The following is a 195,690-nucleotide window of genomic DNA, read 5'->3' as shown; positions in this document are numbered from 1 at the left end:
AACTAATGTAGAAAATATTCTACAATTTTAATTATAAGAAATTTAAGTTCATATTTAGAAAATTAGATTTGTGTTTTTAAAATTGTTTATTTTGAATTTCAAGCTTTGCTTTTATTCTAGACGCTTTTATATAAGAAGCGTCCATATAAAAATTTTTATGTTGCTGAGATTTTAAAGCTTGTTTCCAAGTGTTTAAATCAACTTCTTGGTCATTGATATATAGGTTAAAGATGCTGGAGTCAATATTATTTAGCTTTGATATAATTTCTTCGGAATACATTCGATTACCTTCATTCTCTTTTATAATAATCGTGGGTTGTTTCGTGTCATTTCCTAATAAGGCTTGGGATTGTTTAAGATCCAAAATCATGATTTGATCCAAATAAATTCCATCTGCTATATACCAAATTTTATTTGTAGGAAGAATCTTACCTTCATGAATAACTTTTGCTTGTCTCAAATTAGCATCAGTAGCCAAAGGAGCTTTAAAAGTAACCGTTAGCTTACATTTCATATTGGTAGTTATACCATCTCTCATACCAGGATTCCACATTCCAGCTTCTCTCAGAATTTTAAAAGCCTCTTTCGTATATGATCTATCGGAACTGTAGACAACTTGCGCATCTTTTACAAGTCCGGCAGGTGTTACGTTGAAACTTAGCGTTACTTTTCCTTCTTTTTTACCATATAAAAAAGGCTTTAGTGGAAATCGTTTACTTTCGTAAGCATATTCCGAAAAATTTGAGTTCGAAAAATCACGATGTGAAGGTTCAATGATTTGAGAAATGTGTTTAGTGGAAGTCGATGCTTGTGCATGAGAATAATGGAAATGAGCACAAATTAAACTACAGCATAGTAATCCCAGCCTAAATTTCACTAAATGTTTAGCTAATAACATATATGGTAATAATTCTTGGTAGATATATAGCTACAAAAATGGTTATATTTTTTTTTTAAGTTAATACCTAAATATAGGTAATTTACCTAATATTTTTATGCTAGTCAATAAAAAAACATCACATTCTTAATATTATGAGAATGTGATGCTTATCAAGATTTATTAAAGTATATGTAAATTTATAATTTCAACCAGATTGGTAAAGCAAATTCTTCCAGCAAATGTGCCAATTGTAAATCTTTATATTCTTCTTTCTTCACAAATCTAACCTCAGCAAGTTCTGCGTGGGCGATTGGAAGTGATTCCAATGCTGTTTGCAATAAAAATATGTTTCCTTGTACTATGGTGTTTTCTTCGTTAACAGCCTCCGTTTGGTGCTGCCCCAAATACTTGAAGTCTGTTTCTTTAAACTCCAAATTAAGCTCCTCTTTTATTTCACGAAGTAAGGTCTGAATATAAGTCTCATTATGCTCTACCTTCCCTCCTGGCAACATATAAAATTTTGATTTGTGTTTGCGTACTACTAATAATTCTTTATTCGCATTTAAAAGTAAAGCAGAAGCTATAATAATTTTTTTTGTAGACATTACAATAAGTCTATGACTATTTAATTTTCAAAGCGTATTTGATTCCGCCTATTATATGTTTTTGAAATAATTCAGAATCGTACGATTCATTTGTGTGACCTAAACCAGTATAAAAAGCTCTTCCTCCGTCGTACTCCTGAAACCAAGCAATCGGATGGAATTTCCCCATTTTTCCACCTTTATAAGACGTTTCATCCAAAGCCATTAATATATGAAGACCAGGTTTAACATCCTTGAAATCATACCATTCGTCGCGATGAACCCAGGTTTTTGGAAGATGTTTTGTAGAAATATGTTTTCGATTTTCCACCTGAATATGGGCTTCTTGAACAGCTGGGTGACTTACAAAATAGCCTCCAACTAATGCGCCATACCATGGCCAATTGTATTCTGTATCAGACGCTGCATGAATGCCAACATAGCCTTTGCCTGATTGAATAAAACGTTGAAAATTCTGTTTTTGTGTTTCATCCAGAACATCACCAGTCGTATTCAAAAAAATAACCGCATCATATTTTTTCAAACTGTCAACATGAAAATGCACAGCGTCTTCAGTATGCAGGTAATTAATGTTATTATCCGCTAATAACTTGGACACGGTTTCAACTCCTTTTGGAATACTTTCATGTCTAAAACCCGTGGTCTTTGAAAAGATTAATACAGATTTGCTCTTTTGAGCGGAAGCAAATGTCATAGTTGCCATCATAATTAGCACTAATGAATACAGTTTTCTCATTTTTATGGTTTATAATTTATAATATAATTGGGCTTCTTCAATATAATAATCTAGAGCAGATTTAATATCTTGTTCTTCTATATATACGTTATAAGTACAGTTACCTATTTCTTTTAATAAAGCAAAACCAATCTTATTGTCTTCATTCTTTTTATCATTTTTCATCAGTTCTAAGAATGAATCATACAACTCTGCTGAATAAACGTATTGTGGATATTTGGAAAGAAATGTATTCGTTATATCATTTAATGATTCTTCCGCTAAGCCTGTGAATTTATAAGACAGCCAAGCCTCACAAATCATTCCTATTGCAATCGCTTCACCATGCAATAATGGATTTGCATCGTTGTACAAAGAGTAACCTTCAATGGCATGACCAATAGTGTGACCGAAGTTCAAAATCTTACGTAAACCTTTTTCTGTAGGATCCTGTGTGATTACATTATTCTTGATCTGAACAGATTTATAAATCAAATCTGCTGGTACATTATTTATATCGACAGATTTACACGTCTCATACAAATCTTTATCTTGAATCAATCCATGTTTAATAATTTCTGCAAAACCTGAAACTAACTGGCGTTCATCTAGTGTTTTTAAAAATTCTGTACTTATAAAAACAGCTTGAGGTTGGGTAAATGTTCCGATGATATTTTTAACGTTATCTAAATCAATTCCCGTCTTACCTCCAACTGAAGCATCCACTTGAGACAATAATGTAGTTGGGATTTGAATAAAATCAATACCTCTTTTGAATGTTGATGCAGCAAATCCACCCATATCAGTTACCACTCCACCTCCAAGATTAATCATCAAAGCTTTGCGATCAGCGCCAAAATCCAACATTGTTTTCCATACTCCTATACAGAAATCAATATTTTTGTTTTCCTCTCCTGGATCAACTTCTATAATATCATAGTGGATTAAATCAGGAATTGCATTTTGTAATACAGGTAAACAATTATCATTGGTATTTCTGTCTACCAAAACCAAAATTTGCGAGTATCCGCGTGCTTCAATAAATGGTAAAAGTGATTCTAAATTTTCTTCGAAATATACGTTGTATCCTAAACTTTGGATTGGTTGCATGATCTTATTTTATGAGTTGATATTATACGGGTTAAAGATAGAAAAATATTAGATGATTTGGACTTTCATGCCTTCAAATTCAACGATATCACCCTTACGCACTTTTAATCTTTTACGATAATCTACTTCGCCGTTATATTTCACTAAACCTTCATCGACCATACGCTGAGCCATCCCGCCGTGCTCTACCCAATTCAAAGCTTTGAGCAATTGAATCATGGGAATAAATTCTCCTTCTAAATTGAATGTTTGCATAAACAAAAATACACCAAAAATATACCAATTCTATCCATATCGACTTAAAAAGTTCAAAATATATTAATTATAGTCTACTTTTGTTTGTATAAGAATTATAGAAGATGGCCTTGCAAAATACCTTATTGAATTTTGAAAATACAGAGATAGCATTTAAAAATAAAAGTGATAAAGACTTAGAAAGAGCATACTGGCTTTTTAAGATGGTCGCTTCAAATACACTCATCAAAATCGGAACGCCTATCACTAGTTTTTCCTTAAATATTGGTCTACCTATTCAGGGAATTATTAGAAATACAATCTACAAACAATTTTGTGGTGGCGAAACGATTCAAGGCTGTGCTCCTGCGATTGCCGAACTAGGCAAAGGTAATGTTACGACTATTTTGGATTATTCTGTAGAAGGCGAAGAATCCGAAGAGAGTTTTGATGCGTGTTGTCAAGAAGTATTAGAAAGTGTGGCCTATGCTAAGACAAATAAATTAATTTCTTTTTGTGTGTTTAAACCTACAGGTGTAGGAAGATTTGATTTATTAGCTAAAATCGATGCTAAAGAAACATTATCTGACGCTGAAAAGGCTGAATTTACCAAGTTGTTAGAACGTTGTGATGCGATTTGTAAAGCTTGTTATGAAGCTGGAATTCCGGTGTTAGTAGATGCTGAGCATTCTTGGATACAAGATACAATTGATGACATCGCAAGAGAATTAATGGAGCGATACAACAAAGAAAGACCTATAGTTTACAACACATATCAATTATACAGACACGATAAATTAGCTTCGCTAAAAGTGGATTTGGCATATGCTAGACAACAAGGTTTCTTTTTGGGTGCTAAAATCGTACGTGGTGCTTATATGGAAATTGAGCGCGAGAGAGCAGCTGAAAAGGGCTACCCATCTCCTATTCAACCGAACAAACAATCGGCAGATACTGATTACAATGAAGCTATCTTATTCTGTCTTGATAATATTGACCGTATAGGTTTTATGGCTGGCACCCATAATGATCAAAGCAGTATGCTATTGGCTACAGAAATGGACAAACGCGGCATTCCACATAATCATCCACATGTTTTCTTTGCACAATTGTTAGGTATGTCTGATAATTTATCTTTCAATCTGGGTGCAGCAGGATACAATGTTGCGAAATATATGCCATATGGTCCTGTAAAAGCTGTAATGCCTTATTTGTTCCGACGGGCACAAGAAAACACTTCCGCAGCAGGGCAAACGGGCAGAGAATTGAGCTTAATCATAAAAGAGAAACAACGACGTAAATCTTTAAAAAAATAAAATAATGGCTGTATATTTACAGCCATTATTTGTTTACAGCTATTACCTAAACTATTAAATGACTATACAAGACAAATTCCATAAACTACAAACTATTGCTGAACCTTATGAAGCTTTATTATTTGATGTAGATGGAACATTAGCAGACAATATACATGCACACAAAGCCGCTTACGTTGCGGTTTCAAAAGAGTATGGTGTAGACCTAGATCCCGATTTAATTGATGAAACAGCTGGCTGGCCTACCATAGCAGTTGCACGTGAGGTGTGCAAAAGATATAATGTGGAATTTGACGTGGAAGCCTATTCGAAACGTAAATCTCAAATTTTTATTGAAGAATTTATTCAACAAACAGAACCCGTAGAATACGTACGACAAGTTCTTTTTGAAAATGTAGGTAAAAAGAAAATTGGTATTGTCTCAGGAGGAAGTCGTTCAACTCTAAACATTACTTTGCAGGTAATCAATGTTACGGGTAAATATGAAGCGATGGTATGTGCAGGTGATACAAAAAATGGTAAACCTTCACCAGAACCGTTTCTTCTGTGCGCTGAACAATTAGGTGTAGACCCGCAAAAATGCTTAGTTTTTGAAGATGGAGATCCAGGTGTCCAAGGTGCTATTGCTGCAGGTATGGGCTGGGTTCGTATTGATCTAATATAATTGTTAATCTCTGCTAAAAAGTTGTAATAATCTTTATACCGCTATTGGTATAATCTAAATCGGATTTACGGAATTGTCCTAATGGTACTTTCACAAACGGTTCGAGTGATAAAGACATTTTATTGTTGATATTCACTTTTTTACCTATTGAAAAATTAGCAAAACCATTAAATCCATTTGGATTTACATTGTCTTGAACTGATTTTACCGTCTTCACTTCTGCTTTATTCAAACTTTGAGCAGCACTAGGTATAAGCGAAGCTTTATCTTGAAGAGATATTACACCAGCATTTTCAATATATTGTGCTTCCCGTTGTTGATAAATAATAGCAGAATACGAAATTCCAGCAGAAGAATAAAAACCCTTATTGAAATTATACGTAATATCTAACGGAATCTCTAAAGCTTCAACTTTTCCCATTACGGCATTGACATTCGGCAAAATCATTTGCTGTTTACTTGCATAGGCATTCTCCGTTATCAGGGAGTTGTTAGATGCACCTTCCATATTAATCATTTCGGCATTTGACATTTCCATAGGATCCTTCATGACACCGACCGAATACGAATTATAAGATGTTCCTGTACGTAAGCTTATTTTATTTGTTAATGCATAAGAAACTAAGATACCAGCACCTACATCAAACTTATCAGATGTACGATGAGGAGATACATATAAGCCAAGTTGGAATTTGTCCCCCAGTGACATTTTGCTAGATTTCTTTAAGTTGCTTCCATCTGTCTTTAAGCCTATATTTGTCACTTGATGAGCCATAGCAGAGACCGAAGGATTCACAACACTTGTAGATGGCCTTTGGTCATTAAGGGGTTTGTAAGGTAATGTTTCTATTGTTATAGTATTCAATTGATCCACAGAATTTTCATTCAATTGACTCACTAATAAATTAGATTGATTTATCCCTTCTATGCTAGAAATGTGTGTGATTTTCGTTTCTATTGACTTATTAGAAGTTGGAACGGACGCCATTTGATTAATCGTGTAAGTAGACGCATCAGCTATTCGAGATTCGGATTCAATTTGATTTTTATCTTTTCGCTTAGAAGGTGAATTTACTTCCAAGCTATTCGAAGAAGCTATTTGAGTATCGATCGAGAGCGGTGAAGAAGAATTTTGCGTTTGATACAAATACAATGAAACACCCAATATCATAATACCTGCGGCCGCTATAGAGGCAAGCCTTCTAAAAGGCAAAACCTTGACACCTGAAGCATTCGTAACATTCCCTTGCTGCGCTGCAAATCTTTCCCATGCCCCCTCACGATAAGGAAGTTCTTGAGAAGCTTTCAATTTAGCCTTAATATCTTCTATTAAATCTTTATTATTCATATATGTAGATATTAACCAACTTTTATTTTGTTCAACATTTCAAATTGTTCTTGATACAACATTCTCAATCTTGACTTTGCACGAGTGAGATAAGTTCTACATGTACTATCAGGAATGTTCAACTGCTTACTGATTTCATCGTGCGAATAACCTTCAATCTCATACAGATTAAAAATCATCCGTTGAATTTCAGGTAATTTATTCAGTAACTTCAGAATATCATTAACCTCCAAATTACTTGAGATAGCGACGCTATTATTTTCTATTTCTAGTTCATTGATATCATCAATATCTAATGTAACTTTTTGTGCACGAAGTTTATCGATAGATGTATTTACAGTAATACGCGCTATCCAACCTTTAAAAGATTTCTCTAAAGCACTCTCATCTTCTAGAATCTCGAAATTAGATAACTTTCTGAAAATTTTAACGAAGCTCTCATTGACGATATCTTCAGCTTCCATTTCATTTTTGACATAGCGCAAAGACACAGCCATCATATATCCGTAGAAACGTTTATACAAAAATGATTGACTGCGTTCGGTTTGGTGTGCGAGACAATCCTCCAGAGCTGACTTCAAGGTCAGTGGACTATTTCTTTTGAAATATCTGGAAACTATACTCACTCTTGTATATGAACTTGGTCTATTTTCTAGTTCTAAAGTTAAAGAATTATTATTGATAACCACGAATCTATGTCATTATGTGGGTATAACGGTTAAAAAATTGAATATGCTACATCTTATTTAAAAATAAATTTTTAAAGTTTTGGGAGTTGATTTGAAGGCAATAAATGCTTAAATTTAATAGAAAGGAGGAGTTATGAAAAACATACTATTGCCTACAGATTATTCTGAACATGCAAACAATGCTTTCTTTTATGCATTGAACCTCGCCAATAAATTTGGAGTAAAACTTTATGTTTTATTTTCCTATATACCCCCTGTATTATCTTCTGTACACGCTGGCCAACCCGATATGCTGAGCACCGTATACCAAGAAATAGAAAAGTCACGGTATGAATATGGACAACGAAAAAACAAAGAATTATTTCAGCTCGCTGCCAACGAAAACATTCATACAGATAATGTACACTTTATATTTGAGCACGGAACAGTGTTGGGTAGTGTAAAAAATGTTATTTCCGAGACTGAAATAAGTCTTATTGTAATGGGAGTTCACGGCGTTTCGGGATTCAATGGTGAATTTATGGGAAGCAATACCACTACAGTAATTCGTAATGTTACATTACCAGTTTTAGCTATACCATTACAAGCTAAATACAATCCTATTCGGAAAATTGGATTTACAACTTTATTTAAAGAAAAAGACTTACCTGCATTGACACAAATTGTAGAAATAAGTTCTTTAGTTAATGCTAAAGTTTATTGTGTAAACGTACAAAATGATTCTAATCATCCTTCTGATGTATTATTGAATGCTGAAAATTGGAACAAAATCTTTGAAGACAAAGAATTGGATTTTGTTTTCCTGGAAAAGGAAAATACAGTGGAGGAAACCATAACTCGGTTTATTTTGGATAACGATATTGATGTATTAGCCATAATTCGTCGTAACCGAAACTTTTTCGATAGATTAATAAGTACCAGCTTATCTACAAAACTTACTTTTCACGCAGAAATACCTATATTCGTTTTTCATGAAGCGAAATAGGTAGAGATATGAATATTCAGATTATACAAGATAAATTGAAAGCACTAAAGCTTTTGGACAACAACATCACCAAATACACGCTCCTCATAGATGAAAAAATGATTGAGCAAGGTGCTTTATTTTTCATACCACTCGGTAATAAAGAAATCAAAGCGGTGATTCCTGCTCCTACACACAAATATTTCTTGATGAATGAGGATAAAATAACCTATAAGAATTTGTTGGCACATAAAGATATTATTATTCTAAAATAGTTATTCATGTCAACATCAATTTCTAAATTATTAGTAAATCGATATTTAGATTTTTTGGATGAGCATATTCAAAATGTAGTTAACCATGTGGAAGAAGATTTTTTAGAAATCAACCAAATAGCCGATAGACTATACGTTTCTCACACTCATTTGACTGATACAGTACAAAAAGAAACTGGACATCATCCCTGTCATTTCTATGATTTAAAAATAATTGAAGTGGCTAAATCACTTCTTTCAGAGGAGTCCAACACCATCGCAGGTGTGGCTAGAAAACTAACCTACGATCCTTCCAATTTTTCCAAATTTTTCAAGAAATTTACAGGATTAACTCCCGGCCAGTTCAGAAGTCAATTTAGATAACCTATAATTGCTATAAACTTTAAAATCCTAAAAGTTCACCATATTTCTTTTCTTTTAGAGCGTCATATTTGTCGTAATATTTATCAAATTATAAAAGATTATGGCAAGAAATGATTTAAAAGGAAAAGTAGTATTAATAGCTGGTGGTGCTAAAAATTTAGGAGGTTTATTAAGTCGAAATTTAGCAGGAAAAGGAGCTAAAATTGCAATTCACTACAATAGCGATTCAAGTAAAGTGGATGCAGAACAAACTTTAGCTGACATTCAAGTTAGTGGTGGTGAAGCGTTCTTGTTCCAAGCTGATTTAACTAAAGTAGTGAACATCACCAATCTTTTTGCTGAGACGAAAGCGAAATTTGTTGGTATTGATATCGCAATTAATACGGTAGGTATGATTTTGAAAAAGCCTTTTTTAGATACAACTGAGGCAGAGTATGACGCGATGTTTGATATTAACTCTAAGGTAGCGTACTTCTTCATTCAAGAAGCAGGTAAAAATCTAAATGATAACGGTAAAATCTGTACCATAGTTACTTCACTATTAGCAGCTTATACTGGATTATACTCTACTTATGCAGGAGCAAAAGCTCCAGTAGAGCATTTTACCCGAATGGCATCAAAAGAGTTTGGGGAAAGAGGAATTTCAGTTACGGGTGTTGCTCCGGGACCAATGGATACCCCTTTCTTCTATGGGCAAGAAACACCAGAAGCAGTGGCTTATCACAAATCAGCCTCAGCTTTGGGTGGATTGACTGACATTAAAGACATTGCTCCTTTAGTAGAATTCTTAGTAACAGATGGATGGTGGATCACTGGACAGACAATCTTCGCAAACGGAGGTTATACGACAAGATAGCGTGTAACAAATTTTAGTTTAGCGTAAATTTATTAGTTTTACACTAAACTATTACTACCAATTATTCTTATGATACTTAAATTAATAAATTCCGCTTTGATACTCGTTGCTGTGTTTCTCGGAATAAAACATGGCTGGAACATGTTGATGGCTAAACCAGAAATGCTCGACATGTTCGGTAAATGGAATTTTAGTAAAAATGCTGTGATTTTAAATGGGGCCATTACGCTTTTGGCCTCATCTGTTTATGTGCGTCAGGCCAGAGATTTACCGCCGGCTTCCTTCAGATTCCCCCTCGCGAAGGACACCCTTGCCTTAAGTTAACGTTTCCCACTATCAAGGCACGTTCGGGACTTACACCCTAGAGTTCACGCACATGCCGGGCGCAACATACAAGAAGATTTTAAAGGTTATACACATTTAAAATCTATTTCTTCTAAGCCTTTATATAATTCCAAATATTTAGAAATTGCTTCTCTTTTGTCATCATCCAAATTGAAATCCAAATAAGCCGTAAGATATTCTTCATAGTCAAAGTTTGGATATGCTTTTAAGCCAGGAATTACATCCTTAGGATGAGAAACTCCATCTTTTAATGCGGCATTAAAATCATGAACAAAGTCTTCGGAAAGCTTTTTGTTCGAAACCCAAACCGCATATGCAAAAGGTAATCCCGTAAATTGTTTCCAAATTTCACCTAAATCATACACATAAGGTACAGTTTCCTTTTGTCCAAACGTACGGTCTCCTATTAATACATAGGCATCAGCCACACCTTCCATGGTCACTGAGACTTCTCGCTTCCAATAATGTTTTAAAAGAATCCTTGCTAAACCATTGGATGTTCTGGACTGATGGTCTAATCGTAAGCTTTCAATTTCTTCAATAGGTTTAGAAGAAAAGATAAATACAGAATCCACCGGACCGTCAGATCCTATACAAAAATCTGTTACAATGTGATATTCTGACATTTTGGATAATGCAGCTACCGGAATAATCCCTAAGTCAGCTTCGTGATGTATTACTTTTCTAGCACATTCTGCAGGAACATCTACACTTAAATCAATTTGTTCTAAAAGCTTTTGAGAAGCTTTTATTCCTTGTAAGAACGGTAAAGTATTGGTATAACTTACCGCTGAAACTTTTATTTTTCCCATTCCAACCCCTCTAAATGTGCTGTATTATAGTGATCTATGATTTTAAATTTTTTATTCTCGTATTCTAGTACATACAAAGAAGTATTAGTATGAGGAAAATCGTCCATCATCGTCACTGGCGTATCCGTCAAATGACATAACATGATGCGCAACGCTCTTCCATGCATACAAACCAATACCGTTCTTTCCTCCTTTTTACTCAACATATAATCAACGGCTTCCTTTTGACGTTTCACCAATTGATTTGGCGATTCCCCGTTTTCGATATGAACATCCAAATCATTATTTCGCCAAGAGTTCACAAGCTGCTCAAAACCTTTCATGATTGTTTCATCTTGCACCTGCCCTTCATATATCCCCCAGCTTATCTCATCCAAACCATCCAACTGTTCCTTAGGGATGCCTAATTCCAATTCAAAACGTTCGATAGTTTGATGCGTACGAACTAATGTAGAAGTATATATTTTATCAAAAGGAATGTGTTTGTAAGCATTAAAAAAAGCATCCGCTTGCTTTCTGCCATTCTCATTTAAAGAAGTATTAACTCCTCTTCCCTGAACAATCCCTTTGAGGTTAAGATCTGTCTGCCCGTGTCTTATAAAGTAAAAAGTCTTCTTCACTAGAATAGTTTGTTTAGTTTACGACAGGCAAAGCGTAATATTTCTTTGACTTGTCTTCTTCAAAAACAACATCCTTATAATCCGTAACCACATTATACAAGGTGTCACGTTCAATAGGATGTCTTCCTACATTTTTAATTAATTCAACCAATTCTTGTGTACTCATTGCAGGAGTTTGTTCTTCTGCTCCAGCCATCGAATAAATCTTAGTAGTATCATCCAATGTTCCGTCAATATCATCCACTCCATACGCTAAAGACAATTGTGCGGTATCGCGTGAAATCATCGCCCAATACGCTTTAATATGGGGGAAGTTATCCATATAAATACGAGCTATAGCATAATTTCTTAAATCTTCTATAACTGTAACCTCAGGCACATGTCCCATTTGATTGTCTTTATTTCTGAATTTTAATGGAATAAAAGTTTGAAAACCTCCTGTTTTGTCTTGTAATTGACGCAAACGTTCCATATGATCTACACGATGCCAATATTGCTCAATATGGCCATAAAGCATTGTTGCATTGGTATGCATACCTAATTTATGCGCTTGCTCATGAATATCCAACCATTGTTCAGCTGTACATTTATCATGGGCAATTTGTTCTCGAATCTCAGGATGAAAAATCTCCGCTCCGCCTCCTGGCATAGAATCCAAACCACATTCTTTCAAATATTTCAAACCATCATAATGCGAAAGTTTAGCTTTTTTGAATATATAATAATATTCTACAGGTGTTAATCCTTTGATATGTAAATCAGGGCGGTGTTCCTTACAACGCTTGAAAAATTCTGCATAGAACTCCAAGTTTTGCTTAGGTACAACACCTCCCGTGATATGAACTTCCGTGACTGGTTCATTATCATACTTCTTAACCACTTCCAACATCGCGTCTACATCCATTTCCCATCCTTCCTCACGCTGTTTTATCATACGTGAGTACGAACAGAATTTACAATCGTATACACATACATTAGTAGGTTCGATATGAAAATTGCGGTTAAAATATGTATAGTCGCCGTGCTTTTTCTCACGTATATAGTTAGCGAGAACACCTAGGTAATTCAGGTCTCCCTTTTCGTATAAAACTACGCCTTCGTCAAATGTGATACGCTCTTCTGCTAGTACCTTCTCAGCTATCCTTTTCAAATCAACATCCAAATTCGGATTATTTATTAAAAAGGTTAGCTTTTTCTCAGCATTCATATATTACTCCCTTCTTACTCAAATATATTAAAAACAAATACAATTTTATTGCCAAACACTTTATTAAGCTTCAACAAATTGTTGCATGTCAATTAATCGTTTATATAGTCCATTTTGATTAACTAATTCAGCGTGCGAACCTACTTCTACAATTCTTCCTGCTTCCAAAACCACAATTTTATCTGCATTCTGAATCGTACTCAAACGGTGTGCAATCACTACAGTAGTTCTATTCTCCATTAACTTGTACAACGCATCCTGAACCAATCTTTCGGATTCTGTATCTAAAGCCGAAGTTGCTTCATCCAACAACATAATTGGAGGATTTTTCAATACGGCACGTGCAATACAAATACGTTGACGCTGACCACCCGAAAGTTTGGCACCGCGATCACCAATATTAGTTTGATAACCTTCTGGAGTTTGCAAGATAAATTCGTGCGCATTTGCAATCTTTGCAGCCGCTTCTACTTCTTCTTGTGTTGCATCCACATTTGCAAAAGCAATATTATTGAAAATAGTATCGTTAAACAGAATAGATTCTTGATTTACCGTACCAATCAAAGCACGCAAAGAATCTTGATTCAAGGTCTTAATATTCTTACCATCAAAAAGAATCTCTCCTCCCGTCACGTCCATAAAACGCGGAATCAAATCCACTAAAGTAGATTTACCACCACCTGAAGGACCAACTAAGGCTACTGTCTGACCTTTTTTAATCTCAAGATTAATATTCTTTAATACCTCTTTTTCGCCGTAGGAGAATTGTACCTCATCAAATACCACACTTGATTCGAACGATGAAATCATCTCGGCATTTGGGGCATCTTTCACTTTATTTTGTTCATCGATAAGCTCTAACACACGCTCACCTGCCGCAATACCATTATGCACATTTGAGAAGGAATCTGTCAAGGCTTTTGCGGGACGCATCACCTGAGAAAATATCGCAATGTAACCGATAAATTGTGAAGCAGTCAAATCACCTTCACCACTCAATACCAAACTACCACCGTACAATAAAATAATAGCTACCATCACAACCCCTAAAAGCTCTGAGACTGGGGAACCCATTTGCTGACGGCGAACCATTCTTCGCATTATCTTCGAATAGTTTTCACTTTCTCTGTTAAATCTATTTTTTATAAAATTGGATGCATTGAATGCCTTAATGATTTTGACACCAGATAAAGCTTCATCCAAATTTGATATCATTTTGCCATAAGACTCCTGTCCTTCCTTAGCCTGTGATTTAAGTTTTTTCACAATTCTTGAAATAACAAAAGCCGACACCGGAATTACTAACATGGAGAATAAAGTTAGTTTTGTCGATAAGGAAAACAAAACAACAACATAAGCAATTAACTGAAGTGGCTCTTTAAACACAACTTGCAAAGTTCCTGTAACAGAAAACTGTACAACCTGAACATCTGATGCAATTTTGGAAATAATATCACCCTTACGTTGATTAGAAAAATAGCCTACATGCAGATTCATCACATTATCAAACACTGCTTTGCGAAGATTCAACAAAGTATGAATGCGTAAGTTTTCCATGATACGCTGCGAAAGGTAACGGAATAAATTACTAATGAAAACTGAAACAATAATTACTACACAGACATATTTCAACGCCTCGTAAGGTCCTAAATCGTAATACAATCTATCAGCATGATAGGTAAACCAATCCCCAAAATCTAACCAACTTCCTGGTTTCTCTACAATACTTGGTGCTTTGATGTTTACATCCCCTGTGCCTTTAAATAAAACTTGTAATAATGGTACTAATAAGGCTAAGTTTAATGTCCCGAAAACAACAGTTATTAATGTACAAATAATATAAGGTATAGCATATTTCTCAATAGGCTTTGCAAAGGATAATAATCTAAAATATGTTTTCATTCAATAATTCTCAATAAGCAAAAGTAGTAAAAATGACGGTCAATTAATTGCACATCGAAATTTACGTTCAAATTGTTGCATAGCAGTGATAAAATGAAAGTATACAAAAAATATAGACTTTTATGCTTTAATAGTTCAACAAACCGATTAAGTTTTTATAAATTTAACACCAAATATTTATTTTGATGGAAATTCAAGTAGCGAAAAGATTACAACATACCGAAGAATACTACTTTTCAAAGAAATTAAGAGAAATCGATGAGATGAATAAAGCAGGTGATCAGGTTATAAATCTGGGAATCGGAAGCCCTGATTTGCCACCTCACCCTGAAGTAGTAAAAGTTTTGAGCGAGCAAGCTGCGCTTAGCAACACACATGGTTACCAAAATTACAAAGGAGCTCCTGCCCTTCGTCAAGCCATGGCAGATTGGTATGCGCGATATTACGCGGTAAATCTAGACGCAAATACAGAGATTTTGCCATTAATAGGTTCTAAAGAAGGAATTGTACACATCTGCATGACCTATTTGCAAGAAGGCGATGAAGTATTGATTCCAAACCCAGGCTATCCAGCTTATACGAGTGCGGTGCGTATCACAGGAGCTACGCCCGTTCCTTATATATTGACACAAGAAAACAATTGGTTGGTGGATTTTGAGGCTTTGGAACAATTGAATTTGTCTAAAGTAAAAATGATGTGGATTAACTACCCGCACATGCCTACCGGAGCATTGGCAAATAAAGAATTCTTTGAAAAGGTAATTGCTTTTGGTCAAAAATATAATATCCTCATCTGTCACGATAATCCATATAGCTTTATCCTGAATGACTCGCCAAAAAGTATTATGGCTATTGAAGGTGCCAAAGAGGTAGCGATAGAATTGAATTCGTTGAGTAAATCTTCGAATATGGCAGGCTGGCGTGTCGGTATGCTTGTGGCTAACGAAACACGAATTGGCGAGATTTTGCGGTTCAAAAGCAATATGGACTCGGGTATGTTTTTGCCTTTGCAATTAGCTGCCGCAAAAGCCTTGAGTTTGGATAAATCTTGGTACACTCAATTGAACGAAGAATACGCTCAACGTCGCAAAAAGGTTTTTGAAATCATGGATTTACTGAATTGCCAATATGATTTAAATCAAGTAGGTTTATTCGTTTGGGCAAAAGTTCCTTCAAATTATAAGGATTCGTACGAGCTAAGTGATAAGATTTTGTATGATGCTAAAGTTTTCATTACTCCTGGTGGGATTTTTGGTTCTGCTGGCGAAAAGTTTATCCGTATCAGTTTATGTGCTAATAAAGATACTCTAGAAAAAGCAATCACACGCATTAAAGAAATATTTAGGTAGAAAATAGTAAAATACAATATATGAACGTAGCTATTGTCGGAATAGGTTTGATAGGTGGTTCTGTTGCTATCCGACTAAAAGAAACTAAATTCGCTGATAAAATCATTGGCGTAGATAAGAATGAAGCCAACCAAAAGAAAGCTATACAATTAGGTTTGGTGGATGAGATTCAAGATTTGGATGAAGCCATTGCTTCTTGTAAAATCATTGTGTTGACCGTTCCGGTGGATGCGATTATGCAATTGACACCGTATATCTTGGACAAAATCACGGACCAAGTTATCATTGACATGGGGTCAACAAAGATTAATATCTTACAAAAAATAGCGGATCATCCTAAACGTGGACGCTATGTGGCAGCCCATCCAATGGCAGGTACCGAATATTCGGGTCCAGAAGCAGCTGTAGCAGGTTTGTTCAAAGAAAAAAACATGGTCTATGTAGAAGCATTCAAATCTGACGAAGATGCATTTGATTTGGCAGATGCGTTGACTGATGCGCTGGAGATGAAATCTTTGTTTATGAATGCTGAAGAGCACGATATGCATACGGCTTATGTGTCACATATCTCGCACTTAACTTCATTTGCTTTGGCTTTGACAGTTTTGGAAAAAGAAAAATCACAAGGACGTATTTTCGAATTGGCGGGTTCGGGTTTTGAATCTACGGTACGTCTAGCGAAATCTTCTCCTGATATGTGGACTCCTATTTTTAAGCAAAATCGTGAAAATGTATTGGAAGTATTGGAAGAACATATCAAACAATTGCAGAAATTGCACAATAAACTAGAAAAAGAAGATTACGAAGGCTTACATAAGCTCATCAAGAAATCCAATAAGATTAAACGAATTATAAAATAACCAAAAGAGCGATTCGTCGCTCTTTTAGTTAATATAGTATCCTTTTCTCTTCCTCATCACCCCTTTATATTAAGTCAATTTTTCTTATTTTTATAATAGCTATATTCGTTTTACTACACTTAAAAACCTATTAGTTTGAAAAATCTTATTGACAAATTTATTAAACAGAACGAGATTATTCTCTGCTTTTTGGAGTCCAAAGGTCATGATTACGAACAAGTAGATACCATAATTCCAGCGTATGTTGACTTTTTAAACCAAACAAGTTTCAATGTTGCCTTGGGTACTGAATTTGCCAATCTACTTCAACTTTCAAATGATAAAAACATTTATGAAAAATTTGAATTAACTGACATTAAAAACTTATTTCTCAGCTTTCTAAAAGTACAGAATTATAATTTAGAAACTTACTTAGAAGCTGCTTGTTTCGAATGGAATGTTATGGATAACAAAGAGATAGCAACATCAATTGCAAATGAAGGTATTCAAAGAGCAAAAGATAAGATTGAAGAATTACAGCAACTTCTCAAATCTATAAACAATGAGTAAATAAGATTATTAATGAAACCTTCGAATTTATTTAATGAATTAACTGAAAAATTGCGATTATATGGCTTTGAAATTGTAGATGAGCCACGAATGACGAAAACTTCACGGTTATGAAACAGCATCTCTCGATCCTAATACTTTTAATGCTTGTCAACACAACATTTGGTCAAACCTATGCGAACCTTCATCAGCTAGATGATTCAAAAGTATATTATAGTTCCGACGCCAAAGAAAGGGCTATTAAGATTTTAGATAATGTCGCTAAAGCTGAACATTTTTTTCAAAGCGAATTTAACGTGAAAGCCGATTACACGTTATTTGTTCTGTCTCCTGCGGATTGGAAAACATATGCTCATCCAAATGCTATTTATGGAATTCCACACTTTCTTCCCGATGGAAGACTAGTCGTAGCTGCAGAAAATAACGACTTTTGGAAAGAAACGCTCCTTTTATTGATAAAATCCCGAACGAACTTGCGACCATATTGAAAGAAACTTACACAGATAAAAATGGAGAAATAGCGCTTACCGATTTTTTTGATTTACTTGCTGTACATGAGCTAGGCCACGCTTTTCAACATGCCGCAGGAATGCTCAAACAACGTACTTGGCTCAATGAAACCTTCTGCAATGTTTTGTTTCACACTTATCTTGCCGAGAAAAATCCCGCCCAACTTCCATATCTCACTGTATTTCCACAGGTTGCGATACAATCATTTCCTGCGGAAAGACTAAAATACAACACACTCGAAGATTTTGAGAAGTATTATAACGAAATTGCCACAAAACATCCTGACAATTATGGTTGGTATCAGTGTCGTTTCCATGTTTTAGCAGCAGAAATTTATGATTTGGGTGGTAAAGATGTGATGAAAAAAATGTGGGATATACTAATGAATCAAAATGAAAAGCTAAATGATGATGATTTGACAGACTTATTGATTAAAGCGCACCCTGCATTAGAGCAAGCTATAACAAATTGGAATAACCAATAATCTTCCCTAATTCGCATAAATAATATTCTTCTAGTCGCACTTTAGGTGCTAATTAGTATTATTCACGAAATGAAGATTTCACTAAAGTAAATAACAGTGATGCGTTGTTTCGGAAAGAAGTCATAATAGATGAGATTTCTCATTTCGTTCTTCTTCATTAGAAATGACGTAATTATTAACCTCTAATTTTTTGATTACTCCTATCGTCGAAATAACAATTTATATAATTCGCTATCCCCTACTTCGTTCATTTAATACCATCAATGCTAAGCTTAATACCATCCTTTCTTCGTTGACTTCTTTTTCTGTGATCTTATGTACGGTAAACTTTCTCCCGAAAAAAGAAGGTTCTTTGTTTAACTCAAAAAGCTCTTCCCCTTCGTTTGCAGAAAGTATATAGGATGGATTAAAGACATAACCAGAAAGCATTCCTATAATTGGAATTTCGCCAAAAATCCCATCCCATAGTTTTACGAAGGCATTCTTCTCTTGTATAGTATGATCATGGTTGTCGTAAGTATCCATTAATTTGAACGTTGATTTCCATAAAGAACGAATGCTTTTGCGTCTTACTTTTCCTATTATATTTCCTTGTGGATTGGTAATAGTAAATGTCTGCTGAAAATCAATAAGTTTATTAGACTTGATCTCATAGAGCAATTCTGATTTTGAAGAATCACTATACACTTTCATTTGATCTCTCCAAATCAATATCTTTTCCCGAACATAAAAAATAGTATTTCCTAAAGCATCTGTTGCTTCGAAATCGTTCGAGAAGGTGGTGATTTTAAATTTAAAATGAAGTGGATAATTATATAAACTCATTATTTTTCTAGTTTTACTTATCACAAAATATAAAAAATCCCGAATATTTTGCTTTTCGGGATTACAATGTTTATATAAAGATTAATATTTTAGCTTAAGTTTATCAAAAACTTTTGACCATAACCAAATCGGACCGAGCGTTAAAAGTTGCCAAAACATCTTCCCTGAAAATTCTTTTTCTTTTTTGCCCATAAACCACAAACCTAACAATCCTACAAAAGCTATGATTGCGCTAACCAAATACACCGCAGGACCTCCATCTTTTTCTACATATTCTAACTGTACGATAAAAAAGCTCATAATTCCAATGCTAAACAACATGGCATAGGATAAGGTTGGAGCCAATTTGAGATAGAGATAAATAATGATTGCAATATAAAAAGATCCCCAGTTTAAAAATGTTTGCGCATTCATCTTTTGTAAGAAATCTAACTGTGGAAACGGTATCATCCACACCAATCCCATAACTCCAAAAAATGCCAACGTCATAAAAAAGGTATAGCCTAGCTTTGATCCTAAAATTTGCTTATCCAATTCTTCGAAATATACTTCAACTGGTCTTTTCGGCTCAGTTTTAACGCTTTTCTTACTCGATTTATTCATGCTGCAAATCTAAGGAATATATTCAAATTTCTATTGTATGCAAATTTTTACAAAAGCGACTTCTAACCGATGTAAAATAATTTTTAAAAATACTATAGAGTCTAAATTACTATTTAAAAACATGAAAAAGCAATGAGACTAATATCCTAATAAAATATTTTATACATGATCAAAATATTACATTTACCTAATGTTAATTTTATTTTTATTCAGCAAATATCAATTTCAAATTTGGACAAAATGCGCTAACATTAGGTATATTTGCGTACCAAACACTACCAAATATGTCTATTGAAATTAAAAATGAAAGATGGAAGGATTTATTCCATAAACAGAATTCTATTACAACAAAAGAACAAGAAAATAAATCCCTAGTTGATAGCTACTATTTTATATTCGACTGCGATTTAAATGTAATTTCATTTATGAATGCTGCATTTAATACTATAACTGGCTACGACGAGAAAACTTTTACCGTGGAAGATCTTATTGAGATTATTCACCCTGATGACAAAGATTATTTCTTTGAATGTGAAGAGAAAGATTTACTATTTAAGAACAAATTAAGATTCAACGAACACTTTAATTATCTCTACTCTTATACTTATAAAATAAGAACAAAAGAAGGAAATTATATTACTATAAAACAAACTTGCCAGGCTTTAGAAGTTAGTAATACAGGCGATTTAACCAAGACTTTAGTCATTCACCAACGAATAAATGATTATCAGGAGCGTCCTATAAATGATCGTCGAATATACGATAAGACGCGTAACATTTATTTAGATATGGAAAACTGTTATAAACTAACAAAGCGAGAGCTTGAAATTTTGAAATTGGTACAAGAAGGATTGAACAGTACAGAAATTGCAAATAAACTTTGTACAAGCAAGTATACAGTGGATACGCATAGAAAAAATATTTTGAACAAAACGAACTCAAACAATTTTATTGATTTGATTCGTAAACTGTCTCAAGCGTAAGAAGGTGAAAATAAAAAGAGTTCTTGAAATTTCTTTCAAGAACTCCACTAACCCCAAATTACATAAATTTTATGCCCTAACATCACGAATATCGATGTCCTTATCGAATACCGATTTTGCAAATGGACATAACGGAACTATCTTAATATTACCTTCTCGAGCGAAATCTACCGCTTTCGACAAAAGTATTTTTCCTACGCCCTTACCTTTTTGATTCTCATCTACTTCGGTGTGGTCTATTATTATTTTATCTGTTCCCGCCTTTGAATAGGTCATCTCTCCTATCTTTACTCCGTCTTCCAACGCAATAAATGCACCTTTGTAACCACTATCTTCATGTTTTACTATCATATCTTATTACCTAAATATAGATAGGTAACAATTTAGTATTTTGAATTGTTTTATTAAACTATATAATCGTGATTATCATTTGTTTATTCTATTTTTACAGATTGAATAAACATGCACAACGCTTATAATTTAATGTACTTGGAAAATCTACTTAAATATTTTATCTGCTTACTTATATTTTTTTTAATTGGTTTTAATACGTCAGTAGGGCAAATTAATGGTACTCATCATCATTTAGATTCCTTAAAAAACACTTCTGACACAAAATCATCAACCTCACAACACACTGACTCTCTTTATGATATAGTCGATCTTTTAAAGGATATAAATCCGTTTAAGAATAAAAGTAAAGAAAATTTTGCAAAAAAACGTTCTCCAATTTCATATTTACCAAATATTAATTATAATCCTAGCATAGGTTTCCAGATTGGGCTTAAAGCTGTAGGCGGTGTTCACTTCGGAGAAAAAGAAAACACGAGCATGTCTGTGTTTGCAACAGCGCTAAATTATACAACTAAAGGAATTATTATAGGCTATCTTTTTCACGACACTTATACCAAAGAAAATAATTGGAATCTCAAAGGAAGTCTTCATATTGCCAAAATGGTCGGCTTGGATTATGGATTAGGAATCGGTGTTCCATTGGAAAATCCTTCTCCAGAAGAATACATTTTGAATAATCCCGACAGAATAAGATATGTAAATAATTATACCGTCTATGGATTGAGTGAACGAATTTATCGCCAGCTTTCAGAAAACTTATTTTTAGGTGCTGGGGTATACTTTGATTTGAAAAGAAATATTACCACACTTGGTTCGGATGAAAATAATCCATTAGAAATCTACAGCCAACAAAAAGGTTACAGTTCTACCATGAACAACAATAATGGATTGATGTTCAATGTGCAATATATGACACGAGATAATCCAAATAGCGCATACAAAGGAACTTACACTGATATCGTACTACGAGCTAACCAAACCTGGCTGGGAAGTTCTCAAGAAGGTTTTCAATTGCTTACTGACTTTCGTAAATACTGGCAGTTATCAACCATGAGGCCTAATCATGTACTTGCTTTTTGGTATTACGGTTCTTATAACGTGGGCGGTGATTTAGGATATTTAGATTTACCTGGAACAGGAAAAGATCCATACGCGCGATCTGGAAGAGGTTATACGAATGGTTATTTTCGTGGTAAGTCCTATGCTTATGGTGAGATAGAATATAGATTTCCTATTCTCCGCAACCAATTTTTAAGTGGTGTTGTATTTGGAAATTTACAAACTATCGATGACGAAATCGGAAGTAAAATGTTCAGGCAATGGCAGCCTGCTGGAGGTGCTGGATTACGTATATTGTTTAATAAACTGACACGAACAAATTTATGTGTGGATTACGCCTTTGGTAAATTTGGCCAAAGAGGTTTATTTTTAGGTTTAAACGAAGCTTTTTAATTCTTATTTATTTATGAAATATTGTTTTTTGTTAGGACTCATTTCCTTTTCAAATGGATTATTTGCACAATCTGATACCACTTCTACATCTCAAATTAGTTTGCAACCCGTCGAGGTTAAACAATATTTTACCAATCAATCTATTCTAGAATTAACAAGTAGCGCGCATACTGTTTCTTCCACTATTATCCAATCACAAAGTCCCACTACACTTACTTCGGCTATGAATAGTGTTCCAGGAATTCGTATGGAAGAACGCTCGCCTGGCTCTTATAGACTGGCTATGCGTGGAAGTTTAATTCGCTCTCCCTTCGGAATACGTAATACAAAAGTTTATATAGATGAATTACTTTTTACCGATGCAGGAGGTAATACCTATTTTAATATTTTGGATCCGCTAGCTATTTCGCAAGTACAAGTAATAAAAGGTCCAGATGGTTCTCTTTTTGGGGCAAATTCAGGAGGGGTGATCCGTATTCAGCCATTAGGCCTTACGAATGCACCTAATGATATTTCATTACAGATAACAGCTGGTTCTTTTGGTTTGTTTAATCAAAATTTAGGGATTACAAGAAAGGTTTCCGATAAATATCAATTTGCGTTCAATCAATCGCTGTTATCTTCGGACGGATACCGTGAGAATTCTGCTTTTAATCGGAAAACATTTCAAACGGCTCATCAAATAAATTATAATTCGAAAGGCGTCTTAAAAGTTTTTGTATTGTACACTGATTTAGACTATCAAACACCAGGAGGATTGACCTTAGCACAATATGAAGAAAATCCTCAATCCGCACGACCTGCCGCAGGACCAAATTCGAGTGCTACAGACCAAAAAGCAGCCATTTATAACAAGACTTTTTACACTGGTATAGGACACGACTATCAAATTTCACAAAAACTCTCTCACTTCTTGGGCATTTTTGGTTCGTATACGGATTTCGAAAATCCCTTTATTACGAATTATGAGTTCAGAACAGAAAAGAATATTGGATTAAGAACATTTTTATCTTATCAAGAATCAAATGCAATAATACCTTTTCAAATACAAGTTGGCGTAGAAGGAACGAAAGGCTGGAATAAAATTGACAATTTTGATAATAATAAGGGAACAGTTGGCGATCCGCAGGCTAATGATTTACTAGACAATGATCAACTCAATTTCTTTTCTCGTATTCAGCTTAATTTATCTAAAAACTGGCTGCTGGAAGGTTCTCTTGGTTTGAACAAAAACAGTATTCACTTCGAAACACTATTTCCAGAAGATGCTGCCAGTAAAGGTGATATCGATTTTGAAGATGTGTGGATGCCTCGCGTAGCCACATCCTATCAAATCGGAAATCAAATGGCTTTTCGGGCGTCTGTATCCAAGGGCTACTCCACACCTACACTAGCAGAAGTGCGATCATCTGATAATATGATTAATCTATCCCTGCTAGCAGAAAGTGGAATTAATTATGAACTCGGTTATAAATTAACGCCTACAAATAAAAGTTGGCTAATCGACTTGGCTATCTATAACTATAATATGGATAATGGTATTGTACGAAGATTGAATGAAGCTGGTGTAGAATATTATGCAAATGCTGGTGAAATGCATCAAAAAGGCGTAGAATTATCATTTTGGTCATATTGGAATATAAGTGATAATTTCCTGAAATCCATCCAGTTCAATACAGCCTTTTCCTACAATCATTATAGATTTGGAAACTATAGTAACGGAACGAATGATTATTCCAACAATAAAATAACTTCGGTTCCGGATTGGACGCTTACAAATTCCTTAATTTTCAATTTTGACAAACAGATTCAATTAAACGTATATCATAATCATACAGCAGAAATTCCTTTAGATGATGCAAATATCGTATTTGCGGATAAATATGATTTGGTTCAAGCAAAATTAAATTGGACAACACCACTCTCTAAGTTGGCCACAACGCTTAAACTCTTCGTGGGAGTTGACAATTTATTAAATCAAATATACAGTTTAGGAAATGATATAAACGCATTCGGAGGAAGGTATTTTAATGCCGCTTCTCCACGAAATATGTATTTTGGTGTAAAACTTTCATTTTGAAATAATTAATTAATTTTAAATACAGATTATTTCAAACCTTTTCATTGGTCGTTTGTTCTTAAATTAATCAACTAACGGTCCAATGTCTTTAGAAATTCTATATCAAATTAAAAATGAAGAAAGCCCATTTTGGGCATTTGCAATTCATGATGGTCACCAAATCTGCGAAGAACTGATTCCCTACATCGCTCTTACGGATACGGAGCGTTTACGCGAGGAAGACCCTTATACTGCCGCCATTGCAGATTTACCTATCAATCAATTTATAGTGGACACCTCACGGTTTCAATTAGATTTGAACCGTGATCTGGAAAATGCAGTATATTTACATCCTGACCAAGCGTGGGGATTAAATGTATTTCGGGCAAACCTTCCCTCTAATTATTTGTTAGAATTATACAGAGAGCATCAATCTATTTATTATATCATTGAAAGACATTTATCGACAACGATTAAAAAATTCGGGTATTTTATAATTTTTGATATTCACAGTTACAATGCAAAAAGAAAAAGTACTTCAGAAGAAGTCGACGAACAGGCGAATCCTCAAATTAATCTGGGCACCTATTACAACCATGAAAAATGGAGAGGATTAATTGACGAAATGAGTGCTTCTTTCCAAAAATTGAAACTTGATAATAAAAAAATTGATGTGCGTGAAAATGTAAAATTCAAAGGAGGTAATCTTGCTCAACACATCATCAACCAATATGGCGAGTTGGGATGTGTGATCTCAATTGAATTTCGTAAAGATTTCATGGATGAGTGGACTGGAAAAGTTTATCCAGGAAAAGTTGAGGTTTACAACCAACTTTTGAAAAATGTCTTGCAATCCATGAATTTGTACCTACAAAAAATTCAAGTGTAAGCACGAGTGGAAGAAAAATTATTAAAACATATCAAAACATCGATCCGCAATAGGGAATCTTTCCATGAACAGATTCCCCAGGTGGGCAAAGTAGTATTCAACAAAGTAGTTCCTTATTTCTTTTTATATCGTATTCCATATTCTGAAACTAAGCAAAGCATGATTTCAGATCTTGCAAAATCGCAGCTTTCCAGCATTATTTTTAAATATGAGTCCGATGCGGTAGATCAATGGATTAAGGATATTGCACTTACAATAAAAGAAGAGTTCGGGAGCTGCCTGATTGTGGAGATTTGGACAGAAACAACAAATAATGATGATATATCTATCTACGTAGCCCAAAAGGTCGCTTTGCCTTTAGTGGAATACATCCATAAAAATATCAAGCTCGAAGCCCCAGACCTGTCCTCAAATATTATTAAACAAAGAAAAACACCGAATAATCCGCACTACAAACCCTTATTTTCACTTAATCAATTACAAGAGGATAATATTTACCTCATTGGATTAGGAGTTAAAAATTCATTTATCAATGCCGCTGGAGATATTTTTCCGTTATTGGAAAGACATTTTCGAGAGTCTATGAGTAAGACTCTTTCACGGACATTTTTCGAATATCTCCGCTTGTACACTAATTTGAATCCAGCAAAGTTCAAATTAAATGTTCATAAGGAAATAACACCTAATATTTTTGAGATTGACAAAGCACTATTAGCGGAAAGTCAGCGTTTTGATTTCTTAATGTTGGTTACACCTACGAATGTGCAGGAAGCTTGGCAAACTTTCAAAAACAATCGATATGCTAAAGCTCCTGTATTTCAATATAGGCCAATGCCTATTGATCCAGATCTTGTGAAAAGAAATCTATATAATCTACCTATTGAAGATATTCACGATCCGAATATAGCATACTTATTTAGAGATAAACGAAGAGAATTGGATGAAATGATGAGTATGCTGGATGACAGAAATACTCCTGATTTTGTTCATGGAAGTTTACAAGTTTTTGGAAACGTGAGTGACAAATTAATGCATGTTGCGGAGGCTCTCATCACTGTCATAGAAAATAACAATGTAAAATCTATCAAAAGTGAAGATAAAATCAATGCTCAACAGTTCGCGCAAATGGCGACGGCAGAAATTGAATATTTAAAATCACAACATCCTGAACTAAATACCTCCGTACGTGTTCGTAATGATGTATCAGGTGTAATGGTAAATCGCGGGGTGCTTAATATAAGTTCAAATTATAAAATCACCAAAGAGCGAGCCGAAGCACTGATACAGCATGAGGTAGGAACACATATTGCAACTTATTTTAACGGAAAATCACAATCCCTACAGTTATTTAGTTTGGGAGTGCCTGGATATGAAAAATTGCAAGAGGGTTTAGCTGTATTTGCCGAGTATATGGTCAATGGATTGAACAATGAAAGATTAAAAATCCTGGCTGCTCGAGTAATTTGTGTGCGACATATGTTGATGGGAAATACCTTCATCGATACATTTTCGATGTTAGTTGAACAATACTGTTTTACTGAAGATGTAGCTTTTCTGATTGCTATGCGCGTATATCGCGGAGGAGGATTGACCAAAGATGCTGTGTATTTACAGGGATTAATAGAGCTTATTGAATATATACGTGAGGGACATGATATTAATATTTTGACAATTGGGAAAATCCGAAAAGATTACATTCCAATTATCCAGGATTTGATACAGAGAGGATATTTGAGACAGCCAGCAGTCACCCCGCGTTACTTATCAAAAGCTTACGCCTCACGCTTAGACATGATTAAAAAAGAAGGATCTATATTTAAACTTATTAAATAATTATATGAAAATAGCATTTCTAATAAATCAAACGCATAAAGAAGAATCTTATTTTTCGACAACATGGATGGCGTTACATGCCCTAAAACGTGGTCATATAATTATGTATATAGGTTTAGCAGATTTTGTTTACGTTGATGATACGCACATTGATGCCCATGTTCGTCAAATAGGGCCTGAGGTAACTGTATCGGATAATGAAGAACTTTTAGAAAAATTGAAAAAACAACCTAAAGAAAGAATTTCTATGATGGATGTGGATATATTGTGGTTACGATTTGATCCTGTCATGGATATGCTGAACAGGCCGTGGGCAGCATCTATGGGACTACAGTTTGCACAATTGCTTAAAAAATTAGGAAGATTAGTTATTAATGATCCTGATGAATTGATTCAAGCGAGCAATAAATTGTATTTGGAAAATTTCCCGAGAGAAATTCGACCAAAAACTGTCGTAACACGCAATTACAGTGATATTTTAGATTTCATGAATAGTCAGAATGATAAAATAATTCTAAAACCTTTAAAAGGATCTGGCGGTAAAAATGTGTTTATGATAAGTCCTAATGAACTACATAATCTAAAACAAACTGTAGAAGTAATTGCAAGAGATGGTTATGTTATCGGTCAAGAATATTTGCCAGAAGCGACCAAAGGAGACATGCGCTTTTTCTTGTTAGATGGGGAACCGATTGTTATTGATGGAAAATATGCGGCATTGCAGCGCGTACAACCACAAGGTGAAATTCGCAGCAATATTCATCAAGGAGCTACAGCAGAGGTTGCTACTGTGACGGAAGAAACTTTAACTTTGGTCAAAAAAGTAAGCGATAAACTTCGTTCTGATGGTATGTATCTGGTGGGATTAGATATTGTTGGAGATAAAATCATGGAGATTAATGTTTTTAGTCCTGGCGCTTTAAGTGCAGCAGGACAACTAAATGGAGTTGATTATATGGAATACTTGATAACCCATTTAGAACAAAAGGCAAAAACCTTCTACGGTAATTAACATCACACCTATTATTTTGATACCTTTGGAATAAGTATTATTCGAAAATCTAAGATGAAATTATATACTATTGACACAGGTTTCTTTAAACTGGATGGTGGGGCGATGTTTGGTGTAGTACCCAAATCATTGTGGCAACGTACAAATCCTGCTGATGCCAACAACCTTTGTACATGGGCCAATAGATTGTTGCTAATTGAAGATGGGAACAGACTAACACTAGTCGATACCGCATTGGGTGATAAGCAAGACGCCAAATTTTTCGGTCATTATTATCTGCATGGAGACGATACATTAGATAAGTCATTAGCTAAATTTGGTTTTCATCGGGACGATATAACGGATGTATTTTTGACCCATCTTCACTTTGATCATTGTGGTGGAGCTATCAAAATGCAAGGTGAACGTTTTATTCCATCTTTTAAAAATGCCAAATTTTGGAGTAATGAAAAGCATTGGAATTGGGCAACAATAGATCCTAATCCAAGAGAAAAAGCTTCTTTTCTAAAAGAAAACATTCTTCCAATTCAAGAATCGGGTCAACTTAATTTCATCCAGGAAGGTCAATCGTATGCCGATGATATTCAAGTTCGTTATGCATACGGACATACAGAAGCCATGATGTTACTGCAAATTCAATATAAAGGGAAAACAATTCTCTATATGGCAGATCTATTGCCTTCAGTGGGTCACATTCCCCTTCCCTATGTGATGAGTTATGATGTGCGCCCTTTAGTCACGATGGAAGAAAGAAAATCCTATTGGCAAGAAGCGGTCGATAATGAATATATATTGTTTTTTGAGCATGATCCTGTAAATGAATGCTGTACTTTACAACAAACCGAAAAAGGAATTCGCGTAAAAGATATTTTTAAATTATCTGACATATAAAAGGGAGCTAGATCTAGCTTCCTTTTATATATCTCCATTATACACTTTATTCAACCATAAAAATAAAGACTCCTTAATATTTGGGATTATTATATTCTCGTCCTTCATTGCTATTTCCCATACTTTCACAATATACTTATCATCACGATTTGTAAATAAAGCTATAATTAAATCATGCTGCGGTTGAAAAAGCATAATATTATGAAAGCCAATACTTTCACCAGAATGAAATAAAGTTAAATTTCCATCTTCAGATTTGGTAAAGAAAAACCCTAAACTATAATATACCTCATCTTTTACTGGAACTTTGTATGTTTCTAAGTCCTTAAAGAACCTTGCACTCAAAAGCGGATTTTTCTTACCAAGCCATTTCCCAAAATCATCTGCAGAAATGTATACGCCTCCATCCCCACGCGTTGCAGAAGTAATGCTTTGGTCCGCAAATTGAAAAACAGAATCTTTAGGATGATATCCAAATGCTCTTCGTTCGAAACCATGTGAAGCAGATATTTGAGCATCTTGCATTCCTAAATAGTGAAAAATTCGTGTTCGACAAAAGTCTTCAAAAGGTTGTTTGCTGACTCTTTCAACGACTAGAGATAATAGACAATATGCCGTATTACTATATTGAAATTGAGTTCCAGGCTCAAAATATACCGTATCCAAATTTTGAATCAATTTTAACACATCTGCATCAGATAATTGCATCTTTTGCGAAGTAGGGATTACATTTTCATAATCGACCAACCCCGAGGTATGGTTTAGTAAATGTTGTATTTGAATCTTTTTACAGGAGACTGGAAGTTCTGGAAAAATATTTCTAATTGGAGTATCAAAGTTTAATTTTTCATCTTGAATCAAAAGATACACGGCCATTGCCGTGAATTGCTTGCTGACAGAAGCCATTCGAAATCGAGTTTCGTTCGTAATAAGAATATTTTTTTCAAGATGAGCATAGCCTTGTGCTATTGTCCTGAATTCTTGGCCTTTCTTAATGGATAGAATTCCTCCAGGACTTTCATTCAATGATGTTTGTCCGAACAGCATGCTAAACAGTACTAAACTCATTGCGGTAGCTATAATTCTTCTCATACTAAAGAATAGAAATTAACTCCATTTCGAATATAAGTGTACAATTTCCTCCACTTGTAGGAGTCAAAGCCTCAAAACCATATGCTAAATGAGCAGGTATAAATAATTTCCATTTACTTCCAACGGGCATTAAAGTCAAAGCTTCTTGCCATCCTTTAATAAGTTCATGTACAAAAAAAGATTCTGGACGTTTTCTTTTGTAAGAACTATCAAATACTTCACCATTCAGCAATTGACCTTTGTAATGACATAGTACTTTATCTTTTTTGGTTGGAATTTTTCCAGTGCCTTCTTGTAAAATTTCATATTGCAGTCCTGATGGCAAACTAATTACGGTTTCTTTTTCCGCATTCTGATTTAAAAACAGTTCACCTTCAGCTAGATTTTTAGCAGCTAGATCTTTTATTTTCTTAAGGTAGGCATTTGACTTTGACATACTGTAAAAATAAAAGAAAAAGCCGTATAGTGTAATATACGGCTCTAAATTTTAAGTTTTATTATTAAATACTTGCTGTCTCGATTTTGTAGCGTTTGAGCTCCTCAGATAATTTGCTCAACGCATATCCGACAATTGTCACATCATCCAACCAGCCTAATACAGGTATAATATCTGGAATCGCGTCTATTGGTGAAACCACATAAATAATGGTTGCGACGATAATAGAAGCATTCCAAGCATTGACTTTATATTTACCAGCCATGATATCTTTGGCCATATTGACCAAAACCTTGAAATCATTCATCTTATCATTTAAGTGCAGAGCTTTAGCGTCTGCCTTGTTCAAATCGTCTGAAGTCAATTGATGTGCTTTGTAAGCACTGAATAACTTAAACGCTTTTTTTAAATAAGTTTGTTTCATTTACAGATTTGTTTTCGATTAGACAGCATGGATAACCAATAGTTTAAATTACTAATCTTCCTCCTCTAATTCTTCAAATTTAGCGAAGTCTGCCTCCGCTCCTGCTCTATCCCCAACTTTTTCGAGCAATGTCCCACGATATTGGTACAAATCTGAATAATAAGGATTTAATTGAATAGCAGAAGTGTAATCAGCTATGGCTTCTTCCCAATTTTCTGTTTTTTCGTAAATATCGGCACGCAAAACATAGGCATAAAAGTCATCTGCATTTTGTGAAATAATTTGCGAATAATCCACTATAGCTTTATCAAACTGTTCCAATTGTTCGAACAATTGAGCTCGCTCTTCATAAATTGCTGTATTTTGATTATCCACTTGCAACGCTGCATCAAAATCTTTTAAGGCCGCATCATATTCCTTAATAGCAGCATATAATTTTGCACGATATAAATAAGCATCTAATGAGGGGTTCGTCTCCAAAACTAAATTCAAATCTGATAGTGCTTTATCATACTGCAACACATACATATATATAGCTGCTCGTGATATTAGAATCGTCGTATCATTATTCAAAACAAACCCTTTAGAATAATCGCTTATTGCTTCGGCATAATTAAAATGTTGCACCTGTAGCATAGCCCGATTAATAAGTAGTTGGGCATTATCAGGCTGTACTACCAAACTTTCTGTAATCTCCAAAAGTTCTTCTGATTCCAACATCTCACCTTGGTTTTCTAACCATTCTAAATAATGATGATAATTGAAGTCCATTCTTTTAGCGACTTGATAATCGTAAAAAGAACTTTCGTCATCGCCATTGAATCGATGTAAAATAGAACGACAAGCGTAGAAGAAAGGTTGTTCTGGGAATAAGGAAATAGCTTTGCTATAGCTTTGTAAAGCCTCGGTATATTGTTTGTTTAAGACAAAGTCATACGCCTCTTTCGCGATTTTAATAACATCCGATTCTTCAGTTGAAGGATTTACAGCTGCGCTGAAAGGAAATAATTGTGAACTTGCTAGTATATAATAGTTATTCGCTTGTAAAGTCATGGAAATATAAATTTAAAAGTAACGTTTGACAATGCGTAGGTTGTGTGTATAACGATTCAATTCAGCATTGAATATACCTTGGCTATCCATTTTGTCAATTCTGAGACGTCCTGAAGCATGAATAATAGTTTCGCTGTCAATCATAACACCGACATGAGTTATTTTACCAGCTTCATTATCAAAGAATGCTAAATCTCCAGCCTTAATTTCTGTCAAAAAATCAACTGTTATTCCGCTTTCAGCTTGCTGATAAGCATCCCGAAGCAACGATACTCCAAAATGTCTATAAACAACCTGACTAAATCCTGAACAATCAATTCCGAAAATAGATCTTCCACCCCACATATAAGGTGTATTTACGTAGTACTGAATAAGTTTTGGAAATTCCGTTTCAAAATCAGCTAAGGTAGTTTCGCGCAATGCACCTACAATAGTATAATGTTCTTCACCAATATTAAGGGTATTGCCGGTAATTGCCGTTCCATGCAGTAGATTTACTGTTCTGGAATCGCTTGTTGCTTTAGCTCCATAGATGTCTACAATCACATTTTTATTGACTCCAGCTAATATTACTGGTGCAAATTGATGCTTTTGAATCCATCCTTCATATTTTGATTCCAAAAGCCGAATGCGTATAAAGTCTATTCCCTCTTCTAGTATTTCAAAATTCTCTCCAAATAATACCTGACTAACTATTTCACTTCGATGCGAAGATTCAGCTCTTAATGGCACTATACTGAGGTTGCATGCGTAAATACTCATGTGCGTTTATTGTTTAAAACATTAAGACGTTTTCAATTGTTTTGATACTACGAAGATACTTTTAAATCAATTAAATATTACAGATATGAAAAAATTTCGTCGAATATTGTTGGCAGTTGATGAATCACCTTGTACAGATAAAATTGTTAATTACACAAAAGATTTGATTGCTAATGAAGAAGTTTCTATTGCTCTTCTTACCGTTATACCCCCAACTAGTCCTTCCACATACGGTGCTGACCCGCTATTGGGACAGCAACCTATATTAGTGCCAGAAATTACCGAGATTCAACAAAATACAGCGGAACAGTACGTTGCTAAAGTGGCTAATGAATTCCAATCTATTGCTGAAGTATTTACTTACACTCGCATTGGGAATATAAAAGAGGAAATACTTCTTTTAGCAAGCGAATGGTCTGCTGACCTTATTGTCATGGGAACTAATGGCAGATCAGGTTTCGATCACTTTATATCGGGTAGTGTTTCAGAGTCTGTAATCCGAAAAGCTAATGTCCCAGTACTAGTAGTTCCGATCAATTGCAGTTAACGCATACGAATTAAGCGTGCAGCAAACATACTATCGGCTTTATTTTCATATCCTTTTATCAATTCCATTTTTTCAATTTTGAAACCAAATTGATCGATTAAATAGTTCACGACTTGTTCATTTTCATCTGCATAAACGGAGCAAGTCATATAAATTAATGGCTTGCCTATTTTCAGATGTTTTACCACATTAGAAGCTATTTTCTTTTGTAAATCAGAAAATTCTTGCAGTTTTTGTTTAGAAAATTGCTGAATCATTTCGGGAGTACGCCCCCAGGTCCCTGAACCAGAACAAGGTACATCTAAAATAATTCCGTCAAATTCCTCTTTACCTAATATAGTTGTAGTATCTAATGTTAAGTCTAATACTTTTTGACGTTTCGGTGAAGCGAGTTTAGCTTTATCAAAACGATCATTTAGATTTCTTAAAATGGAGAGTCTAATATCAGATACCAAAAGGTCTACTTTAGGGTATTTATCTAAAAACATCAACGCTTTACCTCCTGATGCAGCGCAGGCATCCCACCATTTTTCAGCAGAAGAGGCTTCCATGAAAGATATAGTTTTTTGTGAAGACAAATCTTGAACTTCATGTTTTCCTTCCAACTTCGGAAAATCTTGCAAACGAAATCCATTGGGAAGAGCTAATGTATTAGGATTAAGCTCTTTGAAAGCTATCCCTTTTTCTTTCAAAGAAGAAGAAACTAAGAGTTCATTTCCGCGCTTAATTCGAATAAATAAATCAGGCTGTACAAAATGACTCCTCACAAAACTTTCTTTTTCTACACTTTCTGATAAATGGTCTAACAGCGGAAAAACTTCTTTCCAATCCAAATTGATTTTAGATTGAAGATGGTTTAATTTATATTCCAGGGATTCTGAACTGAATTCAGCCAAGCCTGGATAATGTAATGCCAATAACGAAGACTCTACTTCGCAAACATATTCTGCAAAGCATAATTTATCTAAAAGATTAGCATCTTTTAATGCATTTCCAAGACGAAAATAATTGTAAATAAAACGAGAGGTCATCTTTCTATCAGATGACCCCATTTGTTTATTTTCTTTAAAAAATCGTGTCAGATATCGAGATAAGGGCTCGTTGTAGTTATATCCACTCAGTGCTCTTTCGAAATTGCGAAAATGTTGAGCTACACGTTTTTCATTTATTGCCATAGAATTTATTGTAATTGGAATGTACCGTGCATGTATTCTTTATAGTTTACAGCTTCGTTGGTAAATCCCCAATTGTCGTGATATTCGAATTTATACGTATTGAACAATCCGTTATAAGATTCTCCAGTTAATTTTGACTTCAAATTGTTTACACCATATCTGTCAATAAGTTTACCGAAGTAGACTGCGACATCATATCCTTTATATGATTGATCAGATGGCAATACACCAAATTTTTGTCTGTAAGATTCTCTAAAGTTACGCGCTGTATTCGTCCACGCTTTAAAATTACTTTCTGTCGTAATAATAGGATGCAAACTATAGAAATTGCTGTGATTACTGAAATCAAAACGATCCCAAAGCGGATGACCGTACAACTTAATTGAATAAAAAGATTCAGCATTTTTTCTAGAAAGATTACTGATTAAATTATTCAACTGCGTTTTGTCCGTAGTACCACTTACCACCAAATTAGAGCCTGTTTGTGAAAGTTTCTCATTCAGCTGCGCTAATGTAGAAACAGAAATAATATTTACATTCGGCTTTTGCTCTTTAATTGCAGACAACATACCGTTCAAAAATTGTCTGCTATCATTGTCTGGTGTGTTGTAAATAATAATAATATCGCCCGTCATAAAATCATTTGCCACGCGTTTGGCTATTCCATTGGTATGTGATTTTATCGATGGTGTGATGGTCACCAGATTTTGCAACCCAAACTCGGAAGCGGGTGATGCCGCCAAAGGATTGATAATTAGCTTGTCCTTATTTATTAAATTATTACCAAAAGCTTTGATTTCTATTGGATAAACAGGGCCAACAATAATACCCGATTGTTCAATTTCTTCAGATGTAGCTAAAGTTGAATTGAAATAAGCATTATCCTTTGAATCAATAACTTTTAATTTATAAGGCTTAGAGTTTTTAGAGATTTCTTGAAGCCCCAATTGAAAACCTTGATAGAAATCTAAGGCTAAAGCAGATCTTTTTACATCATTCTCTTGAACGCCTAGAGCATTGATATTATCAAGCTGAAAAGGCAACAATAAAGCGATGCTTCTTTCAGCTGCAATTTTCTTTTCTTTCTCGGAAGCTGCTTTTTCTTCTGCTGCAGCTTTCTCTTCCGCAACTTTAGCTGCATTAGTATCCGCACTACTTACCTGACCTGTATTAGAAGGCGCACGCAATACAGTACTTTTAGGAGCACACGCGGACACTCCTAAAAGTAAAGAAACAGCATATATAAAATAAGATTTTCTCAATTTCTTATTCCCACTCAATTGTTGCTGGTGGTTTTGAACTGATGTCATATACAACTCTGTTTATTCCTTTAACATGATTTATTATTTCATTCGAAATCTTAGCTAATAACTCATATGGTAAGTGAATCCAATCTGCTGTCATTCCGTCCAATGATCCTACAGCTCTCAACGCTACTACGTGTTCGTAAGTACGTTCATCGCCCATTACACCAACTGATTGTACAGGTAAAAAGATTGTTCCTGCTTGCCATACTTTATCGTACCAACCTGATTCCTTCAGATTACGGATATAAATATCATCAGCATCTTGCAAAATTCGTACCTTTTCTTCTGTGATATCACCTAAAATACGAATTCCTAGACCTGGACCTGGGAATGGATGTCTATTTAAGATATTAGGATCTACTTCCAAAGTTTTACCTACACGACGAACTTCATCTTTAAACAAGGTCTTTAAAGGCTCTATTACCTTCAATTTCATGTAGTCTGGTAAACCTCCTACGTTGTGATGAGATTTGATTGTAGCAGAAGGACCTTTGACAGAGATGGATTCAATAATATCAGGATAGATAGTACCTTGACCTAACCATTTCGCTTCAGCACCTTCTGGTAATTCTTTTTGAATATCTTTTGATGCCTGATCGAATACATCGATGAAAGCAGCACCAATAATTTTACGTTTAGCTTCTGGTTCTTTAACACCCTCAAGTTTGCTATAGAATAATTCTTTAGCATTCACACCTTTGATGTTTAAGCCCATATTTTTGTAAGAATCCAATACCTGTTCGTATTCATTCTTACGCAACAAACCGTGATCTACAAAGAAACAGTGTAATCTCTCACCTATTGCATGATGTAATAATACAGCAGCAACTGTTGAATCCACACCACCAGATAATGCCATGATAACATGATCATTACCTAATTGCTCTTTAAGTTCTGCTACAGTTGTCTCTACAAATGATTCAGAAGTCCAATCTTGCGAACAACCACATATATTTACTACGAAATTTTTGATTAATATCTGACCATCTGTACTATGAGTTACTTCTGGGTGAAATTGAATACCATAAGTTTTAGTACCTTCTACGTGGTAAGCTGCTACACGTACTTTGTCTGTACTTGCTATTACCTTGAAAGTGGCAGGAACTTCTTTAATAGTGTCTCCATGAGACATCCAAACTTGTGATTGTGCTGGAATACCTTTCAACAATTCATTAGAATCATCGACAAACTGTAAGTTTGCTCTACCATACTCACGAATTTCAGATGGCAAAACTTCGCCGCCCGATTGCTGTGCTAAATATTGTGCACCATAACAAACACCTAATAAAGGGAAACGTGATTGAATAGATTTATAGTCAATTTGAGGAGCATCCTCTTGACGTACGGAGTAAGGACTTCCAGAGAAAATAACGCCTTTTACGTTATCATCAAAATCAGGAACATTATTAAAAGGATGAATCTCACAATAAACATTCAGTTCTCTCACACGACGTGCAATCAACTGCGTGTATTGCGAACCAAAATCAAGGATAATAATTTTTTCAGACATAGTGCAAAGTTACAATTTAGATATTAATATTCGGAAAGCTATTTTTTACTAATTCCAATAAAGAATCGAGCTATATTATCCGTAAATTTCATTTAATTCTTTAGCAAGACGAATACCTGCTTTCAACAAAGCTTCTTCCATCGGATATTTGAAATCGTATATGTATTTATAGCTTAAGTTTGCATTATTCTCTACGTCAGCATAGATTTTATTAGATAATTCGTGGGTTTCGAATAAGGCTTGCTCAAAAGATACATCGTATTTTTTGTAGTAATCTTTAGCATAAACATCCAATACCGAAGCATACTCTGTAAAGCTGTATTTTTCATTATCTACTAAATCCGAATCCCAAACGCGGTGAATATTAGTTTTTCTACCAAAAAACATCACTTCAATCTTATTACCGCCTAAGTCTTCTGCTCTACCAACATGCATTGGCTGATGTGCGTCCGCGAATAAGTGAATGATATAGTAGAAATTATGCTGTTGTTGTTTCAATGGTAATTCTCTAGCATTTTTAGCTTCAGCTTTTACACGTAAATAAGACTTGTATAAGTTGTTTTCTGGTGAATTTTGCAATTCTTGGTTGAATTGTTCGAAAGTCAAATTACCTGGTGTATTAACAAAATGCCATGAACCTGTCGTATTCAAAGCGGGATCTGGATCTGACTTAATAAAATCTCCCCAGTTAGACCAATATGCAATCTTTTGATTACCTATTATTTTTTGAATATTCTTTTTAGCTTTTTTTGTTAAATGCTTTTCCGCAATTTCAGAAATAACACGGTGACCAGTCATACCCCATGCGCTTGCTTTTTCAATTTGACCGAAAATCAAACTTGCTGCTACGAGTAAAACTGCATTTATTTTGTTTTTCATATGATTATTATTTAAAAATTTCGAATGAATATTTTGCCATGGACCAAAACTCGTCCAATGCTATAAGACGCGGTTTGAAAAAACTAATCAAATCTGGCCATTGATCTTTATTAAAAATAGATATTTTCTGATTGTAGGAAGTTGAAATTCGTGCCGTTTGCTTTCCGCTTTCATCATAATACACTTCGTCCCACTCCCATTCCTCTTGAAGCGTATCGTGTAATATATGGCTCAATTCTTTAAATTGATCGAATATAAGTTGTCGTATGCTAGAATCAGGATGTGTGATTTCAATAAAGATATGCGCTGATTTATTGGTAGCATCCATACGAAAGTATAGATCTTTAACTCCAGTTTTGTAATTCACCCAGTTCACCTTATCGCCATCAGCTGAGGGCACTGCTGACATATATTGACCAAAGGTAGTCCAGAAATTTTCTTTTAAACGCTTAGCTTCTTCTTTTGAATACAAAACTTAAAATTTTTACAAAATTATAAAAATGGTTAAACTTTTGCAGTCACTATTTTGTTAAACTTAAAAGCTTACAAATTCATGGACAAGAAAAAATCATTGCTATTACTTACAGCAGCCGCCGCCGGCACAGTTATATACAACATTTGGAAACCCGTAAAATCAACTCTACCAGTTATTAAAGATTTTGAATTGGAAAAATATCTGGGAGAATGGTATGAAATTGCTCGTTTAGATTTCTTTTGGGAAAAAGGTTTGAAAAATGTGAAGGCTAACTATTCTTTGAACGAAGATGGAAGCATTAAAGTGATTAATTCAGGAGTGAAGATAAAGGATAATAAACTTAAACAAAGTGTTGGAAAAGCTAAATTTTTAGGGGAACCTAACGAAGGTGCTTTGAAAGTATCTTTTTTCGGTCCATTTTATTCAGGTTATAATATTATGCATATTGGGGGAAATTACGAATACGCATTGGTTTTCGGGGAAAATCTAGATTATATGTGGATTCTTTCTCGCACTAAAACGATTACACCTGAACTGCAAGCTAAATATTTAGAATATGCTAGAACAGCAGGTTATGCTGTAGAAGAATTAGTTTGGACAATTCAAGAATAATTAACTAAATATCTCTTGTACAATATTAAAATCCACTGAAGAATCTGAAGCTATTGCTTGGGAAATAAATTGAAGATGTTCTTCAGTAATTCTGTTACCAATTCCTTTGTTGTACAATGAAGTTAGAAAATAAGCATATTCTTGCTTTGTCTTTGCATCTATTAAATGGTTTTGAACATTGTAATTAATTAGTGTAGCTGCAAAAGCACCAAAATCTTCTATAGAGAATCGCTTAAATTTAGCATAGAATTTAAACATATACTTCTCAAAATCATTTTCTAACTGTTTACTTACTTCAAAATCCATCATATAAAAAAGGCATATCATTTTTGATGATATGCCTCAAAAGTAGTAAAAATTATACTATTTTATTTTCGAACGCTTACCGCTACTCTTCTATCTTTAGCTCTTTCGGCATCTGATGCACTAGCTGGGACAGATGCAAATTCCGAACCGTAACCTTCAGCATCATCTACTTGACTACCCAAACCTTTACTTTCCAAAAACGTTTTTACGGCTTCCGCTCTTTCTTCGGAGATTCTTTCATTGACCTCTTCATCACCAGTCTTATCCGTATAGCCTCCTATTTTTATTTTTGCGTCAGGAAATAAACGTAAAATAGCCGCAAGATTTTCTAATTGTTGTTGGCTTTCTGGTAGAACATTCGCGGATCCAGTTTCAAAATTTAAATTATCAAAATCAAACCATTTTTCTTTTAGCTCATCCTCTGACAACGACTTATAGCCTGACTGTAGGAAAGCAATTAAATTCTCTTCTATTCCAGCTGGATATGCTTTCAACGAAGCTCCATCAGGAAGTTTAACATCTACATACGTACGACCTTCCTGAGCAAGAGGCTCATTAATAGCTGAAGTAGTATCCACATTATCGATAGAATCTCTTAAAATAGTCTCTCGTGTATCACCATCACAGCTTTTTCCAAAAAGCAACCACAATGCAATTATAATTATGGGAATTAATAGCCACCAATATCCTGCGCCTTTTTTCTCTTCTTCAATTCGTTCGGGTGTATGCACCACATCGGGTTGGCGAGGAGGAAGATTCACCGGTTCCCTAGGTATTGGTTCTGCAAGAACTGTTTCGTCTGACTTATCTGTATCTTTTGGAATCTCCGTAGGTTTATCTGCTTGCGCAAATAAAGATCCAAATGCACCTAATCCTAATCCTGTAGGTAATGCAGCTGCAAATGCGGATTTATTTGCATTAAGAAGACTGCCTATAGAACTAGCATTCCAGTCCGACCCTTTATGTGTTAATCCCGAGATAACCGCAGGGAGGCTGGCTCCTAATAAACCGCTTACAGACTCACTTCGCAATCCAATATAAGATGCTATGGATTCTACAACCGTAGTCAATCGATCTCCAAATATAGAGGACAAAAGATTTTGTGTTTCAAACTTAGAGTTATCCGTACCAGAAGGTGTTCCAAAATAGTTTCCAAATAAATTATTAACATCGAAAGAACTAAACAGATGTTTAGCTGATGTTAAAATACTAGTTAATCCATCTCCTCCTTTACCTTGTAATCCTAAAAGTAAAGAGGGAACGGTCAATTCAACACCCTTTTCGACTTTTTCCGGCGATTCACCTAAGTTTGCACTTAGTTTGTTAATTACTTCAGATGTGAAGTATGACTTAACATTACTCAATAAATTACTTTCCATTTCGATTTAAATAGTTAACAGAGTAAACAACAAGTTAACTGAGCATTTGTTTGTTTTTAATATTTCTGTTACTTAACTTCTTATTAATATTACATCGCTTATATTTGGTTTATACAATTCAATTATTTAGTTATGAACTACAAATCTACATTTGCCTCTATCTTTCTCTTTTTATTTGTTATTGCATCTGGTTTTGCTCAGCCTAAGTACATTTTTTATCTTATAGGTGATGGAATGGGCCTTAATCATGTGAATTTGGCTGAAATTTATACAGCTGAAACTCAAGGTCGCATAGGCTACCAACCTTTAGTTCTTACACAATTTCCTCATGTGGGATTTGCATCCTCTAACTCCCTTACTCATGGCGTGACAGACTCTGGCGCAGGTGGTACTGCTTTGGCAGTAGGAAGAAAGACTAGAAATGGAAATATTGGTACGGACAGTCTTGGCACGACGCCTTATAAAAGTATTGCATTTGCGGCAAAAGAAAAAGGGCTTAAAGTTGGAATTACAACAAGTGTTAGTGTGGATCATGCTACGCCAGCTGCTTTTTATGCCCATCAGCCCAGCAGAAACAATTATTATGAAATCGCCTCAGAAATACCAAAGTCTGGGTTTGACCTATTTGCTGGAGCAGGTTTCTTAAAACCAACCACAACTCATGATAAAAATGAAGTCACTGATATTCATACTCAACTTGAAAAACAAGGGTATAAAATTGTACGAGGTAAAGATGCTTTATCAAAAGATATCTATGAAGGGAAAAATATTGTTTGGTTGAATAAAGAGTCTGAAGCCAAGGACGCGTTAAAATTTGCTATTGATCAAAAAGAAGACGATATGTCTTTAGAAGATATAACACGTGGTGCAATTAAGAAATTAAGCTATAAAAATGACAAAGGCTTTTTCTTAATGGTGGAAGGTGGTAAAATCGACTGGTCCGCGCATTCTAATGATGGCGCTACCACTTTGAAAGAGGTATTGGATTTTCATAAAACTATCAAAGCAGCCTATGAATTTTATTTAAAACACCCCAAAGAAACGCTGATTGTTGTTACTGCAGATCATGAAACAGGTGGGCTCTCTTTAGGAAATGGTTCATCTACTCTAAATACCATAGCATTAGGATACCAAAAAGTTTCACAAGGTACACTATCAACTTTAATTGGAAAACTACGTGAGACAAACTCTAATGCAACATGGGAAGATGTTAAAAATTTAATAGCAGAAAATACGGGATTATGGACAAAACTTAAGGTTCCAAGTTCAGATGAAAAGGAGATTAAAGAAGCTTATGAAAAAAGTTTTATCAATCATGAAAATGAAACTTCTAAAAGCTTATATGCCAATGATGATAAAATTGCATCACTTAGCGTAAAAGCATTAAATAAAATTGCAAGCTTAGGTTGGTCTTCTACAAATCATACGGCAGCATACGTACCAGTATTTGCGATTGGAGTAGGCGCTGAAATATTTAATTCCAAAATGGATAATACAGATATCCCTAAGAAAATAGCACAAGCGGCGAAATTGAATTTCTAAGGAATCTTTAATGCAATAAGAAAGGCAATGGTTTTAAATACAATTGCCTTTCTTATTTTAATATTTTACCAAAGATATTACATTCTCGCTAAATCGATGTAATCTTCCCTCTCCCTTCAAGAATTCTAAATTGATTACAAACGAAAATCCAGCAACTTTCCCCCCTAATTTCTCAATCAATTTTGAAGCGGCTACAACAGTTCCACCAGTAGCTAATAAATCATCATGAATCAAAACATGGGTTCCCTCTGCAAATGCATCATCGTGAATTTCAATAGTAGCTTGACCATACTCTAATTTATACGATTCTGAAATCGTTTTTGCAGGCAACTTACCTTGTTTACGAATCGGAACAAAAGGAATGTTTAATTTGTTGGCAAGCATTAGCCCAAATAGAAAACCTCTACTTTCTATACCTGCAACAACATCAATTTTTAAATCCTTGACTTGTTCAGCGAAAGCCTCTACTATTTCTGTACACAAATGAGCGTCTTTAAGAATGGGTGTAATATCTTTGAAGATGATTCCAGGCTGAGGAAAATCTGGTACGTCGCGAATTACCTCTTTTAACTTCTGTTCTAACATTTATTTAAACTCTAAATATGGCTCAATTTTACGCAAAAAATCTTTATCCAAGGCTTTGTTTTGTGTAAAATTGTCAAAATCTCTGAATGGGCCGTGTTCATTTCTAAAATTTACTATTACTTGAGCCTGTTTTTTAGATATGTAAGGATGTTTTGCCAATTCCTCCGCGTTTAAATTATTGACATCGAGTTTTCTGACTTGGGCGTTGGACAATTTAAGATTACCTTTTATTAAATCAAATGTTTCTTCGGTCAAGCCATACACTTCTTTTAATTGTTCTAACTGGTGAAATCCACCCAAAGCATCGCGAAATTTTATAATACGCGCAGACAAAACTATTCCAATACCTTTTAACCTTTTTAATTGTGTAGTATCTGTTGAATTCAGTTCTACCACCAATACTTTATCATTTGCGATTTTATCAGTTTTCGGAATGGTCCTTTCAGGAAATTTGGGATACTCATTAGCTTTACCCTCAATGACGATATACGGATACAATCTATCATAATCTTTTTCATAAATAGAATAGATTTTTTTCAAATCCTCTTTCTTGTAAAACTTTCCTCCTTTTGATATATAATTCTGAATTACTTTTATTTGCTTAGCAGAAAGTCCTAAGCGCTCCCATTCTTCTGGACCAATTGTATTTGGATTGAATTTGAAATAATGAATAGTTCTACTTGCAGCAGATCTTCTGGAATAATCTGGTTTTGAAAAATCAAATTCAGATTCCTTATCGTTTTCAATTTTTGTGTTATTCTCCTCTAACGTATAAAGTCGATGTTCAATTGGCTCCTCGGATTTAAAAGATCGGAAAAGAAATAATGTCACATTTACGAAAAGAACGAGCAAGCTTAACAATATAAAACCATTACGTTCTACTGTGGTAAATTGGAAATATTTGAAAAACTTAGCCATTAAAGTTAGAGTTGATTTTGCTAAAGCTTCAATTGATTGCCCTATTTTAGAATGATTACCTTAAATTTGCAAAATATTAATGTGATTTAAAAATGTATTTTGTCAACGCACCTTTTTTCCTAAGATGGTATTATCCGCAAGTAACTTGGAACAAATCAAGGGCATACAAAAAGCTTTTTCTCACTTTTGATGATGGTCCTATTCCCGAAATCACACCGTGGATTTTAGACACATTAGCCCAATATCAAATTAAAGCGACATTTTTTTGTGTTGGGGAAAATATTACGAAGCATCCTGAAATCTTCCAAAGATTGCTCGATGAAGGACATCGAATTGGTAATCATACCTACAACCACCTGAAAGGCTGGAAACACAGTGATGATGAATATGTAGACAATGTATACAAATGTCATCAGCTCACGCAATCCAATTTATTTCGTCCTCCTTATGCACGTGCTAAGAAGTCTCAATTGAACTTATTGTCCAAAGATTTTGAATTTATCTATTGGGATGTCTTGTCTGGAGATTTTGATCAAAGCATTACGCCTGAACAATGTTTTAGAAACATTATAAATTATAGTAAAAATGGCTCTATTATTGTTTTTCACGACAATATTAAAGCCATTCCTCGCGTGCAATACGCCTTACCTAAATCTATTGAATATTTTTTGGAAAGGGGCTATACGTTCGATACCCTTTAGTTTCCCTCTTCTTTAAACTTAATTCTAAATCCATATCGCTTTGCACTGCTGACGCTGAAATATCCTAAGGCGCCATTTGTTATATTGGATGTAGGATTTGCTGGAGCAGCACTTCCAGGATTAATAGAAAGCACTTCATTCCAATAATTGAAAACAGGTTTATCGATTATTTGTCTTTCGACAACTACCGTGTCACCCAAGAGAATCTCACTTTTGCTATCCGAAACTTGGTGTGTAACATACAAACCGTCATTGAATTTATCACTAAAAACACGACTAAATTCAAAATCCTTACCGTTTACAGAAATGTTGTACTTGTAATAATTAGGTGTATTTCTTGGATCTTCAAACTTTAATGTAACCGAATAAACTGTGTCAGAGAAGATTACATCTTCCATTATTCCTAAAGAGTCTACATCTACGTACGAATTCATATAAGATGACGATTCAAAAACCTCACCCTCAACCGAAACCTTTAGATTATACCTAGTTTTTGCTTTAGGCTGAAATGATGATTTATACAAACCATTTCCTACAGAGTTAAAAGTATACACTTTTCCTTTATCATCACTAACAGTTACGGTAGCGTTATCGATCGGCTTACTACGCACTGGCGCATCAAAAGCTACAGTTTGACTTACTCTAATGAATTGTTCAGAAGAAAGATCATTGAGATCCCCTTCTATTACATATTTTGGATTAGCTTCATTCAAATTCACTTGAATCAATTCCTCACACGAACTAAGTACAAAGAGTGTTAAAAGGGAATATATATAGAGAAATCTCATTTTTTAAAATTTAAAGTTCCAAGTTACCGACGGAATAATACCAAATAAAGCGATTTTGTAAGCTTCTGTAATATTGGCATTATTTTCATTTTCTCTAAAATCTATGATATAAGCATTTTTGCGGTTATACACGTTATACAAACCAAAAGACCAGCTCGACTTAAAGCGTTTATTTTCTTTCAAAGGTTCATATGTGGCGGACAAGTCTAACCTATGGTAGTCTGGCATACGATAACCATTTCGTTCGGTATAATAAAATAAAGTGCGACCATCTACGGTGTATTTGCCACTTGGAAAAGTGATAGCATTTCCTGTATAATACACAAAATTAGCCCCTAAGTTCCATTTATCGGTCAATTTGTATAATCCTACGACCGAAATATCATGTGTCCGGTCTTGTCTGGCATTAAACCATTCGCCATTGTTGATTTGATTAAATTGTCTTTCACTTTTTCCCAAAGTATAGCTCACCCATCCACTCATTCTGCCTTTGGTTTTACGTACATAAAGCTCCAAACCATACGCTCTACCTTTACCGAATAAAAGTTCGCCTTCTAAGTATTCATTTGCTTGCAAATCTGCTCCATTCCTGAAATCTATCTGATTTCCCATGTGTTTGTAGAAACTTTCTACAGAAAACTCATAGGTATTGTTAGCAAAATTTCTGAAATAACCTGCTGCCACTTGATCTGCAAATTGGGGCTTTATATTTTTACTGCTTAATACATATTGATCAGTTGGTAAAGATGAAGTCGTATTTGTCAATTGATGCAAGTTTTGTACGATACGGTTATACGAAGTCTTGATACTTTGTTTATCATCTAAAATAAAGGACGCCGACAGACGCGGCTCTAAATTTAAATGATGTTTGATGACTTTAGAACCACTAAATTTCTCAATAGAAATTGCTTCACCATCGGCATCAAAAGTATAAAATGTCCCAGGACCTTGCACCATAAAATCTGTAGCGCGTATTCCATACAATACCGATAACCAATAAGTAGGATTCCATTCATGAGAAAGATAAGCCGCTAATTCGACCCCATAACGTTTTTCAATATTAATAGAGTTAACGGCAGAATTTTCTTGCGCATTGAGACTAGCTGGTGATATTTTTTGTTTTAATGCATTTAAACCAAATCTCCATGTACTTTTATTATTTGCGTAATAGGAGAAATCTTGTTTAAGGCTAATATTTTCAATTTTGGACGCAATTACAAAATCACTATTTTCATTGCTCACATTTACATTGTAAGTAAAATCGCTATAAATTAAAGATGTATTGCTAAATAACTTTTCACTGAAAATATGATTCCAACGGACAGTAGCTGTGGCATTTCCCCAATCAAAACTAAATAGATCTCCATACCCTAAGTCGTCTTTTCCGAAGTAGCCAGAAGCATATAATGTGTTTTTATCGTTAAATCTATAGTTTAACTTAGCATTCAAATCATAGAAATATAACTTACTGTCATTAACTGTTTTATCATTCGAAGCCTTAAGAAACAAATCAGCATATGTTCTACGACCACTAATCATAAAAGAGCTTTTATCTTTTTGCAAAGGACCTTCCAATTTCAACCTAGAAGCTATCAGCCCAATACCGCCTTCACCAGCAAATTTCTTGTTATTGCCATCAATCATATGGATATCCATAACAGAAGAAATTCTTCCACCATATTGCGCGGGAATGCCTCCTTTGAAAAGTTCTACATCTTTGATAGCATCCGAATTAAAAGTCGAAAAGAATCCAAGCAAGTGAGAAGCGTTGTAGACTGTCGCCTCATCCAACAAAATCAAATTCTGATCACCACCACCACCACGCACAAAGAAATTAGATGAACCTTCCCCTCCCTTGCCTACACCAGGTAGCATTTGAATAGTTTTCAGAATATCACGCTCACCAAAAAGCACAGGTACATTCTTAATCTCTTCAATCGTAAAATTTATTGCGCCCATTTGGGGACTAGTCACATTTTTATTTTGCTTTTTACCCGAAATTACAACTTCTTCTATCTCTCTTCCAATTGGCGATAGTTCAAAATTGAATCTTTTCTGTGTAGTTGTGTTTATTTGTTCTTCGATTGGCTGATAGCCTACATAAGAAATAAGTACGGTAGATTCACCTGCATCTAATTCTAATGAGAAAAATCCATAACTATTTGTCCTTACAGTCCGATTGGTTTCCTTAGATTGCACCGTAGCACCTATCAAAACCTCTCCTGAAGAACCATCTTTTACATATCCACTGATATTGACTTTAGTTTGTGCAAAAAGACTAGCATGAAACAATAAAGCAACAACTAATAAAGCGTACTGTCGAAACATATTTTACGAATAAATCTCCTAATTTCTAAAAAACTGATCAAAAAATGCCATCTGGAATGCAATAGATTGCGCCCAATAATTCCAGTCGTGTTTCCCTGGCATGTTTAAATAGGAATGTTGAATGTTAAGATAAGACAATTTTTTATGCAATTCTTCATTTACTCCAAAGAAAAAGTCGTCATAGCCACAGTCTATAAATATTTTCAGGCTATTAGGTTTGATTAGATGCAATTGCTCCATTACCGTATGCTCGCTCCATTTTTCTTTGTTGGCTGCATATTCACCAAGACGTTTGCTCATATCCCAATTATTTGGAAACGGGCGAATGTCAACGCCTCCAGCTGTACTACCAACAGCTCCATAAACATCTTGATGACGAATAGCCAAATATAAAGCGCCATGACCGCCCATACTTAATCCTGTAATGGCTCTGCCTGTACGATGTTTACATACATTGTAATTTGATTCTATATACTCCACTAATTCATTACTCACAAAAGTCTCATATTGAAAATCTGGCGTAGTATCCCAATACCAGCTTCCATGTCCACCATCAGGACAAACTACCATATAATTGTAGCGATCCACCAAAGCTTTGATATACGGGACCTTTTCTACCCAATTCGAATAATTTCCACCGTACCCATGAAGCAAATAAAGAGTGGGTATGACTTTTGATTTTTGATCATCTGGGCGAATTACCACCGTTTTAATTTTTTTATTCATGCTTGCAGAAAACACTTCAACAGTATCTACTCGCGAAGCAAAAGCCTGATTTGAGCTAATAAAAATAAATAGTAATAGTAATGAATATAGGTTTTTCATAGTTTTAAAAATCGTATCTGTAAAGATAGGAATCCAATCCAAAAGGACGCTCAGAAATTGTATAGAAAAAACGTTTTTTTAGATCAAAACAAATAGCCTCACCTTGTGGTTCGATCTGGTATGGAATTATTTTTGGTTCGCTTTGGAATGTTTCAATTATTGACTCTTTATTTTTTCTTTCCCAAAAATAAATATGCGTCAAATTTTTGGCTAAAATATACTTCCCATCAGAAGAAATATCAGCTGCTGTAGTAAATGTAAATGGCAATGTTTGCAAAGGTTTTACAACATTAACCTGATCACTTTTCAAATCTATAGGAAAGCTAAAAACTGTAGATTCAAAATCTCTTTTCGATAAAATATAAACCTGAAGATCTAACGGATCCACAAATAAAGCTTCTGCATCTCTTCTCTTGTCGATGTATCGGAATTTTAATTCTTTAACTAAGGGAACTTCGATTGAAGATACATTGAAATTTACTTTTGGTTCTTCAATGATATACAAGGATAGAATTTCCCTATCTCTCAAATTATTTCCCATATCTGCAAGCAAAAGATATTTTTTATCATTCAATTGAAATCTGCCAATATCTTCAATATCTAGAGCTTTAACACCCTCTATCTCTACTCTTACTTTAAGTGATGCTTTAGAATCTATCAGATAAATATTTGGGCCATCACCGCTATCATTATGAACCCAAAAATATCCTTCTTCATAACCGTAAGGTACAATTCCAGAAATTTCTGTAATCGCAGCACTTGTCACTTTTCCTAATCTTTGAGGATTTTGACCATATAGTTCAGTAGAGCCCACTGTACCTAGAATAAGAATAATGATAGTGAAAATGGTAATTAAGTTATTTCTAAATCTGATCATAATTTATTTCTCAAACAATAAAGCTCCACTTACGTTCCAAAAACTTTGACTATCTCCTTCCGCAGGCCCCTGTGGAATATGAACCCGAATTTTATGCTTCCCAGCTTTTAAATTTCCTAAATCAATATAATTTGGATAAGTAATAGTTCCGGGACACCAGTTTGAACGACTTAAATCGGAAGAGGACAAACCGCTATCAAAATTTCCAGATACAGGATTATACAGCCGATAACTACCACAATCCACGCGCCATGGTGTAAATTGAAATTTCAACTCTCCGTCTAAATAAATAGAATTTAATTTCGGCACAAATTCGTCACCATTCCACCAGCCGCCATGTCCAGTAGTAATATAACGTAATCTTGCCTTTGAAATATCTTCTTTAAGTTCAAATTCCACTTCCAATCCTTTTTCTGAACCAAATAAAGTCGGATAAGTTTGGCCTCCCATCTCCATTACATTAGTTGTATTAAATAAGGAAAGGGCTTCTGTCTTGTGTGCGTAGTTTGAATTTCCTGGATGGATAGTCAATTCCAAATTCACCATATGTCCACCTTTGTCATAATTACCTATATACGTTCCAATGTAAATTTCCTTTCCAGACATTACACTTAAAAACTCAGAAACATCTTGTCTATAAGTCACAGAATCTTGCCAAGTTTTGCCTTTTAAAGTCAATCTATCATTGAAATGTGAGACTCCAAATGGTGTGAAAAATCGCATTAATTCAAATATGGGTGAATAACCATTTGTTCGAACCATGCCCAAATAATCTTTCCCATCGCCAACATCATACTTAGGTAAAGTTGACATCCCTTTATTCATCCCGTCTAAAAAAGTTAACGGTTGATCGTCTGTAATTAAAAAAACGGATCCTGTTCTATCGTATGCATCACCATTTGATTTTTCAATCAATTCTATAAAAGCCTGACTATCCTCCAATAAAGCTGGCACTTTAACTTTTTTTAGTAGGACTGTTCCAGCAGCAAATCGTAATATAGAATCTGATTTAACATTATCAGGGTCAAAACATATTTTCTCATTATTGAAAATAGGAATCTGGATAAATTTGCTTTTCCAAACTTCATCACGATACGTTAATATATCTAGGACATTTTCTTCTTTTGGAATGGAATATCCCGCAGGAAAATCATTAATTTTTTCAATTTTGGTGGCAACTAATCCACTATTTCCATTCCGCACATATTCCAAAACCACTCCTTTTGCCAAACCAACTTCATTAGGAGCGGCTTTTAAAGGCAATTCATTTGTATAGTAAATATCAATCGTATTAGAATTAACGGAAGTAGTCGATTTTTTGACCTTTTTTGCTAAAATAGTTTTTTGTTCATCCTTGTCAATGAATCTGTAGCGATTATAGGAGGCCGAATCTGCCGAAAAGATATTCCTTTTATTCTGAAATGTAGATTTTTTATAAATAATTTTGGATCGATGATCTACAATACTTTCTTCGGCAGTTTGCTTGAATGTATTGTCCAGAATACTTTGCTTTGTAATGATGGTTTTGTTTTGATCGGCAAAAACAATAACCGGATCACTATTATTTAAAACTTGATTGTTGCGCGTGACATGATAGGTAATTTTATACACTTGCCCATATCCAAAATACACTGCAAATGCAAAAATGAAAAGCAATAGATATTTTTTCATCAAAATAGATTTAAATTCGTTTTACATTACTTCAATTATTGTCCCATCCTCTGTTGGGTGAGATACACAGATAAGACATTTTCCTCTTTCCACTTCGCTGTCTGTCAATACTTCATTATAATCCATTTTCACTGCGCCTTTCACTACTTGAGAAATACAGGTACTACACATACCTGATTTGCAAGAATATGGAAGCTTGATTTTTTGCGATAGTCCAACATTTAATACAGTATCATTGCCAGGAACCAATAAATGATGCTCCTGTCCATTGAATCGCAAGATGACATTATATTCGTTGGTGTCCACTTCCTCCTCTTCATGTTCGTCATCATCCTCTTCCTCTTCAGGAAAATGAAATGTTTCTTTTCGCACATTCTCATCAGGAAATCCCATCCCTAAAAGGGTAAACCGTACTAAATCCATATAAAACAATGGACCACAGGTATAGAATAAGGCTTCGCTAGAACTCTCCTCTAAATAATGATTGACCAATGAAATCAGATATTCCCTATTCAAACGAGCTTTAGCAAGATTTTTAGAGTTTGACCAAATAAATTCAATATGCAGCCTTGTCGGATAACGTTGTTGCCAAGCTAATAATTCTTCATAGAAAGCGGTTTTCTCTTTGGAACTATTGCTATATATTAAGACAATTTGTGTGTTTTTCTCTTTTAATAAAGCTGTTTTGAGAATTGAATATAAGGGGGTAATTCCCACTCCAGCCGCAAAAAGGAATACAGTTCTTTCTGAATCTATTTCAGGGTCATAAGTAAATAATCCTTGCGGTTCAAGAACATTAATCCTATCTCCAATATTCAACCTATGATGTAGTAATCGAGAAATTTCGCCATTTTCTACACGTTTTACTGTAATCTCAAGAGGCTCATTTACCGATGGTGAGCTACTAAACGAATAAGAACGTCTTACTTCACGTTCCCCAAATTGAAAATGTAAGGTTAGAAATTGACCTGCTTTATATGTTGGAAATTTTCCTGATATATCTTCAAAACGAATGGATATAATATCATTCGGACGCTTTATTATTTCGGAAACCTTGAATTCATACATAGACTTAAAGATAAAAATAAAAAGCAGGACAAATAAAAAATCCTGACTTTGGAGGTCAGGATTTTACAATAATATTATGTGTAAGATTATAACTTACGTTTAACTTCTACTTGTTCGTAAGCTTCTACGATATCACCTACTTGGATGTCATTAAACTTGTCGATGTTCAATCCACATTCGTAACCGAATGATACTTCCTTCACATCATCTTTGAAACGTTTTAACGAAGCTAATTTACCAGTATGGATTACTACGCCATCACGAATAATTCTAATATCATTGCTACGAGAGATCTTACCACTTGTAACCATACAACCTGCGATCGTACCCACTTTAGAGATTTTGAAAGTCTCACGAATCTCAACCTCTGCAACGATTTTCTCTTCGAACTTAGGCGCCAACATACCTTCCATTGCCGATTTAAGTTCATCGATAGCATCATAGATGATAGAGTATAGACGTACATCTATTTGCTCTGTTTCAGCTAATTTACGTGCATTTTGCGTAGGTCTCACTTGGAAACCGATGATAATCGCATCAGATGCTGAAGCTAACAAAACGTCTGATTCAGAAATAGCACCCACTGATTTGTGAATAATATTTACCTGAATTTCGTCTGTTGACAATTTCAACAAGGAGTCTGATAACGCTTCGATAGAACCATCCACGTCACCTTTCACGATTACATTCAATTCTTTGAAGTTACCGATAGCCAAACGACGACCGATTTCATCCAATGTAATGTGTTTAGTAGCACGCATACCTTGTTCACGTTGTAATTGTAAACGTTTATTTGCTACTTGACGAGCTTCAGATTCACTCTCTAGGACGTACAATTTATCACCTGCTGTTGGTGCACCTGACATACCTAAGATCTGAACTGGTGTCGAAGGTCCAGCTTCTTTCACCCGTTCACCACGTTCATTTGTTAAAGCTTTTACTTTACCTGAGTGTGAACCTGCTAAGATCGCATCTCCTACTCGCAATGTACCACCTTGTACTAATACCGTAGTTACAATACCACGACCTTTATCTAAAGCTGATTCAATTACAGAACCTACAGCACGTTTTTTAGGATCGGCTTTCAATTCTAACAATTCAGCTTCTAATAATACTTTTTCTAATAATAAATCAACGTTCTCACCTGTTTTAGCAGAAATCTCTTGTGCTTGGTATTTACCACCCCAATCTTCCACTAAAATGTTCATTGCTGATAATTGCTCACGGATTCTATCCGCATTCGCTCCTGGTTTATCCACTTTAGTAAAAGCGAATACAATTGGAGATCCTGCTGCTTGTGCGTGATTAATAGCTTCTCTAGTTTGAGGCATCACGGCATCATCGGCAGCGATAACAATAATAACGATATCCGTTACTTTAGCACCACGAGCACGCATCGCAGTGAAGGCTTCGTGACCTGGAGTATCTAAGAATGTAATCTTACGACCATCATCCAATTTCACGGCATACGCACCGATGTGTTGGGTAATACCACCTGCTTCACCTTTAGTTACGTTAGCTTTACGGATATAATCCAATAATGAAGTTTTACCGTGATCGACGTGTCCCATTACTGTTACGATAGGTGCACGAGGAACTAAGTTCGCTTCGTTGTCAGCTTCTTCTAATTCAGCAACTTCCTCATCTTCAGGTTTGATAAATTCAACTTGGTAACCAAACTCATCCGCTACGATAGTTAAAGTCTCCGCGTCTAAACGTTGGTTGATAGACACGAACATACCTAAACTCATACACGTAGCAATAATTTGAGTTACAGGAACATCCATCAAGTTTGCTAACTCATTTGCTGTAACGAATTCAGTTACACGCAAGATTTTAGCTTGCAATTCTTGTTCCAATGCTGCCTCTTCTGCTGAATGTGCTATATCATCACGTTTTTGACGACGTAATTTCGCACGTTGAGCAAACTTACCTGATTTACCAGCACCACTTAAGCGAGCAAGTGTTGCTTTGATTTGATCTTGAATTTCTTTTTCTGATAATTCTTCTTTAGGAGCTTCATTTCTTCCGCCTTTACCTTTATGATCAAATCTACCTCTTCCTCCAGTGTTGTTATTACCTCCTGGACGATTATTGTTATTTCCTCCAGGTCTGTTTTGGCCTTGACCGTGTTGACCTGCTGGTCTATTTTGGTTTTGACCGTGCTGACCACCACCTTGTCGATTTTGACCATGTTGACCACCACCTTGTTGATTGTTTTGGTCATTTGGAGACACAGGAGTGCCTGGTTTATTCGTACGCTTACGCTTACGTTTATTATCTTGATTCGAATTAGAAGATGAAGCTACAGGCTTTTCTTTCGGTTTGAAAGTTGGTAATTCAATCTTACCAATTACCTTAGGTCCTTCTAATTTTTCCGAACGTGCGCGGATAACATCATCAACCGGCTCTTCTTTTGCTTTTGGAGCTACTGGTTTTTGCTCTTGTTTCTCTACTGGTTTAGGGTCGATTTTAGGAGCAACTACTTGTACAGGTTTAGCTTCCTCTTTAACTGGAGCAGCCTCTACTTTTTCTACTTGTACAGGCTTAACCTCTACTTTTGGTTCTTCTTTCACCTCTTCTTTAATAGGTTCTGGTTTAGGTTCTTCCTTTTTCTCGACTACCGGAGTTACTGGAGCCTGTTGTACTGGCTTTCGTTCGACAGGCTGTTCCTCTACCTTTTTAGGTTTTGGTTTATTTAAACTATCTAAATCAATTTTACCAACTACTTTTAAAGAACCTGTATTTGATTCCTCTTTCTCTTGTTTTGCAGGTTCTTCTTTTGCTGCAGGCGGAGTTACTAAAGGATTCTTAATTAAAATTTCATTCTCAATATCTTCATTTTTAGAAGAAGATGACTCTGGAGAAGGAGCAGAACTTCCTGATGAAGGAGCTTCTTCACGACGAATCTTGCCAATTACAATTTGTTTAGCTTCATCTTTTGCGATTTTATCCCCTTGAAATTTACGCAAAAGAACATCGTACATATCTGCAGATAATTTTGTCGTAGGCTTAGCTTCGACATCGAAACCTTTATCCTTTAAAAAATCTACTGCAGTACCAATACCAATATTAAGCTCTTTTGCTGCTTTAAGTAAGTTTATGCTTTTACCTTCTGTCATCTAATATTAACCTCTAAAAATTCTGTTCTTTACAAAAATATGATTTTTTCGCACGCATTTAACAAATATTTACATTTTATATGTAAGATATTTTAGCATCTGAATTTTATTCAAATTCAGATGCTAAGATGCGCACGATTTCTTGAATTGTATCTTCTTCTAAATCTGTACGACGTACCAACTCTTCTTGTGACAACGCTAACACGGATTTCGCACTATCCAAACCAACACGTTTTAATTCGTCAATGATCCAGCTGTCGATTTCGTCTGCGAATTCTTCGATATCCACATCCTCCTCTACTTCGTCATTTTCGCGATATACGTCGATTTCATAACCTGTCAATTTACCTGCCAATTTGATGTTGTGACCACCACGACCAATAGCTAATGACACTTGATCAGGTTTCAAATACACCGCTGCAGTTTTGTTTTCATCATCAATTTTGATGGATGAAATACGTGCTGGACTCAATGCACGTGTGATATATAATGAAGCATTTGTTGTAAAATTGATCACGTCAATGTTTTCATTACGCAATTCACGAACGATACCGTGAATACGAGAACCTTTCATACCCACACATGCTCCTACTGGATCAATACGATCATCGTACGATTCTACAGCAACTTTAGCACGTTCTCCTGGTTCACGAACGATTTTCTTAATCGTAATCAAACCGTCAAAGATCTCAGGAACTTCTAATTCAAATAAACGTTGCAAGAATTCTGGTGCAGTACGTGAGATAATGATTTTAGGATTACTATTCATCATATCTACCTTGTGTACTACCGCGCGAATGCTATCACCTTTTTTGAAATAATCCGCAGGGATTTGCTCTGTTTTAGGTAATAACAATTCATTGCCATCTTCGTCTAAAACTAAAATCTCTTTTTTCCAAATTTGGTAAACTTCTCCGATTACCAATTCACCTTCGCGATCTTTATATTTTTTGAAAACTTCATCTTTCTCTAGTTCTAAAATTTTAGATACTAAAGTTTGACGAGCAGCCAAAATAGCACGACGTCCAAAGCTTTCTAGGGTAATCTGCTCGATGTACTCATCACCTACTTCTAGGTCTGGATCATATTGATGTGCTTCAGCCAATTCGATTTCTAAATCGTCATCTTCTGAGAAGCCATCTTCCATGACAACGCGAGTTCTCCAGATTTCTAAGTCACCGTTATCTGGATTCACGATTACGTCAACATTTTCGTCTGTACCGAAACGTTTACGAATCATACTACGAAATACTTCTTCAAGTACTGTGATTACCGTTGGACGGTCAATATTTTTGAACTCTTTAAACTCCTGAAAAGAGTCAATCAAATTAATATTGGTACTGCTCATTTTATTTAAATGAAATTAACACTCTTGTTTCCTTTATTTGATCTACTGGTATTGAAGCTTCTTTTAATTCAGCCTTTTTACCTTTTTCTTTTACTTTTTCTTCAATAGTAACTTCGCTTTCTGTAGCAGCAAGAAGTTTACCTTCTTTTTTGTCACCATTTGCTAGTTTAACACGAACGTCTCTACCAATGTTTTTGGTATACTGACGTAAAAGTGTCAAAGGAGAATCTATTCCCGGAGAAGAAACTTCCAAACGGTACGCATGTTCGATTACATTTTCTTCTTCTAGATGAAATCCCACATGTCTACTTACACCCACACAGTCATCAATCGAAATCCCTTGATCACCATCTAATAAAATGGATAAAATTCCATTTTTAAGCATAGTAATATTAACGATAAAAAGGTCGGGACGATCGGCGATTTTTTCTTCTACTAATTCTCTAACTCGTTTTTCAATCTGCATAATTTTCAAAATTGAATTAAAAAAGGGGGCATTCCATGCCCCCTTCCTTTCAGATAATGCAAATATACACAATAATTATATAAGCAAGAAATTTTGTCATACTATTTTTTCGTTTCTACTACAGAATTTATAGTTTTTTGCATTTGAGCCATCATCGTAGTTAACGATTCAATAGTTGGCTCTGCGCTAGGCTCAGGGAATTCCGTAGAGATATAGGCTTTTGCTTTCCATACTTCTAAGATATCCTCAGGTTGCACCCAATAGGGCTCATAAACTTTATTATCTGACACCAATTTTAATCCTTTGTCGTCTTTATATTTGAAAGCTATACGTTTGTACACCACTCCATCATCTTTAGAAATTACCACGTATGTCTGACCAGCTTTGATATCATGCCAATCATCTACGTATTCGCCTATCACAATCGAACCGCTTGGAAGTGGCAACATTGAATCACCTTTAATCTCAAATGCACGATAAGTTCCTTGATTAAACATTGGCAACGAAAATCTCGGTAATTCTTTTACATACTCTGGATCTCCATAACCGTTCAAATATCCAGCACTAGCTTTTACGGGTACTAGTTCGATATTTTCTTTATCCTCCTTATCTACCGTAACCGAAAGCACTCGAAGATTAGAAGAATTACTTTTTGCAACAGGTTTCCACTTCTCATCGATCACATCATTTGCTAATTCATCCATACTTAACCCATAATGTTCTGCTATTTTTTTTAGCAATTCATATTTAGGCTCAGCACGATCTTCTTCATACGCACCTACAGAAGCACGTTTAATCCCCATTAAATCAGCAAATTGCTGCTGTGTTAAGTTATGTTTCTTACGCAGAAACTTCAAATTGGAAGCAATATTTGACATTATATTTTTTTCAAAATTATTTGTTAATACTAAAATTATTAGTAATATTGTGCCAATAAAATTAGTAAACATATTTTGTAAACCCAAATATTTTAGTAAAAACTATGCAAAAGCACATCGTATATATCACTACAGACGCAAACAGAGTTTATGTTGAGGCTGGTTATTGTCAAGACATTACCCTAAAATTATTTGAATTACAAAATTCGGCTACCTCTTTTATGTTGCGTGGACCAAAATTTTCACGGATAGTACACACGGAAGAGTTTGATAGTTTTGAAGCGGCAGAACGCAGAAAAAATGAATTGAATAGTTTTACACGTATGCAAAAAGAAAAATTAATTCGTAAATACAATCCGAATTGGTTAGGAATCCACAACATGGACACCTCTATAATGAAGAAAGCTGCTGCTTATGCCTAGACATAAACAACAGCTTTTTACAACCTTAACATATATCGCAATGTATGGTATATAGACTACCAGCCAGGCGTGAAGTTTAATCCAAATGTTCCAATTTTTGATTTCGTTTTTTGGAATGGAATTGCATAATAAGGTTCTAATATCATAGCGCCAAACAAATTAACACGTAGCGAAACCCCTGCACTAAATACTGGAACACGCACATTTTGGTTATAGATCATTACAGGTTGATTGTTTCCATCAACTACTGGCTGACCATCTTTATCTACGGCTTGAACTAAATCCGCATCTGTACGATTCATTTTAATGGTATTGCCACCATACCACGCCAAACCACCATCAACAAAGAAATTCAAGTCAGAGAATAATAATCCTGATTTGACTAGAGCTAATTTTTCAGGACCTGTAAAAGGTATACGCACTTCAAAATTACCAATTGCCATTCTTGAACCAGAAAGTTCGGAGAATCCTATATTACCCGTCACATCTACATTACCACTTTCATATCCACGAATCAAATATGGATAACCAATATATAATGGATATAATGCACTTTCATCTTTTCCTACACGCATATATGAATACAAACGAGCAGCAATTGTCACCGGCTTATAACGATTATATTTTCGAAGATCCACATTAAGTGCTGTAAAGTTATAATCACCGAAATATTGTTCTGCACCTAAACGGTATCTAAAACCCTGCAAGGGTGCAGTAATTCCAAATACAGCATTATCTCCTACAAAACCAGAATTTACTTGTTGGATAACGAAAGGTTTAAAATTACCACCTAACAATTGAGAAGCTTCTTCATTTGTAATTTTTTGTCTATCACCATAGCCGTACCAATAACTTTGTCTCCATTTATCCACACGGTAACCATATCTAGAAATTGCAGCTCCCACTTCAAAACGATGATGACGATTAAATGGATAGGCTACAAAAGCTTCAGCCTGTGTTTGAAAAGTCCGTATAATATAAGTGCTCACCGCTAGCTCTGGCTGTCCTTGATAAAATTCTTCGTAACCATATTGTGAAAAACCGGTCATATAAGGAATATGGGATAATGCACCTCCCCAATTCCAACGACTACGCTGATTAATATAAGCAACCTGACCTCCAAAATCATAAATTTCACCATTAATATTCAAAGCAGCGAAGATTTGATTATATCCAAGAATATCTGAAAATTGACCTTGCACGCCTGAATTGATACCAGCACCATAGCGCGATCCAACAGACATTCCAACACCAGAATTAGCTAGATAATCTAACTTGAATTTTGGTGTATAAGCTATATTGCTAATCTGCGCATCGTTGATACGTTCAAAAACATTGAAATTACTTAAGTTACGATTTACAACATTCACTCCACGATCTACATTTGGTGGCAAAATAGCTGCAGTCATATCTATTTCCTGTGCTGAAACTTGTACAGGTTCGAATTCAGAAACATTTGCTTTATAAATGTTATACTTTTTCTTTTTAAAGAAGGAGTACACTATTTCATCATTTGCCGAAACGGATATAGCAGGAGAATATTCTGTAATACCTGATATACCCGTGAAGTAATCGGTCAAACGTTCTACCGTACCTGAATTTAAATGATAACGATATAGGTTACGGAATCCGTCACTATTCGATAAGAAAAAGATCGATGTTCCATCACCTGAAAATTGTGGATTTAAATTGTTAGCTCCTGGGAATACATCAATATTTGTGATTTTTCCTGTAGCAATTTCATACAGCGCCAAGTTCATTGGAATACTTACCGAACGGCTATTGCTTTCTAATGCCACACGATCGGTACTGAATACTATATATTTTCCGTCACGCGAATAGTTTGGTTGATAATCCGAATAATGGTCGTCAGTTAATTGCGTAAGTTTTTTAGTTTTTATATTATAGGTATATAAATCCGATCTTCCTTCCTCTAATCCTGAAAATGCCACTGTTTCACCATCTGGGGACCATGCTATATTCGCAAATTCTACAATATTACCCATAGCTTCTGTCAAGATAGGATTACCACTTTCGACATCCACAATCATCAGCTTGTTCTTACCTTGCGAAAACACAGAAAAAGCAAATTTTTTAGAATCTGGAGAAAAAGAACCCGCGGATTCTAAGAAACTAAATTCGTCAATATCCTTATTTGTCAACTTACTTCCCAGCTTTCGTATTCGCTTGCCTGTTTTGGCATCAGCGAGAAATAAATCTATACTAAATAAATCTTGTTCGGATAAGTAAACGAGATATTTTCCATCTGGTGAGATGGTAGGCGAAAGGTTCATTTCTCCCGCATTTGTTTGATTGATTAGATTAATACCTATGGGACGCGTAGTCGTATCCTTTCCTAAATTACGATACGCTTGCTCCATACTATTTTTCCATAAAGTAGACATGGTTTGCGCGTCATAACCAAACACTCTGCGCATCGCAAATTCATACCCATATTTGGCTGTTTCGATGAACAGCGGCATGATAACTGTATCCCCATAAGTAGAACCGATAAATGACCAAAAAGCCTGCCCATAACGATAAGGAAAATAATTGTAAGACTGCTCCGTCATTTGTTTTAATGAAGGAATATCTTTGTGTAAATAAGCATCACGCATCCACATAGAAGTAAAAGCATCTTTCTTACCGATAGAAAAATATTCCGCCATTCCCTCAATCATCCATAATGGAATATTTCCGATATTTTCCAGACGCGTAGAATCCCCTCCTTCCATGATCACACGATATTGGAAAGCGTGAACCATCTCGTGGCCTAACACGTGTCGGGTTTGTTGATTAATCTGCATAATAGGCATAACGACACGCTGTTTAAACGCTTCAGTTACACCTCCGGTCCCAACGGATATTTCGCCTGAAATGGCAGTTGTTTGTTGAAATTCAGGATGGTTATTGTAGATAATAATTGGATTTTTGCGCGAAAAAGTATCTTGAAAAACCTGTTGATGCATATCATACCAGATTTCGGACTCTTTGGCTAACCAACGCATCATGGAATCATTTTGCAGGTAATAGTAAATATTGAAATGCGGAGTGTCGTACACTTTAAAATTCAACTTTTTGTACCGCATTTTATTCTGCCCAAAATACTGCGCATTTACCGATCCCCCAAAGACAAGCATTAATGCTAAGCAGCACAAAATCTTATTAAAACACTTTTTTGCCAACAAACTCATAATTAAATAGTTAATACTATAAATTTTGTAATTTTCTTATTGTTCTTCAGTTGTAGATTCTTCCGTTGAATTTTGATTTTCTTGCAAAGGATCTAATTCTACATCCGTATCTAAATCAGTATTTGTACTGTCCACCGGAGCTACATACTGTGCTCTTGGCGTTGGACATTGATATGTTTTGGTGATCTCCACCGTCGGTTCAGGGAATTTACCAAATGTAACGCCTAATTCCGGATGTTTGTAAACTTCTTCCATAAACATGGCATATATTGGCAAAGCTGTTTTTGAACCTTCACCAGAAGCTGAATTCTTAAAGTGAATACTTTGTTCATCACAACCAACCCAAACACCTGCAATTAAGTCTTTTGTTACGCCCATGTACCATGCATCTACATAATCAGATGAAGTACCCGTTTTACCACCAATTTGATTATTCTCTTTAAACAAGTCCCACTCCCATAATGCCTGTGAAGTACCTCTTGGTTCTTCAATAGTACCTCGCAACATATAGGTCATCAGCCATGCATTTTCAGGACTGATTACTTGTTTGTGTTCTGTTTCAAAAGAAGCGATAACATGTCCTTCTTGATCTACAATTTTAGACACTAAAATAGGTTCTGTGGTTTTACCCGCATTCATAAAAGTTGCATAGGCTTTCACCATTTCATATACAGACACATCATTTGGCCCTAACCCCACAGAAGGCACAGCTTGCAATTTACTATCAATACCACATTTATGCGCGGTCTCTACAACTTTGTTTGGACCTACCGCTTCAGTTACTTGCGCCGTGATGGTATTCAATGATCTGGCCATTGCGTGACGTAGTGTCATATCACTATATGATACTGACCAGTCCGCATTTTTTGGTTCCCAAGCTTCCATCCCATCCTTACCCATAAACTCAATTTTCACAGGCTTATCGGTAAATTTATCACAAGGTGACATTCCCGATTCTAAAGCCGCTAAGTAAGCGAAAGGTTTGAATGTTGAACCCGCTTGTCTTTTGGCCTGGTTTACATGGTCAAACTTATAGAACTGGTGATTGATACCTCCCACCCAAACTTTAATTTCACCATTATATGGATTCATTGCCATCATACCCGTATTCAACATCATTACATAATGCTTTAAAGAATCCATCGTAGAATAGTTTACTTTTTCCATACCATCCCAGGTAAACACTTCCATCTCTTTCTTTTCATTCAGCACTTGAAAAACACTATCCTCATTGTTATTGAAACGCTGCATTAAGCTAGAGTAAGCAGGCAATTTGCGTGCTTGATTTTCCAAAAACTCAGGAATCAAATTTCCTTCCTTGTCACGCCAAGGCTCACTACTTCCCCAAGTATTTTTCAATCTACGTTGCAATTCTTCCATTTTCTTAGCTACAACATTTTCTGCAATTTTTTGCATGCGCGAATCAATTGTAGTGTATATTTTCAAACCAGCTTTATTGATATCAATCTCATTGTCCTGACTCCATTTGTCTAACCAGCGATACACAGCAGATCTCAAATATGAATCATTCGCATCCGTATTATCGTGAAAGCTTAAGTCTAATTTTAACGAGTCTTGAGCTAATTTCGCTACCTGTTCATTATCCAAATAACCAGCTTTTTCCATTTGAGATAATACCACATTACGTCTTTGCAAGGCATTTTTCGGATTACGAATTGGGTTATAAATGGTCGTTCCTTTCAACATACCTACTAACAAAGCACTTTCATTTGTGTTTAGCGCTGAAGGTAATTTATTAAAATAGCGTAAAGATGCAGATTTAATTCCATATGCATTATTACTAAATGATACGGTATTCAGGTACATTGTAATAATGGATTGCTTCGAATATTTGCTTTCCAACTTGTAAGCAGTCATCCATTCTTTGTATTTAGTAATCAAAATACGGACACCAGGAATTTTACTTAGATAACCTTGAGAATGTGCATATCGCGTTTTGAAAAGGTTTTTTGCTAGCTGTTGTGTAATGGTACTTCCTCCACGTTGATCGCCTTTAAGCGTGGAAACAATACCAGAAGCCAAACCAAGAAAGTCTACTCCATTGTGTTTGTAAAAACGAATATCCTCAGTAGCAATCAAGGCTTCAATAACTTCGGGAGCAATACTATCAAAAGAAACTGGATCGCGATCTTCGTCGAAATAACGACCAATCAACACGGAATCAGCGGTATATAATTCTGAGGCTACATTAAGGGTTGGCAATAAGATGTCTTTCTGTGTCGGGGAATATCCAAATAGACCCAAAAAATTTAGTTGAACGGCACATGTGAGCAATACAATAGAATATATTCCTATAATAATGTATCGCAAGAATCGATTTTTAACACGTCTAAACATAGAGTAAATATGACAAAAATGTTTGGTAAAAATCGCATAGAAAACGATTTTTAAAATATCCTCCGCTATAAAATTAACGAATTTTAACAATTGTTTGTTTTACCCTAAATAAATCGCTTACAAATACTTCAGTAGTGAACTATTTACAACATAAAAACATCTGTATAGAGACACTAATAAAATTCATATTATTTGACTAAATTTACCAGGCATTTAACTTACGATATGTTAAAACAGACACTACAACAAAAGTTATTACAAAAACTATCCCCGCAGCAGATACAATTTATTAAGCTTCTGCAGGTTCCTACAGCTTCTTTGGACACACGTATCAAAGAAGAGCTGGAGGAAAATCCTGCATTAGAAGATGGCAGCTTGGCCAATATGAACGATTCCATCGAAGATTATCCAGATAAAGATCCGGATGATTATGAAAATAAAAATGACGATGGTTTTGAGGAAGAGTTTTCTCTTGAAGAATATATTCAAGAAGATGACTACAAAGATTACGGTGGTAATTACAATAGTGAGGATGACGAGGATCATAAAGAAATTCCTATTGCCATTCAAGATTCTTTTTTCGAAAAGCTGCAAAATCAACTTGACTTATTAGCACTTACGGATAAACAATATCTAATTGGCAATCAAATTATCGGTAGTTTGGATGATGATGGGTATTTAAGACGTCCTATCCTATCGTTGATTGATGATTTGGCTTTTTCCCAAAATGTAATGGCTGAAGAATCCGAAGTCGAGGAAATGCTTGCTGTGATACAAGGGTTTGAACCAGCTGGTATTGGCGCACGTGATCTGCAGGAATGTCTGTTAATTCAACTTCGTAAGAAAGACCAAGATAATACAATAGTAAAAAAGGCTATTGAAGTAGTTCGTAACTACTTGGATGAATTCACTAAGAAACATTACGATAAAATCGAGAAGCAACTGAATGTAAATTCAGACGAGCTTAAAGATATTATCAATGAAATTTTGAAGTTAAATCCCAAACCTGGTGATTCAGCAGCTGTAGCTGGAAAACAATTGCAGATTATACCAGATTTTCATATTTCAAACAATGATGGCGTTCTTCATTTAACCTTAAATGGTCGTAATGCTCCAGAACTGCGTGTATCCAGAACCTATCAAGATATGTTTGAGCATTATGAAAAAGCCGAAAAGAACGACAAAAAAATGAAAGAAGCCGTTCAATTCGTCAAATCCAAATTGGATTCGGCAAAGTGGTTTATCGACGCCATCAAACAAAGACAGCAAACGCTCCTTAAAACAATGAACGCCATTATGAAATACCAATACGAGTACTTCTTAACTGGTGACGACCGTATGTTGAAGCCCATGATCCTAAAAGATATTGCCGAAGAAATTGATATGGATATTTCTACAGTTTCTCGCGTAGCTAATTCAAAATATGTACAGACAGAATTTGGGACTTTTCTATTAAAATCTTTCTTCTCCGAAGCTATTCAAACGGATTCGGGTGAGGAAGTTTCGAACAAAGAGGTGAAGAAAATCTTAGAAGAATGTATTGCCAACGAAGATAAACGCAAACCTTTGGCAGACGAAAAATTAACAGAAATACTAAAAGAAAAAGGCTATACGATAGCGCGACGAACTGTAGCAAAATATCGGGAATCCATGAATATTCCTGTAGCGAGATTAAGAAAGGAATTATAGCAATATAATTCCTTTTCTTTTTTAGCTTGGGATCAAATATCCTATACACAAAAAAGTCAATCCAAATGGATTGACTTTTTATATTGTGCACTACACAATAATTACGCAGTAGTTTCTTGCTGTAATCCTTGTTTGTAGATAGCTTTCTTAATTTGTGTACGACGAGTTACAGACTTCTTCTCGTATGCTTGACGAGAACGTAATTCACGTAAAACCCCAGTCTTCTCAAATTTCTTTTTGAAGCGTTTTAATGCTCTATCTAGAGATTCTCCTTCTTTAACATTTACGATAATCATAATTCCTGTATACCTCCTTTCGTTTGTAAAATTCTTTGTGGTGCAAAGGTAGAAATAAAACTTAATTATGCAAACTCTAATTACAATAAATCTGATTTATTTTCCTTTGGGAATGATACTACAAATAATCGATCAATTTATTTGCTCGAAATTAAAGTAAATTCCATTTTTCTATAAGTTTTTCTAGAGGTTCCTCTTTCGTGCATAAAGCTGTATGCAAACCCAAAGCAGCTGCTGTACGCAAATGTTGAGGACTGTCGTCAATAAATAATGTCTTATCAGGCTCCAAATTGTGCTTTTCCAAGACGTATTCAAAAATATCAGCATTTGGCTTACGCATACCCATCAGATGCGAATAGTACGCCTGTTCAAAAAATCCAGTATTATCCTCTACTCCATATTTATCGTGAATATGCTTCATACAATAATCGTAATGAATAGCATTATTATTACTTAGCAAAAATGTTCTGTATTTATTATTCAACTGAATCAATAATTCATGTTTACCTTCTGGCACTCCAAGCAACAAAGCATTCCATGCTTGATCAATTTGTTCGTCTGTAAGGTTGTTGTTTTTCGTTAAATCCCGAATTCCATCGCGAAATTGTGCGGGGCTAATAATTCCTTTGTCAAAATCATCAAAAAGTTCGATTTGGCCTGAATGTGCAAATATTTCATCTACATTTGATATACCTAATTGAGTAAAAGCTTGTTGCGATTTCTGGAAGTCAATCATAAAAATCACGTTGCCATAATCGAGGATAATATTTTCAATTTTTTGCATTATAAATTTGGTTTTTTCAGTACAAATATCAATATTTGCATCGTCAAAACGGAATAAAGTTCACTTTTGACACCAACAAAAAATCGCTCCTATAGCTCAGTTGGTTAGAGTAGAAGACTCATAATCTTTTGGTCACTGGTTCGAGCCCAGTTGGGAGCACTGAAATCCTCACAGAAATGTGGGGATTTTTTGTTTGTAAAACACTCCAAATACTGTCTAATCACCAATTTTTAAATCTTTTCTTCTTACGAGTGATTAAAAAACTTGTTAATAATATCTATATCAAGTATACAGTAAAAGCGGCACTTTTTGATGAATTTTATCTAGCTAGTGTCTCGCTGTTGTCTCGCAAATCATTAAGAAATTTATTGTCTAAAAATTATTATACAGCTTCACTCCTATTCGCTCGCCGACCCGCGAGTTGAGCGAAGGTCGTTGAAGAGGAATGCGCAAGCATGATTTAATGACATATTTGAAGTACATAAAAGCTACCTGTGAGGATTTTATTTGTCCTCTTCTCAACAAAATCTTTCTGACTCTTGTTCATCCTGAGGTTATCTCATCCATGGATGAGCTTAAAACATTCAAGACTTACCGGAAATACTATGAAAAATTTAGCACATCGATTAGAAGAAATAAAAACAGAACTAAAAGATAATTTGGGAAGAATATTTTGGTCTATGAAGAATAATCCTGTTTATCGGGTATATTTGCATCATGCCATTGTTGACGATAAACCCGAAGAATTTGAACAATTTGTACAAGAATATTATCCTGAAAATCGGAATGCTGCCTTAGATGAACTGCATGCTTTAAAAGAGAAAATTCGAAAGGTGAGTTCAGATGAAGCGAGGGAAATTTTCGAGAAAAATGGTGTAAATCTATTGCGCTCTGATATTCATTTTATGGAAGAAGATGCCATCTTCACTATGTATAAATTAGATGCGTATACGAATAGGGAAAAATATATCCAAGAAGAGTCTGTGGACTATGTAGATACTTTCACAGATACCGATTACATCTTACAAACTAAAAAAGATATATATCTAAACACTGTAGAGGTGTATCAAGAAAAGATAGAAACTATCTTTGTAGTGGATAAATCTAAACAGTAAGATTTCAATTTGTTTAAAATTCATATTTACTATACGATTAGGGGATTTGTCCCCTTTTCTTATGTAAGTCACATTCTATAAGCAATAAATACTTTATCATCAACTTTCTTCATGCTCTGATGGTTCAATATTCGCTAGATTAACTTAGATCACAACAATATGCTAAGCACAGAAAAGGAAAAACAAGAATCGACAGCATTTTACAAAGAAGCGTTGGAAATGCTTCATGCTAGTGGTTGCCAATTTATGTTAGGAGGCGCTTTCGCGATGTTTCATTATACGGGAATTTTTAGGGACACGAAAGATTTAGATATATTCTGCAAAAGCAGTGAATACCCAAAAATTCTTAAATACTTTGCCGAGCAAGGATACCGCACCGAAGTGACTGACGCGCGTTGGCTTGCTAAGGTATTCCATGGAGACTATTTCATCGATATTATTTTCGACACAGTCAGCAATATATGTACGGTGGATGAAAGTTGGTACGAACGCGCCAGTGATGGCTATTTTGCGGATGTACCCGTAAAATTTATTCCTGTTGAAGAACTTATCTGGTGCAAAATATATGTGCAGAATAGAGAAAGAAATGACAATGCAGATATAAATCACATCTTGTTGAAATACGGCAAGGAAGTGAATTGGGAAATCCTCTTGTACAGATTAGACACGCATTGGCATTTACTGTTGGCACAGATTCTAATTTTCCAATTTGTGTACCCTTCAGAATATAGAGAAATCATTCCAAAATGGCTTTTTGATGAATTGATGCGTAGGGCTAATGAACAATATGATCTCCCCTCACCTGTTGAAAGAGTTTGTAGAGGTCCTTTGATTGATCAAACTCAATATCAAGTGGATGTGAAAGAATGGAATTATAAAAGTTATACGATCACAACCGTTTAATTATGGCGAATAGAAAGAAAATAAGAATAGCCGCTATGGCGGATATACATACTAAAAGTAGCGACAAAGGGATTTTGAGAAGTACGTTTAAAGAGATTAATGAGAAGGCAGATATTTTGCTGATTTGTGGTGATCTAACCGATACGGGCGATGAAGAAGAAGCTCGCATTTTAGGTGAAGGATTGGATGTGTTACAAGTGCCCGTGATTGGTGTTTTGGGAAATCATGATTATGAAAAAGGTCGTCAAAAGATGATTAAACAAATTTTAGCGGAGCATGATATGACTATCCTTGATGGAGAATCCATTGTTATTCACGATGTAGCTTTTGCTGGGGTGAAAGGTTTTGGTGGAGGATTTGAACAATATATGCTTTCTCTTTTTGGGGAAGAAATGATGAAGCAATTTGTTCATGAAGCCGTAGATGAGGCATTACAATTGGACCGTGCACTGACAAGATTGGAACAAGATAATCCGCAGATGCCTAAAGTAGTATTGCTGCACTATTCGCCCATCAAAGAAACCATTATCGGAGAACCCGAACAGCTTTATCCTTTCTTGGGGTCATCACATTTGGCGGATACTATAAGCCGTAGACAGGTTACGGTAGCTTTTCATGGGCACGCACACGCGGGTTCTCCTAAAGGTCAGACTTCCACAAAAATTCCTGTTTATAATGTTGCTTTACCCGTACTAAGAAGAGAGAAAAAAGACCAATCCTTTATTATAGTGGAAGTATAATAAAGGATTGACAATATAAACTGTGGTCAGGAATTAATTTAATTTAACGGTAGGCCATCCCTGCTTATCCCAAGTAATTTTTTTGATAAGCAATTTTGATCTTCCTGCGTCTTTAGCATCATAACCATGAAATAGAATATAATCTTGGTTTTCTGTATGGACGACAGCATTATGTCCTACTCCATGCCAATTTTCGTTTCCCGCCAGAACCAACTTTCCCCCTGCCTGCGCTAAATCAATTCCTTTTTCATCCAGATATGGACCTTTTATATTTTTTGATCTTCCTACAATCATTTTATATGTGCTATTTACACCTTTACAACAGTAATCTATGGAAACAAAAAGATAATAATAGTCTTTATGCTTAAAAATAAATGGTGCTTCTATAGCATTTCCTCCCGCATCTTTTGGATTGTCATCCACAGAAGGCGGATTCGGATCTTTGGAGGACTTTTTTCGACTTGCTATAGTTGGAATATTTGTAATGTCATCTTCTACACGAAGACCATCTTTAGACAATTTCACTAATTTGATTCCATCCCAAAAAGAACCAAAACTCATATACGGCGTTCCTTTTTTATCTAAAATAATGTTTGGGTCAATAGCATTCCAATTCGTCTGCCCTGGAATAGATTGAATAACTAAACCATGATCTTGCCATTTGAAATTAGGATCATCCTTGTCCAAAGTCACATTGGTTGCTACGCCGATGCCAGAAGTATTTTTTCCAAAAGCAGAAACGCTATAGTACAAATAGTATTTACCATTAAAGAAAGCGATGTCTGGTGCCCAAATGTGCCCTTTGAACGTCGGCACTTTTTCAACAGTCCATTGCGGAGGTACACTAAAAACTGGTTTTTCTCTTTTCCAATTTATCATATCTCTAGAACTTGAAACCGCAATTCCATGCCCCGTGGAGAATAAATAATAAGTATCCTGATGCTTAATCATAACGGGATCATGCACTGCTAATTTACCCGTGGGTTGCGCAAAAACCGAAATGGAAATAAAGAAAGAAAAGAGTAGATTAATTAGTTTAAGTCTCATAATTTGTTATTCAAGTAGGTTGATGTATTGCTCTACCTTACATAGCACAATCCCATAAAGATAAGCATCTTACTTATAAAACAAATTGATTTAGAGTCTTAAAAATAAACTTCTATTAGCTCACTGTATTAGTTTTTCTTTTTAGCTTGAATAGACCATTTACCACCCTCCAATAGTATTTCTTTTCCTTCTTTCACAAAATCTTTTAGTGACTTTCCATTTCTTTTTATCACCAGATTATCCATATCATATTCCTTTGGCAGACTAAATCGAGCTTTTGTCGAGTTTGGAACATGAAGTTTTAAAGAAAGCAGATTATTTGTATTCCTAATATCCAAGATAATGTTTCCTTTAATAGATGGCACCAAAGTGTGCAGATTTTTTATCCCTTCGACGTTTGGACTTACTATGAATTCATCGTACCCTGGTTTATAGGGGCGGATACCAGCCATATATCCATGTAAAATACTTAGCCCTCCTCCACTCCAGGCATGATTAACCGTACCACCACCAAAACCTTCTTTGCCAATCCCCCATCCCTCAAATAAAGTCGAAAAACAGTTGTTATTGACCATCTTTTCAAAACGTTGTTTATGTCTTTGATTTGCTTTTGCAGGGATTCCCATTATATACATCGCTTCAAAAACATATTTTTCCATATACGGACTTGCATGATGTTGTGTTTCAAAAACCTTTTCTATCTCTGCATATTTTTCTGGCTCTGCTATGCCCGAAACGACGGCTAAGGCATGTGCTCTATCATCTGTCAATCCTTCATACTCTGTAGATCTATATTGACCATCTTTCCAAAACACTTGATTGAACGCAGCTTTTAATTTAGCCATTTTAGAGGCAAGAATTTCCTGATCTTTTGAATATCCTAATTCTATAGCAATGGCATGCTGACTTTTTAAAGCTAGATAATACCACAAATTATAGAGCAATGTTATATCTCTATTCTCCCCCCAGTCTCCCCAATTCCATTCGCCTTTACGAACTTTTACTAATCCATTGTCCTGAAATTCCCACAAATCCAAATATTTTTGGCTTTTTGGATAAGCAAATTCAATCATTTCCTTATCTCCAGTATGAAGATAATAGTTCCAAACACCATAATGTCCGATAGTGGCCAGAATCTGACCGGGTAATTCTCTACCCCAAATCACACTAGGGATGGGAGAATGTAAACTTCCATCCTCTCTTTGCCAACCAAACATTTCTAAAAGCCATTTTTTTGATAATGCATGTGAAGATGGAGATAATGCATAAAAAGATTCTTCACTCTCCAAAACAGCATCCCCCGTCCAAAGTGAACGTTCACGATCTGGACAATCCATATAATTGTCGCGCATGGTGACATACAGCGTTCTTCGTGCCTTCTGCCATAGCTTATTGAAAAACTCGTCCGAACAGTGAAATTCTCCAGCAAATTCTGTATTATATCCTGTCTCTCGATATCCAATAAAATCGAATTCAATATCATTAGAAGCCACTACATACATGTAATGCCCATTCATCCAGCCTGGACTTTCATACTGCTGTTTACCCTCTTTGGTGATATATTCAGCACGAATTATATCATCATCGCCATCATAATGGTAGAAATTATCTGTAGCCAAAGTTATTTTTTGACCTGCTGGAGCCTTTTTTAAAGCAATCACCGGTGTGAATTGCATATTATAGGGTAGTTTACATTTTAATGTATCCCCATCACGTATTATATCTTTTTTGTGGATTTTTTTTATTCCAAAGTCTTTCCATTGGGGAATGGATCTTTTCACGAGTTTATTCCATGGTGCATCTCCTGCTTTTGCCACCACAATAGCATGTTGAGAAGCTTGTGATTCATCATTAATATGCATTGATCTTTTATCAACTTCTCTCGCATCGAACAATAAACTTGATTCAGGTAGTCTAAAATTAGCGTGCGGTTTATCTGCCATTTTATAGGATAAAATTCGATTAACGTTCCAGGTCTCGTCAGACAAAATTGTTAAACCATTGCTTTGAAGATCGAATAACAAACCAGCTTTTCCGCTGTCGTGATGTGAAAATCCTTGCTTGCCAAAATACCACAGATCCACTGCTATGATATTTTTTCCTGTTTTTAAATAGGGAGCTATATTTACTTCATCATAATAGGTATCATTAATATTTGGCCCGCGTTTTACACCTCCTTCAAATACGACCAATTTTCCATTGATATATAGCCAGTATTTACTATCCACAGCAATTTTAGCAAGAGCCGATTTTGGAACATTTTTTACGTTTACTTCTTTTACAAAACCAATCCAGACATTTATTTTATCTGTTTCAGGTAAGTCCATTGAAATCCATTTGGCTTTCCATTCTTGTGCAAAAGCAGGATGAGTAAATCCTATAAAAAATAAAAATACAACAGATAAATTCTGAATAAGTCTAAGTCTTATTGATTTCATCATAGATAATTGGTAAAAATATTAAACTTTCGAGTAATGCTGTTTATAATAGGTGATATAATTGACCGAATATAAACTAATTTTCCAAAACGAATCTATGGAATAATCTCAATTATAGATCATTTTGAATCATACTATACATTAAGGATTTGATAGCAACTCATTCAATAAATCATCTAAGTTAATGATGGCATAAGTAGACGCGTAATCAGACATTGCATATGGAATTATTAAATGACCATTATGAATGATTTGCCCACATGAATAAACTACATTCGGAACATATCCCTCACGTTCTTCTTGATTGGGGTAAATGAGCGGTTCTTTTAACCTTCCGATAATTTTAGTAGGATCATTTAAATCCAACAAACTTACACTTATACTGTATTGACGCATAGGTCCTACACTATGTGTCAGTACTAACCAGCCTTTTTCCGTTTCGATAGGTGAACCACAATTTCCTATTTGGATAAATTCACAAGGATATTTTGGCTCCCGAAGCAAAATTACATCCTGATGCCAATTAATTAAATCATCTGAAAAACAGATATAGTTATTTTCTCCATCGACCCGGCACAGCATAGCGTATTTTCCATTAATTTTTTTGGGGAAAATAGCAGCTCCTTTATTGGCGACTTTACCATTAATAGGCTGAATTTTGAAGGTGACAAAATCCTTGGTAGAAAGTAATTTGGGCATGATAGTTATTCCATCATAAGCAGTATAGGTAGCATAATAAATAAAAGAACCATTTCCTTGATCAAATTTCAGAAACCGTGCATCTTCAATGCCATTTCTTTCGGTATCGCTAATAGGAAAGATTACGCGTTCGGAAATAGAGGTATTCAATGAATAAGAAATCTGATAATGCGAAGAGGCTAGCCAAAGTATATGATTCAAAAACTGGTTATAAATAGGATTGGAGCCATATTCAGCATTCAATTCTTTTATGAAACGTCTGAGTTCTTCATATACAAATGTTTCTGGAAATTTATTATATACAATAGTATTGAATGCATCATCCACCGAATCGATATTGGAAAGCTTCTCAAAAAATTCGTGCTTAATGTATATATGATTTTTAAAATTCTTAGGTTTTTCTAAAAGACGTCCGACTTCATCCAATTGAATATTTAGATCTTTATCGATAATACCAGAACGAAAAACAATGGATGATACATGACCTTCTCCTGTAGCTCTAAAACTTAAAATAATTCGTTTTTGACCATCCTCTAGCTGCGTTTGATCGGGCGATTCCACGATAGAAGGATTGAAAAAAGCGGCCGACTCTACGGAATATTCCATCGTAAAATAGGCTCCTATTAACAACTTATCCTTGTAAGTATAGGGGTATTCTAAAGTTTCTTTACTTAGAGGTGCTTCCATTGCTCGCTTAAAATTTCTTTCCCATATCTCAACAACACTTCTATGTCTATTAGAAAAATTACGAAGTATCTGATTTAAAAGCACTTCTTTTTCACTTTTGGACAAAGAAATAACTCGTTTAATAACTTTTTCTTTTCGTTCATTACTTAAATTAAAAAACCGAGCTAAGACACGAGTGGTATCAGGTTTAAAATATATATTCTTGCGAGTTAGTACTATTCCCATTTTTCTTAGATTTTAATTAGCTTATTAACAAAAAAACTCTATTTTTGTTGACCTCAAAGCTCGCTTAACGTGGGTTATCTCTTTTAAATAACAATAAAGTACTAACATTCTACTTCTTAAGTACTGAAATATCTCTCAATAAAATTTAACATTCGTAAAAAATTGAATTAATACAATATTTAATTGTGATTTACAATCTTTTATTGGTACATTTGAAATACAAATACATTTTTTAACCTATGAAAAAAAGACTTCTACTGTTCAGTTGCCAAATTGTGGCAGCCGGATGCTTGATGGCACAAACGGACACTCTATCCTACCCATCAGGATTTCAAACCAATAAAATGTCAATTCAATTGCAAGGAGGAACTAACGGATTTGGAGCGGGTGTACGCTATCAGGTCTTAGAAAAATTAGCAGTTCGTTTGAATGGTACATTTTTCTCTTACAAAATGAATGATCCATTAAAAGGTCGTAATATTAATCTTGCAGCTTTAGGCGATTATAAAGATGATGTTAAATATGTACAAGGTAGTGTAAGCCAAGTTGGATTACTAGGCGAATACAGTCTTTTACCTGTTTTAAGAGTTGTTGCAGGTGGTGCTGTATTAAACAACACAGAAGTGGATGGTTATTTGAAACCTTCAAAAGGCATTGATGTTGGCAATTTATCTATCACTCCGGAGCAAATTGGAGATTTAAAAGCTCAGGTAAGTTATAATGGTTTTGCTCCTTATATTGGTTTAGGTCTTGGAAGAAGTACTCCATCTAAAAGATTTGGTGTAAATGTTGACTTAGGATCATACTACATGAGTCCAGCAAAAGTTAATATTGATGCGACTAAAATGTTAGCTCCAAATAAGCAACAAGAATCAACTTTAGAAAATAATTTATCTTCTTTTAGATGGATGCCTACTATTCAACTAAATTTAAACTTTAGAATTGCAAAATAAACCCAAACCAATCATGAAAATTTCAACTAAATACATATTATTAACGCTAATAACTATTGCCTCGGCAGTATTTTATACGTGTAATAATCCATTCAACGGTATTGAGATTATTACAGATGGAAATTTATATGGAAACACCCCTACAGGTGTTATTTTTATAAATGCCAACGATAAAAATCCTACTCCAGTTGGAGATTTTACAGTCACGATTTCAGGTTCTAATGCGGATAAAGTAATCAACGATATTGGTAAAAAAGAATTTAAAGTCGTAGGTGGTATGTTGAGTTTAGCTCTTGAAGAAGGAGTAAAACCCACAAAATCGAATCCAATTCAGTTTCATATTAACGGTGAATTAAACGGATATGTACCTGTCTCACAAACAATCACGTTGGATAAAGATTCAGCATCTGTTTATGTGGTGAAAATGGTACAATATAAAAACTTACCTGAAGGTACAGCTGCTGTGGTAGGTAAAAATACAACTTTAACTTCGGGTGCAACAACTGCTCCAACGACAATTGCATTACCAAGTAGCGCATCAAAGCCAGAGCAAACAAATATTCTTGTTGAAACTGGCACACAATTCTTAAATGCTAATGGAGCTCCTATTACTGGTGGTACTTTAACAAGTAACATTGTACAGTACAGCCCTTCTTCTGAGAAAGCGTTGGAAGCATTTCCAGGTGGATTATCAGCTCAAAATTTAGTAGATGCTAGTGGAAATAAACTAAATGCTGGATCATTCGTAACAGCTGGTTTTGTTGCTATTGATATGAAAGTGGGCAATCAAGCTGTGAAACAATTCTCGAAACCATTAAAAGTGGATATGGAAGTGAGCAATCAAATTGTTAATCCAAATACGGGTTCAACAATAAAAGCTGGTGATCAGATCGCAGTATGGAGTTTGGACGAATCAAAAGGTGTTTGGAAAAGAGAAGGTAACACTACAATTGCGAATAACGGAGGTAAATTAATCGCATCTTTTGATATTCCTCACTTATCCTACTGGAGTTTGAATTTCTATTCCGAAAACTGTACGCAATCTACTAAAATCACTGTTAATGCTAATGCTGGTGCGGCAAATAGAACTTATACTATCAACTTATTAAATGAAAGTGGCCAACCTGTATCAACATCAGCGGATATTTCTCATACTATGACTTCTGGAGCTAATACAATTACGTTGGACAAACTACCAAGTTACAAATTAAAAGTGGTATTAGTGGATAAAGCTACAGGTGAAAAAGCAGCGGAATCAGCATATTTTGATCCTTGTTCTAACCAAGGTGTAAGTGTAACATTAAATGCAGCAACTATTGATCTCGTAAATGTTAATCTAGATCTTACAGGAAAATGTCCAGCTAAGAAAACAACTGTTTTACCGAGTGCTAATGCATCTCTTTATAGAAATGTTAATAATAGTAAAGTATTTGTACAATCGATACGTGTAGAAAATGGCACAGGTTCATTAAAATTAATTAACAATACGAAATACTATATTGAAATCGTATATGATGGAAGAAAATACTCTACAGAGTTTGACTTCAATAAATCAGATACTTCATTACCAGCAAAAGATGGTCTGAAAGGAAAAATAACTTACAATTCAGCAACGAATTCCTCCGTATTGACAGCAGAATTCAACATTCCAAATTGTAAATAATTATTTAATAAATAATAAAATAAGGCTCTTATGTTCACGCATAAGAGCTTCTTAGTTTTTATAGGGAACTACACCTTACAAAAATCGAAACATCAATATGATAATAATAAGTTAAAGAGATATAAATATTTATATAATTTATATATTAGTATTATTAATTATTTCCAATGCATACTGCCTTTATTAAGAAAATAATTTTTACCCTAATCATTTGCCAATTATTTTTACTTCTTGGTGTCAATATTTCCTGTTATGCGGGCGAAACTACAGACAGCTTAATCTCAGTTTTAAAGAAGGAACTTAAAAAGAAAGATCAATACGATATCGCATCAAGATGCTTTAAAAACTATTTCTGATCTATTACAGATTAAAACTGGCAAGATAGTATCAACAAGATTGATACAGAATTAGACAAGCTTATTCTTGAATCTGTTACATTACTACAATATAAAGCGAATGAAAAAAGTCAACAACTCATAACAGATCTTAAATCTGTCCCAATTCCTATTAGCCGCGAAAAAATTCGGCGAGTCTTAGACAATTTATTAAGCAATGCTATCAAATTTAGTTCACCGGCTAGCGAAATATCTATACAACTGTTGGACTCTGATGAAAATACCATTCAAATTAGAATAGCAGATAATGGGATTGGTATTCCTGAAGAGTTTAAAGCTAAATTATTTGACCTTAATCCACAAATTAGACGTGAAGGAACTTTCGGAGAAGAATCTTTTGGATTAGGATTGTATATCTGTAAACAAATCATCGATCAACATATAGGAAAAATATGGATTGAAAATAATATCAATCAAGGAACAATATTTATCATAGAATTACCTAAAAAATAATTTTTACACTATTTAACATTTTTTATCCTTTATAATAAATCTCAGCTATTGACAGGAATAGCTGAGATTAGTATTTTGGCGCATTATTTTTTAATAAAAATTGGTAGCGATAACCAATTGACATTCTTTGAACACTATCATTCATTAATTATAAATTTTAGTATTTAGATTATGTTAAAACAATTATTAAACTCTAAAAAGTGCCTAATATTAACCAAAGGACTACTGCTTTATTTATTTTTATTAACAACCTCATCTTTTGCGCAAAGCAATTCTGTCAAAACTAGTTTCACTGCTAGGCTATTGAATGTAGAAGCCCCTACGAATGAAACTTTTCGCTATAATAGCTTACTCACAAACGGAAAATCCGAAACTGTAAACTATAAATTATCAACCAAATTGCCTGCAGGCTGGCAAGTTACGTATCGTGTAGAAGGTATTTCTGTAACTTCCTTACAAGTCGAATCAGGAAGCACCAAAGATATCAGTATAGAAATCACCTGTCCTATTACCACCAAACCAGACACATACAAAATTCCAGTTCAGGCTATTTCATCTTTTGATACGCTTAAATTAGATCTTGAAGCTGTAGTGCGAGGCTCCTACGCTGTAGAACTTACCACTCCTACGGGCAGATTAAGTGATGAGATTGTCGCTGGAAATAGCAAAGAGATTCTATTAGTGGTAAAGAATACAGGAACATTACCCTTAAACGCTTTAGAATTATCTTCTCAACTGCCAAGCAAATGGGAAACTAGCTTCTCGCCTTCTAATATCGAACAATTACAACCTGGTCAAAGTGCTGATATCAAAGTAACTTTAAAAGTTCCTGAGAAAACAATTGCTGGAGATTATGTAACTAAAATGACTGTAAGGTCGAATAATGGAACCTCCGAAGCGACTATCCGTATGATGGTAAAAACTTCCATTTTATCAGGTTGGGTTGGAATAGTAATTATTGCTGCAGCTGCAGGTTTAATCTATTATTTAATTCGCAAATACGGAAGAAGATAATCGATAAACTAAATCAGAAATAACATTACACATGAATAATCCAATCATACAACTGAAGGATTTAAGTAAATGTTATGGCACAAAAAAGGCTGTTGATAAATTAAATCTTCATATAGCTTCAGGAGAAATATTTGGTCTATTGGGTCCAAATGGGGCTGGAAAAACAACCAGTATTCTTATGATGTTGGGTTTGACGGAACCCACGGAAGGGACAGCAACTGTTTGTGGATATGACGCAACTAGAAATCCTTTAGAAGTCAAAAAACTTGTCGGGTATTTGCCCGATAATGTAGGCTTCTATCCAGACATGACAGCGCTAGAAAATCTATGTTTTATCGCGCAGATAAATGGTATTGAAGAACAAGAAGCTAAAAAATCGGCTATAGAATTATTACAGACTGTAGGTTTAACTCATGCTACCAACAACAAAACAAACACTTTCTCTCGAGGAATGAAACAACGTCTTGGCTTAGCTGAAGTACTAATTAAAAAACCACAGGTTGTAATTCTGGATGAGCCCACCCTTGGAATTGACCCAAGTGGAGTTAATGAGTTTTTAGAACTCATTCAAAAATTGAGTAGAGAGCAAAATTTGACGGTGTTGATGTCATCACATCATTTACATCAAGTACAACGGGTGTGTGATCGTGTAGGAATTTTTGTGGACGGTAAGATGATTGTTGAAGGGCCTATTGAAACACTAGCTCACCAACTCCAATTGAACGAAGGATTTAAAACAATCATTCAGCTTGATAACAATAAATTATCATCATCAGATATTACAGCAGTATTATCTGAAATAAGTGGCTATAAATCTTGTGAATTGCAAAATGACATATTAAGTATCTATTCCGATCTTGATATCACGGCCGATGCTGTAAAACTATTGGTGCATAAAAATGCCAATATTATATCTGTACAACGAAATGGCTATTCGCTTGATGATATATATGCCAAATATTTTGAAAATCAAACAGTAAAGATGTAAAATGGAAAAAAAAATAAGCATCTTCAAAAGTAATAATACGACAAATAAAGAGAGTAACTCGAGCTTTATCCCTATTGCGATGAAAGTGTTGATCAAAAAAGAAATTACATCGCACATACGAAGCTGGCGCTTTATCATCTTGCTTGCTTTAATCGTATTGACTTTTGGAGCTTCTCTATTTGTGTCTTTTTCGGGGCTAAAAGACACAATTAATAATGCACAGGATCCTGATAGTACATTTGTCTATTTAAAATTACTTACCACCAGTGACAATTCAATTCCTCCTTTTCATGTATTTTTGAATTTCTTAGCACCTTTATTGGGGATAGCTTTAGGTTTCGATGCGATTAATTCAGAGCACAATGGAGGAACTTTAACTCGGCTTGTCGCACAGCCTATTTATCGGGACAATCTATTACTTGCAAAATTCTTTGCACCGCTAATCATAGTAAGCGTGTTATTTACTTCCTTAGTTATGCTTATGATTGGAGCTGGCATAATGTCCACAGGCATTCACATTGAATTTCAAGAGGTCGTAAGGATTATTGGATTCATTGCTGTTAGTATTATCTATGTAGCTTTCTGGTTAAGCTTAGCCATATTACTATCGATAATATTTCGTCAAGGAGCAACATCAGCTATGACAGCAATTGGTATATGGCTTTTCTTTACCATTTTCTTTCCAATAGTCATTAATTTTATAGTTAGACCATTTATTCCCAATCCGAATTATATTTCAGAACAGGAATACTTAGCTTGGCATGAACTGATACTAAATTTGATGCGATTATCGCCTAGCCAATTATATACGGATGCGACTACAAGCATTTTAATGCCGTCAGTACGCAGTCTTGGACCTGTTTCTATGGAACAAATGGTCGCAGCAATTCCTTCTGCGCTATCATTCAAAGATAGCTTGATGATTGTATGGCCACAGCTTACAGGAATCACCGCTGCAATGATGGTATGTTTCGCACTGTCCTATTTCGTTTTCATGCGTCGAGAGATAAGATGCTAATTTCTGACATGTATAAAATAAGAAAACGCTACCTAATCAGGTAGCGTTTATTGTTTGTGTTATAGAATATGCTATTTAATTTTTTGAAGTACTAATTGAATATGGAAAATCAGCGGCAGAAGTTCCTCTCGATTTATTAGGAACCTTATCCATAGTAAAATTTAATTTCGCACCTTTTATTAATTCACTGTGTTTTAAATAATTTTTGCTGTAATTCTTTCCATTCAATTGAAGGGATTTAATATATCTATTTTCTGAATCATTATTAACAGATTGAATTTGAATAGTATTACCATTTTCCAAATGAAGAATTACTTTATCAAATAATGGCGAGCCTATTACATATTCATCAACAGCAGGAGTCACAGGATAAAATCCAAGAGCAGAAAATACATACCACGCCGAAGTTTGTCCATTATCCTCATCACCACAATAGCCATCAGGATTTGGCGAATACATCTTGTCCATAGTTTCGCGTACCCAATATTGTGATTTCCATGGTGCTCCAGCATAATTATACAAATAAGTCATGTGTTGAATAGGCTGGTTTCCATGCGCGTATTGTCCCATATTGACAATTTGCATTTCTCTAATCTCATGAATGGGAAATCCATAATAGCTATCATCAAAAATAGGCGGAAGAATAAACACAGAATCCAGTTTATTTTCGAATGCTTTATTGCCCCCTAATAATTTAGATAAGCCTGCGAAATCTTGAAAAACAGACCAGCTGTAATGCCAACTATTACCTTCTGTAAAAGCATCGCCCCATTTGAATGGATTAAAAGGAGACTGAAAAGTCCCATTCTGCAATTTACCACGCATCAATCCATTTTGAGCATCAAATAGCTTTTGATAGTTGTAGGCTCTATTTTTATAAAATTCTATATCCTCCTTACCTTTTCCTATCGACTTTGCTAACTGATAAATAGCAAAATCATCATAAGCATATTCCAAACTACGTGCTACATTTTCATGTATATTCACATCATATGGTACATATCCTAGTTCATTGTAATAATTTGCTCCTGCTCTACCAACAGCTCTTAATGGACCTGCATTTTTGGAACCTTTTACGACGGCTTCATAAAGCGTTTCAATATCTTTTGAACGCACGCCTTTAATCCAAGCATCAGCAACTACCGAAGCTGAATTGTTACCGACCATAATGTCACGATAGCCAGGACTTGCCCATTCAGGCAACCAACCACCTTCGCGATACGCATTGGCCAATCCTTCCTGCATCTTAAGATTCATCTCAGGATACATCAAATTCAGAAATGGAAATAAACATCTGAAAGTATCCCAAAACCCCGTGTCAGTAAACATATAGCCTGGAAGAACTTTTCCATTATAAGGTGAATAATGTACAACTTGATTATTTGCATCATATTCATAGAACATGCGAGGGAACAACAACGAGCGATATAAGCAAGAATAGAAAGTACGAATTTGATCTATTGTTCCTCCTTCCACCTCAATTTTGCCTAATTCCTTATTCCAAATATCTTCACCTTTTTGTTTTACCTGATCAAAAGTCAAATTATTCAATTCGCGAAGATTCAAACTTGCCTGATTATGAGAAATAAATGAAGAAGCAACTTTTAGCAATACTGGATCATTCTTACCGGAAGTTTTAAATTCTAAAATAGCACCGACATGATCTGCTTTTACCATAAAGCGACCATCCTGTAAAACTGAATCAGCGAAAGTAGAAACATTCTGAAATGGCTTATTAAATTCCAGCACAAAGTAGTTTTTGAAATTTTCAGGTACACCGCCACTGTTTTTAGTCGTATAGCCAATAATTTTATTCTCCTTTGGAATTATTTCTACATAAGAACCTTTATCAAAAGCATCAATTAACACATATGCTTTATCTGTTTTTGGGAAAGAAAATCTAAAATAAGCGGCTCTTTCGGTTGGCGTGACTTCTACATTGGTATCATAATCTGCTAAATAAACCGAATAATAATGAGGTTTTGCAACTTCAGCTTTATGTGAAAAGTAACTTGCTCGTTTGTCTTGATCAAAAGTTTTATTATCAACCATTGCCATGATGCTGAATTGACCGTAATCATTCATCCAAGGGGAAGGTTGATGGGTTTGTTTTATTCCTCTAATCTTCTCTGCCGTGTAAGAATACATCCAACCATCTCCCATTTTTCCAGTCTGCGGACTCCAAAAGTTCATCCCCCAAGGCACGGCCACTGCGGGATAAGTATTTCCGCTAGAAAGAAAATAAGTCGATTGTGTACCTACTAATGTACTGACGTAATCAACAGGTTTTCCTACATTCTGAATGCGCTGGGCAAACGAAGCGGAAACAAAAGAAACAAATGTTATTAACGTGAAAATAAACTTTGGTTTCATCTTGGTTATAATTTTTGTTGAATTTAAAGATGACAATAAATTACGATATAACCAAAGCTAAATTATTTTAGCACACTAAAAAACCAACACTAATTTTCCTAAGAAAGCTCCACTTTCCATTAAAGAATGTGCCTTGGAGGCTTCATAATAGTTGAATTTTTTGAAAATAGGAATATGAAATTTATTATCCTCAAACAATGGTAAAACTTTCTTTACAATCTCTTGCGTTAAAGATTGTTTGAACGAAGCTGATCTATTTCTCAATGTACTTCCCGAAAGTGAAATGCGCTTTTGCATTAATTTGAAGAGATTCAATTCCACCTTTGCTCCTTTCATTGCATTGATGTAAATAAGCCTTCCTTCCTCTCTCAACACATTTATATTTTTATTGAAGTATTCTCCTCCAATATAATCCAGGATTACATCGACCTTTGAAGAAGATAATACCTCTTCAAAATCTTCATTCTTATAATTAATGACTTTATCCGCTCCTAAACTTAATACAAAATTCTCTTTTTCTTCAGAACTAACCGTTGTCACGACTTTAGCTCCAAACAATTTGGCTAATTGAATAACCGTTGAACCAATTCCTCCAGCCCCTCCATGAATCAATACAGTTTCGTCCTTTTGGAGATTGCCTCGCTGAAATAAATTATGCCAAACTGTATACAATGTTTCTGGCAATGCAGCAGCATTTTCAAAACTTAACTGAACTGGAATTTGTATAGCAGCACCGTAATGAACTTTGACATATTCCGCATAACCAGCACCAGGAACTAAAGCCATCACACGATTTCCCACTTGGAATCCTTCTACATCTGCTCCAATATTCTCTATAACACCTGAGACTTCCAAGCCAGGAATATCTTGCACTACCCCTTCAGGTGCAGGATACTTACCTTGTCTTTGAAAAATATCTGGTCTATTAATTCCTGCAGCTTTTACCTTTATTAATATTTCATCGGCATCTATTTTTGGAATAGGTCTTTCCTGTACTTCTAAAACTTCCGGTCCTCCAAATTCTGTAATCACTACGGTTTTCATCATCTTCTATTTCTGCATTCTAATATTTAGGGATAACATAAAATATCTTCCCAATCGATTTTTTCTTTCTTCAAACACATCATTTCCAATGTATTCGGAATACATACCCATTTGCGTATTTTGATCAAATAAATCATACGCTTGCAACCGCAATAGCGCAGTGCGATTATGTAAAAACGTATATTCTAGAAAGGCATTCATCAAGGTTTGGTTTACATTCATAAACTTATTAATGTAACCATCATTATATCGTTGGGACATTTCAAATCCCATAGAAAAATTATCGTTCAAATAGCCTTTAGCCCCTAAACCCATAAATAAAGTTTCTACGTTAATTTTTGTGCGAAACGGAATATCATAACTCGCTTTATTACGAGAATAATTCGCATTAAACATGCTTTCTAAATAATTCCCTAACGAATATTTTAGTTGTAGAGTTTGCGCTAAAATAAATTGCTTTGTGGTACGTTCTCTATCTTCAATGTAGGACAAATTATTGTAATAATCCAATCCACCAGTCATTTCAAGCATCCAATCATCATTTTCGAAAGGCGTATTGAAAACATAATTCCATCTCCAATCATAATAGCCTTTTGCATTTCGGAAAGTCGTTTGTTGAATCGTACTATTTTCTACTGGTTTTTTGTCTGTTACGATCTTATCCTTTACATAATTATAGGCAAAATTAGTCTCTATATATTGCACGCGTGAAGGTATAAAAGCCCTCATTGTAGTGACGAAACCGTGTGAGAATTCAGACTTTAATTCGGGATTACCGAGTATAATATTTCTGGAATTCGTATTATTAAATACAGGAACAATTTGGAAGAAACTTGGCTGATTATTCCTTCCTCTATAACTGATTTGAAAATCAACGTTATTAGATAACTTATAACTAAAGTTTGTCGTAGGTACTAAGTTGATATTGTCATAGTTATACTCCAGCGTATCATTCAAAACTTTACCATTCATAAAGATGGGCTGAACGGCAAATCCTACATTAAACTTTAGTTTTTTATTCGGTGTAAATTGATAGATGATACCGACTTTATTACTATTAAATTTATAACCATAATCTACTGTCAACGAATCTACGGTATTGGATGCACGAGCATCTAACCAATTGTATACATAACGTCTAGCATCAATATTGCTATGATCATATTCATATTTAAATTCAAAAACACTATGGTTCAAAAATGGTTCTACAAAAGATAAAGAGAGGTTTGCAGAGCCATTTTTATTTCTTTGATCGATGAATTGATTATTTAGTTCATCCGAATAATCTATTACATTTTTGCTATAAACGGAATACTCTTCATTTACGAATTGATTATTCTTTAATGTATGTGACCTTGCATTAAATTTTCCCACCAACTTCCGATCTTTCTTATTGAAATATTTAGAATAAAGGATATCGATATCTGCAATAGGAATTTTATGAATAGCAGAATCTCTATTTGTACCTTTATTTATTTCTTGGTAATTACTAACATTGGATTCCTTATTATTAAAGATTGATTTTAAATTATAAGTCAGATTCCCTTCTACCTTCAGAATATCCTTGTTATCCAATTTTCCATCCAGAAACAATCTTAATTTATGATTATCGTCCTCTTGTTCTTCATCATAATCTTCATCTTTGGTAATGGTATTGCCAATATAAGTAGACTTCATCCGGGAATATCCACTAATCGACGTATTCTTTTTGACATAGTTATATGAGGAATTCAGACGAGATTGCTTCCCAACTTTTTTGGCTATATTAATTCCAACCGATGAAGTAGTATTAATACCATCAATAGGATCTATAAATTCATCAATATCCAATGTGGTTTGGCTCCTTTTTCCTCCCGAAATATCACCATAGGAAAACAAATTTGTATTAGTATTATTGAAGGAACCTAATATGGATAATTCATTTCCATCGTTAAACCTGTTAATACCAAAACTCCCCAAATATCGGCCATTAGTTCCCGAACCGATAGTCAATTGACCAAAATGTAAAATCTTCTTATCTTCCTTCAAGTTGATGTTCAATAACTTTTCTTTCTCTTGGTAATCAGCAATACCTGTTTCGGTATTTTCACTTTTATTATTCAGTTCAATGAGTTGAATATTATTGATATAATCCACAGGAAGATTTTTCGTCGCTGTAATAATGTCACCTCCAAAAAATTCATTGTTGTTTACTTTTACTTTCTTGATATGATATCCGTTAAAATAAACTGAACCATCACGCGTTATCTGAAAGCCAGGTATTTTTTTCAAACCATCTTCTAGCAAAGTTTGTTTTCGGAAGGAAAAAGCGCCCAAATTATACTGTATAGTATCTCCATTTATGACCATCGGAATCACTCGAGTCACTGAAACGTCCTGAATAGCATAAGTACCACGGCGGAGAACAACTTCTGGTAATAGCACATAATCATCTCCATTTTCTTTGACATAATTATTAGATTCAACCAAATAACCTAACATATTATAGGTAAGCTGAAATTGTCGAGCTTCCACATTTTTAAAATAATAAATTCCTAAGGAATTGGTAATACTGATAGAAGTATCATGATCAGTATGTAGGCGAACAATAACATCTTTAATGGGATTTCCGATTGTGTCTTTGACCACGCCGCTTAGTTGAGTCTGTGCATATGAAGAATGTGCTGTTATGAAGATAACAAACCACACAAAAACGATTATGTTTCGCTTAAAATAAGACACAGTGTAAACCTGAAATACCGTTTCTCAATATAGTAAATAAAATACATTCAAAGAATGTTTACGGCTACTTTTATATAAAACGATAAATTTAATTTTATAGTATAAACAAAAAGGAAGATATTGCAATTCAATATCTTCCTTTTGATTTTTATTTGTTTGTCTGAACTTTTGTTTCTAATTATTCACCGTCAAAACAAACTTTTACCAAATGTCTATCAATTTCCCAACGACCTGTTCCTTCTTCACCGATTACATCGAATAATTCAAGAATTCTACGTGCTACATATTCTTCTTCAACTTGCTCTTCTAAGAACCAGCCTAAAAAGTTAAAAGTCACGTAATCTTTCACTTGTTGACATTTTGCAGCAATATTATTGAATTGCTCAGTAACGAACATTTCTTGTTCCAATGTTTGTTCAAATACACCACGGAAAGACTCGAAATCTTGAGGAATATTTGTCACTTCTGGTGAAATCGGTTTACCACCACGGCTGCTAATATAATTGAAGATTTTAAGCATGTGCTCACGCTCTTCGTTCGATTGTTTAGCAAAAAATTTGGAAGCGTTGTCTAAGCCCTGATCATCACACCACGCAGACATTGCTAAATATAATGCTGATGAATGAGCTTCTACTTTAATTTGTGCGTTTAATATATTTTCGATCTCTTCTGACAAAGATGATTTTAATTTCAATAAATCTTTCATATGTATAAAGTTTAATTGTTACAATTACCGTTAATAATTAATAAGCAATAGTTATACCACTTACTAACTAGAACAAAGATAAGTGCAAGAAAGATGAATTGGATAAAAAAAGTGTAATACAAATTAAGTCTAAATTAGACTTGGAATTTGTAAGTTATTTAGAATCAGTACAATTAAAATTAAAAGGCAAAAACCGCTCCGCGACGTAAAAAGCTCTTCATTTGGCCATTAAACTCGATCATAAATTTAGCGCCATCTAAAATCTCGCGAAGATTGAGAATATCTTCTACGGAAAGAAGAAAACAACGTTCAGTACGGAAAGGCATTACAATTTCAAAATCCGAACTTCTGGAAGAATCACACAGCATATTTTCGATGTCAATGCTATCAATACGCTTTTTGAATAAAAGGAAGTCACTAACACTAAAAGATGTCGTTGTATCCTGGAATTCCAACCAATAGCAATTTTTTCTGCTACATTGGTAAACCGCTCCTACTTCTGTTTTGAATACCTCTTCTACGTTAGCTAATGGACAAATCATGTTTAATACTACCTCTGTTCAAGTTGACAGGACAAATATATACGTTATTAAGAATTAATCCAAATAAATTTATCACATAAAAAATTGTAATTAATAATTTTATTTCCTCATACAATATTGTAGATTTGCCACGAATGAAAACTTGGCTGTTATATATCCTAATCCCTATCATGTTAATACAATGCAACATGACTTTAGTGATATGTACTTCATTCTATTATAATCAGAATTATATCGAGAAATATTTGTGTGTACAGCGCAGTATGGAAAATAATACTTGTCATGGGCAGTGTTATTTGATGAAGAAATTAAAAAGCCAACAAGAAAATGAACAGCAAAGCTTCAAAATTAATTTTCAAGAAGGCCTAGCTGTAAACACTGATTTCTTTTCGTTTGAATTGACCTCATTGTTACCAATCCAAAACAAAATTTACAGTTTATATACTTCTAATCTGAATCCTAAGGACTATTCCTTTACTTTGGATCGCCCGCCGCTCTTTGGATAATAACATTCTTTTCTTTTAAAAAAAAATCATTCTGCCAAGCCATTAATGTGCATTAGACAGAATACAGTGTTATTTATCTAATTAATATTTCATGAAAAAAATTTTAATGGGTGTACTATGCTTGAGCACCCTATTGTGCGGTTGTACAAAAAATAAGGATATCCAAATTGATGACAAAAAAGTCGGACAAGTAAAACTAAAGTTCGACCATATTGTCGGCGCAAAAAAACTAGTATTGAATGATGGCACCTATTCGAATAATAGTAATGAAACCTTCAATATTTATATTCTTAAATATTTTGTCAGCAATATCAAATTCACCAAAACTAACGGCGAAGTATTTACTATTCCTAAAGAAGAGTCATTCTTTTTAATAAATGCCAGTCAATCGGAATCTTTACAACCTACACTAAACATTCCTGAAGGCGAATACCAAACTTTAGAATTTAATTTGGGAGTAGATAGCCTCACCAATACATTACCTGTTGAAAAGAGAGCTGGTGTATTGGATGTAGCTACCAATGGAATGTATTGGGATTGGAACTCGGGTTATATCCACTTCAAAATAGAGGGCACTTCTGCTGCCTCTCCGAATGCTTCCAAAAGTTATAAATATCACATTGGATTTTTTGGAGGGTATGAAACTCGAACCGTCAATAATAACCGTGTTATTAAAATTGATTTAACAAAAGCTGGAATCAGCAAAGTACAAGAAAACCTTTCTTCAGACATTCATTTAATGGTGGATATCGGTAAAGTCTTTGATGGTCCGAACAGTATGTCAATTGCAACTACCCCTATGGTCATGCATTCGGGACCGCACTCAGACATAGCAGATAATTATGCTACAATGTTTACGCATGATCATACGCACAATTTTCAAAAGATAGCAAATAATGAAAAATAAGCAAAAGCTATTGGTATTGCTTTTCGTGTTTTGTGGGATTTGGGCTTGTAAAAAGGTGGAAGATTTGAATCTTAGCACATTTATAGGATTTCAAAAACCGATACATTTTCCGGAGCCCACTTATAGTTTTGCTATTACTCCATTGAGTAAAGAGACTTTTGAATTGGGAAAGAAACTCTTTCATGATGGTATTTTATCACGTGACAATACTATTTCCTGCGCAAGCTGTCATGTTAGTCAAAATGCTTTTACTCATCACGGACACGATGTGAGCCATGGAATTGATGACCAATTGGGAATTCGCAATTCCAGTGCGCTAATTAATTTAGCTTGGTCAAATTCGTTTTTCTGGGATGGTGGTGTACAGCAATTGGATCTGGCGCCAATGGTTCCCATTCACAATCCTATAGAAATGGATGAAACAATGGAAAATGTGGTGAAGAAACTGCAGGCGCATCAGCAATATCCAGCTTTGTTTCAAAAAGCGTTTGGAACATCAACAATAAATTCTACACAAGTATTCAAAGCACTCTCACATTTTATGGTAATGCTCGTTTCAGTTAATTCGAAATACGATAAAGTACAAAGAAAAGAGGCGTCTTTTACTACAGCGGAAGAAAATGGATACAAAATCTTTCAGTCCAAATGTAATTCCTGCCATCGTGAACCATTATTTACAGATCACAGCTTTCGAGATAATGGATTAGGGATCAATATCGTAAAAGATTTGGGCAGATATGAAATTACACTGCGCGAGGAAGATAAATTAAAATTTAAGGTGCCGACGTTGCGGAATTTAAAATATACTGCTCCATACATGCACGATGGGAGCATTTATACATTGGAAGGTGTGTTAAAACATTATGCAAAAGAGGTACAACAAACAGCCAACCTCGATCCTATTTTGAAAGAAAACAACGGAATTCCACTTGATCAAAAGGAAATGCAAGACTTGCTCGCTTTCCTCAATACGTTGAATGATGAATCATTCGTCAACAATAAACTATTTATGCAGCCATGAGAAAAATTATACTATTAACAGCGATTGCAGGAATGAATTTCACGAGTCTTTTCGCTTGTGAAATTTGCGGTGGCGGATTAGGAAGCAATTACACGGGATTACTTCCCAATTTTAATAAACGTTTTGTGGGAATACGTTATCATTTTAACTACGTCAATACGCAATTGGACGTTGATGGCAAAACCACAGCATTAAGCAACAAAGAAAAATACCATACCGCAGAATTATGGTCTGCTTGGAACATTGGTTCGCGTTGGCGTGTAATGGCGATTGTTCCTTACAGCCATATCGAAAAGTTTAATTATGGAACTGACTCGAAGTCTAAAAAAGATGGCTTAGGCGATATTAATCTGAGCGGTTATTTCAATTTACTGAATAAAGAAAGTGTATTTACACAATCGATTTGGGTTGGCGTGGGCGCAAAATTACCTACTGGTCAATATAATAAAGATGAGTTTACCAATATGAACTCCCCTAATATCTATCAATTGGGAACAGGAAGTGTAGATTTTACAGGTTCAGTAAACTACGACATTCGATTGAATAATATAGGTTTGAACACAAATGCAAGCTATAAGGTCAACACAAAAAACAAAGATGACTACCAATATGGCAACAAATTAACACTTAATGGAAGTGTGTATTATAATACCGCACTAAGCAGCGATATAAAGCTTCGTCCGAACGTGGGCCTGCAATATGAAAATCAAGCCAAAGATCATACTATGGATTATCAAATCGATGAGACTGGAGGATATAACACGAATACAAATTTAGGATTAGAAGCAACGGTACGTGGTTTAGCTTTTGGGTTTTCTTATCAAACGCCCATTGCACAAAATATCAGTAAAGGCCGAACAGAGCTAGTGAATAAATTTTTAACGCATCTCACCTTTACGTTCTAAAAAAACAAAGGCTTCAAAATTAGAGTTTGAAGCCTTTGTTTTAATATGTTAAGTAATCAAAGATTAAGATTACCCTAGTTTTTCTTTTAATTGACCCGTTTGATGATCCACTAACTTTTTCAATGGTCCTGAAGCCATCATCTTCATCATCATATTCAATTGAGCTTCGATGATAAAAGTAGCTTTTGTTTCATTCGCTGAAACTTCCTCTACTTGCCAAGCTAATTTCACTTCAAATGGAGCCTCTTCTGAGGGAACACAAACTATTTCTTTATTCTCTACACGTTCACTAATTTTAAGTGCCAATTTAGCCATGTTTTTGATTGTAAAACGAGCTTCATCAGCTGTTGAAGACCAGTTATAGATATTTTCAGGCATTAATTGTTCGTGATTATTTAAATCACTTAAAAAATCATAAACTTCCTTAATAGGCTTGTTTATTACAACACTGTTTTGAATAATAGTCATAGTTAGTATATATTGATTATTGTGCTGGAGACCAGTTTGCTGGATCTTTTCTCCAAGATTGTAAAAATTCTACATCAGAATCCAATACATAACTATTATCTACCGCTACTTTAATCAATGCATCATAGTTACATAATGAAAACAAAGGACATTTCGCATCAGCAAAGTTTTTAGCTGCTTCGTCAAATCCATAAGTAAATATCGACACTAATCCTACCACATTACATCCTGCATCGCGCAATGCTTGTACAGCTTGTAATGAGCTTTTGCCAGTAGAAACTAAATCTTCTACAACAACTACACGTTGTCCTTCGACTACTTCACCTTCAATCAAATTTTGACGGCCATGATCTTTTGCACTGCTACGTACATACGTGAATGGTAAACCTAAATCTTGTGCTACTAATACACCTTGTGGAATACCTGCTGTAGCAACACCAGAAATCATTTCTACAGAACCAAATTCTTCTTGGATAAGTTTTGCTAATTTCTGACGAATGTAAGTACGGATAGCTGGATGGGAAAGTGTGATACGATTATCACAATAAATTGGAGACTTCCAACCCGAAGCCCATGTAAAAGGACTTTTAGGTTGTAATTTTATTGCTTTAATTTGCAATAAGGATTCAGCAACTTTTTGTTCAACCTCATTTAAATTATTCATGGCACAAATTTATAAAATTTATATGAACCAAAGCCTGCTAATTTTAGCAGATTTTACTCCTAAGATCAAAAAAAATGTACAAACGATTGGATTACAAGAAATTGACTTAGAAAAACTTTTTAACATATCCACTAAAAACCAACAAATTACCTATTTGTTTGTACATCCTGAAATTACCTCTTTTTTTAAGAAAATTATCTCTGACATTAAAATTATTTACGCAGCAGGTGGTTTGGTGAGAAATGGAGAAGGTGACTACTTATTTATTCATCGTCTAGGTAAATGGGATCTGCCAAAAGGGAAAGTAGACGAAGGTGAAAAAATGCGTGAAGCTGCTGTCCGTGAGGTAGAAGAAGAATGCGGTATTAAGGTGGATTATTTAGGCGACAGAATTGCGACCACTTACCATACTTACATCATGCGTGGCAAATTTGTCCTTAAGCAAACCAAATGGTACGATATGGGCGTAAACAAAGTCCCTAAATTGGTTCCACAGACCGAAGAAGATATCACTGAAGCCGTATGGTTAAACAAAAAGGATCTGAAAAAAGTAAAAGAAAATACTTATCCTTTAATCTTAGATATTTTGGAAACGATATCCTAACACTTTAAAAAAGCGAACTACGAATCCTAGTTCGCTTTTTTTGAAACTTTTGATGGCATCTAATTGTTTGCTTCATACAATTAAAACAAAAACGTTATGAGCAAAAGAATTGGAATACTAGTAGGAAGCTTGCGCAAGGAATCCTTCAACAAGAAAATTGCTAAAAATCTAGTTGAAATATTAGATAAAAAATACAGCTACGAATTCATAGAAATTGGCGACTTACCTTTGTACAACGAAGATATTGACCAAGGAAATCCACCAGAAAGCTACGCCAACTTTCGAAATACCCTTTCCTCTTTTGATGCCTTTTTATTTTTTACACCAGAATACAACAGATCCATTCCGGCAGTATTAAAAAATGCCTTGGATGTAGGTTCTAGACCTTATGGCAAAAGTCAATGGGATGGCAGACCTGCGGCTATTGTTTCAGTTTCTCCGGGAGCTATCAGTGCTTTTGGAGCCAATCACCATTTGCGTCAATGTCTTACTTTCCTCAATATGCCTTGTCTACAGCAACCTGAAATGTATATTGGAAATGTAACCAAAATATTGGACGAGAATGGAAATATTAACTCAGATGGAACCAATGAGTTATGCAAGAAATTCGTGCAAGCTTTTGAAAATTGGATAGAGAAGTTTTAAAAACTTACGGCAATTCTTCTTGTTGTTTTTCCCAAGCGACAAGAAGAGTTGCCATCATACTGTAACGATCCAATCCTTCGGGTTGATTATTATGTTTTAAAAATTGGTTGTAAAACACGCCTGAAATCTTATCTATCCAACCGCGATACGATTGCCAAAACTCTCTTTCTTGACGAAAATCAGCTAAAACCTTAGAAGATAATTTAGCTTTATAGGTTTCAAATAACTCTTTATTACCATACAGAGGTTGCAGCAAATATTCAACAGCGGAGTAATAAGCCGAATATTTATACCACAAATCTTCATTATCCTTCAACGTCAGGAAAGCAACAAAATTACATTCGTCCTCGAAGCCCACACCCATTTGATGTGCCATCTCATGCACATTCACAAAAGGATAAGAAGCATTTGGAATCAATTGATTCACCTGAACTTCTAAGGTAAACGGATTGAAATAGCCTGAAACCGTAAAATAAGATGACAGTTCACTTGAAATTGGGGTTTTCACACAAACTTGAGTTTTACAGAGATAATCATTTAATAAGGTGTCTTGCAGAACTATTTCTGTCAAATCTCCTTTCACTCCTTTTTTTGTTTTAATATCTACATCTATTTGCTCGCGTAAATCATTAGCAATAGTGATGTATTTATTCAATACTTTAAGATGCTCTTCTTTGGTTATTTTATACCCATCAAGATCTAATTTATTCGCTATAGGAACTCTGTAATAATTCAAGCCCCAGTTGACATAAAATAATGTATAAATACCTGAAATAATTGTTATTACGTAAATAAGATGACTTCTTAATTTAAGTATATTCCATTTAATTAAACTTCTTAAGATTTGAATAATCTGATAAAAAATAGTTATCCCTGCGATAGCATAAAAGAGGTCGCCTACACTAAATGGAATCCATGAAAATAAAATAATGTAGAGGTAAGAAATGGCTGGATAGAATAGTTGCGAATAATATTTTTCTATCCATAAAGTGTTTGGTTTTAACACTTCCATCAGAAGAATCAAAACCAAACAAATGCCTATGGTGTAATAGTATTTTTTGAACTTGCTATTTCTAGCTTTGTGTCTCATTTTCGTAATACAGCTTATAATAGTTCATACCTTTATCCTCATCAAATCCCTGTTCCAGGTATTCACGTTTTCCATGAACGTAAATATGGAAATTTTTATCCAATTTAATGACAGACTTGTACGAACTAGCCATTTTTTTGACAGCAGGAGTCGCTATCTCAAAATTTACTTGAAAAGGCATATCAAATTCATCTTCAAAGTTCTGTTTGTAATCGTTGAATAATGAAACCGCCTGTGGATTACCAATCACCTCTTCTTCAAATTCGGCACTATCAAAAGTTTCCTTGCTTTTGAAATAATTCATTGAACGATTCAACAAATCGATTTTATCCGCCGTTTCCAACTCAAAAACTTCATCTAATTTTTCGTTCACGAAGTTTTTGTACACTTTCATTAGATTTCCCGTCTGCTGATAAGCGTCATTACGCGATTTCAATTTCAAGAAATTGTCCTTCCAATACACAGCCTCTGACTGATTGGTCTGATCGACCACCAACACTTTAAATCCTTCCTCTTCCTCGGTATTGACAATGACAACACCCTTATCCAGTTTATTGATATTAATTGCTTCCTGCTCATAATTCAATTGAAAACCACCTTGCTCTGGATAAACTTTTAGATATGCCTCTTTATTTTCAGACTTAAAAATTCCCACTGCCGCATGGTCCTCTCCTTCCATTTGTACGTTCTTCAGTGCCACCACATACACCTCACCAGATTTGATTTTTGGGTGATCCGACACTTCATACAAATGCTTCGTTACCTGTTGCGAAAACTCATGAAAACTCAAATCTCCCGAGAAGAATTTCTTAGCAAAATGGTAAACTTCGTTTAATTCTAATTCCTCATTGGGATGAAAAAAACGATAAACCTCCGTGATCTTCGCAAAAGGCTTCATAAAATATTGCATCAATAAATCGGGCAATATTTCATCTTGAGATAAATCAATAGGATTTTCGGATAGTATATAAAACTCATCATTGGCTTTGTTGCCCACATGATGAATCGACAAATTCTCGAATGTTGCGTCTTGATGAAAAAACATAGATTAAAGTTAAAGAAACAAAAATATAAAAGTATTTCGGCTAAAAATCAAAAATATCAATTGCCGTTTTATAAGTCGATACGTGCGCATCCACAATATCCTTAATATGAATGGAATAGCCTCCACCCATCGATATTTGCACGGGTATACCAAGTTCAAAACATTTATTAATTACCAGAAAATCACGATGTTTACAGCCTTCTTTCGAAACTTTTAGTTTACCTAATTTATCTGAAGATAGAATATCTACTCCAGCTTGGTAAAATACAAAATCGGGTTTTACTACAGCAAACAATTCTTCCAAATTACTGATTAATAAGCGCAAATATTCTTCATCTGAAATTCCATCAGGCATTTCTACATCCTTATCTGATTTTTCTTTTATAAAAGGAAAATTTTTCGCGCCATGCATAGAGAACGTAAATACGTTCGGATTATCTAGAAAAATATGAGCCGTTCCATTTCCTTGATGCACATCCAAATCAATAATCAAGATTTTCTTTGCATGACCGTTTGCCAAAAGATAATTTGTAGCTACCGCTTGATCATTCATCAAGCAAAATCCTTCGCCATAATCGAATCCTGCATGATGCGTGCCTCCTGCCGTATTAAAGGAAATACCATATTTCAACGCATAAAGCGCAGAGTGAATCGTTCCATCCAAAATATATCGTTCCCGATCTACCAAAGATTGGGATAATGGAAACCCTATGCGTCGCACCATCTTGGCATCCAAAGTCAAATCGAAAAGCTGTTGCACATAGTCTTTATCGTGAGCCAAACAGCAAGTTTCAAAATCAGCTAACTGTGGTGCAAAGAAATTCTCAGGCTGAACAATCCCTTCGTACAGCAATTGTTCGGGAATCAGTTCGTACTTGATCATCGGAAAACGATGTCCTTCACGCAAAGGATGAATATAAGCGGTATGATGAGCGATCTTAAGCAATGTATTTTTTTATTAGCACACGAAAATACGAAGAACTAAATAATTCTTATCTTCGAAAAGTACTAACCTTTAATTTGAATATGGAAACACAGAAACCAATACCAACCTTAAATGCAGAACAAATTCGTGTTTTAGGATCCTTATTAGAAAAATCCAAAACCACGCCTGAATATTATCCCATGACTATTAATGGATTACAAACCGCATGTAATCAAAAAACTTCACGTAAGCCAGTGGTAAACTACGATGAGAGTACCGTAATCCATACGTTGGATACGTTAAAAAAGCTAGGTCTTATTTCTACAGTTGTAGGCGGAGGTTCGCGAGTAACCAAATACAAACACAATATTGCTATCCACTACCCTTTGGTGCCAGCTGAATTGGCGATTCTGTGTCTTCTATTTTTGCGTGGCCCATTGACTGCAGGAGAAATCAACTCCAATTCGGGCAGGTTATACGAATTCGAAGATATGGAAGAAGTACAATCTTATCTCAACAAACTTACTGATGGCGAACAACCTTATATCAAGCTTCTGCCAAAACTTCCAGGACAAAAAGAAGCACGTTATGTGCATTTGTTTACAGAATTTAATGAAGCAGATTATGAAAATTCAGTAGCTGTAGCATCATCAAACAGTAGCGGTCAAGTGCAACAACTGGAGGAGCGCGTAGCAACTTTGGAAGCTGAGCTTTCGAAATTACGCCAAGAGTTTGATAACTTGCTTGCACAATTAACATAAAAACTTCATAATGCTATCGAAAATCGTATTTACCCTTTCCTGTTTACTAATCAGTTTGAGTCTTTATGCGCAGACTTTTGTTCCTCTGGTAGAAAATATTCCGGCAAGCTTTCGTGGCATGTCGACAGTTGGAAAAAATACCGTTTGGATTAGCGGCAGCAAAGGAACAGTAGGTTATTCCAAAGATCAAGGCAAAACCTGGAATTGGGTAAATCCTGCGGGATATGAAACATACGATTTTCGGGATATTTACGCCTTTTCGGATAAGGAAGCTGTTATTGTCAACGCTGGTTCACCAGCCGTCGTACTTCGCACCAACAATGCAGGAAAAACTTGGCAAATGGTGTACGAAAATAGCCATCCCGACATTTTCTTAGATGATTTGGATTTTGTAGGCAAAGTTGGGTACATCTTAGGTGATCCCATCGAAGGAAAATTTCAATTACTAAAGACGAGCAATAAAGGAAAAACGTGGACGGATGTAAGCAACGATTATTACTTAATAGCGGACGAAGGAGAAGCTGCTTTTGCCGCTTCGGGATCTTCCATGAAACTATTCAAAGATCGTTTGTATATCGGAACAGGTGGAAAATATTCCAGCTTCTTCAATTACAATCCAAAGGGATTGAAAATAGATAAATATGATGTTCCTATTTGGTCGGGTGAATCGTCCACAGGAGTTTTTGCTATTGATTTTTGGAATTTAAATACAGGAATTGCTGTGGGTGGAAATTACTTAGAAGACAAAAATAACCAAAATAATATCTTGCTTACCAAAGATGCAGGTCTAAGTTGGACTAAACCAAATTCTCCAGTCCTAGGTTTCCGATCAGATGTATTATATATTTCCGAAAATATAGTTTTAGCAACTGGTACTTCAGGTACGGATATTTCTTACGATGGTGGAGAAAATTGGAAAAATATTTCTACACTTAGTTTTAATACGCTTGTTAAAAGTTCTGATGGTCAAGTGATTTATTTGACAGGATCTAAAGGAAATGTGTATAAATTGGAGTTGTAAATCTGATAATACATTGATAAATTATTATTATTTTGCAAGCCGCTATTTAACAATAGCGTATTTTCGGTTCTCTAATTAGCCGCTATCCAATACTCAGTCCGCTGGCCATAACTATTGCAAAAAAACTAAACACATGAGACCAATCGAAACTGATAAAATATTCTATCTAGCAATTGACACATACACTTGCTTATGGGGCGGTATCATTGCTCCAAGACTTTGTCTAAATGAATTAAATTCGAAGATTGGAGATACTGATCTTTTACTATCTATGGAATCTTCATGTAAGGAAGATACTCACCTATCAAAAAGTAATTACTTTAATATAAGTTTATCGGATGATAGATCAGCTGAAGTTGCAAGTATTGCTTCATGCATGTTAATATTGTTTGCCTATGAAAACATTAAAGATCTTCCGATTTATCATGAAATTAGGAATATTGATGACATTAAATTCCTAAGGCATCTTAGAAATGCGGCTGCTCATGGAAACAGGTTCCATTTCATAGATAGCAAATTAAAGAGATTTATCGATCCAGGAATTGTAAGCTGGCGAAACAAAACCATAGACAAAAATTTACAAGATCAAAAGGCTTTTCCAAACTTTATACCCCATGGTGATTTGCCATATTTGCTCGAGGATATAGCAAAAATAATTAAATAATACTGCTAACTAACATAGTTATAGACCTTTCCATACCATCTTGCTACTAACATAAACTCGTTGTCATTATTGCTATGTAACCCGAAAGGCAAATCCCTGACCAGATACAAAGCATACAGGCGAAATTGATATGCAATTTTATTGAATTGTTATAATAATAGAATATTGATAAAATCATCTCATAAATTCAAATAATCTTTAATCATAAAGTTAGAAGTATGATAGATGTTCATTATATGAGATATTTCACTACGTTCAATATGACGAAATAAAATAGGTAAGACACGCCCTTAAACAAAAAAAACCGTAACAACTCAATGCTACGGCTTCTCTTCATATTTCTAAAAAAGGATTACTTTCCTAATCTTGTTAAGATAGCTTCCATTTCAGTTATTACCTTATTGATTTTTGAAATTGTCAAATCAAAAGGTTCTTTTGAATTCATATCTACCCCAGCATCAACCAATAATTCTACAGGGTATTTTGTACTTCCTGAAGACAAGAAATCCAAATACTTTTTACGATCATTATCCGAACCATTCAACACTTTCTCTGATAATGCTGCAGAAGCAGTGTAAGAAGTTGCGTATTGATACACGTAGAAATTGTAGTAGAAATGTGGAATGTAAGACCATTCGGATTTTACATTTTCATCAACAATACAGATGCCTTTATCGTGACCGTAATATTTGCGCGTCAAGTCCAAATACATCTTATCAAAGTCTTCTCCTGTCAACGCCTCTCCTTTTGCTACTTTGTCGTGAATCATCAATTCAAATTCAGCAAACTGCGTCTGACGGTACAATGTACCTTTAGCACCTTCCAAATAATTACCTAGAATCGCTAAACGTGTTTTATCGTCTTTGATTTGTTTCAACATGTAGTCATTCAACAATTCTTCATTCAACGTAGAAGCCACTTCAGCCACGAAAATAGAATAGTCTGCATTCGCTACATGTTGCTTTTTGTTTGTCAAATAAGAGTGCATTGTATGACCCAACTCATGCGTCAACGTCGACATATCGTTGTACTTACCGTTGTAATTCATCAAAATATACGGATGTACATCGTAAGCTGAACCATTCGAATACGCACCAGAACGTTTACCTTCATTTGGATACATATCAATCCAACGCTCGTTGAATGCTTTTTTCGACACATCCACATACTCTTTACCAAGCGGTTTCAAAGATTTTAAGATATTGTCGATAGATTCTTCTACCGTATAGGACAAATCTACTTTATCCACTAATGGCGCATACAAATCGTAATAATGCAATTGGTCAACCCCCATCATGCGTTTACGCAGATTCAAATAGCGGTGGAAAGTTTCCAAATTGCTATTTACGTTCTTCACCAAATTATGGTACACATCCGTAGGAATATTTCCAGCATCCAACGCTGCTTCTAATGTGCTGTTGTAATTACGCGCTTTAGCATAGAACAAAGCGGAATTCAAATTGCCATACAATGTAGAACCTAAGGTACGTTGAAATTCATTTAATTTTCCGAAATAAATATCAAATGCTTTTTTACGAATATCACGGTTTTCACTAGCGCGGTACAAAGAGAAATTAGAAGCATTTAATTTCACTGTTTTACCATCTACTTCGATATCGCCATATGGAAATTCGGCATTCGAGAATGTACTGTAAATATTAGCCGCATTTCCCGACATCAGCGAGGAATATGCCAATACTTTTTCTACATCTTCCGAACCTTTGTGTGCTCTTTTGCGCAAAAGATCAGTTAAATAGAATTTATAGGTAGCCAAACCTTTCTCTTGGTTCAAGAAACTGTTTAGTTGCTCATCTTTCAAAGTCAGCAATTCTGGCTCCATATAAGAAACTAAGGCTCCATATTGAGAGAATAATTGACCCAACTCTTGTTTCATTCCTGCGTATTTGGTTACGCGTGTATCTTGATCCGATTTCATAGAAGCATACGAATACAATCTTGTCATTTCTTTACCTAGATTCGCATTGAATTCCAAAGCTTCCAATAACGTTGCAGGAGATTGCGTTAACTTACCTTTATACTGCGCGACCTTTTGCATTTCTGTCTGAAGGCGGTCTTTCTCTTGCTTCCAAGCCTCATCTGTCGCATACAAATCTGTCAAATTCCATTTGTATTTGTCCGGCAACTCATCTCTTACCTTCATTTGGCTCATAGCCATACTAGAAGAAAATAATAGCATAGCTGTCATCAATTTAGTTTTATTAAGCATAATTCATAAGAATAAATATCTAGACGAAATTAAAAAAAAGTTATTGGGTATTGAAGTATTCCTATAAACTTATATTTTAAAGGCAAATTCTAGATAAATGTTTATATTTTAGATAAAATATTATCTGTGTGTTAGGAAAGTTCTTACTACTTGAAAATTACAATTTTGTTAGTATGACGAATCTCTAATGGCATTTAAATAATTACAGCAATTGATTTAATTTTTAATCCAAATATGAAAAGACTTTTCTTTTTGTTTGTTTTATTATGGACTGGATATTCATGTACTAAAACAGAAGAAGTTTACCAGGAAGATAAAACTCCATTAAATATAAAAATAGAGAATGAATTAACTATCCTAGCTAATAATAAGGAGATTATATTAGCTGCGACGGTATCTTACCTACCAGAAGGTCTGGAAATTGTAGAGCATGGTTTTGCAATCTCTAAAAATGGTCAAGCTTTTGATTTTTCTTTAATGGAAAAATATCCAATTAAAGAAGCTCCAAAACCAGGAAAAATAGAATACAAATTACCAGATATAAGTTTTGCTAAGTTCAATGAAACCTATAGCTACTGTTATTACATTACGACCAAAGACAAAAACTATGCGACAAATATTAAGTCTTTTCAGTTGTCGAAATTCATTGTAAATTATAAAAACCTACAAGCGACTGCTGACGAAGAAATCAATTTGACGGGGGATTTTTCACAACTGAATAATGAGTACGGTTTGGTAGATAGTAAAGAGAGAGATATTTCATTCACAAAGAAGGATAATTACACGCTAACATTTAAAATGCCTGACTATTATTCACATGGCGACAACATAAATTTTTATTTTAAAAATCTAAAGGATAATAGTGAACCTTTGCATTATTGCACTGCAGTTGAAGTGCTTGGTTCAATCTTCGCGCCTGCTAATACTATCTATAAGCTTTCTGATAATCTAAAATTACAAGGTAAAAATCTTGGCAGAGGTGTTAGAGTTATTGTAGGAAATCGAGAGATGAATTATTACAATGAACTTTCACTACATGATTTTATATATGATCAATATGGAGATAATTTTTCCATAGGTTATGATAATGGAAGAGATCGTGTTATTTTTCCGAAAAAAATCGAATTGCAAAAAATACCAAATGATGCAATCATTTTTGCAGAACAAATAGCACATCCAAATTCTTATGTGAAGATAAAACCTAGTACAGTTTACGAGTATGTTTCCTATCCAGATTGCTTATTAGGTGGCAAACGTTGTGTGGTAACTACAACGTGGGATGCTCAAGATAATGTACTAATCGGTGATATTGAAGAAGATGGAGAATACCCGATCATATTACAAAGTCCCCATCTTAAGTATCAAAGTAATTCACGTTTAAAAGTAGAAACTTTAAAATTTAAGGAAGTAAGCGCATCGGAAGTGTATAATAATGAAAAAATAATGGTAAAAGCTAACTTCATACCGAATAAGGAGTACTTTGCTTTAGTTGGAGATTTTCATGCTGATATTACTGTAACCAAGCCAGGAGAAGGATATTTCAATAATCCACAAATATCTGCAGGCACAAAACCACTGTATATAGGCTATAATTTGAATAACTTTTTAAAACAAGTTAAAATACCAACTGGGGTTTCCATAGTTACAAAAGAACAGCAAGCAAAAATAGAATTTAATCCCAAACGTGCTACCGCAAATGATAGAGTTAAAGTGAATATAACAGGAATTAATAGCAGCATTCTTTTTATAGGTAGTGTGTCGGTTTTAGCGACTCTTGAAGGTAATAGTCTTTACTTCTACATTCCACCATCCCTTCCTAAGGGTAAGTATAAATTGAGTATGATATCCTCCTTAGGTTATGAATTAAAATTAGCAGAATCAGATGATTATATTGAAATATATTAAGAGTTTTATGAGACAATATTTAAACTTTTGTGTGCTATTCTGCTTATCGATCGTAGTATTGCTTTCTTGTAAAAAAGAAACTGTGGTAATAGAAAGAAATTATGCTGCGCCATTAGTTATGACACAAAACGCATCCATTGCGGGAGACGATACTTTTATATTAAAAGGCGAAATCAAAAAATTAAATGATATTGAAGTTATAGAACATGGATTTGTGTTCCAGAAGAAGTTGAGCAATAACGCTTATGAGCGTGAACAAACTATTATTCTTACGGATAAAGTGGATATAGGAAGTTTTAGCAAAACGTATAAGCTAACGAGCAAACCGAAAGAGGGTGATAATTATCGGTATTATTATTATCTAAAAACAAAATTAGGAGTTTATAAAGGTGAGTATACGAGCATAATTATAAACAATATAACTCTACCCTATTTAAACACTGCTGCAACGGTTGGTGAGGTAATTTCCTTAGAAGGTGATTTTTCTAAAATTAATACCGATTACATCTTAGTGACCGAAGAGCACCAAGCGGTGATTCCTTATACCATTTCTGCGGACAAGAAGAAGTTAGATATTAAAATAGCTAATTTAAAAAATGCATACCACGGCAGAGTAATTCAATTCACACTGAAGTCTAAAATTGATGCATTCGGACAAACCGAAAGAAGAATAGCATCTGTAAAAATTTTAGGTAAACTAGATAATCCTAAAAAATTAAGCTACCAGCTTAAGGATCAATTGGTTATTTCAGGGGAAGCTCTTCCTGAAGATGATAATAGTGACTTTCTAATTTTAATTAATGATCATCAAATTCCTTATAAAAAAGTGATTAAGCTTATGGAAATTGGAGGTTTGGATTCAAAACCGTTTAAATTAGGGTACAATAACGGAAGAGATATAGTTCGTTTTCCGGAAGAGATAAGTATTGATAAACCATTAGCAAGCCAAATTGTATTCGATAAAAAAGCAATACATCCTAGATCAACATTCTCAATCAAAGGTTATGATTTTGAATACAAGGATTTTGAATATCATTATTTGGGAACATTTTCAATTATCCCAAACTATAAATATGGTGACCAGTATACTTTTCGCATAGCAGATTTCAAAGATGGCCATTATTCATATAAATATGTATCAGAATTTTATGAAATTGAAACTCCGACAACTATAGAAGTTCGCAGTCTCAAAATGAATAAACCTACTCAAGAAGAGTTCTACATAGGTGAAAAAATTCATCTAACAGGAAGTTTTATCAAAGGTGAAAAATACTATATCAATTTAAATGACGGGGATCTAATGCAAGAGTATGCTTGTGAAGAGGAAGGAAAATTGACCGTTGAAAATTTAGCAGGGAAAAAAGGAAGATATAAAATCGGTGTTGGGTATGAAGGTATTGGAGGTGCATACTTTCCGCAATCTTTTGAAATTACAAGTTTAGGCTATACTATATATGACTTTTTTCCGAAGATGGGATATCAAGGTCAACTTATTACCATAAAAGGAAAAGGTGTACATCAAGCAAGTAGTGTGCACGTCGGAGAAATATCCATTAATTACAATATCCAAAGAGAACAAGATTTAATAAAATTTATTATTCCAAATACCTTTCAGAAAGGTAAAGTAACAATTGGTGTTACCTTAAATAATGAATATTATCAATTTGATGAGAAATTCGAAATTCTATAAGTTAATTAGCAACATACAACTGACCTTAGCTTGTATGTTGCTAATAGCATATTTAAACGAGCTGAGATTCCGAAGTTATCGGAATACTCAGGATTTTAGAGACAAAACAGTTTTGTTCTGCATTCTTAACAATACTGTCAAACTCTTCAGATTCTAAATTAGACACATCCCCTACTATAGATAGATGAACTGCCGTAATTCCTTTGTTATCCATAGAAACTGTTGCTTCCGTATCCAAAGAAGTTGGATTAAAACCTTTTTCGGTAAGAGCCAAACTGATTGCCATAGTAAAACATCCTGCATGCGCTGCCGCTAATAACTCTTCTGGATTGGTTCCTGCTTCTCCGCCATCGAAACGTGTTTTGAAGCTATAATTGGTTTGATTTAAAATTTCACTTGCGGTGGTCAGGTTTCCCTTTCCTTCTTTGAGTGTACCTGACCAATGTGCTTTTGCTGTTCTATTCATTTTAAATGTATTAAAAGTTTAAGAATTCCATTTTTAAAAGAACAGCATGACGGTTGTTTTGTTCAGTTAGTAAGAATCAACAAGATGAGAAAACCCAAGTTTTTACATTGGATGACTAAGAGACAATACGAAGCTTTGATTTGGTTCTTTGTCTTACCCTTGAGTATAATTCTATTGGGTAGGCTGATCATGCTTATTGTACTCTTGTTTTTTTAGCTTCTCAATAATGTTATAGAATTCAACCGAGCTCAGATTTGATTGTTCTACGGTAAAAACAAACTATTTATGGCAATCATTGGTGAGATTATAAAACGAGCAATTGGTGTTACTGGGATTATTAGTTCAGATCCAGAACCTATTAAAGCACAACAAGAAGTTTTAATTTCTTTGCTGCAAAAGGCAAAAAACACAGCTTTCGGCAGAAAATACAATTTTGAGAATATTCTTTTGGAAGCGGATCCCATCAAAGCATTCCAGGAGCAAGTTCCAATCTATGATTATGACAAGATTCACGAAGAATGGTGGCATTATCTACACGAAGGACATGAAAATATTACTTGGCCTGGTGGACAGCGATATTTTGCATTAAGTAGCGGAACGACAAGTAACAGCAAGGCTATTCCCGTGACTGATGATATGCTGGAATCAATTAAAAAATCTGGTATCCAGCAGATTCTCTCGCTGAAAAACTTTGATTTACCCGCAGATTTCTTCGAAAAAGATATTATGATGTTGGGAAGCAGCACCCAATTGCGTCAAAACAATGGATTTTTAGAAGGAGAGATCAGTGGTATTTCTGCCGCTAATATTCCGTTGTGGTTTAGAAAATTTTATAAGCCTGGACGGCAAATTGCGAACAGCAAAGAATGGGATGAACGTGTAAGCAAAATAGTTAGAGCCGCTAAAAATTGGGACATTGGCAGCATGACTGGAATTCCTTCTTGGTCAGAAATTCTACTGAAAGAAATTATAAAATTCAACAAAGTAGAAACGATTCATGATATTTGGCCGAATCTTCGTGTGTACACCACAGGTGGTGTTGCCTTTGGGCCTTATCGCAAAAGTTTTGAAAAACTCTTTGCACAACCTATGATTTACATCGATACTTATTTGGCTTCCGAAGGATATCTGGCTACTCAAAAAAGACCCGATACGAGTGGGATGGCACTCATCGTGGACAATGGTGTGTTCTTTGAGTTCGTTCCTTTCTCGGAAGACAACATGGATGATAATGGTTGTGTAAAACAGAATGCCCAGGTGCTTACTGTCGATCAAGTGGAAGAAGGTGTGGAATATGTCCTTTTGATCTCAACGGTATCGGGAGCTTGGCGTTATATGATTGGCGATACGGTCATGTTTACGGACAAAGAACGCGCAGAAATCATTATCAGCGGACGTACCAAGCATTTTCTAAATGTGGTGGGTGAACAGCTTTCTGTACATCAAATGAATAATGCTATCCAAAAGCTAGAAGAAAAATTCAACCTGCATATCAGTGAATTTACGGTGGCATCGATAAAAGACGGCGATAAGAATATTAATCGTTGGTACTTAGGAGCAGATCAAGTTCAAAATTCTGCTGAAATAAAAGAGTTTTTAGATCTAGAACTACAGGAAAACAATAAAAATTATAAGGTGGCTAGACATCAAGCGTTGGATGATGTGCAGGTCAACGTTATTCCTGTCACACACTTCTACAGTTGGAGTGAAAATTTCAAAAAATTAGGTGGGCAAACAAAAATTCCTCGCGTAATGAAAGAAGAAGACTTCGAGGAATTCGAAAATTATATTAAAACTCTATAATGAGCTACAAGCCGATATAGTGCTAGGAATTACTTTCGGTATTGATTTCTTCCACTATATCGGTTTCTTCTTTAATAAGCTCTTCTTGTTTCTCTGTGGAGTTTTTCTCTTCCAATTTAGCAACCAATTCCACTATATCATCGGGAGATAAATATAATCTTGCTATTTTGTCTTTGTATTTCTGAGGCAATTCGGCATGACTCAAAATGTAATCCTTGGTAGCCAGAATGTATGACCCCATTCCACGATTCACTGCAAAGGTATCTGCTACACGTTCCGCCTTGCGGATATATCGTTTGGAAAGCCAATATAATAAGCCAAATTTCGCTACTCTTAATGTAGTTCTTTGTTCATAGTCCATGATATGTCCCAGTTCATGACCTATCCATCCAATCAAGACTTCATCGGAAACCCGATGTATTGGTTGTATACTATGTCTCAATTTAAAGACAGGCTTAATCAGAATCTCGTAAGTTCTTTGATGTCGTGGACCAAGCAAAGTCTGGACTACAGGCCGTGCAGCCATAATAGAAGATTTCAACTTTCGGGTAAAGACAAATCGGATATTGGTATTTTTTAATTCTGGATAATGCGCTAAAGCCGTTAGAATTTGATTTTCCAGAATTTTAGGTATTCGCTTATTTCTCGATAAATGCTTAGGAGCTGAAAGTAATGTGTTGTTTGTAGTTGATTGTTGTATTCCCATTCTCAATCCTTTCTGTTTTAAGAATCTAACAATTGCTTACGAAAAATGTTCCTTTTTAAAGCTTGGAATAATAGTAAAAGCCGAATATTACTATTCGACTTTTAAATAAATTTTTTAAAATAACTACTTAGACCACTTATCTAGCACATTAATTAGTAGTGGATAGGCTGGATAATCCATGTTATGCCCATAACCTTCCAATTCATATAATTCCACATCTGTATTCCCATGTAATTTGAGCATTCTCAACAAGTAGGCATTCTCTTCATAACGTCCCATCATTTCCAAATCGCGACCACCTGTCAACAACAATAATCTGGGAATATCTTTTCTCACCCAATATAGCGGAGCTAGTTCGTCTATCGTAGGATGTAATTCTTCTAGACCTTTTTCCTTTCGCGCTGTAAAATGTGTAATAGTCTGCGCGCTAAACGATACCAAACCAAATAAATCTTTTGGATCTAAACCTCTTTTATTCAAATATTGTTGATTTAATCCCAGCATTAAAGTAAGATAAGCTCCTGCAGAATAACCTGCCACAACAACCTTCTTTTTACTTCCTCCCATTTGCTGTATATTATCAAAAGTCCATTTGACCGCATCAGCAGCATCTTCAATAATATCCGCGACTTTAGCTTGAGGTGAAAAGCGATAGCCCACACCCACCACAGCAATATTTTTCTCTTTTAAATAATTCGGTATCTCTTTATTTCCACCAGTCAAGCCCCCCCCATGAAACCATATTACAGTAATGAAATCTTTTTTATTTTCTGGATAATACACATCTAATTTACACCGCTCTTTGCTGTAGCTATCAGTTTGTTTAGTATAACTAATGTTCGAAAAAGTTTTATACTTAGTTTCTTGAGCCTGGCTAAGGAAAGAGCAAGCTAAAAAGGCCAGTAAAATAGATAGAATTTTTAAATTTTGCATAGATAGAATTGTGAATATATGTTATAATCGATATAACTTAAAAATACAATTTATATTACTCAAATACAGGAATTTTCCTATAAACTTACGCTTGCATAACGAACTATTTACATTGTCTATTGTTCTATTTTAACAACAATCAAAAACATTATAAATAAAAAGTTATGGGAAAACTAGAAGGAAAACGAATTGCGATACTAACAGAAGATGGTTTTGAACAAATTGAGTTAACGAGTCCTAAAGAAGCTTTAGAAGAAGCTGGGGCACAAGTTGACATTATCTCACCAAAAGAAAACACCGTGCGTTCTAAAAAAGGTGATGATTGGGATCAAGATTATCCTGTAGATATCAATTTATCAGAAGCTCAAGTTACCAATTATGACGGTTTATTAATTCCAGGAGGTGTTATCAACCCTGACAAATTACGTGTCAATGATAAAGCTTTAAGCTTTGTACGTGAGTTTTTTTCAGCAGGCAAACCTGTAGCAGCTATTTGTCATGGTCCTCAAGTATTAATTGACGCTGAAGTAGTTGAAGGCAGAAAAATTACTTCTGTTGCCGCTATCAAAAAAGATCTAATCAATGCACAAGCCTTATGGGAAGATAGTGAAGTGGTAACTGATCAAGGTTTAGTTACAAGTAGAACACCTGATGATTTACCTGCTTTTAATAGAAAAATAGTCGAAGAATTTGCGGAAGGAAAACATGATGCTCAACATGCCTAATGAGTAGTTGGAAACTTCATCCTAACGTCTTTCATTTTTTTAAATAGCTGGTTTTTCCTTGTGGAAGTCCAGCTATATTTTTTTGACATAAAATTTATCTATTCCTTACACTGCTAGAAGATTATTACTTTTAGGCCATGATTCATAAGCACACATTTAAAGCTACACTCTCTTGGGAAAAAATAGAATCTGCACAAGAAGATACCAAAAGAATCTTTCTTAAATCGCATACCATTTCGATAGAAGGAAAAGAGACACTTTCTGTATCTGCAGCAAAAGCTTTCAAAGGGGACCCTGATTTACATAATCCAGAAGACCTGCTGTTGAGCAGTTTGATGTCTTGCCATATGATGTCCTATCTTTATGTTTGTGCTAAAAATAATGTTGAAGTTTTGCAGTATAATGATCAAGCTCAAGCTATATTAGAAACTTACGCTGATGGTTCTGGAAAGATTGTTGAAGTACAAATAAATCCTCAAGTAATTATCCAAGATGCGTCACAGGTAGAACTAGCTTTATCTTTACATAAGGAAGCGAATAAACTATGTTTTATAGCGAATTCATGTAATTTTCCAGTCCTTCATGCACCCCATTGTAAAGTGAATGTAGAATAAAGTCATTTAGAGGTAAAGGAACTAGGAACACTTCTTGTCCTAATTTGTATTCCCTTAAATTCGTAAAAAAAGAAAACTATGAGTATTGTATTTAATCCTTTACAATTAGAAAAACATACTTTAAATAATAGATTGGTAGTCTCTCCGATGTGCCAATATAGTGCTGAAGATGGCTTTGCTAATCATTGGCATTTAGTTCATCTGGGACAGTTTGCTATTGGACAAGTGGGCACCATAATTCAAGAAGCTACTGCTGTTGTTCCTGAAGGTAGAATATCTTACGGTGATCTGGGCATTTGGAAAGATGAACATATACCCGCACTGAAGCAAATAGTGGATTTTGTACATGAACAGGGATCAGCTATTGGAGTCCAACTCGCTCATGCAGGGCGTAAAGCATCGACAGATAAGCCTTGGTTCTCGAGAAGCCAGTTTCCTCCTATTCATCCCAATGGATGGCAGACGGTTGCGCCATCTCCTATTCCATTTAATGAATCAGATGTTCCTCCAGTTGAATTATCTATTAGCGAGATAAAACAGCTCGTCGAAGCTTTTAAAGAAGCGGCAAAAAGAGCAGTAGAAGCTGGATATGATATTATAGAAATTCATGCGGCACACGGCTACTTAATCCATCAATTTCTGTCTCCATTAGCTAATCAGCGAACAGATGCATATGGAGGTTCTTTCGAAAATCGAATTCGTTTCTTGATCGAAATTATTGAAGCTATAAATTCGGTATTGATGAATCAATCACTTTGGTTGCGTATATCTGCCACGGATTGGGCTGAAGGCGGCTGGGATATCGAGGAATCCGTACGTTTAGCGAATTTGGTTAAAAATTTAGGTGTTGAAGTGATGGATGTTTCTAGTGGTGGATGTGTACGTCATCAGCAAATACCCGTGATGGAAAATTATCAAGTCCCTTTTGCGGAAAGAATCAAAAAGGAGACGGGGATAATTACTGGAGCGGTAGGCTTAATCAAAAAAGCTACACAAGCCGAACTAATATTAGAAGAAGATAAGGCGGATTTGATATTTATAGCGAGAGGATTTCTACAGAATCCGCATTTGACTAAGCAATTTGCTAAAGATTTAGGAGCAGATATCAAATGGTTGCCACAATATGAAAGAGCTAAAGAATAAAAGTAGAAAGCAGAATTTTATGATTCTGCTTTTTTTGTTCACTTTTATCAAATAAAAACCACCTTTAAATAGAATGAAAATGTAAATTAGCGCTGACAACTCTACTTGAAAAGAAAAATGTATAGTTTTAAAAACGATTATTCCGAAGGAGCACATCCTAATATCCTACAGAAACTCATCGAAACGAATCTCATCCAACAAAATGGGTACGGTCAAGATGAATATTCTATTCAAGCGAAAGAGCTATTATGGTCAAAACTTCTTAATCCCCAAGCTTCAATTTTCTTTCTTTCTGCCGGAACCCAGTCTAATCTTATTGTGATATCTTCTTTGTTGCGTGTTCACGAAGCCGTTATTAGCGCACAGACTGGTCATATTTTCGCCAATGAAACGGGTGCGATTGAGGCTACAGGGCATCGTGTTATTACTGTTGATACTGCAGATGGAAAACTCAGTCCAGATTCTATTACTACAGTATTGAATGGTTATACATTGCGTCCTCATGTTGTAAAACCTCGTATTGTATATATTTCTAATTCTACAGAAATAGGTACTATCTACCAAAAAGAAGAATTAGAAGAACTGTATACTTTTTGTCAACAACATAATCTCTTGCTTTATATGGATGGAGCACGCTTAGGTCATGCTCTTACTGCAGCCAATAATGACCTGACTTTAGCTGATATAGCATCTCATACGGATGTTTTTTATATTGGAGGTACTAAAAATGGAGCATTATTAGGCGAAGCGGTGGTTTTTAATAAACCACAACTTGCAGAAGACTTTGATTATGTGTTAAAACAAAAAGGAGCGCTTTTGGCAAAAGGCAGACTTCTAGGTATTCAATTTTTAGAATTATTTAAAGACGATCTGTATTTCAAATTAGCTACACATGCCAATTCCATGGCGCAGAAAATTGCTTCGGCTTTTTCTAAGAGAGGATTCTCCTTTCTTACTGAATCAACAACAAATCAGATTTTCCCTATACTTCCTCCAGCAGCAATTGAAAAACTCGCTAGGCGCTATGATTTTTACGTTTGGAAAAATATAGACGACAATAATTCCGCTATTCGAATTATCACTTCTTGGGCTACTCCAGAAGATATTGTAGAGGAATTTATTAAAGAGATTGATGGATTATAAGCAAGAAGTATTATTTTTTTACATAAACCCAAATTAAAACCTAAAAACACCAACGATGAGCAAAAACATTTATAAGGATTTGTCCAATGAAGATTTACTAAAGAAGAAAGCACAATTTAAAGGAATAAGTATTGCCTTTGGCATTGGGTTTATAGTGATTGCAGGTGTATTGATCTACATTTTAGTCAATAAGGCCACCACAAAAGTATCTTTTGCCACACTTTTACCTATGTTTACTCTACCTATAACTTTTCTTCCTGTTCTTATTAATATAAGTCTTTTGAACAAAGAATTGAAATCAAGAAATATCTAAGAAAAAATGAAAAGAGCTTGATATTCATCAAGCTCTTTCACAAACATTTACATTTATTATATATTTAAACAACCATTATAAATCTCACTTATTATTCATTCGCTCTGCCAGCGTTTTCATAAAAAATCCGCCCACTACGCTCCTTGCTTTAAAATTTTCTCGCACACCAGTCTCACCGTTATAAAAATCATTTAGCGGAACTCTAGTAGGTCCATTCATTGCATGGAAATACACTCTATCAACTAATGCGTCAAACTGTTCTATTTGTGGAGCGAATGCCGCTGTCCACATGATCCAATCATTCTTCGTAAAAGCACTTCTATTATCGAGTGGCACACCAAACTTCATTTGTTTGGTCAAATAATACTTCATCTCTTTGTCGTAAACTTCTTCTGGAAACAAATCCAAACCTAACACTTTATCCCACACCAAATTGTATTTCAAGCTCCAGGTATTTTTGTTATCAAAAGTCAAAGCATAATGATCTCCAGCATCCGCCATTTTTACCCAATTCTGAACCATCTGTTTGGATATAGCTTTATATTTTCGAGCCGTCTCCTTCTCTCCTAACGCTTCAGCCATCTGCGCATAACAGGCTATTCCAACAATGGCTTTCACTGATAAATTTACATTACGTGCAAGATGACCCGCAAAATCATCCGTACACAATTGTGTTTTCGGATCAAAACCTTCTTTTACCAGATAGTCTGTCCACATGGTCAACGTCTTCCAGTGCTTTTTGGCATAACTCAAATCGTTTTGCACTTTGCTGATTGCCGCCGTAAGAATGACCATATTACCAGATTCTTCTACAGGCATGGGTTCTCCGTAAGTCTGTCCATTAGCTAAAGGATAAGTTCCTAAATCATGTGCAGCCCATGGATAAGGATATTGACCACTTTCCGTGAAATAGAAAATACCAGTCAGCATGCCTTTTAATAGATCTGGATTATACAATAAGTACAAAGGTGCTGAAGGGTAAGTCACATCCACAGTATTTATAAAACCACCACTATTGTTTTCTTTGGACAACCATAATAATTCATTGTCAGGACTTTTCACCAACGTATGTGCAGCAATACTTTGTCGATAAGACAAGACATTCAGGTGGGCATATTTTTCTCCACCAGCTTTCAAAGCTTCAGCGTACATTTCTTTATCAAAAGCAGCACATCTGGCCATTACGGATTTGTACTCTTGTGCAGCTTTCTCCAATTGTGTATCGAACACTTCATTTCCAGTATTATTCCAATACGGTCTAAGATTTTGTTTAAAATATTGAATCGCCCAGATCTCATCATAACCCAACTTGATGAATTTGCTGGTTTCACTCTTTGTTACCTGATCAAAAGGTAACACTGTATTCAATGCTAACGTTTTTCCATTTAATACCGAAGCACTCTTCGTATTCCCCTGCCGGAAATCACCTATAGCCTCTGCACCTGAAGAAATATATTGTATAGCTTTATCCCTCTTTTGAGTAGACACATAGAAATACCCCCAATCAATACGCATATCATCAGCAGCTTTTTGTAAGAAGGGCTGTTCTACTGTCCCTACCTTTAGTATATCCAAACTATTGGTAGTGTACTGCTTGGCTTCAACTTCTTGACTCGCTCTGTAAACCGCGATATTCGAGGAAGCAGACAAAAGAACTTTGGCTTTATGCGATTTGCTGTCATTAGATTTTAAACTATACGTAATATAGGAAATAGGTCTTGCTAACAAATTCAAATCGTCCATCAATAATGGCGATGTAAAGGTCACCTTCAAATCCACTGCCCCTGCCTTAAAATTATAAATTGTACTGGTAGCAGTTATTTGGACATTCTGTTGAATAGCTTCCTGCATGCTAGGACCTTTCACTTTAGGTTTGTCCACCAATCCAAAATCCAGATATCTGCCTCCAGCCGTATTTTTTAAAGCAATAGCAATACTGTTATTTCCTTTTCTTAAATCCGCTTTATTTAACGGGATATAAGTAAAACTATTGGTCCAACCATTCTTCCGGTAAACAGACTTTCCATTTAAAAAGACTTCTACATTATCGTCATGATTCAGTTTCAGAAACAACTCATTAATACTATTTGGATTCTCCACAGTAAACATGCGACGTACCCATATTTGGTCCGAAGTCCATTTCGTTCTGTAGTCACCATTATCCCCTATAGGCGCAGTACCTTTCTTCCAATCTTTTGCATCATACGATAAATCTTTCCAATCTCCTTGAGGTGCACTCAGCGTATAATCTATTTCAAATTCTTTCTCTTCAGCCGTATGTAAAACGGAAGTATAATAAGCAGGCTCTTTGCCCATAAAACGGTATAACTGTCCGTCCACCTCTACGACTCCCAATAAAGAATGCTCTGCATCCGTCCAATGTTTTGTAACCGATCCGTTCAATTGGTCGGTCATAGACCAAATACTGAAGTTAGGATTGTGTGTAATAAGTGGATAAGCTGGCGCAATGCGCTCCTGTGCTTTTAATTGATGTACTTGAGAAAGCAAGAAACCTCCAAAAATAAGGTAGATGTAAAAGGTAGTTAGTGTAGGGATCTTCAAATGCGTCCAAGAATTCTTATTCATGCGGAAATGAAATTTTATTTAGTCTATAATTTGTTTGCTTTTATAAAATATACAGTAGGTTTATTATCCACTTGTATATTGAATTATCATAAAACAAAGAAATAAGGATTTTTTCAGATTAAGCCTCTTCTTTGTCTCTATCTTCAGTCAATTCTTATCATGTGCTACATAGAACTTCTTCACAATTTGGTAAGCATAGACTTTTCCTTTCAAATAGCAACTACTTTAAAAAAGTATAACTAATATTTTAAATAAATTGCAACCGATTGCAATATCAAATTGCATTTGTTATATTTATATATGAAACAACCTAAATATGGAAAACAAAGAGATAACCATATACGATATTGCTAAAGCACTTAATATCTCGCCTTCTACGGTGAGTAGAGGTTTAAGTAATCATCCTGCAATCAATACAAAGACTAAAAACAAAATTTTGAAAACTGCCCATGACATGGGCTACCAAACCAACAAATTCGCTAGTAATCTCCGTAAGAAAACAACCAACACGATTGGGGTAATTATCCCAAGATTAGATAGTCTTTTTATGTCTTCTGTAATCGCCGGTATCGAGAAAGTGGCTAATAATGCAGGCTATAATTTAATTATCAGCCAATCGTTGGAATCCGAAAAAAAAGAAAAAAACAACGCCTTGACGATGTATAATAGCCGTGTAGATGGATTAATTGTTTCCCTAAGTAACGGCACCCGAGATTACAGCCATTTTAAAAAATTTATAGATAAAGGAATTCCTTTACTGTTCTTTGATCGTATAGCCGAAGAACTTCCTTCTACCAAAGTTGTTATTGATAATTTCAGAGCAGGTTATACAGCGACACAACATCTTATTGAACAAGGTTGTAAAAAGATTTTCCATATCACCAATGACATGCACAGAAATGTTTATCGTGATCGTTTTGAGGGATATAAAAAGGCTTTAATAGATTATTCCATCGCTTTTAAGGAAGAACTATTTGTGATTAACGACATGACCGAAAGCGCTATTGTGAACTATATAGAAGATGAAATCGTAAAAAAACAGAATGTGCCTGATGGGATTTTTCTCACAAGCGATTCTTCAGCTGCGGTAGCCATAACCACCCTTCGCCATCATGGTTTTAGCATTCCACAAGATATTGCTGTGGTAGGATTTAACAATGATATTATCTCCAAAGTCACGGAGCCTCCTATTACCACCATCAATTATCCGGGTGTAGAAATGGGAGAAACAGTTGCGCGCATATTGCTTAATCATTTTACTGGAAATGGCAATCTTAATTTAACCAATACAGTAGTTTTAAACACAGACTTGATTGTAAGAAAATCAAGTTTGAAATCTTAACTTTTTTTGCACTTGCAAAAGCAAATGCCCTTTATCTTTTGGATAAAGGGCATTTTCATTCAGATACAGCTAGACAATAGGGTTAGTTTTGGCTGTATCTGTATTGATACTGTTAGCAGAATTAGTAACCAGGATTCTGATAACTCTTTTTCTCTTCGTCGGACATCAGCATAGATTCGATCTGTCCTTGTGGAATGGGACGAAGGTAATGATGTGGTAATATTGTACGATTAACTGTCACCGCATTATGATCACCTTTTGCGACCCCTGCGATTCTATATGAAGAAGCTAATTCATTCCATTTTTGTGTACGCACCAGGTCATACCAACGGTACCCTTCTCCAAAATATTCACGTGAACGTTCGGCTAAGATATAGTTGATCGTAATAGTAGCAGGAGTCTGACTCAGTAAAGTAGCACTATTATCTGCTACTTTTGCTGCATTGCCACTATTGCTCCACTTCCATTTACCTGCTCTTGCGCGTATCACATTGATAAGGTCTCTAGCCGATTTGCCTGCTTGCACATTTGCACCTTTTACTGCAGCTTCAGCGGCTACAAAATACAATTCAGAGAATTTAGCAATATTATATGGTCTTGTACTGGCTGCATTCGGCTGACCTAGACCTGTTCCATTGTCCGTACGGTAAGGACCCAACTTCCAAAGGCCTGGATAAACTATTCTACTTATACCTTGAGGACCCACTACGTAATCTGCTCTTCCAGGAAGTGTACCCGCGCCTATATTGCTACTTCCAGCTCCACTTGGATAAGTAATTGCTGTAGCAGGCTCTTCATTTAAGAAAGATAATATGGGAGCGCCAGGGGTTACAGGAAGATTGTTGGCATTATACAAAGTCGCATTATTAACCCCTCCTTTTGGCCAATTGCCGCGATATACGGTTACGAAAGTACCATCATATCGGGAATCATTTGTTTTATCGGCAAATGTATTGGTAATAGCGCCAATTGTCGGTGCCATACGCGTCCAAGGTCTTCCCAAATGTTGCGCTGCTTCACGCTGAACCGAACTTACAGGGCCTGAACCATCAGGATTCGTTCCGCTTCGGATATCAGTATAGTTCCAAGTCATCATCCAACCCGCAAAGTTATCTGGAGCACCACCATTGGCATAGGTCAAGCTACTACCATTGTAAAATTCGCTACTTTCTGTATGGTCAGCATACAACAATATTTCGTTGTTGCGGTCATTAGGACCAAGATTCACATCATAAAATGTAGGCTGTAAACCAAAAGGACCTGGGTTGTCAATAGCTTGTACCGCGATATCATAAGCTTTTTGGTAATACCATTGTGCATTATGTCCATCCGGATCAACACGATCAGCTTGTGGATAAGTAGGAATATTATTCGGGTTCTCTAGCCACCAAGCATAAGTGAGATAAGCTTTTGCTAAATACAAGCGCGCTAAGGTTTGTGTCGCTCCACCTGTGACACGTGGCGTCACAGGCAATTCATTAATAGCTTGCACTAAATCAGGAAAAATACCTTGCGTATACACTTCGGGCACGGTATTACGTACCGAAGTTCTTACTGGACTGGTATTAAATCTCAATACACCTGCTCCCAAATCCAAAGGCACACCACCGAATGTTTGCACCAACTGAAAATAGTCAAATGCTCTAAAGAATCGAGCTTCTGCAATTAAGGCATCCGATACTCCCACATCACTGGCATTCTCAATAATACCACTTGCTGTATTGATATTAGAGAATGCTGTTCCCCACAAGACATCCGCTCTACTGGTTGATGGCGTGATCTCCCCTACACCCGACAAGTCCATGTCCTTGAAGTTTCCATCAGCACTTTGTCCCCAGGTCACCTCATCCGTACCTGTTAGTGTAGTATTGTAGAAATACGCCTGACCATAAATATATCTCAAGTGTGCATACATCGAAGTCAACCCGCCATGTACCCCCTTTTCGGTCTTAAAGAATCCCGGCTCGTAAATACTACGCGGCTGTTCATCCAAAATATGTGTACAACTTGCTGCACTAAGCATCAAAAATGCTGCACCTAATATTGTTTTTGTACGTATATATTTCATTTCGTTATCTTTTAGAATGTTAAATTAATACCCAGTATATAGCTGCGCGTAGCTGGAGCATTCGTACCAATTGTTAATAATCTTCTCAAATTTTGTGAATACGCTACAGCCGCATTCTCATTACCATAAGAATTCGTTTCAGGATCCATACCTGATTCATCCTTATACGGAGAGAATAGCACAAATGGATTCTGCGCAGTGAAATACATTCTCAATCTATTTACACCCATATCTTTTATCCACTGATTATTATCCAGATTATACCCCAATGAGATCGTACGGATTTTTAAATAAGAGGCATCAAAATAACCGAGTGTACTACCATATTTTGGATTGTCACCACTCATGATGCCCCCAGGTTTAGGATATTTAGCGTCAGTATTTTCTGGCGTCCAATAATCTACCTGTACGTTGTTACGACGGCCACTCATCATATTCAAATAACCCGAAGAAGAATACAAAGTACTTATTAGCGTACCTCCGCTCTTGAAGGCTGCCACTGTCGACAAATCAAAACCTTTGTAAGCTACACGCGTATTGAATCCACCTTGGACTTTTGGTTCAATACTCATGATCTGTCTATCATCCGCGCCTATAGCACGTACCGGTGTACCATCCGCATTGTAGTCTCCTGTATATTTAACTTTAATCATACCCACATTACCTCCTGGTTCTAAAACATTTAAATGCGGATCACCCTCTTGCCAAAGCCCAATCTTTTCATAGTCATAAATTACGTCAATAGGATGTCCTACAAACCACCAGTTACCTTCGTCACGTGTAGCACCCGAAGCCAAGGCTACTAATTTATTTCTATTGCCATAAAGATTTAATCCAGCTTCCCACGTCCAGCCATTCTTATTATCCAGAATGACACCATTTAGTGACAACTCAATACCTTTATTCTGTGTCTGACCTACATTCGCCGTATAACTGCTTACACCTGACGTAGCTGGCAAGCCTACACCCAACAGCAAATCTTTCGTCTGTGTCGAATAATACTCTATAGTACCCGATAAACGGCTGTTAAATAATCCGAAATCCAAACCATAATTAACAGTCTCTGAATATTCCCATCCCAAAGAAGGATTAGGCAATTCCGTCACATAATATCCCGTAGAATATTCATCACCAAAATTGTAAGGACGAGTACTCAATCTTCCCAACGTAGCATATGGCGCTACTGACTGATTCGAAGTCTGACCATAGCCCACACGCACCTTCAGCATATTCACCCAGTCCGTATCTTTCATGAAAGACTCATTACCGATATTCCAACCTGCAGATACCGCTGGATAGGTATGCCATTGATGACCTTTCGCTAAGCGCGAAGAACCATCCGAACGCAAGGTAGCAGACAACATATAGCGGTTATCGTACGAGTACATGACCCTACCCATCACCGACATCAAGCCGCTGACACGGTAGTTTTGTTCATTTGGATTTACTGTAATCTCTCCCGCTGCCTGACCTAGATTATAGAACTGAAATGCATCCGCTGGAATATCACGTGCATTCACACGAGAATCATTGAAACGGTTTTCTGAAGCCGAATAAAGGGCTACCACATTAAAGTTGTGCTTCTCCGCAAAAACACGGTCGTAAGTAAGGATATTTTCAATAGCCCAATCTGTAGTCATTCCATTGCCTATAGAAGCAGTAGAAACTGTCTCGGGATTGGTACTGTTAATACCACTCGCTGTATAACTTCCGCTATTATTTTGACGGTAGTTTAAACCCAAATTTGCACGATATTTAAGCCCCTCGATTCCTGGGATGCTTAGTTCCCCATATAAAGTATTGTATGTACCATAAGCTCTATTTTGACTTAACCAAAGGTCTTTTAAATCATTAACTACATCTCTAGAATATGACCAAGGCTCATCTAGAGGCATTCTAATCGTTCTTTTCCAAGTACCATCCTCATTATAAGGATTTGCTAATGGAGACATACTCAATATGCCATATACGCCCACATTACCACCTTGGTTGATGCTGAAGTTATTATTCGTCGTAAAACCAACGCGAACATACTGTCCAATGCTTTGGTCTAAACTTCCGCGAATAGCATATCTTTTGAATTCTTGCGTAGGGATAACACCTTTATCGTTTAAATACCCTGCATTAAAGGAATAAACGCCTCCTTGTGTACTTCCATTGACACCTATATCATGGCTATTCATCAAGCCCTTCGTATACAATAGATCTTGCCAGTCTGTATCCGTATCATCCGACTCATCCAATGAATTCGAATATTGACCAGCCGCTTTACGCAATGCTGCGAACTCTGGACCATTCATCATCGGATACCGCGCAAACAAATCGCGTACCCCAGCGAAACCATTGTAATTGAAACGAGCCTGTTGTCCCGCACTGCCCTTGTCTGTGGTCACTAAGATGACCCCGTTAGCACCTCTAGAACCATAAATTGCTGTAGCCGAAGCATCTTTTAGAACATCTATACTTTTGATATCATTTGGATTGATATCAGCTAAAGAGCCTGGAAACGGAATTCCATCCAACACAATTAACGGATCATTACTTGCCGACAGCGAGCGAGAACCTCTAATTCTTATCTGCATGACAGCACCTGGTTGAGAAGAAGTTTGTGTCAACTCCACCCCAGGAAGACGACCTTGCAAAGCCTGTGAAATATTCGCCGAAGGCACTTCACGCAAGGCATCACCACGAATAGAGGAAACCGACCCCGTCACGGCCTCTGCACGTTGTGTACCATAACCTACCACGACTACATCTTCCAACGAAGTCGTCTCAGATAATAAAGTCACGGTGATGCTATTTTGATTTTCTCCTACGGCCACATCTTGACTGATAAATCCAATGTAAGAAACCGTAAGCGTAGATCTTCCCGATGGAAGATTAATAGAAAAAGAGCCATCAGCACCACTTGACGTACTGGTAGCTTGATTTTTTACCTGAATGCTCGCATTCGATAATGGTGTACCGTCTTCACTAACCACTTTACCACGCAAGACCCGCTGCGCCAAAAGAAGATTAGGAATGAACATCACCAGAAAAAGGAATAAGGATATCCTTAATACATAATGGTTTTGTTTTGTTTTTTTCATAAGGTAGAGTTTAAAATTGTTATCAGCCCCTGTCATAATGAATAGCACAACACTATCAAGAGATAATAGTTAAGCCAAATAAAATGAACAGAAACACTGTTTATTATGTATAAATGTTTTCTAGATAGACAAAAATCTAATTGGTTAAATCTTTTAATACGCAATAATCTTTTACCCCTATTATGAGGAATAAAAACAGTTACGCAATAAAGTAATAATTCAATACTTATAATTGCAACCGATTGCATTAATTAATAATAAAAATAGAACTTGATAATGACTTTATAACAATTTGATTACAAATATTTACGTAATCGATTGCAAGGGAATGGTTAATGGAGAATGGTTAATTGTTAATGATTGATGAATAATTGTTAATAGTTAATGGATAATTAATCTTCTACTCTCCTGCAACCCAAGCACCGTCATATTGAACGCAGTGAAATATCTTAAAAAGTAAAAAGAACAAATCATTCACTCTTGCTAATAACTTCTTTTTATCACCGTCATATTGAGCGCAGTGAAATATCTATTAACTCGTTGTACTCTCGCTCGAGCCGCGAGGGGCTCATTCTTTTTTACCTCAAAAAAGAATGCAAAACCGAAAGCTAATAGCCGAGCTCAGTGGAGCTAAAACTCGTCGCTTAAAACTTTTGCAACAAAGTTTCTTCCTTCCTACATTTTCGCAAAAGTTTGTTAGGCGACATTTGGATAAATTGTATGTATTATACAATTTTTTAAACTCATTGATTTATATATTTGAATACAAACATCATCCTTACAAATATGAAAATATCGCCTTAGCAGATCGGCAATAGCAGGAAAAGTTAGCCTTTGTACCGATACGGTACAGTGATGAGTTTATCTTCGATGAGCTCCACTATGTTACGGTTTGGATAATCAACAATTGAAAATTAATAATTAACCATTAATAATTAACAATTGATAATTAAAAATCGGCATTTTTTCGAATGATAATCAAAAGCAGCTCTAAACTCCAATGGTGTTTGCTGCGTTTTACGTTTGAATAGCTTATTAAAAGATTGAGAATGTTCAAATCCCAATTCATAGGCTATTTCACTTACTGTAGAATGTGTCGTGGAAAGCTTTTCTTTCGCCTTTTCAATTAATTTCTGATGAATATATTGCTGGGTATTTTGATTCATTAACGAGCGGAGCACATCACTGAGGTATCCAGCAGAAATATTCAATTTTTCGGAGACAAACTGTACCGAAGGTATACCTTCACGCAATGGCTTATCACCATTAAAATAATCATCCAAAAGAGCTTCCAGATTTTGAAGCACATCCTTATTTGCCGCCTTTCGCGTGATAAACTGGCGCTGATAAAATCGGTTGACATAACTAAGCAATAGTTCTATTTGCGCGATAATAACCTCTTGACTAAACACATCTACTCTATTATTTATTTCCTTATCCATAATGTGATAAATAGAGAGAATAGTCTCCTTTTCCGAATCCGACAAGTGCAAAGCCTCATTAAAAGAATAAGAGAAATACGTGTACTGTTTAATCTTTTGTGCCAAAGGATAGCCCATCAGAAAATCAGGATGTATAAGCAAAATATAAGCGTACGTTTTACTATTGTATTCTGTCCCCCCTACCAATTGGTTCGGTGCTAAAAACATCATGCTCCCTTCATTGAAATCATAATAGTTTTGTCCATACCTTAACTTTCCACTATTCTTTGTGATAAAAGTAATTTTATAAAAATTAAGTATATCATAGACAGGAGCCATTTCAGGTTTGAAAGGATACTCATCATTAAAATGAACCAAACTTATCAAGGGATGATTGGGCTTTGGTAGACCAAAAGCTTTATGGCTTTCTGATATGGAACGAAAGCGGATAAGATGTTCTTTTTTGTTTTCATAGTAAAAAATACAAAAACCTATGGAAAGATATAGACCATAGGTTTTAAAATGATTGTAAGATTACCAAGGAATTACATTCTGTCTCTGTGAAAAGTCGCCTGGCCCTGTAAATATTCCAGAAGGCAAATCTTCAGACAATGCTACACGAATAGGTTCACGGGAGCCTTCCTCCACTGTATCTGTCCCTTGAAAATTGTTAAGTGCCGTAGCCGTAAAACCCGGACTTACCATGTTCACCTTAATATTTGTCTGCTCCAGCTCTATGGCCAAAGACAAAAACACCGCATTTAGTGCTGCTTTAGAAGCACCATAAACCACATCAAAATGTGCACGATAAGGATGTGTGACATCCGCATTTAAGGTCATTGATCCCAGCGCACTCGATACGACCACTATCCGTGCATTATCTGCACTTCTTAATAACGGCAAAAAGCGTTGTGTCACAGCCAGCGTACTAAAAACATTGGTATTCCATACCGCTTTCATTTCCTCTATAGAAGCTTTGCTGGCGCGTTGTGAATTTAGAATTTCCTCCATCGACTGTCCATTCTTGCCTATATTCGAAATACCTGCATTATTAACCAATAAAGACAAATATCCCTGCTCCTTTTGTATTTGAGCTACTGCAGCTTCAACAGACAAGCTATCCGTTATATCCAATTGCAATGCTCTTGCATTTCTACCGATTTCCAATGCCGCTTTTTCGCCTTTCGCACTATCCCGCGAACCTATGTACACGACATAATTATTCTCCGCCAAAACTTTAGCTATTTGAAAACCAATCCCAGTATTAGCACCCGTCACAAGGGCCACTTTTGTTTCTTTTGTACCCATAATTTTATAGTATTTAAAAGTAATACAACAAAATTCCTTATTAAAACAACAATCACTGTAGCCATATTCTGCCATTGTGTATCCAAATCGAGGAAGGGATAAAATAATTGCCAATGGAAATTGAACATGGACAATTGAGAATTAGAAATTCCGTACGTTGATTCGGTAGGACTATATATTACAACCTCATCACAAGCCTCCACTTCAAGAATTGTAATTCGTATCTCGTTATTCGTAATTCAAAATTCCTATTATTTACAGTTCATATTATTTTTTTATCTTTGAAACCAAAGACCATAATATATACAGTATGTAATACCTTATTTCTTTCCGCTAAACAAATACCGACATCCGTATTTCTGATACGATGTGCGCATGGTTTAATTTTAAAAGAAGGAATTATGGTCACTCTACAATACATTTCATATACACCATTTGGTGGCACCACACTTTTTGACAACATTCACTTTTCCCTTAATAAGGGTGAAAAGGTAGCGCTATTGGGTAACAACGGTGTAGGAAAATCTACATTGCTTAAAATTATAGCGAATCAACTCGAGCCTACCTCTGGGGAACGTTATATCGAAGGAAATCTATATTATATCCCTCAAATATATGGGCAATTTAATGATTGGACTATTGCGCAAGCCTTAGAAGTAGATAAAAAAATCACAGCCCTATCGGAAATTCTAAAGGGGACTACAGACGAAAAATATTACAACTGGCTGGACAACGATTGGAACATCGAGGAACGCTGCAACGAAGCTTTAGCATATTGGGGTTTACAATATCTAAACCTTAATACAAGATTAGGCGAGTTAAGTGGAGGAGAAAAAACCAAAGTCTTTTTAGCAGGTATCCTTATCCATTCTCCTCAGATCATTCTATTGGATGAACCTAGTAATCATCTTGATGGATATAGCCGAGAACTCCTTTATAATTTTATTCAAACGACAAATTCCAGTCTGCTGGTCGTGAGTCACGATAGAAAACTCCTTAATCTATTGCCCAACATTTGCGAACTAACATCGAGTGGCCTAGAAGTCTATGGAGGTAATTATGATTTTTACAAGGAACAGAAACATATAGGCCTTAATGCGCTGCAGAAAGATATTCAGCATAAACAAAAAGAGTTGCGTAAAGCTAAATTGAAGGAAAAGGAAACCTTACAAAGGCAACAGAAGCTCGATACCAGAGGAAAAGAAAAAATGCAAAAATCTGGCGTTGCTCGCATTATTATGAATACCCTGCGCAACAAAGCAGAGAATAGCACTTCCAAATTAAAGGGTATACATGCCGAAAGAATTGATGGAATATCCCAGAAGCTTCATGAGCTGCAATCCGTATTTCCACTCCAGGATAGAATTAAGCTTGGCTTTGGTGTTTCCGAACTGCATAAGGGTAAGATTCTATTTTCAGCTACTGAAATTAACTTCCGCTATCAAGATAAGCCACTGTGGAAAGAAAGTCTTTCTTTTCAAATTGTAAGTGGAGAACGAATTGCCATAAAAGGAAAAAACGGCTCAGGCAAAACTACCTTAATAAACTTACTCTTGGGGAATCTAAAGCCATTCACAGGACAACTTCAGCGAGCAGATACTACCTCTCTGTATATAGATCAAGATTATTCCTTGTTAAAGAATAACCTCACTGTATTTCAACAGGCACAGGCCTATAACAGTTCTGCGCTTCAAGAACACGAAATAAAATCGCGTCTTTCCAGATTTTTATTTTCAAAAGAAAAATGGGATACAAATACCGAATTACTGAGTGGAGGTGAAAAAATGAGACTTTTGCTATGCTGTCTTTCTATTCGTACGGTAGCACCAGATATAATTATCTTGGATGAACCAACGAATAACCTAGATATTCAAAATTTAGATATTCTTAGTTCTGCGCTCAAACATTACAATGGAACATTACTAGTCATTAGTCATGATGAAACCTTCCTACAAACTATACATGTAAATCGCATCATTTCGCTATAGAATCATCCAACCTTTAAACTAAAATATAGAGATTGCTATTATGCAATCTCTTTAGACTTTGTCAATTATACCTTGCTGTACCGCCCAGATCAATGCTACAGTCAGCAACAACCCCAAAAGATTATACATCCAATCTGGAAGCTTAAAGGGCTGCGGGTTGTAGTTGTTGTAGCTCATCGTCTGACCAATCCAATAAATCCTTTAATACATACACCGGGCTATCCTTCTCATCCAGCTGCTGGATATAATCTATGATCTCCCCATCTACTTTTATAGCAATTCCTTCTTTCAGCACATGAAAGTCGCTATTAATTAATTCTTGAATTTCTTCTCTTGTCATAATTCCACTTCTATAATTGTTGTGATTTATGCAGAGAACAAGGAGACTGTGATTTTGGTTTAATACCTAGTAAGAATAAAAGCCTTCCACAAATGGGAAGGCTTTAGATATCTACTTATTAATTTAATCAAATTGTTAATACATTTAATAATCGCACACCAAAATATAACGCTAGATACAAAAAATCATATTATATAAAAACCTATGATAGGTTATTCTGTTTAAAGATTTCATATTTATGTCTGAACTCTTTGGCAAATTCTTGAGTTATATGTAGCAATTCATCCCCTTTTCTACTTTTGGATTTATTTTTAAGAAATATTTGTTTACCTCTTATTACTTCTATTTTATCTAATGCTAATAGATAGCTATTATGCGGTTTAGCAAAACCTTCTAGGGGTAACATACTAGCAAAGGACTTTAAAGACATCTGCGTCACAACAGTTCCTGATTCTAAATAAATAGTAAGAATATTATTGTTAATTATGGCATATAGAATATCTTTAACCTGAATCATAACCTCTTCCCCTGAAACATCTTTAATTTCAAGTTGCTTGACATCTCTTTTTGATTTCTCAGCTTTCCGATCTACTTCTAATACGACATCATTAAGTAATTCTTCTAAAGCTCTAAAGCTAGGAGTTTTACCGATAAAATATTTTATTCCAACTTCTCTGGCACTATATACATAATTACTATAGGAAGAGCATGCCACAGTAACTGGTGGATCCGTAAGCATACTTAACCATGTATTTCCATCTACTTCTGGATCACCAAAATCCATATCTAAAAATAAAATATCTATATCGAGTTCATCTATTTTATGTAGACATTCTTTCAAGTCTGATTGTACGCCCGAACGCATCGGTATAGCGTTTTCCGGTGACGCCCAGCAGAAAGGCCTTTTCGTTTTTGCCCGGGCTCAGGTACGGACGGCCGTACAGCAGGTAGTCCGATAGGTATTTTAGGTTCTGTCTGCCCAGCGGTATATAGCGGGCTTTATAGCCTTTGCCCTTTCTGACCAATAGCAGTTCCTTTTCAAGCTGTACGTCCTCTGTGTTCAACAATAGCCCCTCCTGCTTGCGAAGCCCACAGCCGTAGTACAGTGCCAGCATGGCACGGTCACGGTACCCCAAAGGATCGTCCATGGTATGGTCGTACAGCTCGCTGATCTCGATGGGCAGCAGGATATCCTTGACGTTGCTGCTCCTGCCCGTCATTCTGATGTTTACAGCAAAGCTTCCGTGGCCGCTCTCGCCAAGGTAGCGCGCAAACCGACGGATAGCCTGCAGCTGCTTGCGGATGTAGTTTTTACTGATCGAGCCGCCCCTAAGCCTGTTCGGCCGGTGTTCGAGGTAGCTGTAATAATTTTGAAGATGGGTATCGCTGATGTTTGCAGGATCGGTAATTTGGTTGTCCTGCATGTAGTTCAGGAACGTCGCTATCATCTTGGGCAAATCCCTCTGGCTGGTCTTCTCGTAGTTCAGTATACGCTGCCATTCAGCAAAGCCCGCTACCAGTCTTTTGTACAGCGGATTCAGGGTTCTGTAAAAGTCCGTTGCCTTGTATTTTTCAACTGTCATGGGTTACTGCTCCTTTCTTACTGTCTTTCTGCAAGTTATGTAACCCATCCGTGCTTTGGGTTACTGATGGGATACGGGTTACTGAACGGATCTGCTGCAGTATGCTGGCTATCAGCTTTTTGGTATCTCCCGCAAAGGTTTCCATGTCCTGCCAGAGCTGTACTTTATACTCAAAGCCCTTATATCGGTTGCCCTTGACGATACGGATATGACCGGTACGGTCAAGCTCGTACAGGTAACGGCCAAGGCTGCTGGGGCTGACACGAAGTGCCGTGCGTACATCACGGCTGTGGAAGGTATCGGTGTCCAGTTCCTTTAGGTACGCTTTCAGCTTTTCAAAGAAGCCACGGCACGCATCGCTCAGCTCGTCGCTCTTTTTCAACAGCGTGGTTTCCAGCAATGTAAAGGCCGTTTCGATATCCTCCGGCGTACTCTCGATGTACTGCTCGCCGGTCGTCTGGTCCGTTTTCAATTGCCGCTGGTACTGATGGTAGTACGTCACCGTTTCGGTGAACAGTAGCAATAACAGCATCGTACGCCTGGGCTTGAACACGGCCTCCGGCAACTGCAGGTAGGTGGCGTAGGGAATGCGCACGCTGATCGGCAGTAACATCCGCTGTACGTTCTTTACCGTATGCTTTATTTTCTGCTGTGCGGCTTCATCCACTAACCCTGCGCTCAGCATGCGCTGGTAGTCCATGATCTTATTGTTCTGCTCGCTGCTGCCGTCCATATACAGCAGTATACAGCGGTTGGCATTGTCCTCTTACAGCTTTTCACGGGTCGTACAGCCGCTAACGCATACCGGCCCCTCCACGTTCAGCGTAACCGTTTTCAGGTTGCCCTTGTTGTCTTTTAGCGTTACGGTTTTGCTGATACGTCGCTTGCTCTGCAGCTCCCGCAGCGGGTACAGTACACTCTCCGCTCCGTCGAGGTCTTCGATCAGCAGCAGCTTGTGCTTGAGTTCCTCACGCCCGAAGTCAATGTTACAATTGTTTTTATTCCAAAAAACTATATTCTGAATAATAAATATACACTTCCGTCTAGATTTAAATTAAAAGTTAATATATTGTTCCCAAACCAGCAACTAATGAAACAAACACTGTTTATCTTCTTCTTTCTAAACATTTCACATTTAGGATTTAGCCAAAATAACAATAAATTAAAAATAATTGACAATTACCTTAAGAAAGTAATTAAATCATATGAGATTCCAGGTTTGGCAGTTGGTGTTATACAGAATGATAGCATTATTTTTCAGAAATATTATGGTAAGGAAAACTTAGATTCTGATGGTAAAGTAAATCCAAACTCTCTTTTCAGGGTTTATTCTACGACTAAGCTGAAAACAAATATTGCTGTATTTCAATTAATTGAAAGTGGAAAGCTTTCATTAGATGATAAAATTGCAAAGTATATTACCCAACTTCCTAAAGATTGGGAAGAGGTAAGAATTGAGAATCTTTTGTCGCACTCGTCTGGTATTCCGGATTTTGCACGATATGACAGCATTCCAGCCGATACTTCTGCAAATCAAGTTCTGCAGTGGCTTTCAAAAGAAAAAATGGAATTCTTAACAGGAAATCAATACAGTTACAACCAGACTAATTATATGCTTTTGGCAATGATTATTGAAAAGATAAGCGGTGAACGATTTGAAGAATATATATTGAAAAATCAATTTTCTGATGCAAAGAATAAAGTAGTATTCTCTTCTAATTCTCTTGAAAAAATCCCGAATCGGATACAAAAATATGTTTTTAATGATTCTCTTAAACAATTTCAAAAGTTGCTACATATCGGAGGGTTGAGGTCGCACGCAGCAAATGGATTGGCTATTTCTTTACCTGATTTTTTACAATGGAGTCTTTATCTTACTAAGAATCATTTCCTTAAACCCAATACAAAAAAAATGATGTGGACTCCATTTAATTATGCTAATAAACAAGATCTTTTTGCTCATGGCTGGGAAATTACTAAAACCGGAAAGGTAACTTCATATGGGTTTTCAATATTGTGATAATGAGTTTCAGTTTCGAGATATCTATATATGATTCAGATAATGAAATTATATTGAGAATGAAAGAAAAAATTGAAATGCATTTTAAAAAATTAAAAAAATATTAGGATTATACTGCTCCAAATATTTAGCATACTGCACATAAAGAAAATTACGAGAGTCTTTTCTCATACCACTTAAGATATTTTATATAGCTATCTAATCTATTATTATCATTTAATAAATAATTCCTCCCCAATACCATCTGCATCTTTATAGTATACTTCGTCGCACCCTCTTTTTCAACTTTATAATATACAGCGAATCTTCCTGAGGCCGAAAGTAAGCATGATTGTTCTTTTTTGTGTATTTTGTTAGATAAAAAGTATCAATTAGCGGCATAACCAAGCTGTCCTTTGGTGAAGCAAAGACCAGCTGAGGATCATTCAGGCGTTTGAAAATTACAGCTTTGGAAAATACAGAATCAATAAGTACTGTTGCATTATCTTTATTTTTCTTCTTAAAGGAGGTTGAAGTAACCTTCTGCAGCTGTATAGCTGATGAGTCTTCCACAAATTTAATATGCCATTGCTGATTTACCTCCTTTTCATAGGTTTTAAAGACTATTGCATTATTAGACTCCAAGCTCCCTACCAATATTCGGAGTATTTCTCGGACATTAACATATCTGCGTTTCCTATGCAAGGCATCATTAAAATTCGGGTTGTTATGTCGAATGATTCCATCTCCTTTGCGCCGGTGGTAATAATGTATAGGTGTGCAGTGCATTACTTTTCTATTTTCGCTGTTTCCCTTTTCGACAAAGAGATAATGTACTCCTACTATTACATTTCCTTTAATTAGTGCGGTAGTATAATTGATAGCTTCTGCTACATTATTTACTGTATCATATTTGACATACACATCAAAAGAAGGTAAAGAAAACGCCTGTAAGTTACTATTACTTGGAAGCTGAGATACAAAATGTGTAAAACGGCATGAGGATATACATACCATCATAAAAAGGAGCAAAAAGATGAAACCGTTAATGTTTTTCATTGTTGAGGTGCTTAGAAATAAAAATCTGTGACTGCACATCTACTGAAAAGCGCAGCTGTGAATTATCAATATGGTAAGGCATATTGCTTACATAATGGACAGCTTTCTGTCCTTGAATAACCCTAAGTTCAGGATTAATAGCCTTTAGGTTGATATTACCAATCTGGCTGTGACCAGCAGTAAATCTCAGGTAATCTTCATTATATAGTAGCTCTCCTTGTTCTTTATAATCTACGACATTATCACCTATCTTTTTGGCTAGCTCATACGAAAGGGGTGAATACCCAGTAAAACGATTATAAGCCAGCGCAAAATGATTGAACAGCTGGTGCGCAGACCTGTGCCAGGCAATCAATAGACTGCTTGTGTACCACCTGTCATACCCATCAATCATAAAAGGTAGCATCACTCCGTCATTCTGATAAAATATATGAAACTCGTCAGCTTTAAGATTCACGGTACCTACCTGCTGAAATTTGAAATTTTCTTTAGGATTTTTCATAAGTATTCCCTGCGTTCCTAGGGTAAAGGCATAGTGATACGGATTTTTGATTGCCGGTGTGCTCAAGTCGGCGAAGGCATAGAAGGGCTGATTATAATTGCTGTTATAATGCCTATTGTTTTTGCTTTCCCCTGTGCTAAAGGAAATGGGGAACTGTATACTTCCAAAAAATTGATGAGAAAACCCTTCATCAAGCGTAGAAAAGGTATTCCATTTAAAAGAATACTGAACCTGAGGGGTTACGCCTACTCTTTTTCCCTGATAAAGATAACCTGCATTAATATTAGCCTCAACATAGGGAAGAAAGTGTTTGACTTTGCTGAGGTGAATCCCTATAGTAATATTACTTCCTAAGCCATAGGTATGTTTGCCATCGATAGTATAGAGCTGTGCTAAAGCAGAGCTAGTGGCAATGGTGCAAAACACCAATAATATATAAGGTAGCATAATTGATTAATTTATATAAATATACTAATTATAGATTTATAATCAATAGGTTATAAATATACTTTCGGTACATCTGCACTTAAAAAAGGTGAGCTGTCGTGGAGCAATCTAGCACTGCTCTTTGAGGATGTTCAGATTGTAAAAAGTATACAGAAGAAACGCTATTTATCTTCCCCCTCATTTTAATTTCTGCACTCTCTTTTTTACCTAGTTTAAGGTTCAAAATCTGCTCGGTTATACTTTTTCCCATATTCTTTATACGGGCACCTGAAATATTGATAGCCGCGATCTTTAAGTTTTTGTATGTTACTCTTAGATAGAAGACCCGAGTCTGCAACAACAACCAAATTTTCAAATGAATATTTAGAAGTGAAATATTCAATGAGAGGTATCATCGTTTCTCCCTCGTACTAGTTCCCTTCAAAAATATCATAATCCAGTGGGTACCCATTTTCACTTATCTAGTAAACCAAGTACGATTTGTGGGGGTTGGTGTTTCCCATCTTTGCTAAAACCTCTTTTACGCAAGTCATCCTCATCATTCACCTCGAAATACAAGGTTGTTTCATCGTAGAAAACGATTGATAGTTTTCCTCCAAGAATACCTAGAGTATGTGCAAAACTTATTTCTTTGACCAGATCTATTTGCTCTTGATGAAGTTTATCCAAAAATCTATAAATCGAAAACACTCACGTATATGCCTTTATACTTCATCCGGTAATCGGTCGTTTTTAGCTTAGTGATAAGATAGCTATATTCTTGATTACTAGATGTTAAAATAGTTGTTCATCAATAGCATTGAAGCCAATATCATTAAAAATATGCACTAGCAACAACTCTGAACCAACAAGACTCTTTGCATCCAAGCTATACAAAATAGGTATCGATGAAGTCTAGTTATTGGGAACGATAAAATGGAATACTGGTTTGCCCACCAGTACTATCAATAATCCTTTTACCTTTTTTTATAAGACGATCTATCTCTTGTTAATCTGAAGAACAGCCAACAGTTTGATGAACAGTGTACCGACCAGAAGATTTATCAATAATCTGAACACTAGTGGAACCGCTTTTATTACGTTTGCATAGAACGAACATATTGTCTCAAATGTATGAATAGATGACAATATAACTATAAGTAGATAAACAATAGTAATTGAGCTTAACACTATTGAATTTTATATGACAACGATTTTCCCGTACTACTCGACTTTAATGCAAAGGGTTCATTATTCTTCGAAATATAAATTTGGATGGTTGGCTCTCCGCTACCTATTTGTACAACACAATTAAATCCCTTTTTAAGAGGTCCAAAAGTCCCTTCCCAATTCCTAGTATTATAGTCTTTTTTTGTAAATAATCCAGTAGGTGTAGTTACAGACCAATTACTAAAAATTCTAGTACCTGAAGTGGAAATTTTGTATTTGACATAATACACATCAACTTCAGTTTGACTTTCGTTCTCTATATTATCCTTTGTACAGGATGATGTTAAAATTGATAAAAAACAAATTAAGCAGAGTAAAATTGTTAAATATGAAATTTTCATTACAGTAAGTGTTATTTTATTATATAATCTCTCCAAGTGTATCCAGTTATGAAAGTCCATATATCAAAAAAAACTTAAGGTGATTATTTCATTTATCGATTATTCAATTTAGCGCTGATACATATGGATAATCTTTCGTTATTGGACAATATGTACTGATAGCATCTTGCTCTAAGTTTATAGTGTTTAATATACAAATATTTTATTAATTAGCACATAAGGGGGGCTATACAAGTTAAAATGGTTTTACTCCACTATATTAGAGGTTTTTAAATTAAAGATTATTCATAACACTCTATTGGCAAAAATTAGAACATAAAGGATATTTATATTAACAGCTGATTATCTGTGTTTAATTTGAAAATAAATACAAGTAAAATTCAATTTTTAACATTTTATTGTCAGATAGCACAAAAGATCGTGACTCCAATGCCAAAATAGCTGTATTTTTTTAGCAAATGTAAAGAAACGAAATATGAACAACAAATTTATGATAAGCATAATGACCTTCCTCAATACCCGATAAAGATATTATATGTAGACAAGTCGAGATCTAGATCGGACAAAGGTTTTAGTTTAGCTTCATTAGAACATTTATTAAATGAGAATACAATTATATGCGATTGAAAAGCGAGCTAAACAAGAGGAGTTATCCGCAGAACAGACCAAGGAACTGCGACTTGAGAAATCGCTACCAGTCATCAACGAATTGGGGAAATGGATCTTTCAGAAGATAAAGAAAACTTTACCTAAAAGTCAGATCGGAAAAGCAATGGCTTATGCATACACCAGATGGGACGCGCTCTCAGCGTACTTATATGATGGAAATCTACAGATTGATACAAATCAATGCGAAAATGCACTTAGACCTTGCTGTTTAGGACGCAGAAACTATTTATTTGCAGGCAGCCATGAGGCAGCACAGCGTGCTGCTATGATCTACTCGTTCTTTGCTATCTGCAAAAAACATGAGGTAAACCCATTTCAGTGGTTAAAATATACCCTACAAAATATTGCTTGATCCCATTAAAGCTTTAAATGAATTGTGTATCTGAATAATATAACTATGCAAATATCCGATTATTTTTCATCTACTCCACAACTTTTGTACATGATCCTTCAATAAATCATAAAAACCTTAAGGATCTATATCCACAGAACTATAAGAAGATTATTCAGTAATTAAATATGTAGTTCGTAGGGCGGATACGTTTAATGCAGATAAAAAGTATGTTGAACTTTTATTTGATAGGTATGCTGTCAAAAGAATGGACAAAATATTGGAGAGGTTTCATCTGTAGTGGTTACAAAAGTGTTTCGTTGGAAGAAATTGACAGATGAACAGTTTAAAGATTTTAAAGTGTAGCAAAAGAGATAGCCGTTATCCTGAATACCAATACCAAAAATAATGGCTTTTATTCAGGAAATTGCTATTTTGTTACCAGCGGGATCTAGAATTATGGGAAGATTTTACTTTTATACCGCATTAGGACATCTTGTTGGACTCAGAATACCTGAAGAATACGGAATTTCAGCGTTGGCTTTGAAACAGATCAAAATCATTAATTAACATTTTTCAGCAGACAAATTTAAAAATTATACTGCTGAAAAATTAATAACAACCTTATTGATAATAATTAGCCGGATAAGCGTAAAATACTGGCCCCTTTATATCTTTCCAATATGTATTATTATTTAATCCTTTATTTGATTGTGGATTATAATAATGATCTGTACCGCTTGGACTATAATGTTCATAAATTGGGATAGTGCCAGGAATTTGAGAACTGTAAGCATAAAAGGAAACCCCCTCATCCTGCCATTTCCAAAAATTCATATCTGTGTTGGTAGAATTTAAAACTCCAGTAGTGAAATAATGACTTGATCTTAAATGACTAGCATAAACCTTCACTGGGACGGTTCCTGGTATTTGAGTTTTAAAAGCTTTAAACCCTGATCCTTCATATCTCCAATAATTTAAGTCATTAACCATTGATGTTGCAAGGTAATGGTGTTGTCCCGCCTTTGCTACAAATGATAATATATTTATTAATTGTATTGTGTAATCCTCATGAAGTTGAATTTGATGATTTTCAATATGATTTTCAACAACTAATTTTACTTGATTTCTTTTTACTGGATCAGCTATAAAATCATAAATGTAAGCAGCCCTACCTATACTTATTAATGCAGCATTACGATCATTTATACTACTCTGCCAACTAGATGCATTGAAGTTTTCTGATGAATTACCATCTTTATCAATGGAAAAAGATCTTCCCGAATTAGTTCCCCCAAAGTATATAGCTCTAGATTGTTTAACTCTTATTTCTTGATTAATCTGTGTTTTTTCAGAAAGAGTTTTGTTAGACTCTTTATCAATACTTAACACTTTAAAAACATTTAAAGATAAACCTGTTTTAATATGAGAACTTTTTAATTCATTTGTGCTTTGCGATGAAACATCGCCACTGGTATTAATCCTCAAAATTCCTCCAATACTTATATCAAGTAATATATGGGTTCCATAACGGTTAACAATTGCTTGTGCAGTATTATTCTGTACAAACGTCAAAAATTCTGGAGTTAAAGCCTTTATTAATGAATCCTTAGTTACGTCTTGAGTGAAACGTATTCTCTTTATTTGATGAACTAATTCAAATGTAGCGTAAGAATACCTAGTCGAAAATTTATTGATAGTCTGATCTTCATAGTTCTTTTCACTCTTAATTGTTTGAGTAAAATTTGGTTTTTCGTTAACAGTCACAGGGGGATCACTGATACCAATAGCTAATGAACTTGATTTCTTTTCACTATAATCCCTAGAATAGTCATACGCAGTTACACCACTAATAAAATAATCATAACCATGGGTAGTACCATTTATATCAATCCATCTATTTTGATTATTTCTAAATTTAGACATATCAAAAATACGTACATCAGAAGTACTTCCATTTTGAGTCGAGGTTCCAGACAAATCTTTCGTAATATCAATACCATAACCTAGTAAGTCAAGGTCACCATCTGCACCTGCTGCTAACTGATTTGATTTATTTGGAAGTAATTTTCTTTCTTCTATTAAATCTTTAGAACAATTTGAGAAACAAAATACACAAAGTAATAAAAAAAAATTAGTTTTCTTTTTCATAAATTATTTTATTTAGAGGTTTTATTTTAAAGTTCCCTTTCACAGCTTCTTTATGGCTATCTATATCCATAGTAATCTGATTGCTTCGTCTACTTAAAATCTTAATATTTTTAGATTCAATATTAATACCCAAGTTTGAAAAAATGCAATTAAGACAATCATCATTAAGCTCTTCATTTACTTCACTTCTATAGTTGCAATATATGTTAGGTGTAAAACCATTGAAATAATTATAATAACCGTTAGCATTTTTTATTACAAATGAGCTAATAAATAGTGAATAGTCCTTTATTTTTATAGGAAAAGTTCCAATGGGTTTTCCATAAGTTTTTCCACCATAGATTTTAATGTTGATATATGGTGAAAGAACATTTATTAACATTTCACTTGCTGATGCGGTTTTAGGAGAAGTGATAAAATAAATTTGTTCTATAGACTCCAAAAATCCCTTTTTACTAAAATAATATGTATTATTTTTTTCCGTATAATCAACATCATCTAATGTAGCGAGTCTTCCATTAATAATTTTAAATTTCCCTTCTTCATCTAAATATACTTGATTCCTCAGTATTTTAGCTTTTCCTTCAATTAAAGTCTTATTAAACTCTTCAGAAAACATAACTTTATTATTATTATTACTTGAAATAATAAGATTTGCTAAGTATTCAACTGTTTCAATATACCCTCCTGAATTCTCTCTTAAATCAATAATCAATGTTTTAGGACGTTTCAATGAAATAGCTAAGAAAAAATTATCAAATATTGATTGTACATTTTCTAAACTATGAAAGTTATTAAATTTTAAATAAGGGATATTATTAAGTTCTGCAGTAATTATATTATTGTTTTCAATAACATTACTAAGCATTGAACTATACTTAAATTTTGAACTACGTTCTTCAATATAACTAAACTTAGGAATACCATTTAAAGAAAACTCATATGGTAAATTAGTAATTTTATCAATCTTTAACTGTGTTATATCATATAATTCAGTTTTATACGCAAATAAATCAGGTGAAATTTGCCCATATTTTTTTCTTGGAGAAAATATATTATAATTTGGTATTTCTTCATTCCAAAAATACACCTCCTTAGCATAGTAATAAATCGAATCTAAAATCAAATCCTTTATAGATTCTTGGGATTTAATTACAGGAAGTTCTTTATTACATGAAGAAAACAGCACGAATAATAGACTCAATAATAATATTAAAGTCTTAAGCCTTAAAAGCATAATTTAAGTCATCACTAAGTTAATTGTTATAAAAATACAATTATTATTTAGAATACTAAAATATAAAATACAGCTTATAAGGGCATTAAAAAAGGTTTATCATATGTCGGCAAGTCATTTAATACCTTTAGAGATATAGTAAAGCTGAACGAGCTTTTTTGATGGTTGCTCCTGTCTTAGATGGGGTATCTGATACAAAGTTATTAAGGGCAATAGAACAAAAAGTACTTGAACATCTAAAGTCAAAGGGCGACGTAGTGAATATACGGAATGTATTTGTATCCGCCCTACGAACTACATATTTAACGTGAGTTCGGTTTAAACAGCAAGGAATAATTGGTTTTCTTGCTGTTCAAACTGAATGTTTAAAGAAGGTTTTTAAGGAAAAAAAGCATAAGCAGCCAATGCCCCTAAAATATTTAACAAGAAGTTATTGACATTCCGATGTCTAGTATGCTGTAGCTTGCAAATGTTCTTGAGTTCAACATTTACACATTCAATGATAGCTCTCTTTCTGAGCATTGTTTTATCAGTTTGACTCAAGTTTTATACCTTTCATATTCTTTCTTGGTTTGGTCACCATTTCAACGCTGTTTCCCCATAATATATCGGCCATTGCTTTTGAAATATACCCTTTATCTCCATAGAGTTTGCCAAAGATATCTTTGGTCATATCCATCATATGTTTTAGATTTCTGTCGTCTACATTGCCCTTAGTGAGATAAAAAGACAATATTTCACCTTTGTCATTGATGATCAGGTGCAGCTTGAAACCATAGAACCAACCAATGGAACACTGACCCCGTTCTGCAGTTCCTTTGAAAACTCTGTGCTGGTGTATCCTTCTGTTATGACATACCTTAATATGCGTAGAATCTATAAAATTGACACCTTCACTCTTGCCAAGACAGCACATCTTTACAAACAACATAAAGGTAATGGCACACCTTGGTTGAAGCTCCACAAACCTATTATAAGAGGTTAATCTAGGGAAAAGATCCTTGAGATGGGGCAATGCATTATGAATATAAAAAGATTTAAGATTGGTAAATTGACCCGAATGAAAAAGAACCATTAGGCTAATAATTTCACTCTCACAAAGACTAGCTTTTCTATTGCGTTTACCCAGTTTTCGGTCTTCTATAAGCTTTTCTTCAAGAATAGGACTAATTTCAATGCAAAAATCATCCCCTTTAACAAAAATTTCAATAACTTTATCTCTTAACATAAGGCTTGGTTTATATTTGTAATAATTTGATTATAAACTAATTATACATAAAAAAACCAAGCCTTTTTTAGTTAAAAAACTATATAAATTTTACTTTTTTCTTATCCAGAACTCACGTTAAATTAACTTCTTTAAAAGGCCGTCGACTAAATAATCTATCATTTAAAAACACAGAAAATAATTGAGTAGCGTTATCATCGAGCCTATATATTCATTCATATTAAAAGCGATAACTCTGGACCAAACTATCTTATTAGAATTACGTAAATACTCCAACATATAATCTTGAGATGGTGCCGCTGCAAAAATTATGCGTACAATTTCTTGATGATTTAACAAATCAACAATTTTCTTCTCTACATCACGACCTACTTCATATTCAGCAGCTGCAAGTAACGATCAGACGATGATGTTTGCAATCAGCATAAACGATGAGCAAGGTAAATTGATTTCTTATTTTGCCAGTGCAGGTTTTCTCCTACGAGCAGAACAGCTAGATGCGTATTGCAACTCCCGAGGACAACGCAAGAGTTTTTTGATAGAATCAATTAATGATACCTGCTTTGAGCTACTGGATGATAATTTGATCGAGGAGCTCGACGAAGAAACTTATGAAATGAATAAAGACTATTATAAAACAACGATCAGCGCATGAAAATTAATGTAAAACCAAAAGAAGCAACAGCAATTGTCAATTCCCTTCTGGGTGGTGTTGTACCAAGAATAGGCGTACAGCATATTACTGTCGGACGATCTGAAGAAGTTGAAGCATTTATCACGGCTTTGGAAGATGTAAAGAATGGACATAGCATGGTCAAATTTTGGATTGGCGATTTTGGATCCGGAAAATCGTTTATGCTTCATCTGTTGAATACAGTGGCGCTGAAACAAAAATTTGTCGTTTCCACTGCGGACTTTACGCCAGACAATCGCCCGTATTCCAACGATGGTAAAGCAGTTATCCTATATACAGCTATTATGGATAACATCGCGATCCAGACTAAACCGGAATGTGGAGCTTTAGCCACCTTACTTGAAAAGTGGATTGAACAAATTGTATCTGCTACGGCCTCGGAAAACAACTTATCCCTTTTAGAAATACGTAGCGAACAATATAGCAATCTAGTACAGACAAAAATCATGCAGACGATAAATGGACTCACTGATGTCGGTTTTGCAACTGTTGTCATGAAATATTACGAGGGATATATCAGTGATGATGAATTAATCAAAAGAAATGCATTGAAATGGTTGAAGGGACAATATAAATTAAAACTGGAGGCCAGACAGGACCTAAATGTTCGGGAAATCATAAACGACCTAAACTACTATGACATGCTGAAAAATTTCACCTCGCTCTTTGTCAGCATGGGTTATAGCGGATTTATGATCAATTTAGATGAGGCTATTAATCTTTATAAAATATCTACAGCGGCAACAAGGGAGAAAAACTACGAAAAGATCCTTACCATCTACAACGATTGTTTTCAAGGCAAGATAAGCCATCTTTTTATCAACTTTGCAGGCACACGTGAGTTTCTAGAGAATGAACGTAGAGGCCTATTCAGTTACCTAGCATTAAAATCTAGATTAGAGACCAATAAATTCGAAACACAACAGATCCGTGATTTTGCGCAGCCAGTAATCCGATTATTGCCAATTGACCACAATGAAATTTTTGTTTTGCTCCAAAAGTTAAAGGCGGTTTTCGAATTCAACTATAAAATAGAAATTGCAATAACGGATGATGAAATACATGTTTTTATGGAGGAGATATATATTAAGCCTGGAGCCAACGAATTCCTTACGCCGCGGGAAGTGATCCGAGATTTCTTAAATGTTTTAAGTATCCTCAGACAGAACCCTACCGTAGACAAAAATAATTTGTTCAATCAGATCGAAATAAAAGATGAGCGCCCGATGGAAACTCTGCTTGATGGTATAGAAGAACTTTAAAATGGCTTTTGAACTGCTATCCGAGCCGGTACGCCGGTATGTTAAAGATAAACGCTGGGAAGGACTGCGTCCAATACAGGTTGCTGCCATAACCAAGATTATGGCTTCGAAGGACAACCATATCTTAGCCAGTAAAACCGCAAGTGGTAAAACAGAAGCAGCATTTCTTCCCATCCTTTCAAAAATTAAAAAGGGAACAGCAAGTGTACAGGTATTGTACATTTCACCCCTGATTGCTTTGATAAACGATCAATTTATTCGCGTGGAAGATCTTTGTACGAATTTGGATATTAAGGTAACCAAATGGCATGGAGAAGCAAACCGTACGGCAAAGGAACATTTAATTAAAGATCCAGATGGCGTTGTGCTTATCACGCCAGAGTCTATTGAAGCAATGTTAATAAACCGGCCCTACTATGCAAAAACATTGTTCAACGATTTACAGTACATCATAATTGATGAAATACATTCTTTTATCGGCACAGATAGGGGAATGCAACTTAAGTCCCTGCTCCACAGGCTACAGCAAAGTACTTCCTGCCAACCCTCGATCATCGGCTTATCGGCGACTATTGGCCTTGAGAATTTTCAAAGGGCGAAAGAATTGACAGGACGCCCCGAGGAAACGATCGTGCTTATCGATAACGCGTCAAAAAAGATTGTTAGCAGATTTCATTATTTTGAATCTTCAGCTACCGGTCTATCTCTTGATTTACTTAAAGATCTCTACAAGAACACCTACGATGGGAAAGTTCTGGTTTTTCCAAACAGCCGAGATCGGGCCGAAGAAGTTGCTGTAAAACTGAAACGAATAGCTGAAAAAGTAGGTGGCCATAGCTCCTACTTTTCACACCACTCATCTGTGGACAAAGAACTACGCGAATCGATTGAATACTTTGCTAAAAACAACAAGCATCAACCTTTCCTCATTTCCTGTACTTCCACATTAGAGCTTGGGATTGATATCGGGAGTGTGGAAAAGGTTGTACAGCTGGATGCTACGCACTCAATCGCTTCATTAATTCAACGTGTGGGACGAAGCGGACGACGTGATGACGATGAAAGCGTCCTACTCCTCTATTCCACCCATCCTTGGAGTCCGCTACAATCCCTTGCCTGTTGGCTTCTTTACAAAGATGCATTTATTGAACCAACCTACTTTTCTGATAAACCATTTGACATTTTAGTCCATCAAGTACTTTCGCTTGTAAAAGAGCGGCAAGGTTTAGGTGTTAACTCACTTAAAAAAGAGTTTGGAGAAAACTTTGCCTTTAAGGGAATTAGTGGCGAAGAGTTCGATAAGATTATACAGCATTTACTGCACTGCGACTTGTTGGAAAAATTGGGCACGGAGTTAATCATCGGCATTGAAGGCGAAAAAGTCGTTAATACAAAAGATTTCTACACCGTATTTACAACAGAACCCAATTTCAAAGTCATCCACGCAGGTAAAACCATCGGTGACATCCCACTCCCCCCTCAGATCATAGTAAATGAGAATATGTTACTTGCTGCAAGGATTTGGAAAATAGCAGATATAGACTACCGCGCTAAAAAGATCTTTGTGACACCGACCAATGATGGACGGCCGCCTATTTTCGGCGGAGATGGAGGAAATGTGCATGTCCGAATTCGGATAAAAATGCTGGAATTATTGCTTAGCGGATTTAACTATGCTGAACTCGACGAACGTTGTAGAGAAGAGCTCCATAAATTTCGCTCGGATTTTTTAGGATTTAATATTGAGGATCTAGAATATGACAGGCCTGTTATCATTAAGGAAAGAACGGCAAATTATTATACCTTCACCGGATCGAAAATTAATAGAACTATACATTTTATCATGTCACTGGCAGGGATCCCAGTAAGTTTAAGTGACGCTTCAAGCTGCATACAGATTGATCTTGACAATGATTATTATACATGGAAAACTGCTGACCCTGCATTTGAAAAGCTATTTGCAGACATTGACTTTCACCTAGAAAACACATTGATCGAGAAGCCGTCAATATTAAATTTCAGTAAATGGGGGCATTTACTGCCTAGAATTTATCAGGTAGAAATCCTAAAAAGCAGATATTTTGATTTTGAGGGCGCAATGGCATTTCTACGATCTGTTAACTGGATTCAACATTATTAATCGATAATACTAGTCATATTTCTACATTTTCACTTTGTATTTCATTGCATATTTAGAAGTAAAAGGAATTGTATTGGACGGAATAGACCATTATTCTTCGAAAGAAAAAAATAGGCTCTCTAATACCAAATGAGCTCTAGAAACACTAGGTCGAAACTTGATGACAACAGATTTGTCAATCTTTCCAAAGACCTTATTGAACAGCAGTATCATCTCCATAACACACTTAGTTCTATAAGCTGGGGCAGAAATGGCAGTTGAGATATAAAAGATACGCTAAAGCCTATTGGACTTAAGGCCCATTTTGGCAAAGATTATCCCGTATAAAGATACCTGTATCCATGGTACTAGTAGATTATCAAAAGAAGAACTAACATATATTATTAACCTAAAATTCAACATTAAAAGGAAATGCTTAAAAGTAAACCTTATGACATATATGCATCTCCGGATACCACAGATAGTAAAGTACGTACATTTATTTTTTTATGGGTTGCTTAAACTTTACTTGAAATTATTTTCGGCTCAATGCAGGTCTAAATGCTTTATCACAGCTTTCCTTCGATCCCCTGATTAAGCGCTTTTATAAATCCGTTTTTAAGAATACCTAAAAAGGTCTGCCATGTACTAGTTTTCGGATTTTTAGGTTTCCATGTATTTCGACTGTCGTTGCCACAGTCTCCTTTTTGGGATTCTCCACTACCTTTGCCACAAGTCCGACAACCGCCTCTTTAGCCGCTTGAAAGAATCCTCCTTTTTTCACATCTTTTTTCCAGTCAAGTACCTTTAAATCTTTTACAAAGGGTTTAATATAGCCATCTATTTGTCCATTGATCAATTTTATTTCGGCAAAGACGCTGAACTTGCCCCTTTCCAAATCTATAGTCGCATACTCCTTGATAAAACTATTTAAACTAATCATATCGACATCCTGTAGCTGCATATCTAGATAAAAATTAGGAATTTCTTTAAGTATGTTGAGTTTCATATCTCCCTTTAGTTTACCTCCACCTATCGAGGTTCCACTGACCGAAAGCGTCGAAGGTAACTGTCCTTCAGCTTCATCTACGTTTGCGAGATTGTAGGCCGTCAAATGCATGCTATCCACATGAAGATCTATATCCGGACTGGTCTGTCGATCCAGATATGTAAAGGAGCCATTTCAATCAGCAGTTTATTGATGGTAATTGGCAGTAGCGCTTTAACCGTTTCCGACCAATGCTCCTTGGAAGGCTCCTTGGAAAGATCGGCTGATTCATGTAAGATATGGATCTGCGGAGCGCTCACTAACTTTCCCTTCCAAATGGACTTCCACTCGATAGATAGGTCAGCATGATGTATATTTTAACCCAGATTACGCAGTAGATATTTTCATTTGAAGATCTATAGGGTAATCCCAAAGTCCTCGGAACCATTTTCTACGTTTTTTGGTTAATGCAATTTTGAGCTTGAGTGTATCACCTACCTTTTCAAAGTAAGCTCCAATTGCAAAAGTTCTGTAACGTAGTGTTGTTAATGTTTTTTGCGTTTTTTCCTGCAAGACGAATATTCTGAATATGGACATTAGATTATAGGCTATCATGGAGAATATTAATGCAGCTTCTGTTGCATAAAATCCTTTCAGGCTTAAGCTCTCTGCTCCAAAATCAGCCTTCAATTCTTTGATTCTGTTCTCAGCATCCCCACGTTGGCGATACATCCGCCATACATCGGTTGCAGCAAATTCATTATTGGTAAAGTATGCAGAATAGCGATAATTTCTGTGGATTTCATCATCGGGAAATAAGAGGTACCTATCATAAAAATATAGCCTTAACATTTTGGTAGACTTCCTCATTTTTCAATCTGTTCAAAAATATATAAAATATGCATTAAAAATGAAACGCTCTACTCTCATCTCTTTTATTTACTGACATCTTACAACAAATCTAAATCCTGAAGTTTACGTCCGAAAACATCGTCTGCTGCTAATTTTAAAAAATTATCATGTAAATGTAAGACTCATAATACATTGAAATACGCGCCTATTGCTACGCTTGGATTGCCTTTTTCGACCAGATACAACGTAGAACGGGCAATACCTGCTCGCTCTGCGACTTGTACAGTAGTCAACTTATGGCGGTGTTTACGTGCAAGTTTGATATTCTCCCATCTGTTCCAATACACAACTTGAAACTTAGGTAAAACAGATTGTTTCTTCATAAAACGTTTGTTACTTCAAACAAATACATTAAATATGATTGAAATAACAATCATATTTATATCAACAAATGTCCCACCTTCTATACTTACCTCTTAAACATTCAACTTTGCAACATTACAAAGATCAAATGCATTATTTAAAACCCTAAAATATCCCAATTATTTTTTCTTAAATGATCTTTTTCAGTAAAAAACTTAAAATCATGCCATCTGAAAGATACATCTTTTCTTATACTACCATCTCTTTTAGGTGTTAAAATATACTTTGAATAATTACTTTCTACAATGGCTGCTAATTCATCATATTCATAAATAAAATATTCAACTTCGTCTTCTTTTATATTGACAAGTACTGTAAATAAATTAGGGCTATTTTTGCGAATACAAATATCTGATCCTAATTTCCATCCTTGATTATTCCCAATTGACATTGTTTTAACTTGAATAAAAGCAGTTTTGGTGCCATCTAAACTAACTGCAACTAAATCAAACAATGGGTTATTTTTGGGGGTTGATAATGCTAAGATATTCCTTTTACCAAGTTCTGCCGCAACGAAATATTCTCCAGTGACTCCTGTAATATTATTTTTTTGACTCATAATCTAATTATATGTTGTTACTATCTTGACACTTTATCCTTCCAAAGTAGTAATATCCGTAACGTAGATTTTCATTACAGACGTAATCTTAACAATTACTTCAGCTGGAAATTTAGTACTTCCTGATTTGAGTGTATGAGGAATGTACTTTATTGCTATTTCCTTTAACCCTCTTTTCAAACTAACTAAAGGAATTTTATCCAATTTTAGATATAAATATTTTTCTCTATCAAATGATGGATCTGAGGTTACTTTTTTACATGCCCTTTCAAACTTACTTTTTAATTTAGTATCCATTATTTTAATTACTAATTTTCATCAAAATCACTTAACTCTATTTCTCGAGGTGTCTTTTCAATTAGTTTAGCACCTTTTTTAGCCACAAAATCCAACACGGCTTGAGATGGATAAGGATCAACAACATAAATTGGGATTCCTTCTCGCAGATGACTATCAATCATATTATTTATTTCACTATCAAAACAACCATATCCAATAATCACAAACTTATCACAGGATGCTAAATTGTCCTTAAAGTGTCCAAACATCACATCATAATATATAGGTTCTCTGTAACTTAAAATCTTAGATGAAGTTCCAGATAAAAAATCAGAATGATAATTAGAAAAATCCAAACCATCCTTTCCATTAGGATTTCTTCTTTTAATGTTAGTTAAATCTGTTTTCCAAGGAAATTTCACATAATCAATTGTTTTTCCTTTATTATCATGAAATGGAATGATATCAAAACTACCATGCAACTTAAAAACCCTAAGATTAGTAGAATAGTCATTTGTAAACCTCAATAACTTCTTTTCATATCCATCACTATCTTCATAATAAAGCTCCCTATCAGTAAAACCATCAGATAATTGTTTTCCAAATTCATCTGTGTAATTTAAAGATTCTAAAAAGACATCATGATTCAAACTATGTATATTAATCAATTCATCATTTGCTTTCAAAGAAATAATTAAACTAAGAAATCCTTTATAATCATATTTTGATTCTTCACTTACAACATTTGAGGAATAAAACTTATCACCTGTATTATCAGATATTTTCCACGAAATAATTTGAGAAAATATTTTGAGAATATCACTTCTCAGATTCAACAAATCTTTATACCAACCTTCCTTAGATATGTACTTATTAAATATGGCTAAAGCCTCTGCATCAAATTCATCATCCTTGGTTAGGGCTAAAAAATCATAGAATTCTTCATAATTAAAATTATCTGAATACTTTTCGTTAAAATATTTAATCAGCTCTAATAAACAAGATTTCGAGGCCTTATATGAGCCAATTGTCCAAACATCTTTACGTTTATCCTCAAAAATCCCAATTGTGCCCGAAGGTGTAACTCTAAAATCATCATAATCTAATCCAACCAAAGCACTTGACAAATCTTGCGCTTTGGGATAACCCTGATTGACAGAAAACCCTGCACCTAACAAAAAAGATATATTCCTCATAATTTAAATTATAATAGTTTGATTTTAAAATATTAAGATTTTAAACATCCAAAATCACTTTCTGTAACAACGTCTGTGCATCTGTGTAAAATGGCACGTCTGTTTTACTAAAAATAGTAGGTGGTAAAGTACCGAACTTAGACATATTTATCATTGGTACTAGAACTATTTTTGCGCCGTTTTCGGATAGACTCGACACTCTGTCTGCAAAGTTATTGGCTCTTTCAATAGCACCACCAATTGATATAATTCCAAGTACTGCTAAGCCACCTTTTAAGTTCTTTTTGTCCGTAATAACTGTTAGTATTCCTTACGGGAAACAGTAATTAGGTGATTAATTTTTTAGGGATATGCCTGATTATATCAACCTACGAATCACCTCTTAAATACTTCCCTCCTATGCCAAGCTAGATTTTCTAATGAAGGATAATGTTGATCATGCTGAGGAAGAATCAATTGTCTTTTCTCGAGCTGACTAAAACTATACGGGTGATCTAAATTATCTTTAATTGCTTTGGAAACAAGTATTTGATAATTGTCATTAACAGCGATTAGACCGCGATCAAAAGCGCGATGCACATTAGGACATAAAGCTAATCCATTAGTCACTTTATCATCATGTGATACCGAAAATGGTACTATATGACAGGCATCTACAAAATTATAATTGAACGTAGACCTTATTTGCATCCCTGTAACAGCACAGGTGTCATTATAAACTTGCGGAATGTATCTTTTGAATAAATGTGATAGAACAAACACATCTTCTTCAGATAAAATTTCAATACGTTTATACTTAACTTCTGGATCATTCAGCACAAGTTGCTGAATTGAACTATAATAAGATTCATCGCTACCCTTTTGAGCTAAATAATAAGATTGGGTCTCTGGAAAGAAGTAAGTCAAAATATAATTAGTTATTATTAATCGATTCTCAACATGTAGTAATGACGCAAAAACATCATTTGATAAAACTGCGTACTCCACCAATCTAGATAATGTTTCGACGCTTTTGACATGCGCGTGCAAACCCGCACGATTATAAGTGATTACTTCCCAAAAATTATTACCTGCTATTTTATTTGATTGCATATAATAAAAAGGTTGCGTAAAATCTGTTTGATGGCTTGTGCTTACAAGCAAACGCCAATTCTCTTGAAATAGACCTACTAAGTCTGAATTGATCCTGAAATGATTATCTGTTACTACCCCTTTGTCTATCAACTCAATTAAAGTTAATAGCAATATAGCCTTATGAGGTGCTTTTCCATATTTTGTACCTCCACGCTTTATACGGCTTATCGCTTGTAATAATTGGTCTAGGTTAATCATTTATAGGTTTTTTCAAACTTAAAATACTAATTCATATCTAACTGAACGTCCTGCTCCTAAAACTTGCAATGCACCTATTTCATTCAAATGTTGCAAATCACGCGTTGCTGTAGCTTTAGAAGTTTTGGCGATAGCCATATATTTTTTTGCAGTCATGTTGCCTTGAAATCCATCAACACCAGCTTCAAACATGCGATTCATCACTTTCTGTTGTCTTTCGTTCAATAATTCCTTGAAACTATCAAAATATTTAACCTTCTTCACCGTAAATTCAACCAACTGCTTAGCTTCTATTTGAGCTGTTAAAATCACCTTTCCGAAATAAAGAATCCAATCTGTAATATCCAATGTCGATTGTGCATCTTTCAAAGCATCATAATATTGATTCTTATCCTTTTCTATAACTTTGGATATCGATAATAATACAGGACTTTGCAATCTATGTGACAATGTATATTCGGCTAATGCTCTACCAATTCTACCATTACCATCCTCAAAAGGATGAATACTTTCAAAATATAGATGTACGATAGCTGATTTGACGATGGCTTTACTAATCTTATCTAGATGACTTAAATTATCATTGCTAAACCAATTTATAAAAGCCTGCATTTCTTGAGCTACAATTTCAGAAGGAGGCGCTTCATAATGCACCACTTCACGACCATAAGCTCCAGAAACAACTTGCATAGGTTCTGACCCCTCACGCCATTGACCAGCATTTATCGTTGAAAATGATTCCATCAAAACTTTATGCCAGTTCAAAATCAGTTTTATTGTCAAATCATGATGGTAAGAATCTCTTACTTCTGTCATTAATCTTGCCATTCCAGCTACACGTTTATCCGTAACTTTAATATCTGATCGCAAACCTAAATTACGTTTGATGGAAGACTTCATATCGATACGGCTCATATATTCCCCTTCAATTTCAGAGGATTTAATTGCTTCAGAAATAAGAATCTCAAGAATAGTTTCCTGCTTCAAATCATCATTCAAAGCTGTAATTAAACCATTTACCAAGCCCAACTCTTCAGCAAAAGAAATGGAGATCGTTTGAAGATTTTCAAGCGTAAATCTAAAATTAGGCCAGTCTTTATATTGCCAGTTATACATATTGAGCCGATTAAAAGAAATATTCAACTCAAATATATAAAAAAATTGAGCCGATTAAAAGAAATAATCGACTCAATGATCTTCAAAAATATGTTCCAAAAAGCTATAGATATTGGAATAATCCCCTTCTTTAGGCTTATGATTTAAACGTTCATATTGATTATAGAAACCATTAAACGAACGTTGATAATTTATATGTGAAGAAATATTACAGAATCCATCATATTTTGTTATCTCATCGAATACCTCAACCCATTTCCTCTCATTATCTTGTTTTAAAACATCTAAAGACCAAGGAACTAATGTATCGCCTGATAGCAAAGGTTTCTTAATAATTTTATAATAGGTTGTTCTAACCCTCATATGCATTTGATTTCATTCTGTATTTTACTGAACTGAGAGGATAGGTTTTCGTAGCGTTCCTTTTCTGTCGGGTCGTTTTCGGTGAAAAGGTCGTGAAGCTTTGCATCATCCTTGCTTAGCAGTTCGGAGCAATCCAACTCCAGAAGTTTAAACTTCCTAATATATACATCTACCGTTTTACGGTTGATATTCATCATCTGGGCAACCTTACGGTTATTAAGTCCTTTTTTCTTAAGTAGGATCAGCGTTCTAAGTTTCATTTTGTCTTTCCGTTATCCTGCCATGCTGCTGTAATATATTTATAGAACAGCAACTTAAGCAGTTTAAGGGAAAGTGGCCCAATGACTTCCGAAATAATTTGCAAATCAAACCGAATTAGCTGGCCTGATGACCTCCGTTATAGACACTCAGGACTATGGTTTTCAAAAACTCTTAGAATTTGAAGAAAAATGGGGTAACAAGTATCCATTAGCAGTAAGTGGTTGGGTTGATAATTGGACAAATCTATCCACTTACTTTGAGTACAATGCAGAAATAAGAAGAGCTATATATACAACAAATGCTATTGAAGCCATGCACCGTCAAATTAGGAAAGTGACTAAAACAAAAGGAGCGTTTACTTCAGATCAAGCGTTATTAAAGTTAATTTATCTGGCAATACAAAACATAAGCAAAAAATGGACTATGCCAATTCGTAATTGGGGCTTGACAATGCAACAACTCCACCTTAAATTTGGTGATAGAATGAAAGCCTTCGGCGGCTCTAAATAGATATAGGTCCGAAGGGGACCTATATCTATTTAGAGCTCACTGACACAGTTTGCTTTATACTTCTAAAAAGAAGCTTCTAGTTTTCCATTTATTTCACTCGCATAGTTTACAAGCTTATTAGCAATCTTTGCCCGAAAATAACCGTTATGGATCGTTAAGCTAGATAAAGAGTAGTTATTCACATTATCATCACCCAACAAGGCATTTACAACCTCAAAGAATATACTTTTACCGTTTGCCCCTGTGCCGTATAAGATTAAGGCTTTTTCTTCTTTAATCGCTTTGTTTCCATTCTTAATAAAAACTAATCCTAAGTATTCAGCTAATACCCTTTGCTTTTCAATATCTGGAATTACAGTATTGAGATACTTTTCAAAAATTGGGGCTATTTTATTAGTTTGCATTATCGCCCCCTTTCTCAAATAAATTAAGTTGTCTTGAATTAGACTTTTGAAGCTTTGCAAATTCTTTAGGATTTGTACTTAACAAATGAGCTTTACGAAAAGTATAAGGACAAATAAATTCATCTATGGACTGAACTAATAAACCTGATTTTTCCAATGCTCTTTTATAACGCGTACCTGCTTCTACAGGAATACTAAATGCTTCACAAATAGCCTTATTAGTTGTGGTTACATACCTCAACGCTAAGTAATACAGACTATCTTCTGCATTCTCCCTTTTTAGCTGATATAAGCTCATATTAAGGGATTTTTCTACTGCCCGTTTAATAGAATTGATAAAGAATTGCTTATCTTTGTTTAAACCAAAAGATATTGAGGGGTTGCGGTGCTTATCCATTGCTTACCCCTTTCTTTTTTAAATAAGATTGATCATCTTCTTTGATTTCTTTGTTTGTTTTCCTTTTGCCACCTTTTAGGTAATTGATCAAGTCTAAAGTAGAAAAGTACAGTTTCTTTCCTCTTCTAATACTTGGAACTTCTCTACGTGATACTTTAACGTAAAGTGTTGCTTTTGTCAACCCTAGAAATTCAGATGCTTCATCAATATTCAAAAAAGCTTCTTTCTTTTCTTCTGGCTTACCTAATAATTCCCTTAACAAATATTGAATTTGCTCTAAAATTGCACCTTGTCTTGCTACCTCACTTGGTAGCTGATCGAATGTTAAATTTGTAATCATCATGCTATCGTTTTAAATGATAGCACAATATTATCGGCTTGCCATTTCGGCTATTTCGGCTGTTTCGATTGATCGAAAATATTCTTTTATTTTATTATGCTTTTTATTAAATACTCTAATTTTCGTTCTAATTCAAGTTCATTATCATTGTATTTCTGACTACCTAGTCTTGTGTTTGAAAACATAGATTTTCTAGTACCCATACCCTCAACATTATTTGAAATAAATTCTGCATATTCTGTTGTTAATTTAATATTTATGATGTTTTTTTCTTTTAATTTTCGAAAAAACACTGCTAAACATTGAATATTATCACCCAAATTATTAAAAACCAACTCCTCATTTAATACAGGTTCAGATTCAAACGCAGTATTTAACAATTTTAAAAAATCCTCATATCTTGGTTTATAAGGGTCATTAAAAATATCTATTAATGACTTAGGTGAATTATTTTTACCTACATTTTTTACACTTGTTTTATTGTAGCTAACTATTTCCGTTTTTTTGATTTTTGCTAATTCTTCGTTTATAAAGTAATTTAAATTTCTTTTAATCCTCCTCCACGATTCACAATCTCTAGTATAATCATTTTTATTGTAATGCTTATCTAAAATACCTCGCATCATTAATGGGATATTTTCATCATCATTTATCACTTGGGTTATCAGGCGTTCATTGATATAAGAATCATTGATTTTGAAGATTTCAAGTAAAATAGTTTTTGCAAAAATTTTTGTTTGTTCCAGTTCATTTGAAAGATTAATATTTACTATATTTTGCAAATCCTTAATACAACTTTCAATATTAGTCCCAACTATAAATAGTAGTGTTTTTGATAAATCAGGAATAAAGAATTTTGTATCTAAACTTTCATTAACCAATAAATCCAAATACTTTTCATGCAATACCCTTATTTGATTTTCGTATGGTGTACTTGAATAAAACCTAGCAATACCATCATGGGGTCTTTCTGATTCAATTTTTCTATGAGCCTCATAAAGTTCACTTAAGTTGCATTCCTCATAATTATATTCAAGAAATGTAGTCCAATCAGCTATCCAAGGAGCTTGTTTAAATTGTTCGAAAACATAATCGTATAATTTACTATCCTCTAATATTAATTTTTTTAAAAAAATAGGTTCTTCAATCCTTATCAATGCTTTATCAAAAATAGTATTGAGTCCATTATTTTGATTAAAGTTCAAAAGATCATTTTTAAAATCATCTGGATTGAAATTATCTAGAAGACTATTTACTTTTTGCTTTTCATTTTTTTGGTATACTTCCTTTAATTGCTCAAACTCTTTATTAGTATTTTCATCAAAAAAAGAAAACAATTCCTCCAATGCTAAATCTAAATCATGAAAAAACAATGATTGAAAGTACGTATGTTTAGTTTCACGACGAAAAAACAAATATTTTTTCTTTATATCTAAAATCATTTCTAAATCTTCTATTTCTGCTGATTTATGAAGCTCAGATAACGGCAAATTTCTGAAATGAATTATATCTGTTTTGTTGTAGATACCCAATAACGTAGCTTTATCAAAAATCAACAATACAACATCCTTATAAAAAACATCAAACTTCGCTTCTAATTCTCTTTGAATTTTATCATAATTAACTTTATCAATAAATGAACTCTGAGGATGTAATTTGTTTCGTTCTTTGTCTAAATTGCATAATTCTAAAAATAACGTTTCCCTCTGCTTAAAATTCTCAATATTAGAATGTAAGAAATCAATAAATGTAAAAAGGCTGTTAATTTTTTCTGTAATCATAATAATCCTTAAAATTCTAATTTAATCTTATTAGCCGCTTCTCTTTTCTTATCATCTAATACCTTAGTATAAATTTGGGTCGTTTTAACGCTTTTATGACCTAAAAGCTTTGAAACCGTATAAATATCTGTACCGTTATCTAACTGCAATGTAACGTATGTATGACGGAAATTATGAAAGGTTATATTTTTAGAAATTCTTGATGCCCGGATCCAATGGGCTAAATGTTTATTGCTGTAAGCTGAATACTTTAAGCCTTTAAAAACTTGACTATCATCTTTATCAAAATCACCTAACAAATTATAAGCTTGCTCACTTATGTAATGATTTTCTACTCCTTTAGTTTTCTGCTTTGTAAAATATCACCCTGTACTATCTTTATTGACTTCTTTACCTTTTAGTTTTACAATATCAGAAAACCTCAACCCCTTCAATGCACTAAATAAAGATGCACGTTTCAATACATCATCATTACAAGGTGTATTTACAAGACTTTGCAATTCTTCAAGTGTTAAGAACTCTCTACGTGTTTCCTCTGCTTTGATTGGCTCAAATACGTCCGTTTATATCTTGTTGTAGAAAGCCGTCTTTAAACGCTTGTTTTAATGATGCTTTAACCTTATTAAAGTATGAAAGGGCTGTATTTTGCAATAACTTCGCTTTATCTGATCGTACACTATTAGTATTTAATAAATGATCTTTGAAGCCGTTTATAATTTTAAGATCAATTTCACCAAATGTTAAGCAGTTGGTAAAGTATTCTTCCAGATACATTAAACCGTTTTCCATGTTTGGCGGTTGCTATCTTTCTTTTTACGAACCAATAATTTAAAGTATTCTAAAAAATCTTGTTGCTCCAGGTCTTTCAAGCGAATACGCTCTTTATCAAACTCATTATAAATATCTGCTTTCCGTATTTCGTTGATGCGGTTCGCTTGTATTTCCTCTGCTGTTGCTAAGACAGATTTATTAAAATCTTTTTGTGCTTGACCTTAGGCTTATCATAGATATACAGCTTCAAAAACTCCTGTCTTTTTTCCTTTCTTATGATCTTTGATAGGTGGGTAATAGTCAAGGTAAAGAGAAATACGCCCGTTATCTCTTTTTCTCTGTCTAAGCTCTACTCTTATCATTTAGCTAATATTTTATCAAGTTCTTTTTTTTTCTACAAACACATACTTACCGCTTTTTTGCTTCCTTATATTATTACGTTTAATCAAGTCGTATAAAGCTTTTTCAGATATGCTATAATATTGTTGTGCTTCACACATGGAAAAGCTATTTTCCATATCGAAAGGCTTATCGCTTTGGTTATCCTTTTCAATTGTATTTCTTTTAGTCAATGATTAACTATCAATATCAATACGACTTATCAAACGTTTTTTTTCAGATATTTGCGCATAAGGTAATTTACCTGCATTAATCAGCTTATAAACATTTCTAACACTACACATTAATAGTCTTGCTGTATCTGTAGGATTAAGATAATCTAATATTGATACGTCTTTAATTTGTTTTACTCTACTTTGCTTTTTTTTTTCGGTTTCTTTGTTAGATTGGTTAATCTTCTTTTCCTTTTGCCTTTGATTATAATTACGTTTACCACATAGATCACTACAAAACCTTGTAACGGTTGTACGTGCTGTAAAATCTTCACCGCAATTCTCACAAACTCGAATGACTGAAATATTAGAACTCATAAATATAGTGAATAATTTCACCTAATAAAAGTGCGCAAAGTGTAGTAAAACCATAGCAAAAGTGTGAACCACATCGGTATTACCGCAATAAATTTAAACTAAAATAATAGATAAGCACCACTAACGCAACAAAAATAATTAAAAAATACATGTATAATATTAAAACATTCATAACTTAGTATAAACAAAAAAAGCCAATTAAGGGCTTTAACAATGTTATTATCACATTTTTATTATAATATCATTTAACAAGTTACTTTCCGATACAAAAAGTACTTATGTCTGATTATCAAATATTTACATTAAAATAAATACAAATAAGAAACAATATCACAGGGTTAAATTTTCTGATAAATGACTTATATAATAGTTTAGTGTTTTAAGATTTACAGTTAAAATCTTACTACTTCTATGTAATTAACAAGATTAGCCAATATCAGCATTAAAAATTACCTAATAAGATAACCTTATTAATTGTATGTAATGCATATTTTTATCAACAAATAGAACATTGAAATTTTTGTATATATAAATACAAATATAAAATCGTCGATTTTTATAATAAAAACAGTAAAAATACACTGATTATTTAAGAACCAATTGTATTTACTATCAATTTCCAATAAGTGTATAATAGTTTTTAAGTATTAATATATTATAAAAAAATAATAAATAGGCGACTTGTAAAGTATCCTATATACTACTAAGACAAAAAAAAACTATCTATTCCCTTCTTTTGTGGCTTACAACTTACATTATTAAATCATTTAATTTTCAATGCGAAATTGGATTTAAATGACTAAAAATTATACGCATTATCCTATGCTAACGCAATTACTTTAACACTTCGAATATTATTAAAATTAAAGCTTCTCTCCTCTCTTTTTTTGCAACAAAATCCATGTATATAAGTACTCGCTTTTTTTGTTACCCCAGGGACAATAAAAAAATCTCGAACTACCCTTTGTTCGATTTTATCTGACTTATTAATATAATTGATTAATAGATACTTAGTTTTTTTTCTTTTCTCATTTAGACTTACAAAATCAACAAACTCTGTCAATAACTTATCAGCATCAGGTGCTTTACTGCCCTTCCTGAAAGCAAAGTCAGGATAGGTATTCTTTCCATAAAGATTCTCCTTAGAAATAACATCTTTCATCTCAAAAGGAATATCTAATATTTTCCATTCCTGATGTATTATGTCAAAAGTCTTTAAACTATATAAGCCGTTTAAATATGTAATACTATCTATTTCCAAAATTGTAATAGGTTCTTTACGACTACTGTCATAATCAACTTCTTGTGTGTAATCATAAATATAAAATTTTCTTTTCTTTCGATCCGACTCGATTGTCTCAACATATGAACCAACATCTTCTAATTCAACTAAAGCATCGCTAGGTATAAATAGCTCAGACCACTTATCTGCAGATGCATTGTAAAAACGACATTTAAAAGACAGTTGTGGAAGATACTTTTTGAAAGTTCCTGTCTTTGAATCGAATTTCCCAGAAACTTTATCGTCAGTAATTTTTACATCAATGATATGAAGCGGAGGAGCGACAAAATTTAAAAGCGAAGTGTAATCAGAGATTTTATTTCCTGTATGATTGTGTATCCTCGTTTCTTTTATTTTTCTTAATTCTAAAAATGAAGTTTTAAATAAAACAGGTTTATTTAGATAACGCTTAAGTATATATTTCTTAAACTCAAAATCGCTTCCGTTTTTTTTAAATACAATCCCATCTCTATCCTCAATTGACTTTAACTTTTCAAAATCGAACCAGGCTTCACTAAATGAATTTGTTTTTAAAGAGAACCACATGCATTTACACTTACCCGTTCCCTTTCTAGTGATTTCTTCCCCAGTTTCTTCATTATATACCGTACGAGTCTCCCTGTATATTTCGGTTATCACCATTAATGGAATAACATTTACGGGGTCTCCTGCAATGTTTACATTCACAATATCCTTAAAATAAGGATGTGTTTTAGTGGATACAACATCCCCTACTCTATAGCTTGGCATGGACAATTATAAATTAATAATAAAGTTTTTTAAAGATAATAATATTAATTAATTTAGCAATGCCTCGAAATACGATGAGGGTTAAGGCAGCTAGTATAGATCGAAAAATTTAAATATTTACTATTAGCAAAGGCTATTAGGTTGGTAATCAGTGATATCTGACTTGGACTTTGTTCCTTCCCGCCATAGCATCGATGCTAAGGCGGCTAGGATACTCCCATCTAATACAGAAGGGATTCCCAAAGCAGTACATACTGTGACCGCAAGACAGTTATATATAAATATACGCAATATTTTCATAATATCAAAATTTATTTGTAGTTGATTTGTTCTTGTTGAATCAAAACTAAGTGCGACTCAGAATATCTGGGTAATGATCTTTTTCCGAAAGGAAGTATGCTTTATATATCCCGCAGCACCATCTAATTTCGAGGCGTTTTTATAAATATATGGAGAAGAAAGACAATAAATGGCTTAAAAACAGAGGTTATTTACATGTAACAAATCAATTAAATATTTCTGATAATAGAAATAGATTAATTTCTATTATTAAAAATAAGGATTTCGTTTCTTCTTATGCTTTTTTCCCTCTAATACATGCTATAATTAAAGAAAGGAGATATAAGCAAAATCCAAATAAGGAAAAAGGAGAAAAATCTCATTCTTTCAAGAAAGAGGGTGTTACAAAATCAAACACAAAGAAAAGGCCACTTCATTATGCTACTCATCTAGATGCAGCTATATTCTCATATTATTCAGAACTTCTTTTAATAGAATATGAAAAGTACTTATTAAATCGTCCTCTACTATCCGACTCAATTACTGCCTACAGAAAGATTCCGAAATCTGATAGTAATAAAAATAAAAGCACAATTAACTTTGCACATGATGTTTTTAACGAGATTAAACATAGAGCGCAATTAGAAGAGTGCGTTGTTTTAAAATTTGATATCAAAAGCTTCTTTAATGAAATAGACCATACTATCCTTAAAAATCAATGGGCAGAAATTTTGGGATTAAGTTATCTTCCTGATGATCATTATAATGTTTTTAAAGGGGTTACTCGTTTTTCTTATATAATGAGAGACGACTTTAGAGTTCATATAAAATCTTATGGTCAACGCTCTGGATATGATGAAAGAAAACTTTCTAAGTTAAGAAAACAAAAAATTCATTCTTTTTTTGAGTCTCCTAAAGAATTTAGAGAAGCCATTAAATCTGGTGAATTAAAACTCCATACGACTCCTTTTACAAAGAATGGTATCCCCTGTGGATTCCCTCAAGGTCTTCCTATTAGTTCAACACTAGCTAACTTATATCTGCTTAATTTTGATCAGGCTATAATTGATAATGTCGTTTTAAAACATAAAGGCTATTACAGAAGATATTCTGATGATATTGTTGTTTTGACTACAATGGATAATATAAAGAAAGTAGAAGAGTTTGTTATTAATGAGATTAAAAAATACAAAGTTGAGATTAGTATAGAAAAAACAGAACGCTTTGTATTTAAAAAACTTATAACTAATACCTATCAAAGAGTTGAATGCTTTAGGCTAAACTCAAATAATAGCGAAGATAGAGAAATACCATTGACATATTTAGGTTTCGAATTCTATGGTTACAAAACTCTTGTAAAATCAGCAAATCTCGCAAAGTTCTACAGAAGGATGATAAAGTCTGTAAAAACAAAAACAAAAAGAGCAAGTCAATCATTAACTAAAAATCCAACGTCTCTATTAACTGTTTATAAAAACCAACTATTCAGATTATATGCTCGCTACCCCTTATCAGCTGGTACATTAAAAAGAAGGAATAAATTTTGGGAACAAAATGACGTTGGTGAATACTACATTAAATCTAAAAAATTACCTGCTAAGTACAGTAGTAACTATTTAAGTTACATTAATCGGGCCTCAGAAGAAATGTCAGAACCAGCTCTCTTAGGACAAATAAAAAAACACAGAAGAGTTTTACATTCGGCTTTAAAAAAGCATTTAATGAAAAGTTCAAAGTTATATTAATCAAGATTTATTGGATTTGTGCTTCCATCAAAGCTTGATTAATTTAAAAAGACATAATGATAGAAAACACAAAAAAAAGCTATTTTTATTATTCTTATTTAAATAACCTTAATATATTTTATACAAAAAAAACTTTGCTCATTCTATATTGATTTATATCTAGATTATATGGGATAAACGAAAAAGTGAGCTAGTTATAACCTACTATTAACTGAATATTGGTGCAATTTTTTATAGCTAAATGAGATGGTACTAATACAGAATAATATTCAAATTTTAACAAAAATATATTTCCATTCCTCTTGTTTAAAAAATTTCATTTATATATTTTTAAAAGTAAGAATTAACCTATATTACTTAAATCTTGCGATTAACCTTAACATTTCTTAAGTATGTTTTCATTTGTCAATGAATATTGTCTGCAATATTTATTGTTTTGTCTCATGTAATTATTAAAGACTTAATTTGAGAATATGCGAATTAGTACTTTGTTTAAAGATAAATTTTAACCAATTAATTAGAAATAGCGTTTATGAATATACAATTTGAAAAGATATGGAATAAAGTGATTAAGCCTCTCGAAGGTAAAATCCTACACACTTTGAAGTACAATGAACCAAATACAATTCTGAAAGTTACAGAAGATTCTTTAACAAGAAATTCTAAAAATGACAGTAATCCTCAAACTATTTCAAAGAAAGAATTTGAGTTGATTTACAATCATATAATGGATAATGGCTCAGTGAGTAGATCTCTAATAAATACCGTACTACCCAAACGATTTTCTTCTATAGTATGTGCCGTATTATCGAAAGCACCTAACATTAAATTTGACCTTAATCCAATAGTGTTGTATAAGAAATAATAAAATGAATTGGCTAGAAAAATCTAAATCTAAAATATTAAAAATTATCGAGAACGATGAGTTCAAATCTATCCTTGAATCAGAAGAATTTTATTTTCAAAAGGGTCAAGATAAATTAAATGAATGGTTACACCTTATGGTGGGGGAATCTGTACTAAATGAACTTACCACCCTTGCTAAAGATTATAAAAATTTCAAAGAAGTATGTGAAGATAGAGAAGACTTTAGCCCAGTTGCCATACTTCTATATACCATAATAGCATACTGTGATTCTAAGGCTCTGAATAAAGAATTATTAAATGAATATACAGACAAAAGAGTAATAGCTAGAGCTAGTGTTCGTATGAATGCCTGGATACCTAACCTAATTAACTTTAGAAAGAAGGAGTATACTTCGGATTCTGTCCAAAATGCCTGTAACTATTTGCTTAATCCTCGTACTGAAATAAATATACTTAGTGAAGACCATAGACAGCAGATATCCAATAAAATATTAAATAAAGAATATAACAAGGACACATTTGTATCAGAAATTATTCAATTCTTCAATCAATTGAAAATAGATATCAAAAATGAACTTAACAGGACTCACTTCATAGTAAGGATACTATATTCTTTTAAATCTGATTGGCAGGATGAAATAATTGGATTGATGGCAGCAGATAATACTGGATGGCAGGATGACTTTGTACATGATTCTAAATCTATGGATGGTCTAGTATTGTGGAACCACAGAACACCAACTGGAAAACAAAATACTATTAAGGAGCTTCGCAAGTTAATAAATGATGGCAAAAGTTTTAATTTATATTATAAGGCGAAGAATCAGGTTAGATATAAAGCAGAAATCATTGACTTTGCTATAAATCAAAATGAATTAGATCAATGGAATGAAGTAAGTAGCGATAATATATACAATTTTCAATCTAATTTCAATAAATATAATGATGGAAAAAGAACAGCAAGTATAATATTTTTAGCGAAAGATTTTCAAAAAATAGAACCAATTGACATTAATCAATTTAGTTTCTATAATTCGAAAGCTCCGACTCAAGTAAATGTTAGCCCTATAAAAATTGAACCCGAAAATATTAAAACAATCAAGTTTAAAGATTCTTCTACCGACAAAAAAAATAGCGCTATTATGAGTATATTCCCTCTTAACCAAATCCTTTATGGTCCTCCTGGAACTGGAAAAACATACCATACAATAAACAAAGCTTTAGAAATTCTTGGCTATGATTTTAATGGAAAAAAACGTACAGATATCAAAAAAGATTTTGAAAAATATATCGATAATGGTCAAATTGTATTTACAACTTTTCATCAGAGTCTCAGTTATGAAGATTTTATAGAGGGGATTAAACCATATACAGATAGAATTACATCAAGCAACTCTCCTATCCGATATAAAATAGTAGATGGCATATTCAAGCAAATGTGTAAGGATACATTGCCTTTTTATGTTGGTGAAGATATTAATGGTTATATCGTAGAATCTGTAACCCGTGAACTGGTGACACTTAAGAAAAAAAACGGAACTCTTTTGCCCATATCTATGCGTATGTTACGTGGTTTATATAAATACCTACAAGAGAATGAACTATCTACAGATAAAGTAAAAGAAAAAATAAACTTTACAGACGAGGTTAAAAGTGCATACCCAGAGATTGAACCATATCTTATCAATGGATACAATACCATCATTCCAAATCTACTTAAAAGGTTGAACAATACTACTTCTCGAAACATACCTAAAGTCTTAATCATTGACGAAATCAATCGAGGGAATGTGTCTCAAATATTTGGTGAACTAATCACATTGATAGAGAAAGATAAACGTAAAGGTAACGCTGAAGAACTTACTGTAACATTGCCTTATAGCAAAAAGGAATTTGGCGTGCCAAATAACTTATATATCATCGGTACAATGAATACTGCCGATCGTAGTGTTGAGGCCCTCGATTCTGCTTTGCGCAGACGATTCGTATTCGAAGAGATGAAACCACAGCCAGAAAAGATTGCAGAAATAAGAAAACAAAAAGAAATAGATGCTCAAATCGACAATATAAATCTAGGTGAATTATTGACAACTATCAATAATCGCATCGAAAAACTATTGGATAGAGATCATGCTATCGGCCATAGTTACTTCTTAGATTGTAAAGACATTGAGGAGTTGAAAGATACTTTTTATAAAAATATCATCCCCTTATTACAAGAATACTTCTATGGTGATTATGCAAAAATTGGATTGATCTTAGGGGTAGGTTTCATAAAATCTAAAGAAGCGAAAGACATTTTATTTGCTGAATTTTATCATGAAAGTCGAGAATTATATGACGAAAAAAGGTTGTATGAAATTGTGGATTATAGAGGCTCTACGAAACAGAAAATACATTTAAAAGGAATAGAAAAAGAATTGTCATTTGCACAAGCTATCGATTTATTATTGAACAGGAGCATAAGTGAGTAATAAGACCATTACAGTGTTTGAGCACGAGGCTTTGTATACACATCGGGGGGAAAAAAATCTCACTGATGTGCAACTAAAGGCATTGCAACTATTCTATAAAGAAAAAGACTTCCCTTACTATTCGCTTGTGCATAATGGTGTACGTTTTTGTGAATATGTAGGTGTGCTTAAAGTCAACAACTTAACTATTGAAATATTGCCCAAAGCTGATAAAAGTTCAAATCATAATCACTGGCGTAATTTGCTCATCGACATGATGCGTTCTATAGGACTTTTGAAACCAGATGCACCCACGCATGCCAACCTGAAGCTTAAACAATCCAGTATCCTTGATATGTACTTGGAGTTATTCATTAGTGAAGTCGAAAAGTTGATACGTCAAGGCCTAATCAAAAAATATAGAAATATCGAATCTAACTATACTGCACTAAAAGGTAAGCTTCTGGTTGCTAAACAAGTGACAAAAAACAGTGTTCATCAAGAACGTTTTTATATTCAACACAGTGTATATGACCAAAATCACTTATTACACGAGATTTTATATCTAGCTATGCATACAATTCTTAAGTTGGGTACAGCTCCTCATCTAATTTCGAGATACCATAATGCTTTGTTATATTTTCCAGATCAGAAAACAATAAAAATTAAAGAAGAAATATTTAATAAAATAAAGCTTACTAGAAAAACTGCAGCATATCAATCCGCACTAGATATTGCCAAAATTATACTTCTTAACTATCATCCTGATATGGACAATGGTAGTAATAATGTATTGGCACTCATGTTTGACATGAATATGCTTTGGGAAAAGTTTGTATTGAAAAGTCTTCAAAGAAACATTCATAAGGATATGCAAGTGACTGGACAAATCTCCATTGACTTTTGGATGGCAGAAAATAGATATACAAAACGAATAAAACCTGATATTGTAATAAGTCATAACAACAAACCCGTGGCTGTATTAGATACCAAATGGAAAAACATAAGTGATGGAACCCCATCTGATGATGACTTAAGACAACTATATGCATATAGTAAATACCACAACAATGTCCCTTCCTATCTAGTATACCCCGGTGAAGAGAACAAAATTATCAAGGGATTATATGCCAAAGCCTTTGAGGATGATTCAGAAACTCCAGGAGGGTTAATGAAAATAAAAATTGGCAGTGGAAAAAGTGATGGGATGCAATTACTTCATCAACAAATTATAAATAATCTTACTCTCTATTAATGGCAAAAATAAATAATGTTTCTTATGTAGAAACTAAAACTAAATGGAAAATACAAATCGAAGATTTATTAGTTACGGGACGAAATAAAGACAATAATCTAAAATTAAATAGAGATTCGAATTTAAATGTATGCCAATTTTTGGGTTGTACAGCAACATTTCTTAGAACAAGAAGAAGTGGTTTATGTGATGGTCATAAAAAGCATGAACATGATTTATATTTAACCTTATTTAATTCCAATAATAAACCTGTAACAAGTCCACGTCATGACGATATCATCAATCATTTGATTACTTGGGCAAAAAGCAGAAATTTTGATTTATTACCATTTTTCAAAGACTGTTCGTTTACTATTCTAGGAAATATTCCTGATGTATCCACACTAAGTGGTGATATTGTGCATAAAAACTTCACTCCAAAATCATTAGATGATTATTTTGATATATGTGTAGAGTGTGTGGACAGACATTTTCCTGAAGATAATAACTCTTCTTATCAATACATCACTATAAGACGTGAAAATTTCCATGCTCGAGTATTGGCATTAACATTTGTTGGATTATTACTTTGTGAAGAAGCTAATCGTGGTGATAGATGGTTTTGGAGAGAAATTGCACAAGATGAATCAAAAACAAACTACCTAGGGGCAGCTATGCCTCTTGCATATTTTGCAGCAATGAATTTTCCATGGGGTATGGAAATAGGTAAAGCAGCACCAAAGTTTATACCATCAGGAATGTAAAAATTATTAATCAATAAAAATGAATTATACTGAAGGAATTACATTTATTAAAGAACTTTCAAAGTTGCACAGCAATTCTGGATTAGGTAATAATAAATTATATGTTGTCATGGGGAATTTAAAAGTTGAATTTCCAGGATATAAAAATAATGGGGATTATAAATTATTATATAAACAAAATGATAATTGGGTAGCTTTTAGTCATTCTGATATTGTATCATATATCTACAAAAATACAAATCAGGAAAATTTTTTAAACATTATTAATAGTCTTGAATGTATATACCAAAATGGAATCATGTGTGATAATGATTTTTTTTCTCATGAGATAAAGAATTTTTTATTTTGGCTTACATTACAAGAAGATTTAAATTATCCAATGCCTAGATATCAGGGAAGAAAACTTCCATTTCAACGATTTTATGAAGCTGTATTGGCAAAATTAGGTTTCTATGAATTAAATTTTATATTAGGCCGAACAAATAATCATAATGGAAGAGTACCACAATTATTGCAAATTCCGCAAGGAGTAAAAGTACCAGTCTTTTATATGATATAATAAAATATTAAATGAGTTTTAATATTAATTCATTGATAATTTGTACAATTGTTAATAAATTACAAACTTAATAAGACATGAATTTAGAAGAGTGGTTAGAGCAAAAAGAGCTTAATTTATTTATAAAAGAGAATTATTTTCATCATCATGCTTATGAAATAATCTCCGCAAATGAATCAATTTACCATCATTTTCATAAGGTTCTCAATGCTCCTATTTCAATTGAACCAAGAATCAAGAAAGCGAAAGGCGGTACTATAGAGTCAAAAGCTATTAAAGCTGATGATTTAAATAAAAAAATTAGACAACATCTAAAATCTAGCAATGATAATTTAACTATTCATCTAGAGGTTTTAGAAGAAAATGGGGTATTTTATTTTGCAACGGGTGAGAAAAATGCCATAGGAGGATTTGACTTCGCAATATTGAATAACGAGTCAAATTTAATATCATTAAGAAATTTATGTTTTGGTAACCTGCAATATTATGATGGGAAAAATAGATGGGATAAATTCATTGCTAAAAATATGAATATTAAAGAATTAGCAAATGATATAATTAATCGTGAAAAACTTGGCAAAAACATTATTAAATCGAAGAGCAGCAAAAATGACCCTCTAATTGTTGGGGAGATACAATTTGGTAATTGGGCGTTAGCTTACCGAGATTTTTTCAAGGTATTAAAAGCAGACGTTTTAAATAATATTGACTGTTTAATATATATTGTACCAACTGGAAATTTAGAAAAATTACTTAGTGATGGAATTGTAACCTACGATAAAACGGTGAAAATTATAGAAGATTTTAGCAAGGTTATTAATGTACCTGTTTGGTTAATTGGTATTGATGTAGATTTATAAAAAGAAAAAAGGGGATTTATTCCCCTTTTATTCTTTTTATAAACGATTTGCCAATTTTTTCAATTACTCCCACTACTAAAGCATTTCCCATAAAAAATGCTCTTTTTATATCTGTTGCTTCTTTAGTATGGTTATCAGGAAACATGTTCAATCGTTCCAATTCAATTGGGGTTAATCTTCTTAATTTTCCAGACTTTGTAGTAACGACATGCTTAAATCTTGATGGTGAAGCTCCTCCTTCTCCTGTAATGATTGTACGAGAAGGTCTATCTAAAGCATCAGGAAATATCATTGGACCCTCTGAATAATTATACGTAAATCCACTAGCTTTGTTCGTACGTTGCTCTGACTTTCCTCCTTTTAAATAATTCCATTTATCCAAATCTTCTTCTTTAATAAAAAATGAACTTGGTACCTCATCCTCAGAAATAAGAATATCTGCTAATTTAGTGTAAGATCCGTTATAATCAGGAACAGTCTTAAAAGTAAAAACTTTTCTGTCTAGCATTAAGCCTGAATTTTCAAAAGGACTTTCAGCAATTGATTTGTTTAAATTAAAACTGTTTGTAACCACCTCCAAATTTCCCTCAATTTCAAACTCACGAATATTTGTATACTCAGTTGATGCAGGAAATGCCTCTCCTATTATCCCATCAGATAATAGCCATTCTTTCATATCCGTATTGATTAGCTGGTTGTATATATCAGAACCCTTAAGATAAGCTGTAATAAAAATCCTTCTTCTACGTTGAGGAAAACCATATTCTGCAGCGTTAATAATTCGCCACTCTACAGCATATCCTAAATCTGATAATGAGGCAAGCATAATAGCAAAATCACGACCTCTTTGCTTAGCTGGTGATTTTAATAATCTATCTACATTCTCTAAAAACAAGTAATTAGGTTTATCCTTCCCTTTCTTATTTAAGATGTTATATATAGACCACCATAAAACGCCTTTCTTACCTTCGATACCACCTGATCTACTTAATGTGCTAGCTACAGAATAATCTTGGCAAGGAAATCCACCAACTAATAAATCATGATTAGGTATATTATCAAAATTATTCGCTATAACTTCTGCAATATCTTCATTCGAATGTTGTGTGTCGGGAAATCTTAATTGATAAACTTCTGAAGCAGGTTGACTTTTTGTTGACGGTTCCCATTGATTGCTCCAAACTATTTTAAATTTATTTGATGCTTGTGTTAATCCTAAATGGAATCCTCCAACACCTGCAAAAAGTTCAATTACTTTTATATTCTTCATAAAACTGATAATGGCAAATATAAGAAAATAAGAAGATATAAATTGCTAATTTTTTTAGTAATTTATGATATTTTAATAGTTAATTATAATAATCAACCTAAGAATAAGCTATTTTACTGGATTGAAATCTTTGACAATTCGATTTAATATTTTGTCAGGAACATTATGTTTTAATGCAACATCATTCCAATAAGAAATTCCTTCATTCATTTTTTCTACAATTCCTTTAGCGCCTTTAATAGTATATTTATCTGCAAATTTAAGTACATCTGAAATGCCTATACTTGACCTTTTTCCACCGATAGAAAGCGCGCGTTTCGAATTTGTATAATTAATCAAAGGGTTAAGTGAGTAGGTTACATCATAAAACGGACTTAACTCCCATGAATCAGTCTCCTGCATATACATAAAACTATGATTTTTCAAATGATCATCCGTATTATGAAAAACTACATTGAATACCATACGTGAAAATAATTCTTCCAACTGTTTGTGTGGAATTTTTAAATAGATAGCTAAATCGAATACATTTTCATACGAAGATTTATCCAAAGATTTAAAATCCCATCCTGTTAAACCTGAAACAGTACGTACATGCCTTTTCTGACCATTTACGCGATCAAAACGTTCAGTTGCAAAATGCTTACCTTCAATCAATAACGAATCCATCATTGTTAATCCTAAGTGACGTGCAGTTAGGTAATAACAATATTCAATAGTCTCACGACTATAACCAACTTCATCAAGGTCCAATTTTACTAAATAGTGTTTATAATCAGCAGAACAAGTTACATCACCAGCAATAATTTTTCCAGACTCTTTATGTTGCGATATCAATATTTTTGGGCGAGCACCTCCTGCCGAGGAACCAATTTTAAAAACATTTAATAAAGAAGCGTGATCTAGTTTTTGTCCTTGTAAACTTCCTTTTACATCAACGACTTGTTTTACGACCTCAACAATCTCTGAAATATCGATAGTTGTACCTTTAGGAATTTCCTTTGCTGGGCTATATTCTAACCCTCCCATTCCCCTATCTGCTACATACGCTAGTTGCTCAAGCACTGTTACATCTTTTAAATCCTGATTATTAGCCTCTAGCCATTCTCTAAATATGATCTTACCAAACATATCTGGCAAAGAATCAGCAATAAATGGAGGTAGAGATCTAAATGTTTCTCCTTTAAAATTTTTAAATACCTGCACTTTATCAATAGGGCGAATAATATTTCTAATAGGAAAAATATTCTTTAAATCATCTCTTTTTAAATACTCTGGATTATATTGAAAATAGGAAATATCATTTTCTTTATCGTAACCTAGGGTTCCGATTTCAACATTGAATAGGCTTACTTTTATAATTGAATTTTTAGCCATAATTAATAGAATGATTTAATTTCTTTAAATTCCACTTCTTGTTCAGAAATAAAATTCGACAAGGAATTCAACACATCAAAATACTGAAATATAAGCAGTAAGGTATCAATATTGAAGTTTTTACCACTTTCAATTTTTTGAATAGTTAATCGACTAAGATTTAGTTCAGAAGCGAGGTCATGTTGAGATATCCCTTTTGAGCTTCTCATTAATTTAACGAATTCACCAATCTGAGTTCTAATATCACTTGGTTTGTTTACATGTAAAAATAAATCCTCCATAATGTATATTATAATATACAAATATAGTATTTATTATTATAAAAGTATATTATAATATACATTATCAATTATATATGCGATAGTAGAAATCGAACAATTAGAGTAATTCATTTATAGTAAAGTCTATTAAAATAGAATCAATAATTAAGGTAACACGACATTTTATATCAGGTGTAGCAATACTTTCAACAGGAAAGCGCTTACCATTTAAATGATAGTAAGGAGATGAATAGTCTAAATTCAATGTGGCCATACCAGAACCTCTAATACGGTCAATCTTTTGAAATATTTTTTTCATAATTATTTTGAATAAAGGAGATTGTAAAACGGAGATATAGTAGATTGCTAAAACAAAAGCTTATTTTAGAAATTTTGTATATAAAAAAAGTCTCTCCTAGTTTGTGTATGATTCAAAACTTGGAGAGACATAAATTATATAATTCCCTATTATCTGGACCTCTTTTGAGTAGGCTGATGTTCGGGATTCTGTTCCCAAGGCGTAGTCTCCTGAGCCTGTACTGCATTCTTATTAGTTGATGATTCTAATGATTGATTATTAACCATCTTTTGCTTAGAAACTCTTTCAGGAAAGATTGTTTCATCACGAATCTCCATCATGTTCTTATCATAGATGCCGATAGTTTTCATTTGAGGATTAGCCACTATAGAAACAGGTACATTTTTTTTGCCAATTAATATATCTGCATGTAAGTAATTTCCACCTTTCAAAGTTTCTAAAGCTTGCTTCATCTTTTCGGGCGTATCGAGCTCTTTTATAGGATATTTTGCTAACGCCTCAGTCAAATTATAACCATATTCTGGACGGAATGTACGTAGTGGATGATTACCGAAAGCATCTGTTATATCAAGGTTTAATTTAAACCACATATTAACTTTCTCGGGTTGTTTTGCTGCATCTTGATTATCATCTTTTGACCGTAAGAACACTTCTTTTTCTAACGCTAAACCCGACATAAGCTTATGCGCTTGCAGTGCTGTTATTCGGTGATCTCTAGCCAGATCAAAGCTTTGCGATACTACTGCAGGATTATTTCCATTTCGCAAGGAGACATCATAACTATTTAAGAAATATGTATCAGTATCTTTTGCACGATTAAAGTTAAGTTTAAAAGCAAGATGGTCTGTTCGAGCAGCGTTATTATCTTTGGCATCTAATGGCCTCCGTAAGCTGCTAATTCCAAGACTAAAGCTTGGCATTTCACGTCTAATCGCATGTTCCAGCACTTCATTAAGTTTTGAACCAAAACCTAATCCATCAAGTGTTTTCTTTAAATATTCAAAATTGTTTTCGTTCATGATAGTATGATTGAAAGGGTAAAAAATAGGTTTAAAAAAGAGTCATCTGTCCTTGTATTGGCGGTTTATAACCGTTTTCAATACTTAATTTTTCAGCAATAGCAGTTACTAATTCTTCAATATCTTTAAGTTGAGTATCTATTAGTCCATGCGTGTAAAAAAAATGAGACCGATAACCTGTATCACTGATAACACGAGAATCCGAACGATATTCAATATGACTCACTAAGGGGTCTTTTGAATTTACATCACGCTTTTCAGGCCAATAGAATTTGTAGTTTACATGAACAGGAAATCCAAAGACAAGGATTTCCAAGTTTATATTTTGTTTAAACTGCTCAGGTATCATATTATAGATTGTTGTGCAAATAATTGATAAAATGAAACAGCTCCTTTAGGCTTTATTGTACGATGATTTGTTCGTATTCCAGTCAATAAGAAAAAATAGTTAAGTGAAAACTGAGATTCATCAACAGTAAATTCATTTCTTTTATAAGTAAATAGCAGCTTACCTTGATAAAGTTTAAAATGAGTTTCCTTGCCTAATAGTGCTAAAGCAACTTTACAGTCTAAAACTTTTCCTAGGAGATCATTATCGAATACAGTTATGATTTTAACTTTTATGAATTGCTTTGCATAATGACAAATAGAAATGCTGCAAGGATTATTACCAATAGCACTAAATATATTAGAACCGTTGTTTTTTAACAGATGCTGATGAAAATGACAGAAACATAAAATATCTATAGCAGTATTAAAAAGGAAATGTTGCCTGACCATACCAACTTCTAGTAGTCCAGCAGTTTTTTCAGGCATAATAGGTATATCATTAATTACAGATATCCACGGAGAAAAATACAAGAGAACACGAGGATCAATGCGGTGTATGTTGATCATAACGCATTAGCGAAACTGTGTATTACTGGCATCCTTTTTCTGATTTTTATACACTTCCTCTCCAGAATTTGCTGTAAACGAAGGAAGAATTACAGGTGTATTGCGTTGCCTTAGCTGCATATCTCGAAGTGCGTGTTGATAACCTTCCGTATAATCCTTTTGTTGAGATTTACTACCAAAAAGATTTCTTAAGCTTCGAAGTAACATATACGATATTCCTCCATCAAGGACAAGGGAATACACGAGGGCTTCCCTGTTAGCCGTTACTCCACTCCTACTACTTGCCCTTCGTTGTAACTTTGTACCATCTGAGAGCTCCACGATAGATCCATTTCTGTATTGATCTTTCTGCATATCAGTTAACTTCTCGCCATTAATCATTGCTGGTACTTTTATTTTGTCAGGGTCAGCAGCGATAAATTCATTCGTTTCTGGGTCAAATTCAATAATCCAGGACTTACGTTTTCCATTATCCTGTTGATAGGTTTTCAACACATGCGTTAATTTTCCTTGTTCGAGCTGTTCCGCCTCTGATTCCAATAAAAGTGGATGTTTTTTAGCCTCTCGGTAAATAGGGTGAATCTGTATTTTAAATTCTCCCTCAGCTGATTTTTCCAAAGACAATTTAGCATCCATCTTATTAATGTGGATTCCATCCGCATGTAAATCCTCAAAAGTGATTAAATTAGTACGATGTCCCGACAAGAGAGATTCTAAATCTTCTGAGGACAAGCTTGGTTTACCGTTATTTAGCAATCCTAATTTGCCCAATTCAGCTAACGGAATATCCTGTTCATTAAATAATTTATCCATTTATAGACTAATTTATTTACTATTGTTGTTTGTTAATGATTGTAAAAACTGCCAGGGATCAATGTATATACCATTGTACATCAACCCAAAATGCAAATGTTCCCCTGTAACACGTCCAGTATTACCAATAATTCCAATAGGATATCCACTCAAAATTGATTGCCCTTCTTGAACTGTTATAAAAGAAAGATGACCATAAACTGATTGGAGTTTACCGTGATTCACTCGGACGTAATTACCTAAATAAGTATGATAACCTGATGTACTGACTACTCCATCCAATATATTTCGTACAATCTTATCTTCTGATACTAGGTCAACCCCCTGATGAAAACCATACTGACCCGTTACCGGATGCTTTCGCCAACCAAAAAGCGAAGTTGTTTTAGGTCTGGTTAACGGCGATTGAATTACAGATTTCGAGAAAACGGTATTTTCTTCAACTAAATCACGTACAGTTATATGTTGTAATATAACCTGTATAAATTTATTAGATAGATATACGTTGGTTTGTGGGTATAGGTATTCAGTATTGATTAGAATTAGCGTTATCATAAATAAGCTTATTTTTCTACTCATTTCCTAAATATTTCTTTAAGTTGTTTTACTATAATTGTTTTGAAAAGACTCAATTAAAATCTCTATTTAACTGTTTTTAGTCCTGAAACTATTTCTAGCACATCGCTATTTATTTTATAGAAATTATGGAGTAACACCTCATCATGTCTACCAGCAAAATCATAGTAAACAGGTAAATCCCTATAGGCTTGTTCTTCTTCTTTTATGGCTTCCATATCAAGGTTTATACGACAGTTAATTGCGGAAGTGTTGTACTGGCCGGTATACTTTTCTACAGCATCCGAAGCAAGAATTCCTACCATTTCTCCTGATTTTAAAGAAGCTATTTTTCCCGATGGAATTAAGGGTTCTAATTTTTCACTAATTGATAAAGAGGTTTTAGTTCTATCTATAGATAAACTTTCATTAATTTGCTTGACCTTACCAAAAATTCGTTCAAGCCAATCTAGCGTTTCCTTGTTGCGAACGGAACCCGATAGCACATTACCAACGACAGAAGCAATGGTTGTTGCTGTTTCTTTACCGTATTGCTGTTGAAACTGAGGTAATTCTTGTAAACCAAGAAGTACAGCCGTTAAGTTTGATCGGGCTTGAGCTATTAAATTTTCTATTTTGTGAGCGTATAATGTTGGCGCCTCATCAATTATCAATCCTACAGGTTTATTTCCTCTGGAGTTTACAAGCCTAGTAATACGGTTTAATATTACGGAATAACAAGCCGAATTTATACTTTGCGTGTTAGGATCGTTTGCTAAAATTAATATAGATGGATCTGTAGGATTACTGATCTTTAGATTAAAGTCTTCTCCTGAAAATACCCAAAATGTTTCCTTGGTCGCTAGCCGGCTAATAAATATTTTCAAAGTGCCGACCTGCCCTTCGAGCTGATCAAAAGCTTTGGCTTTAAAGGCAGTCATAAAAGGTGAAAGTAGGGATTCCAACTCCTTATTACTAAATAATACGGTAAATATCTCTTCATAAGAGCGATTAAGAAAAGCCAATACATGTGGAAAGCTGGAATAACGACCTGATTTGTGTTTACTAAAAAAGTAAATGCAGGAAGCCAGAAAATTAATAGCAGATTGGGTAAAGAATTGATCACTTCCTCCTCCTTTGTCTCCTTTCTTCATGGCTTCTACTAATGCTTCAGCTGTTTCTGAGGCATCTGCTAATGTGCGAATGTATTCAGATTTCCAAGGATTTATTCGTCTACTTTTTTCAGGCTCAGTCAAGTTGATAACATGAAAACCATAGTTTTGACATTTCCCCTGTTTTTTAGCTAACAGGTAATGGTAATAAGCAACTTTACCTAAATCTGGAAACTTGAAATCATAAATACAAAGTGTAAACTCCAATGCCACAAACTGTCGGATAATAGGCATGACCACGCCAAAACTTTTTCCACTACCTGGTGTACCTATCAGTAAAGTACCTCTAAATACATTTTCTAAGACTATGAATCCTTTTCTCACCTTATTTTTGTAATAAAAAAGCATAGGAATATTCACGGCATAAGATGTGATTTTAGGTTTGGTAGCCTGCATAAAAGACTCTCCTTCAACATTCCATTTATCTTTGCCTAATTTGGAACTAATAATCTTTGAGATATTGTCCATAGCTAGATGCAGTAAGAGTACACCAAGAAAACTACATGTTATATATGCGATATCAAACCAACTCGTAAACAGAATAATGAACCGAGCAGGCCTATCATAGAAGAAAAGACTAGCACTAAGCAATATAAGACCAAGGCACAAGGGAAAGATAATGGCATTTTTAATATTTAAATCCCTTTGCTTTCGACTCAATGTACCTATAGTGACTAAACAGATTAAAATCAGGGTAAAGAGTTTACTGTATAGCGGAAAATGATAGATAGTTATTCTCGCCATACTTTGCAAAAAAACACTTAAGCCATATCGTTCAGCTACCTTAGCTTCCACAAGTTTTTCGGAATATACAAACAATAATATATCTAAGGCCACCGAGAGATAAATAGCAAATTGTAGAAAGCGGTGCAGGGATTGTTGTTCTTTGCTTTCTTCCATGAGAAATATTCCTTACTTAAAACGTATCGGCCTGAAGAATATCCCGATATTTAATTTTTAGTGTTATGGTCCTTCCGGAAATCTGCTTTTCAGATAATTCAATATGCAGAATTTTATTGTCTGGAAATGTTACTTTTTTGAACACATATATATTTCTATGCTGCTTTTTAAAAGCCTTATGCGGATAGAGTTGCCATATTGGTTTTATTTCAATTGACTGTACATTCGTCGCTTTAGTAATTTTCTTGTCTTCAATTTTAAAACGTAACTCATCCATATCATAACTCAGTTTTGTAGCATTATAATAGGTTATATCCAGCAATACGAGATCTCCTACAGTATAAATTGCGCCGAGTTCTGCACGAATTCCATAATTATTGCTTTGACGAATAGGTTCAGATTTTCGCTTATTGAGTATAGACAATGCATGCTGATGCAGCTCTTTAGTCGTTATCTCAGGCAGATTTGTTATGGGTTTAGTATGATGTGGTAAAATATCAAAGCTTGCTACAGCATTATACTGCGCAATTGTATTCAAATAACTGAGATTATATTGTGCTATAAAACTTTCGCCAACAATAGTAACGACCCCAAGGTCAGCTACATTATTCTCCTGTGTATCTAAAGAATCATGAACTAATTTTAACCGCACTACATGACTTTCAGGCAGGTCACCTACAAGTTTGTGAGTTGAAATATCTACATATCGTATAGGTTCTGGTGAAATAATATGCAATGACGTTTTATTATCAATCACAATATTAGTTAGATTTTCTCGGTACGTGGCAGCCTTATTTTGGGCCAAAAGGTTTATAGTCACTGTAAAGTACAGTGATACTATTAAAAATAATACTTTCATTTGTAAGGGATTAGAAGTTAATTTATGAAGTAAACAAATAGCACTAATGATCTAGGCGTAATTGTTCAGGATCAACTAGATATACCATGGTATTGTACTTTATTTTAGCTTTATTTTGGCGAATCATTTTATTGACTGCTGTTGTAGTTGATTGAAATATTTTCTGCAACATACTCATGACCAGTTGACTATTGTTTTCAGCGGATTGTTGCATCGTGATTCCCTGACTGGTAGTGCTTCCCAGATCTTTGCTAAATTCCCTAAATGCAGATGCGGGTACATATAACCCAGGTAATCCATCTAGGTCGTATACGGTTAGTTTGACAGGAAGAATATGTTGCCCATTCATAATAGAGCTAACTGTTAAAGTTACACGCTGACCTGTGAAGCCAGAAATTTGTGCATAGATATAGGCACCTTTTTGAATCAAATAATTTCCAACCATCATGTCGTCTAGTAGTCGTATTCGAAGACGTGATCCAGCAAAGCCTTTGATATCCTGATCTACAATAGCTGCTATAAAGGATTGTTCCTTTTGAGGTTTTACAGTATTAAAAAGTTTAGCAGATGCATCTATTTTACGCACATTTAAAACAAAGTTACCCTTCAAATTAGACTTCATACTATTCTCTAATTCAACATTTTGTAACTCTTTTTGATATACAGGATCATTTGCCTTGCCCATGCTATCGATAAGAGCCATTTGTTGCCTAAATAATGTCATGGCATCAGGTTGTTTATTGGGGTTAACTTCATTTGTTCGCTGAGGAGTATGTATCTCTTGGAGTGCTTGTTGTAGTGCTTTCTCATGAGGATCTACTGAACCAATGAATTTCTTATTATTGGCATCTGGAAATGTATTTGTTTTATCCGTAAATTTCCCCCTCATATCACGATCTATGGAATCAAGCATATGACGCTCTTGCTGATTGTACAAAGTATTAGGTGTTTCTTTTAACAACTCTTCTTCTTGTATATGACCAATTGCAGTGTATCCATCAGCTTGTTTAAACTGATTTCTGTACGCATCAAGCTTATCAGATAGGGATCTATTACGAACCTGCTCAGAAACTTCAGCTAGTTCAGTTTGCATGGAGTCCATTCCAGCTTGTTGAATTTGCTCTTTTGCGAAACTACTTTTGTACACGTAAAAAAATACACAAAGAAAAGGAAGCAGAATTAAGGGTATAACATACCTAGGTTTGTTGAAATCTATATTCATACAAATTCAATTTTTGTTATTATAAAAAATTAGATGAGATTTATTACAGCCTTCAGGGCTTACTATTTCATTGTAGAAGATTCCGATGTATTTTTTCATACCGCTTTAATGCTTCGGTAAGTTGAATACTGTCAAGATGTGATAACGAATCCTTTTGAATAATTAGCGCAATACGCTGCTTTAATTCTTCAAGTTCGTCCATAGCAGCATATGTATCAATAATATTAGCTGAAGATTTGATTATCCCATGAGTTGCTAAACCAGGAAATTTGGGAAGTTTGGTTGATTCATTTACACGCATCACTGTAAAAGCCAATATAGCAGATATCAACATACAGGCAAACATACAAGCCAAGGAGTAAAAAGGATGGCGAACAATTAGATTTCTAGTTAACTCTTGTATATTTTGAATACGATGTACAAAAGTCGGTCTTTTTATATCACGGAATTCATTTTTAGAATGTGTTTTTTTGAGCATGTTGAATATCTTTATTTTCAATAGTCTTCCAACGGGTTATAAGTACAGCATGAGGATTGTTGTCTGATCGTATTTCTAGATCATTCAGATAACCTTCCGTTACAAGTGAACGGGTAATGGTAGAGCTACGTCTATCAATTTTTTGGGTTCCATAATACCTGAAATAACGTTTTGGTATATCGATATGTATACTATCAGTACGTATTGTTAATACCGCACTTGAGGATAAAATAGAGTTAAAATATCCCTTTTCTTTAAGGTTATTATATTGTAAAGCTCCACTTTCATCAATCAAATACATGGCCTGCTTCATTTGGTATTCCATAAAGCGATCATCTGGAGTTAATGAAAAAAATAAACTATGAAAACGCCCTACATGCGATTTATATTCAGCTTCACGATTCATTTGCACATCCGTCTGCCTAGCTGACATCGGTATATTGGTATCATCCATGATGTATACACTTTTGCGTGCATCGGCTACCTGTCTATAGGCAAAAAAGGATACACTGATGACCATAATCACAGCTGCAAGTAAACAGCCAGCAGATAGAAATGTGGCTAACTTGACTTTTGCTTCAATATTCTTTATAATCATATTCTTAACTAATTTATATTAAAAGCCTTTACGCAGAATTTTGCCCATTATCCTTGATAGCCCACCTGAACCACGCCCCATGGTTGATGCTGCTGAAGAAATTCCGGATGTGGAAATTATCCATGTAGAAATACTAGGTACAGTTAGCATTGTCAAAGCTCCAATTACAAAAGTTCCGATAACCATTCCAAAAGACAACACACCATTTGAAGCAAATACCGTTAATTTCTCCAACCCGGCACCAGTTGTATCGACTAATTGCTGGTAACGAGATATTTCAGCTTCCATGGCGTAATGCTGAAATAGTGAAGAAATATACATGACTAAATAGGCAATTCCAGCATAAAGGTTTACCGCTATGAAGCGTGCTACCCAGGTGCTAAAAGAATCACGAAATGCAGGTAATATACTTGCTGCAACGGAAAACGGTCCAAGAATCAACAGTATGGTAGAGTATATAATTTGAACTATAAAAATGATGTATACACATATACGCAATAACCAGATGGCTAAAGTTTCAAGCAATGAAGTCAAAAGTAGCTGCCAACCTACTTTAAGTCGGTTACTCATTTCTACAATAGGGTTCCATACCTCCGCAAATCCTTCTTTAACAGAAGACCTTACAGATTCCCAAGCTTTTTCATACCATGTATCAGCTTCTATTCGAGCTGTCTCTGCTTCAGCTTCTAGTGTTAATAGTTGATCTGCGACATCTACCATCAGCTTGGCACGTTGTAGCCTCAGATTATTCACTTCAGTTTGACTTTCATTAAATAACATTTCCGTCTTTAATGCGACTAAATCGGTTGGATAGGCAATTACTTTGGTAAAAATTGGCCACCAGAGGATTACCATGACCAAACCAAAAGGTCGCAATAAAGGCATTATTTCGAGCTGCTTATCACCAGCCATCATCTCATAGGATTTTATAGCAAAAAAAACAAGCATAAATATGGCGCTTAACGCCTGTGCATCAGCAATGAAAACATCATAATGAGTCCAAATGGTATTTTTTAGCTGCCGCAAAAAGTACATCATCGTATCATCATATACACCATTACCCTGCAAAAAATTAAACGTATCTTTAAATGATTGCGGTACATCAATAGCTTTTTGTACGTGCTGATTAACTACAGTTGATAAGTAGGAAGATATATTTATCATATGAAAATTAAAGTTTGGATTTACGTAATATATCATCTGCTATTTGTCGATCATTTTTATGTGCAGATGGCGCAAATGACCAGGCTGCCCCCTTGCTAGTTGAGCTAACTAATTTAATCTTCAGGTATAATTCCGCTCTTTGCTTTTTAGTATCCCAACTCGTATCCAGTTGTCTATAATCTTGAAGTATATGATGATAACTCAAGATTCTAGCTCCCCTATCCATGTTTGTTGTTCTTGCCAATTGCAAGCGCTGACGCAGAATATCCCGCTCTTCGCTATACCAGCTGAGCAATCCAATTTTTGATAAGTAATCTCGAACTGTTGAAGAGGTCTCTTCCAAAGGATCTATATTGTTGAGGAGTAGTCGAAATTCATTTTGGTAATACAGTTGCCAAAGTGGATCAATTTCGGAGAGCATACCAGTGTAAGCAGTGTATTCACGAAGTGCAACATTTCGAAGTGTATCAGTTTGCGATTTATAGGCTTCCTCTGTATTTTTCATTGCAGCAACGAGCAACAAGCGCTGTGACTGTGGGCCTGCTACACTTAATGGTCTATGATCTGTTCTTGGATAATTTGGATGCAATCCCCAGGTTAACCAATAATTAGGATTTAAACTTAAAAAACCTTTTGTTGGTGTAAATTTACTTCTGTCCCACTGCTTAAAAACCATGCGTTCCTGCTGATTTACTATATGTTGATCAGTCTGATATTTTACCGGCTGTGCATGACAAATGGAAAGCGAACATATTATTATAAAAAATAATAATGAGGCGATTGATTTCATAGACTAGTTCTTTAATTGATTAATTTTATAGATGATGTCTTCTACCATACGTTTGTCTTGATAGATAAATTGACTGTATGGATTTAAGCTTCTTAATACGCCACGTGCTTTTGCCCAGTACATGGCTCTGTGCATACTATATACCAGCGCACGTATAACTCGAAGTTCAATTACAATTTTACGCAGCAATTGATCTCGCTTACTAAAATCCATCAGCACGTTACTACCTTCTTTTAACACAAATTCAGACACTTCTGCAACTAAGTTTATTCCCCTATTTTTTAACTGCCGTGCAATTTCTTCCGCAAAAAGTAAGAGATGAGGTGAATCTTTAGCCATTTCTAACATTAGATTTGATTCTGCAAAAATTTCTGCCCCTAAGGCTACTATTTGTTTAACCGTAAGGCCACTCCGCAAGGCTTGATCAACTTCAGTTAGTGAACTGTAAATGATATCCTGCACTAAGACCACGGAATTGAGATTAATAGTTATGTCATCAAGTCTGTTTTTAATCACCTTTAAATTATTGGTATGTGATGATTCAGCGGCTGACCTTACTACCCCATTTTCGCCTACAATAGCTAAATGTTTACTGTCAAATACAACTGTGACATACCCTTGCCCATAGCTTATAAACGGTAAGAAGGAAAGTAGCGTTAGTGTTAAATAATAAAGCTCTTTCATAATCAGAACTGCTTTATTTTAGCGAAAATACGTTCTAACAGCTGCCTATCCTTATTGATATATTCCGAAAATGGATTTAAAAATTCAAGCATGCGCTGTCGATTAGCGTAATACATATTTGCGGCAAGTCCTCTTGAGGTAGCGGCCATCCTACGTAATTCGATCAACACATGTTCAAATAACAACTTACGATCGCTTTTCTTCATTTGATTTAAATCCCCTATACTCAACATTAAAGCGTAGAGATATTGACTAAGCCGGTATGCTTTATCCAACAAATCAACCTCGGTTTGATAAGCCATTTGAATACGTATTGGATCATGGCTTGCTAGTTTAATAATAGTTTGCTGATAACTTACAATTTCACTAATGATTGGCGCCGCTTGAAGACCAATTGGTGTCGCATCAAGAGCGAAACTAAGCGTTTGAAACCGGCTTTGTAAAATGCTATATTTTGCTTTGAGGTCGGTCATTTTAGAACTGTTTAATTCTTCATTTACCGTGTTTATCGCTTGACGGTTGCGTGCCGTAGTTTGGCGCTCGTTCTCATCTTTACTGTGTCCAACTAATTGGTGCAGTAATTGAACATTCAGTTGCCCCTTAACTTGAGCTATCGAAAACGTAAATAATAACAGGATAATTAGCTGTCTCATTGTTTTAGATATTTAGCGTTACGAATAATATCATCGGCAAGACGTTTGTCCATATTTATAAAACCTGCGAATGGATTTAAGGAATTCCAAATGCCGCGTTGTTTTGCCCAATACATGGAGCGATACATGCCATATACAACTCCTCGGAGAATAGTCATTTCGGTTACAATACGATTTAATAGCTTAGCACGTTCACCTGAATCCATTAGGTTATCCTTTCCAGCACGAGTCACAAAAGCAGTTACTTCCAAGGCAAGATTAGTCGCTCTAGTTTTAAATTCTCTTGCACCTTGTTCCGCAAAAAGCAGCAATGCCGGATTATCAGCAGTAAGCGTTAGCCCTTTATTAGCATACTCAACGATATCAGAACTGATTTCCGTAATATCTTTAATGGCCAATGCATTTCGAACAACTGCCGAAACTTCACTCAAACCTGTATATATTTTATCCTGCAAATCATTTACTATAATAAGCTGTCCAGTTACAGCTAGCTGTGCGCGTTGTATAAGTGTAAGGTTTTCATTGCTGGAGTTTAGTTGACCGTTTATAACTGATGCATGAGAGGCTGTCGCAGCAGCTACAGCTGGATCAATATAAATTTGTGCCTTACTATGTACAGTAAGACTGAATAGGCTAATAATTAAAATCAATCGTAGCATATATTCAATAGAGATTAATGGTTAAAATTGTATTACTTGATTAACTTATTTGATTAACCTTAGTAACGAAGGCACTAAGATCAAGACCCGACTTGTGTAAATCAGCTACGAAAGCATTGAGGCCATCCCGATAATTACCCTGATTTCGCACGTAATACTCTACCGCCATTTTTTCAGGCTTTTCAGTTGTGTAACAGAGGTATTGATATATGGATACTTCCACACCATAGACTTCACCTACTGCTCCTCTACGGATATACACCTCTTTAAATCGACCTCTTTTATCCTTATTTTCAAGCTGATTAATGGTAAAAATTTTACGCTTTTCGGTATCAGTTATAGATAGCAATTTTGCTATAGCATCATAGTTCTCGCGAAACTTATTTTGATCCAATAGACAGATGGTATCCGAGTTGGCAAGTATGGAGTCTTTAACAATAGGATTACCCAATATATCCCCCAATTCTTGCGTAACAACAATAACCTCACCCCAGAATTTCCGTACCGTTTTATATAAGTACAGCAGGTAGGAAGCCATTAATGGTGAGGCTATTGCTTTCCAAGCTTCTTCAACAATTAATGCTTTACGCTGATCTTTCCTATGACGCATTTTCTGCAGAAACACGTCCATAATGATCAGCGTTACTATGGGAAAAAGAACTTTGTTTTCTTTAAGATTATCAATTTCGAATACTATAAATTTCTCAGTAAACAAAGATGAATCGGCAGATTCGTTAAGTACAGTTCCAAATTCTTGACCAGAATAAAATTTTTTAAGCACATAGCGGTATTCATCTAAGTCAAAACTAATCGCTTCTTGTTGCGTTATATCACGTATTTTATCAACTGAATAGGTATAAAAAGAATCGAAGTCAAGCTTAGCGGGACGATTTAAATTTTGAGCACTTGGATCTAACCAGAAATAATCATAGTAGTAAGATGACAATACATTCGACAGCACGGTATCTTCAATTTGAGATAAGTGCCCGTCAGCACCTTTCCAAATCAGAGCTATTAATGTTTTTAAAAAATCCTTTTTCTCCAAGTTGAATTCATTTTGCGAAATAGCAAAAGGATTCATTGATATTGGTTTTTCTTCGGTATAGGTGATGTATTTACCGCCATAATAACTACATAATCCCGAATAACTATCACCGGTATCCACAATAACAACATCCATATTATAACGGCAGTATTGCTCGACAAGGGCATTCATAAAAAATGATTTTCCAGATCCCGATGGCCCTAGGGTAAATTTTGACCTGTTGTTAATTCTTCCCGTTCGCATAGGCTCATCGGCGGGGTCTATTCCAATTGGTATGCCTTGGCGGTCTGTAAAACGAATTAGAACATCTGAATTTTCATCAATCTGCATGGATTCTTTAAAAACAAAGCATAGAGCAGCGTCTGAAGTAGTTAAAAACCAATCGTATTTCTTTAGTTCAACGCCATTGCCAGGTAAAGCTGTACGAAAAAGTTCAAGTTGGTTGTAGGCATTTCGGGAAGGTATGATACCCTGCTGAAATAGAGAAGCTTCAATAAAATTAGCGGACTTAGCAATTTTACTTTGTTCAGCACAAAGCAATATATTAAAATGCGCATGGACTAATAATTGATTTTCTCTAGCAACATCAACAAGCAATTTATCAATATCCTCCACACAGAGTAAATTAGCTGCATCGGGAACTCCGGAGTGACGCTTACGTTTCAGCTCCAACTTATTTAGCGTAGTTTGCTGCGCTGGAATTTCGATAAGCTGGTTATAAATGATACAATTATAGTCAGGTACATGGTGTAAAAAAAACAAATTGTCTACAGGAAAATCACGCAAATTTCTACTATCATTCCTATGCGTATAGCTACTAACGGACTCGGGTAAATCTATGTTATCTGTATTTATTAAACTGATACTTCTCAGTGTACGTTCTCCAATTTTAAGCTCAGTATCGTTAGCAGCAATATTATCCAGCACGATATTCTCAGCGGTAAAATCAAATGCCAATAACCGAGACACGAGCTGCTGTATTTGCTTCTCACTTTGTCGTTCTGGCAACATTCCACTACCCTTCATAAGATCAAATAATTTATCGAGCTGCACAGTAAAATCATGTAATGCTTTGGGATCATGTACATAAAAAGCATTCCTTTTTACTTGTTTTGTAATGGTCAGGTAAGTCGTTATTTGTGTGTATTCACGCCCATTAAAGTGATCATCATATTTGGATTGCAAGTATTCTTTCGCATGTTCATTCAGATAGCGTTTTCTTGAAAATATATCTTGTTTTTGAATGATATATCCCTCACCTAGAATTTTAATGATATTAAGTAATAGGTTATGATATGCATTATAAGGCTCCGGATCTGCAGCATATTGTTTTACAGGATTGCTCAGCTTATATATTGCCGAAAAATCACCTCCTTTACCATAAAGCAATGCTTCACCTTTACAATGATCAATTCCGGCGTAAGGCATTTCAAAGGTGGATTTAGAAAATGTGCTGTACATAATTTTTCTTCAGTTTGACGTGATGAATAAATATCCCTTTGGATTTTGTCTTAGCGTGGAGTCCATTTTTTTGTTTGTGGAATGTATAGCTAAGTCCTGCTGCTATTGTCACTAGTGTGATAAAGCCCCCTAAATACATACTGGATAGGGCTCCAATCAGCCCACCAATAACTAGCCCAGCAATAAGAGAACCTATTCCCCAAGCAATAAATTTGCCTTTAAACCCACGGTAAACAAGGGGTTTCTGTAACCCCTTGTATATAGAAAACTGCCGTAACATTACACGCCAAAGAATGCTTTGATAACCACAGATACCAATACGAGAAATAAGCAAGACCCTCCCCATCCCATTAACTCTTTATTGATATCCTGATCACCTGAATTCCACTTAATGTATACGCGCACACCACCGATTATACCAACCACGGCACCAATTGCCAGTGTTAAAGTGGAAACAGGATCAACATAACTGGTTAGCGAAGAGGTGGCCGCATTAATTCCTGTAGTACCTCCACCAGTTTGAGCGAATAAAACTTGAGCTGCGACAAACAAAAGCACAGCGGAAGTAAACAACTTTTTAGATGTTACTGTCATTAGTTAAAAATTAAAGGATGTATAAAATTGGATTAACTGATTCCGTATAGTGCGCGTAAGTAAACGCTAATCAGCGTGAGAAAAAGACAGGAAAAAAACCAGCCCATGACCTGGGCATCAATATGATGCTGTCTACCAGATTGCCAATTGGTATAAATACGCAATCCGCCTAAGATGCCAGAAATTGCACCAATAACTAATACTAAATCTGAGAGAGAAAAATACCAGCGATGCATCTCTCTACTGGCATTATAAAATTCATTAATTCCAGGTTGTCCCTGACTGGTTAGGGGAAGATACAAGCAAGATATGGCATAGAATAGAACTATTGACCGACATACATTAACCATCAATAACTAATTTCACCGGTGTAATGGATTAAATTACTTTTTGCTAGGCTGAATAATTCGGTTAAACTTACGGCACCTGTCGTTTGAATAAAATTCGATGTAGATTCTATTTGCCTATCTGAGTTTTCGTCAACTACATTTTCAACCACGCTATCATGTAAAGAATTTGATGCATCAACATCTATTTCTAATTGTTCTTCAGGCGGTATAATAAGTTGAGGTTGATTGTCATCATCAAAAAATAATATTTCATCCGTATTCGCATCCTTTACAGGTTTCCGAGATTTGAATACATCATAGAGTAAGTTAATACCATAATAACTTAGGTATAACAAAGTGAGCATAAGGAGAAAGTTTGTCCAGTTCATAGGTCAGTGTTTTTAATAATTTCTTGGATATGTTTAGGGAGCCAGGGGTGTTGATTAATATATTGATGTAAGGCATATACGATAAATCGATTCATATCAATGCCTTTAGCTAGTTTCAAGCGTTTCAGTAGATTAATAGTACGTTTATCAACTCTAATCATACTTTTCTCTGTAGCTTCAAGTTTGAATTCCTCAAGTGCATTAAAGAAGTCTACAATATGTTTATGTTCTTCATTTGGAGGTTTATGCTTCTTAGTCGTTGATATTTTGTTACTATTTACCTTTTCGGAAATATGCACTTTATTATCTGTGGTGCGTAATGTATCACGTAACTGATCGGCAAGTGTTTTTATTTCAGTCATAAATCCTCTCTTTTTTGAATAAAATTTGTATATATTTCTTCTAATAGCGGAAGAATAACAGGTAATAGAATAGCTGGAGTATGCAAGGTATCTACACGCTGGAAATCAATACGATCTGAAATTCCTGCCGTAACCCTTCCAAATTGAGCAAGCACTTTATCAACTTCTTGACGGGTTGAATATCGAACCGTTGTTTTAATACGATTAGGGATAAATAATATAGGTGCTCGACTATTTATCTTACGTGTTACCATTGCAAAGAGCAGCGTGGAGTCTACAGAAAATTCATCATAGTTAAATGGACTAAGAATTAAGTCCCCCGAAAGGATTACAGGTATTAATCCATCGTCATCCATTTTTCCAGGTAAATCTATTAGCACTATTTCCTTTGGATTTTTAAGAAGTACTTTTAATAATATGGGAAAGTGTTTTAAGTCAGCAGGAATAACCTCGTAAGGAGCTTCATTATCAAGTATTTTTGCTTTCTCATATTTTGACGCTACAGATTGCTGATAGTCCATATCTAGTACAGTAACTTTTTGCTGCTGGAGCTCACAGAGATAATTTGCCAGCAAGAGGGTAATCGTACTTTTACCTGCTCCCCCCTTTTGATTTCCTATTAATATGACCATACATAGTATCTTAATAAATGATTTATCGTTTTGTTGATCCTAATTTTTGTTTACCTTTTCTTTTGCGAGCATGTAAGGCTTCATCATCCACATCATTTGAAATTGATATTTCAAAATCAGAAAGAGGAATCGCTGCATCTTTCGTATCAGCATTTATACATGGCGTTATCCAAGAAATTTTGCTAGGCACTGGGGAAAGTTTATGATCATATTGTGTAATATTCTCTATTGGAGGTATATGATTTTGGTCCATTACGTTAGTCTCCATATGATTCCTTGTTGCCGATGATATAAATTCTTTAAGCGGTTTAATTTCGGTTCCTTTAAATACGTTTTTTGTAGTATGATCTATTAGGGTATATCCATAGGGTTGATGTCCGTTTTTAGCATGAAAAAGTATCTGGATGCCGAACTTTTCATGCAGAAAATTGGAAAAATCAGAGCTAAATGCATCATCTAGAAATTTTAATGTCTTATCGTAATTATTTTCATAGCGATGCAGTATAGCGCGAATTTGGATTATGCGGTCTTGATACTTTTTACTTGCAGCTATTTTCTGATCAATTAGGTGTAAATCAATTTCATCAATTACGCGACCATATTTGCTGATTTTACAGCTATTTTCCGATAGCACACAAGCATACCCTTGCAATTCAAGTAATAGGGTAAATTGCGCTCGAGTTGAAAAATTATATGCTAATGCGATTTGGATATAGTTAGCTAAAGAATAGTGTTCATTTTCCCCCATAATTTGGTTTAATATGCGATAGGCACGAATCTTTTCATAGGAGTCATTTATTTTCTTTCCTTGCCTATCTACCCGAGTAGAAACAATATGAATATGGTTATTCCCGGTATCTTTATGGTATATCAACATATAGGGCTGTTTGCCATACCCCATCCCCTGCATCCATTGCTGTGCAATAGTTGAGAGTTCACCTTTACTATACGCTCTCCCTTTGGCTGAAATAGCAACATGAAATTGAGGGAATTTAATGCGCATACTTCTTGATGATACAGCCTCTAGGTAATTTATATAATCTTGTGGACGTAAATTTTCTATTCCCTGCAATAAATCAAAGTTTTTAATCAGAACTAATTCCCCACGATCACAAACAACTTTAGACGTATTATATCGAACAGCTTTAAATGTTGCAGACTTCTTGAGAATCTTAACTATCATATATGCGCTTTAACGATGTCTTAGGTTCCTCAAAATCTGCCGAAGAGTTTTCTCAAGTTCAGTTTGCTTTTGTGTATAATCAGCTAGTAAGGAATTAAAAGAAATAACAATTGCAGTGTCAAGCTTATTTTGCCTATTGAGCATGTTCACATGTCTAGCTAGTTGATTAATATTGTTCCCTGCTCTTCCTAATTCAATACCTATAGGATCAAGTGATTTTAGTAAATCAAGAGAATGAGTTGTTACGACTTTACCTCCCAAAAGACAGGTTCGAATAAGTTCAGCTCTGTTCATATAAGCCTCCCTTTCCAGCTCTTTTAGGATTAAAATTTCAGCATCTGTTAGCTTCGCCTTAATGACATGTTTACGTTTTTCAGATAACAATACTGGCCTTCCCCCTTTCTTTCTCTCTTGCATGATAAGCTTATTTGTATTCTTACATTCCTTATTGATAAAACCAAGTTGCGCAGGTTTTTATCCACGCAATTAGGTGCCAGAGATGGTAGCGAATTGAGATGGCAAGTCAGGTTTAGGGGTACCACAAAACACAACTTGCAGCATTAAAAACAAAGAGTTTGGCTGACACCATAAATACACCATAACAAACTGACTACATGCTGCATAAACAAACCGATGCAATATTTAGGTTTAATACAAAAAAATCCATAAAACATGAATAAAAATGAAGTGAACAATGCATTTTTAATTACAATACATTGCTGAATAGAAAATCAGCTAATGGAATAAAGAACTAATCAATTAGCTAAAGGGCTAATAAAATGATTTAGTATTGTAGTGCTTATTCTGCTAATTTAGAACCTAGCAAATCAATGGCACATTTAGCTAGACTATCAATATATCAACTTACACACTGATTGATTATCTATTTAGTCGATTAACTAATTAGTTGATATCATAGGAAATTGATAGGTAAATATACTAGCTAATTGATTAGTCAAATAGCTAATTATCGCTTATAGTATGCCATCATTTTTTGATAGATATTAGCTTCCTCAAACAAGAGATTCTTATTTTGCTTAGCTAGCAACAATTCATTATAATCTTTGTATTTAGCATAGGTATAAGAACGATCTACAGCATTAGGAATTACATTTTTCAAACTCAATAATGCCGCTTTACCGGCGTTATCATTATCAAAGTAAACATTTACGTTAAAATACCCATTCAACTTATTTACAGCAGATTCCATAAGGCTAACAGAGTTTAAAACTACAATACTATCGGGAGCATGGGGATTATCCATTTTCCAGCTTAAATAGTCTAAAAATCCTTCAAATATGGATACTGCTTCTTTACATCCTGGTAGGGTTGTAATACCCTTTTTTCCTAAACAAGATTTAAAATCACGCTCAACTATCCTATTACGTAACTCCCACCCTCCATTATCATTTTGCCATCCAGCTGAAAAAAACTGTCTTCCAGCTTTAGGTCCTGATTTTATGGTGTAATAAACTTCTTTGATATGAGAGCTTGCAACTTCCCATATACCTCTACTTTTCAAATAACGCGTGATGGCTGGATGATTATCCAATTCTTTAATTGTTTCAATATCATAATTGGATACCTTAGCAGCTTTAAATCTTGGACGTCTCACTTTTGAATCTATATCAGTTATTTCAGTGAATGGAATATCCATAACTCCTGCTATTTTAGTTAATACATCTTTTAATGGCATGGGATACCAAAATGCTAAACCAAAGTCTATAATATTTCCTCCTTTGATTCCAGAAGAATTTGCGCCACCATGATCATACCAAACCCCAAGATTGTCATCTATACAAAAAGAAGCTGATTGTTCCTTGCGAAGCATACTTATATAATATAATTCTTTTCCTGAGCGATACTCAGGATGATGTCCCAATTTGGCCAACAGCTCGACCAATGCTATTTGCTCTTTGATTTGAGTAGCATTATTCCATGATACCATATTGCTTATTTTTAGAAGGTAAGATGATTAACAAAAGGAAAACAAATCCCTTTTACCTATAAAAGGGAGTACTCTACCACGAGAGCCTCCCTTATATTGCTATCATTTAAATACTGCAGATTGCAGTAATCTTTTAAATATCTGCTTTGGGAATACTCACGTAGGTATCTACATACCTGCCGAAACCGGCTGCCTATGGTTCATCGATGTTTAGTTCGACTGCACTATAATTTCTGTTTAAAAAGCAGAAATGCTTCATCCCTCAATGTCAAAGAACATATCTTTTATTGAGTTCAAAATTCAGAAGTTCGAAAAGGGATATTTTACAAGGTGAGCATGTTGGTATAGATTTATTTTAGTTTCAAATACATCAAAAAAACACAACAGTTAAGCTTTAATTAAACCAACTTAACAATCTTATATACTATAAATTACTCCATTTAATTAAATAACTATTCTCATGATGCATATTAAATTTAGCAGTATTTAACAATCTGGGGAACTTGGTATAAAATGAAAAGTTCATATATGTTTGAACTTATGCAATAATAGCATAAGTACATTCAAAAAAAATCACCCTACATATTAAGAAAATATGTAGGGTGAAACACATATAGTATACAAGTTAAAGGACTATAAAAGCCCTTCATCTCTAAATGAGTAATAACTCGTATTTGTTAGTATAATATGATCGTTCACATTTACAGACAATAATTCGCCTGCTTGAACAATTCTTTGGGTAAGAATTTTATCTGCTTCACTTGGCTTTAAAGTTCCTGATGGATGATTATGTGCTACAACTATTGAAGTAGCTCTGGATAATAGAGCTATAGAGAACAGTAATCGTATATCAACAATTACAGCATCCAAGCCTCCTTCTGAAATCTTTTGATAACCCACTAGATCTAATCCAGAAGAGAAACATAGTAAATAAAAGCTTTCACGAACTTCTATTTGATTCGTTTCCCATATTTCTCGGAGTAAGTTGCTTACTTTAGTTGAACTATTCAACATTTTAAATTGATGATCATTTAATTCAATAGCTCTTTTATAAGACAGGCTTAATTCATTTACAATAATGTTTTCATTGGTCTCTAGGAGTTCTTTAAAATCTAAAAAAGTTTGCATAGTCTAACGCTTTAAGGTGAAAAAATTAATTAACACCAGCTCCCTACGAGACAAAAAATTGACCAAGCAAAAGAAAATAAGTAAAAAAATGAACGCAGTGTGGAGGCTCCGTTCTCAAGAAGAACGGATACCCATTTTATTATTTATTTTATTGGGTGCGTACGCCAGAAACGCTGGAGCGCGTCAATCTGGCGAAGTAACTTTGTGTAAAATTAAATGAAATAACTTCAGCTCCTCTCTACTAAAATTACAACCCTTTAATAAGGAACAATTAGAATGAAGAAATATACTTGAAAAATTTTTGTTAAGTAGTCTGAAAATAAACTAAACTAATTATGATTGACTATTCGTTTTAAGACAAACTTCAAAACTTATAAATTGCTTTTATAAGAATTAATTCACTTTGGAATTTGTTGGTTTATTTTGAAAATTAGTATAAATTCCTCATTTAAAGAATTAAGTCATAGCGAGAATACTATTAAAAATTGATATATATAAAAGCAATGAACTACTTACAAAATCGCAAAAGCTACTTATTATCAACACTAAGCAGATAAAACATGTGACCAAAATCATTACTTATTCAAATTATAATGTATATATTCACCTTAGGATTGTGAGAATAAGCAATTTAAAAAAAAAACATTCAAATGAACTTTCTCTATAGAACATTATTAACTTTTAATGCGACCTCTTTAATTCTAGTAATTTTTTTGATTAAAGATGAAATCACTTTAAATAGCTTACACGAAAAACTAAATATTCTACCTAATTATGCATCCTATATAGCATATTTTGCAATTCCAATAATATTAACATTTTTAAGTCTTTTCATTTCAAAATATCTCGGGAACGCAAATATTAGTAAAGGAACGATTACTGAAATAGAAAATGCCAACAATGCATTTTTACCAAGCTATTTAGGTTATTTTTTTGTTGCATTGAGCGTAAATAATTGTGATACTCTTTTATTCGTTTTTTTTATATTGTTTGTATTCACTTTCCTCTCCCAAACACTTTACTTTAATCCATTATTTTTAATATTTGGATATCACTTTTATAATGTTTCAACTAGTAACAAAGCAAAGTTGTTTATTATCTCTAAAAATCAGATAACAAAAATCGATGATGTAGAATTTCCAAGCCTCAAAAGAATTAATAATTTCACATTTATAGACAAAAGTATATAATTATGAATTACCTAATAGCTAAAAAGAAAAGAACTAATAATACATTCTTTTCAATATTATCACAAGATCAAAAAATATATGAGATACCTGATGATTTAGAAAATATCAAAGTATTTGATACAAACTACAAACTTGAAGAAGACGAATGGTTTGGAATTGAAAATTTCAATCAATCAAACTACTCCATCCCCTTATTAACTCAAGATTTTAATAGTGCTGAACATCACCAAATTGGAAATTTGCAATATAATCTTGTTAAATATTTTTGCGCTTTTCAAGATGATTACTTCTGTTTTCAAAAATTTGTTTATAGTAATATAATTACAAAAAAATGGATTTCATTAAGTGGTGAACCGGAAATCAAAACAGACCATCCAATATTAATTATTAAATCAGTCCCAGATGCAATCTATAAAATATCTAATGATACATTATACTTTAAAAATTTAAGTGATGTAAAATCAATATTTCCTGAAATAATAGAACTATACAAAGAAGCTACTGATGAGGAGACTGAACAATTCTTAAACAGTGAGTTTATTTCTTTAAGCGATGGCTTCGAAACATCTCGAGTAAATACTGCAAATAGAAAACGTATTGCAATGGCTATTGAAACACTTAATAACCTAGAAGAGGAACATAAGGTTCAAATTCATAATTATATAAGAGAATATTGTCCAGAATTAGAATTTTCAGAAGAGAACAATCAATTTAGCATAGGAAATGAAAATCATTTAAAAAATTTAATATTTGGAATAGAACAACGTTTTTACACAACCATAGTTGGAAATGAAAGAAGATTAGCAAATTCTATATCAAAACTTAATAACTAATAAAAACGTAATACTAAAAGGATATTTCGGAATCGTGTGTTATGTGAATGTGGAAGTCTCGGTTTTAGATTGCAAAAAGTCAATGTTATTGACTCTCATTCTAAAATTATACAATGATTTGGATTTAACTTAATGTATTAATATATTTTATTTTCTAACTAAATTTTCAACCACTTAAACCAAGTAAAAAAACTTAATCTAGAGTTTTGACCATCTTTACAGAAAAATGATTAAATCAAAAACATTCTTTGAAAAATGTAATACCAGTTCATCGCTAATTAATCTTGCGTATCGTGATTATATTGCTGCAAGATTCCTACTAAATAATCAATTAATATTACAAGGATTAATGCTTGCGAGTACGGCTGTAGAAAAATACTTAAAAGCAATAATTGTGTTTAATCTAGATAATGATGAGCGGTATAATTATCACTTTGATAGATTTCAAAAATTAAAAGATCTATTATTAAAGAGTGAGTTTAAAATGATTAATGAATTTGACCCTGTTTTCTTAGAAGTACTGGAAAAAGCTTTTAAACTAAGATATTATGACGGACTCAAAGACGATATCGAAATAGGTATATATTTAAATCAATTCATTGGTGAACTTGACATAGTTGTTAATCGTCTAGAAAAATACATTATGG

191 protein-coding genes, 1 tRNA gene and 3 pseudogenes are annotated in these 195,690 nt (G+C 34.6%); 71 read left to right on the top strand and 124 right to left on the bottom strand.

The annotated features are described in order from the left end of the window. Nucleotides 1-76: 76 nt before the first annotated feature. From G5B32_RS00955 to G5B32_RS00935, 5 genes are all read right to left on the bottom strand, one after another. Nucleotides 77-898, bottom strand: coding sequence for a TonB family protein (locus G5B32_RS00955; protein ID WP_165289664.1), 822 nt, complete (start codon nt 896-898; stop codon nt 77-79). Nucleotides 899-1,077: 179 nt separating this feature from the next. Beyond that, nucleotides 1,078-1,485, bottom strand: coding sequence for an NUDIX hydrolase (locus G5B32_RS00950; protein WP_165289663.1), 408 nt, complete (start codon nt 1,483-1,485; stop codon nt 1,078-1,080). 16 nt (nt 1,486-1,501) lie between these two features. Continuing rightward, nucleotides 1,502-2,221: a ThuA domain-containing protein gene (locus tag G5B32_RS00945; protein ID WP_165289662.1), complete on the bottom strand. Its 720-nt coding sequence runs from the start codon at nt 2,219-2,221 to the stop codon at nt 1,502-1,504. A gap of 9 nt (nt 2,222-2,230) precedes the next feature. Beyond that, nucleotides 2,231-3,310 (bottom strand): 3-dehydroquinate synthase, encoded by a 1,080-nt coding sequence (aroB, locus tag G5B32_RS00940; protein ID WP_165289661.1) that lies wholly within the window; start codon nt 3,308-3,310, stop codon nt 2,231-2,233. Nucleotides 3,311-3,358: 48 nt separating this feature from the next. Next, nucleotides 3,359-3,565, bottom strand: a complete 207-nt coding sequence (locus tag G5B32_RS00935; RefSeq protein WP_165289660.1) for an RNA-binding S4 domain-containing protein — start codon at nt 3,563-3,565, stop codon at nt 3,359-3,361. Nucleotides 3,566-3,669: 104 nt separating this feature from the next. Between G5B32_RS00935 and G5B32_RS00930 the strand changes: the two genes are divergently transcribed. Both G5B32_RS00930 and G5B32_RS00925 read left to right on the top strand, forming a co-directional pair. Beyond that, nucleotides 3,670-4,860 carry a proline dehydrogenase family protein gene (locus G5B32_RS00930; protein WP_165289659.1) on the top strand — a complete coding sequence of 397 codons (1,191 nt, stop codon included), beginning with the start codon at nt 3,670-3,672 and terminating at the stop codon, nt 4,858-4,860. A gap of 58 nt (nt 4,861-4,918) precedes the next feature. Then, a complete protein-coding gene (locus G5B32_RS00925; protein WP_165289658.1) occupies nt 4,919-5,524 on the top strand; it encodes an HAD family hydrolase in 606 nt (201 codons plus the stop codon). A 13-nt stretch (nt 5,525-5,537) separates the two neighbouring features. Here G5B32_RS00925 and G5B32_RS00920 read toward each other — a convergent pair whose 3' ends face one another. Both G5B32_RS00920 and G5B32_RS00915 read right to left on the bottom strand, forming a co-directional pair. Beyond that, nucleotides 5,538-6,872: a hypothetical protein gene (locus tag G5B32_RS00920; RefSeq protein ID WP_165289657.1), complete on the bottom strand. Its 1,335-nt coding sequence runs from the start codon at nt 6,870-6,872 to the stop codon at nt 5,538-5,540. Nucleotides 6,873-6,883: 11 nt separating this feature from the next. Further along, nucleotides 6,884-7,561, bottom strand: a complete 678-nt coding sequence (locus tag G5B32_RS00915) for an RNA polymerase sigma factor (protein WP_317166062.1) — start codon at nt 7,559-7,561, stop codon at nt 6,884-6,886. A 133-nt stretch (nt 7,562-7,694) separates the two neighbouring features. Between G5B32_RS00915 and G5B32_RS00910 the strand changes: the two genes are divergently transcribed. The 5 genes from G5B32_RS00910 to G5B32_RS00890 all read left to right on the top strand — a co-directional run bounded on the left by G5B32_RS00910 (nt 7,695) and on the right by G5B32_RS00890 (nt 10,343). Then, nucleotides 7,695-8,546 carry a universal stress protein gene (locus tag G5B32_RS00910; RefSeq protein WP_165289656.1) on the top strand — a complete coding sequence of 284 codons (852 nt, stop codon included), beginning with the start codon at nt 7,695-7,697 and terminating at the stop codon, nt 8,544-8,546. A gap of 8 nt (nt 8,547-8,554) precedes the next feature. Next, a complete protein-coding gene (locus G5B32_RS00905; protein ID WP_165289655.1) occupies nt 8,555-8,800 on the top strand; it encodes a hypothetical protein in 246 nt (81 codons plus the stop codon). Nucleotides 8,801-8,806: 6 nt separating this feature from the next. Further along, nucleotides 8,807-9,163, top strand: coding sequence for a helix-turn-helix domain-containing protein (locus G5B32_RS00900; protein WP_165289654.1), 357 nt, complete (start codon nt 8,807-8,809; stop codon nt 9,161-9,163). 100 nt (nt 9,164-9,263) lie between these two features. Next, nucleotides 9,264-10,019, top strand: a complete 756-nt coding sequence (locus G5B32_RS00895) for an SDR family oxidoreductase (RefSeq protein WP_165289653.1) — start codon at nt 9,264-9,266, stop codon at nt 10,017-10,019. A gap of 69 nt (nt 10,020-10,088) precedes the next feature. Next, entirely contained in the window at nt 10,089-10,343 is a 255-nt protein-coding gene (locus G5B32_RS00890; RefSeq protein ID WP_165289414.1) for a hypothetical protein, read from the top strand. 86 nt (nt 10,344-10,429) lie between these two features. Here the strand turns inward: G5B32_RS00890 and G5B32_RS00885 are convergent, their stop codons facing one another. From G5B32_RS00885 to G5B32_RS00870, 4 genes are all read right to left on the bottom strand, one after another. Continuing rightward, the gene (locus tag G5B32_RS00885; protein ID WP_165289652.1) at nt 10,430-11,176 is read right to left on the bottom strand and encodes a menaquinone biosynthetic enzyme MqnA/MqnD family protein; all 747 of its coding nucleotides are present in this window, start codon (nt 11,174-11,176) and stop codon (nt 10,430-10,432) included. Then, nucleotides 11,164-11,796, bottom strand: a complete 633-nt coding sequence (locus tag G5B32_RS00880) for a histidine phosphatase family protein (protein WP_165289651.1) — start codon at nt 11,794-11,796, stop codon at nt 11,164-11,166. Before G5B32_RS00880 ends, G5B32_RS00885 begins: the two co-directional genes overlap by 13 nt. 13 nt (nt 11,797-11,809) lie before the next feature. Next, the gene (gene mqnE, locus G5B32_RS00875; RefSeq protein ID WP_165289650.1) at nt 11,810-13,003 is read right to left on the bottom strand and encodes an aminofutalosine synthase MqnE; all 1,194 of its coding nucleotides are present in this window, start codon (nt 13,001-13,003) and stop codon (nt 11,810-11,812) included. A gap of 63 nt (nt 13,004-13,066) precedes the next feature. Continuing rightward, nucleotides 13,067-14,905, bottom strand: a complete 1,839-nt coding sequence (locus tag G5B32_RS00870) for an ABC transporter ATP-binding protein (RefSeq protein WP_165289649.1) — start codon at nt 14,903-14,905, stop codon at nt 13,067-13,069. A gap of 185 nt (nt 14,906-15,090) precedes the next feature. Between G5B32_RS00870 and G5B32_RS00865 the strand changes: the two genes are divergently transcribed. The 5 genes from G5B32_RS00865 (at nt 15,091) to G5B32_RS00845 (ending at nt 18,657) form a co-directional block, all read left to right on the top strand. Further along, complete coding sequence (locus G5B32_RS00865; RefSeq protein WP_165289648.1) at nt 15,091-16,254, top strand: pyridoxal phosphate-dependent aminotransferase; 1,164 nt, start codon at nt 15,091-15,093, stop codon at nt 16,252-16,254. 20 nt (nt 16,255-16,274) lie between these two features. Next, the gene (locus G5B32_RS00860) at nt 16,275-17,114 is read left to right on the top strand and encodes a prephenate dehydrogenase (RefSeq protein ID WP_165289647.1); all 840 of its coding nucleotides are present in this window, start codon (nt 16,275-16,277) and stop codon (nt 17,112-17,114) included. A gap of 135 nt (nt 17,115-17,249) precedes the next feature. Further along, entirely contained in the window at nt 17,250-17,663 is a 414-nt protein-coding gene (locus tag G5B32_RS00855) for a hypothetical protein (RefSeq protein WP_165289646.1), read from the top strand. Nucleotides 17,664-17,773: 110 nt separating this feature from the next. Continuing rightward, complete coding sequence (locus tag G5B32_RS00850; RefSeq protein ID WP_165289645.1) at nt 17,774-18,151, top strand: hypothetical protein; 378 nt, start codon at nt 17,774-17,776, stop codon at nt 18,149-18,151. Next, nucleotides 18,094-18,657 (top strand): hypothetical protein, encoded by a 564-nt coding sequence (locus G5B32_RS00845; RefSeq protein WP_165289644.1) that lies wholly within the window; start codon nt 18,094-18,096, stop codon nt 18,655-18,657. The genes G5B32_RS00850 and G5B32_RS00845 overlap by 58 nt, the downstream gene beginning before the upstream one ends. 231 nt (nt 18,658-18,888) lie before the next feature. Here G5B32_RS00845 and G5B32_RS00840 read toward each other — a convergent pair whose 3' ends face one another. Further along, entirely contained in the window at nt 18,889-19,482 is a 594-nt protein-coding gene (locus G5B32_RS00840) for a hypothetical protein (RefSeq protein ID WP_165289643.1), read from the bottom strand. An 81-nt stretch (nt 19,483-19,563) separates the two neighbouring features. Beyond that, nucleotides 19,564-20,085 (bottom strand): hypothetical protein, encoded by a 522-nt coding sequence (locus G5B32_RS00835; RefSeq protein WP_165289642.1) that lies wholly within the window; start codon nt 20,083-20,085, stop codon nt 19,564-19,566. 284 nt (nt 20,086-20,369) lie between these two features. Between G5B32_RS00835 and G5B32_RS00830 the strand changes: the two genes are divergently transcribed. Beyond that, nucleotides 20,370-21,068, top strand: coding sequence for a LuxR C-terminal-related transcriptional regulator (locus G5B32_RS00830; RefSeq protein ID WP_165289641.1), 699 nt, complete (start codon nt 20,370-20,372; stop codon nt 21,066-21,068). 69 nt (nt 21,069-21,137) lie between these two features. Here the strand turns inward: G5B32_RS00830 and G5B32_RS00825 are convergent, their stop codons facing one another. Then, nucleotides 21,138-21,419, bottom strand: coding sequence for a GNAT family N-acetyltransferase (locus tag G5B32_RS00825; protein ID WP_165289640.1), 282 nt, complete (start codon nt 21,417-21,419; stop codon nt 21,138-21,140). Nucleotides 21,420-21,530: 111 nt separating this feature from the next. On the opposite strand from G5B32_RS00825, the gene G5B32_RS00820 reads away from it, so the two are divergent. From G5B32_RS00820 to G5B32_RS00795, 6 genes are all read left to right on the top strand, one after another. After that, nucleotides 21,531-22,874, top strand: coding sequence for a BamA/TamA family outer membrane protein (locus G5B32_RS00820; RefSeq protein ID WP_165289639.1), 1,344 nt, complete (start codon nt 21,531-21,533; stop codon nt 22,872-22,874). Nucleotides 22,875-22,902: 28 nt separating this feature from the next. Further along, nucleotides 22,903-24,954, top strand: coding sequence for a TonB-dependent receptor (locus G5B32_RS00815; RefSeq protein WP_165289638.1), 2,052 nt, complete (start codon nt 22,903-22,905; stop codon nt 24,952-24,954). 82 nt (nt 24,955-25,036) lie between these two features. Continuing rightward, nucleotides 25,037-25,822 carry an N-formylglutamate amidohydrolase gene (locus G5B32_RS00810; RefSeq protein ID WP_165289637.1) on the top strand — a complete coding sequence of 262 codons (786 nt, stop codon included), beginning with the start codon at nt 25,037-25,039 and terminating at the stop codon, nt 25,820-25,822. Nucleotides 25,823-25,828: 6 nt separating this feature from the next. Next, nucleotides 25,829-27,655 (top strand): flavohemoglobin expression-modulating QEGLA motif protein, encoded by a 1,827-nt coding sequence (locus tag G5B32_RS00805; protein WP_317166061.1) that lies wholly within the window; start codon nt 25,829-25,831, stop codon nt 27,653-27,655. A 4-nt stretch (nt 27,656-27,659) separates the two neighbouring features. Beyond that, complete coding sequence (locus G5B32_RS00800; protein WP_165289636.1) at nt 27,660-28,667, top strand: glutathione synthase; 1,008 nt, start codon at nt 27,660-27,662, stop codon at nt 28,665-28,667. A 54-nt stretch (nt 28,668-28,721) separates the two neighbouring features. Further along, the gene (locus G5B32_RS00795) at nt 28,722-29,558 is read left to right on the top strand and encodes an MBL fold metallo-hydrolase (RefSeq protein WP_165289635.1); all 837 of its coding nucleotides are present in this window, start codon (nt 28,722-28,724) and stop codon (nt 29,556-29,558) included. 24 nt (nt 29,559-29,582) lie between these two features. Here the strand turns inward: G5B32_RS00795 and G5B32_RS00790 are convergent, their stop codons facing one another. From G5B32_RS00790 to G5B32_RS00770, 5 genes are all read right to left on the bottom strand, one after another. Then, complete coding sequence (locus G5B32_RS00790) at nt 29,583-30,650, bottom strand: serine hydrolase domain-containing protein (RefSeq protein ID WP_165289634.1); 1,068 nt, start codon at nt 30,648-30,650, stop codon at nt 29,583-29,585. Between the two features lies 1 nt (nt 30,651). Continuing rightward, nucleotides 30,652-31,086, bottom strand: coding sequence for an FKBP-type peptidyl-prolyl cis-trans isomerase (locus G5B32_RS00785; RefSeq protein ID WP_165289633.1), 435 nt, complete (start codon nt 31,084-31,086; stop codon nt 30,652-30,654). Between the two features lie 64 nt (nt 31,087-31,150). Next, entirely contained in the window at nt 31,151-31,510 is a 360-nt protein-coding gene (locus G5B32_RS00780; RefSeq protein WP_165289632.1) for a YkvA family protein, read from the bottom strand. A gap of 51 nt (nt 31,511-31,561) precedes the next feature. After that, entirely contained in the window at nt 31,562-32,563 is a 1,002-nt protein-coding gene (locus G5B32_RS00775; RefSeq protein ID WP_165289631.1) for a tetratricopeptide repeat protein, read from the bottom strand. 12 nt (nt 32,564-32,575) lie between these two features. Then, a complete protein-coding gene (locus G5B32_RS00770; RefSeq protein WP_165289630.1) occupies nt 32,576-33,325 on the bottom strand; it encodes a C40 family peptidase in 750 nt (249 codons plus the stop codon). 85 nt (nt 33,326-33,410) lie between these two features. On the opposite strand from G5B32_RS00770, the gene G5B32_RS00765 reads away from it, so the two are divergent. After that, entirely contained in the window at nt 33,411-33,872 is a 462-nt protein-coding gene (locus tag G5B32_RS00765; protein WP_165289629.1) for a universal stress protein, read from the top strand. Here G5B32_RS00765 and G5B32_RS00760 read toward each other — a convergent pair. From G5B32_RS00760 to G5B32_RS00740, 5 genes are all read right to left on the bottom strand, one after another. After that, entirely contained in the window at nt 33,869-35,047 is a 1,179-nt protein-coding gene (locus G5B32_RS00760) for an RsmB/NOP family class I SAM-dependent RNA methyltransferase (RefSeq protein ID WP_165289628.1), read from the bottom strand. The two genes, G5B32_RS00765 and G5B32_RS00760, sit on opposite strands and share 4 nt — an antisense overlap. Before the next feature lie 5 nt (nt 35,048-35,052). Continuing rightward, nucleotides 35,053-36,357: an ABC transporter substrate-binding protein gene (locus G5B32_RS00755; protein WP_165289627.1), complete on the bottom strand. Its 1,305-nt coding sequence runs from the start codon at nt 36,355-36,357 to the stop codon at nt 35,053-35,055. Further along, a complete protein-coding gene (gene guaA / locus G5B32_RS00750; protein WP_165289626.1) occupies nt 36,314-37,864 on the bottom strand; it encodes a glutamine-hydrolyzing GMP synthase in 1,551 nt (516 codons plus the stop codon). The genes G5B32_RS00755 and guaA overlap by 44 nt, the downstream gene beginning before the upstream one ends. A gap of 75 nt (nt 37,865-37,939) precedes the next feature. After that, nucleotides 37,940-38,743: a S1/P1 nuclease gene (locus G5B32_RS00745; protein ID WP_165289625.1), complete on the bottom strand. Its 804-nt coding sequence runs from the start codon at nt 38,741-38,743 to the stop codon at nt 37,940-37,942. A gap of 7 nt (nt 38,744-38,750) precedes the next feature. Next, complete coding sequence (locus G5B32_RS00740; protein ID WP_165289624.1) at nt 38,751-39,215, bottom strand: DUF4268 domain-containing protein; 465 nt, start codon at nt 39,213-39,215, stop codon at nt 38,751-38,753. An 81-nt stretch (nt 39,216-39,296) separates the two neighbouring features. Here G5B32_RS00740 and G5B32_RS00735 point away from each other — a divergent pair, with 81 nt between their 5' ends. Beyond that, nucleotides 39,297-39,830 carry a lipocalin family protein gene (locus G5B32_RS00735; RefSeq protein WP_165289623.1) on the top strand — a complete coding sequence of 178 codons (534 nt, stop codon included), beginning with the start codon at nt 39,297-39,299 and terminating at the stop codon, nt 39,828-39,830. Here G5B32_RS00735 and G5B32_RS00730 read toward each other — a convergent pair whose 3' ends face one another. Next, a complete protein-coding gene (locus tag G5B32_RS00730) occupies nt 39,831-40,139 on the bottom strand; it encodes a hypothetical protein (protein ID WP_165289622.1) in 309 nt (102 codons plus the stop codon). It lies immediately after the preceding gene. A 59-nt stretch (nt 40,140-40,198) separates the two neighbouring features. Continuing rightward, nucleotides 40,199-41,515 (bottom strand): OmpA family protein, encoded by a 1,317-nt coding sequence (locus G5B32_RS00725; RefSeq protein WP_165289621.1) that lies wholly within the window; start codon nt 41,513-41,515, stop codon nt 40,199-40,201. Between the two features lie 132 nt (nt 41,516-41,647). On the opposite strand from G5B32_RS00725, the gene G5B32_RS00720 reads away from it, so the two are divergent. After that, complete coding sequence (locus G5B32_RS00720) at nt 41,648-43,057, top strand: alkaline phosphatase (RefSeq protein WP_165289620.1); 1,410 nt, start codon at nt 41,648-41,650, stop codon at nt 43,055-43,057. A 57-nt stretch (nt 43,058-43,114) separates the two neighbouring features. Here the strand turns inward: G5B32_RS00720 and G5B32_RS00715 are convergent, their stop codons facing one another. Both G5B32_RS00715 and G5B32_RS00710 read right to left on the bottom strand, forming a co-directional pair. Continuing rightward, entirely contained in the window at nt 43,115-43,642 is a 528-nt protein-coding gene (locus tag G5B32_RS00715; protein WP_165289619.1) for an adenine phosphoribosyltransferase, read from the bottom strand. After that, nucleotides 43,643-44,560 (bottom strand): ComEA family DNA-binding protein, encoded by a 918-nt coding sequence (locus G5B32_RS00710; RefSeq protein WP_165289618.1) that lies wholly within the window; start codon nt 44,558-44,560, stop codon nt 43,643-43,645. It abuts the gene before it with no gap. A 92-nt stretch (nt 44,561-44,652) separates the two neighbouring features. On the opposite strand from G5B32_RS00710, the gene G5B32_RS00705 reads away from it, so the two are divergent. After that, nucleotides 44,653-45,261 (top strand): polysaccharide deacetylase family protein, encoded by a 609-nt coding sequence (locus G5B32_RS00705; RefSeq protein WP_165289617.1) that lies wholly within the window; start codon nt 44,653-44,655, stop codon nt 45,259-45,261. Here the strand turns inward: G5B32_RS00705 and G5B32_RS00700 are convergent. From G5B32_RS00700 to G5B32_RS00655, 10 genes are all read right to left on the bottom strand, one after another. After that, nucleotides 45,258-46,049, bottom strand: coding sequence for a DUF4249 family protein (locus G5B32_RS00700; protein ID WP_165289616.1), 792 nt, complete (start codon nt 46,047-46,049; stop codon nt 45,258-45,260). The two genes, G5B32_RS00705 and G5B32_RS00700, sit on opposite strands and share 4 nt — an antisense overlap. Before the next feature lie 3 nt (nt 46,050-46,052). Next, complete coding sequence (locus G5B32_RS00695; RefSeq protein ID WP_165289615.1) at nt 46,053-48,377, bottom strand: TonB-dependent receptor; 2,325 nt, start codon at nt 48,375-48,377, stop codon at nt 46,053-46,055. An 18-nt stretch (nt 48,378-48,395) separates the two neighbouring features. Continuing rightward, nucleotides 48,396-49,202 carry an alpha/beta hydrolase gene (locus tag G5B32_RS00690; protein WP_165289613.1) on the bottom strand — a complete coding sequence of 269 codons (807 nt, stop codon included), beginning with the start codon at nt 49,200-49,202 and terminating at the stop codon, nt 48,396-48,398. 4 nt (nt 49,203-49,206) lie between these two features. Then, nucleotides 49,207-50,079, bottom strand: a complete 873-nt coding sequence (locus G5B32_RS00685; protein ID WP_165289611.1) for a hypothetical protein — start codon at nt 50,077-50,079, stop codon at nt 49,207-49,209. 3 nt (nt 50,080-50,082) lie between these two features. Beyond that, entirely contained in the window at nt 50,083-51,750 is a 1,668-nt protein-coding gene (locus G5B32_RS00680) for a PNGase F N-terminal domain-containing protein (protein WP_165289609.1), read from the bottom strand. Between the two features lie 21 nt (nt 51,751-51,771). Further along, a complete protein-coding gene (locus tag G5B32_RS00675; protein ID WP_165289607.1) occupies nt 51,772-52,818 on the bottom strand; it encodes a flavin reductase family protein in 1,047 nt (348 codons plus the stop codon). A gap of 86 nt (nt 52,819-52,904) precedes the next feature. Then, nucleotides 52,905-55,940: a translation initiation factor IF-2 gene (gene infB, locus G5B32_RS00670; RefSeq protein WP_165289605.1), complete on the bottom strand. Its 3,036-nt coding sequence runs from the start codon at nt 55,938-55,940 to the stop codon at nt 52,905-52,907. Between the two features lie 106 nt (nt 55,941-56,046). Further along, on the bottom strand, nt 56,047-57,288 hold the full coding sequence (gene nusA / locus G5B32_RS00665) for a transcription termination factor NusA (RefSeq protein ID WP_165289603.1): 1,242 nt from the start codon (nt 57,286-57,288) through the stop codon (nt 56,047-56,049). Nucleotide 57,289: 1 nt separating this feature from the next. Then, the gene (gene rimP, locus G5B32_RS00660) at nt 57,290-57,754 is read right to left on the bottom strand and encodes a ribosome assembly cofactor RimP (RefSeq protein WP_165289601.1); all 465 of its coding nucleotides are present in this window, start codon (nt 57,752-57,754) and stop codon (nt 57,290-57,292) included. A gap of 101 nt (nt 57,755-57,855) precedes the next feature. Then, nucleotides 57,856-58,632: an XRE family transcriptional regulator gene (locus tag G5B32_RS00655; RefSeq protein WP_165289600.1), complete on the bottom strand. Its 777-nt coding sequence runs from the start codon at nt 58,630-58,632 to the stop codon at nt 57,856-57,858. 104 nt (nt 58,633-58,736) lie between these two features. On the opposite strand from G5B32_RS00655, the gene G5B32_RS00650 reads away from it, so the two are divergent. After that, a complete protein-coding gene (locus tag G5B32_RS00650; protein ID WP_165289598.1) occupies nt 58,737-59,054 on the top strand; it encodes a hypothetical protein in 318 nt (105 codons plus the stop codon). 56 nt (nt 59,055-59,110) lie between these two features. Here G5B32_RS00650 and G5B32_RS00645 read toward each other — a convergent pair whose 3' ends face one another. Together G5B32_RS00645 and G5B32_RS00640 are read right to left on the bottom strand one after the other, a co-directional pair. Beyond that, complete coding sequence (locus G5B32_RS00645) at nt 59,111-62,248, bottom strand: DPP IV N-terminal domain-containing protein (protein ID WP_165289596.1); 3,138 nt, start codon at nt 62,246-62,248, stop codon at nt 59,111-59,113. 36 nt (nt 62,249-62,284) lie between these two features. Further along, nucleotides 62,285-64,606 carry a transglycosylase domain-containing protein gene (locus tag G5B32_RS00640; RefSeq protein ID WP_165289594.1) on the bottom strand — a complete coding sequence of 774 codons (2,322 nt, stop codon included), beginning with the start codon at nt 64,604-64,606 and terminating at the stop codon, nt 62,285-62,287. A gap of 225 nt (nt 64,607-64,831) precedes the next feature. On the opposite strand from G5B32_RS00640, the gene rpoN reads away from it, so the two are divergent. Further along, nucleotides 64,832-66,295: an RNA polymerase factor sigma-54 gene (rpoN, locus tag G5B32_RS00635; protein WP_165289592.1), complete on the top strand. Its 1,464-nt coding sequence runs from the start codon at nt 64,832-64,834 to the stop codon at nt 66,293-66,295. A gap of 101 nt (nt 66,296-66,396) precedes the next feature. Here the strand turns inward: rpoN and rpsU are convergent, their stop codons facing one another. Both rpsU and G5B32_RS00625 read right to left on the bottom strand, forming a co-directional pair. Then, nucleotides 66,397-66,591, bottom strand: coding sequence for a 30S ribosomal protein S21 (gene rpsU / locus G5B32_RS00630; protein ID WP_165289590.1), 195 nt, complete (start codon nt 66,589-66,591; stop codon nt 66,397-66,399). A 151-nt stretch (nt 66,592-66,742) separates the two neighbouring features. Beyond that, entirely contained in the window at nt 66,743-67,375 is a 633-nt protein-coding gene (locus tag G5B32_RS00625) for an HAD family hydrolase (RefSeq protein WP_165289588.1), read from the bottom strand. A gap of 85 nt (nt 67,376-67,460) precedes the next feature. Here G5B32_RS00625 and G5B32_RS00620 point away from each other — a divergent pair. From G5B32_RS00620 to G5B32_RS00605, 4 genes are all read left to right on the top strand, one after another. Further along, nucleotides 67,461-67,534 (top strand) — tRNA-Ile (locus G5B32_RS00620). Between the two features lie 446 nt (nt 67,535-67,980). Continuing rightward, complete coding sequence (locus tag G5B32_RS00615) at nt 67,981-68,490, top strand: hypothetical protein (RefSeq protein ID WP_165289586.1); 510 nt, start codon at nt 67,981-67,983, stop codon at nt 68,488-68,490. A gap of 159 nt (nt 68,491-68,649) precedes the next feature. Further along, nucleotides 68,650-69,393 (top strand): nucleotidyltransferase, encoded by a 744-nt coding sequence (locus G5B32_RS00610; RefSeq protein ID WP_165289583.1) that lies wholly within the window; start codon nt 68,650-68,652, stop codon nt 69,391-69,393. Between the two features lie 2 nt (nt 69,394-69,395). Beyond that, on the top strand, nt 69,396-70,133 hold the full coding sequence (locus G5B32_RS00605) for a metallophosphoesterase (RefSeq protein ID WP_165289581.1): 738 nt from the start codon (nt 69,396-69,398) through the stop codon (nt 70,131-70,133). A gap of 33 nt (nt 70,134-70,166) precedes the next feature. Here G5B32_RS00605 and G5B32_RS00600 read toward each other — a convergent pair whose 3' ends face one another. The 3 genes from G5B32_RS00600 to G5B32_RS00590 all read right to left on the bottom strand — a co-directional run bounded on the left by G5B32_RS00600 (nt 70,167) and on the right by G5B32_RS00590 (nt 75,229). Beyond that, a complete protein-coding gene (locus tag G5B32_RS00600) occupies nt 70,167-71,180 on the bottom strand; it encodes an arabinan endo-1,5-alpha-L-arabinosidase (protein WP_165289579.1) in 1,014 nt (337 codons plus the stop codon). Between the two features lie 128 nt (nt 71,181-71,308). Further along, entirely contained in the window at nt 71,309-73,621 is a 2,313-nt protein-coding gene (locus G5B32_RS00595) for an alpha-L-rhamnosidase C-terminal domain-containing protein (RefSeq protein ID WP_165289577.1), read from the bottom strand. Nucleotides 73,622-73,759: 138 nt separating this feature from the next. Beyond that, entirely contained in the window at nt 73,760-75,229 is a 1,470-nt protein-coding gene (locus G5B32_RS00590) for a glycoside hydrolase family 130 protein (protein WP_165289575.1), read from the bottom strand. Nucleotides 75,230-75,468: 239 nt separating this feature from the next. Between G5B32_RS00590 and G5B32_RS00585 the strand changes: the two genes are divergently transcribed. The 6 genes from G5B32_RS00585 (at nt 75,469) to G5B32_RS00560 (ending at nt 81,713) form a co-directional block, all read left to right on the top strand. Continuing rightward, nucleotides 75,469-76,182, top strand: coding sequence for a hypothetical protein (locus G5B32_RS00585; RefSeq protein WP_165289573.1), 714 nt, complete (start codon nt 75,469-75,471; stop codon nt 76,180-76,182). A 13-nt stretch (nt 76,183-76,195) separates the two neighbouring features. Beyond that, on the top strand, nt 76,196-77,845 hold the full coding sequence (locus tag G5B32_RS00580; RefSeq protein WP_165289571.1) for an astroprincin family protein: 1,650 nt from the start codon (nt 76,196-76,198) through the stop codon (nt 77,843-77,845). Between the two features lie 386 nt (nt 77,846-78,231). Further along, nucleotides 78,232-78,693: a sensor histidine kinase gene (locus G5B32_RS00575; RefSeq protein ID WP_165289678.1), complete on the top strand. Its 462-nt coding sequence runs from the start codon at nt 78,232-78,234 to the stop codon at nt 78,691-78,693. A 171-nt stretch (nt 78,694-78,864) separates the two neighbouring features. Beyond that, nucleotides 78,865-79,707, top strand: a complete 843-nt coding sequence (locus tag G5B32_RS00570) for an NEW3 domain-containing protein (protein WP_206366753.1) — start codon at nt 78,865-78,867, stop codon at nt 79,705-79,707. A 31-nt stretch (nt 79,708-79,738) separates the two neighbouring features. Beyond that, the gene (locus G5B32_RS00565; RefSeq protein WP_165289569.1) at nt 79,739-80,695 is read left to right on the top strand and encodes an ABC transporter ATP-binding protein; all 957 of its coding nucleotides are present in this window, start codon (nt 79,739-79,741) and stop codon (nt 80,693-80,695) included. A 1-nt stretch (nt 80,696) separates the two neighbouring features. Then, a complete protein-coding gene (locus tag G5B32_RS00560; RefSeq protein ID WP_240898965.1) occupies nt 80,697-81,713 on the top strand; it encodes an ABC transporter permease in 1,017 nt (338 codons plus the stop codon). 75 nt (nt 81,714-81,788) lie between these two features. Here the strand turns inward: G5B32_RS00560 and G5B32_RS00555 are convergent, their stop codons facing one another. The 5 genes from G5B32_RS00555 to G5B32_RS00535 form a co-directional block, all read right to left on the bottom strand. Continuing rightward, nucleotides 81,789-84,086, bottom strand: a complete 2,298-nt coding sequence (locus tag G5B32_RS00555) for a GH92 family glycosyl hydrolase (RefSeq protein WP_165289567.1) — start codon at nt 84,084-84,086, stop codon at nt 81,789-81,791. Nucleotides 84,087-84,161: 75 nt separating this feature from the next. Further along, entirely contained in the window at nt 84,162-85,133 is a 972-nt protein-coding gene (locus G5B32_RS00550; protein ID WP_240898964.1) for an NAD(P)H-quinone oxidoreductase, read from the bottom strand. 3 nt (nt 85,134-85,136) lie between these two features. After that, nucleotides 85,137-87,851, bottom strand: a complete 2,715-nt coding sequence (locus G5B32_RS17520) for a TonB-dependent receptor (protein WP_206366752.1) — start codon at nt 87,849-87,851, stop codon at nt 85,137-85,139. 178 nt (nt 87,852-88,029) lie between these two features. Continuing rightward, a complete protein-coding gene (locus tag G5B32_RS00540; protein ID WP_165289564.1) occupies nt 88,030-88,557 on the bottom strand; it encodes a ferritin in 528 nt (175 codons plus the stop codon). Nucleotides 88,558-88,736: 179 nt separating this feature from the next. Further along, the gene (locus G5B32_RS00535; protein ID WP_165289562.1) at nt 88,737-89,099 is read right to left on the bottom strand and encodes a DUF6686 family protein; all 363 of its coding nucleotides are present in this window, start codon (nt 89,097-89,099) and stop codon (nt 88,737-88,739) included. Between the two features lie 188 nt (nt 89,100-89,287). On the opposite strand from G5B32_RS00535, the gene G5B32_RS00530 reads away from it, so the two are divergent. From G5B32_RS00530 to G5B32_RS00515, 4 genes are all read left to right on the top strand, one after another. Beyond that, a complete protein-coding gene (locus G5B32_RS00530; protein ID WP_165289560.1) occupies nt 89,288-89,605 on the top strand; it encodes a hypothetical protein in 318 nt (105 codons plus the stop codon). Between the two features lie 91 nt (nt 89,606-89,696). Continuing rightward, on the top strand, nt 89,697-90,512 hold the full coding sequence (locus tag G5B32_RS00525) for an MbnP family protein (RefSeq protein ID WP_165289558.1): 816 nt from the start codon (nt 89,697-89,699) through the stop codon (nt 90,510-90,512). After that, the gene (locus G5B32_RS00520; RefSeq protein WP_165289557.1) at nt 90,502-91,533 is read left to right on the top strand and encodes a cytochrome c peroxidase; all 1,032 of its coding nucleotides are present in this window, start codon (nt 90,502-90,504) and stop codon (nt 91,531-91,533) included. The genes G5B32_RS00525 and G5B32_RS00520 overlap by 11 nt, the downstream gene beginning before the upstream one ends. Continuing rightward, on the top strand, nt 91,530-92,438 hold the full coding sequence (locus tag G5B32_RS00515; protein WP_165289555.1) for a transporter: 909 nt from the start codon (nt 91,530-91,532) through the stop codon (nt 92,436-92,438). The genes G5B32_RS00520 and G5B32_RS00515 overlap by 4 nt, the downstream gene beginning before the upstream one ends. A 69-nt stretch (nt 92,439-92,507) precedes the next feature. Here the strand turns inward: G5B32_RS00515 and G5B32_RS00510 are convergent, their stop codons facing one another. Next, entirely contained in the window at nt 92,508-92,906 is a 399-nt protein-coding gene (locus tag G5B32_RS00510; RefSeq protein ID WP_165289553.1) for an SRPBCC family protein, read from the bottom strand. 16 nt (nt 92,907-92,922) lie between these two features. Beyond that, on the bottom strand, nt 92,923-93,570 hold the full coding sequence (gene pyrE / locus G5B32_RS00505; protein ID WP_165289552.1) for an orotate phosphoribosyltransferase: 648 nt from the start codon (nt 93,568-93,570) through the stop codon (nt 92,923-92,925). Here pyrE and G5B32_RS00500 point away from each other — a divergent pair. Continuing rightward, nucleotides 93,569-94,174, top strand: coding sequence for an NUDIX hydrolase (locus G5B32_RS00500; RefSeq protein WP_165289550.1), 606 nt, complete (start codon nt 93,569-93,571; stop codon nt 94,172-94,174). The genes pyrE and G5B32_RS00500 overlap by 2 nt on opposite strands. A gap of 96 nt (nt 94,175-94,270) precedes the next feature. Then, entirely contained in the window at nt 94,271-94,819 is a 549-nt protein-coding gene (locus G5B32_RS00495) for an NADPH-dependent FMN reductase (protein WP_165289548.1), read from the top strand. A gap of 4 nt (nt 94,820-94,823) precedes the next feature. On the opposite strand, the gene G5B32_RS00490 is transcribed toward G5B32_RS00495, so the two are convergent. From G5B32_RS00490 to G5B32_RS00480, 3 genes are read right to left on the bottom strand one after another with little or no spacing between them, the layout of a single operon-like run. Further along, on the bottom strand, nt 94,824-95,909 hold the full coding sequence (locus G5B32_RS00490; RefSeq protein WP_165289547.1) for a DUF3810 domain-containing protein: 1,086 nt from the start codon (nt 95,907-95,909) through the stop codon (nt 94,824-94,826). Next, nucleotides 95,893-96,954 (bottom strand): nucleoid-associated protein, encoded by a 1,062-nt coding sequence (locus G5B32_RS00485; protein WP_165289545.1) that lies wholly within the window; start codon nt 96,952-96,954, stop codon nt 95,893-95,895. Before G5B32_RS00485 ends, G5B32_RS00490 begins: the two co-directional genes overlap by 17 nt. A gap of 40 nt (nt 96,955-96,994) precedes the next feature. Beyond that, nucleotides 96,995-97,900, bottom strand: a complete 906-nt coding sequence (locus tag G5B32_RS00480) for a histone deacetylase (protein ID WP_190301349.1) — start codon at nt 97,898-97,900, stop codon at nt 96,995-96,997. Nucleotides 97,901-97,980: 80 nt separating this feature from the next. On the opposite strand from G5B32_RS00480, the gene G5B32_RS00475 reads away from it, so the two are divergent. From G5B32_RS00475 to G5B32_RS00465, 3 genes are all read left to right on the top strand, one after another. Next, entirely contained in the window at nt 97,981-98,640 is a 660-nt protein-coding gene (locus G5B32_RS00475; protein ID WP_165289543.1) for a YceH family protein, read from the top strand. A gap of 10 nt (nt 98,641-98,650) precedes the next feature. Continuing rightward, nucleotides 98,651-99,661 (top strand): WD40/YVTN/BNR-like repeat-containing protein, encoded by a 1,011-nt coding sequence (locus G5B32_RS00470; protein ID WP_223815220.1) that lies wholly within the window; start codon nt 98,651-98,653, stop codon nt 99,659-99,661. A gap of 133 nt (nt 99,662-99,794) precedes the next feature. Beyond that, nucleotides 99,795-100,325 (top strand): hypothetical protein, encoded by a 531-nt coding sequence (locus G5B32_RS00465; RefSeq protein ID WP_165289541.1) that lies wholly within the window; start codon nt 99,795-99,797, stop codon nt 100,323-100,325. Nucleotides 100,326-100,677: 352 nt separating this feature from the next. On the opposite strand, the gene pepF is transcribed toward G5B32_RS00465, so the two are convergent. Beyond that, entirely contained in the window at nt 100,678-102,552 is a 1,875-nt protein-coding gene (gene pepF, locus G5B32_RS00460; protein WP_165289539.1) for an oligoendopeptidase F, read from the bottom strand. 234 nt (nt 102,553-102,786) lie between these two features. On the opposite strand from pepF, the gene G5B32_RS00455 reads away from it, so the two are divergent. Then, a complete protein-coding gene (locus tag G5B32_RS00455) occupies nt 102,787-104,457 on the top strand; it encodes a hypothetical protein (RefSeq protein WP_165289537.1) in 1,671 nt (556 codons plus the stop codon). Between the two features lie 7 nt (nt 104,458-104,464). Further along, nucleotides 104,465-106,147, top strand: a complete 1,683-nt coding sequence (locus G5B32_RS00450) for an IPT/TIG domain-containing protein (protein WP_165289536.1) — start codon at nt 104,465-104,467, stop codon at nt 106,145-106,147. A gap of 52 nt (nt 106,148-106,199) precedes the next feature. Here the strand turns inward: G5B32_RS00450 and G5B32_RS00445 are convergent, their stop codons facing one another. Further along, a complete protein-coding gene (locus G5B32_RS00445) occupies nt 106,200-106,613 on the bottom strand; it encodes an OsmC family peroxiredoxin (RefSeq protein WP_165289534.1) in 414 nt (137 codons plus the stop codon). 285 nt (nt 106,614-106,898) lie between these two features. Between G5B32_RS00445 and G5B32_RS00440 the strand changes: the two genes are divergently transcribed. Next, complete coding sequence (locus G5B32_RS00440) at nt 106,899-108,416, top strand: GH3 auxin-responsive promoter family protein (RefSeq protein WP_165289532.1); 1,518 nt, start codon at nt 106,899-106,901, stop codon at nt 108,414-108,416. A 22-nt stretch (nt 108,417-108,438) separates the two neighbouring features. Here the strand turns inward: G5B32_RS00440 and G5B32_RS00435 are convergent, their stop codons facing one another. Then, nucleotides 108,439-109,122: a hypothetical protein gene (locus G5B32_RS00435; protein WP_190301351.1), complete on the bottom strand. Its 684-nt coding sequence runs from the start codon at nt 109,120-109,122 to the stop codon at nt 108,439-108,441. Nucleotides 109,123-109,245: 123 nt separating this feature from the next. After that, nucleotides 109,246-110,055, bottom strand: coding sequence for an alpha/beta hydrolase (locus tag G5B32_RS00430; protein ID WP_165289530.1), 810 nt, complete (start codon nt 110,053-110,055; stop codon nt 109,246-109,248). Nucleotides 110,056-110,219: 164 nt separating this feature from the next. Between G5B32_RS00430 and G5B32_RS00425 the strand changes: the two genes are divergently transcribed. From G5B32_RS00425 to G5B32_RS00405, 5 genes are all read left to right on the top strand, one after another. After that, nucleotides 110,220-110,780, top strand: coding sequence for a type 1 glutamine amidotransferase domain-containing protein (locus tag G5B32_RS00425; protein ID WP_165289528.1), 561 nt, complete (start codon nt 110,220-110,222; stop codon nt 110,778-110,780). A gap of 137 nt (nt 110,781-110,917) precedes the next feature. Then, the gene (locus G5B32_RS00420) at nt 110,918-111,394 is read left to right on the top strand and encodes an OsmC family protein (protein WP_206366751.1); all 477 of its coding nucleotides are present in this window, start codon (nt 110,918-110,920) and stop codon (nt 111,392-111,394) included. A 78-nt stretch (nt 111,395-111,472) separates the two neighbouring features. Then, complete coding sequence (locus G5B32_RS00415; protein ID WP_165289527.1) at nt 111,473-112,537, top strand: NADH:flavin oxidoreductase/NADH oxidase; 1,065 nt, start codon at nt 111,473-111,475, stop codon at nt 112,535-112,537. A 117-nt stretch (nt 112,538-112,654) separates the two neighbouring features. After that, complete coding sequence (locus tag G5B32_RS00410; protein WP_165289525.1) at nt 112,655-113,680, top strand: threonine aldolase family protein; 1,026 nt, start codon at nt 112,655-112,657, stop codon at nt 113,678-113,680. A 55-nt stretch (nt 113,681-113,735) separates the two neighbouring features. Continuing rightward, nucleotides 113,736-113,993, top strand: coding sequence for a hypothetical protein (locus G5B32_RS00405; protein WP_165289523.1), 258 nt, complete (start codon nt 113,736-113,738; stop codon nt 113,991-113,993). A gap of 84 nt (nt 113,994-114,077) precedes the next feature. On the opposite strand, the gene G5B32_RS00400 is transcribed toward G5B32_RS00405, so the two are convergent. Then, entirely contained in the window at nt 114,078-116,579 is a 2,502-nt protein-coding gene (locus G5B32_RS00400) for a glutaminase family protein (protein ID WP_165289521.1), read from the bottom strand. 316 nt (nt 116,580-116,895) lie between these two features. Here G5B32_RS00400 and G5B32_RS00395 point away from each other — a divergent pair, with 316 nt between their 5' ends. After that, nucleotides 116,896-117,921: a LacI family DNA-binding transcriptional regulator gene (locus G5B32_RS00395; RefSeq protein ID WP_165289519.1), complete on the top strand. Its 1,026-nt coding sequence runs from the start codon at nt 116,896-116,898 to the stop codon at nt 117,919-117,921. Between the two features lie 121 nt (nt 117,922-118,042). Here G5B32_RS00395 and G5B32_RS00390 read toward each other — a convergent pair whose 3' ends face one another. The 4 genes from G5B32_RS00390 to G5B32_RS00375 form a co-directional block, all read right to left on the bottom strand. Further along, nucleotides 118,043-119,989: a RagB/SusD family nutrient uptake outer membrane protein gene (locus tag G5B32_RS00390; RefSeq protein WP_165289517.1), complete on the bottom strand. Its 1,947-nt coding sequence runs from the start codon at nt 119,987-119,989 to the stop codon at nt 118,043-118,045. Between the two features lie 11 nt (nt 119,990-120,000). Beyond that, the gene (locus G5B32_RS00385; protein WP_165289515.1) at nt 120,001-123,078 is read right to left on the bottom strand and encodes a SusC/RagA family TonB-linked outer membrane protein; all 3,078 of its coding nucleotides are present in this window, start codon (nt 123,076-123,078) and stop codon (nt 120,001-120,003) included. Nucleotides 123,079-124,013: 935 nt separating this feature from the next. Further along, on the bottom strand, nt 124,014-124,877 hold the full coding sequence (locus tag G5B32_RS00380; protein WP_240898963.1) for an AraC family transcriptional regulator: 864 nt from the start codon (nt 124,875-124,877) through the stop codon (nt 124,014-124,016). A 156-nt stretch (nt 124,878-125,033) separates the two neighbouring features. Next, entirely contained in the window at nt 125,034-125,807 is a 774-nt protein-coding gene (locus G5B32_RS00375) for an SDR family NAD(P)-dependent oxidoreductase (RefSeq protein ID WP_165289513.1), read from the bottom strand. Between the two features lie 401 nt (nt 125,808-126,208). Between G5B32_RS00375 and G5B32_RS00370 the strand changes: the two genes are divergently transcribed. After that, nucleotides 126,209-127,795 (top strand): ABC-F family ATP-binding cassette domain-containing protein, encoded by a 1,587-nt coding sequence (locus G5B32_RS00370; protein WP_165289511.1) that lies wholly within the window; start codon nt 126,209-126,211, stop codon nt 127,793-127,795. 142 nt (nt 127,796-127,937) lie between these two features. Here G5B32_RS00370 and G5B32_RS00365 read toward each other — a convergent pair whose 3' ends face one another. From G5B32_RS00365 to G5B32_RS00350, 4 genes are all read right to left on the bottom strand, one after another. After that, nucleotides 127,938-128,135 carry a hypothetical protein gene (locus G5B32_RS00365; RefSeq protein WP_165289509.1) on the bottom strand — a complete coding sequence of 66 codons (198 nt, stop codon included), beginning with the start codon at nt 128,133-128,135 and terminating at the stop codon, nt 127,938-127,940. Between the two features lie 202 nt (nt 128,136-128,337). After that, nucleotides 128,338-128,976 (bottom strand): LytR/AlgR family response regulator transcription factor, encoded by a 639-nt coding sequence (locus G5B32_RS00360; RefSeq protein ID WP_165289507.1) that lies wholly within the window; start codon nt 128,974-128,976, stop codon nt 128,338-128,340. Beyond that, the gene (locus G5B32_RS00355; protein ID WP_165289506.1) at nt 128,957-129,718 is read right to left on the bottom strand and encodes a tyrosine-type recombinase/integrase; all 762 of its coding nucleotides are present in this window, start codon (nt 129,716-129,718) and stop codon (nt 128,957-128,959) included. The genes G5B32_RS00360 and G5B32_RS00355 overlap by 20 nt, the downstream gene beginning before the upstream one ends. After that, nucleotides 129,708-130,451, bottom strand: coding sequence for a hypothetical protein (locus G5B32_RS00350; protein ID WP_165289504.1), 744 nt, complete (start codon nt 130,449-130,451; stop codon nt 129,708-129,710). Before G5B32_RS00350 ends, G5B32_RS00355 begins: the two co-directional genes overlap by 11 nt. Before the next feature lie 357 nt (nt 130,452-130,808). Here G5B32_RS00350 and G5B32_RS00345 point away from each other — a divergent pair, with 357 nt between their 5' ends. Next, entirely contained in the window at nt 130,809-131,738 is a 930-nt protein-coding gene (locus G5B32_RS00345; RefSeq protein WP_165289503.1) for a serine hydrolase domain-containing protein, read from the top strand. 252 nt (nt 131,739-131,990) lie between these two features. Here the strand turns inward: G5B32_RS00345 and G5B32_RS00340 are convergent, their stop codons facing one another. The 4 genes from G5B32_RS00340 to G5B32_RS17050 all read right to left on the bottom strand — a co-directional run bounded on the left by G5B32_RS00340 (nt 131,991) and on the right by G5B32_RS17050 (nt 135,275). Beyond that, nucleotides 131,991-132,776, bottom strand: a complete 786-nt coding sequence (locus G5B32_RS00340) for a hypothetical protein (protein WP_165289501.1) — start codon at nt 132,774-132,776, stop codon at nt 131,991-131,993. Next, nucleotides 132,763-133,725, bottom strand: a complete 963-nt coding sequence (locus G5B32_RS00335; RefSeq protein WP_165289499.1) for a hypothetical protein — start codon at nt 133,723-133,725, stop codon at nt 132,763-132,765. The genes G5B32_RS00340 and G5B32_RS00335 overlap by 14 nt, the downstream gene beginning before the upstream one ends. A gap of 453 nt (nt 133,726-134,178) precedes the next feature. Next, nucleotides 134,179-134,394 (bottom strand): hypothetical protein, encoded by a 216-nt coding sequence (locus G5B32_RS00330; RefSeq protein ID WP_165289492.1) that lies wholly within the window; start codon nt 134,392-134,394, stop codon nt 134,179-134,181. Nucleotides 134,395-134,894: 500 nt separating this feature from the next. Further along, complete coding sequence (locus G5B32_RS17050) at nt 134,895-135,275, bottom strand: hypothetical protein (RefSeq protein ID WP_206366749.1); 381 nt, start codon at nt 135,273-135,275, stop codon at nt 134,895-134,897. A gap of 610 nt (nt 135,276-135,885) precedes the next feature. Between G5B32_RS17050 and G5B32_RS00325 the strand changes: the two are divergent. Both G5B32_RS00325 and G5B32_RS00320 read left to right on the top strand, forming a co-directional pair. Continuing rightward, nucleotides 135,886-136,290 (top strand): annotated as a pseudogene (locus G5B32_RS00325) (IS66 family transposase); the annotation flags it as partial. Nucleotides 136,291-136,683: 393 nt separating this feature from the next. Then, complete coding sequence (locus tag G5B32_RS00320) at nt 136,684-136,845, top strand: hypothetical protein (protein WP_165289491.1); 162 nt, start codon at nt 136,684-136,686, stop codon at nt 136,843-136,845. A 54-nt stretch (nt 136,846-136,899) separates the two neighbouring features. Here the strand turns inward: G5B32_RS00320 and G5B32_RS00315 are convergent, their stop codons facing one another. The 4 genes from G5B32_RS00315 to G5B32_RS00305 all read right to left on the bottom strand — a co-directional run bounded on the left by G5B32_RS00315 (nt 136,900) and on the right by G5B32_RS00305 (nt 140,891). Further along, complete coding sequence (locus G5B32_RS00315; RefSeq protein ID WP_165289484.1) at nt 136,900-138,426, bottom strand: MAC/perforin domain-containing protein; 1,527 nt, start codon at nt 138,424-138,426, stop codon at nt 136,900-136,902. Continuing rightward, a complete protein-coding gene (locus G5B32_RS00310; RefSeq protein ID WP_165289483.1) occupies nt 138,410-139,663 on the bottom strand; it encodes a S41 family peptidase in 1,254 nt (417 codons plus the stop codon). The genes G5B32_RS00315 and G5B32_RS00310 overlap by 17 nt, the downstream gene beginning before the upstream one ends. 378 nt (nt 139,664-140,041) lie before the next feature. Further along, entirely contained in the window at nt 140,042-140,185 is a 144-nt protein-coding gene (locus tag G5B32_RS17215) for a transposase (RefSeq protein WP_240898969.1), read from the bottom strand. Nucleotides 140,186-140,192: 7 nt separating this feature from the next. Then, nucleotides 140,193-140,891, bottom strand: coding sequence for an IS982 family transposase (locus G5B32_RS00305; protein WP_262886419.1), 699 nt, complete (start codon nt 140,889-140,891; stop codon nt 140,193-140,195). Between the two features lie 406 nt (nt 140,892-141,297). Here G5B32_RS00305 and G5B32_RS00300 point away from each other — a divergent pair, with 406 nt between their 5' ends. The 3 genes from G5B32_RS00300 to G5B32_RS00290 are packed head-to-tail and all read left to right on the top strand — an operon-like array spanning nt 141,298 to nt 144,987. Continuing rightward, nucleotides 141,298-141,546 (top strand): tellurite resistance TerB C-terminal domain-containing protein, encoded by a 249-nt coding sequence (locus G5B32_RS00300; RefSeq protein WP_165289481.1) that lies wholly within the window; start codon nt 141,298-141,300, stop codon nt 141,544-141,546. Continuing rightward, nucleotides 141,543-142,847, top strand: a complete 1,305-nt coding sequence (locus G5B32_RS00295; protein ID WP_165289480.1) for an ATP-binding protein — start codon at nt 141,543-141,545, stop codon at nt 142,845-142,847. Before G5B32_RS00300 ends, G5B32_RS00295 begins: the two co-directional genes overlap by 4 nt. A 1-nt stretch (nt 142,848) precedes the next feature. After that, nucleotides 142,849-144,987: a DEAD/DEAH box helicase gene (locus tag G5B32_RS00290; RefSeq protein WP_165289478.1), complete on the top strand. Its 2,139-nt coding sequence runs from the start codon at nt 142,849-142,851 to the stop codon at nt 144,985-144,987. Between the two features lie 607 nt (nt 144,988-145,594). Here the strand turns inward: G5B32_RS00290 and G5B32_RS00285 are convergent. The 9 genes and pseudogenes from G5B32_RS00285 to G5B32_RS00245 form a co-directional block, all read right to left on the bottom strand. Then, nucleotides 145,595-146,137, bottom strand: a pseudogene (locus tag G5B32_RS00285) (DUF748 domain-containing protein); the annotation flags it as partial. Between the two features lie 204 nt (nt 146,138-146,341). Then, a complete protein-coding gene (locus G5B32_RS00280; protein ID WP_206366747.1) occupies nt 146,342-146,806 on the bottom strand; it encodes a transposase in 465 nt (154 codons plus the stop codon). A gap of 182 nt (nt 146,807-146,988) precedes the next feature. Beyond that, on the bottom strand, nt 146,989-147,189 hold the full coding sequence (locus G5B32_RS00275) for a helix-turn-helix transcriptional regulator (RefSeq protein ID WP_240898961.1): 201 nt from the start codon (nt 147,187-147,189) through the stop codon (nt 146,989-146,991). Between the two features lie 137 nt (nt 147,190-147,326). After that, nucleotides 147,327-147,788: an aspartate-ammonia lyase gene (locus G5B32_RS00270; protein ID WP_165289477.1), complete on the bottom strand. Its 462-nt coding sequence runs from the start codon at nt 147,786-147,788 to the stop codon at nt 147,327-147,329. A gap of 33 nt (nt 147,789-147,821) precedes the next feature. Further along, complete coding sequence (locus G5B32_RS00265; RefSeq protein WP_165289475.1) at nt 147,822-148,085, bottom strand: hypothetical protein; 264 nt, start codon at nt 148,083-148,085, stop codon at nt 147,822-147,824. 11 nt (nt 148,086-148,096) lie between these two features. Continuing rightward, nucleotides 148,097-149,263: a hypothetical protein gene (locus G5B32_RS00260; RefSeq protein ID WP_165289474.1), complete on the bottom strand. Its 1,167-nt coding sequence runs from the start codon at nt 149,261-149,263 to the stop codon at nt 148,097-148,099. A 375-nt stretch (nt 149,264-149,638) separates the two neighbouring features. Beyond that, nucleotides 149,639-150,595, bottom strand: a complete 957-nt coding sequence (locus tag G5B32_RS00255) for an HNH endonuclease (RefSeq protein ID WP_165289472.1) — start codon at nt 150,593-150,595, stop codon at nt 149,639-149,641. A gap of 18 nt (nt 150,596-150,613) precedes the next feature. Continuing rightward, complete coding sequence (locus G5B32_RS00250) at nt 150,614-151,711, bottom strand: Fic family protein (RefSeq protein ID WP_165289470.1); 1,098 nt, start codon at nt 151,709-151,711, stop codon at nt 150,614-150,616. A gap of 72 nt (nt 151,712-151,783) precedes the next feature. Next, nucleotides 151,784-152,074: a hypothetical protein gene (locus tag G5B32_RS00245; RefSeq protein ID WP_165289468.1), complete on the bottom strand. Its 291-nt coding sequence runs from the start codon at nt 152,072-152,074 to the stop codon at nt 151,784-151,786. A 387-nt stretch (nt 152,075-152,461) separates the two neighbouring features. Here G5B32_RS00245 and G5B32_RS00235 point away from each other — a divergent pair, with 387 nt between their 5' ends. Beyond that, a complete protein-coding gene (locus tag G5B32_RS00235; protein WP_165289465.1) occupies nt 152,462-152,845 on the top strand; it encodes a transposase in 384 nt (127 codons plus the stop codon). A 62-nt stretch (nt 152,846-152,907) separates the two neighbouring features. Here the strand turns inward: G5B32_RS00235 and G5B32_RS00230 are convergent, their stop codons facing one another. From G5B32_RS00230 to G5B32_RS00200, 9 genes are all read right to left on the bottom strand, one after another. Continuing rightward, entirely contained in the window at nt 152,908-153,249 is a 342-nt protein-coding gene (locus G5B32_RS00230; protein WP_206366746.1) for a DUF5906 domain-containing protein, read from the bottom strand. Next, on the bottom strand, nt 153,239-153,646 hold the full coding sequence (locus G5B32_RS00225) for a hypothetical protein (RefSeq protein ID WP_165289463.1): 408 nt from the start codon (nt 153,644-153,646) through the stop codon (nt 153,239-153,241). The genes G5B32_RS00230 and G5B32_RS00225 overlap by 11 nt, the downstream gene beginning before the upstream one ends. Then, complete coding sequence (locus tag G5B32_RS00220) at nt 153,639-153,989, bottom strand: helix-turn-helix domain-containing protein (protein ID WP_165289461.1); 351 nt, start codon at nt 153,987-153,989, stop codon at nt 153,639-153,641. The genes G5B32_RS00225 and G5B32_RS00220 overlap by 8 nt, the downstream gene beginning before the upstream one ends. 83 nt (nt 153,990-154,072) lie before the next feature. After that, nucleotides 154,073-155,767, bottom strand: coding sequence for a hypothetical protein (locus G5B32_RS00215; protein WP_165289460.1), 1,695 nt, complete (start codon nt 155,765-155,767; stop codon nt 154,073-154,075). A gap of 8 nt (nt 155,768-155,775) precedes the next feature. Further along, entirely contained in the window at nt 155,776-156,066 is a 291-nt protein-coding gene (locus G5B32_RS17045) for a tyrosine-type recombinase/integrase (RefSeq protein ID WP_206366745.1), read from the bottom strand. A 63-nt stretch (nt 156,067-156,129) separates the two neighbouring features. After that, nucleotides 156,130-156,267: a hypothetical protein gene (locus G5B32_RS17040; RefSeq protein WP_206366744.1), complete on the bottom strand. Its 138-nt coding sequence runs from the start codon at nt 156,265-156,267 to the stop codon at nt 156,130-156,132. 49 nt (nt 156,268-156,316) lie between these two features. Next, a complete protein-coding gene (locus tag G5B32_RS17035; RefSeq protein WP_206366743.1) occupies nt 156,317-156,556 on the bottom strand; it encodes a phage integrase SAM-like domain-containing protein in 240 nt (79 codons plus the stop codon). A gap of 557 nt (nt 156,557-157,113) precedes the next feature. Continuing rightward, a complete protein-coding gene (locus tag G5B32_RS00205; RefSeq protein ID WP_165289459.1) occupies nt 157,114-157,467 on the bottom strand; it encodes a helix-turn-helix domain-containing protein in 354 nt (117 codons plus the stop codon). An 820-nt stretch (nt 157,468-158,287) separates the two neighbouring features. Then, nucleotides 158,288-159,499 carry a hypothetical protein gene (locus G5B32_RS00200; RefSeq protein WP_165289457.1) on the bottom strand — a complete coding sequence of 404 codons (1,212 nt, stop codon included), beginning with the start codon at nt 159,497-159,499 and terminating at the stop codon, nt 158,288-158,290. A gap of 449 nt (nt 159,500-159,948) precedes the next feature. On the opposite strand from G5B32_RS00200, the gene G5B32_RS00195 reads away from it, so the two are divergent. The 7 genes from G5B32_RS00195 to G5B32_RS00165 all read left to right on the top strand — a co-directional run bounded on the left by G5B32_RS00195 (nt 159,949) and on the right by G5B32_RS00165 (nt 168,260). Then, nucleotides 159,949-161,523, top strand: coding sequence for a reverse transcriptase domain-containing protein (locus tag G5B32_RS00195; RefSeq protein WP_165289455.1), 1,575 nt, complete (start codon nt 159,949-159,951; stop codon nt 161,521-161,523). Between the two features lie 532 nt (nt 161,524-162,055). Beyond that, complete coding sequence (locus tag G5B32_RS00190; RefSeq protein WP_165289454.1) at nt 162,056-162,388, top strand: hypothetical protein; 333 nt, start codon at nt 162,056-162,058, stop codon at nt 162,386-162,388. A 4-nt stretch (nt 162,389-162,392) separates the two neighbouring features. Continuing rightward, nucleotides 162,393-164,864 carry an McrB family protein gene (locus tag G5B32_RS17025; protein WP_206366741.1) on the top strand — a complete coding sequence of 824 codons (2,472 nt, stop codon included), beginning with the start codon at nt 162,393-162,395 and terminating at the stop codon, nt 164,862-164,864. Between the two features lie 13 nt (nt 164,865-164,877). After that, the gene (locus G5B32_RS00180) at nt 164,878-166,098 is read left to right on the top strand and encodes an McrC family protein (RefSeq protein WP_165289453.1); all 1,221 of its coding nucleotides are present in this window, start codon (nt 164,878-164,880) and stop codon (nt 166,096-166,098) included. Beyond that, on the top strand, nt 166,098-166,841 hold the full coding sequence (locus tag G5B32_RS00175; protein ID WP_165289452.1) for a hypothetical protein: 744 nt from the start codon (nt 166,098-166,100) through the stop codon (nt 166,839-166,841). The genes G5B32_RS00180 and G5B32_RS00175 overlap by 1 nt, the downstream gene beginning before the upstream one ends. Nucleotides 166,842-166,860: 19 nt before the next feature. After that, a complete protein-coding gene (locus G5B32_RS00170) occupies nt 166,861-167,400 on the top strand; it encodes a hypothetical protein (protein WP_165289450.1) in 540 nt (179 codons plus the stop codon). A gap of 77 nt (nt 167,401-167,477) precedes the next feature. Next, nucleotides 167,478-168,260, top strand: coding sequence for a BglII/BstYI family type II restriction endonuclease (locus tag G5B32_RS00165; protein ID WP_165289449.1), 783 nt, complete (start codon nt 167,478-167,480; stop codon nt 168,258-168,260). A 16-nt stretch (nt 168,261-168,276) separates the two neighbouring features. On the opposite strand, the gene G5B32_RS00160 is transcribed toward G5B32_RS00165, so the two are convergent. The 30 genes and pseudogenes from G5B32_RS00160 to G5B32_RS00020 form a co-directional block, all read right to left on the bottom strand. After that, nucleotides 168,277-169,530, bottom strand: a complete 1,254-nt coding sequence (locus G5B32_RS00160) for a DNA cytosine methyltransferase (protein WP_165289448.1) — start codon at nt 169,528-169,530, stop codon at nt 168,277-168,279. A 108-nt stretch (nt 169,531-169,638) separates the two neighbouring features. Then, nucleotides 169,639-170,907: a type II toxin-antitoxin system HipA family toxin gene (locus tag G5B32_RS00155; protein ID WP_165289447.1), complete on the bottom strand. Its 1,269-nt coding sequence runs from the start codon at nt 170,905-170,907 to the stop codon at nt 169,639-169,641. A gap of 2 nt (nt 170,908-170,909) precedes the next feature. Then, the gene (locus G5B32_RS00150; RefSeq protein WP_165289446.1) at nt 170,910-171,188 is read right to left on the bottom strand and encodes a helix-turn-helix domain-containing protein; all 279 of its coding nucleotides are present in this window, start codon (nt 171,186-171,188) and stop codon (nt 170,910-170,912) included. Nucleotides 171,189-171,285: 97 nt separating this feature from the next. Next, entirely contained in the window at nt 171,286-171,486 is a 201-nt protein-coding gene (locus G5B32_RS00145; RefSeq protein WP_165289445.1) for a hypothetical protein, read from the bottom strand. 149 nt (nt 171,487-171,635) lie between these two features. After that, on the bottom strand, nt 171,636-172,505 hold the full coding sequence (locus tag G5B32_RS00140) for a hypothetical protein (protein WP_165289443.1): 870 nt from the start codon (nt 172,503-172,505) through the stop codon (nt 171,636-171,638). Nucleotides 172,506-172,536: 31 nt separating this feature from the next. Then, a complete protein-coding gene (locus G5B32_RS00135) occupies nt 172,537-172,854 on the bottom strand; it encodes a hypothetical protein (protein WP_165289442.1) in 318 nt (105 codons plus the stop codon). After that, the gene (locus G5B32_RS00130; RefSeq protein WP_165289440.1) at nt 172,851-173,402 is read right to left on the bottom strand and encodes a hypothetical protein; all 552 of its coding nucleotides are present in this window, start codon (nt 173,400-173,402) and stop codon (nt 172,851-172,853) included. The genes G5B32_RS00135 and G5B32_RS00130 overlap by 4 nt, the downstream gene beginning before the upstream one ends. Nucleotides 173,403-173,408: 6 nt before the next feature. Then, a complete protein-coding gene (locus G5B32_RS00125) occupies nt 173,409-174,215 on the bottom strand; it encodes a DUF4099 domain-containing protein (RefSeq protein ID WP_165289438.1) in 807 nt (268 codons plus the stop codon). A gap of 12 nt (nt 174,216-174,227) precedes the next feature. Next, a complete protein-coding gene (locus G5B32_RS00120; protein WP_206366740.1) occupies nt 174,228-174,794 on the bottom strand; it encodes a M23 family metallopeptidase in 567 nt (188 codons plus the stop codon). 62 nt (nt 174,795-174,856) lie between these two features. Further along, nucleotides 174,857-176,410 carry a type IV secretion system DNA-binding domain-containing protein gene (locus tag G5B32_RS00115; protein ID WP_240898967.1) on the bottom strand — a complete coding sequence of 518 codons (1,554 nt, stop codon included), beginning with the start codon at nt 176,408-176,410 and terminating at the stop codon, nt 174,857-174,859. 36 nt (nt 176,411-176,446) lie between these two features. After that, a pseudogene (locus G5B32_RS17580) lies at nt 176,447-176,842 on the bottom strand (YWFCY domain-containing protein); the annotation flags it as partial. Between the two features lie 16 nt (nt 176,843-176,858). Then, on the bottom strand, nt 176,859-177,701 hold the full coding sequence (gene traN / locus G5B32_RS00110; RefSeq protein WP_240898960.1) for a conjugative transposon protein TraN: 843 nt from the start codon (nt 177,699-177,701) through the stop codon (nt 176,859-176,861). Nucleotides 177,702-177,744: 43 nt separating this feature from the next. Next, the gene (locus G5B32_RS17515; protein WP_206366739.1) at nt 177,745-178,848 is read right to left on the bottom strand and encodes a conjugative transposon protein TraM; all 1,104 of its coding nucleotides are present in this window, start codon (nt 178,846-178,848) and stop codon (nt 177,745-177,747) included. Nucleotides 178,849-178,990: 142 nt separating this feature from the next. Beyond that, on the bottom strand, nt 178,991-179,401 hold the full coding sequence (locus tag G5B32_RS00100) for a hypothetical protein (RefSeq protein WP_165289431.1): 411 nt from the start codon (nt 179,399-179,401) through the stop codon (nt 178,991-178,993). Further along, complete coding sequence (gene traK, locus G5B32_RS00095) at nt 179,379-179,999, bottom strand: conjugative transposon protein TraK (protein WP_165289430.1); 621 nt, start codon at nt 179,997-179,999, stop codon at nt 179,379-179,381. The genes G5B32_RS00100 and traK overlap by 23 nt, the downstream gene beginning before the upstream one ends. 18 nt (nt 180,000-180,017) lie before the next feature. Beyond that, nucleotides 180,018-181,163, bottom strand: a complete 1,146-nt coding sequence (locus G5B32_RS00090) for a plasmid transfer protein (RefSeq protein WP_240898959.1) — start codon at nt 181,161-181,163, stop codon at nt 180,018-180,020. Nucleotides 181,164-181,170: 7 nt separating this feature from the next. After that, the gene (locus G5B32_RS00085; RefSeq protein ID WP_165289429.1) at nt 181,171-181,839 is read right to left on the bottom strand and encodes a hypothetical protein; all 669 of its coding nucleotides are present in this window, start codon (nt 181,837-181,839) and stop codon (nt 181,171-181,173) included. Between the two features lie 117 nt (nt 181,840-181,956). After that, on the bottom strand, nt 181,957-182,637 hold the full coding sequence (locus G5B32_RS00080; RefSeq protein WP_206366738.1) for a hypothetical protein: 681 nt from the start codon (nt 182,635-182,637) through the stop codon (nt 181,957-181,959). Between the two features lie 2 nt (nt 182,638-182,639). Continuing rightward, nucleotides 182,640-183,290, bottom strand: a complete 651-nt coding sequence (locus G5B32_RS00075; RefSeq protein WP_165289428.1) for a hypothetical protein — start codon at nt 183,288-183,290, stop codon at nt 182,640-182,642. Beyond that, on the bottom strand, nt 183,287-183,949 hold the full coding sequence (locus tag G5B32_RS00070; protein WP_165289427.1) for a hypothetical protein: 663 nt from the start codon (nt 183,947-183,949) through the stop codon (nt 183,287-183,289). Before G5B32_RS00070 ends, G5B32_RS00075 begins: the two co-directional genes overlap by 4 nt. Before the next feature lie 40 nt (nt 183,950-183,989). Beyond that, nucleotides 183,990-186,455, bottom strand: coding sequence for a TraG family conjugative transposon ATPase (locus G5B32_RS00065; protein WP_165289426.1), 2,466 nt, complete (start codon nt 186,453-186,455; stop codon nt 183,990-183,992). Between the two features lie 279 nt (nt 186,456-186,734). Further along, nucleotides 186,735-187,049 (bottom strand): DUF4134 domain-containing protein, encoded by a 315-nt coding sequence (locus G5B32_RS00060; RefSeq protein ID WP_165289425.1) that lies wholly within the window; start codon nt 187,047-187,049, stop codon nt 186,735-186,737. 32 nt (nt 187,050-187,081) lie between these two features. Continuing rightward, nucleotides 187,082-187,399: a DUF4134 family protein gene (locus G5B32_RS00055; protein ID WP_165289665.1), complete on the bottom strand. Its 318-nt coding sequence runs from the start codon at nt 187,397-187,399 to the stop codon at nt 187,082-187,084. After that, a complete protein-coding gene (locus G5B32_RS00050) occupies nt 187,399-187,767 on the bottom strand; it encodes a hypothetical protein (protein ID WP_165289424.1) in 369 nt (122 codons plus the stop codon). Before G5B32_RS00050 ends, G5B32_RS00055 begins: the two co-directional genes overlap by 1 nt. Next, on the bottom strand, nt 187,764-188,129 hold the full coding sequence (locus G5B32_RS00045; RefSeq protein ID WP_165289423.1) for a hypothetical protein: 366 nt from the start codon (nt 188,127-188,129) through the stop codon (nt 187,764-187,766). Before G5B32_RS00045 ends, G5B32_RS00050 begins: the two co-directional genes overlap by 4 nt. Beyond that, nucleotides 188,126-188,761 (bottom strand): ParA family protein, encoded by a 636-nt coding sequence (locus G5B32_RS00040; RefSeq protein WP_165289422.1) that lies wholly within the window; start codon nt 188,759-188,761, stop codon nt 188,126-188,128. Before G5B32_RS00040 ends, G5B32_RS00045 begins: the two co-directional genes overlap by 4 nt. Nucleotides 188,762-188,783: 22 nt before the next feature. Then, the gene (locus G5B32_RS00035) at nt 188,784-189,944 is read right to left on the bottom strand and encodes a relaxase/mobilization nuclease domain-containing protein (RefSeq protein WP_165289421.1); all 1,161 of its coding nucleotides are present in this window, start codon (nt 189,942-189,944) and stop codon (nt 188,784-188,786) included. A 9-nt stretch (nt 189,945-189,953) separates the two neighbouring features. Then, complete coding sequence (locus tag G5B32_RS00030) at nt 189,954-190,361, bottom strand: MobC family plasmid mobilization relaxosome protein (protein WP_165289420.1); 408 nt, start codon at nt 190,359-190,361, stop codon at nt 189,954-189,956. A gap of 550 nt (nt 190,362-190,911) precedes the next feature. After that, nucleotides 190,912-191,892 carry a toprim domain-containing protein gene (locus G5B32_RS00025; protein ID WP_165289419.1) on the bottom strand — a complete coding sequence of 327 codons (981 nt, stop codon included), beginning with the start codon at nt 191,890-191,892 and terminating at the stop codon, nt 190,912-190,914. A gap of 633 nt (nt 191,893-192,525) precedes the next feature. Beyond that, nucleotides 192,526-193,020, bottom strand: coding sequence for a JAB domain-containing protein (locus G5B32_RS00020; RefSeq protein ID WP_165289418.1), 495 nt, complete (start codon nt 193,018-193,020; stop codon nt 192,526-192,528). 650 nt (nt 193,021-193,670) lie between these two features. Between G5B32_RS00020 and G5B32_RS00015 the strand changes: the two genes are divergently transcribed. From G5B32_RS00015 to G5B32_RS00005, 3 genes are all read left to right on the top strand, one after another. Beyond that, on the top strand, nt 193,671-194,210 hold the full coding sequence (locus G5B32_RS00015; RefSeq protein ID WP_165289417.1) for a hypothetical protein: 540 nt from the start codon (nt 193,671-193,673) through the stop codon (nt 194,208-194,210). Nucleotides 194,211-194,212: 2 nt separating this feature from the next. Next, complete coding sequence (locus G5B32_RS00010) at nt 194,213-195,043, top strand: hypothetical protein (protein ID WP_165289416.1); 831 nt, start codon at nt 194,213-194,215, stop codon at nt 195,041-195,043. 226 nt (nt 195,044-195,269) lie between these two features. Then, on the top strand, nt 195,270-195,690 hold a 421-nt coding region (locus G5B32_RS00005; RefSeq protein ID WP_165289415.1), incomplete at its 3' end, for a HEPN domain-containing protein.

Source organism: Sphingobacterium sp. SGL-16, assembly GCF_011043515.1.
GTDB lineage: Bacteria > Bacteroidota > Bacteroidia > Sphingobacteriales > Sphingobacteriaceae > Sphingobacterium > Sphingobacterium litopenaei.
This window is presented reverse-complemented; position numbering and strand designations above follow the sequence as displayed.

Bases quoted from the DNA above. Each gene is read 5' to 3' on its own strand.
- G5B32_RS00395 (WP_165289519.1), top strand. From the start codon at position 116,896: ATGGAAAACAAAGAGATAACCATATACGATATTGCTAAAGCACTTAAT.
- G5B32_RS00040 (WP_165289422.1), bottom strand. From the start codon at position 188,761: ATGGTCATATTAATAGGAAATCAAAAGGGGGGAGCAGGTAAAAGTACG.
- G5B32_RS00780 (WP_165289632.1), bottom strand. From the start codon at position 31,510: ATGAAACAAACTTATTTAAAAAAAGCGTTTAAGTTATTCAGTGCTTAC.
- G5B32_RS00385 (WP_165289515.1), bottom strand. From the start codon at position 123,078: ATGAAAAAAACAAAACAAAACCATTATGTATTAAGGATATCCTTATTC.
- G5B32_RS00525 (WP_165289558.1), top strand. From the start codon at position 89,697: ATGAAAAAAATTTTAATGGGTGTACTATGCTTGAGCACCCTATTGTGC.
- G5B32_RS00765 (WP_165289629.1), top strand. From the start codon at position 33,411: ATGAAAAAATTTCGTCGAATATTGTTGGCAGTTGATGAATCACCTTGT.
- G5B32_RS00910 (WP_165289656.1), top strand. From the start codon at position 7,695: ATGAAAAACATACTATTGCCTACAGATTATTCTGAACATGCAAACAAT.
- G5B32_RS00495 (WP_165289548.1), top strand. From the start codon at position 94,271: ATGAGCAAAAGAATTGGAATACTAGTAGGAAGCTTGCGCAAGGAATCC.
- G5B32_RS00535 (WP_165289562.1), bottom strand. From the start codon at position 89,099: ATGATTTGTCCATTAGCTAACGTAGAAGAGGTATTCAAAACAGAAGTA.
- G5B32_RS00565 (WP_165289569.1), top strand. From the start codon at position 79,739: ATGAATAATCCAATCATACAACTGAAGGATTTAAGTAAATGTTATGGC.
- G5B32_RS00695 (WP_165289615.1), bottom strand. From the start codon at position 48,377: ATGTTTCGACAGTACGCTTTATTAGTTGTTGCTTTATTGTTTCATGCT.
- G5B32_RS00810 (WP_165289637.1), top strand. From the start codon at position 25,037: ATGTCTTTAGAAATTCTATATCAAATTAAAAATGAAGAAAGCCCATTT.
- G5B32_RS00890 (WP_165289414.1), top strand. From the start codon at position 10,089: ATGATACTTAAATTAATAAATTCCGCTTTGATACTCGTTGCTGTGTTT.
- G5B32_RS00895 (WP_165289653.1), top strand. From the start codon at position 9,264: ATGGCAAGAAATGATTTAAAAGGAAAAGTAGTATTAATAGCTGGTGGT.
- G5B32_RS00275 (WP_240898961.1), bottom strand. From the start codon at position 147,189: ATGAAGAAACAATCTGTTTTACCTAAGTTTCAAGTTGTGTATTGGAAC.
- G5B32_RS00280 (WP_206366747.1), bottom strand. From the start codon at position 146,806: ATGTTAAGGCTATATTTTTATGATAGGTACCTCTTATTTCCCGATGAT.
- G5B32_RS00705 (WP_165289617.1), top strand. From the start codon at position 44,653: ATGTATTTTGTCAACGCACCTTTTTTCCTAAGATGGTATTATCCGCAA.
- G5B32_RS00270 (WP_165289477.1), bottom strand. From the start codon at position 147,788: ATGAGTCAAAAAAATAATATTACAGGAGTCACTGGAGAATATTTCGTT.
- G5B32_RS00560 (WP_240898965.1), top strand. From the start codon at position 80,697: ATGGAAAAAAAAATAAGCATCTTCAAAAGTAATAATACGACAAATAAA.
- G5B32_RS00730 (WP_165289622.1), bottom strand. From the start codon at position 40,139: ATGATGGATTTTGAAGTAAGTAAACAGTTAGAAAATGATTTTGAGAAG.
- G5B32_RS00195 (WP_165289455.1), top strand. From the start codon at position 159,949: ATGGAGAAGAAAGACAATAAATGGCTTAAAAACAGAGGTTATTTACAT.
- guaA (WP_165289626.1), bottom strand. From the start codon at position 37,864: ATGTCTGAAAAAATTATTATCCTTGATTTTGGTTCGCAATACACGCAG.
- G5B32_RS00260 (WP_165289474.1), bottom strand. From the start codon at position 149,263: ATGAGGAATATATCTTTTTTGTTAGGTGCAGGGTTTTCTGTCAATCAG.
- G5B32_RS00335 (WP_165289499.1), bottom strand. From the start codon at position 133,725: ATGCTACCTTATATATTATTGGTGTTTTGCACCATTGCCACTAGCTCT.
- G5B32_RS00945 (WP_165289662.1), bottom strand. From the start codon at position 2,221: ATGAGAAAACTGTATTCATTAGTGCTAATTATGATGGCAACTATGACA.
- G5B32_RS00205 (WP_165289459.1), bottom strand. From the start codon at position 157,467: ATGAGTTCTAATATTTCAGTCATTCGAGTTTGTGAGAATTGCGGTGAA.
- G5B32_RS00950 (WP_165289663.1), bottom strand. From the start codon at position 1,485: ATGTCTACAAAAAAAATTATTATAGCTTCTGCTTTACTTTTAAATGCG.
- G5B32_RS00490 (WP_165289547.1), bottom strand. From the start codon at position 95,909: ATGAGACACAAAGCTAGAAATAGCAAGTTCAAAAAATACTATTACACC.
- G5B32_RS00315 (WP_165289484.1), bottom strand. From the start codon at position 138,426: ATGAAAAAGAAAACTAATTTTTTTTTATTACTTTGTGTATTTTGTTTC.
- G5B32_RS00015 (WP_165289417.1), top strand. From the start codon at position 193,671: ATGAACTTTCTCTATAGAACATTATTAACTTTTAATGCGACCTCTTTA.
- aroB (WP_165289661.1), bottom strand. From the start codon at position 3,310: ATGCAACCAATCCAAAGTTTAGGATACAACGTATATTTCGAAGAAAAT.
- G5B32_RS00615 (WP_165289586.1), top strand. From the start codon at position 67,981: ATGAAAAATTTAGCACATCGATTAGAAGAAATAAAAACAGAACTAAAA.
- G5B32_RS00025 (WP_165289419.1), bottom strand. From the start codon at position 191,892: ATGGTATCATGGAATAATGCTACTCAAATCAAAGAGCAAATAGCATTG.
- G5B32_RS00675 (WP_165289607.1), bottom strand. From the start codon at position 52,818: ATGTATGAATTCAAGGTTTCCGAAATAATAAAGCGTCCGAATGATATT.
- G5B32_RS17035 (WP_206366743.1), bottom strand. From the start codon at position 156,556: ATGGAAAACGGTTTAATGTATCTGGAAGAATACTTTACCAACTGCTTA.
- G5B32_RS00555 (WP_165289567.1), bottom strand. From the start codon at position 84,086: ATGAAACCAAAGTTTATTTTCACGTTAATAACATTTGTTTCTTTTGTT.
- G5B32_RS00835 (WP_165289642.1), bottom strand. From the start codon at position 20,085: ATGAATAAATCGAGTAAGAAAAGCGTTAAAACTGAGCCGAAAAGACCA.
- G5B32_RS00350 (WP_165289504.1), bottom strand. From the start codon at position 130,451: ATGGACGGCAGCAGCGAGCAGAACAATAAGATCATGGACTACCAGCGC.
- mqnE (WP_165289650.1), bottom strand. From the start codon at position 13,003: ATGAATGCTGAGAAAAAGCTAACCTTTTTAATAAATAATCCGAATTTG.
- G5B32_RS00445 (WP_165289534.1), bottom strand. From the start codon at position 106,613: ATGAATAGAACAGCAAAAGCACATTGGTCAGGTACACTCAAAGAAGGA.
- G5B32_RS00225 (WP_165289463.1), bottom strand. From the start codon at position 153,646: ATGGATAAGCACCGCAACCCCTCAATATCTTTTGGTTTAAACAAAGAT.
- G5B32_RS00060 (WP_165289425.1), bottom strand. From the start codon at position 187,049: ATGACAGTAACATCTAAAAAGTTGTTTACTTCCGCTGTGCTTTTGTTT.
- G5B32_RS00080 (WP_206366738.1), bottom strand. From the start codon at position 182,637: ATGAAAGAGCTTTATTATTTAACACTAACGCTACTTTCCTTCTTACCG.
- G5B32_RS00735 (WP_165289623.1), top strand. From the start codon at position 39,297: ATGGACAAGAAAAAATCATTGCTATTACTTACAGCAGCCGCCGCCGGC.
- G5B32_RS00175 (WP_165289452.1), top strand. From the start codon at position 166,098: ATGGCAAAAATAAATAATGTTTCTTATGTAGAAACTAAAACTAAATGG.
- G5B32_RS00165 (WP_165289449.1), top strand. From the start codon at position 167,478: ATGAATTTAGAAGAGTGGTTAGAGCAAAAAGAGCTTAATTTATTTATA.
- G5B32_RS00520 (WP_165289557.1), top strand. From the start codon at position 90,502: ATGAAAAATAAGCAAAAGCTATTGGTATTGCTTTTCGTGTTTTGTGGG.
- G5B32_RS00045 (WP_165289423.1), bottom strand. From the start codon at position 188,129: ATGACTGAAATAAAAACACTTGCCGATCAGTTACGTGATACATTACGC.
- G5B32_RS00455 (WP_165289537.1), top strand. From the start codon at position 102,787: ATGAAAAGACTTTTCTTTTTGTTTGTTTTATTATGGACTGGATATTCA.
- G5B32_RS00605 (WP_165289581.1), top strand. From the start codon at position 69,396: ATGGCGAATAGAAAGAAAATAAGAATAGCCGCTATGGCGGATATACAT.
- G5B32_RS00715 (WP_165289619.1), bottom strand. From the start codon at position 43,642: ATGTTAGAACAGAAGTTAAAAGAGGTAATTCGCGACGTACCAGATTTT.
- G5B32_RS00540 (WP_165289564.1), bottom strand. From the start codon at position 88,557: ATGAAAGATTTATTGAAATTAAAATCATCTTTGTCAGAAGAGATCGAA.
- G5B32_RS00065 (WP_165289426.1), bottom strand. From the start codon at position 186,455: ATGTACAGCACATTTTCTAAATCCACCTTTGAAATGCCTTACGCCGGA.
- nusA (WP_165289603.1), bottom strand. From the start codon at position 57,288: ATGAGCAGTACCAATATTAATTTGATTGACTCTTTTCAGGAGTTTAAA.
- G5B32_RS00595 (WP_165289577.1), bottom strand. From the start codon at position 73,621: ATGATGAAATCAATAAGACTTAGACTTATTCAGAATTTATCTGTTGTA.
- G5B32_RS00650 (WP_165289598.1), top strand. From the start codon at position 58,737: ATGCAAAAGCACATCGTATATATCACTACAGACGCAAACAGAGTTTAT.
- G5B32_RS00800 (WP_165289636.1), top strand. From the start codon at position 27,660: ATGAAAATAGCATTTCTAATAAATCAAACGCATAAAGAAGAATCTTAT.
- G5B32_RS00865 (WP_165289648.1), top strand. From the start codon at position 15,091: ATGGAAATTCAAGTAGCGAAAAGATTACAACATACCGAAGAATACTAC.
- G5B32_RS00090 (WP_240898959.1), bottom strand. From the start codon at position 181,163: ATGATAAATATATCTTCCTACTTATCAACTGTAGTTAATCAGCACGTA.
- G5B32_RS00930 (WP_165289659.1), top strand. From the start codon at position 3,670: ATGGCCTTGCAAAATACCTTATTGAATTTTGAAAATACAGAGATAGCA.
- G5B32_RS00300 (WP_165289481.1), top strand. From the start codon at position 141,298: ATGATGTTTGCAATCAGCATAAACGATGAGCAAGGTAAATTGATTTCT.
- G5B32_RS00220 (WP_165289461.1), bottom strand. From the start codon at position 153,989: ATGATGATTACAAATTTAACATTCGATCAGCTACCAAGTGAGGTAGCA.
- G5B32_RS00530 (WP_165289560.1), top strand. From the start codon at position 89,288: ATGACTTTAGTGATATGTACTTCATTCTATTATAATCAGAATTATATC.
- G5B32_RS00125 (WP_165289438.1), bottom strand. From the start codon at position 174,215: ATGGATAAATTATTTAATGAACAGGATATTCCGTTAGCTGAATTGGGC.
- G5B32_RS00355 (WP_165289506.1), bottom strand. From the start codon at position 129,718: ATGACAGTTGAAAAATACAAGGCAACGGACTTTTACAGAACCCTGAAT.
- G5B32_RS00400 (WP_165289521.1), bottom strand. From the start codon at position 116,579: ATGAATAAGAATTCTTGGACGCATTTGAAGATCCCTACACTAACTACC.
- G5B32_RS00770 (WP_165289630.1), bottom strand. From the start codon at position 33,325: ATGAGTATTTACGCATGCAACCTCAGTATAGTGCCATTAAGAGCTGAA.
- G5B32_RS00775 (WP_165289631.1), bottom strand. From the start codon at position 32,563: ATGACTTTACAAGCGAATAACTATTATATACTAGCAAGTTCACAATTA.
- G5B32_RS00655 (WP_165289600.1), bottom strand. From the start codon at position 58,632: ATGTCAAATATTGCTTCCAATTTGAAGTTTCTGCGTAAGAAACATAAC.
- G5B32_RS00900 (WP_165289654.1), top strand. From the start codon at position 8,807: ATGTCAACATCAATTTCTAAATTATTAGTAAATCGATATTTAGATTTT.
- G5B32_RS00295 (WP_165289480.1), top strand. From the start codon at position 141,543: ATGAAAATTAATGTAAAACCAAAAGAAGCAACAGCAATTGTCAATTCC.
- G5B32_RS00265 (WP_165289475.1), bottom strand. From the start codon at position 148,085: ATGGATACTAAATTAAAAAGTAAGTTTGAAAGGGCATGTAAAAAAGTA.
- G5B32_RS00215 (WP_165289460.1), bottom strand. From the start codon at position 155,767: ATGATTACAGAAAAAATTAACAGCCTTTTTACATTTATTGATTTCTTA.
- G5B32_RS17215 (WP_240898969.1), bottom strand. From the start codon at position 140,185: ATGCTCAGAAAGAGAGCTATCATTGAATGTGTAAATGTTGAACTCAAG.
- G5B32_RS00500 (WP_165289550.1), top strand. From the start codon at position 93,569: ATGGCACAAATTTATAAAATTTATATGAACCAAAGCCTGCTAATTTTA.
- G5B32_RS00200 (WP_165289457.1), bottom strand. From the start codon at position 159,499: ATGCCAAGCTATAGAGTAGGGGATGTTGTATCCACTAAAACACATCCT.
- G5B32_RS00610 (WP_165289583.1), top strand. From the start codon at position 68,650: ATGCTAAGCACAGAAAAGGAAAAACAAGAATCGACAGCATTTTACAAA.
- G5B32_RS00935 (WP_165289660.1), bottom strand. From the start codon at position 3,565: ATGCAAACATTCAATTTAGAAGGAGAATTTATTCCCATGATTCAATTG.
- G5B32_RS00570 (WP_206366753.1), top strand. From the start codon at position 78,865: ATGTTAAAACAATTATTAAACTCTAAAAAGTGCCTAATATTAACCAAA.
- G5B32_RS00010 (WP_165289416.1), top strand. From the start codon at position 194,213: ATGAATTACCTAATAGCTAAAAAGAAAAGAACTAATAATACATTCTTT.
- G5B32_RS00290 (WP_165289478.1), top strand. From the start codon at position 142,849: ATGGCTTTTGAACTGCTATCCGAGCCGGTACGCCGGTATGTTAAAGAT.
- G5B32_RS00050 (WP_165289424.1), bottom strand. From the start codon at position 187,767: ATGAACTGGACAAACTTTCTCCTTATGCTCACTTTGTTATACCTAAGT.
- G5B32_RS00450 (WP_165289536.1), top strand. From the start codon at position 104,465: ATGAGACAATATTTAAACTTTTGTGTGCTATTCTGCTTATCGATCGTA.
- G5B32_RS00470 (WP_223815220.1), top strand. From the start codon at position 98,651: ATGCTATCGAAAATCGTATTTACCCTTTCCTGTTTACTAATCAGTTTG.
- G5B32_RS00720 (WP_165289620.1), top strand. From the start codon at position 41,648: ATGAACTACAAATCTACATTTGCCTCTATCTTTCTCTTTTTATTTGTT.
- G5B32_RS00035 (WP_165289421.1), bottom strand. From the start codon at position 189,944: ATGATAGTTAAGATTCTCAAGAAGTCTGCAACATTTAAAGCTGTTCGA.
- G5B32_RS00020 (WP_165289418.1), bottom strand. From the start codon at position 193,020: ATGCAAACTTTTTTAGATTTTAAAGAACTCCTAGAGACCAATGAAAAC.
- G5B32_RS00485 (WP_165289545.1), bottom strand. From the start codon at position 96,954: ATGTTTTTTCATCAAGACGCAACATTCGAGAATTTGTCGATTCATCAT.
- G5B32_RS00955 (WP_165289664.1), bottom strand. From the start codon at position 898: ATGTTATTAGCTAAACATTTAGTGAAATTTAGGCTGGGATTACTATGC.
- G5B32_RS00310 (WP_165289483.1), bottom strand. From the start codon at position 139,663: ATGCTTTTAAGGCTTAAGACTTTAATATTATTATTGAGTCTATTATTC.
- G5B32_RS17050 (WP_206366749.1), bottom strand. From the start codon at position 135,275: ATGAAAATTTCATATTTAACAATTTTACTCTGCTTAATTTGTTTTTTA.
- G5B32_RS00100 (WP_165289431.1), bottom strand. From the start codon at position 179,401: ATGCTCAAAAAAACACATTCTAAAAATGAATTCCGTGATATAAAAAGA.
- G5B32_RS00590 (WP_165289575.1), bottom strand. From the start codon at position 75,229: ATGGGAATAGTACTAACTCGCAAGAATATATATTTTAAACCTGATACC.
- G5B32_RS00585 (WP_165289573.1), top strand. From the start codon at position 75,469: ATGAAAAAAAGACTTCTACTGTTCAGTTGCCAAATTGTGGCAGCCGGA.
- G5B32_RS00640 (WP_165289594.1), bottom strand. From the start codon at position 64,606: ATGTTTAGACGTGTTAAAAATCGATTCTTGCGATACATTATTATAGGA.
- infB (WP_165289605.1), bottom strand. From the start codon at position 55,940: ATGACAGAAGGTAAAAGCATAAACTTACTTAAAGCAGCAAAAGAGCTT.
- G5B32_RS00430 (WP_165289530.1), bottom strand. From the start codon at position 110,055: ATGCAAAATTTAAAAATTCTATCTATTTTACTGGCCTTTTTAGCTTGC.
- G5B32_RS00755 (WP_165289627.1), bottom strand. From the start codon at position 36,357: ATGACATCAGTTCAAAACCACCAGCAACAATTGAGTGGGAATAAGAAA.
- G5B32_RS00130 (WP_165289440.1), bottom strand. From the start codon at position 173,402: ATGATCAACATACACCGCATTGATCCTCGTGTTCTCTTGTATTTTTCT.
- G5B32_RS00625 (WP_165289588.1), bottom strand. From the start codon at position 67,375: ATGCAAAAAATTGAAAATATTATCCTCGATTATGGCAACGTGATTTTT.
- G5B32_RS00785 (WP_165289633.1), bottom strand. From the start codon at position 31,086: ATGTCAAAGTCAAATGCCTACCTTAAGAAAATAAAAGATCTAGCTGCT.
- G5B32_RS00925 (WP_165289658.1), top strand. From the start codon at position 4,919: ATGACTATACAAGACAAATTCCATAAACTACAAACTATTGCTGAACCT.
- G5B32_RS00600 (WP_165289579.1), bottom strand. From the start codon at position 71,180: ATGAGACTTAAACTAATTAATCTACTCTTTTCTTTCTTTATTTCCATT.
- G5B32_RS00120 (WP_206366740.1), bottom strand. From the start codon at position 174,794: ATGAGTAGAAAAATAAGCTTATTTATGATAACGCTAATTCTAATCAAT.
- traN (WP_240898960.1), bottom strand. From the start codon at position 177,701: ATGAAAGTATTATTTTTAATAGTATCACTGTACTTTACAGTGACTATA.
- G5B32_RS00405 (WP_165289523.1), top strand. From the start codon at position 113,736: ATGAGCAAAAACATTTATAAGGATTTGTCCAATGAAGATTTACTAAAG.
- G5B32_RS00415 (WP_165289527.1), top strand. From the start codon at position 111,473: ATGAGTATTGTATTTAATCCTTTACAATTAGAAAAACATACTTTAAAT.
- G5B32_RS00245 (WP_165289468.1), bottom strand. From the start codon at position 152,074: ATGAGGGTTAGAACAACCTATTATAAAATTATTAAGAAACCTTTGCTA.
- G5B32_RS00055 (WP_165289665.1), bottom strand. From the start codon at position 187,399: ATGGTTAATGTATGTCGGTCAATAGTTCTATTCTATGCCATATCTTGC.
- G5B32_RS00840 (WP_165289643.1), bottom strand. From the start codon at position 19,482: ATGAGTTTATATAATTATCCACTTCATTTTAAATTTAAAATCACCACC.
- G5B32_RS00140 (WP_165289443.1), bottom strand. From the start codon at position 172,505: ATGAACGAAAACAATTTTGAATATTTAAAGAAAACACTTGATGGATTA.
- G5B32_RS00410 (WP_165289525.1), top strand. From the start codon at position 112,655: ATGTATAGTTTTAAAAACGATTATTCCGAAGGAGCACATCCTAATATC.
- G5B32_RS00075 (WP_165289428.1), bottom strand. From the start codon at position 183,290: ATGAGACAGCTAATTATCCTGTTATTATTTACGTTTTCGATAGCTCAA.
- G5B32_RS17025 (WP_206366741.1), top strand. From the start codon at position 162,393: ATGAATTGGCTAGAAAAATCTAAATCTAAAATATTAAAAATTATCGAG.
- G5B32_RS00515 (WP_165289555.1), top strand. From the start codon at position 91,530: ATGAGAAAAATTATACTATTAACAGCGATTGCAGGAATGAATTTCACG.
- G5B32_RS00550 (WP_240898964.1), bottom strand. From the start codon at position 85,133: ATGATGAAAACCGTAGTGATTACAGAATTTGGAGGACCGGAAGTTTTA.
- G5B32_RS00440 (WP_165289532.1), top strand. From the start codon at position 106,899: ATGGCAATCATTGGTGAGATTATAAAACGAGCAATTGGTGTTACTGGG.
- G5B32_RS00820 (WP_165289639.1), top strand. From the start codon at position 21,531: ATGCACAACGCTTATAATTTAATGTACTTGGAAAATCTACTTAAATAT.
- G5B32_RS00235 (WP_165289465.1), top strand. From the start codon at position 152,462: ATGACCTCCGTTATAGACACTCAGGACTATGGTTTTCAAAAACTCTTA.
- G5B32_RS00510 (WP_165289553.1), bottom strand. From the start codon at position 92,906: ATGACTATTATTCAAAACAGTGTTGTAATAAACAAGCCTATTAAGGAA.
- G5B32_RS00250 (WP_165289470.1), bottom strand. From the start codon at position 151,711: ATGTATAACTGGCAATATAAAGACTGGCCTAATTTTAGATTTACGCTT.
- pyrE (WP_165289552.1), bottom strand. From the start codon at position 93,570: ATGAATAATTTAAATGAGGTTGAACAAAAAGTTGCTGAATCCTTATTG.
- G5B32_RS00155 (WP_165289447.1), bottom strand. From the start codon at position 170,907: ATGGCTAAAAATTCAATTATAAAAGTAAGCCTATTCAATGTTGAAATC.
- G5B32_RS00905 (WP_165289655.1), top strand. From the start codon at position 8,555: ATGAATATTCAGATTATACAAGATAAATTGAAAGCACTAAAGCTTTTG.
- G5B32_RS00170 (WP_165289450.1), top strand. From the start codon at position 166,861: ATGAATTATACTGAAGGAATTACATTTATTAAAGAACTTTCAAAGTTG.
- G5B32_RS00340 (WP_165289501.1), bottom strand. From the start codon at position 132,776: ATGAAAAACATTAACGGTTTCATCTTTTTGCTCCTTTTTATGATGGTA.
- G5B32_RS00375 (WP_165289513.1), bottom strand. From the start codon at position 125,807: ATGGGTACAAAAGAAACAAAAGTGGCCCTTGTGACGGGTGCTAATACT.
- G5B32_RS00920 (WP_165289657.1), bottom strand. From the start codon at position 6,872: ATGAATAATAAAGATTTAATAGAAGATATTAAGGCTAAATTGAAAGCT.
- G5B32_RS00690 (WP_165289613.1), bottom strand. From the start codon at position 49,202: ATGAAAAACCTATATTCATTACTATTACTATTTATTTTTATTAGCTCA.
- G5B32_RS00425 (WP_165289528.1), top strand. From the start codon at position 110,220: ATGGGAAAACTAGAAGGAAAACGAATTGCGATACTAACAGAAGATGGT.
- G5B32_RS00885 (WP_165289652.1), bottom strand. From the start codon at position 11,176: ATGGGAAAAATAAAAGTTTCAGCGGTAAGTTATACCAATACTTTACCG.
- G5B32_RS00745 (WP_165289625.1), bottom strand. From the start codon at position 38,743: ATGAAAAACAAAATAAATGCAGTTTTACTCGTAGCAGCAAGTTTGATT.
- G5B32_RS00390 (WP_165289517.1), bottom strand. From the start codon at position 119,989: ATGAAATATATACGTACAAAAACAATATTAGGTGCAGCATTTTTGATG.
- rpoN (WP_165289592.1), top strand. From the start codon at position 64,832: ATGTTAAAACAGACACTACAACAAAAGTTATTACAAAAACTATCCCCG.
- G5B32_RS00145 (WP_165289445.1), bottom strand. From the start codon at position 171,486: ATGAAAAAAATATTTCAAAAGATTGACCGTATTAGAGGTTCTGGTATG.
- G5B32_RS00645 (WP_165289596.1), bottom strand. From the start codon at position 62,248: ATGAGTTTGTTGGCAAAAAAGTGTTTTAATAAGATTTTGTGCTGCTTA.
- G5B32_RS00685 (WP_165289611.1), bottom strand. From the start codon at position 50,079: ATGATCAGATTTAGAAATAACTTAATTACCATTTTCACTATCATTATT.
- G5B32_RS00465 (WP_165289541.1), top strand. From the start codon at position 99,795: ATGAGACCAATCGAAACTGATAAAATATTCTATCTAGCAATTGACACA.
- G5B32_RS00030 (WP_165289420.1), bottom strand. From the start codon at position 190,361: ATGCAAGAGAGAAAGAAAGGGGGAAGGCCAGTATTGTTATCTGAAAAA.
- G5B32_RS00860 (WP_165289647.1), top strand. From the start codon at position 16,275: ATGAACGTAGCTATTGTCGGAATAGGTTTGATAGGTGGTTCTGTTGCT.
- rimP (WP_165289601.1), bottom strand. From the start codon at position 57,754: ATGCAGATTGAAAAACGAGTTAGAGAATTAGTAGAAGAAAAAATCGCC.
- G5B32_RS00680 (WP_165289609.1), bottom strand. From the start codon at position 51,750: ATGAAAAAATATCTATTGCTTTTCATTTTTGCATTTGCAGTGTATTTT.
- G5B32_RS00825 (WP_165289640.1), bottom strand. From the start codon at position 21,419: ATGATAGTAAAACATGAAGATAGTGGTTACAAAGGTGCATTTATTGCG.
- G5B32_RS00710 (WP_165289618.1), bottom strand. From the start codon at position 44,560: ATGGCTAAGTTTTTCAAATATTTCCAATTTACCACAGTAGAACGTAAT.
- G5B32_RS00370 (WP_165289511.1), top strand. From the start codon at position 126,209: ATGGTCACTCTACAATACATTTCATATACACCATTTGGTGGCACCACA.
- G5B32_RS00830 (WP_165289641.1), top strand. From the start codon at position 20,370: ATGTCTATTGAAATTAAAAATGAAAGATGGAAGGATTTATTCCATAAA.
- G5B32_RS00190 (WP_165289454.1), top strand. From the start codon at position 162,056: ATGAATATACAATTTGAAAAGATATGGAATAAAGTGATTAAGCCTCTC.
- G5B32_RS00850 (WP_165289645.1), top strand. From the start codon at position 17,774: ATGAAACAGCATCTCTCGATCCTAATACTTTTAATGCTTGTCAACACA.
- G5B32_RS00700 (WP_165289616.1), bottom strand. From the start codon at position 46,049: ATGAGATTTCTCTATATATATTCCCTTTTAACACTCTTTGTACTTAGT.
- G5B32_RS00230 (WP_206366746.1), bottom strand. From the start codon at position 153,249: ATGCAAACTAATAAAATAGCCCCAATTTTTGAAAAGTATCTCAATACT.
- G5B32_RS00160 (WP_165289448.1), bottom strand. From the start codon at position 169,530: ATGAAGAATATAAAAGTAATTGAACTTTTTGCAGGTGTTGGAGGATTC.
- G5B32_RS00070 (WP_165289427.1), bottom strand. From the start codon at position 183,949: ATGCTACGATTGATTTTAATTATTAGCCTATTCAGTCTTACTGTACAT.
- G5B32_RS00790 (WP_165289634.1), bottom strand. From the start codon at position 30,650: ATGAGAAGAATTATAGCTACCGCAATGAGTTTAGTACTGTTTAGCATG.
- G5B32_RS00135 (WP_165289442.1), bottom strand. From the start codon at position 172,854: ATGATACCTGAGCAGTTTAAACAAAATATAAACTTGGAAATCCTTGTC.
- G5B32_RS00320 (WP_165289491.1), top strand. From the start codon at position 136,684: ATGGCTTTTATTCAGGAAATTGCTATTTTGTTACCAGCGGGATCTAGA.
- G5B32_RS00115 (WP_240898967.1), bottom strand. From the start codon at position 176,410: ATGGACAATATCTCAAAGATTATTAGTTCCAAATTAGGCAAAGATAAA.
- G5B32_RS00795 (WP_165289635.1), top strand. From the start codon at position 28,722: ATGAAATTATATACTATTGACACAGGTTTCTTTAAACTGGATGGTGGG.
- G5B32_RS00870 (WP_165289649.1), bottom strand. From the start codon at position 14,905: ATGAAAACATATTTTAGATTATTATCCTTTGCAAAGCCTATTGAGAAA.
- G5B32_RS00365 (WP_165289509.1), bottom strand. From the start codon at position 128,135: ATGACAAGAGAAGAAATTCAAGAATTAATTAATAGCGACTTTCATGTG.
- traK (WP_165289430.1), bottom strand. From the start codon at position 179,999: ATGATTATAAAGAATATTGAAGCAAAAGTCAAGTTAGCCACATTTCTA.
- pepF (WP_165289539.1), bottom strand. From the start codon at position 102,552: ATGCTTAATAAAACTAAATTGATGACAGCTATGCTATTATTTTCTTCT.
- G5B32_RS00435 (WP_190301351.1), bottom strand. From the start codon at position 109,122: ATGGGAATACAACAATCAACTACAAACAACACATTACTTTCAGCTCCT.
- G5B32_RS00305 (WP_262886419.1), bottom strand. From the start codon at position 140,891: ATGTTAAGAGATAAAGTTATTGAAATTTTTGTTAAAGGGGATGATTTT.
- rpsU (WP_165289590.1), bottom strand. From the start codon at position 66,591: ATGATTATCGTAAATGTTAAAGAAGGAGAATCTCTAGATAGAGCATTA.
- G5B32_RS00255 (WP_165289472.1), bottom strand. From the start codon at position 150,595: ATGATTAACCTAGACCAATTATTACAAGCGATAAGCCGTATAAAGCGT.
- G5B32_RS00760 (WP_165289628.1), bottom strand. From the start codon at position 35,047: ATGGCAATAAATGAAAAACGTGTAGCTCAACATTTTCGCAATTTCGAA.
- G5B32_RS00085 (WP_165289429.1), bottom strand. From the start codon at position 181,839: ATGGTTTTTAAGCAGTGGGACAGAAGTAAATTTACACCAACAAAAGGT.
- G5B32_RS00580 (WP_165289571.1), top strand. From the start codon at position 76,196: ATGAAAATTTCAACTAAATACATATTATTAACGCTAATAACTATTGCC.
- G5B32_RS00725 (WP_165289621.1), bottom strand. From the start codon at position 41,515: ATGGAAAGTAATTTATTGAGTAATGTTAAGTCATACTTCACATCTGAA.
- G5B32_RS00345 (WP_165289503.1), top strand. From the start codon at position 130,809: ATGAAACAAACACTGTTTATCTTCTTCTTTCTAAACATTTCACATTTA.
- G5B32_RS00150 (WP_165289446.1), bottom strand. From the start codon at position 171,188: ATGGAGGATTTATTTTTACATGTAAACAAACCAAGTGATATTAGAACT.
- G5B32_RS00420 (WP_206366751.1), top strand. From the start codon at position 110,918: ATGATTCATAAGCACACATTTAAAGCTACACTCTCTTGGGAAAAAATA.
- G5B32_RS00475 (WP_165289543.1), top strand. From the start codon at position 97,981: ATGGAAACACAGAAACCAATACCAACCTTAAATGCAGAACAAATTCGT.